The sequence below is a fragment of the Streptomyces sp. NPDC006739 genome, assembly GCF_042869815.1.
Taxonomy (GTDB): domain Bacteria; phylum Actinomycetota; class Actinomycetes; order Streptomycetales; family Streptomycetaceae; genus Streptomyces.
In genome coordinates this window covers 1-226,750 of record NZ_JBIAGM010000005.1, presented here as the reverse complement: position 1 = coordinate 226,750, position 226,750 = coordinate 1, and the positions used below count along the sequence as shown (strand labels likewise).

At 72.2% G+C, this 226,750-nt stretch carries 200 protein-coding genes, 4 tRNA genes and 2 pseudogenes; 99 read left to right on the top strand and 107 right to left on the bottom strand.

Annotated features, from left to right (window positions below):
- Positions 1-78 precede the first annotated feature (78 nt).
- Positions 79-534: pseudogene (locus ACFYMM_RS13435) on the bottom strand (HD domain-containing protein); the annotation flags it as partial.
- Between the two features lie 84 nt (positions 535-618).
- The gene (locus ACFYMM_RS13430) at positions 619-1,776 is read right to left on the bottom strand and encodes a PP2C family protein-serine/threonine phosphatase (RefSeq protein WP_388386008.1); all 1,158 of its coding nucleotides are present in this window, start codon (positions 1,774-1,776) and stop codon (positions 619-621) included.
- A gap of 162 nt (positions 1,777-1,938) precedes the next feature.
- Between ACFYMM_RS13430 and ACFYMM_RS13425 the strand changes: the two genes are divergently transcribed.
- Entirely contained in the window at positions 1,939-3,192 is a 1,254-nt protein-coding gene (locus ACFYMM_RS13425) for a GNAT family N-acetyltransferase (RefSeq protein ID WP_388386007.1), read from the top strand.
- A gap of 25 nt (positions 3,193-3,217) precedes the next feature.
- Here the strand turns inward: ACFYMM_RS13425 and ACFYMM_RS13420 are convergent, their stop codons facing one another.
- Positions 3,218-4,027 (bottom strand): Fpg/Nei family DNA glycosylase, encoded by an 810-nt coding sequence (locus ACFYMM_RS13420; protein WP_388386006.1) that lies wholly within the window; start codon positions 4,025-4,027, stop codon positions 3,218-3,220.
- A gap of 40 nt (positions 4,028-4,067) precedes the next feature.
- Positions 4,068-4,556: a ribose-5-phosphate isomerase gene (locus ACFYMM_RS13415; RefSeq protein ID WP_388386005.1), complete on the bottom strand. Its 489-nt coding sequence runs from the start codon at positions 4,554-4,556 to the stop codon at positions 4,068-4,070.
- Positions 4,557-4,771: 215 nt separating this feature from the next.
- On the opposite strand from ACFYMM_RS13415, the gene ACFYMM_RS13410 reads away from it, so the two are divergent.
- Positions 4,772-6,199 carry an amino acid permease gene (locus ACFYMM_RS13410; RefSeq protein ID WP_388386004.1) on the top strand — a complete coding sequence of 476 codons (1,428 nt, stop codon included), beginning with the start codon at positions 4,772-4,774 and terminating at the stop codon, positions 6,197-6,199.
- 37 nt (positions 6,200-6,236) lie between these two features.
- Here ACFYMM_RS13410 and ACFYMM_RS13405 read toward each other — a convergent pair whose 3' ends face one another.
- Positions 6,237-7,916: a serine/threonine-protein kinase gene (locus ACFYMM_RS13405; RefSeq protein WP_388386003.1), complete on the bottom strand. Its 1,680-nt coding sequence runs from the start codon at positions 7,914-7,916 to the stop codon at positions 6,237-6,239.
- A 182-nt stretch (positions 7,917-8,098) separates the two neighbouring features.
- On the opposite strand from ACFYMM_RS13405, the gene ACFYMM_RS13400 reads away from it, so the two are divergent.
- Positions 8,099-8,812, top strand: a complete 714-nt coding sequence (locus ACFYMM_RS13400; protein WP_388386002.1) for an LPXTG cell wall anchor domain-containing protein — start codon at positions 8,099-8,101, stop codon at positions 8,810-8,812.
- Positions 8,813-8,904: 92 nt separating this feature from the next.
- On the opposite strand, the gene ACFYMM_RS13395 is transcribed toward ACFYMM_RS13400, so the two are convergent.
- Positions 8,905-9,492: a biotin transporter BioY gene (locus ACFYMM_RS13395; RefSeq protein ID WP_388386001.1), complete on the bottom strand. Its 588-nt coding sequence runs from the start codon at positions 9,490-9,492 to the stop codon at positions 8,905-8,907.
- A 421-nt stretch (positions 9,493-9,913) separates the two neighbouring features.
- Between ACFYMM_RS13395 and ACFYMM_RS13390 the strand changes: the two genes are divergently transcribed.
- The 7 genes from ACFYMM_RS13390 to ACFYMM_RS13360 all read left to right on the top strand — a co-directional run bounded on the left by ACFYMM_RS13390 (position 9,914) and on the right by ACFYMM_RS13360 (position 17,752).
- Complete coding sequence (locus ACFYMM_RS13390; protein WP_388386000.1) at positions 9,914-11,113, top strand: ROK family protein; 1,200 nt, start codon at positions 9,914-9,916, stop codon at positions 11,111-11,113.
- Between the two features lie 213 nt (positions 11,114-11,326).
- Positions 11,327-12,394, top strand: coding sequence for an ABC transporter substrate-binding protein (locus ACFYMM_RS13385; RefSeq protein ID WP_388385998.1), 1,068 nt, complete (start codon positions 11,327-11,329; stop codon positions 12,392-12,394).
- Complete coding sequence (locus ACFYMM_RS13380) at positions 12,391-13,242, top strand: ABC transporter permease (protein ID WP_388385996.1); 852 nt, start codon at positions 12,391-12,393, stop codon at positions 13,240-13,242. Before ACFYMM_RS13385 ends, ACFYMM_RS13380 begins: the two co-directional genes overlap by 4 nt.
- On the top strand, positions 13,218-13,952 hold the full coding sequence (locus ACFYMM_RS13375; protein ID WP_388385994.1) for an ABC transporter ATP-binding protein: 735 nt from the start codon (positions 13,218-13,220) through the stop codon (positions 13,950-13,952). Before ACFYMM_RS13380 ends, ACFYMM_RS13375 begins: the two co-directional genes overlap by 25 nt.
- Positions 13,949-15,319 carry an LLM class flavin-dependent oxidoreductase gene (locus tag ACFYMM_RS13370; protein WP_388385993.1) on the top strand — a complete coding sequence of 457 codons (1,371 nt, stop codon included), beginning with the start codon at positions 13,949-13,951 and terminating at the stop codon, positions 15,317-15,319. Before ACFYMM_RS13375 ends, ACFYMM_RS13370 begins: the two co-directional genes overlap by 4 nt.
- A gap of 12 nt (positions 15,320-15,331) precedes the next feature.
- Positions 15,332-16,246 carry a TauD/TfdA dioxygenase family protein gene (locus ACFYMM_RS13365; RefSeq protein WP_388385991.1) on the top strand — a complete coding sequence of 305 codons (915 nt, stop codon included), beginning with the start codon at positions 15,332-15,334 and terminating at the stop codon, positions 16,244-16,246.
- A 120-nt stretch (positions 16,247-16,366) separates the two neighbouring features.
- Positions 16,367-17,752, top strand: a complete 1,386-nt coding sequence (locus ACFYMM_RS13360) for an amino acid permease (RefSeq protein WP_388385990.1) — start codon at positions 16,367-16,369, stop codon at positions 17,750-17,752.
- A gap of 76 nt (positions 17,753-17,828) precedes the next feature.
- On the opposite strand, the gene ACFYMM_RS13355 is transcribed toward ACFYMM_RS13360, so the two are convergent.
- Positions 17,829-18,491: a disulfide bond formation protein DsbA gene (locus tag ACFYMM_RS13355; RefSeq protein ID WP_388385989.1), complete on the bottom strand. Its 663-nt coding sequence runs from the start codon at positions 18,489-18,491 to the stop codon at positions 17,829-17,831.
- 137 nt (positions 18,492-18,628) lie between these two features.
- Between ACFYMM_RS13355 and pepN (ACFYMM_RS13350) the strand changes: the two genes are divergently transcribed.
- Both pepN (ACFYMM_RS13350) and ACFYMM_RS13345 read left to right on the top strand, forming a co-directional pair.
- Positions 18,629-21,208: an aminopeptidase N gene (pepN, locus tag ACFYMM_RS13350; RefSeq protein ID WP_388385988.1), complete on the top strand. Its 2,580-nt coding sequence runs from the start codon at positions 18,629-18,631 to the stop codon at positions 21,206-21,208.
- A gap of 194 nt (positions 21,209-21,402) precedes the next feature.
- On the top strand, positions 21,403-22,440 hold the full coding sequence (locus ACFYMM_RS13345; RefSeq protein WP_388385987.1) for a hypothetical protein: 1,038 nt from the start codon (positions 21,403-21,405) through the stop codon (positions 22,438-22,440).
- A gap of 83 nt (positions 22,441-22,523) precedes the next feature.
- Here the strand turns inward: ACFYMM_RS13345 and ACFYMM_RS13340 are convergent, their stop codons facing one another.
- The 5 genes from ACFYMM_RS13340 to ACFYMM_RS13320 form a co-directional block, all read right to left on the bottom strand.
- Positions 22,524-23,711, bottom strand: a complete 1,188-nt coding sequence (locus tag ACFYMM_RS13340; RefSeq protein ID WP_388386229.1) for a glycosyltransferase — start codon at positions 23,709-23,711, stop codon at positions 22,524-22,526.
- A 141-nt stretch (positions 23,712-23,852) separates the two neighbouring features.
- Positions 23,853-25,007: a serine hydrolase domain-containing protein gene (locus ACFYMM_RS13335; protein ID WP_388385986.1), complete on the bottom strand. Its 1,155-nt coding sequence runs from the start codon at positions 25,005-25,007 to the stop codon at positions 23,853-23,855.
- A gap of 143 nt (positions 25,008-25,150) precedes the next feature.
- Complete coding sequence (locus tag ACFYMM_RS13330; RefSeq protein ID WP_388385985.1) at positions 25,151-25,600, bottom strand: NUDIX hydrolase; 450 nt, start codon at positions 25,598-25,600, stop codon at positions 25,151-25,153.
- Positions 25,601-25,609: 9 nt separating this feature from the next.
- Complete coding sequence (locus tag ACFYMM_RS13325; RefSeq protein WP_388385984.1) at positions 25,610-26,509, bottom strand: hypothetical protein; 900 nt, start codon at positions 26,507-26,509, stop codon at positions 25,610-25,612.
- A gap of 1 nt (position 26,510) precedes the next feature.
- On the bottom strand, positions 26,511-27,038 hold the full coding sequence (locus tag ACFYMM_RS13320; RefSeq protein WP_388386228.1) for a sigma-70 family RNA polymerase sigma factor: 528 nt from the start codon (positions 27,036-27,038) through the stop codon (positions 26,511-26,513).
- Positions 27,039-27,349: 311 nt separating this feature from the next.
- On the opposite strand from ACFYMM_RS13320, the gene ACFYMM_RS13315 reads away from it, so the two are divergent.
- Entirely contained in the window at positions 27,350-28,375 is a 1,026-nt protein-coding gene (locus ACFYMM_RS13315; RefSeq protein WP_388385983.1) for an aspartate-semialdehyde dehydrogenase, read from the top strand.
- A gap of 81 nt (positions 28,376-28,456) precedes the next feature.
- Here the strand turns inward: ACFYMM_RS13315 and pepN (ACFYMM_RS13310) are convergent, their stop codons facing one another.
- Entirely contained in the window at positions 28,457-31,036 is a 2,580-nt protein-coding gene (gene pepN / locus ACFYMM_RS13310; RefSeq protein ID WP_388385982.1) for an aminopeptidase N, read from the bottom strand.
- Between the two features lie 298 nt (positions 31,037-31,334).
- Positions 31,335-32,297: an EamA family transporter gene (locus ACFYMM_RS13305; RefSeq protein ID WP_388385981.1), complete on the bottom strand. Its 963-nt coding sequence runs from the start codon at positions 32,295-32,297 to the stop codon at positions 31,335-31,337.
- Between the two features lie 76 nt (positions 32,298-32,373).
- Here ACFYMM_RS13305 and ACFYMM_RS13300 point away from each other — a divergent pair, with 76 nt between their 5' ends.
- A complete protein-coding gene (locus ACFYMM_RS13300; protein WP_388385980.1) occupies positions 32,374-32,883 on the top strand; it encodes a MarR family winged helix-turn-helix transcriptional regulator in 510 nt (169 codons plus the stop codon).
- A gap of 1 nt (position 32,884) precedes the next feature.
- Here the strand turns inward: ACFYMM_RS13300 and ACFYMM_RS13295 are convergent, their stop codons facing one another.
- On the bottom strand, positions 32,885-34,324 hold the full coding sequence (locus ACFYMM_RS13295) for an FAD-dependent monooxygenase (RefSeq protein ID WP_388385979.1): 1,440 nt from the start codon (positions 34,322-34,324) through the stop codon (positions 32,885-32,887).
- Positions 34,325-34,515: 191 nt separating this feature from the next.
- Between ACFYMM_RS13295 and ACFYMM_RS13290 the strand changes: the two genes are divergently transcribed.
- A complete protein-coding gene (locus ACFYMM_RS13290) occupies positions 34,516-35,097 on the top strand; it encodes a TetR family transcriptional regulator (protein WP_388385978.1) in 582 nt (193 codons plus the stop codon).
- Between the two features lie 108 nt (positions 35,098-35,205).
- On the opposite strand, the gene ACFYMM_RS13285 is transcribed toward ACFYMM_RS13290, so the two are convergent.
- The 4 genes from ACFYMM_RS13285 to ACFYMM_RS13270 all read right to left on the bottom strand — a co-directional run bounded on the left by ACFYMM_RS13285 (position 35,206) and on the right by ACFYMM_RS13270 (position 38,672).
- Entirely contained in the window at positions 35,206-35,490 is a 285-nt protein-coding gene (locus ACFYMM_RS13285) for a hypothetical protein (protein ID WP_388385977.1), read from the bottom strand.
- A gap of 58 nt (positions 35,491-35,548) precedes the next feature.
- On the bottom strand, positions 35,549-37,672 hold the full coding sequence (gene malQ, locus ACFYMM_RS13280) for a 4-alpha-glucanotransferase (protein WP_388385976.1): 2,124 nt from the start codon (positions 37,670-37,672) through the stop codon (positions 35,549-35,551).
- The gene (locus ACFYMM_RS13275; protein ID WP_388385975.1) at positions 37,673-37,918 is read right to left on the bottom strand and encodes a hypothetical protein; all 246 of its coding nucleotides are present in this window, start codon (positions 37,916-37,918) and stop codon (positions 37,673-37,675) included.
- Between the two features lie 217 nt (positions 37,919-38,135).
- Entirely contained in the window at positions 38,136-38,672 is a 537-nt protein-coding gene (locus ACFYMM_RS13270) for an HNH endonuclease (protein ID WP_388385973.1), read from the bottom strand.
- Positions 38,673-39,001: 329 nt separating this feature from the next.
- On the opposite strand from ACFYMM_RS13270, the gene ACFYMM_RS13265 reads away from it, so the two are divergent.
- From ACFYMM_RS13265 to ACFYMM_RS13200, 14 genes are all read left to right on the top strand, one after another.
- A complete protein-coding gene (locus ACFYMM_RS13265; RefSeq protein WP_388385972.1) occupies positions 39,002-40,111 on the top strand; it encodes a mechanosensitive ion channel family protein in 1,110 nt (369 codons plus the stop codon).
- A 215-nt stretch (positions 40,112-40,326) separates the two neighbouring features.
- Complete coding sequence (locus ACFYMM_RS13260; protein WP_388385970.1) at positions 40,327-41,538, top strand: ROK family transcriptional regulator; 1,212 nt, start codon at positions 40,327-40,329, stop codon at positions 41,536-41,538.
- 80 nt (positions 41,539-41,618) lie between these two features.
- Positions 41,619-42,950, top strand: coding sequence for an ABC transporter substrate-binding protein (locus tag ACFYMM_RS13255; protein ID WP_388386227.1), 1,332 nt, complete (start codon positions 41,619-41,621; stop codon positions 42,948-42,950).
- A 2-nt stretch (positions 42,951-42,952) separates the two neighbouring features.
- A complete protein-coding gene (locus ACFYMM_RS13250; RefSeq protein WP_388385969.1) occupies positions 42,953-43,894 on the top strand; it encodes a carbohydrate ABC transporter permease in 942 nt (313 codons plus the stop codon).
- A 13-nt stretch (positions 43,895-43,907) separates the two neighbouring features.
- Positions 43,908-44,816: a carbohydrate ABC transporter permease gene (locus ACFYMM_RS13245; protein ID WP_388386226.1), complete on the top strand. Its 909-nt coding sequence runs from the start codon at positions 43,908-43,910 to the stop codon at positions 44,814-44,816.
- 7 nt (positions 44,817-44,823) lie between these two features.
- The gene (locus ACFYMM_RS13240) at positions 44,824-46,089 is read left to right on the top strand and encodes a 6-phospho-beta-glucosidase (protein ID WP_388385968.1); all 1,266 of its coding nucleotides are present in this window, start codon (positions 44,824-44,826) and stop codon (positions 46,087-46,089) included.
- Positions 46,080-47,051 carry an N-acetylglucosamine kinase gene (locus ACFYMM_RS13235; RefSeq protein WP_388385967.1) on the top strand — a complete coding sequence of 324 codons (972 nt, stop codon included), beginning with the start codon at positions 46,080-46,082 and terminating at the stop codon, positions 47,049-47,051. Before ACFYMM_RS13240 ends, ACFYMM_RS13235 begins: the two co-directional genes overlap by 10 nt.
- Before the next feature lie 208 nt (positions 47,052-47,259).
- Positions 47,260-48,711, top strand: coding sequence for a hypothetical protein (locus ACFYMM_RS13230; RefSeq protein WP_388385966.1), 1,452 nt, complete (start codon positions 47,260-47,262; stop codon positions 48,709-48,711).
- Positions 48,712-48,725: 14 nt separating this feature from the next.
- Positions 48,726-49,766 carry a glutamate ABC transporter substrate-binding protein gene (locus ACFYMM_RS13225; RefSeq protein WP_388385965.1) on the top strand — a complete coding sequence of 347 codons (1,041 nt, stop codon included), beginning with the start codon at positions 48,726-48,728 and terminating at the stop codon, positions 49,764-49,766.
- A 46-nt stretch (positions 49,767-49,812) separates the two neighbouring features.
- Positions 49,813-51,141 carry a hypothetical protein gene (locus tag ACFYMM_RS13220; RefSeq protein ID WP_388385964.1) on the top strand — a complete coding sequence of 443 codons (1,329 nt, stop codon included), beginning with the start codon at positions 49,813-49,815 and terminating at the stop codon, positions 51,139-51,141.
- Positions 51,138-53,606, top strand: coding sequence for a tetratricopeptide repeat protein (locus ACFYMM_RS13215; protein WP_388385963.1), 2,469 nt, complete (start codon positions 51,138-51,140; stop codon positions 53,604-53,606). Before ACFYMM_RS13220 ends, ACFYMM_RS13215 begins: the two co-directional genes overlap by 4 nt.
- Before the next feature lie 3 nt (positions 53,607-53,609).
- Positions 53,610-55,355 (top strand): protein phosphatase 2C domain-containing protein, encoded by a 1,746-nt coding sequence (locus tag ACFYMM_RS13210; RefSeq protein ID WP_388385962.1) that lies wholly within the window; start codon positions 53,610-53,612, stop codon positions 55,353-55,355.
- 89 nt (positions 55,356-55,444) lie between these two features.
- Complete coding sequence (locus ACFYMM_RS13205) at positions 55,445-56,791, top strand: VWA domain-containing protein (protein WP_388385961.1); 1,347 nt, start codon at positions 55,445-55,447, stop codon at positions 56,789-56,791.
- A 62-nt stretch (positions 56,792-56,853) separates the two neighbouring features.
- Entirely contained in the window at positions 56,854-58,620 is a 1,767-nt protein-coding gene (locus tag ACFYMM_RS13200) for an FHA domain-containing protein (protein ID WP_388385959.1), read from the top strand.
- A gap of 24 nt (positions 58,621-58,644) precedes the next feature.
- On the opposite strand, the gene ACFYMM_RS13195 is transcribed toward ACFYMM_RS13200, so the two are convergent.
- The gene (locus tag ACFYMM_RS13195; RefSeq protein WP_388385958.1) at positions 58,645-59,637 is read right to left on the bottom strand and encodes a methyltransferase domain-containing protein; all 993 of its coding nucleotides are present in this window, start codon (positions 59,635-59,637) and stop codon (positions 58,645-58,647) included.
- A gap of 113 nt (positions 59,638-59,750) precedes the next feature.
- Between ACFYMM_RS13195 and ACFYMM_RS13190 the strand changes: the two genes are divergently transcribed.
- Complete coding sequence (locus tag ACFYMM_RS13190) at positions 59,751-60,164, top strand: globin (RefSeq protein WP_388385957.1); 414 nt, start codon at positions 59,751-59,753, stop codon at positions 60,162-60,164.
- Positions 60,165-60,189: 25 nt separating this feature from the next.
- Here the strand turns inward: ACFYMM_RS13190 and ACFYMM_RS13185 are convergent, their stop codons facing one another.
- Genes ACFYMM_RS13185 through ettA form a run of 3 tightly spaced genes read right to left on the bottom strand, consistent with a single transcriptional unit; the run spans position 60,190 to position 62,958 of the window.
- Positions 60,190-60,879: a hypothetical protein gene (locus ACFYMM_RS13185; protein ID WP_388385956.1), complete on the bottom strand. Its 690-nt coding sequence runs from the start codon at positions 60,877-60,879 to the stop codon at positions 60,190-60,192.
- Entirely contained in the window at positions 60,876-61,289 is a 414-nt protein-coding gene (locus ACFYMM_RS13180; protein ID WP_388385955.1) for an acyl-CoA thioesterase, read from the bottom strand. The genes ACFYMM_RS13185 and ACFYMM_RS13180 overlap by 4 nt, the downstream gene beginning before the upstream one ends.
- A gap of 4 nt (positions 61,290-61,293) precedes the next feature.
- Positions 61,294-62,958: an energy-dependent translational throttle protein EttA gene (gene ettA, locus ACFYMM_RS13175; RefSeq protein WP_388385954.1), complete on the bottom strand. Its 1,665-nt coding sequence runs from the start codon at positions 62,956-62,958 to the stop codon at positions 61,294-61,296.
- Between the two features lie 242 nt (positions 62,959-63,200).
- Here ettA and ACFYMM_RS13170 point away from each other — a divergent pair, with 242 nt between their 5' ends.
- Positions 63,201-63,695, top strand: a complete 495-nt coding sequence (locus ACFYMM_RS13170; RefSeq protein WP_388385953.1) for an HAD domain-containing protein — start codon at positions 63,201-63,203, stop codon at positions 63,693-63,695.
- Here the strand turns inward: ACFYMM_RS13170 and ACFYMM_RS13165 are convergent.
- A pseudogene (locus tag ACFYMM_RS13165) lies at positions 63,692-63,955 on the bottom strand (UTRA domain-containing protein); the annotation flags it as partial. The gene ACFYMM_RS13170 and the pseudogene ACFYMM_RS13165 sit on opposite strands and share 4 nt — an antisense overlap.
- A gap of 213 nt (positions 63,956-64,168) precedes the next feature.
- Between ACFYMM_RS13165 and ACFYMM_RS13160 the strand changes: the two are divergent.
- Positions 64,169-64,522, top strand: a complete 354-nt coding sequence (locus ACFYMM_RS13160) for a hypothetical protein (RefSeq protein ID WP_388385952.1) — start codon at positions 64,169-64,171, stop codon at positions 64,520-64,522.
- Positions 64,523-65,361: 839 nt separating this feature from the next.
- Here the strand turns inward: ACFYMM_RS13160 and ACFYMM_RS13155 are convergent.
- The 5 genes from ACFYMM_RS13155 to ACFYMM_RS13135 all read right to left on the bottom strand — a co-directional run bounded on the left by ACFYMM_RS13155 (position 65,362) and on the right by ACFYMM_RS13135 (position 72,213).
- Complete coding sequence (locus tag ACFYMM_RS13155) at positions 65,362-65,535, bottom strand: hypothetical protein (RefSeq protein ID WP_388385951.1); 174 nt, start codon at positions 65,533-65,535, stop codon at positions 65,362-65,364.
- A 355-nt stretch (positions 65,536-65,890) separates the two neighbouring features.
- Positions 65,891-67,225 carry a TQXA domain-containing protein gene (locus tag ACFYMM_RS13150; protein WP_388385949.1) on the bottom strand — a complete coding sequence of 445 codons (1,335 nt, stop codon included), beginning with the start codon at positions 67,223-67,225 and terminating at the stop codon, positions 65,891-65,893.
- Between the two features lie 337 nt (positions 67,226-67,562).
- Positions 67,563-68,033 carry a single-stranded DNA-binding protein gene (locus ACFYMM_RS13145; protein WP_388385948.1) on the bottom strand — a complete coding sequence of 157 codons (471 nt, stop codon included), beginning with the start codon at positions 68,031-68,033 and terminating at the stop codon, positions 67,563-67,565.
- A 269-nt stretch (positions 68,034-68,302) separates the two neighbouring features.
- Positions 68,303-70,552, bottom strand: a complete 2,250-nt coding sequence (locus ACFYMM_RS13140; RefSeq protein ID WP_388386225.1) for a GTPase — start codon at positions 70,550-70,552, stop codon at positions 68,303-68,305.
- 47 nt (positions 70,553-70,599) lie between these two features.
- Positions 70,600-72,213, bottom strand: a complete 1,614-nt coding sequence (locus ACFYMM_RS13135; protein ID WP_388385947.1) for a dynamin family protein — start codon at positions 72,211-72,213, stop codon at positions 70,600-70,602.
- A 271-nt stretch (positions 72,214-72,484) separates the two neighbouring features.
- Between ACFYMM_RS13135 and ACFYMM_RS13130 the strand changes: the two genes are divergently transcribed.
- A tRNA-Arg gene (locus ACFYMM_RS13130) sits at positions 72,485-72,560 on the top strand.
- 363 nt (positions 72,561-72,923) lie between these two features.
- Here ACFYMM_RS13130 and ACFYMM_RS13125 read toward each other — a convergent pair.
- Both ACFYMM_RS13125 and ACFYMM_RS13120 read right to left on the bottom strand, forming a co-directional pair.
- The gene (locus ACFYMM_RS13125; RefSeq protein WP_388385946.1) at positions 72,924-73,202 is read right to left on the bottom strand and encodes a hypothetical protein; all 279 of its coding nucleotides are present in this window, start codon (positions 73,200-73,202) and stop codon (positions 72,924-72,926) included.
- 73 nt (positions 73,203-73,275) lie between these two features.
- Complete coding sequence (locus tag ACFYMM_RS13120) at positions 73,276-74,010, bottom strand: hypothetical protein (protein WP_388385945.1); 735 nt, start codon at positions 74,008-74,010, stop codon at positions 73,276-73,278.
- Positions 74,011-74,491: 481 nt separating this feature from the next.
- Here ACFYMM_RS13120 and ACFYMM_RS13115 point away from each other — a divergent pair, with 481 nt between their 5' ends.
- The 3 genes from ACFYMM_RS13115 (at position 74,492) to ACFYMM_RS13105 (ending at position 76,039) form a co-directional block, all read left to right on the top strand.
- Positions 74,492-74,980, top strand: a complete 489-nt coding sequence (locus ACFYMM_RS13115; protein WP_388385944.1) for a hypothetical protein — start codon at positions 74,492-74,494, stop codon at positions 74,978-74,980.
- 215 nt (positions 74,981-75,195) lie between these two features.
- Positions 75,196-75,504, top strand: coding sequence for a hypothetical protein (locus ACFYMM_RS13110; protein WP_388385943.1), 309 nt, complete (start codon positions 75,196-75,198; stop codon positions 75,502-75,504).
- Positions 75,505-75,745: 241 nt separating this feature from the next.
- Positions 75,746-76,039 carry a hypothetical protein gene (locus ACFYMM_RS13105; RefSeq protein WP_388385942.1) on the top strand — a complete coding sequence of 98 codons (294 nt, stop codon included), beginning with the start codon at positions 75,746-75,748 and terminating at the stop codon, positions 76,037-76,039.
- Positions 76,040-76,174: 135 nt separating this feature from the next.
- On the opposite strand, the gene ACFYMM_RS13100 is transcribed toward ACFYMM_RS13105, so the two are convergent.
- The 9 genes from ACFYMM_RS13100 to ACFYMM_RS13060 form a co-directional block, all read right to left on the bottom strand.
- Entirely contained in the window at positions 76,175-76,525 is a 351-nt protein-coding gene (locus tag ACFYMM_RS13100) for a hypothetical protein (protein WP_388385941.1), read from the bottom strand.
- A 109-nt stretch (positions 76,526-76,634) separates the two neighbouring features.
- On the bottom strand, positions 76,635-76,913 hold the full coding sequence (locus tag ACFYMM_RS13095) for a hypothetical protein (protein WP_388385940.1): 279 nt from the start codon (positions 76,911-76,913) through the stop codon (positions 76,635-76,637).
- A 118-nt stretch (positions 76,914-77,031) separates the two neighbouring features.
- Positions 77,032-77,382: a hypothetical protein gene (locus ACFYMM_RS13090; protein WP_388385939.1), complete on the bottom strand. Its 351-nt coding sequence runs from the start codon at positions 77,380-77,382 to the stop codon at positions 77,032-77,034.
- Positions 77,383-77,418: 36 nt separating this feature from the next.
- Positions 77,419-77,682 (bottom strand): hypothetical protein, encoded by a 264-nt coding sequence (locus tag ACFYMM_RS13085; RefSeq protein WP_388385937.1) that lies wholly within the window; start codon positions 77,680-77,682, stop codon positions 77,419-77,421.
- A 273-nt stretch (positions 77,683-77,955) separates the two neighbouring features.
- Positions 77,956-79,368, bottom strand: a complete 1,413-nt coding sequence (locus tag ACFYMM_RS13080; protein ID WP_388385936.1) for a condensation domain-containing protein — start codon at positions 79,366-79,368, stop codon at positions 77,956-77,958.
- A gap of 312 nt (positions 79,369-79,680) precedes the next feature.
- Entirely contained in the window at positions 79,681-80,547 is an 867-nt protein-coding gene (locus ACFYMM_RS13075) for a tyrosinase family protein (RefSeq protein WP_388385935.1), read from the bottom strand.
- A complete protein-coding gene (locus tag ACFYMM_RS13070; RefSeq protein WP_388385934.1) occupies positions 80,531-81,028 on the bottom strand; it encodes a tyrosinase cofactor in 498 nt (165 codons plus the stop codon). The genes ACFYMM_RS13075 and ACFYMM_RS13070 overlap by 17 nt, the downstream gene beginning before the upstream one ends.
- A gap of 107 nt (positions 81,029-81,135) precedes the next feature.
- Positions 81,136-81,735 carry a vitamin K epoxide reductase family protein gene (locus tag ACFYMM_RS13065; RefSeq protein WP_388385933.1) on the bottom strand — a complete coding sequence of 200 codons (600 nt, stop codon included), beginning with the start codon at positions 81,733-81,735 and terminating at the stop codon, positions 81,136-81,138.
- 15 nt (positions 81,736-81,750) lie between these two features.
- A complete protein-coding gene (locus ACFYMM_RS13060; RefSeq protein WP_388385932.1) occupies positions 81,751-82,464 on the bottom strand; it encodes a hypothetical protein in 714 nt (237 codons plus the stop codon).
- A 326-nt stretch (positions 82,465-82,790) separates the two neighbouring features.
- Between ACFYMM_RS13060 and ACFYMM_RS13055 the strand changes: the two genes are divergently transcribed.
- Together ACFYMM_RS13055 and ACFYMM_RS13050 are read left to right on the top strand one after the other, a co-directional pair.
- Complete coding sequence (locus tag ACFYMM_RS13055) at positions 82,791-83,354, top strand: hypothetical protein (protein WP_388385931.1); 564 nt, start codon at positions 82,791-82,793, stop codon at positions 83,352-83,354.
- 253 nt (positions 83,355-83,607) lie between these two features.
- Complete coding sequence (locus ACFYMM_RS13050) at positions 83,608-84,825, top strand: glycosyl hydrolase (protein WP_388385930.1); 1,218 nt, start codon at positions 83,608-83,610, stop codon at positions 84,823-84,825.
- Here ACFYMM_RS13050 and ACFYMM_RS13045 read toward each other — a convergent pair.
- The 8 genes from ACFYMM_RS13045 to ACFYMM_RS13010 are packed head-to-tail and all read right to left on the bottom strand — an operon-like array spanning position 84,822 to position 94,224.
- Positions 84,822-85,943 carry a GNAT family N-acetyltransferase gene (locus tag ACFYMM_RS13045; protein WP_388385929.1) on the bottom strand — a complete coding sequence of 374 codons (1,122 nt, stop codon included), beginning with the start codon at positions 85,941-85,943 and terminating at the stop codon, positions 84,822-84,824. The two genes, ACFYMM_RS13050 and ACFYMM_RS13045, sit on opposite strands and share 4 nt — an antisense overlap.
- Positions 85,940-86,611, bottom strand: a complete 672-nt coding sequence (locus ACFYMM_RS13040; protein ID WP_388385928.1) for a lipopolysaccharide biosynthesis protein — start codon at positions 86,609-86,611, stop codon at positions 85,940-85,942. Before ACFYMM_RS13040 ends, ACFYMM_RS13045 begins: the two co-directional genes overlap by 4 nt.
- 7 nt (positions 86,612-86,618) lie before the next feature.
- Positions 86,619-87,752 carry a glycosyltransferase gene (locus ACFYMM_RS13035; protein ID WP_388385927.1) on the bottom strand — a complete coding sequence of 378 codons (1,134 nt, stop codon included), beginning with the start codon at positions 87,750-87,752 and terminating at the stop codon, positions 86,619-86,621.
- A complete protein-coding gene (locus tag ACFYMM_RS13030; RefSeq protein WP_388385926.1) occupies positions 87,749-88,567 on the bottom strand; it encodes a polysaccharide deacetylase family protein in 819 nt (272 codons plus the stop codon). Before ACFYMM_RS13030 ends, ACFYMM_RS13035 begins: the two co-directional genes overlap by 4 nt.
- The gene (locus ACFYMM_RS13025) at positions 88,557-90,284 is read right to left on the bottom strand and encodes a lipid II flippase MurJ (RefSeq protein WP_388385925.1); all 1,728 of its coding nucleotides are present in this window, start codon (positions 90,282-90,284) and stop codon (positions 88,557-88,559) included. The genes ACFYMM_RS13030 and ACFYMM_RS13025 overlap by 11 nt, the downstream gene beginning before the upstream one ends.
- Positions 90,281-91,627: an O-antigen ligase family protein gene (locus ACFYMM_RS13020; RefSeq protein ID WP_388385924.1), complete on the bottom strand. Its 1,347-nt coding sequence runs from the start codon at positions 91,625-91,627 to the stop codon at positions 90,281-90,283. Before ACFYMM_RS13020 ends, ACFYMM_RS13025 begins: the two co-directional genes overlap by 4 nt.
- A 6-nt stretch (positions 91,628-91,633) precedes the next feature.
- Positions 91,634-93,100, bottom strand: a complete 1,467-nt coding sequence (locus ACFYMM_RS13015) for an exopolysaccharide biosynthesis polyprenyl glycosylphosphotransferase (RefSeq protein ID WP_388385923.1) — start codon at positions 93,098-93,100, stop codon at positions 91,634-91,636.
- A complete protein-coding gene (locus ACFYMM_RS13010) occupies positions 93,097-94,224 on the bottom strand; it encodes a glycosyltransferase (protein ID WP_388385922.1) in 1,128 nt (375 codons plus the stop codon). Before ACFYMM_RS13010 ends, ACFYMM_RS13015 begins: the two co-directional genes overlap by 4 nt.
- A gap of 248 nt (positions 94,225-94,472) precedes the next feature.
- Between ACFYMM_RS13010 and ACFYMM_RS13005 the strand changes: the two genes are divergently transcribed.
- Positions 94,473-94,766, top strand: a complete 294-nt coding sequence (locus tag ACFYMM_RS13005; protein WP_388385921.1) for a hypothetical protein — start codon at positions 94,473-94,475, stop codon at positions 94,764-94,766.
- A gap of 327 nt (positions 94,767-95,093) precedes the next feature.
- Here ACFYMM_RS13005 and ACFYMM_RS13000 read toward each other — a convergent pair whose 3' ends face one another.
- The 12 genes from ACFYMM_RS13000 to iolC form a co-directional block, all read right to left on the bottom strand.
- Positions 95,094-95,414, bottom strand: coding sequence for a hypothetical protein (locus ACFYMM_RS13000; protein WP_388385920.1), 321 nt, complete (start codon positions 95,412-95,414; stop codon positions 95,094-95,096).
- A 74-nt stretch (positions 95,415-95,488) separates the two neighbouring features.
- Entirely contained in the window at positions 95,489-95,806 is a 318-nt protein-coding gene (locus ACFYMM_RS12995) for a hypothetical protein (protein WP_388385919.1), read from the bottom strand.
- A gap of 65 nt (positions 95,807-95,871) precedes the next feature.
- The gene (locus tag ACFYMM_RS12990; protein WP_388385918.1) at positions 95,872-96,192 is read right to left on the bottom strand and encodes a hypothetical protein; all 321 of its coding nucleotides are present in this window, start codon (positions 96,190-96,192) and stop codon (positions 95,872-95,874) included.
- Between the two features lie 284 nt (positions 96,193-96,476).
- Positions 96,477-96,773 (bottom strand): hypothetical protein, encoded by a 297-nt coding sequence (locus ACFYMM_RS12985; protein ID WP_388385917.1) that lies wholly within the window; start codon positions 96,771-96,773, stop codon positions 96,477-96,479.
- Between the two features lie 301 nt (positions 96,774-97,074).
- Entirely contained in the window at positions 97,075-97,947 is an 873-nt protein-coding gene (locus ACFYMM_RS12980; RefSeq protein ID WP_388385916.1) for an ABC transporter permease, read from the bottom strand.
- Entirely contained in the window at positions 97,944-100,595 is a 2,652-nt protein-coding gene (locus ACFYMM_RS12975) for a CocE/NonD family hydrolase (protein WP_388385915.1), read from the bottom strand. The genes ACFYMM_RS12980 and ACFYMM_RS12975 overlap by 4 nt, the downstream gene beginning before the upstream one ends.
- A 154-nt stretch (positions 100,596-100,749) precedes the next feature.
- The gene (locus ACFYMM_RS12970; protein ID WP_388385914.1) at positions 100,750-102,147 is read right to left on the bottom strand and encodes an APC family permease; all 1,398 of its coding nucleotides are present in this window, start codon (positions 102,145-102,147) and stop codon (positions 100,750-100,752) included.
- Positions 102,148-102,391: 244 nt separating this feature from the next.
- Entirely contained in the window at positions 102,392-103,894 is a 1,503-nt protein-coding gene (gene mmsA / locus ACFYMM_RS12965) for a CoA-acylating methylmalonate-semialdehyde dehydrogenase (RefSeq protein WP_388385913.1), read from the bottom strand.
- 14 nt (positions 103,895-103,908) lie between these two features.
- Entirely contained in the window at positions 103,909-105,792 is a 1,884-nt protein-coding gene (gene iolD / locus ACFYMM_RS12960; protein WP_388385912.1) for a 3D-(3,5/4)-trihydroxycyclohexane-1,2-dione acylhydrolase (decyclizing), read from the bottom strand.
- The gene (iolB, locus tag ACFYMM_RS12955) at positions 105,789-106,613 is read right to left on the bottom strand and encodes a 5-deoxy-glucuronate isomerase (RefSeq protein WP_388385911.1); all 825 of its coding nucleotides are present in this window, start codon (positions 106,611-106,613) and stop codon (positions 105,789-105,791) included. The genes iolD and iolB overlap by 4 nt, the downstream gene beginning before the upstream one ends.
- A gap of 7 nt (positions 106,614-106,620) precedes the next feature.
- The gene (locus ACFYMM_RS12950; RefSeq protein ID WP_388386223.1) at positions 106,621-107,505 is read right to left on the bottom strand and encodes a deoxyribose-phosphate aldolase; all 885 of its coding nucleotides are present in this window, start codon (positions 107,503-107,505) and stop codon (positions 106,621-106,623) included.
- 68 nt (positions 107,506-107,573) lie between these two features.
- Positions 107,574-108,524 carry a 5-dehydro-2-deoxygluconokinase gene (iolC, locus tag ACFYMM_RS12945; protein ID WP_388385910.1) on the bottom strand — a complete coding sequence of 317 codons (951 nt, stop codon included), beginning with the start codon at positions 108,522-108,524 and terminating at the stop codon, positions 107,574-107,576.
- 171 nt (positions 108,525-108,695) lie between these two features.
- Between iolC and ACFYMM_RS12940 the strand changes: the two genes are divergently transcribed.
- Both ACFYMM_RS12940 and ACFYMM_RS12935 read left to right on the top strand, forming a co-directional pair.
- A complete protein-coding gene (locus ACFYMM_RS12940) occupies positions 108,696-109,613 on the top strand; it encodes a sugar phosphate isomerase/epimerase family protein (protein ID WP_388385909.1) in 918 nt (305 codons plus the stop codon).
- Between the two features lie 225 nt (positions 109,614-109,838).
- A complete protein-coding gene (locus tag ACFYMM_RS12935; protein WP_388385908.1) occupies positions 109,839-110,042 on the top strand; it encodes a helix-turn-helix transcriptional regulator in 204 nt (67 codons plus the stop codon).
- A 35-nt stretch (positions 110,043-110,077) separates the two neighbouring features.
- Here the strand turns inward: ACFYMM_RS12935 and ACFYMM_RS12930 are convergent, their stop codons facing one another.
- Complete coding sequence (locus ACFYMM_RS12930) at positions 110,078-111,121, bottom strand: zinc-dependent alcohol dehydrogenase family protein (RefSeq protein WP_388385907.1); 1,044 nt, start codon at positions 111,119-111,121, stop codon at positions 110,078-110,080.
- A 229-nt stretch (positions 111,122-111,350) separates the two neighbouring features.
- On the opposite strand from ACFYMM_RS12930, the gene ACFYMM_RS12925 reads away from it, so the two are divergent.
- The 3 genes from ACFYMM_RS12925 to ACFYMM_RS12915 all read left to right on the top strand — a co-directional run bounded on the left by ACFYMM_RS12925 (position 111,351) and on the right by ACFYMM_RS12915 (position 115,010).
- Positions 111,351-112,301, top strand: a complete 951-nt coding sequence (locus ACFYMM_RS12925; RefSeq protein WP_388385906.1) for a PrsW family glutamic-type intramembrane protease — start codon at positions 111,351-111,353, stop codon at positions 112,299-112,301.
- Positions 112,302-112,374: 73 nt separating this feature from the next.
- The gene (locus tag ACFYMM_RS12920) at positions 112,375-112,614 is read left to right on the top strand and encodes a heavy-metal-associated domain-containing protein (protein ID WP_388385905.1); all 240 of its coding nucleotides are present in this window, start codon (positions 112,375-112,377) and stop codon (positions 112,612-112,614) included.
- A gap of 104 nt (positions 112,615-112,718) precedes the next feature.
- On the top strand, positions 112,719-115,010 hold the full coding sequence (locus ACFYMM_RS12915; RefSeq protein ID WP_388385903.1) for a heavy metal translocating P-type ATPase: 2,292 nt from the start codon (positions 112,719-112,721) through the stop codon (positions 115,008-115,010).
- A 594-nt stretch (positions 115,011-115,604) separates the two neighbouring features.
- Here ACFYMM_RS12915 and ACFYMM_RS12910 read toward each other — a convergent pair.
- The 5 genes from ACFYMM_RS12910 to ACFYMM_RS12890 form a co-directional block, all read right to left on the bottom strand.
- Entirely contained in the window at positions 115,605-116,894 is a 1,290-nt protein-coding gene (locus ACFYMM_RS12910) for a citrate synthase (RefSeq protein ID WP_388385902.1), read from the bottom strand.
- Positions 116,895-117,119: 225 nt separating this feature from the next.
- Positions 117,120-119,372 (bottom strand): ATP-dependent RecD-like DNA helicase, encoded by a 2,253-nt coding sequence (locus ACFYMM_RS12905; RefSeq protein WP_388385901.1) that lies wholly within the window; start codon positions 119,370-119,372, stop codon positions 117,120-117,122.
- A gap of 41 nt (positions 119,373-119,413) precedes the next feature.
- Positions 119,414-119,608: a DUF397 domain-containing protein gene (locus tag ACFYMM_RS12900; protein ID WP_388385900.1), complete on the bottom strand. Its 195-nt coding sequence runs from the start codon at positions 119,606-119,608 to the stop codon at positions 119,414-119,416.
- The gene (locus tag ACFYMM_RS12895; protein ID WP_388385899.1) at positions 119,605-119,787 is read right to left on the bottom strand and encodes a DUF397 domain-containing protein; all 183 of its coding nucleotides are present in this window, start codon (positions 119,785-119,787) and stop codon (positions 119,605-119,607) included. Before ACFYMM_RS12895 ends, ACFYMM_RS12900 begins: the two co-directional genes overlap by 4 nt.
- Positions 119,788-119,794: 7 nt before the next feature.
- Positions 119,795-120,631 (bottom strand): helix-turn-helix domain-containing protein, encoded by an 837-nt coding sequence (locus tag ACFYMM_RS12890; protein WP_388385898.1) that lies wholly within the window; start codon positions 120,629-120,631, stop codon positions 119,795-119,797.
- 174 nt (positions 120,632-120,805) lie between these two features.
- On the opposite strand from ACFYMM_RS12890, the gene ACFYMM_RS12885 reads away from it, so the two are divergent.
- Positions 120,806-121,225, top strand: coding sequence for an ATP-binding protein (locus ACFYMM_RS12885; RefSeq protein WP_388385897.1), 420 nt, complete (start codon positions 120,806-120,808; stop codon positions 121,223-121,225).
- Between the two features lie 34 nt (positions 121,226-121,259).
- On the opposite strand, the gene ACFYMM_RS12880 is transcribed toward ACFYMM_RS12885, so the two are convergent.
- Genes ACFYMM_RS12880 through ACFYMM_RS12870 form a run of 3 tightly spaced genes read right to left on the bottom strand, consistent with a single transcriptional unit; the run spans position 121,260 to position 123,378 of the window.
- A complete protein-coding gene (locus tag ACFYMM_RS12880) occupies positions 121,260-121,553 on the bottom strand; it encodes a DUF1330 domain-containing protein (RefSeq protein WP_388385895.1) in 294 nt (97 codons plus the stop codon).
- Positions 121,554-121,585: 32 nt separating this feature from the next.
- A complete protein-coding gene (locus tag ACFYMM_RS12875; RefSeq protein WP_388385894.1) occupies positions 121,586-123,019 on the bottom strand; it encodes an MFS transporter in 1,434 nt (477 codons plus the stop codon).
- Complete coding sequence (locus ACFYMM_RS12870) at positions 123,016-123,378, bottom strand: MarR family winged helix-turn-helix transcriptional regulator (RefSeq protein ID WP_388386222.1); 363 nt, start codon at positions 123,376-123,378, stop codon at positions 123,016-123,018. The genes ACFYMM_RS12875 and ACFYMM_RS12870 overlap by 4 nt, the downstream gene beginning before the upstream one ends.
- 300 nt (positions 123,379-123,678) lie before the next feature.
- On the opposite strand from ACFYMM_RS12870, the gene ACFYMM_RS12865 reads away from it, so the two are divergent.
- The 5 genes from ACFYMM_RS12865 to rbsD are packed head-to-tail and all read left to right on the top strand — an operon-like array spanning position 123,679 to position 129,502.
- Positions 123,679-124,695 (top strand): LacI family DNA-binding transcriptional regulator, encoded by a 1,017-nt coding sequence (locus tag ACFYMM_RS12865; RefSeq protein ID WP_388385893.1) that lies wholly within the window; start codon positions 123,679-123,681, stop codon positions 124,693-124,695.
- Positions 124,692-126,221 carry a sugar ABC transporter ATP-binding protein gene (locus ACFYMM_RS12860; RefSeq protein WP_388385892.1) on the top strand — a complete coding sequence of 510 codons (1,530 nt, stop codon included), beginning with the start codon at positions 124,692-124,694 and terminating at the stop codon, positions 126,219-126,221. Before ACFYMM_RS12865 ends, ACFYMM_RS12860 begins: the two co-directional genes overlap by 4 nt.
- Positions 126,211-128,163, top strand: a complete 1,953-nt coding sequence (locus tag ACFYMM_RS12855; RefSeq protein WP_388385891.1) for a substrate-binding domain-containing protein — start codon at positions 126,211-126,213, stop codon at positions 128,161-128,163. Before ACFYMM_RS12860 ends, ACFYMM_RS12855 begins: the two co-directional genes overlap by 11 nt.
- Before the next feature lie 14 nt (positions 128,164-128,177).
- Positions 128,178-129,116 (top strand): ribokinase, encoded by a 939-nt coding sequence (locus ACFYMM_RS12850; RefSeq protein ID WP_388385890.1) that lies wholly within the window; start codon positions 128,178-128,180, stop codon positions 129,114-129,116.
- A complete protein-coding gene (rbsD, locus tag ACFYMM_RS12845; RefSeq protein ID WP_388385889.1) occupies positions 129,113-129,502 on the top strand; it encodes a D-ribose pyranase in 390 nt (129 codons plus the stop codon). Before ACFYMM_RS12850 ends, rbsD begins: the two co-directional genes overlap by 4 nt.
- Here rbsD and ACFYMM_RS12840 read toward each other — a convergent pair.
- Genes ACFYMM_RS12840 through ACFYMM_RS12830 form a run of 3 tightly spaced genes read right to left on the bottom strand, consistent with a single transcriptional unit; the run spans position 129,499 to position 132,625 of the window.
- On the bottom strand, positions 129,499-130,296 hold the full coding sequence (locus ACFYMM_RS12840; protein ID WP_388386221.1) for a sugar phosphate isomerase/epimerase family protein: 798 nt from the start codon (positions 130,294-130,296) through the stop codon (positions 129,499-129,501). The two genes, rbsD and ACFYMM_RS12840, sit on opposite strands and share 4 nt — an antisense overlap.
- Before the next feature lie 29 nt (positions 130,297-130,325).
- Positions 130,326-131,477, bottom strand: coding sequence for a dihydrodipicolinate synthase family protein (locus tag ACFYMM_RS12835; RefSeq protein ID WP_388385887.1), 1,152 nt, complete (start codon positions 131,475-131,477; stop codon positions 130,326-130,328).
- A complete protein-coding gene (locus ACFYMM_RS12830) occupies positions 131,474-132,625 on the bottom strand; it encodes a Gfo/Idh/MocA family protein (RefSeq protein WP_388385886.1) in 1,152 nt (383 codons plus the stop codon). Before ACFYMM_RS12830 ends, ACFYMM_RS12835 begins: the two co-directional genes overlap by 4 nt.
- Positions 132,626-132,920: 295 nt before the next feature.
- On the opposite strand from ACFYMM_RS12830, the gene ACFYMM_RS12825 reads away from it, so the two are divergent.
- From ACFYMM_RS12825 to ACFYMM_RS12815, 3 genes are all read left to right on the top strand, one after another.
- Positions 132,921-133,967 (top strand): LacI family DNA-binding transcriptional regulator, encoded by a 1,047-nt coding sequence (locus ACFYMM_RS12825; RefSeq protein ID WP_388385885.1) that lies wholly within the window; start codon positions 132,921-132,923, stop codon positions 133,965-133,967.
- A 768-nt stretch (positions 133,968-134,735) separates the two neighbouring features.
- On the top strand, positions 134,736-135,329 hold the full coding sequence (locus ACFYMM_RS12820; RefSeq protein ID WP_388385884.1) for a dihydrofolate reductase family protein: 594 nt from the start codon (positions 134,736-134,738) through the stop codon (positions 135,327-135,329).
- A 69-nt stretch (positions 135,330-135,398) separates the two neighbouring features.
- Positions 135,399-136,199: a sugar phosphate isomerase/epimerase family protein gene (locus ACFYMM_RS12815; RefSeq protein WP_388385883.1), complete on the top strand. Its 801-nt coding sequence runs from the start codon at positions 135,399-135,401 to the stop codon at positions 136,197-136,199.
- A gap of 93 nt (positions 136,200-136,292) precedes the next feature.
- Here ACFYMM_RS12815 and ACFYMM_RS12810 read toward each other — a convergent pair whose 3' ends face one another.
- Positions 136,293-137,753: an MFS transporter gene (locus ACFYMM_RS12810; protein ID WP_388385882.1), complete on the bottom strand. Its 1,461-nt coding sequence runs from the start codon at positions 137,751-137,753 to the stop codon at positions 136,293-136,295.
- Between the two features lie 177 nt (positions 137,754-137,930).
- Here ACFYMM_RS12810 and ACFYMM_RS12805 point away from each other — a divergent pair, with 177 nt between their 5' ends.
- The 3 genes from ACFYMM_RS12805 (at position 137,931) to ACFYMM_RS12795 (ending at position 142,370) form a co-directional block, all read left to right on the top strand.
- Complete coding sequence (locus ACFYMM_RS12805) at positions 137,931-139,124, top strand: cytochrome P450 (protein WP_388385881.1); 1,194 nt, start codon at positions 137,931-137,933, stop codon at positions 139,122-139,124.
- A gap of 181 nt (positions 139,125-139,305) precedes the next feature.
- A complete protein-coding gene (locus tag ACFYMM_RS12800; protein ID WP_388385880.1) occupies positions 139,306-140,583 on the top strand; it encodes a glycosyltransferase in 1,278 nt (425 codons plus the stop codon).
- Positions 140,584-141,131: 548 nt separating this feature from the next.
- Entirely contained in the window at positions 141,132-142,370 is a 1,239-nt protein-coding gene (locus tag ACFYMM_RS12795; protein WP_388385879.1) for an MFS transporter, read from the top strand.
- Between the two features lie 25 nt (positions 142,371-142,395).
- On the opposite strand, the gene aroA is transcribed toward ACFYMM_RS12795, so the two are convergent.
- Entirely contained in the window at positions 142,396-143,640 is a 1,245-nt protein-coding gene (aroA, locus tag ACFYMM_RS12790; RefSeq protein WP_388385878.1) for a 3-phosphoshikimate 1-carboxyvinyltransferase, read from the bottom strand.
- Positions 143,641-143,810: 170 nt separating this feature from the next.
- On the opposite strand from aroA, the gene ACFYMM_RS12785 reads away from it, so the two are divergent.
- Entirely contained in the window at positions 143,811-145,697 is a 1,887-nt protein-coding gene (locus ACFYMM_RS12785; RefSeq protein WP_388385876.1) for a glycoside hydrolase family 3 protein, read from the top strand.
- 113 nt (positions 145,698-145,810) lie between these two features.
- The gene (locus ACFYMM_RS12780) at positions 145,811-146,425 is read left to right on the top strand and encodes a hypothetical protein (protein WP_388385874.1); all 615 of its coding nucleotides are present in this window, start codon (positions 145,811-145,813) and stop codon (positions 146,423-146,425) included.
- A gap of 226 nt (positions 146,426-146,651) precedes the next feature.
- On the opposite strand, the gene ACFYMM_RS12775 is transcribed toward ACFYMM_RS12780, so the two are convergent.
- The 4 genes from ACFYMM_RS12775 to ACFYMM_RS12760 all read right to left on the bottom strand — a co-directional run bounded on the left by ACFYMM_RS12775 (position 146,652) and on the right by ACFYMM_RS12760 (position 153,027).
- On the bottom strand, positions 146,652-147,041 hold the full coding sequence (locus ACFYMM_RS12775; RefSeq protein WP_388385873.1) for a hypothetical protein: 390 nt from the start codon (positions 147,039-147,041) through the stop codon (positions 146,652-146,654).
- Positions 147,042-147,139: 98 nt separating this feature from the next.
- Positions 147,140-150,883, bottom strand: coding sequence for an ABC transporter ATP-binding protein (locus ACFYMM_RS12770; RefSeq protein ID WP_388385872.1), 3,744 nt, complete (start codon positions 150,881-150,883; stop codon positions 147,140-147,142).
- 108 nt (positions 150,884-150,991) lie between these two features.
- Positions 150,992-152,008: an esterase-like activity of phytase family protein gene (locus ACFYMM_RS12765; protein ID WP_388385871.1), complete on the bottom strand. Its 1,017-nt coding sequence runs from the start codon at positions 152,006-152,008 to the stop codon at positions 150,992-150,994.
- A gap of 95 nt (positions 152,009-152,103) precedes the next feature.
- Complete coding sequence (locus tag ACFYMM_RS12760) at positions 152,104-153,027, bottom strand: serine hydrolase (RefSeq protein WP_388385870.1); 924 nt, start codon at positions 153,025-153,027, stop codon at positions 152,104-152,106.
- A gap of 158 nt (positions 153,028-153,185) precedes the next feature.
- On the opposite strand from ACFYMM_RS12760, the gene ACFYMM_RS12755 reads away from it, so the two are divergent.
- Both ACFYMM_RS12755 and ACFYMM_RS12750 read left to right on the top strand, forming a co-directional pair.
- Positions 153,186-155,387: a glycosyltransferase family 39 protein gene (locus tag ACFYMM_RS12755; RefSeq protein ID WP_388385869.1), complete on the top strand. Its 2,202-nt coding sequence runs from the start codon at positions 153,186-153,188 to the stop codon at positions 155,385-155,387.
- Between the two features lie 180 nt (positions 155,388-155,567).
- Entirely contained in the window at positions 155,568-155,921 is a 354-nt protein-coding gene (locus ACFYMM_RS12750) for a peptidase inhibitor family I36 protein (protein WP_388385868.1), read from the top strand.
- Positions 155,922-156,331: 410 nt separating this feature from the next.
- On the opposite strand, the gene ACFYMM_RS12745 is transcribed toward ACFYMM_RS12750, so the two are convergent.
- Entirely contained in the window at positions 156,332-156,739 is a 408-nt protein-coding gene (locus ACFYMM_RS12745; protein WP_388385866.1) for a class I SAM-dependent methyltransferase, read from the bottom strand.
- A gap of 151 nt (positions 156,740-156,890) precedes the next feature.
- On the opposite strand from ACFYMM_RS12745, the gene ACFYMM_RS12740 reads away from it, so the two are divergent.
- Positions 156,891-157,418: a hypothetical protein gene (locus tag ACFYMM_RS12740; protein ID WP_388385865.1), complete on the top strand. Its 528-nt coding sequence runs from the start codon at positions 156,891-156,893 to the stop codon at positions 157,416-157,418.
- A gap of 35 nt (positions 157,419-157,453) precedes the next feature.
- Here the strand turns inward: ACFYMM_RS12740 and ACFYMM_RS12735 are convergent, their stop codons facing one another.
- Positions 157,454-158,419 carry a helix-turn-helix transcriptional regulator gene (locus tag ACFYMM_RS12735; RefSeq protein ID WP_388385864.1) on the bottom strand — a complete coding sequence of 322 codons (966 nt, stop codon included), beginning with the start codon at positions 158,417-158,419 and terminating at the stop codon, positions 157,454-157,456.
- A 92-nt stretch (positions 158,420-158,511) separates the two neighbouring features.
- On the opposite strand from ACFYMM_RS12735, the gene ACFYMM_RS12730 reads away from it, so the two are divergent.
- Together ACFYMM_RS12730 and ACFYMM_RS12725 are read left to right on the top strand one after the other, a co-directional pair.
- Positions 158,512-158,877: a VOC family protein gene (locus ACFYMM_RS12730; protein WP_388385863.1), complete on the top strand. Its 366-nt coding sequence runs from the start codon at positions 158,512-158,514 to the stop codon at positions 158,875-158,877.
- Positions 158,878-159,029: 152 nt separating this feature from the next.
- A complete protein-coding gene (locus tag ACFYMM_RS12725) occupies positions 159,030-160,166 on the top strand; it encodes a hypothetical protein (protein WP_388385862.1) in 1,137 nt (378 codons plus the stop codon).
- Here the strand turns inward: ACFYMM_RS12725 and ACFYMM_RS12720 are convergent.
- Both ACFYMM_RS12720 and speB read right to left on the bottom strand, forming a co-directional pair.
- Positions 160,151-161,848, bottom strand: a complete 1,698-nt coding sequence (locus ACFYMM_RS12720) for a thiamine pyrophosphate-binding protein (RefSeq protein ID WP_388385861.1) — start codon at positions 161,846-161,848, stop codon at positions 160,151-160,153. The two genes, ACFYMM_RS12725 and ACFYMM_RS12720, sit on opposite strands and share 16 nt — an antisense overlap.
- Positions 161,845-162,813 carry an agmatinase gene (speB, locus tag ACFYMM_RS12715; RefSeq protein WP_388385860.1) on the bottom strand — a complete coding sequence of 323 codons (969 nt, stop codon included), beginning with the start codon at positions 162,811-162,813 and terminating at the stop codon, positions 161,845-161,847. Before speB ends, ACFYMM_RS12720 begins: the two co-directional genes overlap by 4 nt.
- A gap of 142 nt (positions 162,814-162,955) precedes the next feature.
- Between speB and ACFYMM_RS12710 the strand changes: the two genes are divergently transcribed.
- On the top strand, positions 162,956-164,461 hold the full coding sequence (locus tag ACFYMM_RS12710) for a PucR family transcriptional regulator (RefSeq protein WP_388385859.1): 1,506 nt from the start codon (positions 162,956-162,958) through the stop codon (positions 164,459-164,461).
- Between the two features lie 62 nt (positions 164,462-164,523).
- The gene (locus ACFYMM_RS12705; RefSeq protein ID WP_388385858.1) at positions 164,524-165,312 is read left to right on the top strand and encodes a phosphatase; all 789 of its coding nucleotides are present in this window, start codon (positions 164,524-164,526) and stop codon (positions 165,310-165,312) included.
- Between the two features lie 46 nt (positions 165,313-165,358).
- On the opposite strand, the gene ACFYMM_RS12700 is transcribed toward ACFYMM_RS12705, so the two are convergent.
- The 4 genes from ACFYMM_RS12700 to ACFYMM_RS12685 form a co-directional block, all read right to left on the bottom strand.
- On the bottom strand, positions 165,359-166,225 hold the full coding sequence (locus ACFYMM_RS12700; RefSeq protein ID WP_388385857.1) for an acyl-CoA thioesterase: 867 nt from the start codon (positions 166,223-166,225) through the stop codon (positions 165,359-165,361).
- Between the two features lie 35 nt (positions 166,226-166,260).
- The gene (locus ACFYMM_RS12695; RefSeq protein WP_388385856.1) at positions 166,261-167,418 is read right to left on the bottom strand and encodes an acyl-CoA dehydrogenase family protein; all 1,158 of its coding nucleotides are present in this window, start codon (positions 167,416-167,418) and stop codon (positions 166,261-166,263) included.
- A 121-nt stretch (positions 167,419-167,539) separates the two neighbouring features.
- Positions 167,540-168,319, bottom strand: a complete 780-nt coding sequence (locus tag ACFYMM_RS12690; RefSeq protein ID WP_388385855.1) for an SDR family NAD(P)-dependent oxidoreductase — start codon at positions 168,317-168,319, stop codon at positions 167,540-167,542.
- Between the two features lie 43 nt (positions 168,320-168,362).
- On the bottom strand, positions 168,363-168,959 hold the full coding sequence (locus tag ACFYMM_RS12685) for a TetR/AcrR family transcriptional regulator (protein ID WP_388385854.1): 597 nt from the start codon (positions 168,957-168,959) through the stop codon (positions 168,363-168,365).
- Between the two features lie 96 nt (positions 168,960-169,055).
- Between ACFYMM_RS12685 and ACFYMM_RS12680 the strand changes: the two genes are divergently transcribed.
- From ACFYMM_RS12680 to ACFYMM_RS12665, 4 genes are read left to right on the top strand one after another with little or no spacing between them, the layout of a single operon-like run.
- A complete protein-coding gene (locus ACFYMM_RS12680) occupies positions 169,056-170,672 on the top strand; it encodes a carboxyl transferase domain-containing protein (protein WP_388385853.1) in 1,617 nt (538 codons plus the stop codon).
- Between the two features lie 17 nt (positions 170,673-170,689).
- The gene (locus tag ACFYMM_RS12675; RefSeq protein WP_388386220.1) at positions 170,690-172,606 is read left to right on the top strand and encodes an acetyl/propionyl/methylcrotonyl-CoA carboxylase subunit alpha; all 1,917 of its coding nucleotides are present in this window, start codon (positions 170,690-170,692) and stop codon (positions 172,604-172,606) included.
- Positions 172,603-173,544: a hydroxymethylglutaryl-CoA lyase gene (locus ACFYMM_RS12670; protein WP_388385852.1), complete on the top strand. Its 942-nt coding sequence runs from the start codon at positions 172,603-172,605 to the stop codon at positions 173,542-173,544. The genes ACFYMM_RS12675 and ACFYMM_RS12670 overlap by 4 nt, the downstream gene beginning before the upstream one ends.
- Before the next feature lie 5 nt (positions 173,545-173,549).
- Entirely contained in the window at positions 173,550-174,710 is a 1,161-nt protein-coding gene (locus ACFYMM_RS12665; RefSeq protein WP_388385851.1) for an acyl-CoA dehydrogenase family protein, read from the top strand.
- A gap of 73 nt (positions 174,711-174,783) precedes the next feature.
- Here ACFYMM_RS12665 and ACFYMM_RS12660 read toward each other — a convergent pair whose 3' ends face one another.
- Positions 174,784-176,397, bottom strand: a complete 1,614-nt coding sequence (locus ACFYMM_RS12660) for a beta-N-acetylhexosaminidase (RefSeq protein WP_388385850.1) — start codon at positions 176,395-176,397, stop codon at positions 174,784-174,786.
- A gap of 170 nt (positions 176,398-176,567) precedes the next feature.
- Positions 176,568-178,133 (bottom strand): purple acid phosphatase family protein, encoded by a 1,566-nt coding sequence (locus ACFYMM_RS12655; RefSeq protein WP_388385849.1) that lies wholly within the window; start codon positions 178,131-178,133, stop codon positions 176,568-176,570.
- Between the two features lie 165 nt (positions 178,134-178,298).
- Between ACFYMM_RS12655 and ACFYMM_RS12650 the strand changes: the two genes are divergently transcribed.
- Positions 178,299-178,556, top strand: a complete 258-nt coding sequence (locus ACFYMM_RS12650) for a hypothetical protein (RefSeq protein WP_388385848.1) — start codon at positions 178,299-178,301, stop codon at positions 178,554-178,556.
- Positions 178,557-178,580: 24 nt separating this feature from the next.
- Positions 178,581-180,398 carry a glutamine--fructose-6-phosphate transaminase (isomerizing) gene (gene glmS / locus ACFYMM_RS12645; protein WP_388385847.1) on the top strand — a complete coding sequence of 606 codons (1,818 nt, stop codon included), beginning with the start codon at positions 178,581-178,583 and terminating at the stop codon, positions 180,396-180,398.
- Positions 180,399-180,468: 70 nt separating this feature from the next.
- Here the strand turns inward: glmS and ACFYMM_RS12640 are convergent, their stop codons facing one another.
- On the bottom strand, positions 180,469-181,029 hold the full coding sequence (locus ACFYMM_RS12640) for a hypothetical protein (RefSeq protein ID WP_388385846.1): 561 nt from the start codon (positions 181,027-181,029) through the stop codon (positions 180,469-180,471).
- A 173-nt stretch (positions 181,030-181,202) separates the two neighbouring features.
- Complete coding sequence (locus tag ACFYMM_RS12635) at positions 181,203-181,730, bottom strand: universal stress protein (protein ID WP_388385845.1); 528 nt, start codon at positions 181,728-181,730, stop codon at positions 181,203-181,205.
- A 650-nt stretch (positions 181,731-182,380) separates the two neighbouring features.
- On the opposite strand from ACFYMM_RS12635, the gene ACFYMM_RS12630 reads away from it, so the two are divergent.
- The 4 genes from ACFYMM_RS12630 to ACFYMM_RS12615 all read left to right on the top strand — a co-directional run bounded on the left by ACFYMM_RS12630 (position 182,381) and on the right by ACFYMM_RS12615 (position 185,039).
- Complete coding sequence (locus ACFYMM_RS12630; RefSeq protein ID WP_388385844.1) at positions 182,381-182,590, top strand: hypothetical protein; 210 nt, start codon at positions 182,381-182,383, stop codon at positions 182,588-182,590.
- A gap of 377 nt (positions 182,591-182,967) precedes the next feature.
- Positions 182,968-184,161 (top strand): helix-turn-helix domain-containing protein, encoded by a 1,194-nt coding sequence (locus tag ACFYMM_RS12625; RefSeq protein ID WP_388385843.1) that lies wholly within the window; start codon positions 182,968-182,970, stop codon positions 184,159-184,161.
- A 115-nt stretch (positions 184,162-184,276) separates the two neighbouring features.
- Positions 184,277-184,879, top strand: coding sequence for an oligoribonuclease (gene orn / locus ACFYMM_RS12620; protein ID WP_388385842.1), 603 nt, complete (start codon positions 184,277-184,279; stop codon positions 184,877-184,879).
- An 84-nt stretch (positions 184,880-184,963) separates the two neighbouring features.
- Positions 184,964-185,039: transfer RNA gene (locus tag ACFYMM_RS12615), tRNA-His, on the top strand.
- A gap of 216 nt (positions 185,040-185,255) precedes the next feature.
- Here the strand turns inward: ACFYMM_RS12615 and ACFYMM_RS12610 are convergent.
- The 4 genes from ACFYMM_RS12610 to ACFYMM_RS12595 all read right to left on the bottom strand — a co-directional run bounded on the left by ACFYMM_RS12610 (position 185,256) and on the right by ACFYMM_RS12595 (position 189,058).
- A complete protein-coding gene (locus tag ACFYMM_RS12610; protein WP_388385841.1) occupies positions 185,256-186,131 on the bottom strand; it encodes a PhzF family phenazine biosynthesis protein in 876 nt (291 codons plus the stop codon).
- A 181-nt stretch (positions 186,132-186,312) separates the two neighbouring features.
- The gene (locus ACFYMM_RS12605) at positions 186,313-187,938 is read right to left on the bottom strand and encodes a transglycosylase domain-containing protein (RefSeq protein ID WP_388385840.1); all 1,626 of its coding nucleotides are present in this window, start codon (positions 187,936-187,938) and stop codon (positions 186,313-186,315) included.
- Entirely contained in the window at positions 187,935-188,555 is a 621-nt protein-coding gene (locus ACFYMM_RS12600) for a hypothetical protein (protein WP_388385839.1), read from the bottom strand. The genes ACFYMM_RS12605 and ACFYMM_RS12600 overlap by 4 nt, the downstream gene beginning before the upstream one ends.
- 41 nt (positions 188,556-188,596) lie before the next feature.
- Positions 188,597-189,058: a sigma-70 family RNA polymerase sigma factor gene (locus ACFYMM_RS12595; protein WP_388385838.1), complete on the bottom strand. Its 462-nt coding sequence runs from the start codon at positions 189,056-189,058 to the stop codon at positions 188,597-188,599.
- Between the two features lie 89 nt (positions 189,059-189,147).
- Here ACFYMM_RS12595 and ACFYMM_RS12590 point away from each other — a divergent pair, with 89 nt between their 5' ends.
- Positions 189,148-189,669, top strand: a complete 522-nt coding sequence (locus tag ACFYMM_RS12590) for a SigE family RNA polymerase sigma factor (protein WP_388385837.1) — start codon at positions 189,148-189,150, stop codon at positions 189,667-189,669.
- The gene (locus ACFYMM_RS12585) at positions 189,659-190,315 is read left to right on the top strand and encodes a L,D-transpeptidase (RefSeq protein ID WP_388385836.1); all 657 of its coding nucleotides are present in this window, start codon (positions 189,659-189,661) and stop codon (positions 190,313-190,315) included. The genes ACFYMM_RS12590 and ACFYMM_RS12585 overlap by 11 nt, the downstream gene beginning before the upstream one ends.
- A gap of 140 nt (positions 190,316-190,455) precedes the next feature.
- Here the strand turns inward: ACFYMM_RS12585 and ACFYMM_RS12580 are convergent, their stop codons facing one another.
- The gene (locus ACFYMM_RS12580) at positions 190,456-191,511 is read right to left on the bottom strand and encodes a LacI family DNA-binding transcriptional regulator (protein WP_388385835.1); all 1,056 of its coding nucleotides are present in this window, start codon (positions 191,509-191,511) and stop codon (positions 190,456-190,458) included.
- A 328-nt stretch (positions 191,512-191,839) separates the two neighbouring features.
- Here ACFYMM_RS12580 and ACFYMM_RS12575 point away from each other — a divergent pair, with 328 nt between their 5' ends.
- The 4 genes from ACFYMM_RS12575 (at position 191,840) to ACFYMM_RS12560 (ending at position 196,656) form a co-directional block, all read left to right on the top strand.
- Positions 191,840-193,165 (top strand): ABC transporter substrate-binding protein, encoded by a 1,326-nt coding sequence (locus ACFYMM_RS12575; protein ID WP_388385834.1) that lies wholly within the window; start codon positions 191,840-191,842, stop codon positions 193,163-193,165.
- A gap of 5 nt (positions 193,166-193,170) precedes the next feature.
- Positions 193,171-194,181, top strand: coding sequence for a carbohydrate ABC transporter permease (locus tag ACFYMM_RS12570; protein WP_388386219.1), 1,011 nt, complete (start codon positions 193,171-193,173; stop codon positions 194,179-194,181).
- An 11-nt stretch (positions 194,182-194,192) separates the two neighbouring features.
- Positions 194,193-195,098 (top strand): carbohydrate ABC transporter permease, encoded by a 906-nt coding sequence (locus ACFYMM_RS12565; RefSeq protein WP_388385833.1) that lies wholly within the window; start codon positions 194,193-194,195, stop codon positions 195,096-195,098.
- 127 nt (positions 195,099-195,225) lie between these two features.
- The gene (locus ACFYMM_RS12560; RefSeq protein ID WP_388385832.1) at positions 195,226-196,656 is read left to right on the top strand and encodes a GH1 family beta-glucosidase; all 1,431 of its coding nucleotides are present in this window, start codon (positions 195,226-195,228) and stop codon (positions 196,654-196,656) included.
- Between the two features lie 61 nt (positions 196,657-196,717).
- Here the strand turns inward: ACFYMM_RS12560 and ACFYMM_RS12555 are convergent, their stop codons facing one another.
- The 3 genes from ACFYMM_RS12555 to ACFYMM_RS12545 form a co-directional block, all read right to left on the bottom strand.
- Positions 196,718-198,187, bottom strand: a complete 1,470-nt coding sequence (locus ACFYMM_RS12555) for a cellulose binding domain-containing protein (RefSeq protein ID WP_388385831.1) — start codon at positions 198,185-198,187, stop codon at positions 196,718-196,720.
- 109 nt (positions 198,188-198,296) lie between these two features.
- Positions 198,297-199,700 (bottom strand): sensor histidine kinase, encoded by a 1,404-nt coding sequence (locus tag ACFYMM_RS12550; RefSeq protein WP_388385830.1) that lies wholly within the window; start codon positions 199,698-199,700, stop codon positions 198,297-198,299.
- Positions 199,697-200,407: a response regulator transcription factor gene (locus ACFYMM_RS12545; protein WP_388385829.1), complete on the bottom strand. Its 711-nt coding sequence runs from the start codon at positions 200,405-200,407 to the stop codon at positions 199,697-199,699. Before ACFYMM_RS12545 ends, ACFYMM_RS12550 begins: the two co-directional genes overlap by 4 nt.
- Before the next feature lie 109 nt (positions 200,408-200,516).
- Here ACFYMM_RS12545 and ACFYMM_RS12540 point away from each other — a divergent pair, with 109 nt between their 5' ends.
- Entirely contained in the window at positions 200,517-201,023 is a 507-nt protein-coding gene (locus tag ACFYMM_RS12540) for a hypothetical protein (RefSeq protein ID WP_388385828.1), read from the top strand.
- Between the two features lie 63 nt (positions 201,024-201,086).
- On the opposite strand, the gene ACFYMM_RS12535 is transcribed toward ACFYMM_RS12540, so the two are convergent.
- Both ACFYMM_RS12535 and ACFYMM_RS12530 read right to left on the bottom strand, forming a co-directional pair.
- A complete protein-coding gene (locus ACFYMM_RS12535) occupies positions 201,087-201,956 on the bottom strand; it encodes a spermidine synthase (protein ID WP_388385827.1) in 870 nt (289 codons plus the stop codon).
- 66 nt (positions 201,957-202,022) lie between these two features.
- Positions 202,023-202,424 carry a hypothetical protein gene (locus ACFYMM_RS12530; protein WP_388386218.1) on the bottom strand — a complete coding sequence of 134 codons (402 nt, stop codon included), beginning with the start codon at positions 202,422-202,424 and terminating at the stop codon, positions 202,023-202,025.
- Between the two features lie 263 nt (positions 202,425-202,687).
- On the opposite strand from ACFYMM_RS12530, the gene ACFYMM_RS12525 reads away from it, so the two are divergent.
- Entirely contained in the window at positions 202,688-204,112 is a 1,425-nt protein-coding gene (locus ACFYMM_RS12525; protein WP_388385826.1) for a hypothetical protein, read from the top strand.
- 20 nt (positions 204,113-204,132) lie between these two features.
- On the opposite strand, the gene ACFYMM_RS12520 is transcribed toward ACFYMM_RS12525, so the two are convergent.
- Positions 204,133-204,729 (bottom strand): histidine phosphatase family protein, encoded by a 597-nt coding sequence (locus ACFYMM_RS12520; protein ID WP_388385825.1) that lies wholly within the window; start codon positions 204,727-204,729, stop codon positions 204,133-204,135.
- Between the two features lie 236 nt (positions 204,730-204,965).
- Here ACFYMM_RS12520 and ACFYMM_RS12515 point away from each other — a divergent pair, with 236 nt between their 5' ends.
- From ACFYMM_RS12515 to ACFYMM_RS12485, 7 genes are all read left to right on the top strand, one after another.
- Entirely contained in the window at positions 204,966-205,925 is a 960-nt protein-coding gene (locus ACFYMM_RS12515; protein WP_388385824.1) for a phosphatase PAP2 family protein, read from the top strand.
- Positions 205,906-207,024 (top strand): hypothetical protein, encoded by a 1,119-nt coding sequence (locus ACFYMM_RS12510; RefSeq protein WP_388386217.1) that lies wholly within the window; start codon positions 205,906-205,908, stop codon positions 207,022-207,024. The genes ACFYMM_RS12515 and ACFYMM_RS12510 overlap by 20 nt, the downstream gene beginning before the upstream one ends.
- The gene (locus ACFYMM_RS12505) at positions 207,015-208,604 is read left to right on the top strand and encodes a hypothetical protein (RefSeq protein ID WP_388385823.1); all 1,590 of its coding nucleotides are present in this window, start codon (positions 207,015-207,017) and stop codon (positions 208,602-208,604) included. Before ACFYMM_RS12510 ends, ACFYMM_RS12505 begins: the two co-directional genes overlap by 10 nt.
- A complete protein-coding gene (locus tag ACFYMM_RS12500) occupies positions 208,601-209,938 on the top strand; it encodes an AAA domain-containing protein (RefSeq protein WP_388385822.1) in 1,338 nt (445 codons plus the stop codon). Before ACFYMM_RS12505 ends, ACFYMM_RS12500 begins: the two co-directional genes overlap by 4 nt.
- 494 nt (positions 209,939-210,432) lie before the next feature.
- A complete protein-coding gene (locus ACFYMM_RS12495; protein ID WP_388385821.1) occupies positions 210,433-210,804 on the top strand; it encodes a hypothetical protein in 372 nt (123 codons plus the stop codon).
- 83 nt (positions 210,805-210,887) lie between these two features.
- Positions 210,888-211,499, top strand: a complete 612-nt coding sequence (locus tag ACFYMM_RS12490) for a bifunctional DNA primase/polymerase (protein ID WP_388385820.1) — start codon at positions 210,888-210,890, stop codon at positions 211,497-211,499.
- Positions 211,490-211,563, top strand: a tRNA-Lys gene (locus ACFYMM_RS12485). The genes ACFYMM_RS12490 and ACFYMM_RS12485 overlap by 10 nt, the downstream gene beginning before the upstream one ends.
- A gap of 99 nt (positions 211,564-211,662) precedes the next feature.
- Here the strand turns inward: ACFYMM_RS12485 and ACFYMM_RS12480 are convergent.
- Complete coding sequence (locus tag ACFYMM_RS12480) at positions 211,663-212,922, bottom strand: M6 family metalloprotease domain-containing protein (RefSeq protein ID WP_388385819.1); 1,260 nt, start codon at positions 212,920-212,922, stop codon at positions 211,663-211,665.
- A 315-nt stretch (positions 212,923-213,237) separates the two neighbouring features.
- Between ACFYMM_RS12480 and ACFYMM_RS12475 the strand changes: the two genes are divergently transcribed.
- Positions 213,238-215,055, top strand: a complete 1,818-nt coding sequence (locus tag ACFYMM_RS12475; RefSeq protein ID WP_388385818.1) for a putative bifunctional diguanylate cyclase/phosphodiesterase — start codon at positions 213,238-213,240, stop codon at positions 215,053-215,055.
- On the opposite strand, the gene ACFYMM_RS12470 is transcribed toward ACFYMM_RS12475, so the two are convergent.
- The 3 genes from ACFYMM_RS12470 to ACFYMM_RS12460 form a co-directional block, all read right to left on the bottom strand.
- Positions 215,034-216,122 (bottom strand): LLM class flavin-dependent oxidoreductase, encoded by a 1,089-nt coding sequence (locus ACFYMM_RS12470; RefSeq protein WP_388385817.1) that lies wholly within the window; start codon positions 216,120-216,122, stop codon positions 215,034-215,036. The two genes, ACFYMM_RS12475 and ACFYMM_RS12470, sit on opposite strands and share 22 nt — an antisense overlap.
- Before the next feature lie 149 nt (positions 216,123-216,271).
- Entirely contained in the window at positions 216,272-217,006 is a 735-nt protein-coding gene (locus tag ACFYMM_RS12465; protein WP_388385816.1) for a decarboxylase, read from the bottom strand.
- A complete protein-coding gene (locus ACFYMM_RS12460; RefSeq protein ID WP_388385815.1) occupies positions 217,003-217,788 on the bottom strand; it encodes a decarboxylase in 786 nt (261 codons plus the stop codon). Before ACFYMM_RS12460 ends, ACFYMM_RS12465 begins: the two co-directional genes overlap by 4 nt.
- Positions 217,789-217,915: 127 nt before the next feature.
- Between ACFYMM_RS12460 and ACFYMM_RS12455 the strand changes: the two genes are divergently transcribed.
- A complete protein-coding gene (locus ACFYMM_RS12455) occupies positions 217,916-218,869 on the top strand; it encodes a D-2-hydroxyacid dehydrogenase (protein ID WP_388385814.1) in 954 nt (317 codons plus the stop codon).
- A 21-nt stretch (positions 218,870-218,890) separates the two neighbouring features.
- Positions 218,891-220,279: an amidase gene (locus ACFYMM_RS12450; protein WP_388385813.1), complete on the top strand. Its 1,389-nt coding sequence runs from the start codon at positions 218,891-218,893 to the stop codon at positions 220,277-220,279.
- On the opposite strand, the gene ACFYMM_RS12445 is transcribed toward ACFYMM_RS12450, so the two are convergent.
- Positions 220,260-220,754, bottom strand: coding sequence for a DUF3830 family protein (locus ACFYMM_RS12445; protein WP_388385812.1), 495 nt, complete (start codon positions 220,752-220,754; stop codon positions 220,260-220,262). The two genes, ACFYMM_RS12450 and ACFYMM_RS12445, sit on opposite strands and share 20 nt — an antisense overlap.
- Positions 220,755-220,801: 47 nt before the next feature.
- On the opposite strand from ACFYMM_RS12445, the gene ehuB reads away from it, so the two are divergent.
- From ehuB to ACFYMM_RS12415, 6 genes are all read left to right on the top strand, one after another.
- The gene (gene ehuB, locus ACFYMM_RS12440; protein WP_388385811.1) at positions 220,802-221,716 is read left to right on the top strand and encodes an ectoine/hydroxyectoine ABC transporter substrate-binding protein EhuB; all 915 of its coding nucleotides are present in this window, start codon (positions 220,802-220,804) and stop codon (positions 221,714-221,716) included.
- Positions 221,713-222,360 (top strand): ectoine/hydroxyectoine ABC transporter permease subunit EhuC, encoded by a 648-nt coding sequence (gene ehuC / locus ACFYMM_RS12435; RefSeq protein WP_388385810.1) that lies wholly within the window; start codon positions 221,713-221,715, stop codon positions 222,358-222,360. The genes ehuB and ehuC overlap by 4 nt, the downstream gene beginning before the upstream one ends.
- Positions 222,357-223,007 carry an ectoine/hydroxyectoine ABC transporter permease subunit EhuD gene (ehuD, locus tag ACFYMM_RS12430; protein WP_388385809.1) on the top strand — a complete coding sequence of 217 codons (651 nt, stop codon included), beginning with the start codon at positions 222,357-222,359 and terminating at the stop codon, positions 223,005-223,007. The genes ehuC and ehuD overlap by 4 nt, the downstream gene beginning before the upstream one ends.
- A complete protein-coding gene (gene ehuA, locus ACFYMM_RS12425) occupies positions 222,997-223,779 on the top strand; it encodes an ectoine/hydroxyectoine ABC transporter ATP-binding protein EhuA (protein ID WP_388385808.1) in 783 nt (260 codons plus the stop codon). The genes ehuD and ehuA overlap by 11 nt, the downstream gene beginning before the upstream one ends.
- A gap of 220 nt (positions 223,780-223,999) precedes the next feature.
- Entirely contained in the window at positions 224,000-224,758 is a 759-nt protein-coding gene (locus ACFYMM_RS12420; protein WP_388385807.1) for an IclR family transcriptional regulator, read from the top strand.
- Between the two features lie 90 nt (positions 224,759-224,848).
- A tRNA-Lys gene (locus ACFYMM_RS12415) sits at positions 224,849-224,922 on the top strand.
- Here ACFYMM_RS12415 and ACFYMM_RS12410 read toward each other — a convergent pair.
- A complete protein-coding gene (locus ACFYMM_RS12410) occupies positions 224,888-226,618 on the bottom strand; it encodes an AMP-binding protein (RefSeq protein WP_388385806.1) in 1,731 nt (576 codons plus the stop codon). The two genes, ACFYMM_RS12415 and ACFYMM_RS12410, sit on opposite strands and share 35 nt — an antisense overlap.
- Positions 226,619-226,750: the final 132 nt, after the last annotated feature.

The window sequence follows — 226,750 nt, the reverse complement described above, 5'->3', positions numbered from 1 at the left end:
CCCCGGGACGACCGTCGCGGATCCCGGGACGACCGTCGCGGATCCCGGGACGACCGTCGCGGACCCCGGACCGGCCGTCCCGTCCAGACCGAGAAGTGTCCGCATCCGCGCGTACTTCTCGGTCAGCCGTTCCCGGGTGGGCGCGTCCAGTACGGCGAGGCGGTCCGGGTCGGCGTTGTGCGCCAGGTCGGCCTCCTTGACCAGCAGCGCGCCCGGCGTCCTCAGGATCCGCCGCGCGTACGCCGCCGGCTCCTCCCCCGCCCGCTTGGTCAGGGCGAGCACGATGGCCTTCGTACGGGGGCTCAGCGCGGCCCCCGCCAGCCACCGCTCGGACAGGGCGTCGTCCTCGACCGCGTCGTGCAGCCACCCGGCCGCGATCTGCTCCGCGTCCCCGCCTCGGGCGCGCACGCCGTCGGCGACGGCGGCGAGATGCTCGGCGTAGGGCCGGCCGGCCTTGTCCGTCTGGTTCGCGTGCGCGGCGCGCGCGAGGGCCTCGACCTGGGGCAGGGTGAGGGGGATCGGTGTCTCGGTCACCCCGCCAGTGTCCCCCGCGGCCGTGTCGGAGCCGTGCCGGAGTCTTCCCGGAGCCGCGTCGGAGCCGTGTGGGCGGACCGCCGGTCAGGCCTGCCGGCAGATCAGCAGCAGCGCCCGGTCGTCGTTGACGTCCTTGGCCACCGCCTCGATGAGGTGCCAGGCGGCGCCGTGGAAGCCGCCGGCCACATAGCGGTCGGCCTCGCCGGTGAGACGGTCCATGCCCTCGACGATGTCCCGGTCGGAGGTCTCCACCAGTCCGTCCGTGAACAGCATCAGCACGTCCCCCGGGCGCAGCGAGCCCTTCACCGGGTCGAACTGGGCGCCGTCGTACACACCGAGGAGCGGCCCCTCGGCCGCCTTCTCCTCCCAGCGTCCGCTGCCGGCACTGAGCTGCAGCCCCGGCGGATGACCGGCGGAGTACAGCTCGTAGTCGCCGGAGTCGAGGTCCAGCACCAGATGGATGGAGGTGGCGAAGCCCTCGTCCCAGTCCTGGCGCAGGAGGTAGCCGTTCGCGGCCGGCAGGAAGGCGTGCGGGGGCAGCGAGCCCAGCAGGCCGCCGAACGCGCCCGACAGCAGCAGGGCGCGCGACCCGGCGTCCATGCCCTTGCCTGACACGTCCGTCAGGACCGCCTCCAGGGTGCGGCCGCCGTTGGTACGGGCCGCGACCACGAAGTCACCGGAGAAGGACTGGCCGCCGGCCGGGCGCAGCGCCATCTCGCGGTGCCAGCCCTGCGGCAGCTTCGGCAGCTTGCTCTGCACCCGGATGCGTTCGCGCAGGTCGAAGAGCATGGTGCCGCCGCGCCGCCAGGGCACCCCGACGCGGCTGCGGAACTGGGCGGTCAACAGCCCGAAGAAGCCGCAGGCCGCGACCACCAGGACCACACCCGGGGTGACCCGGGAGGGCCCCTCGGTGTACGGGCCGAGCCGCACCGACTCCACGATCAGCGCGGTCGCCCCGGCGGCGTACAGGCCGAGCAGGCTGGCCGGACGCAGCAGCAGGCCGCCGGCGACGATGGGCAGCACCAGTGTGGCCGGGGAGCACCACACCGAGTTGGCGAGGGTCATCGCCATCAGGACGGGGATGGTCAGCAGCAGTCCGGCCAGGGCGATCCAGTCGGAGCCGTCCCCCCGGAAGTAGTCCACGGCGCTTCTGCGCATGCCGACGCGGACCCGGTGCCACTGCATCTTCCACCGGGCCGTGAACGTCTCGGCCTTCGAGCGCCGCTCTCGTCCTGCTGCCATTAGTTCGGGACCCTATCCATCGGACCAGCTGCTTGGCACGGGAGGTCCCACTTGTCCCCCGTCCGAGGTTCAACTTCACAGAGAACCGCACAGAACGCCATCCCGCTGCCGGGCGCGGGAAATTCGCTCGCCCGTCCGGCATCGCCCTGGTACGCATGGCTCATGGGCACTGACCTCGCATGGGACGGCGCGACCGGGCTGCGGACGCTCCGGCGCGACGAGCTGGACACCTTCTACGACCACCTGATCCGCGCCTTCGGCGGGGTCCCGGAGTCCGCCGAGGAGCGGGAGTTGTGGTCGGCGCTCGTCGATGTCGACCACTCGCTGGCCGCTTGGGAGGGGGAGCAGCTGGTCGGCACCGCCGGAACGTTTCCGTTCCGGCTGACCGTGCCCGGCGGCGCCCCGGTGCGCGCGGCGGGCGTGACGATGGTGAGCGTGGCCGCCACGCACCGGCGGCGCGGGATCCTGACGTCCATGATGCGGCGGCAGTTGGCCGACGTACGGTCCTGGGGGTGGCCGCTGGCCGTGCTGACCGCCTCGGAACCGGCCATTTACGGACGGTTCGGGTACGGTGCCGCGACCTACCACGTCAACGCCCGGATCGACACGAGCCGGGTACGGCTGTCGGTGCCGCCCGGCACCGACGACGTACGGCTGCGGTACGCGGCTCCGGGCGACGTCCTCGACGCGTGCGAGGCGCTGTACGCGCGTCAGGTGCCGTCGCGTCCGGGGATGGTGGAGCGGCTGCCCGGCTGGGGCCGGCTGGCGCTGGTCGATCCGGAGGCGGAGCGGGACGGGGCGTCGCCGCTGCAGTGCGTGGTGGCGGAGCGGGACGGGGAGATCGTCGGGTACGTCCGGTTCCGCGTCAAACCGGACTGGGAGCCGGCCGGGCCGAAGGGGACGGTCGTCGTCACCGACCTGGACGCGGAGGACGCGGCGGCGCACGCGGCGGTGTGGCGGTTCCTGTTCGGCATCGACCTGACGTCGACGATCGACGTACGGCGCCGGCCGCTGGACGAGCCGTGGCAGTACCTGGTGTCGGACATCCGGCGCTGCGCGCTGCTGGTACGGGACTCGCTGTACGTGCGGCTGGTGGACGTCGGGGCTGCGCTGGAGGCGCGGACGTACCAGGCGCCGGTGGACGTCGTCCTCGAGGTCGAGGACACCTTCTGCCCGTGGAACGCGGGCCGTTGGCGGCTGACCGGCGATCTCAAGGGGGCGACCTGCGCCCGGACCGAGGACCCGCCGGACCTGGCGCTCGGGGTACGGGAGTTGGGGGCCGCCTACCTCGGCGGGGTGCCCCTGCTGTCGCTGGCGGCGGCCGGCCGGGTGCGTGAACTGCGGCCGGGCGCGTCGGCGGAGGCGTCACTGGCGTTCGGGTCACCGGTGACGCCGTGGCTGCCGCACGGTTTCTAGTGCTGCGTCAGGCACTGGGCCCGGGTCAGTCGCGCTGGCAGGTCGGGCACCAGAAGAGGTTGCGGGCCGCGACGCCGGCGGTGCGGATCCCGGTGCCGCAGACGTGGCACGGCCGGTCGGCCCGGCGGTAGACGTAGACCTCGCCGCCGTGGTCGTCCACGCGCGGCGGGCGGCCCATCGCCTCCGGGGTGTGCTCGGGGCGGACGGTGTCGATGCGGTTGTCGCGGACGCCCTCGCGCATGAGGTGGACGAGGTCGCCCCAGATCGCGTCCCACTGGGCGGGGGTGATGTCCCGGCCCGCGCGGTAGGGGTCGAGGCGGTGCCGGAAGAGGACCTCGGCGCGGTAGACGTTGCCCACTCCGGCGACGATCTTCTGGTCCATCAGCAGCGCGGCGATGGTCGTACGGCTGCGGGAGATCCGCCGGTACGCCGTCCGCGGGTCGGCGTCCGCGCGGAGCGGGTCGGGGCCGAGGCGGGCGTGTACCGCGTCTTTCTCGGCGTCCGTGATGAGCGCGCAGGTGGTGGGGCCGCGCAGGTCGACGTACGAGGTGTCGTCGGCCAGGCGCAGCCGGACCGTGTCGGCCGGCGGGGGCGCGGGGGCGTCGCCGAAGCCGACCTTGCCGAAGAGGCCGAGGTGGATGTGGACCCAGTCGGTGTCCCGGAAGCCGAGGAAGAGGTGCTTGCCGTGGGCTTCGGTGCGGGTGAGTTCCGCCCGGTCGAGCAGGGCGGCGGCGTCGGAGAACTTGCCCTGGGGGCTGCTCACCCGCGGTGCCGTGCCCAGGAAGCGGTCGGCGTAGTCCGACGCCAGCCGGTGGATGGTGTGCCCCTCTGGCACGTGCTCGTTCCTTCCAGCCCCCGAGGGGTCTCAGGGGTCCTCAGTCGTGCTGCGGGTGGTGCGCGGGGACCGGGGGCAGTTCGCCCGTCGTCTCGTACTGCGCCAGCATGTCGATGCGGCGGGCGTGGCGCTCGTCACCGGAGAACGGGGTGTTCAGGAAGGTCTCGACGAACGTGGTCGCCTCCTCCTCGCTGTGCATGCGCGCGCCCACGGCCACCACGTTGGCGTTGTTGTGCTGCCGGCCGAGGGAGGCCGTCTCCGTGCTCCAGGCCAGCGCCGCGCGGACGCCCTTGACCTTGTTCGCGGCGATCTGCTCACCGTTGCCGGAGCCGCCGATCACGACGCCGAGCGCGTCGGGGTCCGCGGCCGTGCGCTCGGCCGCGCGCAGGCAGAAGGGCGGGTAGTCGTCCTGGGCGTCGTAGATGTGGGGGCCGCAGTCGACGGGCTCGTGGCCCGCCTCCTTCAGCCATTCGACGAGGTGGTTCTTGAGTTCGAAGCCCGCATGGTCGGAGCCGAGATAGACGCGCATGGGATGAGTGTGACACGGGTGTTTCGGGGCAGCAGCCCCGGGTGTCGGCCAGGGACAGCGGCAGAAAAACGTGAGGGAAACCATAGAACCTCAAGGAAAGCTCAAGTAACGATCCGGATTCGGAGGTTCCCGAATCCGTTCACCTCCGTTTCACTGGACCGACTCGTACACCGCTCGTACGGGCAGCTCCTACCTGGCGCAAAGGAAATCCGTCCATGACCCCTGGTTCGGGCCTCCAAGCAGGACTCAAGAACCGCCATCTGTCGATGATCGCGATCGGTGGCGTCATCGGAGCCGGCCTCTTCGTCGGTTCCAGTTCCGGTATCGCGACCGCGGGACCGGGCATCCTCCTCTCCTACGCCCTCGTCGGCACGCTCGTCGTGCTGGTGATGCGCATGCTCGGCGAGATGTCGGCGGCCAATCCGACCTCCGGCTCCTTCTCCGCGCACGCCGATCGCGCCCTCGGCCGCTGGGCCGGGTTCTCCATCGGCTGGCTCTACTGGTTCTTCTGGGTCGTCGTGCTCGCCGTCGAGGCGACCGCGGGTGCGAAGATCCTTGAGGGCTGGATCCCCGCCGTCCCGCAGTGGGGCTGGGCGCTCATCGTGATGACCGTCCTCACCGCCACCAACCTGGTCTCCGTCGGCTCCTACGGCGAGTTCGAGTTCTGGTTCGCCGGGATCAAGGTCGTGGCGATCGGCGCGTTCATCGTCATCGGCGCACTGGCCGTGTTCGGCGTGCTGCCGGGCGCGCACAGCGACAAGGCCGGACTGAGCAACCTCACCGCCCACGGCGGCTTCCTGCCCAACGGCCCCGGCGCCATCCTCACCGGCGTCCTGCTCGTCGTCTTCTCCTTCATGGGCAGTGAGATCGCCACCCTGGCGGCCGGCGAGTCGGAGGACCCGCAGCGGGCGGTCACCAAGTCCACGAACAGCATCATCTGGCGTATCGGCGTCTTCTACCTGGGCTCGATCCTGGTCGTGGTCTCGCTGCTGCCGTGGAACGACCCCTCCATCAAGAAGGAGGGCTCCTACGTCGCCGCGCTGGACTCCCTCGGCATCGCGCACGCCGGTCAGATCATGAACTTCATCGTGCTGACCTCGGTGCTGTCCTGCCTCAACTCCGGCCTGTACACGGCCTCGCGCATGGCCTTCTCGCTGGGGCAGCGCGGTGACGCGCCCACGGCGTTCGCCCGCACCACCTCCCGGGGCGTGCCGATGGCGGCGATCATCGCCTCCGTGCTCTTCGGCTTCCTCGCCGTCTTCTTCAACTACAAGTACCCGGACTCGGTCTTCCTCTTCCTGGTCAACTCCTCCGGTGCGGTGGCCCTGTTCGTGTGGCTGGCCATCTGCTTCTCGCAGCTGCGGATGCGGCGGATCATCCAGCGGGAGGCGCCGGAGAAGCTCGTCGTGAAGATGTGGCTGTACCCGTACCTGACCTGGGCGACGGCCGCGCTGATCGTCTTCGTGCTCGGTTACATGCTGACCGACACGAAGGGCGAGAGCAGCGGACGTACGACCGTGCTGCTGTCCCTGCTCGTCGCGGCGGTCGTGATCGTGATCGCCGTGGTCAAGGAGAAGCTGACGGCGGGCCGCACGGACGGGGCGGCCGCGGTGGAGGCGGCCGACAAGGTCCCCACGGCCTGAGCCGTCCTCTTCCTCCCCGCCCCGCTCGCAGTCCCACTCACAGCACGGTGAAGGTCTCCTTCACCGTGCTGTACGTCTTCAGGGCCTGTGTTTCGATCTCCGGCCGGTACCAGGTGTTGATCTGGTACGACTTCCCGTTCGCGTCGAAGCCGAGCAGACGGGCGTGCCAGGGCACCCCGCCCAGGGTGAAGGTGTACTCCCACAGCACGGCGGGGTGGCCGTGGAAGGTCGTCGGGCCGAGGCGGATCTTGACGTAGTCCTCGCCCTGGTGGGCGTTCTGTTCCGAGGTGCGCCAGGTGTCCATGAGGTCGCCGCGGGCGAGGGAGGACTTGGCGGCGAGTTCCTGCCGGCCGTCGGGCGAGGTGTAGTGCACCTCGGCACCGGTCTTCTCGTCCCGCCGCCATCCCCGGGGTGTCACCCAGGCGAACCCGCCCGCCTCCCGGCGCGCGCCCGGCGGCAGGCCCGGGGGCCGGGCCGTGCCTTCGACGGTGGGCGAGGGGGCCGTGGAAGCAGGGGCCGTGGAAGGACCGGTGGATCCGGCGGTCCCGGCGTCGTTCCGGGTCCGGGGCCCGCCCGCCGACGTGCCGAGGAGCACCGCGACGACGGCGGCCACGGCGACGACTCCGAGGGCGGCGAGCAGTGCGGTACGGCGCCGGGGCCGGGCCGCGGTACCGGCGGCGTCGGGGGAGGCCGGACGGGTCCCGGCCTGGGTCTCGGCCTCGGCCTGGGTCCGGGACCGGGCGAGGGAGACGGCGGGCCCGACGGGGGGCGGTGCCGCGGCGGTCGCGGCACCGGTGCCGGCGGGATCCGGCGTCACGCGCGGACGCGGCGCCTTCCCCCTCTCCCTCTCCCTCCCCCTCCCCCTCTCCCTCTCCCTCTCCCTCTCCTTCTCCGCCTCTGCCGCGCCGCGCCGGGGCGCCTCCGCCATGTCCCGCAGGGCCTGTTCGATCCCCGGGAGGGGTGGCCTCGCCGCGGGGTCCTTCTGCAGCAGCGCGGCCAGCACCGGGCGCAAGGGGCCGGCCGCCGAGGGGAGTTCGGGCTCCTCGTAGAGGACGGCGTGCAAGGTCGCCAGAGTGGTGTCGCGGGAGAACGGGGAGTGGCCGGCGAGAGCCGCGCAGAGCGTCGCGCCGAGGGACCAGACATCGGAGGGCGGCCCCTGGGGGCGGCCGGAGACGCGCTCGGGGGCCATGTAGTCGGGGGAGCCGACCAGCATGCCCACCATGGTGAGCGCCTTGGCGTCCTGGATCGCCGCGATGCCGAAGTCGGTCAGCACCACCCGGCTGCCGCCGTGTTCCACCAGGACGTTGCCCGGTTTGATGTCCCGGTGCAGCACTCCCCCGGCGTGCACCTGGCGCAGCGCCGCCACCAGCCCGAGTCCGAGGTGTGCCGTGCGGTGCGGGTCGAGCGGGCCGTCCTCGGCCGTGATCTGCTCCAGTGAGCGGCCGACGACCAACTCCATGACGATCCACAGGCGTTCGCCCTCGTCGACGACGTCGTAGACCCGGACCACGTGGGGGTGGTCGATCCGGGCGGTGGCCCGTGCCTCGCGCAGGGCGCGCTCCCGGCGGGTACGGGAGTCCTCCGCGTCCAGGCCGTCGACGCGCATCTCCTTCACGGCCACCAGCCGGTCGAGTATCTCGTCGACGGCCCGCCACACGCGGCCCATTCCCCCCTGCCCGATGCTTTCGACCAGCCGGTACCGCCCGGCCACCAGCATCCCGGGAATCCCTCCCCTGCCCGAATTCCCCGCCAATTCGCGCACCCCCTTCAACGCCCACCCCAGCGGAAACACAATGGTCACACTTCATGCCGTACCAGCATAGTGCGGAGAAATCTTGTGGTACCTCTTCAAGTACTGCGAATTCAGGCGCAGTCCAGGGGGTTGCAAGGGGGACGAACATGAGTTCTCGTCGTTTGACGGCCATCGCGGGATCACTGGTCACGGCATCTTTCTCCGCCGTGATGATCCTCGCCTGCACGGCCGTCGCCGATGACCAGGGACCGGGAAGCGCCAAGGGGGGAAAGGCGGTTGACGAGGCTCCGGCGGGGGTGAGGCCGAGCACCACGCTGCCGTCACGGATCTCGGTCGACAACAGCTCACGAAAAACGGCGATCAACGCCACCGTGAAGAACGGCGGAAGCAAGGAAAGCGGGGATATCCGACTCCTGGTCGTCGGTTTCGGCGGGCTGAGGGTCACCCATGTCCAGGGCTGCTCACCGCTCGACCGGAAAGAACTGCCGGCCGGGGCGAACAGCGGCTTCGCCTGCCCGGTCGGCGCACTCGCGCCCGGCGGGTCCAGGTCCTACTCCGTCGACGCCACCTACGACCTCGGCCGGCGGGGGAAGATCTGTCTGCCCGTACAGAGCGCCGACGGGAGGCAGACCTACTGGCAGCAGGGCCCGGTGCCCTTCGGTACGACCAACCCGTCACCGAACGCCCCGGCCACCCCGCTGCTGCTCGGCACCGACAACAAGCCCGCCGCGCCGGGCGGCGACCAGCTGCCCCGGACCGGCGTGGACGGTGACGTACTGCCACTGGGCGCGGCCGGCGCCGCGCTGATCGCCGCCGGAACGGCCGGCCTGTGGTGGACCCGGCGGCGCCAGGAGACCTGAGGGGCCCCGCACGACGCCGGAACGCGGAAGAGGTCCGCCAGAGCGTGGCCGGCTCCGGCCTGGCGAACCTCTTCCGCGCGAGGAATACGGCGTCAGCGCTTGTCGACGAGCTTCCAGGCGGCGGGCAGCACGCCCATCGCCAGGGCGGCCTTCAGGGCGTCGCCGACCAGGAACGGGGTGAGGCCGAGCGCGATCGCCTGCGACGCGGACAGACCGGCGGCCAGGGCCAGGTAGGGGACGCCGACGGCGTAGACGACCGCCTCGCCCAGGATCATCGTGCCGGCCATGCGCCACACGCCGCGGTCGGCGCCCCGGCGGGCCAGTGCGCCCACCACGGCGGAGGCGAGCAGCATGCCGAGGACATAGCCGAAGGAGACGGCGCCGGCGCCGGAACCGGCGTCCGCGAACCACGGCACGCCGGCGACGCCCGCGAGCGCGTACAGCGCCAGGGAGAGGAAGCCGCGGCGGGCGCCCAGGGTGGTGCCGACGAGCAGGGCGGCGAAGGTCTGGCCGGTCACCGGCACGGGCGAACCGGGCACCGGGACGGCGAGCTGGGCGGCGAGTCCGGTGAGCACGGCGCCGCCGAGGACGAGCGCGGCGTCGCGCACGCGGGACGCGGGCAGCAGGTCGGCGAGGACGACACCGGGACGGGTGGTCGCGGTGGCGGTGGCGGTGCTCATGGGGACTCCGCGGGTGTGGGCGGGCTGGGACACCGCGACGCTATACCGGCGGGCCTGAGCCGATCACCGTCAGCGCCCGACAAAGGGAGGAACCGGGCCTTGGTGGGCTCCTGACAAAAAGTGCCGGTTACACCGAACACGAGGTGACGCCGGTCACGGAGGCAGGGACGTTTCGCTCACCTCGCGGCTTCGAGCGGGACTGTCGGGTCCCGCCAAATGAATCCGAGCGGTCTGGTCGGATTCACCTTCTTGGGCCTACCCTTCCAGGCATGGTTGCCCAGGCCCGGTACTTCACGTCGCGTCGCTACGTCGACCTGCGACGCCAGGGCACGGCCACCTGTCGCCGGCCGGTCTGAGGCGGGTTCCCCGGCGCGCCTCGGCCTCCGAGACGTGTCGGCCCCGTTCCCGAGGACGGTCTTCCATGCCCCGTACCGCGGCACCCCTTCTCGCCTCCCCCGTTCCCCGCGCCGCCGACAGCGACCGGCGCCGCACCAGTGCCAGCGTGGTGCTGCGGTCCGTGCTGGAGCACGGGCCGGTGGCGCGCAGCACCATCGCCCGGCTGACCGGTCTGTCCCCGGCGTCGGTGACGGACCACTGTGCCCGGCTGGCCCGTCTGGGCCTGATCCGGGAGTCCGACGGGCCCCGCCGGTCGAACGGGGTGGGACGCCCGCATGTGCCGGTCGACCTGGACGACTCCCGGTTCGTGGTGGGCGCCGTGCACGTGGCCGTGCCGTACACCACGGTCGCGCTGCTCGATCTGCGCGGCCGGGTCGTCGCCCGGCGCGAGACGAAGCACCTGCGGACCGATCCGGGGTGGGTGCTGGCGCGGGCCGCCGAGGAGTTGGACGCGCTGCTCGGCCGGGCCCCGGGCGCCCGGCCGCTCGGGGTCGGCGTGGCGGCCGGGGGCTGGGTGGACCGGGACTCCGGGACCGTCGTCGAACACGCGCTGCTGGGCTGGCGGGACGTGCCGGTGCGGGAGGTGCTCGGCGCGCGCACCGGGCTGCCCGTCCATGTCGACGGCCACGCGCGGGCCTTGGCCAACGGCGAGCGGCTGTTCGGGCGGGCCCGGGGCAGCGGGAGCATGCTGCACCTGTTCGTCGGCAACGTCGTCGACGCGGCCTTCGCCACCCGCGACGAGGTGCACCACGGCCCCCGCTCCCAGGCGGGCGCGATCGCCCACCTGCCGGTGCCGGGCGGCACCGAGCCCTGCGACTGCGGGCGCACCGGCTGCCTGCAGGCCGAGCTGAGCGAGCGGACGCTGTGCCGGCGGGCCCGGCGGGCCGGGATCGTCGACGGGACGAATCCGATGCACGTGGTGGGCGCGGCGGCGGCCGGGGACGCGACGGCGCGGCGGCTGCTGGTGGAGCGGGCGACGATGACCGGGCGGGCGGCGCGGCTGCTGCTGGACGTGCTCAACCCGGAGACCGTCGTGGTGACCGAGGTCGGGATCATCCATCGCGAGGACTGCCTGGCGGCACTGCGGGAAGCCGTCGGACCGGACCGCGCGGCACATGTCTTCCCGACCGGTTTTCCGGATTCCGTGCTGGCGGTGGCGGGCGGTTCGGTGGTGCTGGACGTGTTGTACCGGGATCCGCTGGCGCTGTCGGCCGACGTTCTTTAATTCAGAAACTCGGAATGTTGACAGGGGCCTCTCATGGCCGGGAACATCCTGGTCATGACCTGTCGCACCCTTTGTTGCTGACGTGTTGACGCGCCGTGAAGCGCGTATCTCAGCTGTGTGAAATTCCCTTCAGGGCCGTCCGCCGCCCGGAATTCCGCAGCCATTCCCCCTTGCTTTCGCATGTTTTCGCACGACAACTCAGGGAGCACTCCCATGTCTTCTCCGCCCGTTTCCGGGTTCGACCGCCGCCTCTTTCTCACCTCCCTGCTCGGCGCCACCGCCGCGGCGGCCGGCCTGAGCGGTTGCGCGGGCGCCGGCGCGGCCGCCGACACCAAGGGCGCCGCCACCGCCCCGCTCGCCGACAAGGTCCCCTCCGGGACCAGCCTGAAGATCGCGTCGTATCTGAACACCCAGCAGCTCCAGTTCAGGCTGGCGAAGCTGCCCGCGCTGCCGTTCACGGTGTCCAGCTGGGTGAACATCGGAGCCGGCCCGGACGTCATCAACGCCTTCCGCGCGAAGTCCCTGGACCTCGGCAACAACGCGGGCATCCCGCCGATACAGGCGCACTACCAGGGCTTCGACGCGAAGATCGTGGCGATCGACATCACCCGCAAGCCGAACTACCTGTTCGCCACCAAGCCCGGCAGCGACATCCGGACGGTCGGGGACTTCAAGGGCAAGAAGCTCGCCTTCTCCCAGGGACAGGCCCAGGGGGTCGTACTCCTGCGGGCACTGAAGAAGGCCGGGCTCAAGTACGACGACGTGACGCTCGTCCCGCTGACCAGCAACCAGTTCTTCACCGCTCTGCAGTCCGGGCAGGTGGACGTGGCCCCGCTCGCCAACAGCCAGGCACCGGCGTACCTGAAGCAGTACGGGCCCAAGGGCGCGCACGCCGTCACCACGGACGTGGTCGACCTGCTCAACCTTCTCTGGGCGCCGCAGTCGGTGCTGAACGACCCCGCGAAGGCCGCCGCGATCGCCGCCTACATCCCGCAGTGGGCGCGGGGGCAGGTGTGGGCGTACGAGAACCCGGACGTGTGGAACGAGGAGTTCTACGTCAAGACCCAGAACCTGACCCCCGCCCAGGCCCGGTCGATCACCGCGCTCGCCAACAAGCCGCTCTTCCCGCCCAGTTGGGACGAGGCGGTCAAGTGGGAGCAGGAGACCGCCGATCTGCTCGCGGAGGGCGGCTTCGTGAAGAAGTTCGACGTGTCCTCCCTCTTCGACCACCGCTTCGAGGGCATCGCCGCCAAGGCCGTCGCCGCGGAGTACCGGAAATGACGGCCGCCGTGACCACCACCGTGCGCACGACCCCCGTGGCCGGCGAGGACGAGGCCCACCGGGTCCGCGGGCGCCGCCGTCTCACCCCCGGCCGGCGGCTGCCCGCCGCCCGGCTGGCCGGCCCCGCGCTGCTGCTCGTCCTGTGGGCCACCGCCTCCGCCGCCGGACAGCTCGACCCGGGGGCCGTCCCGGCGCCCTGGACGGTGCTGCGGACGGCCGGCCACCTGTGGAGCGCGGGCACCCTGCCCACCGACATCCTGACCTCCGTCGAGCGGGCCGCGTACGGCTTCGCCATCGGCCTGACCGCGGGCGTCGTCCTCGCGCTGGCATCCGGGCTCAGCCGGGTCGGCGAGGCACTGATCGACGGGACGGTGCAGCTCAACCGGGCGATCCCGACGCTCGGCCTGATCCCGCTGTTCATCCTCTGGCTGGGCATCGGCGAGTCCTTCAAGATCGCGATCATCGCCATCGTCGTCTACGTCCCGATCTACCTGAACACCCATGCCGCGCTGTCCGGCATCGACAGCCGCTTCGTCGAACTCGCCGAGGTGCAGGGGCTCACCCGCTTCCAGTTCGTCCGCCAGATCGTCATCCCCGGCGCCCTGCCCGGATTCTTCGTGGGACTCCGGCTCGGGGTGACCGGCTCCTGGCTGGGTCTGGTCGTCCTGGAGCAGATCAACGCCACCAGCGGACTCGGCTACATGATGTTCCAGGCCCAGAACTACGGCCAGTCCGACGTCATCCTCGTGGGCCTGCTCGTCTACGGCGTCTTCGGCCTGGTCTCCGACAGCGCGGTCCGTCTCGTCGAACGGAGGGTGCTGTCATGGCGCCGCACACTGAGCAGCTGACCCGGCCGGCCGTCCGGCTGCGGGGTCTGACCCGGTCCTTCGAGGGCCGTACGGTCCTCGACGGCATCGACCTCGACCTGCCGGCCGGACAGTTCACGGCGCTGCTCGGGCACAGCGGCTCGGGCAAGTCGACCCTGCTGCGGGCGGTCGCGGGCCTCGACCACGGCGTGTCCGGCGGCGGGCGGCTGACCGCGCCGGAGCGGGTGTCGGTGGTGTTCCAGGACTCACGGCTGCTGCCGTGGCGCCGGGTGCTGGACAACGTGACTCTCGGCCTGGACGGCAAGGACGCCGCCGAACGCGGCCGGGCCGCCCTCGCCGAGGTGGGTCTCGCGGGCCGGGAGAGGGCCTGGCCGAACGAGCTGTCCGGTGGCGAGGCCCAGCGTGCCGCGCTCGCCCGCTCACTCGTCCGCGAGCCCGAACTGCTGCTGGCCGACGAACCGTTCGGCGCCCTGGACGCCCTCACCCGGATCAGGATGCACGCCCTGCTGCGGGAGCTGTGGAAGGCGCACCGGCCCTCCGTACTGCTCGTCACCCACGACGTGGACGAGGCGATCGTGCTCGCCGACCGCGTCCTCGTCCTCGACCACGGCCGGATCGGCCTCGACCTGACCATCGACCACCCCCACCCGCGCTCCTACCGCGAGCCGGTGCTGGGCGAGTACCGCGAGCGGCTCCTCGCCGCCCTCGGTGTCACGGAGGATCACGCATGACCCGCCGGCTCCACCTCAACGCCTTCCTGATGAGCACCGGCCACCACGAGGCCTCCTGGCGGCTCCCGGAGAGCGACCCGCACGCCCACGTCGAGCTGAGCCACTACGTGCGGCTCGCCCGGACCGCCGAACGCGGCACCTTCGACTCCCTCTTCCTCGCCGACAGCCCCCAGCTGTGGGGCAGCCTCGGCCAGCGGCCGGCCGGCGCCCTGGAGCCGCTCACGCTGCTGACCGCGCTGGCCACGGCCACCGAGCACATCGGCCTGATCGCCACCGCCTCCACCTCCTACAACTCCCCCTACAACCTGGCCCGCAGGTTCGCCTCGCTGGACATCATCAGCGGCGGCCGGGCGGGCTGGAACATCGTCACCACCGCCGGTGCCGAGGCCGCCCGCAACTTCGGCCTGGACGCCGAACCCGCCCACGCCGAGCGGTACGCCCGCGCCGCCGAGTTCCTCGACGTGGCGCTCAAGCTCTGGGACAGCTGGGAGGACGACGCCATCGTCGCCGACAAGGCGGCCGGCGTCTGGGGCGACGACACCCGGATCCACCCGCCCCGGCACACCGGCACGTACTTCAGCGTCCAGGGCGCCCTCAACGTGCCCCGCTCCCCGCAGGGTTACCCCCTGCTGGTGCAGGCCGGCTCCTCGGACGACGGCAAGGCCTTCGCCGCCCGCTACGCGGAGGCGGTGTTCACCGCGCAGCAGACCCTCGGGGACGCGCAGGCCTTCTACGCCGACCTCAAGTCCCTCACCAGGGCGGCGGGCCGCGACCCCGACCACATCAAGGTGCTGCCCGGCATCGTCCCGGTGCTCGGCTCCACCGAGGCCGAGGCCCGCGCGGGCGAACGGCTCCTGGAGGACCACATCGTGTACGAGCACGGCGTGGCCCAGCTGGAGAAGCTGCTGCACCTGGAGTCCGGCGCCCTGGAGCTGGACGCCGGGCTCCCGGCGGACCTGCCGTCCGAGGACGCCATCGAGGGCGCCAAGAGCCGCTACACGCTGGTCGTGGAGCTGGCCCGGCGCGAACGGCTGACCGTACGGCAGCTGATCGGACGGCTCGGCGGCGGGCGCGGGCACCTGACCTTCGCCGGTACGCCCGAGCAGGTCGCCGACCAGATCGAGACGTGGTTCACGCAGGGCGCCGCCGACGGTTTCAACATCATGCCGCCCGTGCTGCCCTCCGGTCTGGAGGCCTTCGTCGACCACGTCGTGCCGATCCTGCGGGCCAGAGGGCTGCTGCGCACCGAGTACGGCCCCCGGCAGACCCTGCGCGAGCGCTACGGCCTCCCCCGTCCCGCCAACCAGTACCTCGCCCCCGAAACCCCGACCGCCCCGGCCGCCCCCGCCGCCCCCGTGTTCGCCTGAAAGGAACCCCTCATGTCCCTCGACATCCGCAAGGTCACCGCCACCATCGGCGCCCAGGTCCTGGGCGCCGACCTCTCCCGCCCGCTCGCCCCGGAGGAGGTCGCGGCGATCCGCGAAGCCCTCGACGTCCACAAGGCGCTGGTCTTCGACGACGTCGACCTGGACGACGAGGGCCAGCAGGCCTTCGCCCGCCACTTCGGCGACCTGACCACCGCCCACCCCACGGTCGGTGCGGTCGACGGCGCCCCCAACGTGCTGCCCGTGGACAGCGAGCGGGGCCGCGCCAACCACTGGCACACCGACGTCACCTTCGTCCTCAACCCCCCGCAGGCCAGCACCCTGCGCAGCATCACCGTCCCGCCGTACGGCGGCGAGACCCTGATCGCCAGCTCGGCCGCCGCCTACCGCGACCTGCCCGAGCCGCTGCGCCGGCTGGCCGACACCCTGTGGGCCGAGCACACCAACGACTACGACTACGCCGTACCGGACGAGGAGATCGACGCGGAGCGGGCCGCGCAGCGCGCCCGGTTCACGTCCATCAAGTACCGCACCGTCCACCCGGTGGTCCGCGTGCACCCGCTGACCGGTGAGCGGGGCCTGTTCATCGGCGGCTTCGCGCAGCGGATCGTGGGCCTGTCGGCGGGCGAGTCCCGCAAGATCCTCGACCTGCTCCAGGCGTACGTCACCCGCCCGGAGAACGTGCTGCGCTGGCGCTGGTCGCCCAACCAGCTCGTCCTGTTCGACAACCGCATCACCCAGCACTACGCCATCGACAACTACGACGGGCAGCCGCGCCGTCTGCACCGGGTGACCGTCGCCGGTGACGTCCCGGTCGGCGTCGACGGCAAGGAGAGCTACTCGATCGAGGGCGACGCCTCGCACTACACGCCGGTGGCCACGCCCGACCCCGCGCCGGTGGCCGCGTAACCGTCCGGCTACGGCGCGCGAGCCGCGCGTCCGGATACTGGGCAGCTCCTCCCCGGGACGGGAGGGGCTGTCCAGACTGTGGGCGTTTTGCCCATCCCACGTACCGGACGAGCCGCGCCCATGCCCCACAGCACTGTCGAGACGCCCCCGCAGCAGCGGGACGGCGCCTCCCTCTCCCACGGCCTCAAGCAGCGCCACCTGTCGATGATCGCCCTCGGCGGGGTGATCGGCGCGGGCCTGTTCGTCGGCTCCGGCGCCGGTATCGCCGCGGCCGGCCCTTCCATCGTCGTCGCCTACGCCCTCTCCGGCCTCCTCGTGATGCTGGTGATGCGGATGCTCGGCGAGATGTCGGCCGCTCACCCGTCCTCGGGTTCCTTCTCCGCGCACGCCGAACGGGCCATCGGCCCCTGGGCGGGCTTCGCGGCGGGCTGGTCGTTCTGGGTGCTGCTGTGCACGGCGGTGGGCCTGGAGGGCATCGGCGCCGCGAAGATCGTCACCGGCTGGCTGCCGGGCACGCCCGAGTGGGCGTGGGTGGCGCTGTTCATGGTGGTCTTCCTCGGCACCAACCTGGCGGCGGTGAAGAACTTCGGCGAGTTCGAGTTCTGGTTCGCGGCCCTGAAGGTCGGCGCGATCTCCCTGTTCCTCGTCCTCGGCGTCCTCGCGATCGCCGGGGTCCTGCCGGGTACGGCCTCCCCCGGCACCGCGAACCTCACCGAGTTCCTCCCGCACGGCGGCAACGGCCTGATCATCGGCCTGCTCGCCTCCGTCTTCGCCTACGGCGGCCTGGAGACGGTCACCATCGCGGCGGCCGAGTCCGAGGACCCGGTCCGGGGCGTGGCGAGCGCCGTGCGTACGGCGATGTTCCGCATCGCGCTCTTCTACGTCGGCTCGATGGCGGTCATCGTCACCCTGGTCCCGTGGGACTCGAAGGACGTCGTCGAGAAGGGCCCGTACGTCGCCGCCCTCGACCACCTCGGCATCCCCGGCGCCGGCCGCCTCATGAACGTCGTCGTCCTGGTGGCGCTGCTGTCCGCGATGAACGCGAACATCTACGGCTCCTCGCGGATCGCCCACTCCCTGGTCGAGCGCGGCCAGGGCCCGCGGTTCCTGGCGAAGGTCTCCGGCGGGGTTCCCCGTCTCGCCGTCCTGACCTCCTGCGTCTTCGGCTTCCTGTGCGTGCTGTTGAGCTACTGGCGCCCCGACGACGTCTTCCCCTGGCTGCTGAACATGATCGGCGCGGTCATCCTGGTCGTCTGGATCTTCATCGCCGTCTCCCAGCTGCTGCTGCGCCGCCGCGTCGAGCGCGAGGCCCCGCAGAGGCTGGTCGTGCGGATGTGGGCGTTCCCGTTCCTCACCTGGGTGGCCCTGGCCGGCATGGCGACGATCTTCGTCCTGATGGCCCGGCAGCCGGACACCCGGGTGCAGCTGTACTCGACGGGCGGCATGACGCTGTTCCTGGCGGCGGTGGGGTACGGCAGGCAACGGCTGCGCGCGCGGAAGGGCTGATCAGGAGGCGGCCTCCGGCTCCCCGGGCGGGGGAAACGGAGGCGGGCCCGGCGCCGGGCCGGGCCCGTCGGCCGTTCTACAGGTTGCTGAAGTCCGGGCCCTTGGTACGGGTCCGCTTGATCTCGTAGAAGCCCGGTACGGAGGCGACCGCCAGGGTGCCGTCCCACAGGCGGGCCGCCTCCTCGCCCTTGGGGGCGGGGGTGACGACCGGGCCGAAGAAGGCGATCTGCTCGCCGTCGGGGCCCGGGACCGCGATGACCGGGGTGCCGACCTCCTGGCCGACCTTCTCGATGCCCTCCTTGTGGGAGGCGCGCAGCTCGGCGTCGAACTCGAAGTCGTCCTGGTCGGCGTAGTCGATCAGGTCGGCGGGCAGGCCGACGTCCGCGAGCGCCCCGGCGATGGCCTCGACGGTCGGGCCCTCGCCGTTGTTGTGGATGCGGGTGCCGAGCGCGGTGTAGAGGGGGCCGAGGATGTCGGCGCCGTGCTTCTGCCAGGCGGCGGTGACCACCTTCACCGGCTTCCACGCCTTGGTCGCGAGCATCTCGCGGTACTCCTCGGGCAGCTGGTCGAGCTTGTCCTCGTTGAGCACGGCCAGGCTCATGATGTGCCAGCGGATGTCGATGTCCCGGACCTTCTCCACTTCCAGCACCCACCGGGAGGTCATCCAGGCCCAGGGGCACAGCGGGTCGAACCAGAAGTCGACGGGGGTCCTGCCGGAGGCGGTGGTGGTCTCGGACATGGTTCTCCTAGGGAAGCGGTCTTTCCCAGCGGCAACATCCCGCCCCCGCCTCTCATTCCCTGCTGCCCGGTGTCAGGGGCACATGGCAGGATCGGTCCTGATCAGCCGTAACCGACGCCCCTGAGGGAGTGCCGCCCGTGCCCGGTGAGAATCTGTCCCGCGACGAGGCCCGGGAGCGGGCCGCCCTGCTGTCCGTCGACGGGTACGAGGTGTCCCTGGACCTGCGGTCCGCGGTCGGTGAGGGCAACGGCGAGCCGCGCACCTTCCGCTCGGTGACCACGGTCCGCTTCCGGTGCGCCGAGCCCGGCGCCTCCTCCTTCGCGGACCTGATCGCCCCGGCGGTGACCTCCGTGTCCCTCAACGGCAAGGACCTCGACCCCGGCGCGGTCTTCGACGGCGCCCGGATCTCGCTGGAGGACCTGGCCGCCGAGAACGAACTGGTGGTCGACGCCCGGTGCGCCTACTCCCGCACCGGCGAGGGCCTGCACCGCTTCGTCGACCCGGAGGACGGCGAGGTCTACCTGTACACCCAGTACGAGCCGGCCGACTCCCGGCGGGTCTTCGCCAACTTCGAGCAGCCGGATCTGAAGGCCCCCTTCCGCTTCGAGGTGCGGGCACCGGAGGGCTGGACGGTGTGGAGCAACGGGGCCGGTGAACTCACGGACGGCGTCTGGAGGTTCGCGGAGACGAAGCCGATCTCGACGTACATCACCTGTGTCGTCGCGGGCCCCTACCACCATGTGACGGACTCCTACTCCCGCGTGCTGCCCGACGGCACGACGCTGGAGATCCCGCTGGGCGCCCTGTGCCGCAAAGGACTGGCCCCCCACTTCGACTCCGACGACGTCTTCCTCGTCACCAAGCAGGGCCTGGACTTCTTCCACGACCACTTCGACTACCCGTACCCGTTCGGGAAGTACGACCAGGCGTTCGTGCCCGAGTACAACCTGGGGGCGATGGAGAACCCGGGGCTGGTGACCTTCCGCGAGGAGTACATCTTCCGCGGGAAGGTGACGCAGGCGTCCTACGAGAGCCGGGCCAACGTCGTCCTGCACGAGATGGCGCACATGTGGTTCGGCGACCTGGTCACCATGGAGTGGTGGGACGACCTGTGGCTCAAGGAGTCGTTCGCGGACTTCATGGGCTCCTTCGCGAACGTCGGCGCGACCCGCTTCTCCAACGCCTGGATCACCTTCGCCAACCGCCGCAAGGCCTGGGCGTACCGCGCGGACCAGCTGCCGTCCACGCACCCGGTCACGGCGGACATCCGTGACCTCCAGGACGCCAAGCTGAACTTCGACGGCATCACCTACGCCAAGGGCGCCTCCGTGCTGAAGCAGCTGGTGGCGTACGTCGGCCAGGACGCGTTCCTGGAGGCGGCCCGCCGCTACTTCAAGCGCAACGCGTACGGCAACACGCGCCTCGGCGACCTGCTGTCGGTGCTGGCGGAGACCAGCGGCCGGGACCTGGCGGCCTGGGCCCGCTCCTGGCTCCAGACGGCCGGCGTCAACTCGCTGACCCCGCAGGTGCTGCTCGACGCCGAGGGCAGGGTCGAGGAACTGGCGGTGCTGCAGGAGGCGCCGGAGTCGCACCCCGAGCTGCGCCCGCACCGGGTGGCGGTGGGCCTGTACCGCCGTACGCCGGAGGGCGCGGTGGAGCGGTACGCGCGGGTGGAGACGGACGTGGAGGGTGCCCGGACGGTGGTGCCGGAGCTGGCGGGGTCCGCCGCCCCCGATCTCGTCCTGGTCAACGACGACGACCTGACGTACTGCAAGATCCGCTTCGACGAGACCTCGCTGGCGACGCTGCGGGATCACCTGGGCTCGGTGACCGACCCGCTGGCCCGGGCGCTGGCCTGGTCGGCGCTGTGGAACCTGACCCGGGACGCGCTGCTGCCGGCCCGCGAGTTCGTGGACGTCGTGCTGCGCTTCGCGGGCCGCGAGTCGGAGATCGGCGTACTCCAGATGCTGCACGCGTGGGCGAACTCGGCGCTGACGCACTACGTGGCGCCCGAGTGGCGGGCGACCGGCGAGCGGCTCCTCGCGGAGGGCGCCCTGAGCGAGCTGCGGCAGGCCGCGCCGGGCAGCGAGCACCAGCTGGCCTGGGCGCGCTTCTTCGCCTCGGTGGCCTCGGCCGAGGACGACCTGGCGCTGCTGCGGGGCCTGCTGGACGGCACGGCCGGGATCGACGGCCTGGAGGTGGACCAGGAGCTGCGCTGGGCGTTCCTGGAGCCGCTGGCGGCGCACGGGGCCGCCGACGAGTCGGTCCTGGCGGCCGAACTGGCCCGGGACGACACCGCCTCCGGCAAGCGCCACCAGGTCCGCTGTCTGGCCGCCCGGCCCTCGGCGGCGGTGAAGGCGCAGGCGTGGGCGCAGGTGGTCGAGTCCGACGCGCTGTCCAACGCCCTGGTGGAGGCCACGATCGGGGGCTTCGCGCAACCGGGCCAGCGGGAACTGACGGCGCCGTACGCGGAGTTGTACTTCGCGGCGATCGAGCGGGTGTGGCGGGAGCGGTCGATCCAGATCGGGATGGACGTCGTCCAGGGCCTGTTCCCCTCCTTGCAGGACCGGCCCGGGACGCTGGAGGCGGCGGACGCGTGGCTCGCGGCGCACCAGGACGCGGCACCGGCGCTGCGGCGGCTGGTGCTGGAGGCGCGGGACGACCTGGCGCGGGCGTTGCGGGGGCAGGCGTGCGATGCCGGAGTGGCTTTGGCCTGAGGTCGGGGGGCGGGTGACCGTTACGGAATTCAGGCAATAGCAGCCGTAACCCCTGGCCGCACCCGAACGGACCAGGGGTTTTCCGTCCCTACTCGGCATCCGAACACTCGTCCTTTAGTGCCACCTTGTCCGTATTTGTCGACGAGCGTGTAACAGCGGTTAGGAGGCGGAGGGATGGTGGGAATCGCTGGGTCATGACGCACAACACCCCGCTCTCCCCCCGCCCCCTCCGCCACCTCGCCGAAGTCCACCGCCGTGTCCTGACGACGGCCCAGCTCCGCTCGCACGGCGTCTCGACCGCCGAACTGAACGACCAGTGCCGTCCCGGCGGCCCCTGGCAGCAGACCCTGCCCGGCGTGTTCCTGCTCCACCCCGGCCCCCCGACCGGCGAGGAGCTCCTGCACGCGGCGCTGCTGTACGCGGCACGGGAGTCGGCGCCGGGCGTACCGGCGCAGCCGACGGTCGACGACCCGCACCGCCCGGTCTACGCGGAGGCGATGATCACGGGCCTGGCGGCCCTGACCCTCCACGGCTTCTCGTCCGCACCGCCCCTGCTCTCCCTGGAGCGCATCGACGTCCTGGTCCCCCGCCTGCGCCGGCTGCGTTCGACGGGCTACGTCCACGTCGTCCGCACCCCCTCCCTCCCCGCGCCCCGCCCGGTGGCGGGCCTGCCGGTGGCACCGGTGCCGAGGGCCCTGGCCGACGCGGTGACCGAACTGACGGACGCCGGGGCGGTACGGCGGCTGCTGACCGAGGCGGTGCGCGGCCTGCACTGCGAACCGGCCGCGGTGGTCCGTGAGTTGACCGCGGCCAAGCTGCTGTCCCGCCCGCACGTGGTGGACGCGGTGGACTCCCTGCTGGCCGAGGGCCGCGCGATCGCGGAGGACCGCCTGTACCGGATGGTGAGCGAGTACGGCCTGCCCGACCCGGTCTGGAACGTCGACCTGCGTCTGCCCGGCGGCCCCCAGCTCGGCGGCGTGGACGCGTACTGGCCGGACCACGCGGTGGCCGTCGAACTGGACACCCGCGCCCCCCGCCAGGACGAGGACGCGATGTGGTCGGAGTACGCCCGCAAGCGGGAACACCTGGAGCGGCTGGGCATCACGGTCGTCCACATCACCCCGAAGAAGCTCAGGGAGTCCCTCGAACAACAGGCCGCGGTGGTCCGCACGGCCTTGATGGCCTCGACGGACCGCGACCCCGCCGCGTACGTCGTGGTCCTGCCCCGCTAGTGGGGAAGCGGACAGGCCGCAGGAGGGGAGAGGAGGGGCCGCCGGGATTCCCGGCGGCCCCTCCTCGTGCTCGTGCACCGGGCCTAGGCGAGGCTCGCGTGACCTGCCGTGTGCCGGGCGTGCACCCCGTCGAGCAGGGCGGCGTACGCCGCGATCATGCGCGTACGGCTGAAGCGCTCCCGGCTGCGCAGCAGGGCCGGGGTGAGGTCCGCCCGGTTCGCGACCGCCGTCGACCAGGCGGCGGCGATCGCGTCGGGGCAGAACGGCGTGACCGCCCCGTGCCCCGACACCAGCGCCGCGCTGTCACCGACGTCCGTGGTCACCGGGACGGCGCCGCACATCATGCCCTCGATCAGACAGAGCGGTGCCGCCTCCCCGGAGGCGGAGGTCAGGGAGACCACGTCGGCGGCGGCGTAGACCGTCTCCATGTCGTGCCGTACGCCGAGCAGGTGCACCCGGCCGTCCGGCGGCGACCCGGCGCCGAACGCCTCCGCCAGGTCCGCCCGCAGCGCCCCGTTCTCCGCCGTCATCCCCGCCCCGCACATCAGCACGTGGCCGTCGCTCCGGCCGGCCAGCCAGGACCGGGCCGCGCGCAGGAACAGCGGGACGTTCTTCATCTCGGCGTAGCGGGCCGCGAAGACGACCACCGGCGCGGCGGCGGGGATGCCCCGCTCGGCGCGGAAGGCCAGCCGGGCCGCCGGGTCCGGGCGGAAGCGCAGCAGGTCCACCCCGTTGGGTATGACGTGCAGCAGCTCGCCCGGTACGCCGGCCGCCCGGTACGCCTGGCGGGTCGACTCCGCGCAGCACACGCACGCCACCACCGTGCCGTCGGCGATGGCCGCCTTCAGCTCGTCCAGGGCGGCTCCCTGGTTCTCCGGGTCGGAGCGGTGCAGGCAGACCACGACCGGGCGGCGTGGCAGGCCCGCCTGGTTCAGCAGGCCGAGCGGCTGTTCCTTCAGGGAGAGGATCACGTCCGCCGCCGCCATCGCCCTGGCGGTTTCGGCCAGCTCCGGGCCGCTGAAAACAGCCGGCCTGGCGGCCGGGACCGAGGCGCCCGAGGCCCTGCCCAGCGACCTCACGCCCACGCCGCCGCCGGTGAGCGCGCGGTAGCAGGCGTCGTCCTCCATGCGCTGCCGGGTGGCCTCGCGATGGACCTCGTCATGGATGCTGAGCACCTGGTGGGACTGGCCGCCCTCGGCCAGTCCCCGTACGACGTCGCTGTGCACGATCCGGGCTCCTCCGGTGAAGAAGCCCTCGTAGACCGACAGCACCCGCAGTCCGCGCCCTGAGCGCACACGACCACCCGCCTTGCATATGAATCGAGCCATCCCCGTGAACAGCGGGTTAGCCGATATGAGGCGGTACGGACATTGCGTACGCGTTAACGGGGAACGACGGGCGTGAAACGTCGGCTAACAGAATTCCTTTTCGATCACCGCGCCCATGTCGCCCGCCCAGTCGCCGTTGGAATTCAGGGCGAGGGAATGGCTGCCGTCGTCCGTCGTCACCGCCGAGGAGGCGGAGCCGTGGATGCCCCCGTCATGGCCCCAGACATGAACGCCGCAGGTCAGGGTGGTTTCCATGAGGCCGAGGCCGTAGCCGGCGTTCGGGCCCGTGTCGCTCTTCACCGTGGTCTTCATTTCCTTCAGCTGCTCGGGCGGAAGGAGCCTTCCGCGCAGCAGCGCGCTGTAGAAGCGGTCCAGATCAGCGGAATTCGAGATCATTTCACCGGCCGAGGAGGCGATGGACGGGTTGAGGTCCGTGACGTCGTAGGTCGGCCCGGTCGTCGCCTGGAGGGCGAGCTTGGAATAGGCGCGGCTGCTCGGGTGCGGGACCGTGACCCGGGTGCCGGGCAGGGAGGTGGCCCCCAGGTGCAGCGGCCCGATGATGCGCCGCTCGATCTCGGTGGCGTACGAGTGACCGGTGACGGCCCTGATCACCATGCCGGCCAGGACGAAGTTGGTGTTGGAGTAGTTCCAGGACGTGCCCGGCGCGAAGTCCGGCTTGTGCTTCATCGCGATCGCCACCAGGTCGTGCGGGGTGAGCGTGTCGTAGCGGTGCGCGAAGAAGCCGTCCTTGGTGAAGTACGCGCGGCCGAAGCCGGCGTCCGCGGTGTAGCTGAAGATGCCGCTGGTGTGGTTGAGGAGTTGGCGGACGGTGATGTGCCGGCCGTCGTTGCCATGGCCCTGGACGACTCCGGGCAGCCATGTGTCGACCTTGTCGTCCAGGGAGAGCCGGCCCTCCGCCTCCAGTTGGAGCAGGACGGTGGAGACGAAGGACTTGGTGATGCTGCCGACGCGGTAGCGGTCGGCCGGCGAGCGCGGGGCTCGGGTGCGGATGTCCCCCACGCCCGCGGTCGTGGACCAGGTGCCGTACGCGTCCCGCACGGTGGCGGTCACCCCGGGCACGCCGGCCCTGACGGCCGCCTCGACGGCCTGGCGGGTGCCCGGGTGGCCGGTGCCGCCCCCGGTGGGAGCGGCGGCCAGGGCCGGTGCCGCGAGGGTCACGCACAGCGCCATGGCCGCCATGGCTGCCGTCGCTCCCGCCCGTGTCGTACGTACGGACATGTCTTCCCCCAACTCTGCTGGTCAGCTCGGTCGCGGGGAGGGACTACCCGGAGGCGGGCGAAGGTTGACCGCCGCTAGGCCGGTTGAGTGACTTTCAGCCCTTCCTCAGCACCGGCTCCGTGTCTGGATCGCCGCCGGCCCGTTCACGGCATCCTTCCGGCCGCCGGTCGTTCGCGCCACAGCCGCAGGGCCACGTCGACCAGGCGCACCCGGTTCAGGGCGGACACCGCGTCCAGGTCCTGCCATGCGGCGAAGTCGGTGGAGCCGCCGACCTCGTGGCGCAGTTCGCCGCCGGTGACCCGGCCCTCGTAGACGAGCCGTACACCGTGCTGCTCGACCGGAGCGCGCAGGCCCCGGCGGGCCAGGACATGGCGGGCGGAGTCCACGCCGAGCAGGCCGGTCACCTCGATGCGGTAGCCGGTCTCCTCGGCCAGCTCCCGCCGCACGGTGTCGTAGGGATCCTCGCCGTGCTCCATGCCGCCGCCGGGCAGGACCCACTCGGGCACACCGCCGGGGCCCGGCGAGCGGGCCAGCAGGACCTGTCCGTCACGAACGCACACCGCGTAGGCCGCGACCCTCAACTTCCTTCTCATGTCCAGAAGTTAACGGCTCGGCCCACCGGACGGGCAGGGCGTGCGGCGGGCGTCGGGCAGCGCGTCGACGATCCAGGCCCGCTGGGCGGCCACCTGGGCGTCTCCCACGGCCCAGGTGCCCGCGAGGCCGGTGTCCCGCCCGACGCTGACGAGCGCGTGCTGTCCCGGGCGCGGGCGCGGTCCCGCGTCGGCGCCGAGGAGGAAGGCGACCCGCGAGGGGCCGTGCGCGGGCCGGTAGGAGCGGGTGACGGTGAGCACCACCCGGGTGCGGGACGTGCCGCTCTGCGGCTCCACCCGGGCCACGGTGCCCTCGACGACCAGCGTGGAGCAGGCCAGGTACAGCGCCGGATCCGGCGGCGGGCCCGCCTGCTCCGCCCCCTGGCCGGCGGCCCGCGCGTCGCCCTTGGCGGAGGCCTCCCCGCTCATCGACGAATCCCCGGCGGAGTGCGTCACGAGCCACCCGAGCCCGGCGACGACGCAGAGGGCGGCGGTGACGGCGAGCGAGCCGACGGCGGCCCGCAGCACCCGACGGCGCCCCGGACGACGGCGGGCGGGGTGCCCGGCGTGGGCGAAGCGGGGCGGGACGGCGGACGGCTCGCCCCGGCCCCCGACCGGACCCCCGCCGCTCAGCGTCTCCCCGGCCGGACCCCCACCGCTCAGCGTCTCCCCGGTCAGCGCCTCCGCGATCCATGTCATCTGCTCCCGCAGCACCGCCACATCGGCCGCCGCCTGCCGGTGTTCGCGCAGGAAAGCGGCCTCCTCGCTCGGCGGCGGGCCGCCCGTGATCGCGGACATCAGGGCCTCGGCCATGCCGTCGTGGTTCGTGTGGCCGTCGCCGTTGCCGTTGCCGTTGCCGTTGCCGTCGTAGTGGCCGTCGCCGTCGGACGACCGCTCGTGTGGGGCGGACACGTCACACCACCTCGTCCTCGTGCAGGCGGTCCCGCAGGGCGCGGACCGCCGTGTGCAGCCTGCTCTTGACCGTGCCCTCGGGAACGCCCAGTTCCTCGGCGATCGAGCGCACCGGCAGATCGGCGAAGAAGCGCAGCACGACGACCTGCCGCTGGGCGTCGGGCAGGTCGTCCAGGCCCCGGGCGACCGTCAGGGAGAGCAGACTGGTGTCCTCCCCGGAGGGGTGCGCGGGCTCGCGCAGGGACGCCAGCCGTTCCCCCAGCCGCTCCTGACGCCGCTTGGCCCGGTGCCAGTCCATGGCCAGGTTGGAGGCGACCACCGCCGCCCACGCCGACACGTCCCGCGGTGCCTCGCGCCCGCTCGCGGTCCGTTCCAGCAACCGCAGACGGACCTGCTGCACCCCGTCCGGCAGGTCCGCCTGCGGTACTCCGCCGAGCGCGAGCACCGCCCGCACCCGGCGTTCCTGGGCCGCGTCCAGGGGATCACCGTGATCGTCCTCCTGGGCACGGCGGGCCTTTGCGCGCAGCACAAGCCACCCCCTCACCGCGTTTCTCCTACGACGCCGCCGCGCCCGGAAACGTTCGGCCGGATGCCCACGAGTTCCGCCGAGGCGTACGTCACACGTTCGCGCGACGCAGCACAGCTTGCGGTGCCGGGCCCGAGCTGGATGATTTTCTGCAGCTCAGCGGCGGTCCGAGCGGCATTTTCGGAACCGCGGAGCCGGTCGGGGTGTCCCACGGTCCGGGCATGCCGTCCAAAGAATTGGACAGGCTGACCGGGGTCGGACGCATGATGGAAACGCCACAGACGCACAGAAACGCAAAACGCGAGGGAGTCACCGTGAGGGTCGGAATCGTCGGAGCCACCGGTCAGGTCGGCACGGTCATGCGCAGCATCCTCGCGGAGCGCGACTTCCCGGTGACCGAGCTGCGCCTGTTCGCCTCGGCCCGCTCGGCCGGCACGGAGCTGGACGGCGTGACCGTCGAGGACGCGGCGACCGCCGACTACACCGGCCTCGACATCGTGCTGTTCTCCGCCGGCGGCGCCACCTCGAAGGCACTGGCGGAGAAGGTCGCCGCGCAGGGCGCCGTCGTGATCGACAACTCCTCGGCCTGGCGCCGGGACCCCGAGGTCCCGCTGGTGGTCTCCGAGGTGAACCCGCACGCGATCACCGACCGCCCCAAGGGCATCATCGCCAACCCGAACTGCACCACGATGGCCGCGATGCCGGTCCTGAAGGTGCTGCACGCCGAGGCGGGCCTCGAGGCGCTGGTCGTCGCCACCTACCAGGCGGTGTCCGGCTCCGGCCTGGCGGGCGTGGCCGAGCTGCACGGCCAGGCGCAGAAGGTGGTCGCCGACGCCGACAAGCTGACCCATGACGGCGGGGCGGTCGACTTCCCCGAGCCGCAGGTCTACAAGCGCCCGATCGCCTTCAACGTGCTCCCGCTGGCCGGCTCGATCGTCGACGACGGTCTGAACGAGACCGACGAGGAGCAGAAGCTGCGCCACGAGTCCCGCAAGATCCTCGAGATCCCCGGGCTGAAGGTGTCCGGCACCTGCGTGCGCGTCCCGGTCTTCTCCGGCCACTCGCTCCAGGTCAACGCCCGTTTCGCCCGCCCGATCAGCCCGGAGCGCGCGACCGAGCTGCTGGCCGGCGCCCCGGGCGTCGCCCTGTCCGAGATCCCGACGCCGCTCCAGGCGGCCGGCCAGGACCCGTCGTACGTCGGCCGCATCCGCCGTGACGAGACGGTGGACAACGGCCTGGCGCTGTTCGTCTCCAACGACAACCTACGCAAGGGCGCCGCGCTGAACGCGGTGCAGATCGCGGAGCTGGTGGCGGCCGAGCTGTCCGCCAAGGCGCGGTAGAGCGCGACGCGGGAGGTACGGCAGAGGGCGCCCGGCATGATGCCGGGCGCCCTCACCGTCGTACGACCGTCGTGGGACCGGCTACGCGGTGGCCGCCGCCGCGTCCGCGGCCTGCGCCCTCAGCGCGCGCTCGACGCCCGAGCGGGACTCCGAGACCAGGCGGTGCAGCGCGGCGCTCGGCGCGGCCGTGGCCAGCCAGGTGTCCGTCCTGGTCAGCGTCTCCTGCTGGACCTGGATCGACGGGTACAGACCGATCGCGATCTGCTGGGCGATCTCGTGCGAACGGGACTCCCAGATGTCCTTGAGGACCTCGAAGTACGTGTCCGCGTAGGGCGCCAGCAGTTCCCGCTGGTCGGTCTGGACGAAGCCGCCGATGACGGCCTCCTGGACGGCGTTCGGCAGCTTGTCGGAGTCGATGACCGACGCCCACGCCTCCGCCTTGGCCTCCGCCGTCGGCCGGGCCGCCCGCGCGGTCGCCGCGTGCCGCTCGCCGGCGGCCGTCCTGTCCCGCTCGTACTCGCCGGCGATCTCCGCCTCGTCGAACCGGCCGACCGCCGCGAGGCGCTCCACGAACGTCCAGCGCAGGTCGGTGTCGACGGCCAGGCCCTCGATGGTCTGGGTGCCGTCCAGCAGCCCTTCCAGCAGGTCCAGCTGCTCCGGGGTGCGCGCGGTCGCCGCGAACGCCCGCGCCCAGGCCAGCTGGTGGTCGCTGCCCGGCTCGGCCGCCCGCAGGTGGGCCAGCGTGGCGTCGGTCCAGCGGGTGAGCAGGGCCTCGCGGGCGGTCGGGTCGGCGTACAGGTCGACGGCCAGCTTCACCTGGCGGTGCAGCGACTGGACGAGACCGATGTCGGACTCCTTGCCGATGCCCGACAGCACCAGGGACAGGTAGTCGCGGGTGGCCAGCTCGCCGTCCCGGGTCATGTCCCAGGCGGATGCCCAGCACAGGGCGCGGGGCAGGGACTCCTGGAAGTCGCCGAGGTGCTCGGTGACGACCTTCAGGGACTCCTCGTCCAGGCGGACCTTGGCGTACGACAGGTCGTCGTCGTTGAGCAGCACCACCGCCGGGCGGCGCCTGCCCGTCAGCTGCGGTACGGCCGTCAGTTCGCCGTCGACGTCCAGTTCCACGCGCTCACCGCGCACCAGCTTGCCGCTCGCCTCGTCGAGGTCGTACAGGCCGATCGCGATGCGGTGCGGGCGAAGCGTCGGCTCTCCCTTGGCGCCCTCGGGCAGGGCGGGGGCCTCCTGGCGGACGGCGAAGGAGGTGATGACGCCGTCGGCGCCGGTCTCGATCTGCGGGCGGAGGATGTTGATGCCCGCGGTCCGCAGCCATTTCTCCGACCAGTTCTTCAGGTCGCGGCCGGAGGTCTCCTCCAGGGCGCCGAGGAGGTCGGACAGGCGGGTGTTGCCGAAGGCGTGCCGCTTGAAGTAGGCCTGCACACCGCTGAAGAACTCGTCCATGCCGACGTAGGCGACGAGCTGCTTCAGTACGCTCGCGCCCTTGGCGTAGGTGATGCCGTCGAAGTTGACCAGCACATCGTCGAGGTCCCGGATCTCGGCCATGATCGGGTGGGTGGACGGCAGCTGGTCCTGGCGGTAGGCCCAGGTCTTCATGGAGTTGGCGAAGGTGGTCCAGGAGTGCGGCCACCGGGAGTCCGGGGCGTACGCCTGGCAGGCGATCGACGTGTAGGTGGCGAACGACTCGTTCAGCCACAGGTCGTTCCACCACTCCATGGTGACCAGGTCGCCGAACCACATGTGGGCCAGCTCGTGCAGGATGGTCTCGGCGCGCAGCTCGTACGCCGCGTCCGTCACCTTGGACCGGAAGACGTACTGGTCCCGGATGGTGACGGCGCCCGCGTTCTCCATCGCGCCGGCGTTGAACTCCGGCACGAACAGCTGGTCGTACTTCTCGAACGGGTACGCGTAGTCGAACTTCTCCTGGAACCACTCGAAGCCCTGCCGGGTGACCTCGAAGATCGCGTCCGAGTCGAGGAACTCGGCGAGCGAGGGCCGGCAGTAGATGCCCAGCGGCACGCTCTGCCCGTCCTTCTCGTACACGCTGTGCACGGAGTGGTACGGGCCGACGATGAGCGCGGTGATGTACGTCGAGATGCGCGGGGTCGGCTCGAAGACCCAGACGTCGTCCTTGGGTTCGGGCGTCGGGGAGTTCGAGACGACGGTCCAGCCGGTGGGCGCCTTCACCGTGAACTGGAAGGTGGCCTTCAGGTCGGGCTGCTCGAACGACGCGAACACGCGGCGCGCGTCCGGAACCTCGAACTGGGTGTAGAGGTAGGCCTGTTCGTCGACCGGATCGACGAACCGGTGGAGCCCCTCACCGGTGTTCGTGTACGCGCAGTCGGCGACCACGCGGAGGATGTTGCGGCCCTCCAGCAGGCCGGGAAGGGCGATCCGGGAGTCCTTGAACACCTCGGCCGCGTCCAGCGGATCGCCGTTCAGGACGACCTCGTGGACGGTCGGTGCGACCAGGTCGATGAAGGACGAACCACCACCGGCGGCGACGTCGAAGCGCACCGTGGTCACGGACCTGTAGGTACCGCCCTCCTGCGCGCCGGAGAGGTCGAGATCGATCTCGTACGAGTCAACGGTGAGCAGCTCCGCCCGCTGCTGCGCCTCTTCGCGAGTCAGGTTTGTGCCAGGCACGCGGTCATCTCCTCGTTATGTGTGGGTTGCGCCATCCTTCCATGGGACCCGGAGGGAACGCGATGTCCGGATCCCGCCGGTCAGCGGGCCGGCGGCACAGCACGCCGACCCCCTGACGGCCCGCTCCGCACAAGCGCTGTCCCCCAGGGCCCTGAAGGACCTGCGCACCTGCGACGACGCGGGACGGCCGATGGTTCCCGCGGCGGACGGGGAGGGAGGTGCGCCCCCGTGCCCGAGCGCCGCCGCCGCCCGTGCCGCCCGCGCCGCGCCGCGCCCGGCGAGCCGGCCGCCGTCTCCCCTACGCACCGCCGTGCCCCTGGGCGACCGGGGCCGGGGCGGGTGCCGGCCCGGCCGGCCGGTGCGAGGTGCGGCGGGCGTGGCCGGACCCGCCGTCGTGGGGTCCCCGGGCGCGCCCCGCCCGTTGTCCCGCCAGCGTCGCCCCGAACGCCACCGCCATGCCCGCCACCTGTACCGGCGTCAGCGTCTGCCCGAGGGCCGCCCAGCCCACGACCGCGGCGGTCAGCGGGGAGAGCGGGGAGAGGAGGCCCACCTGGGTGGCGGTGAGGCGGCCGATGCCGCGGAACCAGAGCCAGTAGGCGACGGCCGTGTTCGCCAGCGCGAGGTAGAGGTATCCGCCGACGGCCCGGCCGTCGAGCGCGGGCGGGGCGCCCTCGACCAGGAAGGCGACCGGCGCGATGAGCAGGCCGCCCGCGGTGAGCTGCCAGCCGGTCAGCGCCAGCGGGCCGACTCCGTCCGGGCGGCCCCACCGCTTGGTGAGTACGGTGCCGGCGGCCATGGAGGCGGTGGCGGCGAGGGCCGCGAGCACGCCCACGGCGTCGAGTGCCCCGGCGCCCTGGAGGACGACGAGGCTGACCCCGCAGGCGGCCAGCGCCGCGGTGAGCAGGGTGCGCGCGGTCGGGCGCAGGCCCAGCAGCGGCGCGGAGAGACCGACGACGAACAGCGGTCCCACGGAGCCGACGACGGCGGCCAGGCCTCCGGGCAGCCGGTAGGCCGACAGGAACAGCAGCGGGAAGAAGGCGCCGATGTTCAGCGCGCCGAGGACGGCCGACTTCGCCCACCAGGTGCCGCGCGGCGGTGTGCGGGTGACGGCGAGCAGCAGCAGGCCGGCCGGCAGGGCCCGCGCCAGGCTGGTGAACAGGGGGCGGTCGGCCGGGAGGAACTCGGAGGTGACGGTGTAGGTGGTGCCCCAGGAGACGGGGGCCAGGGCGGTGAGGGCGACGAGCGCCGGGCGGGATGCCATGGAAATAGCTTAGCGCCAAGCTACTTAGCAACAAGCAAGTTTTGCCGGAGGACTCCGGGCGGCGGATACTCCCCGCATGAGCGCACAGCACCGGGACGACGTCGACGCGATCATCGACCAGTGGGCGGCCGTGCGGCCCGACCTCGACACCGCCGCGATGGAGGTCTTCGGCCGGATCTTCCGGCTCTCCCGCGCGATGGGCGACCGCATGGAGCAGGCGTACGAGCCCTACGGCATCTCGCGCGGCGAGTTCGACGTGCTGGCCACCCTGCGCCGGGCCGGCGACCCCTGCACGCTCTCGCCCCGCCGGCTCTCGCAGACGCTCATGCTCACCACGGGCGGTATGACCGGGCGCCTGGACAAACTGGAGCGGGCCGGGCTGCTGCGCCGCTCCCCCGACCCGCACGACCGGCGCGGACTCCAGGTCACCCTGACCGAGGAGGGACTGCGGCTGATCGACGAGGCGGTCGGCGCGGGTCTGGCCGAACAGACGGCCGCCCTGTCCGCCCTCGACGACGAACAGGCCGGCCAACTGGCCGGCCTGCTGCGGGAACTGCTCGCGGGGGCCGCGGGCAACCGCCCCTGACTCAGCCCACGTGAGCGGCGAGCGCCGCCGCCACGCCCTGCGGGCCGGCCGCGTCGCAGGCCCAGGCGACGTATCCGTCGGGGCGCACCAGCACGGTCGTACGGCGGTCACTCGCCCAGCGCTCCACGGCCAGCCGGTCCGAGCGTCCGGGCCCCTCGTACGCCTCCGGCGCGATGAGGACGAACCGGCCGCCGCGCAGGGCCTCGTAGAGGCGGCCGCCGCCGGCCAGGGCGACGTCCGGGACGCGCGCGCCGGTGAGACGGTGGGCGCCCCTGGGGGCGGGGTAGCGGTAGCCGACGCCGGTGACCTGGCCGGCGACCTTGCGGCGGGCGGGGCCGACCGTGTCGAGGAAGGCGGTGAGCGCGGCGCGGGCCGCCAGCGTCCAGGGGCGCTTGGCCATCGCGAGGCGGACGATGCCGCCGCTGCTGCGCAGGACCGCCCTGCCGACCGGGTGACGCTCGGCCTGGTAGCTGTCGAGGAGGGCGGGACCGGCATGCCCGGCGGCGACGGCGGCCAGCTTCCAGCTCAGGTTGGCCGCGTCCTGCAGACCGGTGTTCATGCCCTGGCCGCCGGCCGGGGTGTGCACGTGCGCGGCGTCACCGGCCAGGAAGACCCGGCCGACGCGGTAGGCGGGGGCCTGGCGTTCGCCACTGTGGAAGCGGGACATCCAGCGGGCGTCGTGCATCCCGAAGTCCCGGCCGAGGGCGAGGCGGGTGATCTCCTTGACCTCCGCCAGGTCGACGGGCTCGCCGTCGGGGACGTCACGGCTGCGGTGCCAGCCGATCACCCGGTAGTAGCCGTCGCCGAAGGGCGCGAGGAAGGCGAAGGCGTCGCCGACGGCGTTGACGGTGAGCAGGGTGTCGGGCTTCTCGGCGAGCCGGACGTCGGCGAGGACCACGGACCGGATCACCGACCGGCCCGGGAACGGCAGCCCGACCGCGCCCCGCACGGCGCTGCGCATGCCGTCGGCGCCGACGACGTACGCGGCCCTCAGGGTCCGCGTCACGCCCTCGGCACCCCGGACCTCGACGGTGACCCCGTCCGCGTCCTGGGACAGACCGGTCACCTCGGTCTCGTACCGGAAGTCGACCCCCGCCTCCTTCGCGCGCCGCTCCAGGACCTTCTCCACCTCGTACTGGGGAAGGACGAGGAGGTGGTTGAAGCGGGAGGGCAGAGCACCGAGGTCCATGCCGAGCCGGCCGAAGAGGCTGAGCCGGTCGAGGCGCTGTCCGAGGGCCTCCAGTTCGTCGGCGAGGTCGCGGGCGTCGAGCTGCTCCAGGGTGCGGGCGTGCAGGACGAAGGCCCGGGAGAGGTTGCTGATCTTGTGGGGACGCTTCTCCAGGAGAGTGACCGGGACACCGGCCTCGGCGAGGTCACCGGCGAGGAGCAGGCCGGTGGGTCCGGAGCCGACGACGATCACGGGGAGCGTGGTGCCGTTCATGAAGGCCTCCCGAGTGGCCACACCTGTCGGAGATTGCCAACGCCTGTTGGTCAACATCCGTTGGTCAACATCCGTTGGTCAACATCCGTTGGTCAACATCCGTTGGTCAACGCTTGTTGGCAACGCTACGCCCGTACGGGCAGTCGAGTCAACACTTGTTGGCCCACGAATGTGGGCCTACGCTCGTTCGCATGACTGGCACCACCGGCAACAGCGCTCCCCGCCGCTCCGAAGCCACCCGCACCGCGATCCTCGCCGCCGCCCGCGAGCGCTTCGCCGCGGACGGCTACGAGCGGGCCACCATCCGCGCCATCGCCAAGGACGCGCGCATCGACCCCTCGATGGTCATGCGGTACTACGGCAGCAAGGAGGGCCTGTTCGCGGCGGCCGTCACGCTCGACCTGCGGCTTCCGCAGGTGGGCGGCCTGCCGCGCGAGGAGGTCGGGCAGGCCCTGGTGAGCCACTTCCTCGACCTGTGGGAGGAGAACGAGGAGCTGACGGCCATGCTCCGGGTCGGTGTCACCAACCAGTCGGGGGCCGAGCGCATGCAGGAGGTCTTCCGGGACCAGCTGCTGCCCGTGGCCCGCCAGGCCTGCCCCGACCCCGAGCAGGCACCCGCCCGGGCCGCCCTGTGCGCAGCGCAGCTGCTCGGCCTGGCCCTCACCCGCTATGTGCTGCGCCTCGGCCCGACGGTGGCGCTGCGGCGCCAGGAGATCGTGGCGTGGCTGGGCCCGACGGTGCAGCGGTACCTGACGGCGCCCCACCCGGCCTGACACTCACGGGCTGCCGGACAGGCTCACCGGCTCGGCCACGCAAACGCCGAGGGCGCCGGCGATACCGGCGCCCTCGGCGAAGTACGGAAAGGGTGAAGGATCCCGCTGTCAGGCCTTCGCCCGCGCCTTCGCGTCCGGCTTCACCTTGATGTTGGAGCTGACCCGGTGCTTCTCGTCGGACTTGTCCAGCACCATCACGAGACCGGCGATCACCGCGAAGATGACCAGCGGGGCCAGGACATAGAGACCCAGCGTCTCGATGACGCTCAGGCCCTTGCCGGGGTCGTCGCCGTCGTCGCGCGTGAGCGCGAGCGCGGGAGACGACATGAGCAGCATCATCAGCGTCGTACCGGCAGCCAGGGCGCCGGCGCGCAGGGCGTTCTTCTTGTCCACGCTGCAAAACTAGCGAACGCCCCTCGGCAGCGCGCGGCCGGGGTGGCCGTAAGAGGGCTCACCCGCCGTCCGGGCCGGACGGGCTCGGGTCGGACAGGCCTTCGCGCAGCACCTCCAGCAGGGCCCGCACCCTCGGTGCGGCGGTCAGGTCCTCCAGGGTCACCGGGCGGCCCTCGGCGTCGGCGATCGGCAGACGCCAGTTCGGGTACTGGTCCCAGGTGCCGGGAAGGTTCTGCGGGCGCCGGTCGCCGACGCCGTCCGGGAGCCAGACGCCGATCATCCGGGCCGGGGTGCGCAGCAGGAAGCGGTGCAGCCCCTGGATCTCCACCTCCTCGTCGGAGCCGCTCCCGGCGCCGGACCGGAGCAGCCCGAGGCGGGTGAGCAGGGCCAGCCACTCCGCCGTGTCGGCCGCCGCCTCCGCGCGTTCCTCGGCCGGCGGGCGGGCCAGCAGGCCCAGGCTGTCGCGGAGTTCGACGTGTTCGCCGGTCAGCCGGGCGGCGGTGGGCGGCAGGTCGTGGGTGGTGGCGGTGGCCAGACAGTCGGCTCGCCACCGGTCCGGCGGCAGCGGGCGGCCGTCGCCCTCCCAGTCGCGTTCGAACCACAGCACCGAGGTGCCGAGCACGCCGTGCCGCTGAAGGGTCTCGCGCACCCCGGGCTCCACGGTCCCCAGGTCCTCGCCGATCACCACGGCCCCGGCGCGTGAGGCCTCCAGCGCCAGCAGCGCGAGCATCGCCTCGGCGTCGTAGCGGACGTAGGTGCCCTCGGTCGGCGGCTGTCCCTGGGGCACCCACCAGAGCCGGAACAGGCCCATGACGTGGTCGATGCGCAGGGCGCCGGCGTAGCGGAAGAGGGCGCGCAGGAGCCGGCGGTAGGGGGCGTGGCCGGAGGCGGCCAGCCGGTCCGGACGCCAGGGCGGCAGCCCCCAGTCCTGGCCGCGCGCGTTGAAGGCGTCCGGCGGTGCGCCCACCGACATGCCGGCGGCGAAGTGGTCCTGCTGGGCCCAGGCGTCGGCGCCGCCCGGGTGCACGCCGACGGCGAGGTCGTGCACGATCCCGACGGACATCCCGGCCGCACGGGCGGCCTGCTGGGCGGCGGTGAGCTGGGTGTCGGTGAGCCAGGCGAGCCTGGCGTGGAAGTCGACGCGCTCGGCCAGCTCGGCGCGGGCCCGGGCGGTCGCCGCCGAGCGGGGGTTACGCAGCCCCTCGGGCCAGCGTTCCCAGTCGCTGCCGTGCACCTCGGCGAGCGCGCACCAGGTGGCGTGGTCGGTGAGGACGTCACCCTCCTCGGCGAGGAAGTCGGCGTAGGCGGCCTGCCGTCCCGGCCCCAGCGGAACCTCCAGGACCAGGCGCAACGCCTCCCGCTTCAGCTCCCACACGGCGTCCCGGTCGATGAGGGCGCCCTTGTCGAGCACGGTGGCCCGCAGCCGGTCGGCCCGCTCCACCAGGCCGCGCACCCGGTCACCGTCCTCGACGTGCGCGAACTCGGGGATGTCCGCCACACGCAGGTGCACGGGGTCCGGGAACCGGCGCGAGGAGGGCCGGTACGGCGAGGGATCCGTCGGGCTGCCCGGCACGGCCGCGTGCAACGGGTTGACCTGCACGAACCCCGCCCCGGCGACCCGCCCGGCCCAGCCGGCCAGCTCGGCGAGGTCACCGAGGTCGCCCATGCCCCAGGACCGTGTGGAGAGCAGGGAGTAGAGCTGTACGAGAAGGCCGTACGACCGCCCCTCCGGCGTCGGCAGCCGCTCCGGGGCGGCGACGAGATGGGCCCGCCCGACACGCCCGTCGGGGGCGGTGGCGGTGAGCAGGTGGACGCCGGCCGGCAGGGCCGCCGACAGTTCGCCCTCCCACGTCTCGCCCTCGCGCACCTCGCCCTGCTCGGTCTCGACGCGCAGCCGGGTACCGGCGGGCAGCCCGGCCAGACCGGCCGGCGTACGACCGCTCCCGTCGTCCCAGTGCACGACGGTCGGCGGCAGCAGCCGCTCGCGCAGCTCCCGCTCGCGGTCGGCGAGGGCGGCGCGGACGGCACTGGGGGTGCTCGCGTCGACGCCGAGGGCGGCCAGCGCGGCGACCACGGCCCCGACGGAGGCGGCGACCGTGACGTCCGGGGACGGGCTGTAGGAGGTCGCGACACCATGCAGCCCGGCGAGCCGCGCCAGCTCCTCGGCGAGGGGTTCGGTCATCTACAGCCCCGGTCCGTAGAAGTCCGGGACCGGGTCGGACTCGCTGGTCAGCGGGGCGGCGTCGGAGAGCGGCGGCTCGCTGGTGAGGGGTTCGGCGTCGGGCAGCGGCGGCTCGCTGGTCAGCGGCGCCTCGGCACAGGCGCCCTCCGCGCTGAAGACGCACACATGCGGTTCCAGAAGGGCGGCGGACGAGTCCGCCACGGGTTTGGACTGGGCCGGCAGCGAGAGATGAGCCGATACGGTCACGGGGGCCTCCTTGTCGTCGGTGACGTCGACCCGACGGTTCTGACGGGTCAGGGCAGGCCTACCCAGCGGGCGTGAGCCCAGACGTGGCAATCCCCGATCGCGGCTCCGCCGTGAACCGTCCGGGCACGCCGACGCGCGGCGCACGTCGCCTCGACCGGCGCGCCCCGAGGGACCCCGTGGCTGACCGAGCCCACGGGGTTGCACGAAGGCCCGGATCTCAGGCGGAGATGCCGTCGATCCGGGCCATGGCGTCGTCCGCGCCGAACGGCTGCAGGTAGGGCAGCCAGCGCGGGTCCCTATGGCCGGTCCCGATGATGCGCCAGGCCAGACCGGTGGGCGGGGCGGGTTTGTGGCGCAGCCGCCAGCCGATCTCGACGAGGTGGCGGTCGGCCTTGACGTGGTTGCAGCGGCGGCAGGACGCCACCACGTTGTCCCAGGCGTGCTGGCCCCCACGGCTGCGTGGGATGACGTGGTCGACGCTGGTTGCGACGCCACCGCAGTACATGCACCGGCCCCCGTCGCGGGCGAACAGCGCTCGCCGGGTCAGAGGAACGGGCCCCCGGTAGGGAACCCGTACGAATCGCTTGAGCCGGACCACGCTGGGTGCGGGGACTGTGACGGTCGCGCTGTGCATATAGGCGCCGGATTCCTCCAGGGAGACTGCCTTGTTCTCCAGGACGAGGACGAGAGCGCGGCGGAGCGGTACGACGCCGAGCGGCTCGTACGACGCGTTGAGGACCAGGACATGCGGCACGGGTGCCTCCTTGGGCGTCGGCGGCGCGTGGCTCGCGCCGGGACGATCTGCAGTCAGTTTCCCCTCATGCCTGGTGGAAGCGCCACCATGTCCCGGTAACGGGCTGGGAGTGTTTTCGACCACACCCTGATTCATCCCCCGGATCATGGCCTGTTCAAGCCCAGGTGGGCCGGGTCCGTGATGCGTACATCGCACATGGCACACACAATGCCCCGTTAGTGTGTTGGTCCTGCCCGTCCGGTGACCTTCTCGTGACCTTGACGACCTCGAGCGACCGTGAGACCCGACGACCGCTACACCGGGCGGTGCCGCACCTGGAGGTACCTGCCGTGTCCTTGACCGCCGTCCTACTGGCCGCCGGCGCGTCGCCCTCGCCGTCCTCCTCGCCGTCCCCCCCGGGGGCGACGACGCCGGCCGTGTCGACGCTCCAGGACGCCCAGCAGAGCGCGACGAACGCCGCCGGCTGGGTGGAGCAGAACTGGTCGACCTGGCTCGCGATCGGGCTGAAGGTCGTGCTGATCCTGGTCATCGCCGGAGTGCTCAGAGCGGTGGTGCGGCGTGCCATCACCAAGCTGATAGACCGCATGAACCGGACGGTCCAGGCGGTGGACGGCACCGCGCTCGGCGGGCTGCTGGTCAACGCCGAGCGGCGTCGGCAGCGCTCGCAGGCGATCGGCTCGGTGATGCGGTCGGTGGCCAGTTTCGTGATCCTCGGCACGGCCGCCCTGATGGTCCTGGGCAGCTTCCAGATCAATCTGGCCCCGCTGCTGGCGTCCGCCGGTGTGGCCGGTGTGGCGATCGGTTTCGGTGCCCGCAACCTGGTCACGGACTTCCTCTCCGGTGTGTTCATGATCCTGGAGGACCAGTACGGCGTCGGCGACACGATCGACGCGGGGGTGGCCTCCGGCGAGGTGATCGAGGTCGGCCTGCGGGTGACCAAGCTGCGCGGTGGCGACGGCGAGATCTGGTACGTCCGCAACGGCGAGGTCAAGCGCATCGGCAACCTCTCGCAGGGCTGGGCCACGGCCGGCGTCGACGTCACCGTGAAGTCCTCCGAGGACCTGGACCGGCTCAGGTCCACGCTGGACGAGGTCGCCGAGCAGATGAGCAAGGAGGAGCCCTGGAACGAGTTGCTCTGGGGGCCCATCGAGGTGCTCGGCCTGGACAGCGTCCTGATCGACTCGATGGTGGTGCGGCTGTCCGCCAAGACCATGCCCGGCAAGTCGGTCACCGTCGAACGCGAACTGCGCTGGCGCGTCAAACGCGCCTTCGACGCGGCCCACATCCGGATCGTCGGCGGCGCGACGGCGGCGCTGGAGCAGGACGAGATCGCCGATCGTACGGCCGCGGTGGCGCCCCCTTCGGTCTTCTCCGACGGTGACTCCCCGCAGGCGCAGGCGACCAGCCCGATCGTCCAGCAGCGGCAGGCCTCCAAGTAGCCCGCCGCGGGCCGCCGGCCGGCGGCAGCGGACACCCACCGCCCCCGAGGTAACGACTCTGTTGCCTCGGGGGCGGTGTCTATTGACGCCCCCTTCGTCCTGGGCTTACGTTCCTCCCACCCAATAGGAAACTTTCCTAACAGTGATCTCCGGGGTGGACGTCAGACACGGGCCACTGGGAAACTGGGCAGCTGGAAAGGCAGGTGTCGACCCACATGGCAGGAACCGCCGGTACGCCGGGCACCCCACGCGTCCTGCGCGCCATGAACGACCGCACCGCCCTGGACCTCCTCCTGGAGCACGGGCCGCTGTCCCGCACGCGCATCGGCAAGCTCACCGGCCTGTCCAAGCCGACCGCCTCCCAGCTGCTGGCCCGGCTGGAGGCGGCGGGCCTGGTCCTGGCCACCGGCACCAGCGAGGGCCGGCCGGGCCCGAGCGCCCAGCTGTACTCGGTCAACCCGGGTGCCGCGTACGCCGCCGGACTCGACGTCACCCCGGGCCGCATCCGGGCCGCCGTCGCCGACATCACGGGCCGCACCGTGGGCGAGTACGAACTGCCCACCCCGGGACGCCGTCCGGCCCAGCCCGTCGTACAGCAGGTCACCGACGCCCTCGACGGCGCGGTGAAGGCCGCCGGGCTGGCCCGCGGCGACCTCCACCGGCTGGTCATCGGCACACCCGGTGCCTTCGACCCGAACACCGGGCGCCTGCGCTACGCCTCCCATCTGCCCGGCTGGCACTCCCCCGCGCTGCTCGACGACCTCGCCGCCGCGCTGCCGATGCCGGTCGAGTACGAGAACGACGTCAACCTCGTCGCCATCGCCGAACAACGGCTGGGCGCGGCCCGCGGCCACGGCGACTTCGTGCTGCTGTGGAACCAGGAGGGCCTCGGCGCCGCCCTGGTCCTCGGCGGCCGGCTGCACCGGGGCTGGACCGGCGGCGCCGGCGAGGTCGGTTTCCTGCCGGTGCCGGGCACGCCCCTGGTGCGCCAGGTGACCAAGGCCAACAGCGGCGGTTACCAGGAACTGGCCGGTTCGCAGGCGGTGCCCCGGCTGGCCCGGGAGCTGGGCATCGAGGACCTGCCGCCGGGACCGTACGCGGAGGCCGCCGCCGCCCTCGTGTCCCGTGCCGCCGACCACGCCGGCGGCCCCCACCGGGAGCTGCTGCGGACCTACGCGACCCGGCTCGCCACCGGTCTCGCCTCGCTCGTCTCCGTCCTCGACCCCGAACTCGTCGTCCTCAGCGGCTCCTCGCTGACCGCCGGCGGCGAGGTGCTGCGCGCCCTCGTCCAGGCCGAGCTGGAGGAACTGGCCGCGGCCCGGCCGCGTCTGGTCGTCGGCGACGTCCGTGAACACCCCGTCCTGCGCGGAGCGCTGGAGAGCGCGCTCGCCACGACCCGCGACGAGGTCTTCGACACCTCGCGCTGAGCCCCACGCCCCACGCCCCGCCCCTCTTCACTCCCCTCTCACCCACCCCGTCCCTGGGAGACCTCGTCATGCCCACAGCCATGCCCAAAGGCGCCCGGAAAGCGGCGTTCGTCCTGACAACGTCCGCCGTCCTCCTCGCCACCGCCTGTACCGGCCAGTCGAACTCCAGCGCGAGCGACGACGCGTCCAAGGACACCACCATCAACTTCTGGCACGCCTGGAGCGCGCCGAACGAGCTGAGCGCGGTCAACGCCCTGATCGCGGGCTTCGAGAAGGCCCACCCCAACATCCACGTCCACGCCGTCGGCACCATGACCGACGACAAGATCAACCAGGCACTGCGGGCCGGCGGCGACAACGCCCCCGACGTCATCTCCTCCTTCACCACCAACAACGTCGGCAAGTTCTGTTCGTCGGGCGCGCTGGTCGACCTGAACCCCTTCTTCAAGAAGGCGGGCATCGACCCGGCCGCCACCTTCCCGAAGCCGATGAACGAGTACACCCAGTTCGACGGGAACCGCTGTACGGCGCCGCTGCTCGGCGACGCCTACGGCCTCTACTACAACAAGACGGCGTTCACGAAGGCCGGCATCACCGGCCCGCCGAAGACCTGGTCGGAATTCGAGACCGACGCCAAGAAACTGACGATCGCCCAGGGCGACGGCTACAAGCAGCTCGGATTCATGCCGGACTACCACGGCTGGGAGACCACGACCGAGCACTACCTCGGCCAGTTCTCGCCGACGTACTTCGACTCCAGCGGAAAGTCGAACGTCGCCAAGGACCCGGCCTTCGCCGCCGCTTTCACGCTGCAGAGGAGACTCGTCGACGAACTCGGCGGATTCCAGAAGCTGGAGAAGTTCCGGGCCACGCTCGGCGACGAGTGGGGCACCAAGCACCCCTTCCACACCGGCCAGGTCGCCATGCAGCTCGACGGCGAGTGGCGGCTGGGCATGGCCCTGGCGGCCAAGCCGGCGTTCGACATCGGCGTCGCCCCGCTGCCCGTCCCCGACGACCAGGCCGCCCAGTACGGCAAGGGCTACATCACCGGCACCATCGCCGGCATCGCCGCGACCAGCAAGAAGCAGAACGCGGCCTGGGAGTTCGTGAAGTACATCACCACCAACACGGACGCGGTCGTGGACTTCTCCAACGCCATCCACAACGTGCCCTCGACGCTCGCGGCCCTCAAGTCGCCGAAGCTGAAGTACGACCCGCGTTTCAAGACCTTCCTGGACATCGCGGCGAACCCGGACTCGACCACGTCTCCGGCGTCCATCAACGGCGGTACGTATCTGACGACGATCCAGAACTTCGGATACGACTACGAGAGCGGCCGGGCCAAGGACCTGAAGGCGGGCCTGAAGACCACGGCCGCGCAGATCGACGCGGACATCGCGCAGGCCAAGTAGTCATGAGTACGGTCACATCGGCGTCGAAGCGTCGCAGGGCGGCGTTCCGGAATGCCGCCTTCATGTCGCCCTGGCTGATCGGATTCGCGGTCTTCTTCGCGTACCCGATGATCTCGACGGTCTATTTCTCGTTCATGCACTACGACGGCTTCAGACCGCCGACGTGGAGCGGCGCGAAGAACTGGACGTACGTCTTCGAGAACTACCCCTACTTCTGGCCCGCCCTGCGCAACACCCTGTGGCTGGTGCTGGTGACGGTCACCCTGCGGGTCCTCTTCGGACTCGGGATCGGGCTGCTCATCACCAAGATCAAGACGGCTACGGGCGTCTTCCGCACCCTGTTCTACCTGCCCTACCTGGCCCCGCCGGTGGCCGCGACCATGGCGTTCGCCTTCCTCCTCAACCCCGGTACCGGCCCGGTCAACTCCCTGCTGGAGAAGGCCGGCATCCCGGCCCCGGGCTGGTTCAACGACCCCGACTGGTCCAAGCCGGCCCTGACCCTGCTGTTCCTGTGGGGCATCGGCGACCTGATGGTGATCTTCATGGCCGCGCTGCTCGACGTGCCCAGGGAACAGTACGAGGCGGCCGAGCTGGACGGCGCGTCGGCCTGGCAGCGGTTCCGGTTCGTGACGCTGCCGAACATCTCGCCGATCATCATGTTCGCCGTCGTCACCGGTGTCATCCAGGCGATGCAGTGCTACACCCAGCCACTGGTGGCCGGCAAGGTCGCCTCGGGCGTGATCCAGGGCGCGGGCACCATGTTCGAGCCCGGCTACCCGGAGAAGTCCACGCTCACCCTTCCCCAGCTCATCTACAACCTCGGCTTCCAGCGCTTCGACTACGGCTCGGCATGCGTCGTGGCGCTGGTCCTGTTCGCCCTGTCCATGGCGTTCACCGCGCTCCTGATGCGGCGCCGGGGCGGTCTCATCCAGGCAGGTGACTGACATGGCCCAGGACATGGCGCAGGACACGGCACGACGACCGGACCGGCCGGTACGGCCGACCGTCCCCCCGGTCACCCCCGCCGAGCGCACCGCCCGCCGCAGGGCCCTGCTGGAGTGGATCGGCGTCCACTCCCTGGGCGTCGCCGCCGCCCTCTTCTTCACCCTCCCGTTCGTGTTCGTCCTGCTCACCTCGCTCATGAGCGACAGCCAGGCCCTGAGCCGGGACCTGATCCCGCACACCTGGGAGTGGAGCAACTACCGGAAGGTCTTCGACACCCCGGGCTTCCTCACCTGGTGGAGGAACACCCTGGTCTACGCCGGCGCGGGCACCGCCCTGACCGTCGTCTCGTCGGTCCCGGTGGCCTACGCGCTCGCCAAGTTCCGGTTCCGGGGCCGCAACCTCTCCCTGATGCTGGTGATCTCGATGATGATGCTGCCCCCGCAGGTGGTCGTCATCCCGATGTACCTCTTCTGGGCGAAACAGCTGGACCTGTCGGGCACGCTGTGGCCGCTGATCATCCCGATGGCGTTCGGCGACGCGTTCTCCATCTTCCTGCTGCGCCAGTTCCTGATGACCATCCCGAACGAGTACCTGGACGCGGCCCGGGTGGACGGCTGCGGTGATCTGCGCACCCTGCTGCGGGTCGTGCTCCCGATGGCCAGGCCGGGTCTCGCCGCCGTCGCGCTCTTCCAGTTCTTCAACGCCTGGAACGACTACTTCGGTCCCCAGATCTACACCTCCGAGAACCCGGCCGCCTGGACCCTCTCCTACGGCCTGGAGTCGTTCAAGGGCGCGCACCACACCGACTGGAACCTCACCATGGCCGCGACCGTACTGGTCATGGCCCCCGTGATCCTCGTGTTCTTCTTCGCCCAGAAGGCGTTCGTCGAGGGCGTCACGCTCACCGGAGTGAAGGGTTAACCCGGACATGAAACTCACCGTGGTCGGCGGAGGCTCGACCTACACCCCCGAACTCGTCGACGGCTTCGCCCGCCTCAGGGACACCCTGCCGGTCGAGGAACTCGTCCTCGTCGACCCGGCCGCCGACCGCCTCGACCTGGTGGGCGGACTGGCCCGCCGGATCTTCGCCAAGCAGGGCCACCCGGGCCGGATCGTCACCACGTCCGACCTGGACGCGGGCGTCGAGGGCGCCGACGCCGTCCTCCTGCAGCTGCGCGTCGGCGGCCAGGCGGCCCGCGAGCGGGACGAGACCTGGCCGCTGGAGTGCGGCTGCGTCGGCCAGGAGACCACCGGCGCGGGCGGCCTGGCCAAGGCGCTGCGCACGGTCCCGGTGGTCCTCGACATCGCCGAACGCGTCAGGCGTGCCAACCCGCGCGCCTGGATCATCGACTTCACCAACCCGGTCGGGATCGTCACCCGTGCCCTGCTCCAGGCCGGGCACCGGGCGGTCGGTCTGTGCAACGTGGCGATCGGCTTCCAGCGGAAGTTCGCGGCCCTGCTCGGCACCGACCCGCGCGAGATCCACCTCGACCACGTCGGCCTCAACCACCTCACCTGGGAGACCGGGGTGCGCCTCGGCGGCCCCGAGGGCGAGAACGTGCTGCCCAAGCTGCTGGCCGAGCACGGCGACGCCGTCGCCGACGACCTGCGTCTGCCCCGCCCGCTGCTGGACCGCCTGGGCGTCGTCCCGTCCTACTACCTGCGCTACTTCTACGCCCACGACGCGGTCGTACGGGAGCTGCGCACCAAGCCGTCCCGGGCCGCCGAAGTCGCCGAAATGGAGAGGCAGCTGCTCGCGATGTACGGCGACCCGGCCCTGGACGAGAAGCCGGAACTGCTGGCCAGGCGCGGCGGCGCCTACTACTCGGAGGCGGCCGTGGACCTCGCGGCGGCCCTGCTGGGCGGCGCGGGCAGCCCCTACCAGGTGGTGAACACGTACAACAGGGGCACCCTGCCCTTCCTCCCGGACGACGCGGTGATCGAGGTGCAGGCGGCGGTCGGGCCCAGCGGCACGGCGCCGCTGGCCGTGCCGGCCGTGGACCCGCTGTACGCGGGCCTGGTGGCCCAGGTGACCGCCTATGAGGAGCTGGCGCTCGAAGCGGCCCTCAGGGGCGGCCGGGACCGGGTGTTCCGGGCACTGCTGGCGCATCCCCTGGTCGGCCAGTACGAGTACGCCGAAGCCCTCACCGACCGTCTGATCGCGCACAACCGGGAGCACCTCGCGTGGGCCTGACCGCAAGTGTCCTCGCCATCGACGCGGGCAACAGCAAGACCGACGTCGCCGTGCTCGCGGCCTCCGGGGACGTCCTGGCCACGGCGCGCGGCGGTGGCTTCCGGCCGCCGGCGGTGGGTGTGCGGGTGGCGGTGGACGCCCTCGCGGAGACGGTCGCGCGGGCGTACGCCGACGCCGGTGTGACCTCCGTCGCGCAGGTCTCGGCGTGTCTGGCCAACGCCGATCTGCCGGTGGAGGAGAAGCAGTTGGCGGCCGCGCTGCGCACGCGCGCGTGGGGCGCGTCGGTGGAGGTGCGCAACGACACCTTCGCGATCCTGCGGGCGGGCGTGGCCGAGCCGAGGGGCGTGGCGGTGGTGTGCGGCGCCGGCATCAACTGCGTGGGCATGCGCCCCGACGGCCGCAGCGCCCGCTTCCCGGCGTTGGGCCGCATCTCCGGTGACTGGGGCGGTGGCTGGGGGCTGGCGGAGGAGGCGCTGTGGCTGGCGGCGCGCGCGGAGGACGGGCGCGGGGAGCCGACCGCGCTGGCCCGGACGCTGCCCGCGCACTTCGGGCTGCCGTCCATGTACGCGCTGATCGAGGCGCTGCACCTGGAGCACGTCGCGCCCGAGCGGCGGCACGAGTTGACGCCGGTGCTGTTCGCGACGGCCGCCGACGGGGACGCCCCGGCACGCGCGGTCGTGGACCGGCTCGCCGAGGAGGTGGTGGCGATGGCCACGGTCGCCCTGACCCGCCTGGACCTGCTCGACGAGGAGACACCGGTGCTGCTGGGCGGCGGCGTCCTCACCGCCGGCCACCCCCAACTCGACGACGGCGTACGCGAACTGCTGTCCGCCCGGGCGCCGAAGGCGGTACCCCGGGTGGTGACGGCGAGCCCGGTGCTGGGAGCCGCGCTGCTGGGCCTGGACCGGGTGGGCGCGGGCGCGGGGGCACAGGACCGCGCGCGGGCGTACTTCGAGTCCTAGGCGCCCCCGGGCGCCGGGGGTTCCGGGGGCGGCGGACCCCGGGGAACCGATCAGCTTCCCCTCACGTATTCATGGGCAGGGGGCCGGAACAGCGCCCCCGCCCACGGCAGTCGTACTGCGATCCGATCAAGATCCAGCGAAGGCCGGTGCGGATGTCGGTCCGGGCGGCGATACTTGGCGGCGAACGGATGACCATGGGGGAGGTCAAGTGACACACCCGCCGAAGAGCAGCGCGCCACCACCAGGGCCGACGGCGGTTCCCGGCCTGCCCGTCACACCGTTCGTCCCGCCCCGGCCGGCCCAGCCCGCCCGGCCCTCGACCCCGGCGGCCGGGCCCCCGGCTCCCCGTCGTACGGCGTTCGCGGAGGGCGTCGACCGGCTGCGTGCCGCCGCCACCACCGAGCCGGGCCGGCTGCGCATCATCGGCGCCGTACTGGCCCTGCTGGTCGTCGCGTTCGGCGCCGTCACCGCCTGGCAGGCCACCGAGCGGGCGGCCGCCGCCGACGACGTGCTGCACCGCAGCCAGCCGCTCAGCTCCGGCGCCGCCGACATCTACCGCTCGCTCGCCGACGCCAACACGGCGGCCTCCAGCGGCTTCCTGGCGGGCGGCCAGGAGACGGCGGCCACCCGAGACCGGTACGAGAAGGACATCGGTACGGCCGCCTCGGGCCTGGTCACGGCCGCCGCCAACGCCGAGCCGGGCTCGCCCTCCGAGGCGACGATCGCCAAGCTGAACAGGCTGCTGCCGGAGTACAAGGGCCTGATCGAACGGGCCCGTACCTACAACCGGCAGGGCTTCCCGGTGGGCGGCGCCTATCTGCGGTACGCGAACGAGAAGATGCAGAACGAGATGCTCCCGGCGGCGGAGGACCTCTACACGAAGGAGAACCAGCGGCTCGACGCCGACTACGCGGACGCCACGCCCTACCCGTGGACGGCGATCGTGCTCGGTGTCCTCGCGCTGGCCGCGCTCGGCTGGGCCCAGCACCGCAACTTCCGGCGCACCAACCGGGTCCTCAACCACGGCCTGGTGGCCGCCTCGGGCGCCACCGCGGCGGTCCTGCTGTGGCTGGTCGTCGGACACGCGGTCGCGCGCTCCGGGCTCGACGGCTCCTACGCGCACGGTGTCCGCTCGCTGCACGTCCTGCACGACGCCCGCATCGCCTCCCTCAAGGCCCGGGGCAACGAGAACCTCAGCCTGGTGGCGCGCGGCGCCGAGACCGTCAAGGTCGGCGACCGGACGTACGACGCCTACTACTACGACTTCGACAGGGACATGAGCGCCCTCGGCAAGGGCCTGGCCGACGCCGGGAAGCTCGCCGACGACCGGGCGGGCGCCGCACCGGTCAAGGCGGCCGAGGCGAACATGGCGGTGTGGAAACAGCGCCACACCTCGGCGCGTACCGAGGACGAGGACGGCAACTACCAGGAGGCGCTGGACAAGGTGATCGGCGCCAAGGACGCGACCGGCGAGTGCTTCGACGGGGTCGACGCCAGCCTCGCCCGGGCCATCGACCACGAGCAGGCCGAGTTCCAGCAGGCCGCCGGTGACGGCCGGGACGCGATGACCGGGCTGCCCGTCGGTGCCGCCGTCCTCGCCGTCCTCGCCGCGGCGGCCGCGCTGGCCGGCATCGGACGCAGGCTTTCGGAGTACCGGTGAAAGGGGGCGTGACGATGCACGCACGACGTGTGCGGGCCTCCCTGCGCGGCTGGGGCGGGGTCGGGGCGATGGCGGTCGTCTGCGCCCTGGCGCTGGCGTTCGTCCTGTTGCTGCCGCTGACCCAGTCACCCGGCACGGACGACGCCGACGACACCCCGGGCGGGCAGCGGGTGGCCGCCGGCGCCCAGATCCGGGCCGACGGCTGCGAGGACTCCGAGGCGCAGGAGCAGACGCTGTCGCCGTCGGGCGCCGACGGTCCCACGATCGACGCCATCAAGGCCCGTACGGGCGCCAAGCGCAAGCTGATCGTCGGCGTCGACCAGAACAGCTACCACTGGGGCTACCGCAACCCCAACACCCAGGGCGCGGAGCTGGAGGGCTTCGACATCGACCTGGTCCACCGGATCGCCCAGGACATCCTCGGCGACCCCGGCGCGGTCCAGTTCAAGGCCATCCCGACGAGCCAGCGCATCTCCGCGATCCAGGACGGCCGGGTCGACATGGTGGTGCGCACCATGACCATCACCTGCCAGCGCCTGGCCGATGTCGCGTTCTCCGCGCCGTACTTCAAGACCGGCCAGCAGGTGCTCGCCCCCAAGTCGTCCTCCGTCACGGGCTACAACAGCTCGCTGGCGAACAAAAAGGTCTGCACGGCAGCCGGTTCCACCGCCTACACCAAGCTGGACGCCGACCGGAGGAACCACACGCTGCCCGCCTCCACCGACATATCCACCACCGTCCCCAACCAGCTCGACTGCCTGGTGCGGCTCCAACTCGGCGAGGTGGACGCGGTGGTGACCGACGGCGCGCTCGCCGCCAGCCAGGCCGCCCAGGACCCGACGGTCGAGCTGAAGGGCGCCGCGTTCACCACCGAGTACTACGGCGTGGCGATGAAGAAGGACGCCGACGATCTGGTACGCCGGGTCAATCGCATCCTGGTCGACTACCGGGCCGGCGGCTGGCAGGCGTCGTACGACACATGGCTGTCGGCGACACTGGGGAAGGACTCCACACCGTCGAAACCGCCCGCCCCGGAGTATCTGCGCAAGAGCTGACCCGACTTCCCCGACCAGGCAACCCCACAGCAGCGAGAGGTGATCGATGGGCGTCACGGACCCCGCCGGGCCGGTGATGGACCGGGACGAGGTGGACCGTGCGCTGGCGCGGCTCGGCGCGGAGCACGAGGCGATCGAGACCTCGCTGTTCGCCCTGCAGGACCACGCGGGCCGCAGGCTCCTGGAGGGCGCGGAACTGTCCGGCGTCACCCAGGAGCGCTGGCAGGACGCGGAGGCCTCGATCACCCTGCTGTGGGCGTACTTCGACGCCTACACGGCCGCGCTGCGCTCCGCCCGGGAGATCCGCGCCCGCCGCCGCTGGTCCAGCCGCGAGGACCTGGTGGAGCTGACCGAACTGCTGCGCGGCGAGTCCGTCACGGTCGCGGACAGCACCACCGCGACCGCCAACGCGCCCACCCTGTCCGGCCCGGGCAGGCTGAGCCGGAGCTTCTCGCTGACCACCCTGGTCGACCGGATGAACGAGCTGTACGCGTCCTCGCTGGACATGGTCGTCGCCGCCGACGCCGTCTGGTCGGCACTGCCCGCCCGGATCGATTTACTGGCCGCGGAACTCCAGCGCACCCGCAAGCTCGCGCACTCCGTCGGCGTGCGCCCCGGCGAGCACCCGGCCGGCGACGACCTGGAGCGCATCACCCGCACACTGACCAAGCTGCGCGAGGACGTGGTGCGCGACCCGCTCGCCTTCTGGGTGCCGGCCGAGGGCAGTTCGGCGCCCGGCGGCGGCCGCCCGGACACCACGGTGTACGACCGTGAGGCGCGCGCCCTGGAGGACGTACGGCGGGAGATCGACGCCGTGCTGACGGTGCGCCAGGACGCCGAGCAGCGGCTGATCAGGCTGCGGGACGTGCTCTCCCGCGCGGACCGCACCCTGGCCGAGGCCCGCACCGCGCGCGGCGAGGTGCTGGCGAAGATCGCCGCGACGGAGGTGCCGGTGGTCAGCGGCCCGCCGACCGCGCTGCAGGAGCAGCTGGCGGCGGCGGCCGAGTACCGCAGACAGGCCCAGTGGCACCGCCTCTCGCCGCTGCTGGAGTCCCTGGAGCAGAAGGCGGAGGACGAACTGCTGCGCGCCCGTGAGTCGTTGACCGCGGTCACCGCGCCGCTGGCGGTCCGCGCCGAGCTGCGCGGCCGGCTCGACGCGTACCGGGCGAAGGTCGCCCGGTACGGCCTCGCCGAGGACCCGTTCCTCATCGAGCGGTACGACGCGGCACGCCGGATGCTGTGGAGCGCGCCCTGCGACCTGCGCGTGGCCGAGCAGGCCGTGCTGCGCTACCAGCAGGCGGCCGCCGAGCAGTTCGGCGCGCCGCACACGGCGCACCAGGGCGGCCCCGAGGACCGTGAGGGGGAACAGGCATGAGCGGGCCACAGCGGACATGTCAGCGTCCGGGCTGCGAGGGAACCTACGAGGACGTGGGCGGCGGCGAGCTGTACTGCGACACCTGCGGTCTCGCCCCGGTCGTCAGCGCGAGCGGGATGGTCGGCTCGCCGCCCACCGGGATCACCAGCGGCGGCAAGGGCTCCTCGGCGGGCTCCAGCAGCCGCAGCGCGCGTACGTCGTCCCAGTCGTCGAAGTCCCGGCGCTCGGTGTCCGGGCGGCTCTCGCGGTCCCTGTCGGGCAACTCCACCGGCCGCTCGGTGTCCGTGCGCAGCTCCGGCTCGGCCTCCGGCACCTCCGGACGCAGCCGGCTCGGCGCCGGCCTGGTCACGGTCCCGCAGGTGCCGCGCCCCGACCCGCGCGTGATGGTCCTGGACAACCCCGAGGTGCCCGAGCGCAAGCGGTTCTGCTCGCGCTCGGACTGCGGGGCGCCGGTGGGACGGGCGCGCGGCGAGCGGCCGGGGCGCACGGAGGGTTTCTGCACCAAGTGCGGCAACCCGTACTCGTTCGTGCCGAAGCTGAAGGCCGGCGACATCGTGCACGGCCAGTACGAGGTGGCGGGCTGTCTGGCGCACGGCGGCCTGGGCTGGATCTACCTCGCGGTGGACCGGGCCGTCTCGGACCGCTGGGTGGTGCTCAAGGGCCTGCTGGACACCGGGGACCAGGACGCGATGGCCGCCGCGATCTCCGAGCGGCGTTTCCTCGCGGAGATCGAGCACGCCAACATCGTGCGGATCTACAACTTCGTGGAGCACCTCGACCAGCGCACCGGCTCCCTCGACGGCTACATCGTCATGGAGTACGTCGGCGGCAAGTCCCTGAAGGAGATCGCCAACGCCCGCCGCACCCCCGAGGGCCGCCGCGACCCGCTGCCGGTGGAGCAGGCCTGCGCGTACGGCATCGAGGCCCTGGAGGCGCTCGGTCATCTGCACAGCCGCAACCTGCTGTACTGCGACTTCAAGGTCGACAACGCGATCCAGACCGAGGACCAGCTCAAGCTGATCGACATGGGCGCCGTGCGCCGCATGGACGACGACGAGTCGGCGATCTACGGCACGGTCGGCTACCAGTCGCCGGAGGTGGCCGAGGTCGGCCCGTCGGTGGCGAGCGACCTGTACACGGTGGGCCGGACGCTCGCCGTCCTCACCTTCGACTTCCAGGGCTACACGAACGTCTTCGTGGACTCCCTGCCCGACCCGGACACCATCGAGGTCTTCCGCCAGTACGAGTCCTTCTACCGGCTGCTGGTCCGCGCCACCGACCCGGACCCGGCACGCCGGTTCGCCTCCGCGCAGGAGATGGCCGAGCAGCTGACCGGCGTGCTGCGGGAGGTCGTGTCGCTGCAGAGCGGGCGGGCCCGGCCGGCGCTGTCGACCCTGTTCGGGCCCGAGCTGAAGGTCACGGACACGGAGCTGTTCCCGAGGCCGGCCGGGGAGGTGTCCCGGCTGGGGGCGCGGGCGGTGCGCGGCGGACGGCCCGCCCCGCCCGCCGCCGTCGCCGCGGGCCTGGTCAGACCGGTCGACAGCCCGGCCGCCGCGCTCGCCCTGCCGGTCCCGCACGTCGACCCGGGCGACCCCAACGCGGGCTTCCTGGCGGGTCTGATGGCCTCCGCGCCGGCCGAACTGCTCGGCGCGCTGGCCGCCGCGCCCACGCAGACGGTCGAGACCCGGCTGCGCCAGATCCGCGCCCGGCTGGAGAGCGGAGACCACCAGGCCGCGCTGATGTCCCTGACCAAGCTGGAGGACGAACGGCCCGACGACTGGCGGGTGGTGTGGTATCGGGGCGTGACCTCGCTGGTCACCGGCGACTTCGAGGGCGCCGCGCTGGCCTTCGACGCGATCTACGACGCCTTTCCCGGCGAGACGGCGCCCAAGCTGGCGCTCGGCCTGTGCGCGGAGGTGCTGGGCCAGCTGGACAACGCCGCCGAGTACTACCGCCTGGTGTGGGCCACCGACCCGAGCTTCGTCAGCGCCGCGTTCGGTCTGGCCCGGGTGCGGCTGGCGGCCGGTGACCGGACGGGGGCCGTACGCACCCTGGAGTCGGTGCCGGAGGCCTCCATCCACTACACGGCGGCCCGGGTGGCCGCCGTACGGGCGCGGCTGCGGCAGCGCACGGCGAGCGCCGGTGACGTACCGTTCCTGGACGACCTGACCGCCGCCGCGGGTCAGGTCGAGGCGCTGGACGCGTACGGCCTGGACCCGGCGCGGCGCGAGCAGTTGTCCGCCGAGGTGCTCGGCTGCGCGCTGGACTGGATACTCTCGTCAGGCCAGGGTGCCCAGCCCGCCGCCGGCGGCCGGGTGCTGCTGGGCAGCGGTCTGGACGAGCGGGGCCTCCGCTTCGGCCTGGAACGCTCCTACCGCACGCTGGCCCGGCTGGCGACCGGCGGCGAGGAGAGGATCGACCTGGTGGAACGGGCCAACCGTTACCGCCCCCGGACGTGGGTGTAGTTGATGTCGCAGATGCCCCAGCAGGCCGCACTGTCGAAGTGCCCGAGCTGCGCGGAGCCGCTTGAGTCGGGTGACCTCTTCTGCGGCGCGTGCGGGTACGACCTTTCGGTGGTGCCCGCTCCGCCGCAGGACCGTCCGACCCTCACCATGAACGGGTCGGGCCCGCCCGGGGAGGGCGTCGACTGGCCCGCTCCCGAGCCGGCCGGTTCCGGCGCACCGCCCGCGGCGCACCTGCCGACGGACCTGCCCGGCACCGACTCGGGCGGCTCACCCCTGCCCGGCACACCGCTGCCGGAGCAGTCCCCACCCGGCCCCGGCGCCCCGGCGTACCCGGCCGTTTCCGGGTCCCCGCAGCAGCCCCCGTCCGGCACCGACGCCCAGGCGTACCCGGGCGCTCCCGGATCCCCGCAACAGCCCCCGTTCGGCACCGACGCCCAGGCGTACCCGGCCGCTCCCGGATCCCCGCAACAGCCCCCGTCCGGCACCGGCGCCCCGGCGTACCCGGCCGCTCCCGGATCCCCGCAACAGCCCCCGTTCGGCACCGGCGCCCCGGCGTACCCGGGCGCTCCCGGATCCCCGCAACAGCCCGCGTTCGCTGCCCCGGGCGCCGCCCACCCGGGGCAGCCCCCCTTCGGGGCCGACGGCCCGCAGCCCGCGCAGCCACCGGCCTCGGCACCCAACCCGCCGTCGTTCCCGGGCGCTTCCGCGTCCTCCTCCCGCCCCGAGGAGTCCCCCGCCGGGGTCCGGTTCGATCGCGCGAGCGAGCCCGACGACTACCCGCTGCAGGCGCCGGACCCGCGGATGGCCGCCGAGCCCGGCGCCGGGGACGAGTCCGGGCAGGTGTGCGTGGCCTGCCGGGCCGGGCGGGTCGACAGCGACGGCTACTGCGAGAACTGCGGGCACGCCCAGCCCCGCGAACGCGACCACATGGAGCGGGAGTCGGGCCCGGTCGCCGCCGTCAGCGACCGGGGCCTGCGCCACCACCGCAACGAGGACGCCTTCACCGTCGCCCACACAGCGCTGCCCGACGGCTCACCGGTGGCCCTGGCCGTCGTCTGTGACGGCGTCTCCTCCGCGACCCGCCCCGACGACGCCTCCCTGGCCGCCTCCCAGGCCGCCGGCGAGACCCTGCTCGCCGCCCTGCCGCGAGGCACGCATCCGCAGCAGGCGATGCACGACGCGATCGTCGCCGCCTCGCACGCCGTCAACGCCCTCGCGCAGGAGCCCGCTCCGGCCCGCGAGCACACCCCGCACCAGAACGCCCCGGCCTGCACCATCGTCGGCGCGGTGGTCACCTCCGGCCTGCTGACGGTGGGCTGGGTCGGCGACAGCCGCGTCTACTGGGTACCGGCGGACCGCGCCACGCCCCCGGCCCGGCTGACCGAGGACGACTCCTGGGCCGCGCAGATGGTCGCCGCGGGTCTGATGAGCGAGGCGGAGGCGTACGCCGACGAGCGGGCCCACGCCATCACCGGCTGGCTCGGCGCCGACGCCTACGAACTGGAGCCGCACACCGCCTCCTTCAAGCCCGACCGGCCTGGGGTGGTGGTCGTGTGCACGGACGGGCTGTGGAACTACGCGGAGACGGCCGAGGAGATGTCCGAGGTCGTACCGTGGGACGCCGCCGTCCGCCCGCTGCACAGCGCCCGGGTCCTGGTCGGCCACGCCCTGGACGGCGGGGGCCACGACAACGTAACAGTGGCCGTCCTGCCGTTCCCGGCCCCGCCGCAGGGGGCAGTATCGGCCTGAGACCACGGACCGGAGGGGACCGGTCTGTTCGGTCTTTTCACAGCCATCGCCCTGCGTCAGCAGGGCGTTCAAGGGGGATTTGAGTACGTATGGCCAACTTCTCGAAGTCGAACGTGCCCCAGTTCTCGGTGGACGTGTACCAGAACGAGTACCTGCCGGAGGGCGGCCGCGAGGTCAACGCCATCGTCACCGTGACGGCTACGGGCGGCGGCACCATCGGCAAGGCGCTGACCGCGCCGAACCTCTACCCGCCCGGCCGGAGCCCGTCCGCGGCCGTGGCGGTCATGGTCGACTGCTCGGGCTCGATGGACTACCCGCCGACCAAGATGCGCAACGCCCGCGACGCCACCGCCGCGGCGATCGACACCCTGCGCGACGGCGTCCACTTCGCGGTGATCGGCGGCACGCACATCGCCAAGGAGGTCTACCCCGGCGGTGGGCGCGTCGCGGTCGCCGACCCCACCACCCGCGAGCAGGCCAAGCAGGCGCTGCGCCGGCTCGACGCGGGCGGCGGTACGGCCATCGGGACCTGGCTGCGGCTGGCGGACCGCCTGCTGTCCTCGGCGGACGTCACGATCCGGCACGGCATCCTGCTCACCGACGGCCGCAACGAGCACGAGTCGCCGGAGGACCTCAGGGCCGCGCTGGACTCCTGTGCCGGACGGTTCACCTGTGACGCCCGGGGCGTGGGCACCGACTGGGAAGTGAAAGAAGTCACAGGGATCGCCTCGGCGCTGCTCGGCACCGCCGACATCGTCGCCGACCCGGCCGCCCTGGCCGCCGACTTCACGCGGATGATGGAGGCGGCGATGGGCAAGGAGGTCGCCGACGTCGCCCTCAGACTGTGGACGCCGGTCGGCACGACCATCAAGTTCGTCAAGCAAGTCGCCCCCACGGTCGAGGACTTGACCGGCCGGCGCACCGAGGCGGGCCCGCGCGCCGGGGACTACCCCACCGGCTCCTGGGGGGACGAGTCCCGGGACTACCACGTCTGCGTGGAGGTACCCGCGGCCGGTCTCGGCCAGGAGATGCTCGCCGCCCGGGTCTCACTGGTGGTCCCGCAGCCCGACGGGACCGCCCAGAGCCTGGGCGCGCAGGGGCTGGTACGGGCGGTGTGGACGGACGACATGACCGCCTCCACCTCGATCAATCCGCAGGTCGCGCACTACACGGGCCAGGCCGAACTCGCCCAGGCCATCCAACAGGGGCTCGATCTCCGCAAAGCGGGCGATATGGATGCGGCAACCTCCAAACTGGGGCGCGCGGTTCAGCTGGCGAGTGTCTCCGGGAACGCCGATACTGCGAAACTGCTTGCGAAGGTGGTGGACGTGGTCGACGCCGCGACAGGTACTGTGCGACTGAAGGCCAAGGTTGCCGAGGCAGACGAGATGACTCTCGAGACCCGGTCCACAAAGACTGTTCGTGTAAAGAAGTGACGTACGTCGACGTGACGTACGACGACCGACTAGGACCCTGAAAGAGAGGGGGAAGCGCCGACATGCCGACCTGCCCGAACGGACACCAGTCGGGTTCCGACGACTGGTGCGAGGTCTGTGGTCACCGCATGGCCGGTGCCGTGCCTCCGCCCCCTCCGCCCCCGCCCGGCGGCGGCTACGGCTTCCCGCCCCCGCAGGGCACCCAGCCCGGCGGCGGCCGCCCGCACCTGTCCGCCGTACCGGACCAGGAGCCGGAGCTGTGCCCGCAGTGCCGCACGCCCCGCGAGGGCGGTGCGCCGTTCTGCGAGGAGTGCCGGTGGAACTTCCTGACGAACACCGCCACCTCGTACACCCCGGCCGCCCCGCGCCAGCCCGCGCCCGGCCCGGCCGCTCCGCGCTTCCAGCCGCCCGGCCAGTCCTACGGCGGCGGTGACTCCTACGAGTACCAGGGCTCGCGCCCCTCGCAGATGAACCGTCCCGCCGAGCCGATCCCGTCGTTCGGCAGCGAGCCCTCGGGGCCGACGCCGTTCGGGCCGGGGCAGTCCGCTCCGCAGGGCCGGCCCGGTCAGGGCTTCGACGGCGGCCAGTCCGGTCCGTCGGGCCCTCCGCAGGGCCCTCCGTCCGGCTTCGGCGGCCCCGGGCCGTCGGGCCGGCCCGGCTTCGGCGGCGCCCAGGGGCCGTCCGGCGGTCCGGGCGGTCCCGGCAACCCCGGTGGTCCCTCCGGCTTCGGCGGCGGGCAAGGGCCTTCCGGCCAGCCCGGCCAGTCCGGTCAGTCCGGTCAGTCCGGTCAGTCCGGTCAGTCCGGTCAGTCCGGCTTCGGGGGCGCCGGACAGGGCCAGTCCGGTGGTCCCGGTGGTCCCGGTGGTCCGTCCGGTTTCGGTGGCGGTCAGGACCAGTCCGGTTTCGGTGGCGGTCAGGACCAGTCCGGTTTCGGTGGCGGTCAGGACCAGTCCGGTTTCGGTGGCGGTCAGGGCCAGTCCGGTCGGCCCGGACAGCCCGGCTTCGGCGGCGGACCGGGCCCCGGCGGTCCCTCGGGCTTCGGTGGCGGTCAGGACCAGTCCGGTTTCGGCGGTCGGAGTGGTCCGGGCGCTCCCGGTGGCCCGGGTCCGTCCGGCTTCGGTGGCGACCCCTCGCGTACGGTTCCGCCGCCGCCCGGTGGTCCCGGCGGTACGGCCGGCGGCGCCCCGCAGGCCTTCCAGCAGTCGGGTCCGCCCGCGCCGCCCGCCTTCCCGCGGGAGACCGGCCGGCCCCCGGCCGGCGGCCCCTCCTTCGGCGGCGGTGACGACGACTGGGTGATCTCCCCGCCGTCCTCCGCCGGCCCGTCCGGCCAGCCCGGCCGACCCGGCGGCGGTTACGGCTACCCGCCGCCCGGCGCCACCCAGGCCCCGCCCGGACCGGCGTTCCCGCAGGCACCCCAGGGGCCGGCGACCTGGACGGCGACGATCGGACCGGACCGCGACTACTTCATGGCGATGATGCAGCGCTCGGGCCCCGAGGCCGCCGGCCTCAACCTGCCCGCGTACTCCCCCGAGCAGCAGCGCACGCTCACCGGCAACCAGGTCACCATCGGCCGTCGCAGGCACTCCACCGGCGAGTCCCCCGACATCGACCTGTCGGTGCCGCCGGAGGACCCGGGCGTCTCGCACCAGCACGCGGTGCTGGTGCAGCAGCCGGACGGCGGCTGGGCGGTCGTCGACCAGAACTCCACCAACGGCACCACGGTCAACGGCTCGGACGAACCGATCCAGCCGTTCGTGCCGGTGCCGCTGCAGGACGGCGACCGGGTGCACGTGGGCGCCTGGACGACGATCACCGTCCGCCGCGGCTGAGGGGTTCGAGGGGTTCTGAGACCCTTACGGGAGGGGCCAGGTGTACGGCCCCTCCGGTGCGTCCAGCCACGCCCACGCACGCTCCCCGCTGACCGTGATGCCGTACCGCTCTCGCCCGGGCCTGCCCTCGCGCCGCCACAGCGCGTAGGCGTCCCACGGATCGACGCCGCCCCGGGCCAGGGCCAGCAGGAAGCGGAACAGCTCCTCCTCGCGGGCCCGGCCCGGCAGCCCGCGGAGGGACACCGGATCCGGTTCGGGCCGGCTGCCGCCCCGCAGGGGTACGAAGTAGGCGGCGGTGGGCAGGAAGTGTCCCTCCGCGTGCCCGGCGTCCCGGACGGTGAGCGCGATCAGACCGGTGGCCAGCGGGGTCAGGATCCGGGCGCCGGGACGGCACTGCGCGAGCCAGGCGCGCGGCACCGTGGGCAGCTCGCAGGTCGCGATGATCCGGTCGAAGGGGGCGCGTTCGGGGACCCCGCGCGCCCCGTCGCCGGTGACCACCACCGGGCGGTACCCGGCGGCGGCCAGGTGCTGCCGGGCCGACTCGGTGATCTCCGGTTCCAGGTCGATGGTGGTGACGAGGTCGTCGTCGCCGAGGCGATGGGCGAGCAGAGCCGCGTTGTAGCCCGTGCCGGCCCCGATCTCCAGGACCCGGTCGCCCTGCGCCACCCGCAGCGCGACGAGCATCCGTGCCATCAGCGAGGGCTGGCTGCTGGAGGACACCAGCTCGCCGTCGCGCAGCCGGGTGGCGAGCGGGGCGTCGGCGTAGGCACCCAGCACCCAGCGCTCCCGGACCTCCGGATCCGGGCTCTGCCCCCACCGGCGCTCGTACCCGCCCCGGCCGGCCACGTAGTAGAACGGCACGAACAGATGGCGCGGCACCTGCGCGAAAGCCTCCCGCCAGGCCGGGTCCTCGTCCCAGACCCCGTCGGCGTCGATCTCCCGCACCAGCGCGGCCCGCGCGGCGGCGGCGAGCCCCTCGACACCGTCATGTTTCCCGTCGACAGCGTGCGCGCTCATGGCTCCACTGTGCGGCGGGAACCGGCCGGAGGCGAGCAGGCGCCGAGTGGAGGCGAGCCCGCGTCGGGTGAGTGGACCTAGGCCTCGAGTCCTGGGTCACGGCGTCTGAGACCATGGGGAGCGTGAAAGAGATTCGGCGCGGCACGCTTCAGGAGCAGACCTTCTACGAGCAGGTCGGCGGGGAGGAGACCTTCCGCCGGCTGGTCCACCGTTTCTACGCGGGCGTCGCGGAGGACCCGCTGCTCCGGCCGATGTACCCGGAGGAGGACCTGGGGCCGGCCGAGGAGCGGCTGACGCTCTTCCTCATCCAGTACTGGGGCGGCCCGACGACCTACAGCGACAACCGCGGTCACCCCCGGCTGCGCATGCGGCACGTGCCCTTCACCGTGGACCGGGCCGCGCACGACGCCTGGCTGCGGCACATGCGGGTGGCCGTCGACGAGCTGGGCCTGTCCGAGGAGCACCGGGAACAGCTGTGGAACTACCTGACGTACGCGGCCGCCTCGATGATCAACACGCCTGACTGAGCTCTCCCGTTACCGGTGTGACCGTTCAGCCCGGGGTTCTGCCGACGCTGACGTCCAGCGCCCCGAGGCCGCCCCTTCGTACCGCGATCGAGCCGTAGGGCGTACGCAGCCGCAGCCACGCCCCCGACGCGAACAGCCCGGTGTCCTCGGCGGCCGTGCCGGGCCGCAGGAAGCCCAGTGACTGCGCGGCGTGCACGGCCCGCACCGGAAGCCGGGTCTCCCCGACCGTCCGGGTCCAGATGTCCCGCCCGATCCGGTCGAGTTCCGCGCGGGTGCGCCGCTCGGGCTCCAGCTCGCCGGTACGGCTCCGGAATTCGGCGACCGCCGCGGCGACCGTGGTGCGCAGCGCGTCCGGTGCCGGCAGCCCCGGCTCGGGCCGCCAGCCGCCGCGCGGCGGCAGGACGCCCGCCCACGGCGGGCCGGTCACCGGAGCCGGTACGGCGGCCGTGGCCGCGGTCTCGTCCACGGCCTCCAGGAACTCACCGGCGGAGACGGTCACGTCCAGGGTGACGTCGAGTCCGTCCTCGTACGGCTTGGCCAGCCGCACCGCGCGGACGGCCAGCACCTCGAAGGACGGCGGCCGTCCGAACACGGCGAGCGCGGTTCCGGCCGCCTGCAGGCGCACCGCGGCCGAACGGTCGTAGTGGAGCAGCCGGGACAGGAAGGCCGCGAGGTCCGCCGCCTCCCCGTCGTCGGCGAGGTGGAGCACCGTCATGCGGCGACGGCCTCCTCCTGGGCGTCGTCCTGGTACTTCTCCAGGAAGTCCCGCTCCTCGTCGACGATGCGGCGCGGCCGCTGCGTCTCGAAGTCGAACGGCACCACCACCGTGGAGGCCCGGACGTAGAGGTGGTCGGCGTCCTTGACCTCGGAGGTGATCGTGAAGGACGCCGCCCTGATCTGGGTGACCCACAGCTCGATGTCCACCGGCTCGCGCCGGTGGACGAGCTGCCGCTTGTAGTCGATCTCGTGGCGCGCCACCACGGACCCCTGCCGGAACCGGCGGTCCGGAGGGGACAGGAAGTCGATACGTGCCTCCTCCAGGTAGCGGAGGAAGACCGCGTTGTTGACGTGGCCGTACGCGTCCATGTCCGCCCAGCGCAGCGGGCAGCGGTAGAGGTGGCGCAAGAGATCAGCCCCGGGTCAGCTTCTTGTACGTGGCTCGGTGCGGACGCGCGGCGTCCGCACCGAGCCGCTCGATCTTGTTCTTCTCGTACGACTCGAAGTTGCCCTCGAACCAGAACCACCTGGAGTCACCCTCGTAGGCGAGGATGTGCGTGGCGACGCGGTCGAGGAACCACCGGTCGTGGGAGACGACGACGGCGCAGCCGGGGAACTCCAGCAGCGCGTTCTCCAGGCTGCTGAGGGTCTCCACGTCGAGGTCGTTGGTCGGCTCGTCGAGGAGCAGCAGGTTGCCGCCCTGCTTGAGGGTCAGCGCGAGGTTGAGGCGGTTGCGCTCACCGCCGGAGAGCACACCGGCCGGCTTCTGCTGGTCCGGGCCCTTGAACCCGAAGGCGGAGACGTAGGCGCGGCTCGGCATCTCGACCTGGCCCACGTTGATGTAGTCCAGCTCGTCGCTGACGACGGCCCACAGCGTCTTCTTCGGGTCGATGTTCTCGCGGCTCTGGTCGACGTAGGAGATCTTGACGGTCTCGCCGACCTTGATGTCACCGGAGTCGGGCGTCTCCAGCCCCTGGATCATCTTGAAGAGCGTGGTCTTGCCGGCGCCGTTGGGGCCGATGACACCGACGATGCCGTTGCGCGGCAGGGTGAAGCTGAGGTTGTCGATGAGCACCTTCTCGCCGAAGGCCTTGTTGAGCTTGTCGACCTCGACGACGACGCTGCCCAGCCGCGGGCCCGGCGGGATCTGGATCTCCTCGAAGTCCAGCTTCCGCATCTTCTCGGCCTCGGCGGCCATCTCCTCGTACCGGGCGAGGCGGGCCTTGGACTTGGCCTGGCGCCCCTTGGCGTTGGAGCGGACCCACTCCAGTTCTTCCTTGAGCCGCTTCTGCCGCTTGGCGTCCTTCGCGCCCTCGACCTTGAGGCGGGTGGCCTTGGTCTCCAGGTACGTGGAGTAGTTGCCCTCGTACGGGTAGGCACGCCCGCGGTCGAGTTCGAGGATCCACTCGGCGACGTTGTCGAGGAAGTACCGGTCGTGGGTGATGGCCACCACGGTCCCCGCGTACTTGGCCAGGTGCTGCTCCAGCCAGTTCACCGACTCGGCGTCGAGGTGGTTGGTGGGCTCGTCGAGGAGCAGCAGGTCGGGCGCCTCGAGCAGCAGCTTGCACAGCGCGACGCGGCGCTTCTCACCACCGGAGAGGGTGGTGACGGGCCAGTCGCCGGGCGGGCAGCCAAGGGCGTCCATGGCCTGCTCCAACTGGGCGTCGAGGTCCCAGGCGTTGGCGTGGTCGAGGTCCTCCTGGAGCTTGCCCATCTCGTCGAGCAGCGCGTCGGAGTAGTCGGTCGCCATCAGCTCGGCGATCTCGTTGAACCGGTCGAGCTTGCCCTTGATCCCGGCGACGCCCTCCTGGACGTTCTCCAGGACCGTCTTCTCCTCGTTGAGCGTGGGCTCCTGCATGAGGATGCCGACGCTGTACCCGGGCGAGATGAAGGCGTCACCGTTCGACGGCTGCTCCAGCCCCGCCATGATCTTGAGCACGGTCGACTTACCGGCACCGTTCGGACCGACGACGCCGATCTTGGCACCCGGCAGGAAGTTCAGGGTGACGTCGTCGAGAATCACCTTGTCGCCGTGCGCCTTGCGCGCCTTGCGCATGGTGTAAATGAACTCAGCCAAGAGAAACCGTCCGGCAGCTTGAAATCTGGCAGTGGGCAGATACACCCCATCTTGCCTGACGGCCAGCCCTGGGTGGTAACCCGTTTGGTCTGGGCGCTGTGACCTGGGGTTTCGTGGCTCACGGCGATGGCTCGTCTGTCGCTGCCGGTCGCCGTTGAGTGGCCTCGTGCACCCTCGCACGGCCCAGGGACGGCCCGGGAAGCAGAGTCCCCGCCGCCACCGCGCCGGGCTATCGTGCCGCTGTGACCAGCGCAGCGGAGCGCCCCATCCTCTTCCTCGACGTCGACGGGCCGCTCATCCCGTTCGGGGCGTCGTACGGCTCCTCGACGTCTGTCGATCAGGGCAACCCGCTGCTCGGTCGACCAGATCCCGGCATCGGATCGCGTCTCCTCGCCCTGGGCTGCCATCTCGTGTGGGCCACGACATGGATGGAGGACGCGAACGAGGCCGTCGCTCCACGCCTCGGACTACCGAAGCTGCCCGTGGTGGAGTGGCCGGACACCGGCGCCGACGACGGGCCGCGCGGCCTGCACTGGAAGACCCGCCCCTTGGTCGAGTGGGCCGACGGTCGACCGTTCATCTGGGTCGACGACGAAATCAGCGCCATGGACCGCGTCTGGGTCGCGGCTCAACACCGCGGGCCGTCGCTGCTCCATCGCGTCGACCCGGCCAAAGGGCTCGTGGACGCCGACTTTTCCGCGCTCGCCGGTTGGCTCGCCGCTGAGGGCATCGGCTAACGGTTGATCGGGATCTCGTAAACGATCTCGCCGTGGGCGGCGGGCACCACGATGTCCGCCGTCTCGACGGGCCGTCCCCGGTCGCTGTAGTACGTCCGCCGGATGTGCGTGACGAGCGCGGCCTTCCGGATGCCGAGTAACGACGCCTCCTCGGCGGTCGCCTGCCTCGGCTCGGGCTGCTCCGCTGCGTGGCTGACGGCGACGCCGATCGCGGCCATGCGGTTCACGACGCCCGCCCCGGCGTGCGGGCCGCCCTCGGGCTTGAGAGGACGTGGGAGCTGCTCGGGCCATTTTCGCGAGGTGACCGTTCCCCGTCACCCAGGCCCATACTGCTGGAGGGGCCGGTTGCCGCTTCGGCCAGGAGCGCCCTCCGCACTCATGTCCCGGCGTGGGCTTCGGCATGACACCTGTCATATGCAACACCGGATGCGGAGCACTGGGGCTCGCGGGCCGACGTCCGTACGGTACTTCCCATGACGAAGAGCAACGGCGAGAACCCACAGAAGACCGACATCAAGGTGAGCTTGATGGGCGGTCATCGCCTGGCAGGAGCCACCCTCCACGAGAGGACCGTCACCGCTTCCCTCATCGGTGGTGCCGACGTCGATCTGACGGACATCGACATCCCGGACGGCACCGAACTGCGCATCACCAAGTTGAGCCTGATCGGCGGCGTCAGCCTCAAGGTCCGCCGCGACGTCCGGGTGGAGGTCCACGGACTGCGCCTGGGCGGAGTGAAGGACGATGGCCCGAGCGAGCCGGGTGGCCCGACGGTCCGGATCGACGCCTGGGGCCTGGTCGGCGGCGTCAGTGTCAGCCGCGCCTAGTTGAAGTTCAAAGTCGCCCGACACCCGAGGCGCGCCGGTGGCGGCCGAGGCCGTGAACGGCGCTGAATGGGACGGAAACTGAGACGGCCGCCCATGGTCCTAGAGCTGACCTCGAGGGCAAGCTACAGAAACCACGCCTCAGGTGGCCACCGCGTATCAGGTGGCCGCAGCCTTGAGCTTGGGAAGCTCGGGTTCCCTCTGCGACCTGGCATGGTTCTGGCACGAGGGGGATCACTCGCACGTGGATGACGTGCGAGACGGCGCTGTTGGTGTGTGGCGGGTCGGCCGGTCTGGGCGGCCAACGGGCTACCTGCTGGCTGTCGGCCCAGCGTGCGGGGCGCTGTCCGCCTGGCTGGGCGTGCTCTCCCATCCGGACGCGCCTTCCGCGGGCTCCGCGGGGATCGCCACCGCCGTCGCGCCGGGGTTCGCCCTGTTCGCCTGGTGGGCTCCTTCGCGTGCGCCTGGAAGCCAGGACGGACCTGATCGTCATGGTGAATCCCTGGGGCACTCAACGTCTGCCGTGGTCGCGCGTCAGCAGGGTGAGCCTCGGCACTTGGGGTGCGCAGTTCCACACCACGGACGGGTTCACGTATACGGCGTACGCCCTGAGTGATCTAGTGCTGCGACCGGAAAGGTTCACCGGCTCGCGACGCCCGGCACGGCACTCCCCCAGCCTTCGGCCGGGGGTACCCCCACGCCGCGTTGTCGCATCACCCGAGTACGTCCAGTACGCGGGCGACGCTCCGCCTTGCGAGGCTCCCCCACTGCCTGAACGGCGTGGGAGGTGCCCCCAGCACCGGACACCGCGAGCTTCTCGGCGAACCTTTCCGGTCACAGCACTAGCAGGTGGCACTCGGCAGGACGAGCGGTTCGCCGATCTGCGGCGGATCGTCGACGCGCAACTCCGCAGTGGACAACCGCTTCAGGAGTTCGATCCCCTTGGGCCTGGTCGCGGCTCGTCTCATGAACTGCTGCCGTACGTGACTGCTGCGTGCCGCCGGAGCGTCGGTCATGCAGCGCACCGTAACGGAGCGACCGCCTCGTCCCGAAGCACGCCCGCGCCGCCGCTGGGCCGCACCTGTACTTCAGGCCCGCGGAATCACGTGCGGGCGTGGGGCGGGGCCCGCTGTGGCGAAGGCCGGTACCGGTCTTTTCGACCCAGATCCCCGGCAGGTCGTGCGCGTCCACGACGGCCTGGCCCAGGCGCGCCTGGGACAGCACGCGCACGCTCGGTTCCCGGGACCGGCTGCCAGCCGGGTCGACCGGTGCGGCACCTCCGCCGTGGTTGCTCCCGCAGGCTGTCACGCCGACGGCGATCAGAGCCGCCGACAGTAAACGTCTTCGCACAACGGCCTCGCCCATGTTCGGTCAGTCGTTCGTGGGTGTTTCCGGCTTGCGCAGGAGGATCAGGACCGCGCCGCCGATCACCACCAGGCCGATGGCCACGCCCGTGATCAGGGGGGTCACGCTGGTGCCGCCGGTGGCGGCCAGGTCGGTGGGGCCCAGGGTGCCGGTGGTGCCGCCCACCGAGGCGGGGACGGGCTCGCTGAGGGTCTGGGTGGTCTTGCCGGTGACGGTGCCCTGGGTCCTGCAGTCGAGGACGCCGGTGAAGCGCTGGGCGAAGCCGCCCGGTCCGGTGATCGTGAAGTCGTAGGCCTGGTCTTCCTGGAGCGGGATCGTCACCGTGCGGGAGGCACCCGCGGGGATCGTGTGCTCGGCGCCCATCAGCTGGAAGGTGAACGGCCGGTCGCCGGCGTTGGCCGCGGTGATGTCCAGGCCGCCCCTGGCGCAGTCCTTGTGGGCCGACAGGGCCGGTATGGCCCCCTTGGCCGCCCAGGTGGCACCGGCGGTCGCGGAGACCGTGGACTCGCTGGAGCCGGCCAGGATCTGGGTCTGGCTGCGGCTCTCGGAGGTGAAGGCGCGGCCCACCGGCACCGTGGTCGACGCCTGCACCGTCAGCTGCGCCACACCGTCCGCCGCGTCCTCGGGGACGCGGAAGAACAGCCGGCTGCCGTCCTGCGCCGAGGTGATCGGCTTTCCGGTCCGGTCGACGATCCGTACGCCGCTGATGGCCGCGTCGCCCGGCGGTGCCACGGTGACGCTGTGCGCGTCGGTGTGCACGGTCACCGGTCCCAGCAGTGTGCCGGGACGGCCGGAGACCGCGGGCGGGTCGAGGGTCAGCGAGGCCTGCGGCTCGGCCAGGCCACGGGCGCTCTTCTGCAGGTAGTCGGCGAGCTTCTCGGCCTGCGGGTCGACGGCGTCGACGTGTGCCCCGTCCGAGTAGCGCCAGATGGCCACCTGGGTGCCCGCCGCCGCGTCCTGCTCGGTCAGGCCCTGGGCCCCGGCCCGCCGGGCGAGCGCCGCGAGGTCGTTGACCTGCGGGTAGGAGTTCTGCAGGATCCAGCGGATCCGGCCGGCGTCCTTGTTGGTGCCCAGCGAGGTGCCGCTCCAGGGTGTCTCCTGGTACCGGGCGTCGCGCTGCGTGGGGTTGCGGAGGTCCACGCAGTACGTCTGCAGGGTGCCGCCGCCGTCCACGGACATCTCGAACAGGCCCGCGGCCACCCGCTCGTCGCCGCCGGTCTGGTGGATCACGGCCTCGCCGTAGGTCTTCAGGGCGCCTATGGTCGCCGTCGCCCCGCCCTGGGTCTGCGGGGCCGTGTCCGCGACGGCCGTACCCGCGCCGGTCAGCGCACCAACGGCCACCAGGCCGGACGCCAGCGCCGCGGCGGCGACGCGGACCGCTCTGCGGCCGAGCGCGGAGCGCGGGGAGCACGCGCGCGGGGAGCACGCGGACGTGGCCGGTGGACCCGTTGGCCCGGACGGTCCAGAGAACGCAGCAAACACCCAATTCCCCTTCGAGCAGGACCCATTGGACGTGGGGGGACGGTCCCACCAGCAGAATCAGCAGTCCCGAGGACCGCGTCCCGGCATCCTATGGATCAAGCAGGAGCCCGTTTCCCGGTCAGATCGTCGGATGACCGATCCGATCCGGAATCGTTATCGCCGGGACGGCCGGCCTGTGGTCGTCGTCACCCTGACGTCATGTCACCGCGACGGGCTCCGGGCGGGTTTGGGCCGCGGTGTCCGGCGAGTCCCCGGCCGGTGTCTCCCAGTTGGGCTCCGGGGGTGCCGCCGCGGGCGGGGCCTCCGGTTTCGCCGGGCGCCGGAACAGCGCGGTGCCGCGCGAGAGATCGTGTCCGATCGCCACCGCGTCGATGTCGGCCGACGCCCAGGCCTGCTGCCCCTCGCGTGTCTCGGTGCGCACCTTCAGCCTGCCCTGGACGACCACGGGGTGGCCCACCTCCAGCGAGGCCGCGGCGTTGGTGGCGAGCTGACGGTTGGCCCACACGGTGAAGAAGTTGGTGTGGCCGTCCGTCCAGGCGTTCTTCTCCCGGTCCCAGTAGCGCGAGGTCACCGCCAGCCGGAACCGCGCCGACGGGCCCGACACCGGCTCCCGGTACACCGGTGGCGTCGCCACGTTGCCGACCACGCAGATCATCGTCTCGTTCATCGCGAACCCTCCCTCTCCCGGCCCCTGTGGCCGGGCGGACACGGACACGCGTACGGGCCCGTCCCGTACGGCTGCGTCCGCGGCGCCCGTCGCACGTCCGTCGTACGTCGTCCTTCGTCCGACTTCGACGTGCCTCGCGTTCGCCGCGGGACCAGACTGCCTCCGTCGGGAAAGGCCCGCCGAGCACTGTGGACCACCGCCCACCTGTGCAGAAGTCCGTCACCTGAACGAGTGATCCGCGTCCCCCCGGAAGCCCGCCTTCCGGCAGTTCAGCGCACCCCGGCCCCCGTCCGTGCCACCCGCCCGTACTGTTCGCGCACCTCCCGGTACCGCAGCAGTTCCGACGCCACCGGATCGAGCACCCGGGCCCGGCCGCAGCCCGCGGCCGCCTCCCGCAATCGCCGTTCCGCTTCCATGCCGTAGCGCCGTGCGGGCCCCCGCGCCGCCATCCGGCAGCCCCACTCCACCAGCGGCCCGCCGACGATCCCGCACACCATCAGCAGCACCGGGACCCCCAGATTGGGCGCCATGAAACCGGCGATCTGGCCCGCCAGCCACACACCGCCCACGATCTGCAGCAGCGTCATGGCCGCCTGGACCAGTACGGCGACCGGCCACCATCCCGGCCGGGGCGGCCGTCCCGGCGGCAGCGCGGCCCGCGCCCCCAGGTCGTCCAGTGCCTCGGAGAGCCCCTGGGAACCGCGTACGGCCGCCTCGCGCACCGCCTGCGCCCACGCCGTGGGCAGACCGGCCGCCGCCCGCTCGGAGACCGTACGGACCGCCTGCTCGACCTGCTGGCGGGCGGTGGCTTCCTCGTCGGCCTGCGAGCGCACCGGGATCCGGCCGGTGGTGGGTTCGCCGCGGCCGTGGTACCAGCGCCACAGCCGCAGCCAGGGGGTGCCGCAGGCACGGTTGGCGGTGCGCAGCCAGGCCCGTTCGGCGGCCTCGCCGGCGGCGGTGGCGCCCACAGCGTCCGCGAGCCGGGCGGCGAACTCCTCCCGCGCCTCCTCGCTGAGGCCGACGCGCCGGCCGGTGGCGTAGACGGGACGCAACCGGGCGGCGGCGGCGTCCAGGTCGGCCCCGACCCGGCGGGCGGCGGCGCCGCGCTCCGCCACGAAGTCGCCGAGGGACTCGCGCAGTTCGGCGACGCCCTCGCCGGTGAGCGCGGACAGGGCGAGCACGGTGGCGCCCGGTTCGCCGAACTCACCGAGCGCGACGCCGTCCTCGTCCAGCAGTCGGCGCAGATCGTCCAGGACCTGGTCGGCGGCCTCGCCGGGCAGCCGGTCGATCTGGTTGAGGACGACGAACATGACCTCCGCGTGACCGGCCATCGGCCGCAGGTACCGTTCGTGGAGGACGGCGTCGGCGTACTTCTCCGGGTCGACCACCCAGATGACCGCGTCGACCAGCTTCAGGATCCGGTCGACCTGTTCGCGGTGCTGTACGGCCGCCGAGTCGTGGTCGGGCAGGTCGACCAGGACCAGCCCGCGCAGCTGTGCCTCGGCCTCGGGCCCCTGCACGGGACGTCGCCGCAGCCGGCCGGGGATGCCGAGCCGGTCGATCAGGGCCGCCGCGCCGTCGCTCCAACTGCACGCGATCGGGGCCGCGGTGGTCGGGCGCCGTACGCCGGTCTCCGAGATGGCCACTCCGGCGAGCGCGTTGAACAGCTGCGACTTTCCGCTTCCGGTGGCGCCCGCGATGGCGACGACGGTGTGCTGCCCGGAGAGCTTGCGCCGGGCGGCCGCCTCGTCCAGGACGCGGCCCACCTCGGTGAGGGTGCCGCTGTCCAGCCGGGTCCGGGACAGGCCGATGAGTTCGCGCAGGGCGTCCAGGCGGGAGCGCAGGGGGCCGTCGTAGGCCAGCCGGTCGGGGGTGCGGCTACCGGGGCCGAGGTTCAGTTTGTCGAGGACGGAGACCAGCCCGGAGGCCGCGCCGCCGTCGGTCACGCGCCGTGCGATGAGACCGTCGTCCCAGGCCTCGCCGGGATCGGCGTCCACCGCCGGGCCGCCGTCCACGGGCGTCTCGCCGTCCTTGGGACGGGACCGCGGGCCGCTGCCCGCGTCGGCGCCCGGAGCCGTCACGCGCGCGTGCCGCTCCCGCTCCCTGTCCCGGTCCCTGTCCCGGTCCTGGCCGTCCGTACGCTCCTCCGACACGCGCGCGTGCCGCTCCCGCTCCAACTCCGGCTCACGGCCCCGGTCCCGGGCGTCCGCGCGCTCCTCCGGCGTGCCGTCGTCCGGTACGCGCGCGTGCCGCACGCCGTCCGGCCTCGCCTCGCGGTGCTGCGGTTCGGTGCCGGGGCCGGCCTCGGCGGCGCGGTCCTGCGCCGGGCCCCGGGCGAGCAGGCCCTCGCCGGAGTTGCCGTCCGCCGGCCGGGGAAGGCCGCCGGCCTCCGCCTCGTGCCGTCCCCTCCCGCCGTCCGTGGACCCCGGCTCCGCCGCCCTGGAGCCGCCGCCCTGCTCGCTGAGCCCCCCGTGATCCGAGTGGTCGGGACGCTGGTTCCGGTGATCCATGTGATCCATGCGATCGGTGTGGTCCGTGTGGTCGTGGTCGGCGACGGCGGTCACGGTCACCTCTCCTTCTGCAGTACGGACAGGGCGGCGATGAGTTCGGCCTGGGGGTCGGCGTGGACGTCCAGGGCGTCGAGCGGGGCGAGGCGCCGTTCCCGCTCGGTGTGCATGACGCGGTCGACGTGCTCGGTCAGCAGACGCCCGGCCCGGTCCCGCAGCCGCAGCGCTCCGTGGGCGCCGATCCGCTCGGCGAGTCCCTCGCCGGCGGTGCGCGCCCGGCGCCCGCCCAGCAACACGGTGGCGACCAGCGCGGCGACGACCTCGGAGTCGAGGACGGGACTGCGCTCCAGTTCCCGCACCTCGTCCTCGGCGTACTCCTCCAGCTCGCGCCGCCAGCGCCGTACCGCGAGCCCGATGCGGTGCTCGGCGCTCTCCAGGGAGGGGTCGCGGCCGGCCAGCCCGGGGGCGTCCGCGGCGGGCTCGCGCCGCCAGGCCTCGTCCACACGCTCGTCGGCCGCCGTGACGGAGCACAGCAGCAGCGCGGCGAGGCTCTCCACGAGCGCGTCCAGCAGTTCGCCCGCGGTGCAGTCGAGCGGGAAGGCCCGCCACCGCTTCAGGGCGTCCCCGGCGAGCACCGCGCCGTTCTGCAGCCTGGTGCACACGCGTGCGCACTCGCTGTCGTAGGCGCCGTCGATGGCGGAGGTGAGCCGGAGGGCGGCCGAGTACTGCGCGGCGGCCGCCGCGGCCAGCTCGGGGAGCCGTGACGTGAGTGAGTCGAGCAGGCCGTACGCGGTGCGGGCCATGACGTGCTGGCGGGCCGAGGCGTCCTGGGCGTGATGGACGAGCCAGGTCCGCAGGGCCGCCACGGCGCTGGCGGGCAGCAGGCCGCCGCCCCAGGCCGACTCGGGCAGCTCGGGCACGGTGAAGCGGGGCACCTCGCCCAGCCCGGCCTTGGTGAGCAGGGCGCCGTACTGCCGGGAGACCTCCGAGACGACCTGGTGGGGCACGCGGTCGAGGACGGTCACCAGGGTGGCGTCGTACTCCTTGGCGGTGCGCAGCAGGTGCCAGGGGACGGCGTCGGCGTAGCGGGCGGCCGTGGTGACCATGATCCAGACGTCGGCGGCGCAGATCAGTTCCGCGGCCAGGACACGGTTGTCGGCGACCAGCGAGTCGATGTCGGGGGCGTCGAGCAGGGCGAGCCCGGGCGGGAGGGAGTCGGCGGTCTCGATACGCAGCACGCGTTCGGGGTCCTTGGCGGGGAGCAGGAGATCGTCACCCGGGTCCTGGTGCTGGTCGGGGACCCACATCCGGGTGAGGTCGGGCAGCACGCGCAGGTCGCTGAACCAGTGATGGTCCTCCGGATGACAGACCAGGACCGGTGTGCGGGTGGTCGGTCGCAGCACGCCCGCCTCGCTGACCCGGCGCCCCACCAGGGAGTTCACCAGGGTCGACTTGCCGGCCCCGGTGGACCCGCTGACGACGGCCAGCAGGGGCGCGTCCGGCTCTCGCAGCCGGGGCACCAGATAGTCGTCGAGCTGGGCGAGGAGTTCGTCACGGTTGGCACGCGCCCGTGGGGCCCCGGCCAGGGGCAGCGGAAAGCGTGCGGCAGCGACACGGTCGCGCAGAGCGGAGAGCGTGTCGAGCAGCTGAGGCCGTACGTCCAAGGTCACCACATGCGAAGAATGCCCAATTTTGGGGGATTTCTGAAGCATATGGACATCTCAGCGTGCCGATGAGACACATCAGACGTAAGGGATGACTGGGACGCGGGCACAGTCCAGGCATAACGAGTGCACAACACCCGGTGCGTCGGACGGCAAAAGCGATGCACGATTCGTACCTGCCTGCGATTATCAGGACCGCTTCACCGAACCTCCACATCGAGCCACGGAGGGGAAGCAACCAGGCCAAGGAACCGGGAGCTTTATCCTTGTCCCGCACCGGGCCCCCGTAGCTCAGTGGATAGAGCAGGCGCCTTCTAAGCGCTTGGCCGCAGGTTCGAGTCCTGCCGGGGGCGCCACTGAACCTCTGGTCCGGCGGGTCGGCGCGTCATCATGAGCAGGGCTCATGGCGCGCACGTGACAGAACCCGCGGGTGCCGCACCAGGGGCACTCCACGGGTTCGAACGGCCGGTCGGCCGGGGCTTGTGGGCATGGAAGACGACTTCCCGCGCCACGGCGTCGACGGGGTCACCGCGGAACGCGGTCGGATCCCGCCATGAAGGTACATGTCGCCATGAAGGCGTACGTCGTCATGAACGGCACACGTCGCCCGCCGCGTCAGCGAGGGCGGGAGGCCCCCGTGACGCGGTGCGGTGCCGTACTTCGACGTCAGGCGCCGTCAGGCGATGTCAGGCGCTGTCGGGCACTGCCTGGGCCGGCGGTCAGAACGCCCGGCTGTTGCAGCCCATGTCCGCGCCGAGGTGGTTCTGCTGGGCACCCGGGTTGCCCTCGCCGTTGAGCGCGTTGCCCAGCAGACCGTTGACGGCGCCGACGCTGCCGAGCACGTCGATGTTCATGTCGTGCGAGCGGCACTCGATGCCCTGGGTGACATCGAAGTCGTCGTGGCCCCGGTCACCGTGGGCCAGCGCGGTGCCGGCGCCGAAGGAGCCGACACTGCCGAGGACGGCGCCCAGGAGGGCGAGCTGGTGGAGCTTGCGCATTTCTTCTCCGTTGGTCGAGCGGATGCGATCCGTGGCGGATCGGATGAGGGTGGCGGACGAGGACGGGGGCTCGTCAGCCGAGTCGGGGCAGCCCCAGCTGGCCCACGGGGGGCGCCGCGACCTGGCCGAGGCCGAGGCCTGGCACCTGCGGCGGGCCGACCGGCCCGGCCAGCGGGCTCACGAGCGGGTTCACCTGGGGGTTCACCTGCGGGTTCACCTGGGGGGTGACACGCGGCGCGGGCTGCGGGTTGAAGGCCTGGGGCACGGCGACCTGCGGGGCGACCTGGGGCATGACCTGCGGCGCGGACTGCGGGGCGACCTGCGGCATGACCTGCGCCGGCGGCGGGGGCGCGACCGGCTGGGCGTACGGCGAGTTGGAGGCCTGCGCGTAGCCCCCCGACGAGGCCTGGGCCGAGGCGTAGCCGCCCTGCTGCGGGGCCGGCGCCGGCGGGGGCGGCGGGGGAGCCTGCATCATCGGCGGCGCGTACGGCTGCGGAGCGGTGACCTGCGCGGTGCCCGCGGCGTTGGTCGTGGCCGAGGCCTGCGGAGCCGGTGGGGGCGCCGCGTACACCGGGTACTGGGGAGGCGCGTACTGCGGAGCGGGCGCCGGGGCCGCGTACTGGGGAACCGAGTACTGCGGAGCGGTGTACTGCGGAGCGGTGTACTGCGGAGCCGGGTACTCGGGAGCGGGCACCGGAGCGGCACCCGGGTACCCGACGGGAGACTCGGCGTGGCTGACGCCGACGCCGATGGCGGACAGACCGCCGGCCGCTGCTACGACGAGCGCGGCCTTGTGGAGCTTGCGCATGGAACCCTCGGCCCTTCAATACCTGTACAGGGAAAATCCGTTGTATTCGGTGCACCGTTGCATTCAGTGCGGTCTTGCGTGCGCTCAGTCTGATATTCGTACTGCGCTCTTACAGAGAAACCTGGACGACCAGGCGGACTTCACGCCGGAGCCGGCAGCGAATCCCCCTCGCCCCTCTCTGAAAAACGCATGGCCGCTGCCCTCTCCCAGCAGGCAACGACATTTCCCCGGGCCCGGTCACGGGATCAGGAATTCCGTCACCCATTTGCCGTCATCCGGCAGTGGGGCAACATCCGCCCATGCCCTGCGGCGTCGAGTGCGACGTTGAGGCAAATGGGTGACCACTCCCCGGCGTCCGTGTCCGGGCCCCCGTTTCCCTCGTTCCTCACTGGGCCAGCCGCACTGGCTCATTCCCCCATTCCCATACGTTCGTTACGTCCATGACGTTCCATGCACAGGTCAACGAAGGGCCGAGGGTTCCATGCGCAAGCTCCACCAGGTCGCGCTCGTCGTCGCAGCAGCCGGCGGTCTGTCCGCCATGGGTGTCGGCCCCAGCTTCGCCGACGCTCCCGTTGCGTACAGCGGCGCCGTTCCGCCGACCGCCCCGCAGCCGGACGCGCAGGCCGGCGCGTGGACCGACTCCCAGGCCACGGCCCGCACTTACGGCGCTCCGCAGCAGGCGGCCCCGCAGCAGCCCGCCGAGGTGTCGCCGCAGGTCAATCCCCAACTGAGCCCGCAGATCAGCCCGCAGGTCACCCCGGCGGCTCCGCAGGCGGCCCCGTCCCAGGGTGCGTCGCCGGCCCAGAACATCCTCTTCCGTCCATACCAGGAGTGCAGCCCGCAGAACCTGCTCAACGCGAACCTCCCGGTCGCCCTGCTCGGCGCCTCCGAGACCCGGGGCGTCGACTGCACCCAGGCCAACAACCAGTCCAACAGCCAGGCGAGCGCTGTCACCAACGCCATTCGCTAAGGCGGCCGTACAAACGGATATCCATACCGGCGCGGGCTCTTCGGGATAGTTCCCGAAGAGCCCGCGCTTCTTTGTGGCGAACCGTCAGGACTTCTGCAACAGATCATGAATCCGGCGCGTCGCTGTCCGCTTTGGGGTATTTAGTACTAATCTCCCGTAACTGTAAGAAGTCGATCTGCCACAGATCGCGACCACTTCACTCCACCGGAGATGACATGCACAAGCTTCGCAAGGCTGCCGTCCTGGTCGCCGCCCTCGGCGCCGTTGGACTCGTGAGCGCCGGCACGGCCCACGCCGGCGACGAGGGTGGCTGGGGCAAGGGCGGCGGCAAGGACGGCAAGGGCGACCGCGTGAGCGTCCTGCAGAGCTCCAACTGCCGCTCGCACGACCTGAACCTGGACGTCCTCGGCGAGGTCGGACTCCTCAACGGCCTGCTCGGCAACGCGCTCAACGGCGAGGGCAACCCGGGTGCGCAGGACACCCACATCGGCTCGGAGATGGGCTGCAACAACAGCGCCTTCTAGGGCTGATTGAGGGTCGCAGAGGCGACCCGGAGTGGAAATGGTCCCGGCACCGAGTACCAGACTCGGCGCCGGGACCCTCTTTTGTTTTGGACCCGGCGATTCCCGGACACCGGCCAAGGCGACGAGAATTTGCAGAATCCGGCGCGTCGCGGATTGTCCTGGGATATTACCTATTAGCCTCCATAACTGTACGAAGCGATCTGCCACAGATCGCGACCACTTCACTCCATCGGAGATGAACATGCACAAGCTCCGCAAGGCTGCCCTCCTGGTCGCCGCCCTCGGCACCGTTGGACTCGTGAGCGCCGGCACCGCTCACGCCGGCGGCGAGGGCGGCTGGGGCAAGGGCGGCGGCAGCTTCTCGATCGGCCAGAGCAGCACCTGCCGGTCGCACGACGGCAACGTCGACGTCCTCGGCGAGGTCGGCATCGCCAACGGACTGGGCGGCAACCTGCTGAACGGCGAGGGCAACGCCGGTGCGCAGGAAAGCTCCCTGGGCTCGACCATGGGCTGCAACAACAGCGTCGGCAAGTAATTCGGACCCTTTCTCCGGTGCCCCGGCCGCAGGCCGGGGCACCGGCGCGTCCACTTCATTTAAATCAAGGTAATCCCATAAAAGCGAAATGCCGGACCGGCAGCATTCCCGGTCCGGCATTCGCTCGATCGCGGCTCAAAACTCGATGTGAGGCTTCTTGAAGCCCTTGGGCAGCTTCAAGGTGTTGGAGCAGTCCACCACCGGACCGACCTGCAGGGAACCACCGTCGCGCCCCAGGCCGTCCGGGAACACCACGCGCGGGCGGCCCTCCGTCGAGCAGTCCTGCGTCTGCTTGACGACGGTCTTCCCGCTCTTGTCCTTCTGGATGGTCTCGCTCTTGTGGACGCAGGTGATCTCGCCCTGGGCGGAGGTCTTGCAGTCGGCCGGGGGCTGGTCGGCGTACGCGTACGCGTGCGCCGCGCCGGCGATCACGGCGATGCTGCCGAGGAGCCCCGAGACGGTGGCGATCTTCTGTCGACTGAACATGTGCTGCGTTCCTCTGTGATCGGGACATGGCCGCAGCCCGGCCGCGCACCCCACTGGGGCTGCTACGCGTCCGGGCTGCCGTCGCCGTTGAAAGTGTGCTCAGCGCCTTTTACTTGGAGTCTTCCTGACCGCCGTACTGGCCGTAGCCCTGCTCGGGCGCCTGCTCCTTCGGGGCCTCGGGCGCGGCGACCGGGGCCTCCGGCGTGTAGCGCGGCTGGTTGTAGTAACCGCCCCACGTGGCCACGGCGTTGGCCTGCGAGTTGGCCACCGCGGTCAGCTGCGGAGGAGCGTCGTCCTCCTGGCCGCCGGCGAAGCTGACGCCGACACCGAGGGCGGACAGACCCGCGACCACTGCGGCTACGACCGCAGCGCGCTGAAACTTGCGCATGTTAGACCCTTTCTTACCCGGGCGTGACGCCCTGGCTTGACTACTTAATGTGAGCATATACACACGTTACGTAGCAATTTGGGATCTAAGCGCTTTCCGTCGTGTCGGGCTCCGGTAATCAGCCCAGCAGGGCGGGCAGGTCCAGACCCTTTTCCGGCGCCTGCTGCGAGCCGAACGGCGTGGTGTTGGAACAGGTGATTTGGGGTCCGAACCGGGTGGTCCCATTTCCTACGGCGGCGGGCAGCGACACGGGCTTCGTCGGCAGGCAGGTCTGCTCCTGGCGGAGGATGAACCCGTCGCCGTCGGGCGTCTCACCCTTTACCTGCTGAATGCAGGTGACGTTGCCCTCGATGTCGCGCGAGCAGATGCCCGGTCCCGGCGTGGCGGACGCCTGGGTGACGCCGGCACAGGCCACGGCGAGGCCACCAAGGAACCCCGAGACGGCCACGATCTTCTTCCTGCTGAACATGTGCTGCGTTCCTTTGTACTTGGGCCCCTTCCGGGGTCAGCCGGTGAAGGCGTTGTTGAACTGACCGCAGGTGGTGTCGAGGGTCTGGGAGAGGCCGAGCACGCCGACCGGCAGGTCGTTCTCGGCGACCGTCTGCGGGCTGCACTCCTGGTAGGGGCGGTAGTGCTCGGCCACCTTCGGCACGGTGTCGTTGCTGTGGCCGTGGCCGTGGGCGTAGGCGGTACCGGCGCCGGCACCGATGGCGGACAGTCCGCCGGCCGCCACTGCCGCCGCGATCATGGCCTGTTGAAGCTTGCGCATGGAACCCTCGGTCCTTCATTGCCTGTATGGCGAGGCTGATTGATGTCGAGGCTGATTGCCTACCGTGACTGAATGAACACTAGCAGTAGCGATCCGGGGTATTCCACACCGCGCCGTCGAACACACCGTGGCGCAGGCTCACTTGGCGCGGGCAAGGAAATGCCGGGCGATTTCCAGCGGTGTGTTTTTCATCCAACTCGTCCGCGTCATGGACTCGTTCGTGGACGTGCCAGCAATACCCCAGCGAAAAGGCCGAGTTGCGCCGCGCGTGTGTTACGAGAATGTCGGCTCGGCGGCCCGGACACGCTGACGCGCGGCCACCGCGAGGACCAGGTTCCGCAGTCCCTCGACGTACCGCTGCATGTTCTTGTACGCGATGTCGGTGTCCGGGTAGCGGGCGGCGAACCACAGGCCCTCGTGCAACCGGTTGACCCAGGCGCACACCTGGTCGCCGTACGACACCCGGATCAGCCCGTACGCCTTGCGCTCGGTCCACTGGGCCGAGCCGGGGACGACACGGGCGTCGACGTACGAGACGATCGAGTACAGGTCCGGCGAGGTCGGGCGGAAGTCCGCCCCGAGCAGGCGCAGTACCCGGGCCAGTGGCATGCGGGACAGCGAGCGGTTGGCGCGCAGTTCGGCGCGGACCGCGGCGAGCGCGCTGTCGAAGTCCCGTGTCACCGGCACCTCGATCGGCGCGCCGCCGACGTACCAGCCCACCGAGTCCGACCACTCGGACTTCATCCGGGTGTGGAACGGCACGACCGTGCGGTAGACCGGCTGGCCGCCGATCTCGTGGACGATCAGGCTGGTCGCGGCCAGGACGCCCACCAGACCGCCGCCGTAGGGGCGGCAGTACGCCTCGAAGGCGGCGGCGGCTTCCGCGTCCACGAGGGGTTCGCGCAGCAGCTTCTGGGCGGGCAGCGTGCCGCCGGGCCGCAGGCCGAGGTCGACGGGGAAGTTCGGCAGCCTCCCGTCGCAGCGGCCGATGAACTCCCGCCAGCGGGCGACGATCGCGTGCGTGTCGTCGATCCCGTCCGCGTTCGCCCGCTCCAGTTCACAGAAGTCCACGTAGCTGCCGACCGGCGTGCCGGCCAGGGCACGGCCCGCGAGCCGCGCCGCGTACAACTCGTGGATCTCGTCCGGGAGTCGCTGCAGCGAGTAGGAGTCGACGTTGGTGTGGTCGAAGGCCAGGTACACGCTGGTGGAGTCGTCGCGGACGACCGCCGCGTAGATGAGGTTCGGCCAGCCGAGCGCGTCCGCCGCCACGTCGAATCGGTCCTGCAGGTGTCGTACCAGCGCGCCCGAGTCGGTGAAGTCGCCGACCACTTCGCGGCGCAGCGACACGTCGTGGCCGTCGAGCGTGAACCGGCGCATCTCGTCGCCGGCCCAGCGGAAGCCGCTGCGCAGCGTCTCGTGCCGCAGCGTCCAGTCGCGCAGGGCCCCTTCCAGCGCGTCGAGGTCGGCTCGGCCGGGCAGGTCGAACGCCGTGCCGAGCCAGGTCGGCACGAACAGCCCGTCCTCGCGGACCGTCCGCGCCGTTCTGATGTGCGACTCCTGGTTGTACGCCGGCGGCCGCGGATCCGGCGGCGTCGCTGCCGCCGCCGCGACGGTCGCCGGACTGAACGTCCACTCGACGAGCCGTCCGGGCCGGACCTCGCAGCGCTGGATGTCAGAAATTCGCACAGGGCGCCTCCGATAGCAGGTGGGCACAGACCCGATCAGGGGATTGGCGTGCGCGCGAGCGGTGGCCGCCGTGTCGCCGCCTTTTCAGCGGAAGGTGTGGTTCCCCGAACGCAGAAGCGATCAGCGGATGTTGACGGCCGCTCCGGCCGCCGTGACCAGCCGGAGGCGGTCGCGTTGATGCAGGGGGCGACGGCTGTACGGCGGTGCGGACGGTACGGCGGTGCGGACGCCGCGGGGGTGAGGGGAACGTGATGTCCCGCGTCCGCCTCACCCCGGCCGGCTCCACGCTCACCGGCTGCACGTTCACCGGCTTCACTCGTACAGGTAGATCCCGCTCAGGTCGTCCACCTCGTCCGGTGTCACGTCCCACGGGGGCAGCTTCTCGTGCCGGGCCACGATCCGGCCGTGCTGGGCGTCGTGCGCGCCGGGCGGACGGTCCGGGAGGTAGCGGTGGTCGGGATGGCGCTGCTGCCAGCGGGTCCACTGCAGGTCCACGAAGGCGTGGTGCAGCCAGAAGACGGGGTCGTTGACGGCGGCGCCGCCGAGCATCACCCCGCCGACCCAGCGGTGCACCCGGTTGTGGTTGCGCCAGGAGACGTTGCCCCGGCCGGGCCCCCACCCTTCCAGCTTGTTGCGGAAGCCCCTGGTGACCGTCGAGTCCCAGGGCGCGGTGTCGTAGACCGGGTCCGACAGCGCCCACTCCAGGTCGCCGCCGGTGGGCAGCGTGATCGGGGCGCGGGCGCGGCCGAGGTCACGGGTGAGGTACTTCCCGTCGGTCACGCCCTCGGTGATGGGCCAGCGGCCCGCCCGGTAGGCGAACGGGCCGGTCATCACCTGCCGGTCCGAGCGCCGTCCGTTGCCGCCGAGCAGGTCGTCGGTCCAGGGCGGGGAGGTGGTACCGCGGTCGCGGGTCCAGTCCCAGTACGGCACCGTCACCGAATCGTCCACCCGGCGCAGCGCGCGCTCCAGTTCCAGCAGGAACTTGCGGTGCCAGGGCAGGAAGGAGGGCGCCATGTGGGCGGCGCGCAGCCCGGACTCGCCGTCGGGGTGGTAGTACGCCAGGTGCATGCGTACGAACTCGTCGTACTCGCCGCGTCGTTTGACCTCCAGCAGGGCGCCCACGAACCGTTGCCGCTCGGCTCGGGTCAGCCTGCTGACGTTCTTACGCGTGTACGCCATGCTCGCCGCCCAGGTGCATCGGGCCCCCGCCCATCGGGCCCGGTGCCAGGTCGCGCAGTTCCTCGTCGGGGCCCAGTTCGTCGACCGCCCCCCGGGCCGCGGCGAGCGGGGTCGGGTACGAGCGGTAGTGGTCGACCATGCTCAGCCAGCTGCCGTCGGCGCGGCGCATCAGGTGCAGCGGGCGGCCGTCGACCGTGACCTGCCATCCGCCGCCCAGGGCCCGCTGTGCCCGGGGCACCTCGATGCCGCGGATGTGGCGGCCGCGGTAGGTCTCGTCGAAGTCGGTGGGTTGCCGGCCGTCGTCCGGGGCGGCCGGGGGCCGGTCGCAGGCCACGACCGCCGGGGCGAGTGCCGCAGCGACGGCCGAGCCGAGCAGCCCCCGCGTCACGTCCCGCCGCGTTCTGCCCGGGGGCCGGTCGGCCCCCTCGGCCGGGGTCCCGCGCTGTCCGCCCGTCGGCGCTCCGCCGGCGTCTACGACCATGGTTCACTCCTCGTCCGGTGCGGTTTCCGAGAGCGGTAACCGCCGGACGGGCCTCCCGGTCACCGCGGTGCGGCCGGACCGGTGACCGGAATCCGCCGGTCAGCCGGTCAGCCGGTCCAGAAGGTCCACCAGCGGGTCAGGACCAGCATGCCGACGATGCCGATGTGCAGCGCCGGCGGCAGCCAGGTGAACTCGGCGAGGAACATCCGCAGCGCGGTCGTCGCCGGCAGGAACCGGTGGTGTACGGCGAACGCGGTCACGTACCAGAACAGCAGGATCGTGGCGACCCAGGCCAGACAGCACCACAGGCACAGCGCGTTGATCCGGTACAGCGACTGGAACTGCAGCCACGACACGAACCCGACCCCGAACAGACAGCCCGCCTCGAAGGCCAGCCAGTACCAGCGCGGGAGGAAGGCGCCGGCCAGCAGGCTCATGCCGACGCAGATCACCACGCCGTAGGCCACCAGGCCCAGCATCGGGTTGGGGAAACCGAAGACGGAGGCCTGCGCGCTCTTCATGACGCTGCCGCAGGACACCACCGGGTTGAGGCTGCACCCGGGGGTGAACCCCGGGTTCCGGAGCAGCTTGAACTCGTCGAGGGTGATGACCCAGGAGGCCAGCAGCCCGGCGGCGCCCATGAGCACCAGGAACAGCGCGAAACCGCGGCCGCCGCCCGCCGCCCGGACGGCCGGCGCCGCCGGCATCAGCGGGCCGCCACGTCACGTCGCGGGCAGCGTCGGCGTGGGGACGGGCAGGCTCGGCGTGGGGACGGGCAGGCTCGGCGTGGGGACGGGGAGGCTCGGGAGCGTCGGGAGCGTCGGCAGTCCGGGCAGGCTGGGGGCGGGCAGGCCGCCGGAGAGCAGCACGGCGGCGAGGTAGCCGACGAGGGCCGTCACGACCGCGGTGACCGCCGGGACGACCTGTGTGGCGGCGCCGGAGGTGACGGCCTTCAACAGGGCGTCCAGTGCCTTGTTGAGCGCGGTGAGCGCGTCGCTCGTGAGGTCGGCCCGCGCCTTGGCGCCGCCCAGGGTCTTCGGGGCCGGCTTCTTCGGGGCCGGCGTCTTCGTGCCCGGGGCCGCGGCGGTGAGCGTCGAGGAGGCCGTCGACGAGGCCGGCGCCACCGCGGTGACCTTGGCGATGGCGTCCTTGGCGGCCTGGACGAGCGAGGTGGCCTGGGCGGCGGGGAGTTGGCCGTTGTCGGCCTTGAGCACCGCGTTGAGCAGGTCGGTGACCGGGGTGAGGACGATTCCCAGGTTGGCGAGCACCTTGATCTGCACGAGGAGCGCGTCCGCGCCGGGGACGGGCGCGCGGGACGCCGCGGGGACACGCTCCCGGGCGGAGTCGGCCGCGACGGCGGCCGGGCCGGTGACGCCGGCCAGGAGGGCGGTGCAGAGCGCGGTGGACGCGATGCGCCGGACGGACAGACCACGCATGAGGGTTCCTCTCGATGGGGCGTCGGATTCGATGATGCGTCGGATCCGGTATTCAGATCCTTTGTTCTGATTCGTTGTGTTGTATTCAGATCTTTTGCACACCGTGAAATCAACCCGCGCCGTCTGCAACCGATTCAGGGCCATCCCGGGGATATCGGGGGCCATCCGAGGGGCAGGCGGGCGATCGGGTGAATTCCATGGCATTCGCCGTATCCCGGTTTCCTCGCGCCTACACATCTCGTTCACAGTCTGCGGGTCGTGGCGAGTGCGCGTGTGCGGCATCACGGTCCCTGCGACGACTGCCCCTTGAGAGAAAGACAACGAGAGTGCGACAGACCCTGAGCAAGGGATTGATCGTGGCCGCCGCCGCGACGAGCGCCCTGTCCCTGTACGGCACGTGGGCGTCCGCGGACTCCCGGGTCCACGGGACCGCGGCGGACTCCCCCGCCGCGCTGGCGGGCAACACGCTCCAGCTGGACGACACCGACGAGCCGGCGACGTCGAAGCCCGCGCTCGCGGACGACACGTCCGCGACCGGCGCCGCCGCGAAGGACACCTCGTCGAGCGACGCGGGCGCGAACGGCAGCGCCTCGGCCCTGGTCACCACCCCGTCGACCGAGCCGAGCGAGGAGCCTTCCTGCGGGTGCTACGGCGACGACGAGACGCCGACCCCCACGCCCACGCCGACTCCCACGCCGACTCCCACCCCGAGCAAGCCGAGCACCTGGACCACTCCGGCGCCGAAGCACGTCGTGCCGAAGGCGCCGCCCGCGCCCCAGATGGCCGAGACCGGCTCCGAGAGCGTCATCGCGGCCACCGCCGCCAGCGGCGCCCTGCTGGCCGCCGGAACGGTGCTGTACCGGCGAGGCCGGGCCACGTCCCGCCGGTAGTCCGCCGGGTGCCGGGTGCCGGACGCCTCGCGCCCGGCACCCTCCGCCCTCCGTCCGGCTGGCCGGCCACGCGAGGGCCGGCCGTGCGGGGCCGGCCTTGCGGGGCCGGCCTTGCGGGCCCGGCCTTGCGGAGGATCCGCCTGGCGGAGGATCGGCCGGGCGCCCAGTGTCGAGCCGTCCGACTCGATTGGTGCATCAGGCGTATACATGGCTGTGCCTCAGCTGGTGGGGCCGCCGCACCGAAGGAGTGGGAATGACGTCCGAGCGTCGCCGGTCCACCCTGAGGCGAATGGCGTTCATCGCCGCCGGAGTCCTCGCAGCGGCGGCCGTCGTGCGGGGCCCGGCCTTCCGGACCGACACCGCGGACAAGCCCGGTGCCCGGCACTGCGCGGCGGTCGAGCGGTCCGGGCCGGCCGGTCCGGGTCCCGCCGTCTGCCCCGCCGACGGCGCCCCCGCCCCCTCGGGACCGGCCGCCTCCCCGCCCGCGTTCGGCGCGTACCTGGACAACGGGTCCGGCGGGGTGATGGACACGAAGGGGTTCAGCCGCTGGCTCGGCGGCTCCGACGTGCGGGTGGGCCGCTCCTACCTGCCGGGTGACCTGTGGAGCAACATCGAGGGCGCGCCGGGTTTCCTCGACAGCTGGGTCAGATGGCGGCGGGACAGGGACGACCGGCTGTTCGTGCTCAACGTCCCGATGATGGAACGCAACGAGGCGCACCTGTCCGACGCGGAGGTCAAGGGTCTGCTGCAGCGGGCCGCCGCGGGCGCGTTCGACGAGCACTTCCGGACGCTGGCCAGGCACCTCGTCGACCTGGGGGCGCCGGACACCGTCCTGGTGCTCGGCTGGGAGATGAACGGCATCACCTACACCCACCGCTGCGGCCCCGACCCGCAGGACTGGAAGACGTACTGGCGGCGCGTCGTCACCGCCATGCGCTCGGTGCCCGGGCAGAAGTTCCGGTTCGACTTCGCCCCGAACCGGGGGGTGGACGCGGTTCCGTGGCCGCAGTGCTATCCCGGTGACGACGTCGTCGACATCATCGGCATGGACTCCTACGACCAGCCGGCCGGTCTCACCTTCGACGAGGAGGTGTCCGAGCCCTACGGCCTGCAGTACCAGGTCGACTTCGCGAAGGAGCACGGCAAGCCGTTCTCGTATCCCGAGTGGGGCCTGTTCCGCAACGGCGACGACGTGCCGTACATGCTGCGCATGCTCGCGTGGATGGACCAGCACAAGCCGCTGTACCAGACCATCACCGACTACTGCCCGCACGGTGTGTGGCAGTGCGCGAAGAACCCCCGGGCCTCCGCCCTCTACCGGGCGGCGCTGTCCGGACAGCACGCGCCCGATCCACAGCCGGAACCGCAGCCGGTGCCGGTGCCGTCGCCCACCACTCCGCCCGCGCCCGTGCCGCCCCCCGGGTCCCCGCAGCCCTCCTGCGCCTGCACGCCGACGGCATCCCCGGGCTAGGCCGGGCCCGGAGCCCCGGGGGCGGTGCCCGTCCGGCGCAGGATCCTCTTGCACCGCTCCCGCGCGGCGGCCTCGCAGACGGCGGCCGCCAGCAGGGGCGCGGTGCGCCGACGGGCCAGCAGGAGACGCTGGTTGACGACGGTCTCGGGCAGCCAGCGGTACTTGTACGGTTCGCTGCCGCGCAGAAAGCTCAGTACCGAGGGCTCGTCGGAGACGAGGTCGTCGACGGCCGCGTCGAGCATCATCGTCAGCACGTCCACCTTGTGCTCGCGCAGCCGTGGGTGGACGCCGTAGAGGTACTTCCCGGCCCACGGCCCCGACCTGAAGGTCAGATCGACGGTGACGACCTCGTCGTCCAGCAGGAACTCCTTCACCACGGCCTCGCCGGACCGGGCCAGCGGAACCACCGACCGGACCAGGTGGTCGAGGAAGCGCGGCCGCAGGTGCTCCGGTGTCACCTTCCTTCCCTGCCACTGCAGTCGGTGCAGTTCCAGCATCCGCCGCAGCGCGGGCTCCGTCTCATGGTGCTCCACGGTGCGCCACCGCACGCCGAGCTTCCTCAGCTTCCTCAGTTTGTTGCGCACCCGCTGGCCCCGGGGCTTGGGCAGCCGCCCGACCAACTCGGCCATGGGCAGGACGGGCACCTCCAGGCAGGTGGAGTCGCTCAGGCTGCGGCGCGGACCGCGCCAGGACCGGTAGACCCGCTCCATCGAGCTGCCGGGCCGTACCTCGCGGAAGTCGATCAGGGCGGTGCGGGCCAGCCCGGCCAGGGCCTCCGCCAGCGCCGGGGCGCCCTCGTCGGCCGCCGTGTCGTCGAGGAGTACGTCGCAGAAGTCGGAGATGGCGCCGCCGACCGGCACCAGCGCCGGCCAGGGGCGACGCACCCGCATCAGCGGCGCGACGGCCACCAGTCGGCCGTCCGCGCGTACCAGGACGAGCCGGAGCGCGCCCGGCTTCCCGTACGACAGCCACCAGGAGTGCAGCCAGGAGTGGGTCTGGAACGGCGTCGCCGAGCGGCAGGCCCGGTACAGCCGCGCCCACTCCCCCGCCAGGTCCGCGAACGCCTGCTCGTCGGTGCACACCTCGACCGACAGGGCGCGGCCGGATCCGGTCGTCACAGCGCCGCCTCCTGCGGTTCGTCGGCCGCGATGGCCGGGCCGGGCAGCTGCGGCCGCGCGCTCTCGCCGTCCCGCGTCGCCCGCCGGGGCCGGGACAGCAGGGCGAGGCCGCCCAGCAGACCTCCCGCGCTCGCGCCCACGAGCGAGGTCAGCGCCGGGGACGCGGACGACGGTTCGAGGGGCCTGAGGGCGCGGGACAGGCGCACCAGCGCGACACCCGTGTCGTTCCTGGACCGGTCGGCCTGCGCGGTCAGCGCGCCGGAGACGGCGTCGGCGATGGCGGCGGCCCGGCCGGGGCGCCCGGAGGTCGCCGTGATCGCGATCATCGGCGCGTCGGGCGAGGTCGCGACCTGCACGCTCTCGCGCAGCTTCGTCAGCGGCACGCCCGCGCTCTTCTGGGCGTCCCCCAGCACGGCGAGCTGCGTCACGACACGGCCGTACGCCTGCGCGTAGCCGAGCGCCGTGGCGGAGTCGGCCCTGGTCCGGTCGGCCGGTACGGCGAGGACGTAGCTCGTGGCCGTGTACTGCGCCGGCTTCAGCACGCCGTACGCGCCTCCGGCCGCGGCGCCGAGCAGCGCGCCGGCCGGGACGAGCCAGCGCAGCAGCAGCGCCGCCCGGGCGCGCATCCGGTGCGCCGGTGGTGCGGGCGGGCTGGGCTTGTCGGTCATCGGGGCCTCACTTCCCTCGGGTTGGGCCGGACAGGAGGGCCGTGTACACGTCCATCACCTGTCGGGCGGTTCGCTCGATGCCGTAGTGCCGTACCGCGTCCGGGACGGCACGTTCGCCGGGCCCCGCCGCGCGCAGCCGCAGCAGTTCCCGGGCGTAGGCGTCGGTGCCGCCGGTGACCCGGCGGGCGCCCGGCGCGGACTCGGGCGGCAGGTCGTCGACGGCGGGGCAGGTGGTGTACAGCACGGGCAGCCCGGAGGCGAGCGCCTCCAGCACCGCCAGGCCGAAGGCCTCCTCGGCCGACGGGGCGGCCAGCACGTCCATCGCGGACAGCAGGGAGGCCAGGTCGGGCGCCTGGTCCCGGGAGTCCGTCAGATACGGCCGTTCGCCGGTCAGCACCACCCGGTCGGCGACCCCCAGGTCCCGGGCGGTGCGCCACAGCGCCTGCTGCTGGCCACCGCCGCCGACCAGCAGCAGCCGTACGTCGGCGGGGAGCCGGTCCAGGGCGCGGACCAGCAGGTCGAAGCGCTTGCCCGGGGCGAGACGGCCGAGGCCTCCGACGACGTACGCGTCCTCGGGGATCCCGTAGTGGATCCGGGCCTCCTTGCGCCGTACCTCGTCGTAGCGGAACAGGTCGGCGTCCACGCCGTTCGGGATCGTCCGGACGCGCGATCCGGGCACGCCCCATCGGCGCAGCCGGTCGGCCACCGTCGGCGAGACCGCGACGGTGGTACGGCCGAGGCGCTCGCCGGCCAGGTACAGGGCGCGGACGCCCGGGGTCAGCCGGCGGCCCTCGATGAGGCTGTCGCCCAGGGAGTGCTCGGTGGCCACCACCGCCCGTACCCCGGCCAGCCGTGCCGCGATCCGGCCGTAGAGACAGGCCCGGTACAGGTGGGTGTGCACCAGGTCGTAACGGCCGGTCCGGATCAGCCGGGTGAGCCGGGGCAGGGCGCCGAGGTCGCGGTTGCCGCCCATGCCGAGGTGGGTGACGTGGACGCCGTCGGCACGCAGCCCCTCGGCGACCGGACCGGGGTCGGTCAGCGTCACCACGTCACAGCGGACGGGCAACCGCCGCAGCAGCAGCCGCAGTTGCTGCTCGGCACCGCCGACCCCGAGACCGGTGATGATGTGCAGCGGTTTCACACGGCCTCCAGGGCGCGCCCCCGGACGCGGGCGAGGCGTCTCTTCAGCTCCAGGCGCACGGCGGTGTCGGCCTGTCCGAGGTGGAGCCGGGGCAGCGCGTGGTCGCCGGCCAGGGCCGGGTCGGGGGCGATGGCGCAGGCGTAGCGGTAGCCGGCCTCGCGCACGGCGGCCCGCACCCGCGCGTCGAGCGTGCCGTACGGGTAGCAGAAGCCCTGCACGTCGGCGTCGATCAGCTCGGCCAGCGCGGTACGGCTGCCGTGCACCTCGGCGCGCAGCTCCTGGTCGGTGACCCGGGTGAGGTCGAGGTGGGTGAGGCCGTGCGAGGCGATCTCGATGCCCGCGGCAGCGGCCCGGCGGATGCCGTCGGCGTCGAGGAGACGTTTGCGCGGGCCGAGCGGGTCCCAGTCGTTGGCGCCGTCGAGCCGGCCGGGCAGCACGAACAGGGTGGCCCCGCACCGGCGGCGGCCGAGCACGGGCAGCGCCTCGGTGACGAAGTCGGCGTAGCCGTCGTCGAAGGTGAGCCCGACCAGCCCGCGCGCCTGTCCGCGTGCGCGGGCCGCGAGCAGCTCCCGCACGGCCACCCCGCGCAGACCCCGGCGTCGCAGCCAGGCGAGCTGACGGTCCAGCCGGTCCGGGGAGACGGTGATGTTGTACGGGTCCTCCTGGTGGTCGCAGACCGAGTGGTACATGGCGATCCAGGCGGCGGGGCCGCGCCTTCGGTGTCGTACGACCGGTGCGTGGCCGGGCCGGTGGCCCGGTTCGCCGGCCGGTCCGGTCGCGGGCGGGGGCGGGGGCACGGGGGAGTCAACGGCCATGGTCCGGCTTTCGTGTGACGGGGCATCGGAGGGGGAGCGCGGCGAAGGCCAGGAGGGACCGGGCGCCGGCCACGTCGAGGGCCCACAGCAGCGGGACGAAGACGGCCGTCACGGCCGCGCAGCCCACGGCCACGGCGGCCCAGGGCGCGGTGAACGGCGCCGCGCAGAGCGCCCCGGCCGCCACGGCGCACAGGGCCGCGCCCACCGCCTTGCCGAGTTCGGCGACGACCCGGTGGACGCGCACGGGTACGCTGCGCGCGCCCAGCCCGTGCAGCAGGAGCAGCGCGGTGAGGGTGATGCCGGCGGCGTTGGCCGCGGCGATGCCGCGCGCGCCCCAGAAGCCGACCGTCCAGGCGCCGGCGCCGGTGGTGACCGCCAGGCCCGCGGCCATCGCGGCCAGCGGGTACCAGCTGGCGCGCCCCGTCGAGAAGTACGACCGCACGAGCGCGCCCACCAGCGTGTGGCCGAGCAGCCCGAGCGCGTACACCCGCATCGCGGAGGCGGTCGCGGCGGTGTCCGAGGCGGTGAACGCGCCGTGCTGGAAGAGGAGTTGGATGATCCGTGGGGCGATGGCCACGACCATGGCGGCGCCCAGCAGCACGAGGGCGCCGACCAGGACGAGGTCCCGCTCGATCCGGTCCCGGGCGCGCAGCAGGTCGCCCTCGGCGACGGCCCTCGCCAGCACGGGGAAGGTGACCACGCACACCATCAGCGCCAGCGACATGGGCAGCTGGGCGACCTTCTGGGCGTAGTTGAGGTGTGAGATGGCGCCTGCGGGCAGGGCGGAGGCGAAGTGGCGCTCGACGAGGACCTGCGACTGGCGGCACAGCACGAACAGCAGCACCGCCGTGACCAGGGCGAGGGTCAGCGGCCGCCGGTCGTCGCCGCCGGCGGCCGGCACGGCCCGGGGTCGGGGTCCGGCGGAGATCCGGCGCCACAGGAACGGCGCCTGGACGGTGATCATGAGGCACCCGCCGAGCGCGACGCCCAGCGCGGCGGCGCGTACGCCCCAGCGCTCGCCGAGGCCGTACACCGTGCCGATGACCGCGATGTTGAGGGCGACGGAGATCGCCGCGGGGGCGAGGAAGGAACCGTGGGCCCGCAGGGCCGCGCTGCAGTACCCGGCCAGTCCGAAGGTCAGCACGCAGGTCGCCGTCAGCCGGGTGCAGTCCACAGCGAGGGACGCGTCGGGCAGGCCGGGGGCGAGCAGGGCGACCAACGGCGGCGCCCCGGCGATCAGCACCACGGCCGTGACGGCGAGGCCCAGGCACAGTCGTGGCAGGGACGCGGCGACCAGCGCCCGTACCGGGTCGGGTGCGCCGGACGCGCGCGCCCGGCGGGCCAGCGCCACGCTGAACGCGGGGACGAGAACGTAGGCCATGCCGCCGTCGATCAGCAGGGTGGCCGCCGTCTCGGAGATGGTCCAGGCCACCAGGAAGGCGTCGGTCTCCGCGCCGGCCCCGAAGAAGTGGGCGAGGGCCTGGTCCCTGCCGAGCCCGAGGACCGCTCCGGCCGCGGAGAGAGCGGCGGAGAGCAGGGTCGCCCTCGCCAGGAACCGGCCCGAGACGCCCCCCGGGGGAACCTCCCGCGCCGTGCGTACGGCGGTGGTCCGCGCGCTCTCGGCGTCGGCTGCCTCCTGGTGCGCGGTTGTCTGCTGGTGCTTGGTCGTCTCCTGGGCCGCCGCCGTCCCGGGTGCCGCCGTGGGCGTGGGCCTCACCGCTCGGCCCCTGACGAGGTGCCGGCCGTGGCGGCCAGGGCCCACCAGGCGGCGAGCCCCAGGACCACGGCGGTCAGGACGGTGGTGGGGCCGCCGATGTCGGCGTACAGGTAGTCCACGAGCAGCCACAGCAGCATCCCGCAGGCCGCGAGGGCGCAGTCCTGGGCGGGCCCCGCCCAGGACGGGGGTCGTGGTCGCGCTGATCGCCGTAGCCGTCGCAGGGCGCAGACCAGCAGGGCCAGCCAGCTGCCCGCCATGGTGACCAGGCCCAGCAGGCCCTGCTCGCTGAGGACCAGCAGGTACATGTTGTGCGGGGACAGCAGCGGCTGGCGGCGGAAGGCCTGGCCCGCGCCCTGGGTGTCGCTGCCCGACGACAGGGCGAGCGGGGCGTGCCCGTCCCGGTGGCCGGGAAAGGCCTTCAGTCCCACGCCCGTCACCGGGTGGCCGCGCCACATGTCGGTGGCCGCCGCCCACAGGCTGTAGCGGTCGACGACCGACTGGTCCGGCGCGTCGGCGACCCGGCTGATGCTGGCCAGCCGCTCCTGCAGCGCCGAGGCACCCACGCCGAACCCGCCCACCAATACCACCGAGGCGGCGGCCGCCACCGCGACCACCTTCGCCGCCCGCCGCACACCGGCCATCAGCAGCTGCGCCCCGCAGGCCACGGCCGTGGCGATCCAGGCGCCCCGGCTGAAGGAGACCGCGAGGGGGACGAGCAGCGCCAGCGCGCAGCCCGTCGCCACCGCCCGCACCCGCCGGCCGCGCGTTCCGAGGGCGAGCCCGGCCGCCGCGACCAGTCCGAGGGCGACGACGGTCGCCATCCCCATGACGTCGGACGCGCCGAACGTGCCCACCGCCCGGATGTCGGCCCCCTGGTACGAGGCCCCCGTCCCGGTGAGGTACTGGCGCACCCCGACCGTGCCCTGCCACAGCGCGAGGCCGACCAGCGACCACAGCACCGGCCGGGCGTCGCGCCGGTCCCGTACCAGCAGCACCACCGCGACGGGCACGAGCACGAACACCTGGAGATAGCGGGCCAGTCCGCCGAGCGCGTCGCCGGGTGTCGCCGCCCCGCTCGCGGCGACCGCGATGCCGACCACCGGCAGCCCGAGGACGACCGCGGCCGTCCGGGTGAGCGGGCGCCGCGCCTGCCGCGCGGTGTGGACGGCCGCCCACAGCACGACGAGTCCGGAGGCCGCGTCGGCGGGGGTGGCGCCGCCGTCCGGTGCGGCGGGCAGGCCCAGCAGGGCGACGACCGCCAGGACCGGCAGGACGGGGGCGGCCCGGCGCAGGGCCTGCGGCGGCGGCACGAGCAGTGGTGATGTCGCCGAGGGGGTGCTCACCGGCGCTCAGCTCCCTGTCGGCCGCACGAACAGGGCCGCCGTGCGCACCAGGATGCGGATGTCCTGCCACAGCGACCAGTTGTCGATGTAGGCGTTGTCGAAGCGGCAGCGGTCCTCGATCGAGGTGTCCCCGCGCAGCCCGTGGACCTGGGCGAGTCCGGTGATCCCGGCCCGCATCCGGTGGCGCGCCGGATAGCCCGGGTAGGTCTGGCTGAACTTGGCGACGAAGTACGGCCGTTCGGGCCTGGGGCCGACCAGGCTCATGTCGCCGCGGAAGACGTTCCACAGCTGGAGCAGCTCGTCCAGCGAGGTGCGGCGCAGGAACTGGCAGAAGCGGCTCATGTCCTGCTCGTCCGCCACGCTCCAGCGGGTCGCGGCCTCGTGCGCGCTGGCGGGCCGGTGGGTGCGCAGCTTGAGCATCGTGAACGGCCTCCCGTCCTTGCCGATCCGTTCCTGCCGGAACACCACGCCGGGCCCGTCGACAACCCTGAGCACGGCCGCGCAGACCAGCAGCACCGGGCCGGCGAGCAGCAGCAGGGAGCCGGACAGGGCCACGTCGAGCATCCGCTTGCCCACGCTGTCGTGCCGCCACCCGGCGCCCGGACACAGCAGCCTGCGGGGGAAGCCCGCGAGGTGCCCCGCCCGCGCCCGGCGCCCGCGCGGGTCGTAGGGCGGCGGGTCCGCGTCGAGTTCCCACAGCGCGCACCCCCAGGTGGCGAACTCCCGCAGCAGGGCGGCCCGGTGCGCACCGGAGGCGGACCCGACGACGAACACCGTCTCCACCCCGTTCTGGATGAGCGCGCGCCTCGCCTCCTCACCCGTGGTGAGCACCGGCAGCGCGGGGCCGCCGCCGACATCCGGGACGGCGTCCGGGGCGTCGGCCACGACGCCCACCGGCCGTACTCCGCAGCCCGGGTAGCGCTGCAACGCCGCCGCGACCCGCATGGCCGCCGGGACCGGGCCCACCACCAGAGCGGGGCGGGGCCGGTGCCGCAGTGCCCTGCGCCGCTGCGCGTGCACCGCCTCGCGGCCCGCGCAGGCCACCAGGCAGTGCACGGTGCAGGCGGTGACGAGCACGCTCATCGGCAGCGGCCGGGGCGTGCAGAGCGCCGCGACCACCGCCCAGCCGACGGCGATCCGCCCGCAGACGGCGGGCAGTTCGTCGAGCACGCCGGGGACGGCCGAGGTGTCGTACAGCAGGGCCTGCCGGTTCAGGCCGAGCACGCACAGGGCCAGCAGGACGATGAGCAGCGGGTACCGGTGGGCGCCGGGCACGGCCAGCGCGCCCAGCAGGGTGCCGGCGCCGTCGGCGATCAGCAGGGGTGTCCAGGGGGTCCGCGGCGGACGGCGGGATTCCCGTCCGAAGGGCAGCCCGCGCCCGGCGGCGGTGCCGGGCGGGTCGAGTACGGTGACGGCGCGCCCCGCCGCCCGAGGCTGCCCCGCGGGAGAGGGAACGGTGCTTTCCGCAGTCATGTGGTGATGGACTCCCTGCTCTGGTTGGGGACGACGACCGGCGTGGTGACGATGCCGAGCAGTTCGCGGTACAGGCCGATCACCTCGTCCGTGACGTTCCGCACGTCGTGGGCGCCGAGCACATGGGCGCGGCCCTGCGCTCCCAGCGCCGCGCGCAGCGGGGCACGGCGCAGCAGTTCGGCCAGCGCCCGGGCCAGCGCGTCGGGGTCCTCCGGCGGTACCAGGCAGAACGGCGGATGGCCGGGCGGCAGGCTCTCGCGCGCCCCGCCCACGTCGGTCACCAGGACCGGCCGGCCGCAGGCCATGGCCTCCAGGGGGACGAGCGCCATGCCCTCCCAGCGGGACGGCAGGACCACGACGTCGGCGGCCCGGTACCAGGGGGCGGCGTCGGGGGCGGGGCCGGCGAACTCCACCGAGGCGGGCGCGGCCGAGCGCAGCCGGTCCGCGTCCGGTCCGTCGCCGACCAGCACCAGCCGGGCGGCGGGAAGTTGGCGCTCGACGGCGGGCCAGGCCCGCAGGAGCACGTCCTGGCCCTTCTGGCGGCACAGCCGTCCCACGCACACGACCAGGGGGCCGGCACCGGGCCGGGCGCTCGGCCCGTCCGGCCGGAACCGGTGCGTGTCGACGCCGTTGGGGGCCACGTGCCACCGGGCGGTGATGCCCCGCTGCTCCCCGGTACGGCGTTCCGCCTCGCTCACGCACAGGACGCGCGCCGCCCAGCGCGCCCCGAACCGCTCCCAGCGCACGGCCGCTTCGGCCATGGCCCCGTCCACGGCCTCGAACGACCAGGCGTGCGGCTGGAAGACGGTCGGGATACGGCCGCGCACCGCGAGCCGTGCCGCGAGCCCCGCCTTCGCGCTGTGCGCGTGCACCACGTCGGGCCGTACCTCGCGCACCAGCCGCGCGAGCCGTCCCACCTCGGCCGGGAGCCGGTGCCCCGGTGCGCGGGTCGCCTCCCAGGGGAGCACTCCGCAGCCCGCCGCGCGCAGCGCGTCCGTCAGGGTGGCGCCTCGCGGGCAGGCCACGGTGACGCGCAGTCCCGCGGCGCGCTGTGCCGCGGCCAGGTCCGTCACGAGCCTGGCGACACCGCCCTCGACCGGCTGAGTGATGTGCAGGATGCGCATGACCGAGGCTTCCCTTCCGAAGAAAGATTCCGAACTGAAATGCGTCGGATTCGGAAGGCAACACTAGCCTCTTATCCGTACTTATCTACGAACCCGTCAACTGTGTCGGAATGGCGCGGTACGCCGACGGGGGGACCGTATATCTTTTCGTATGAGTTCCTGGAAGTTGGCATCGGCGGAGTTTCCCGTGACGCCCTTCTCTCGTTAGCCCGGATGAACCGAGATCCCAGGCACTCGAAAGGAACACAATGAAGAGTCTGAAGGCTGCCGCGGTCATTGTCGGCGCCCTTGCCATCGCCGGTACCGCCGGGCCCGCTCTCGCGGCGGACGTGCCGGCGCAGGGCCTTCTCGACGACGGCCGGTCGGTCGCCCACACTCTCCCCAACGCAGCCGAGATCCCGGCGGGCTACCTGGCCAACGATGTCAAGCACACCACGGACGGCGTCAAGCGGTCGGGGGTCGTGAAGACCCCCGTGTTCGGCGGCACCCTGCCGAATCCCCTCAACGGAAAGGCGCCCGCCTCGCTGCCCCTCGGCAAGTAGGGGCCACTCGGCACAAGACGCACACCGGCAGGGCGGTTCGGGTCGGCTCCGTAGTTCTCGGAGCCGACCTTCGACGTTTACCGGACGCCATTTTTTACCGAACGGGACGCTTTACCGAACGGGACGCTTTACCGAACGAGACGCTTTACCGAACGGCATGCTTTACCAGACGGCATGCTTTACCGGACGGGACGCTTTACCGAACGGGACGCTTTACCGAACGAGATTTTTCACCGAGGGGCATTGTTCACCGAGCGGTGTTCGCCGGAAAAGAAAAGCCGGTGGCGGCCCGCCGAGTTTCGACGGACCGCCAGGGTGAGGCACTGCTCAGAACAGCAGGCCGCCCGTGTAGGTGCCGAGCTGCGACTGGTCGACGCCACCGGTGTTGCAGGCGGCGTAGTGCGAGTTCGGCGCGACGATGCCGCCGAGGACGGCACCGTTGGACCACGGCGCGATGCAACGGCCGTCGACGAGGGCGCCGTTGGAGACGACGAGCCCCTGCTGAGGCGAGTTCACGACGATCGGGGACTCCGAGAAGCCGTTGCCACCGGTGACGGTGGTGTTGTTGTCGTCGGCCGCAGCGGTGCCGCCGGCCGCGAGGACGAGGCCCGCGGCCAGGACGGTGAGGGCCGTAACCTTGTTACGCATGTAATGCGCCTTTCGGGAGGGGGGCGGGTTGGTGCGTCTCCCCTGCTCCGAAGTGATTCGGAGCGCGAGGAGGGTCAGAAGAGCAGGCCGCCCGCGTACGGGCCGGTCTGCGACTGGTCGACGCCACCGGTGTTGCACGCGGCGTAGTGCGAGTTCGGCGCGGCGACGCCGCCGAGAACGGAACCGTTGGACCACGGCGCGACGCAGCGGAGGTCGACCAGCGTGCCGTTGGAGACGACGGCGCCCTGCTGGGGAGCGTTCACGACGACGGGGGACGACGAAAAGCCGTTGCCACCGGTGACCGTCGTGCAGTTGTCGGCCGAGGCAGCGCCACTGGCCGCCAGAACGATGCCCGCGGCGAGGGCGGAGACGGCCGTAACCTTGTTACGCATGAGATGGCCTTTCCGAACTGCTTTGTGAGGGGGTTCGCCTGCTCCGAATGACTCGGAACAGGGGGTCAGAAGAGCAGGCCGCCCGCGTACGGAGCGCGCTGCGACTGGTCGACCGCTGCCGTGTTGCAGGCGGCGTAGTGCGAGTTCGGCGCGACGACGCCGCCGAGAACGGAACCGTTGGACCACGGCGCGATGCAGCGACCATCGACGAGCGTGCCGTTGACGACGACAACGCCCTGCTGAGGGGCGTTGACGACGACCGCGGACGACGAGAAGCCGTCACCGCCAGTGACGTTGGTTGTGTTCGAGTGGGCGGAGGCAACGCCGGCACTGCCGCAGACAGCGCCAAGGGCGAGTGCGGTGAGGACCGCGAACTTCCTGGGCAACTCGGTTCCTTTCTGAATTCACGGTAGGCACGCTTACATAGCAAGAAACCGAAATATGCGGCGAAAGGTCACGGTGACACTGTTCCCACGGGACAGATTCCATCGGATGGCGGAACGACGTCACGCGGACATGCGTCCGGCCCACTGGCAAGGAGGGGACCAGTGGGCCGGAGTGGGTGTGCAGCTGATGGTCCGGATGCGCCTCGAGGTCTGCTGCCCCGGAGGCGCCGGACGCGGGTCGAACCGAGAACCGGATCAGAGTGTCAGAATTCCGGTTTCCCGGGTCATCCCTGGTTGAGCAGGTTACCGAGACCGGCGCTGGTCGGTGCGTTCAGCGGGTGGAGCTGAAAGGAACCGGTTCCGACGGGGTTCTTCACCGGAAGTGCGGGCTTCTTGCCGCCACTGGCACCCATACCGTCCAGATATACGCCGGAGACCTTCGCCGGCTTGTACGAGCCGGAGATCTTCGTCGACTGCTTCTGGTCGAAGGCGCTGCCCTTGGCGAGGTTGCCGTTGCGGGCCAGGCGCGTCACGGTGTCGGCCGCGGGCACGAGGGCCGGGGCGACGTCGGTCTGGGACATGAGGCCGAGCGGACCGGTGGTGCCGGCAGGCGTCTGGGCGGCCGACGCCGCGACGGCGGATCCACCCACAAGACCCGCGCCGATGGCCAACGCCGCAGTTGTGAAAACTGCCTTCTTCATGATTCACCTCACGTGAAAGGTAGCTCTGATCCGACAGATGGAGAACATAGCAGTCCGCAACCTGCCCAAAGTGACGCGCTACTCCATACGCATGAATGCCGCGGGAGTGAAACAATGCATTACTCGGGATAGTTCAGAGGTATTCACATTTGTTCGGCGAATCAATTGATCGTATGGTCCGCTACGACACCACGTCCTTGCGCGCGAACCCCCGGAAGGCCAGGGCGAAAAGCACGACTGCGTACGTTATGGAAATCGCAGCGCCCTGGATCATGCCGGACCACTCGGGTTTCGGCTGCACGGCGTCGGCCCAGGCGAACTGCCAGTGCGCGGGCAGGAAGTCGCGCCAGTGGCCGAGCGCGGTGACCGCGTCCAGGACGTTGCCGACGATGGTCAGGCCGACGGCGCCGCCGACCGCGCCGAGGGGGGCGTCCGTCCTCGTCGACAGCCAGAACGCCAGTCCGGCGGTGACCATCTGGGAGACGAAGATGTACGCCACCACCACCACGAGCCGCTGGGCCGCCGTGCCCGAGTCCAGCGCGCCGCCGGTGGGGATCTCCAGCGGCCCCCAGCCGTAGGCGGCGGTGCCGACCGCGAGGGCGACCAGCGGCAGCAGCAGCATCGCCGCCAGGCTCAGCCCGAGCGCCACCACGAGCTTGGACCACAGCAGACGGGCGCGCGGCACGGGCGCCGCGAGCAGATAGCGCAGGGAGGACCAGCCGGCCTCCGAGGCGACCGTGTCCCCGCAGAACAGGGCCACCGGGATCACCAGCAGGAAGCCGGCCGACACGAACAGGTTCACCGCGGCGAAGTTGGCGCCGGACGCGGTGGCCGTGTCCATCAGGGTGACCCGGCCGTCGCGGGAGGCCGGGTCACCGCCCACCGCGAAGGCGATGACCAGAACGAACGGCAGGACGGCCAGGATCGCGCCCATGACCAGCGTGCGGCGCCGCTTGAGCTGGCGGGCCAGCTCGACCCGCAGCGGCAGCGTGCGGCCCGCGCGGTAGCCGGAGGCGACCTCGACGGGCTCGACGGGCTCGGCGAGCGTGCTCACGCGGAACCTCCGATCAGGGTCAGGAAGGCGTCTTCGAGGCGGCGGTGGGGGCCGACGGACTGCACCGGGACGTCCAGCCGGACGAGTTCGGTGACCAGGCGCGGCGCGCTGCCGTCGGCTTCGAGGCGGACCAGGAGGCCGCCCTCGGTGGGGACGGCCGAGGCGACCCCGGACAGGGCGAGCACCTTCTCGACCACCGGCTCCTCCACGGGTGCGGCGGTGCCGACGAGCAGGGTGTCGCCGGAACCCACGATCTCGCCGACCGGTCCGGCCTGGACCAGCCGGCCGCGGTCCATCACCACCAGGTGGGTGCAGGACTGCTCGACCTCGGCGAGGAGATGGCTGGAGACTATGACCGTACGGCCGCCGGCCGCGTAACGGATCATCACCTCGCGCATCTCGCGGATCTGCGGCGGGTCGAGGCCGTTGGTGGGCTCGTCGAGGATGAGCAGGTCCGGCATGCCCAGCATGGCCTGGGCGATGGCCAGCCGCTGGCGCATGCCCTGGGAGTAGGTGCGCACCGCGCGGGCGAGGGCGTCGCCGAGGCCGGCGATCTCCAGGGCCTCGTCCAGGTGCGCGTCCTCGTCCGGGCGTCCGGTGGCCCGCCAGTACAGTTCCAGGTTCTCCCGGCCGGACAGGTGCGGCAGGAAGCCCGCGCCCTCCACGAACGCGCCGACCCTGGACAGCACCGGGGCCCCCGGCCGGATGGCGTGGCCGAAGACGCGGATCTCGCCGCCGTCCGGCTTGATCAGGCCCATCAGCATGCGCAGGGTCGTCGTCTTGCCCGCGCCGTTGGGTCCGAGCAGGCCGAGGACCTGGCCCTTCTCCACCCGGAAGGACAGCTCTTGCACCGCGTACCGGTCCGCGGACCTGGCGTACCGCTTGCTCAGGTCCGTTATCTGCAGCGGGACGTCGGCCAGTTCGGCGGCCGGCGCTGGGGCCGTCGTACGACGGCGGCCGCTGACCAGGAGGCCCAGTGCGAGCACCGCGCCGGCCAGCGGCAGCCACCACACCCAGGCGGGCAGCGCGGCGGCGGCGGTGGTCACGGCGGGGGCGGTGGGCACGCTCAGGGCGCCCTTGAGGGAGACGGTGTACGTCGCCGGGGCCGTCGGTGAGGCGTAGCCGAGGTCGGTGGAGGCGAGGACCAGCCGGAGCCGGTGGCCGCTCTGCACCTCGTGGTCGACGGCCGGGAGCGCGACCGTCACGTCCTTGCCGGACCTGGCGCCCGACACCCGCACGGGCGCGACGAGTTGGGAGGGCAGCACCTGCCGGGTGCCGTCCGGGCCGACGTCGTACACCTTCCCGAAGAGGACGGCGTCGTCGCTCGTGGAGGTCACATGGACGGTCGCCGTCGGGGAGCCGGTGATCCTGAGGCCGTGGGTCAGCGGGGCCGAGTCGAAGCGCGCGTACTGGCCGGGGAAGTCGAGGGAGAGGCCGACGCCGAGCGCGGACAGCTGGGCGAGGCCGGCGGAGCCGCCGAGGCCGGGTACGGCGGAGACACCGGGCGGGGAGGCACCCGCCGGGTTCTGGACGTGCTGCTCGCCGCCGGTCAGGGCGATCGAGCGCCGGTCGTCCTCCAGCCCGGGGTAGGTGTCCGCGCTCGCGCCGCGCAGCAGGGCGGCACCGTCGGTGGAGTCGATGCCCCCGGTGCGGGTGACCCGGAAGGCGGGGCCGGTGTCCCGGGACCTGTCGCCCTTGAGGTAGCGGTCGAACCAGGCCGTCACCCGGGACTCGACGCGGCCGGTCTCCATGTCGCCGCCGTCGTGGCCGCCCGCGATCCAGTCGACGTCGACGGGGGCGCCGCCCGCCCGGATCGCCTTGGCCGCGGCGTCGGACTGGGCCAGCGTGAACAGGGAGTCGGTCTGGCCCTGGGTCAGCAGCGTGGGCACCTTGATCCGGTCGGCTACGGCGGCCGGCGAGCGCTCCTCCAGCAGCGTGCGCGCGGCGGCGTCCGGGGCGCCGGCCTCGGCGACCCGGTCGTACATCCGGCACAGCTCGGGCTCGAACCTGGCGCAGCCGCCGCCGGTGTTGAAGAAGATCCCGGCCCACAGCTTCTTGAACACGCCGTTCGGGAACAGGGCGTCGGCCAGGTTCCAGTACGTGATCGACGGGGCGATGGCGTCCACCCGGTGGTCGTACCCGGCGGCGAGCAGGGAGATCGCCCCGCCGTACGAACCGCCCGCCACGCCCACGCGCGGGTCGCCCGGCTTGTCGAGACGGACCTGCGGCTGCTCGGCCAGCCAGTCGATCAGCCGGGAGACGTCGGCGACCTCGTGTTTCGGGTCGTTGAGGCCGATCTTGCCGGTCGAGCCGCCGAAGCCGCGCGCGGACCAGGTCAGCACCGCGTACCCGGCGCGCGCGAAGTCCTCGGCCTGCCGTCGCATGTCGTCCTTGTTGCCGCCGAAGCCGTGCGCCAGCAGGACTGCGGGGCGGCGCCCGGCGGACGCCGTGGTGAAGTACGAGGTGTCGACGCGCGCCCCGTCGGCCATCGTCATGACGCGGTCGGTCCGGCGCACCGGTACCGGATCGTCGGAGGCGACGGCCGTCCACGTGCCGGCGCCGGCGAGCACCACGACGGCGGCCGCGGCGGACATCAGCCGCCGCGGCCCCCGAAGCAGCCCGCGCAAGCCGGGCAGTCGAAGATCCATGCCTCAACGGTACGGGCCGCCACCGACATCCGATGCGCCCCCGGGTCTGAACTCCCGCCCTCCGTGGGGAGGACGGGTCCGCTCGGGTGTACTGCCGGTGCGGTACGAGCGGGCGCGGACGCCGTCGGCGGCGTACGCGCCGGTTCGCGCGAGGTCAGGCGCGGGCGTCCTCGGGGAGCGACACCAGCCACCGGGTCTCGCGGCGCGGGCGGAGGTAGAGGACCCAGTAGAGGGTGGCCACGGCGGTGATGCCGCCGGTCCACAGCAGGTAACTCGTCTCCTGCTGGCTGAGGATGTACGCCAGGACGACGATCAGCAGGAGGGGCATCGCGGGCCACAGCGGCATCCGCCAGGCCGGGGTGTGCCGGTGCGAGCCGCGCCGGGCCAGCAGGGCGGCGACCGCGACCAGCAGGTACATGCCGGTCACCGAGACGCCCGTGACGCCGTACAGGGTGTCCAGGTTCACGAAGCAGAGCAGCGCGCCCGGGACGCCGACCGCGAGCGTGGCCACCCAGGGCGAGCCGAAGCGGCCGAGCTTGGAGAAGACGCCGTTGACCGGTTCCGGCCAGGCCTTGTCGCGGGCGGAGGCGAACAGGACGCGGGAGTTCTGGATGACCATGACGATGCCCGCGTTGATGATCGCGAGGGCCACGCAGAGGCTGACGAAGGTGCCGACGGCGGAGTTCGACCACGCCGTGACCATGGAGCTGATGTCGCCGCCGGTCAGTTCGGACAGGTTCGAGGCGCCCATGGTGATGGCGACGACCGGGACCAGGATGACGACGGTGGAGATGGCGAGGGTGGCCAGTACCGTGCGGGCCACGTTGCGGCGCGGGTGCTCCAGTTCCTCGGAGAGGTAGACGGCGGTCGAGAAGCCCTGGGTGACGAAGAGGGCGATGGCGAGCCCGGAGACGACCAGCATGGCCGTCACGGTGTCCTGGTGGCCGTGCGCGCCCGCCACCCGCATGGACACCAGGCTGCCGATGCCGCGGTGGCTGTGGGTGAAGCCCAGCAGGGCGACGACCCCGGCGGCGATGACCTCGAGGACCAGGAAGATGCCGGTGATCCAGGCGTTGGCGCGCAGGTCCAGCAGGCCGGCCAGGGTGGCCAGCAGCATCACGCCCGCGCCGGTCATGGCGGGGTCCAGACGGACGATCGGGGCGAGGTACTCGGCCGTGCCCATGGCGATCACCGGCGGCACGATCATGACGACCAGGAGGGAGAGGACGAAGACGAGCCAGCCCGCGAGGCGGCCGGCCAGCGTCGAGACCATGGCGTACTCGCCGCCCGCGCTGGGGATCAGGGTGCCCAGCTCCGAATAGCAGAACGCGACGGCGACACAGAGGACGGAGCCGATGGCGATCGTCAGGGCGGTGGCGGTGCCGAGGGAGCCGAACAGGTCCGGGACGACCACGAAGAGCGTGGAGGCCGGTGTCACGCAGGACAGGGTGAGCAGGGTGCCGCCGACGACGCCGATGGAGCGCTTGAGCGTCTGGGGGCTGCCCTGGGGATCCCCGGGCGGGGCGTCGACAGGGCGGAGCGTGTCGGTCATACGGCGGTTCCGATCGACTCGTGCGGATGCCTCCGGCGGCGGTGGTGTTGCCGCATGGAACCCCGACGAAAACCGCCGCGTCAATAGATGTCCACCTACGGAATCCGCAGCGATCGGCCGCCAGAAATGTCGATCACGTCACAACGGTGCGGTCCGTACGGACTCTTGTCCCGCTACGGGAACCGCAGGGCGCGTCCGCAAAAAAAGGGGCCGTCCGCATGGCGGACGGCCCCTCGTGGCCGCGTCAGTGGTTGCGCGGGAAGCCCAGGTCGACACCGGTCGGTGCGTCGGCCGGGTCGGGCCAGCGGGTGGTGACGACCTTGCCGCGGGTGTAGAAGTGCGTGCCGTCGTTGCCGTAGATGTGGTGGTCGCCGAAGAGCGAGTCCTTCCAGCCGCCGAAGGAGTGGTAGCCCACCGGGACCGGGATCGGCACGTTCACGCCGACCATGCCGGCCTCGACCTCCAGCTGGAAGCGGCGGGCCGCGCCGCCGTCCCGGGTGAAGATCGCGGTGCCGTTGCCGAACGGCGAGGCGTTGATGAGGGCCAGACCCTCCTCGTAGGTGTCGGCGCGCAGGACGCACAGCACCGGGCCGAAGATCTCGTCCTGGTACGCCTTCGCCGTGGTCGGCACCTTGTCGAGCAGCGAGATGCCGATCCAGTGGCCGTCCTCGAAGCCCTCGACGGTGTGACCGGTGCCGTCCAGGACGACCTCGGCGCCCTCGGCGGCGGCACCCTCCACGTAGGAGGCCACCTTGTCGCGGTGGACCTTGGTGATCAGCGGGCCCATCTCGGAGGCCGGGTCGTTGCCGGGACCGATCTTGATCTTCTCGGCGCGCTCGCGGATCTTCTCCACCAGCTCGTCGCCGATCGCGCCCACCGCGACGACCGCGGAGATGGCCATGCAGCGCTCGCCCGCCGAGCCGTAGGCCGCCGAGACGGCCGCGTCGGCCGCCGCGTCCAGGTCGGCGTCCGGCAGGACCAGCATGTGGTTCTTGGCACCGCCGAGGGCCTGCACGCGCTTGCCCTTGGCGGAGGCGGTGGTGTGGATGTAGCGGGCGATCGGCGTCGAGCCGACGAAGGAGACCGCCTTGACGTCCGGGTGCTCCAGCAGGCGGTCGACGGCCACCTTGTCACCGTGCACGACGTTGAAGACGCCGTCCGGCAGGCCGGCCTCGGCCAGCAGCTCGGCGATCTTGACGGAGGCCGAGGGGTCCTTCTCGGACGGCTTGAGCACGAACGTGTTGCCGCAGGCGATGGCGATCGGGAACATCCACATCGGGACCATCGCCGGGAAGTTGAACGGCGTGATGCCCGCGACGACACCCAGCGGCTGCCGGATCGAGGACACGTCCACCCGGCTCGCGACCTGCGTCGACAGCTCGCCCTTCAGCTGCACGTTGATGCCGCACGCCAGGTCGACGATCTCCAGGCCGCGCGCCACCTCACCGAGCGCGTCGGAGTGCACCTTGCCGTGCTCGGCGGTGATCAGCTCCGCGATCGCGTCCCGGTTGGCGTCCAGCAGCGCCCGGAACTTGAAGAGGACGGACGTGCGCTGGGCCAGTGAGGACTGGCCCCAGGTGGCGTAGGCGTCCTTGGCGGCGGCGACCGCCGCGTCCACCTCGTCCACCGAGGCGAACGCGACCTTGGTGGTGACCGCACCGGTCGCCGGGTCGGTGACCGGCCCGTACGTGCCCGACGCGCCCTCGACGGTCTTGCCGCCGATCCAGTGGTTGACGATCTTCGTCATGACCGAGTACTCCTTCACAGATGGCGGCGTCGGGTAGAGACGTGCCGTTCGTACAGCTCACGTGCCTTGACCGCGGACGATCGGGTCGCGGTCTCGGCCACAGGAACATCCCACCAGGCCTGCGCGGGAGGCGCGCCCGACACAGTGTCGGCCGTTTCGGTCTCCACGTAGACACATGTGGGAGTGTCGGCGGCCCGCGCCTCGGCGAGCGCCGCGCGCAGCTCCCGCACGGTCTTCGCGCGCAGCACGCGCATGCCGAGGCTGGCCGCGTTGGCGGCGAGGTCGACGGGCAGCGGGGCTCCGGTGAAGGTGCCGTCGTCCGAGGTGAAACGGTACGCGGTGCCGAACCGCTCGCCGCCCACCGACTCGGACAGACCGCCGATCGAGGCGTACCCGTGGTTCTGCACCAGGAGGATCTTGATCGCGATCCCCTCCTGCACCGCCGTCACGATCTCCGTGGGCATCATCAGGTACGTCCCATCGCCGACCAGCGCCCACACCGGCCGGTCGGGGGCGGCCAGCTTCACCCCGATGGCGGCCGGGATCTCGTAGCCCATGCACGAGTAGCCGTACTCCAGGTGGTACTGGTCGAAGGAGCGCGCCCGCCACAGCTTGTGCAGGTCACCGGGGAGGGAACCGGCCGCGTTGATGATGATGTCGCTCTCGTCGGCCAGCGCGTCGAGCGCGCCCAGCACCTGCGGCTGCGTGGGCCGTATGTCCGGCTCGTCGGCCTCGTAGCAGGCGTCGACGCGCTGCTCCCAGCGCTCCTTGTCCTCGCTGTACTCGGCGACGTACCCCTCGGCGACGCGGTGGCCGTGCGTGCCGAGTGCCGCGGTCAGCTCGCCCAGGCCGCTGCGGGCGTCCGCGACCAGCGGCAGGCCGGCCAGCTTGTGGCCGTCGAAGGGGGCGATGTTGAGGTTGAGGAAGCGGACCCCGGGGTTCTCGAAGAGGGTGCCGGAGGCGGTGGTGAAGTCGGTGTAGCGGGTGCCGACGCCGATCACCAGGTCGGCGGTGCGGGCGAGTTCGTCGGCGGTGGCGGTGCCGGTGTGGCCGATGCCGCCCACGTCCTGCGGGTGGTCGAAGCGCAGCGAGCCCTTGCCGGCCTGGGTGGAGGCGACCGGGATGCCGGTGGCCCCGGCGAACTCGGCGAGGGCCGCCTCGGCGCGGCTGTGGTGCACTCCGCCGCCCGCGACGACGAGCGGGCGCCGGGCGGCGCGGATCGCCCGCACGGCCCCGGCGAGTTCGACCGGGTCCGCGCCCGGGCGCCGTACGGTCCACACCCGCTCGGCGAAGAACTCCTCGGGCCAGTCGTACGCCTCGGCCTGCACGTCCTGGGGCAGCGCGAGGGTGACCGCGCCGGTCTCGACCGGGTCGGTGAGCACCCGCATCGCCTGGAGCGCGGACGGGATCAGCGCTTCCGGCCGGGTGATCCGGTCGAAGTACTTCGACACCGGGCGCAGGGTGTCGTTGACCGACACGTCGCCCGCGTAGGGGACCTCGAGCTGCTGCAGGACCGGGTCGGCGGGTCGGGTGGCGAAGACGTCGCCGGGCAGCAGCAGGACCGGGAGGTGGTTGATGGTGGCCAGGGCGGCGCCGGTGACCAGGTTGGTCGCGCCGGGGCCGATGGAGGTGGTCACCGCGTGGGTGGACAGGCGGTTCGACTGGCGGGCGTAGCCGACCGCCGCGTGCACCATGGACTGTTCGTTGCGGCCCTGGTGGTACGGCATGTCGTCGGCGTACTCGATCAGCGCCTGGCCGAGTCCGGCGACGTTTCCGTGGCCGAAGATGCCCCAGGTCGCGCCGATCAGCCGCCGCCGTGTCCCGTCCCGCTCCGTGTACTGGGCGGCCAGGAAGCGGACGAGCGCCTGGGCGACGGTGAGCCTGGTCGTCGAAGTCATCGGTAACCCCCTGTGCTGTCGACCTGGTCCGGGTGGAAGCAGATCCGCCACTCGCGCGTCTCGCCGGGTCCGGCCATCACGTTCAGGTAGTACATGGCGTGTCCGGGCTGGGCGACGGACGGGCCGTGCCATCCGTCGGGGACCAGGACGACGTCGCCGGAACGGACCTCCGCGAGGACGTCGGAGCCGCCCTCGCGGGAGGGGAACACCCGCTGGTAGCCGAAGCCGTGCGGGTCCTCGATCTCGAAGTAGTAGATCTCCTCCAGCTCGGCTTCCTCGCCCGGCCGGTACTCGTCGTGCTTGTGCGCGGGGTAGGAGGACCAGTGACCGCCGGGAGTGATCACCTCGACGGCGATGAGCCTGTCGCAGTCGAAGGAGTCGGCGCTGGCGAAGTTGCGCACCTGGCGGGCGCACATGCCGCTGCCGCGGTCTTCGACGGGGACCTCCGGCGCGGGGCCGTAGCGGGCGGGGAGTCGTCGCTCGCACTTCGCTCCTGCCAGGGCGAAGCGGCCTCCCGCACCGGAGGCGATCTGGACCTGGGTGTCCCGGGGTACGTACGCGAAGTCGGAGACCGACGCGAACACGCTTTCCCGGCCCAGGAGTTGGAACTCTTTTCCTTCTGTTCGGACGGTACATCCGCCTTGCAGCGGAAGCACGATCCATTCACTGTCCCCGGTGGTGAACAGATGCGTACCGCCCGGCGCCAACTCGACGACGCGCAGGCTGCTGTGTGTCCAGCCGGCCCGCTTCGGGTCGATGTCGAGGGCGTACTGGGCGTTCGCGGTGGCACCCTTGGGCAGGTGCAGGTCGGTGCTGGTCATGCGGCCCTCACAGCAGTCCTACGGCGGTGTCCACGGCGGCGGCCACATCGCCGTCCGCCGGGTACAGCAGCGAGCGGCCGACCACCAGGCCGCGCACGGTGGGCAGTCGGAGCGCGCCGCGCCACTTCTCGTAGGCGGCGGCCTGCTCCTCGACGGAGCCGCCGACCTCTCCGCCGAGCAGGACGGCGGGCAGCGTGGAGGTCTCCATGACCCGGGCCATGTCGTCGGGGTGCTCGGTGACCGGCACCTTCAGCCAGGTGTAGGCCGAACTGCCGCCCAGGCCCGAGGCGATGGCGATGGACTTGGTGACGGCCTCGGCGCTCAGGTCGTTGCGCACCCGTCCCTCGGGGGTGCGGCGGCTGATGAACGGTTCGACGAAGACCGGGAGCCGGCGCGCGGCCATGTCGTCGATGACGCGGGCGGTGGACTCCATGGTGGTCAGCGAGCCGGGGTCGTCGTAGTCGATGCGCAGCAGCAGCTTGCCCGCGTCGAAGCCGAGGCGGTGTATGTCCTCGGGGCGGTGGCCGGTGAAGCGGTCGTCGAGTTCGAAGGAGGCGCCCTGCAGACCGCCGCGGTTCATCGAGCCCATGACCACCTTGTGGTCGAGGGCGCCGAGCAGCAGCAGGTCGTCGAGGATGTCGGCGGTGGCGAGGACGCCGTCCACGCCGGGCCGGGACAGCGCCAGGCAGAGACGTTCCAGCAGATCGGCGCGGTTGGCCATGGCGAGCGGGTCGCCGCCGACGCCGAGGGCGCCACGGGCCGGGTGGTCGGCGGCGACGATCATCAGCCGGCCGTCCTCGTTCAGCAGCGGCCGGCGGGCGCGGCGGGCGGCCGCCTCTGCGATGGCCTCGGGGTGGTGGGTGCGGGTGTGGACCAGCGCGGACACGTCCACGCGGGGCTCGCGGACGCCACCCGCGCCCGCCGTGCCCTCGGTGTGCGCGCCCGCGACGCGGCCGGCCCTCACAGGACCGCTCCGGCCTCGAGCGCGGCGGCCACCTCGGCGGGGGTGGGCATGGCGGAGGAGCACTCCAGGCGGGAGGCGACGATGGCGCCGGCCGCGTTGGCGTGCCGCATGATCGTCTCCAGGTCCCAGCCGGCCAGCAGGCCGTGGCACAGGGAGCCGCCGAAGGCGTCCCCGGCGCCGAGGCCGTTGAGCACGGTCACCGGGAGGGGCGGCACCTCCGCGGTGTCCCCGTTCCTGTTGACCGCGAGGACGCCCTTGGGGCCCTGTTTGACGACGGCGATCTCGACGCCGGCGGCCAGCAGCGCGCGGGCGGCGGCGTGCGGCTCGCGCACTCCGGTGGCGACCTCCACCTCGTCGAGGTTGCCGACGGCGACGGTGGTGTGGCGCAGGGCCTCGGCGTAGAAGGGGCGGGCGGTGTCCGGGTCCGTCCAGAACATCGGCCGCCAGTCCAGGTCGAAGACCGTGGTGCCGGACTTGGCGCGGTGGGCGAGGGCCGCGAGGGTCGCCGTACGGCTGGGCTCCTCGCTCAGGCCGGTGCCGGTGACCCAGAACACGCCGGCCTCGCGAACGGCGTCCAGGTCCAGCTCATGGGCGTCGATCTCCAGGTCGGGCGCCTTGGGCTGCCGGTAGAAGTAGAGCGGGAAGTCGTCCGGCGGGAAGACCTCGCAGAACGTGACCGGGGTGGGCAGTGCGGGGACCGGGGTGACCCAGCGATCGTCGACGCCGAAGCCGCGCAGGGCCTCGTGGAGGTAGGCGCCGAAGGCGTCGTCCCCGGTGCGGGTGATGACGGCGGTGCTCCGGCCCAGGCGGGCCGCGGCGACCGCGACGTTGGTCGCCGATCCGCCGAGGAACTTGCCGAACGAGGTCACCTGGGCGAGGGAGACCCCGGTCTGGAGCGGATAGAGGTCCACTCCGATCCGCCCCATGGTGATCAGGTCGTACGCCATCGGCTTCCCTTCTGCATCGGACCGGCCCGCCTCCGAAGGCGTGCCCCGGCCGGCGGCTCGCACGGCCCACCCCCGGTTTGTAGCCCCGCACCATGAGCCCTGTCAATGTTTTGTCCAGACATTCGGACCAGGGCTTGACACCTCTTCCCGGCGCCCCGCACGCTGACGGCCATGACGTCGTTGTCACCTCAAGCCTCACTGTCCCGCATCCGCATCGGATCGGCTCCCGACTCCTGGGGCGTCTGGTTCCCGGACGATCCCCGGCAGGTGCCCTGGCAGCGCTTCCTCGACGAGGTCGCCGGCTCCGGCTACGAGTGGATCGAGCTGGGCCCGTACGGCTACCTCCCCACCGATCCCGCCGTGCTCGCCGACGAGACGGCCCGGCGCGGCCTGAAGGTGTCGGCAGGCACGGTCTTCACGGGGCTGCACCACGGGGCAGCCGTGTGGGACGAGACCTGGGCGCACGTCTCCGACATCGCCGCCCTCACCCAGGCGATGGGCGCCCGGCACCTGGTCGTCATCCCGTCCTTCTGGCGGGACGACAAGACCGGCCAGGTGCTGGAACCCTCCGAGCTGACCCCCGAGCAGTGGCGGAACCTCACCTCGCTGACCGAGCGGCTGGGCCACGAGGTGCGGGAGCGCTACGGCCTGACGATCGTCGTCCACCCGCACGCCGACACCCACATCGACAGCGAGGAGAACGTCACCCGCTTCCTCGACGGCACCGACTCCGGCCTGGTGTCGCTGTGCCTGGACACCGGGCACTACGCGTACTGCGGCGGGGACAGCGTCAAGCTGATCGAGACCTACGGCGAGCGGATCGGCTACCTGCACCTCAAGCAGGTGGACCCGGAGATCCTGGCCGACGTGCGCGCGAAGGGCACGCCGTTCGGCCCGGCGGTCGCCCAGGGCGTGATGTGCGAGCCGCCGGCCGGGGTGCCCGCGCTCGGACCGGTGCTGGAGGCGGCCGGAAAGCTGGACGCGGACCTGTTCGCCATCGTCGAGCAGGACATGTACCCCTGCGAGCCGGGCAAGCCGCTGCCGATCGCGCGGCGCACCAGGGCCTTCCTGAGGTCCTGCGGCGCCTGACGGGGAAAGCCGGAGCGTTTGCGGCAGCCGTGTCACAAACGCCCGTGTCCCGTCACACGTGTCCCGGGCGGGCCACTCCCCGGTCACATCGCGCCGACAGCCGCTTACCCTTGGTCACTCTGTGTCGTTCACCGGTCACAGGCTTCGTGATCGCCAGCGCAGCGCCCGGCTCCCCCGACGGCCGCCCCCGGCCGCCCCCGTGGCGCGCGCAGGGAGGTGCGGCTCATGACCGACCGACTGCTCTGGTCCTACAAAGAGATCGCGGCGCACATCAAGGTGCAGCCGGACACCGTGCGTTCGTACCGCAAGCACGGCCTGCTGCCGCCGCCCGACCACGTCGAGGGCGGCAAGCCCTACTGGTACCCCGACACCGTCCGCGCCTGGGTGGCCTCCCGGCCGGGCAACCGCGGCCGGATCAGGGAGGACTGAGCGGCCGCCCCCGCACCGGCCCGGCCTCCCCCGCCTCACCCCCAGGGATCGACGACCGTCACTCCCGCTCCGGGCGCGGTGCCCATGGCCGCCAGTGCCGCCGGTACCGCGTCCAGGGAGATCGTCGAGGTCACCAGGAGGTCGGGGCGCAGGACGCCGGAGCGGACCAGGTCGAGCATGCCGGGGTAGGCGTGCGCGGCCATGCCGTGGCTGCCGAGGAGTTCCAGTTCCAGCGCTATGGCACGGGCCAGCGGTACGGGGGTGGTGCCGTCCGGGGAGGGCAGCAGGCCGACCTGGACGTGACGGCCGCGCCGGCGCAGCGAGCCGACCGAGGCCGCGCAGGTGACGGGAGAACCCAGGGCGTCCAGGGAGAGGTGGGCGCCGCCGGAGGTCAGGTCGCGGACGGCGGCCGCCGTGTCCGGGGTGCGGCGCGGGTCCACGCACCGCGCCGCGCCGAACCTCCGCGCCAGCTCCAGCGCCTCGGGCGACACGTCGACGGCGACCACCCGCGCCCCGCAGGCCGCCGCGATCATCACCGCCGACAGTCCGACACCGCCGCAGCCGTGCACCGCGACCCACTCCCCCGCCGCCACCCGGCCGCGCTGCACCACCGCGCGGAACGCCGTGGCGAAGCGGCAGCCGAGGGAGGCGGCGGTGGCGAAGGACATCTCCTCCTCCACCGCGACCAGGTTCACGTCGGCGTGGTCGAGCGCCACGTACTCGGCGAAGGACCCCCAGTGGTGGAAACCGGGCTGGGTCTGCCGCTCGCACACCTGCTGGTCGCCCGCCGCGCAGGACGGACAGCCGCCGCAGGCGCAGACGAAGGGCACGGTCACCCGGTCGCCGGGCCGCCAGCCGCGCACCTGGGCGCCGGCCGACTCCACGACACCGGCGAGTTCGTGACCGGGCACGTGCGGCAGCGTGATGTCCGGGTCGTGGCCCATCCAGCCGTGCCAGTCACTGCGGCACAGCCCGGTGGCCGCCACCCGGACCACCACGCCGTGCTCCGCCGGTTCCGGATCCGGTACCTGGCGTACCCCGGCCGGCTTGCCGAACTCCTCGAACACCACCGCTCTCATGCGCTTCGCCTCACCCTTCCGCAGTCGCCTCCGGCCCAACTGTGCAGGCAGAGGGCCCCCGCGCGCGACCATGCGTCCCCACCGGACTGCGCGAGCCGATGCATCGGCCTAAAGTGCCGTTAATCGTGATGAAGCCCAGCGAATCGCCGTACTCCCTGGGTCCCGCTTCGCCGCGCCCGCCCGTGAACCGTCCCGAGTTTCCTTTGCAGCCGCCCGAGGGAATCCGCCCGTGACCCACTCTCCGCCGCCCGGCAGACCGCACGCCCGCATCCCCGGCCCGAAGCAGCCTCCGCCGCCGTACCCGCACATCCGGGCCGGTCTGTGGAAGCGGTGCCTGGGAGGCGGGTTCGCCCTGTGGGCGCTGGCCGCGGCGGTGACGTACGCGACCCGGGACACCACGCCGCTGCCCACCCTCGTCCTGCTCGGCGCCTTCCTGACGCCCGTCGCCTTCGTCCTGTGGGCCTACGAGCGGCACGGCCGCGGCCTCGGCGTCAGCGCGGTCCTCGGCTGCTTCCTGGCCGGCGGCGCGCTCGGTCTGCTGGGCGCCTCGGTGACCCGCTATCCCCTGGTGAGCCCGTCCCCGTGGCTGTTCCTCGGCACCGGGCTGGCCGAGGAGGCGGTCAAGCTCGGCGCGCTGGTGTTCGTCCTGCGCCGGCAGCCCGGGATCCGCGGGACGCGCGCCGGGCTCGTCCTCGGCGGGGCCGTCGGTCTCGGCTTCGGGGCGCTGGAAACCTGCGGATACGCCCTGCACGCGGCCGTCTCCACCGACGGCATCGACCTGCGGACGCTGATCGAGACGGAGATCCTGCGCGGTGTGCTCGCCCCGGTGGGGCCCGGCCTGTGGACGGCGATCGCCGGGGGCGTGCTGCTCTCCTTCCGCCGCCCGAGCGGGCGCTTCCGGCCGGCCGGCCCGCTGATCGGCACGTATCTCGGCGTCTGCCTCCTGCACGCCCTGTGGGACTCCACGCACGGCCTCGCGATCTGGCTGGTGGCCCGGCTGGCCGGGAACGGACTGGACCCGCGGCTGTTCGCGCAGGGGTACATCCCCCGGCCCGCCCAGGTGCAGGAGCACCTCTTCACCCTGTTCTCGGTCGGCCAGCTGATGCTCGTGGGCATCGTCGGCGTCGTCTGGGTGCTCTCCCTGACGCGCCCGGACGCCGCTTGGAGAAATACCCCCTAGGGGTATAGTGTGGAGAACCTGGGGACCCACCTCGGACCCCATCGGCCCCACACGTCCCGACGAGGAGAACGACATGACCGCCCAGACCGACACACCGGGCTCCGTCACCACCGTCTACCAGGTGAGCGGGATGAGCTGCGGACACTGCGAGGGTTCCGTCTCCGCAGAGATCTCCGAGATCCCCGGGGTCGGCTCGGTGAAGGCCGTCGCCTCGACCGGTGAGGTCACCGTCGTCTCCGCCGCCCCGCTCGACGAGGAGGCCGTCCGCGCCGCCGTCGACGAGGCCGGCTTCGAGCTGACCGGCCAGGCCTGAACCCGAAGCCCCCGCACGTCCATCTGAACGCATTCCCCGACCGGGCCGTACCGACCAGCTGATACTGGATCCGTGCGGTCCGGTCCGTCGTCTGGAGTCCGGACATGACCAGCACCACGACCGGCACCGCCGGGACAGCGATAGGCACCACCTCGGACCCGGCCGCGCGGCCGGCCTCCCAGGTGGAGCTGCTGATCGGCGGAATGACCTGCGCCTCCTGCGCCGCCCGCGTCGAGAAGAAGCTCAACCGCATGGACGGCGTCACCGCCACGGTGAACTACGCCACCGAGAAGGCGAAGGTGACGTACGGCGACGGGGTCGGGGTCGCCGACCTGATCGCCACCGTGGTCAGGACGGGCTACACGGCCGAGGAGCCCCCGCCGCCGCGGCCCCGGCCGTCCGCGGACGAGACCTCGGCGGGAACCGGGCCGGAAGCCGGTCAGGATCCCGGACTCGCCGCCCTGCGGCAGCGGTTCACCGTCTCCGCCGCCCTCGCCCTGCCGGTGGTCCTGCTCTCCATGATTCCCGCACTCCAGTTCGAAAACTGGCAGTGGCTCTCGCTCACCCTCGCCTCGCCGGCCGTCGTCTGGGGCGGGTGGCCCTTCCACCGGGCCGCCTGGACCAACGCCCGGCACGGCGCGGCGACCATGGACACCCTGGTCTCGGTCGGCACCCTGGCCGCGTTCGGCTGGTCGCTGTGGGCGTTGTTCTTCGGCGACGCGGGCGCGCCGGGCCTGCACGACGAGTTCCGGTTCACCGTCTCCCGCATGGACGGCGCCTCCACGATCTACCTGGAGGTGGCGGCCGGGGTCGTCGCCCTGATCCTGCTCGGCCGCTTCCTGGAGGCCCGCTCCAAGCGGCGCGCGGGCGCGGCCCTGAAGGCGCTGATGGAGCTGGGCGCCAAGGACGTCGCCGTGCTGCGCCAGGGCCGCGAGGTGCGGGTCCCGGTGGCCTCGCTGACCGTCGGCGACCGGTTCGTCGTACGGCCCGGTGAGAAGATCGCCACCGACGGCACGGTGGTCGAGGGCGTCTCCGCGGTCGACGCGGCCCTGCTGACCGGCGAGTCGGTGCCGGTGGACGTGGGCCCGGGCTCGGCGGTGACGGGTGCGACGGTCAACGCCGGGGGCCGGCTGGTCGTCGAGGCCACCCGGGTCGGCGCGGACACCCGGCTGGCCCGGATCGCCCGCCTGGTGGAGGAGGCGCAGAACGGCAAGGCCGAGGTGCAGCGGCTGGCCGACCGGATCTCCGCCGTGTTCGTGCCGGTGGTCGTCCTGCTCGCGCTCGGCACCTTCGGCGTCTGGCTGGGGGTCTCCGGGGACACCGCCGCCGCCTTCACGGCCGCCGTCGCCGTGCTGATCATCGCCTGCCCGTGCGCGCTGGGCCTGGCCACGCCGACCGCGCTGATGGTCGGCACCGGGCGCGGCGCGCAGCTCGGCATCCTGATCAAGGGCCCCGAGGTGCTGGAGTCCACCCGCCGCGTCGACACGGTCGTGCTGGACAAGACCGGCACCGTCACCACCGGCCGCATGACCCTCCAGGAGGTGTACGTCACCGAGGGCGCCGACGAGGGCGAGGTGCTGCGGCTCGCGGGCGCCCTGGAGCACGCCTCCGAGCACCCGGTCGCCCGGGCGGTCGCGGCGGGCGCGGAGCAGCGGGCCGGACAGCTGCCGCCGGTCGAGCACTTCGAGAACGTTCCCGGCCGTGGCGTACGGGGGCGGGTGTCCGGCCGGGAGGTGGCCGTGGGACGCCTGTACGAGACGGTTCCGCCGGAGCTGGCCCGTGCGCTGGAGAAGGCCGAGGAGGAGGGCCGTACGGCCGTCGTGGCCGGCTGGGACGGGGTGGCGCGCGGTGTCCTCGCGGTCGCCGACGCGGTCAGGGAGACCAGCGCCGAGGCGGTGCGCGAGCTGCGCGCGCTGGGGCTCACGCCGGTGCTGCTGACCGGGGACAACCGGACGGTCGCCGAGTCGGTCGCGCGGAGCGTCGGCATCGACGAGGTGATCGCCGAGGTGCTGCCCGAGGACAAGGTGGACGTCGTACGGCGCCTTCAGGGCGAGGGACGGGTCGTGGCGATGGTGGGCGACGGTGTCAACGACGCGGCCGCGCTGGCCGCCGCCGATCTGGGCCTGGCCATGGGCACCGGCACGGACGCGGCGATGGAGGCGGGCGATCTGACGCTGGTGCGCGGGGACCTGCGGGTGGCGGCGGACGCGATCCGGCTGTCGCGGCGGACGCTCGGCACCATCAAGGGGAACCTGGTGTGGGCCTTCGGGTACAACGTGGCCGCGCTGCCGCTGGCCGCCGCCGGACTGCTCAACCCGATGATCGCGGGGGCGGCGATGGCCTTCTCCTCGGTGTTCGTGGTGACCAACAGCCTTAGGCTGCGCCGCTTTCGCTGAGGGCCGCCGAATGGCGGGTTACCTGCGGTTACGGGGTTACCGGCGGTTCGGTCATATCGAAGTAAGAGTCCCTCTAGAGTCAGGCCCGCGCCTCACATAAGCTCTTCACAAGGCTCGCGCATCATCCTTACGCTTGAACACCGATCATATGATCGGGGCTCTTGCGCATCTAACGGACATATGCAAGAGACGCAGATCACAGTGATGCGAACGTAACCATCGAAGGGGTTCGAAGGTCTAAGTTGACGATGTCAGGAAGCGTCTTGGGGGGCGCCGACTGGCATCTGGGGATGTCTTGGGGGACTTCCTCAGAGATGCGTTGCCGGGGCACGTACTTCGGGGAGCTTTGAGCGGCCCTCCCGAGCGGTACGGGTCCCGGCAGATCGCACCGCATCACTGGAGCACGTCGGGTTCTGCCCGTTGTGCTCAAGACAGCGATTTCAGGCGCTGTCCTCTCCGAGCGCCCGGCCGGATCCCGTGGGGGGAATCCGCACCGGGACATGGGAAGGCGCCCTGGTCGTCGGCCCGTGGGGGGACTGACGGCTCAGGGCGCCTTCTGTTTGTCTCAGCGCCTCAGCGCGCTCTCCGCCCGGTTCAGCGCTCCTCGACCGGCACGAAGTCGCGCTCCACCACGCCCGTGTAGATCTGGCGCGGACGGCCGATGCGGGACCCCGGCTCCTTGATCATCTCGTGCCACTGGGCGATCCAGCCCGGGAGGCGGCCGAGGGCGAACAGGACCGTGAACATCTCGGTCGGGAAGCCCATGGCCCGGTAGATCAGACCGGTGTAGAAGTCCACGTTCGGGTAGAGGCTGCGCGAGACGAAGTAGTCGTCGGAGAGCGCGTGCTCCTCCAGCTTGAGCGCGATGTCCAGCAGCTCGTCGGACTTGCCGAGCGCGGAGAGGACGTCGTGCGCCGCCGCCTTGATGATCTTGGCGCGCGGGTCGAAGTTCTTGTAGACCCGGTGGCCGAAGCCCATCAGACGGACGCCGTCCTCCTTGTTCTTCACCTTGCGGATGAAGGAGTCGACATCGCCGCCCGTCTCCTGGATGCCTTCCAGCATCTCCAGGACGGACTGGTTGGCGCCGCCGTGCAGCGGGCCCCACAGGGCGGAGATGCCGGCCGAGATCGACGCGAACATGTTCGCCTGCGACGAGCCGACCAGCCGGACCGTGGACGTCGAACAGTTCTGCTCGTGGTCCGCGTGCAGGATCAGCAGCTTGTCGAGCGCGGAGACCACGACCGGGTCCAGCTCGTAGTCGTCCGCCGGGACCGAGAACGTCATGCGCAGGAAGTTCTCGACGTAGCCGAGGTCGTTGCGCGGGTAGACGAACGGGTGACCGATCGACTTCTTGTACGCGTACGCGGCGATCGTCGGAAGCTTGGCGAGCAGGCGGATGGTGGAGAGATTGCGCTGCTTCTCGTCGAACGGGTTGTGGCTGTCCTGGTAGAACGTGGACAGCGCCGAGACCACCGAGGACAGCATGGCCATCGGGTGGGCGTCGCGCGGGAAGCCCTTGTAGAAGTTCTTGACGTCCTCGTGCAGCAGGGTGTGCCGCGTGATCTCGTTCTTGAACGTGGAGAGCTCGTCGACGGTCGGCAGCTCACCGTTGATCAGCAGGTAGGCCACCTCCAGGAAGGTGGAGCGCTCGGCCAGCTGCTCGATCGGGTAGCCGCGGTAGCGGAGGATGCCCGCCTCACCGTCGAGGTAGGTGATGGCGGATTTGTAGGCGGCGGTGTTGCCGTAGCCGCTGTCCAGGGTCACCAGCCCGGTATGGGCGCGGAGCTTCCCGATGTCGAAGCCCTTGTCGCCGACGGTGCTGTCGACCACCGGGTAGGTGTACTCGCCGTCGCCGTACCGCAGTACTACAGAGTTGTCGCTCACGTCATCCCTCACCGACGTTGTGCCTCTTCTTCGAGGTTGCCCTGACTGTCTCTACCATCCCCCATTTGGCGCAGGTGAGTGCACTCGGGGTCGACCATTGGGCCCATTGGCGGCACTCAGTGCCGCCAACCTGCTCATCCTGCCCCCTCGGCCCCGGCATCTGGAAGTGCTCTGTGACCTTTACGACTCGTTTGATCGATCATTTTTCGTGATGCCTCGCCGACGTCAGCTCCGGTCGAGCCTGAAATCCAGTGCCGTACAGCGCCGTCCCGCCGACACCGTGCGCACCGCCTGGCCGATCGCCTTGCGTGAACCGACGAGGACGACCAGCTGTTTGGCCCGGGTGACCGCCGTGTAGAGCAGGTTCCGCTGGAGCATCATCCAGGCGCCGGTGGTGACCGGGATCACCACGGCCGGATACTCGCTGCCCTGCGAACGGTGGATGGTCACCGCGTACGCGTGCGCCAGCTCGTCCAGTTCGTCGAATTCGTACGGCACCTCCTCGTCCTCGTCCGTCAGCACCGTCAGGCGCTGGTCGACCGGGTCGAGCGAGGTGACCACTCCCACGGTGCCATTGAAGACACCGTTCTGTCCCTTCTCGTAATTGTTGCGGATCTGGGTGACCTTGTCGCCGACCCGGAAGACCCGGCCGCCGAAGCGCTTCTCCGCCAGGTCGGGCCGGCCGGGCGTGATGGCCTGCTGCAGCAGACCGTTGAGGGTGCCGGCGCCGGCCGGGCCGCGGTGCATGGGCGCGAGGACCTGGACGTCCCGGCGCGGGTCGAGCCCGAACTTGGCCGGAATACGGCGGGCGGCGACGTCCACGGTGAGCCGGCCGGCCTCCTCCGTGTCGTCCTCGACGAAGAGGAAGAAGTCCTTCATGCCGTCGGTGAGCGGATGCTGCCCGGAGTTGATCCGGTGCGCGTTGGTGACCACACCGGACTGCTGCGCCTGACGGAACACCTGGGTGAGCCGCACGGCCGGGATCGGGCCGCCGGCGGCGAGCAGGTCCCGCAGCACCTCGCCCGCGCCGACGCTGGGCAGCTGGTCGACGTCCCCCACGAACAGCAGGTGGGCCCCCGGCGGCACCGCCTTGACCAGCTTGTTGGCGAGCAGCAGGTCCAGCATGGAGGCCTCGTCGACCACCACCAGGTCGGCTTCGAGGGGGCGGTCCTTGTCGTAGGCCGCCTCACCGCCGGGCTTCAGCTCCAGCAGGCGGTGCACCGTCGAGGCCTCGGCGCCGGTCAGCTCCGCCAGCCGCTTGGCGGCCCGGCCGGTCGGGGCGGCCAGCATGACCGTGGCGTTCTTCGCCCGGGCCAGCTCCACGATCGAGCGGACCGTGAACGACTTGCCGCAGCCCGGCCCGCCGGTGAGGACGGCGACCTTCTCGGTCAGCGCCAGCTTGACGGCGGCCTCCTGCTCGGGGGCCAGCCGCGCCCCCGTACGCCCCTTGAGCCAGTCCAGCGCCTTCCCCCACTCCACGTCCCGGAAGCCCGGCATCCGGTCCTCCTCGGTCCGCAGCAGCCGCAGCAGCTGCCCGGAGAGGGCGAGTTCGGCCCGGTGGAACGGCACCAGGTACACGGCGGTGACCAGCTCGCCACCGTCCGGTCCCGGCACCTTCTCGCGTACGACCCCGGGCTCCTCGCCGTCCTCGGAGGGCGCCGCGAGTTCGGCGAGGCACTCGATGACCAGGCCCGTGTCGACCTGCAGCAGCTTCACCGCGTCGGCGATCAGCCGCTCCTCGGGCAGGAAGCAGTTGCCCTGGTCGGCGGACTGCGACAGCGCGTACTGCAGGCCGGCCTTCACCCGGTCGGGGCTGTCGTGCGGGATGCCGACGCTCTGGGCGATCTTGTCGGCGGTCAGGAAGCCGATGCCCCACACGTCCGAGGCCAGCCGGTACGGCTGGTTCTTGACGACGCCGATCGACGCGTCGCCGTACTTCTTGTAGATCCGCACCGCGATCGAGGTCGACACCTCGACGGTCTGGAGGAAGAGCATGACCTCTTTGATCGCCTTCTGTTCCTCCCAGGCGTCGGCGATCTTCTTCGTCCGCTTCGGCCCCAGCCCCGGCACCTCGATGAGCCGCTTCGGCTCCTCCTCGATGATCCGGAGCGTGTCCAGCCCGAAGTGCTGGGTGATCCGGTCGGCGAAGACCGGCCCGATCCCCTTGACCAGCCCGGACCCCAGGTACCGGCGGATGCCCTGCACGGTGGCGGGCAGCACGGTCGTGTAGTTCTCCACGGTGAACTGCTTGCCGTACTGGGGATGCGAGCCCCAGCGCCCCTCCAGGCGCAGGGACTCCCCCACCTGGGCCCCGAGCAGCGCCCCCACGACCGTGAGCAGGTCGCCCGCCCCTCTGCCGGTGTCGACCCGGGCGACCGTGTAGCCGTTCTCCTCGTTGGCGTACGTGATGCGTTCGAGCACGCCTTCGAGCGTGGCGAGCTGCCGTTCGCCGTTGGGGTTCCCCGCCTGATTGGACATGATCCGACGGTACCGGCCGGGTGTGACAGAGGGTGGCGGGATCAGCGGCGGGGGGTGTCCTTCAGGGCTTGGATGAAGGTGCTGAAGGTGGCGGTGGGGAAGGTGAGGGTTCCGTGGGCCGGGGCCTTTGTGTCGCGGACGGCGGTGTGGGTCGATGAGTCGGCGATCTCCACGCAGGAGTTGCCGTCCCCGGCGCCGGAGTAGGACGACTTCCGCCAGTTCTCGGGAGCCGTCACTCGGCAGGATCCTTCAGAGCGGCGATGAAGGCGGTGAACGCTTCGGCGGGGAAGGTGAGGGTGGCTTGCGCCGGGGCCTTGGAGTCGCGGACGGCTGTGTGAGTGGCTGAGTGGGCTATCTCCACGCACTCGTTGCCGTCGCCTTCGCCCGAGTAGGACGACTTCCGCCAGTTGTCCATGGGTGCCTCACAGCTCTTTCGTCAGCCGGCGGATGAAGCCACGGGACTCATCCGGTTCCAGTGATACAGCCTCCACCATACGGAAGCGCGTTCGATAAGTATGGAGCTGAGCCTCGGCATCGATAAAAAGTGAGCCATGAGGAGCATCCCGCACCACTGTGTCCAGCTTGGGCAAGGGACCGCCCACGTACGTCATCGCGCTTGAGGCTGTAGCAAAGCCGTCCAGGTCGAAGGGGATGACACGCAAGGTGATGTGATCCGCTTCGGAGAGTTCGAGGAGCCGGGCGAGTTGGGCCTTCAAAGTGGCACGGTCGCCGACCCTGATCCGAAGCGCCGCCTCATGGATCACCGCTTTGTACGGGACAACGATCTGCTGGCGCTCCTTCCGGTGCCGGATACGCAACTCCAACTCCTCACTGGTGAGTTCGGGGATCCTTGACGCGAAGACGGCACGGGCGTAGTCCTCCGTCTGCAGCAGACCCGGCACGTACAGGATGGCCACGTGGTGTTGGAACCGAGCGTGATGTTCCAACTCGGCCAGGTCCAGGAACGACGTGGGCAACAGCCCCCGGTACTCCTCCCACCACCCCCGGGTCCGGTCGGCGGCCATGGCGACCAGGACTTCGACGAACTCCGCGTCCGTACAGGCGTAGTGGGACGCGATGCGACGCACCCGCTCCCCGCTCACGCCCACGAGCCCGGATTCGATCTGGCTCACCTGGACGCGATTCACCCCGAGCAGTGCGGCTGCCTCGATGGCGGTGAGCCCCGCCGCCTGGCGGAGCCTGCGCAGTTCGGTCGCCAGGCGCATCTGACGTGCAGTTGGTTCGCGCCTCTGGGACATCGACAGCTCCTCGTTCGGGGGGAATTACACGATCGACTTGCTTGCCGTTACATGTTACGCCTACCTTCAGTCACGCAACGCACACGCAGCGGAAGCGCACCGCATCGTCCTGCCATGACGCCCGCGGCACTGCCACCGCCCGTGTAATCCCCTCCCCCCGAACGGAGTTGCCGCATGCCCGAATCCGCCGAGAAGGCCGACCCCTGGGAGTACACCCTGTACATCCCCAACGACCTCCGCGCCGTCACCGTGAGCCGCCGCACCCTCCGCCTCATCCTCACGATGCACGGGCTGATCGGGCTCGTCGACACAGCGGAGCTGCTCGCGACGGAGCTGGTCTCCAACGCCGTACGGCACACGAAAGGTCCCGCCGCGCTGCGGGTGCGCTGGTCGGCCGGGGTGCTGTGGGTCGGGGCCTGGGACGCGGACCCGGAACCGCCCGAGCCGCCGGGTTCGTTCGACCAGCTCGGCGAGGTGGAGGACGGGCGCGGCCTGGCGCTGGTGCGGGCCTGCGCCGACCTGTGGGGCTGGCAGCCGTCGGCCAGGTTCGGCAACCGGGGCAAGTACGTGTGGTGCGAACTCGCGGCGGGGTAGCGGTGACTTCGGTGAAGATCCGACTGGACCTCGGTCAGTCAATGCCCTCGACGATGCGGAAGTCGCGCTCGACGCCGTCGGAGAGGGCGGCCAGCGCCTCCTGGTAGGCCGCGCTCTCGTGCGCCGCGACGGCCTGCTCGAAGCTGTCGAACTCGATCAGGACGGTGCGCTCGGCGATTCCGGCGTCATGCGCCACGACCCGACCGCCACGGACGAAGGTCCGACCGCCCCCGGCCTCGACGGCCAGGCGGGCCAGCTTGTTGTAAGCAGCCAGCTTCTCGGGGTCCGAAATGGTGCGGTAGACGCTGACCCAGTAGCCCTTGGGCATGGAACCTCCAGTGGGGGATGAGCGCAGGTGACTTACGGGTTGGTCCCGGACGAGTGTCGGCGGGCGAGAGCGAGGCTTGTCAGCGTCGTGATCGCCATCGCGCCGATGCCGACCACCGCCGCGGTGGTGTAGGCGCTGTCGTCGGGGAAGAGGTGGCCGGGGCCGGTGCCCGCGGCGAGGATCAGGCCGCCGATGGCGCTGCCCAGGGAGTATCCGACGCTGCGGACGACGTAGTTGAAGCTCATGGCGCTCGACGTCTCGCTCTTGGGGGTGACGGCCAGGATGACGCCGGGCATCGCGGCCGAGAAGCCGCCGACGCCGAAGCCGAGCACGCCCATCGCCGCGAACAGTTCGGCCAGGTCCGACCGGGCCGCCGCGAACAGGGCGAACCCGCCGCCGACCACGACGGCGCTGCCGGCCAGGAGCAGGGGGCCGGCGATCCGCGTCCGGACCCGCGGCGTGAGCTTGCCGGCGACGAACCCGAGCACCGAGAACGGGATGAGGACCAGCCCGGCGACGAAGGTCGTCAGCCCGAAGCCGTAGCCGGCGCCGTGCGGCGTCTGCGCGTACCGGGTGATGAGCGTGAGCAGGAGGTACATGCCGATCCCGCCGACGAACATGGCGAGGTTCGCCCCGGCGACCGCCGGGTGCCGCACCGCCCGCACATCGACCAGGGGCGTCGTGCTGCGCAGCTCGACGACGGCCCAGACGCAGAGCAGCACCACCGCGACGACGGCGAGGCCCGCCGCCACGGCGAGGTGCCGGCTCCACAGATTCCGCTCGCCGGCGAGGAACAGCACCAGGAGCAGCCCGGCGGCCAGGACGACCGCGCCTGCCAGGTCCACGTGGGCCACGCGGCCTTCGGGGGCTTCGGGCATGGAGCGCCACGCGGTCAGGAGGGCGGCGACGGTGACGACCAGGCCGAGGCCGTAGGCGGCCCGTACCCCGCCGAGGTCGGCGAGCAGTGCGGCCAGTGGGTAGCCGACGCCGGCCCCGATGATCGAGACCACCGAGATCAGGGCGATCACGGCCGCGCCGCGCTCCTCGGGGAGGTGGTCCCGGGCCACGCCCATCATCAACGCCGTCAGCCCGAGCCCGACGCCCTGGGCCGCCCTGCCGGCCAGCAGCCACGCGAACGGCAGCGGCAGCACGGTGAGCGCGCTGCCGGCGACGACTACCGCCAGCGTGGCGAGGATCGTGGCCCGTCGGTGCGGTCCGGCTCCGAGCCTGCCCAGGACCGGCGTGGCGACGGCGCCGCTGAGCAGCGCGCCGGTCAGCGTCCACTGCGCGCTGCCGAGCGAGACGTGGAACGAGGTCGCCACGCTGGTGATGAGCGGCGTCCCGAGGCTGGCGACCGCCGCCACGACCAGAGCGATGAACATCAGGGCGGGGACCAGCAGCCGCGCCTCGGAACGCGCCACCGGGAACGCCTTCACCGCGCCCCCGCCGACCGGCTGCCCGGTCACTGCTTCGGCCCTTCGCGGTCCTGGTTTTCGAGGTCTGCCAGATGCTTCAGCGCCGGAAGGGCCGCCACCAGTGCCTCGACCTCGTCGCCGGTGAGCTCGCCGATCAACCGCTCGAACGCGTGGACGCCCGCCTGGCGCCGCGTCCGGACGTAGGAGGCGCCGGCCTCGGTCAGGCACACCAGCGTGACCCGCTTGTCGGACGCGTCACCCCGCCGCTCGACCAGGCCGGACTCCTCCATCACCCGGACCAGGGCGGTCATCGCGGGCTGGGTGACGCCCTCGACCGCGGCCAGATCGGTGATGCGCCGCGGGCCGGTCCGGTCCAGGGTGGCCAGGGTGGCGGCGGACGTCAGGCTCATGTCCCGGGGCAGGCGTCTGGCGGCCCTGGTGGCCAGGCCGTAGAGGGCTGCCCCGATGGCGGCGGACGCGCCAGGAGCGGTGTCTTGACGACTCATGGTCGAAGCATAGCATTTTTATATTCATAGCTTATGGAAATGGGTTGCTTCGCGGATGCCCGCCGCGCTCACCTGAGCGCGCTTCATCACGATCCGGTTTCGGCCAGTCGTTGAGGGCTTGCTCAAGTGCCGTGTAATCGATTCCAATCCCTGTGCACACGGTCGTGTAATCGATTCCACGCATGTCGAGGAGGTGGGCCGGCGATGGCGAGCATCAAGGACGTCGCTGCCGAAGCGGGCGTCTCCGTCGCCACGGTGTCCCGGGTACTGAACGAGCACCCCTCGGTCAGCGCCGACGCCCGGGCGCGCGTGCTGGCCGCCGTCGGGACGCTGGGCTACCGCCCGAACGCCGTCGCCCGCTCCCTGCGCACCGACCAGACCCACACCCTCGGCCTGGTCATCAGCGACGTGATGAACCCCTACTTCACCGAGCTGGCGCGCTCCGTGGAGGAGGCGGCCCGCGCGCTCGGCTACAGCGTGATCATCGGCAACGCCGACGAACGGCCGGAGCTGCAGGACCACCACGTGCGGACGCTGCTCGACCGGCGGATCGACGGGCTGCTGGTCTCCCCCACCGACGGCGGCTCCCCCCTGATGCTGGAGGCGGCGCGCGGCGGGACGCCGATGGTGTTCGTCGACCGGTGGATCCCGGGCCTCGACGTGCCGGTGGTGCGGGCCGACGGACGGGCCGCCGTCCGTGACCTCGTGGCGCATCTGCACGGGCTCGGGCACCGGCGGCTCGCCATCATCGCGGGGCCCGCCGCCACCACGACCGGCCGGGAACGGGTCGAGGTCTTCCGGGAGGCGCTCGCCGAGTACGGTCTCGGGCTCCCCGACGCCTACACGGGCCAGGGCGACTTCCAGGCCGAGAGCGGGCGCCGCGTCACCGAGGGCTTCCTCGATCTGCCCGAGCCGCCCGAGGTGGTGTTCGCGGCCGACAACCTGATGGCGCTCGGCGCGCTGGACGCCGTGCGCGCGCGTGGGCTGCGCGTCCCCGAGGACATCGCGCTCGCCGCCTTCGACGACATCCCGTGGTTCGTGCACACCGATCCGCCGGTCACCGCGATCGCCCAGCCGACGGGCGAGCTGGGGCGCGCCGCCGTGCGCGCGCTCGTCGACCGCATCGAGGGGCGGACCCCCGAGTCCGTCACCCTGCCCGCCCGTCTCGTCGTACGCCGCTCGTGCGGCGAGTCCCCCGCAACGAACAGGAGCCAGTCGTGAGCAACGCGGACGAGTTGCTGCGCATCGAGGGCATACGGAAGACCTTCCCCGGCGTGGTCGCGCTCGACGGCGTCGACTTCGATCTGCGCCGGGGCGAGGTGCACGTGCTGCTCGGCGAGAACGGCGCGGGCAAGAGCACGCTCATCAAGATGCTGTCCGGCGCCTACACCCCCGACGCCGGGCGGATCCTGGTCGGCGGCGAGGAGGTGCGCATCCATGGTGCGCAGGACTCGCAGCGCCTCCAGATCGCCACCATCTACCAGGAGTTCAACCTCGTCCCCGATCTCACGGTCGCCGAGAACATCTTCCTGGGGCGGCAGCCGCGCCGGCTGGGGATGATCGACCGCAAGCGGATGGAGGCCGACGCCGAGGTGCTCCTCGCGCGCGTGGGCGTGAACGTGTCGCCCCGCGCGCGGGTGCGTGAACTCGGTATCGCGCGGCTCCAGATGGTCGAGATCGCCAAGGCGCTCAGCCTGGACGCCCGGGTGCTGATCATGGACGAGCCGACCGCCGTGCTCACCTCCGAGGAAGTGGACAAGCTCTTCTCGATCGTGCGCCGGCTGCGCGCGGACGGCGTCGGGATCGTCTTCATCACCCACCACCTGGAGGAGATCGCCGCCCTGGGCGACCGGGTCACGGTCATCCGGGACGGCAGGTCCGTCGGACAGGTCCCCGCCTCCACCCCCGAGGACGAACTCGTCCGGCTCATGGTGGGCCGCTCGATCGAACAGCAGTACCCGCGTGAGCGGCCCGAGAAGGGTGCCGCGCTGCTCAGCGTCGAGGGGCTGACCCGCGACGGCGTCTTCCACGACGTGAGCTTCGAGGTGCACGCCGGTGAGGTCGTCGGCATCGCCGGGCTGGTCGGCGCCGGCCGTACCGAGGTGGTCCGGGCCGTGTTCGGCGCGGACCCCTATGACAGGGGCGCGGTGAAGGTCGCCGGCACCGCGCTGCGCCGCCATGACGTGGGCGCCGCCATGGCCGCCGGGATCGGGCTGGTGCCCGAGGACCGCAAGGGCCAGGGGCTGGTGCTGGACCAGTCGGTCGAGGAGAACCTCGGGCTGGTCACCATGCGGTCCGCGACCCGGGGCGGGCTGGTCGACCTCAGGGCGCAGCACACGGCGGCCGAGCGGATCGCCGGGCAGCTCGGGGTGCGGATGGCGGGCCTCGGCCAGCAGGTGCGCACCCTGTCGGGCGGCAACCAGCAGAAGGTCGTCATCGGCAAGTGGCTGCTGGCCGACACCCGGGTGCTGATCCTGGACGAGCCCACGCGCGGTATCGACGTCGGCGCCAAGGTCGAGATCTACCAGCTCGTCAACGAGCTGACGGCCGCCGGGGCCGCCGTCCTGATGATCTCCAGCGACCTGCCCGAGGTCCTCGGGATGAGCGACCGCGTGCTGGTGATGGCACAGGGCCGGATCGCCGGCGAACTCGCGGCCGGCGAGGCCACCCAGGACGCCGTCATGTCCCTCGCCGTCAGCGACCCCACGAACGAGAAGACCGGAACGGAGGCCAGCCGTGGCCACTGACACGCTCAAGAGCACGACGGGCGCGAGTGACGCCCCGGGCGGTCTGCGCCGCCTCCTGCTCGACAACGGGGCGCTCACCGCGCTCATCGTCCTCGTCGTCGCGCTCTCCGCGCTGTCCGGGGACTTCCTGACCACCGACAACCTGCTCAACATCGGCGTCCAGGCCGCCGTGACCGCCATCCTCGCCTTCGGCGTCACCTTCGTGATCGTCTCGGCGGGCATCGACCTGTCGGTCGGCTCGGTGGCCGCGCTGTCCGCGACCGTGCTCGCGTGGAGCGCCACACAGCACGGCGTGCCGGTGGCGGTGGCCGTGGTCCTGGCCGTCGCCACGGGTGTCGCGGCGGGCCTGGTCAACGGCTTCCTGATCGCTTACGGCAAGCTGCCGCCGTTCATCGCGACGCTCGCCATGCTGTCGGTGGGCCGGGGCCTGGCCCTCGTCATCTCGCAGGGCTCCCCGATCGCCTTCCCCGGCTCGGTCTCCCACCTCGGTGACACGCTGGGCGGCTGGCTGCCGGTGCCCGTGCTGGTCATGGTCGTCATGGGGCTCCTCGCGGCCTTCGTGCTCGGGCGGACGTACATCGGCCGCTCCATGTACGCCATCGGCGGCAACGAGGAGGCCGCACGGCTGTCGGGCCTGCGGGTGAAGCGGCAGAAGCTCGCCATCTACGCGCTGTCCGGTGTGTTCGCGGCCGCCGCGGGCATCGTGCTCGCCTCCCGTCTGTCCTCCGCGCAGCCGCAGGCCGCCGACGGCTACGAGCTGGACGCGATCGCCGCGGTCGTCATCGGCGGTGCCTCGCTCGCCGGCGGCACCGGCAAGGCGTCCGGCACGCTGATCGGCGCGCTGATCCTCGCCGTGCTGCGCAACGGCCTGAACCTGCTGTCCGTCTCCGCGTTCTGGCAGCAGGTCGTGATCGGTGTCGTCATCGCGCTGGCGGTGCTGCTGGACACGCTGCGGCGCAAGGCGGGGGCGACCCCGGTGGCCGCGGGCACCGGCGGCGGCAACCGGGGGAGGCAGGCGGGGACGTACGCCCTCGCGGCGGTGGTCACCGTGGCGGTCGTGGGCGCCACCTCCTTCCTGCACGGCGGCTCGTCGTCCGCCTCCGGGCCCAGGATGGGTCTGTCGCTGTCCACCCTCAACAACCCCTTCTTCGTGCAGATCCGGGCCGGTGCCCAGGCCGAGGCGAAGAGGCTGGGCGTGGACCTGACCGTCACGGACGCCCAGAACGACGCCTCCCAGCAGGCCAACCAGCTGCAGAACTTCACCAGTTCGAACCTCGGCGCGATCATCGTCAACCCGGTGGACTCGGACGCGGCGGGCAACTCGGTCAAGGCGGCCGACAACGCCAAGATCCCCGTCATCGCGGTCGACCGGGGCGTCAACAAGGCCGCGGTGGACGCCCTGGTGGCCTCCGACAACATCGCGGGCGGTGAGCTGGCCGCGCGGACGATCGGCGAGAAGCTGGGCGGGAAGGGGAAGATCGTGATCCTTCAGGGACAGGCGGGCACCTCCGCCGCCCGGGAGCGGGCGGAAGGTTTCGCCAAGGGTCTGAAGGCCTACCCCGGCATCCAGGTGCTGGCCCAGCAGCCCGCCGACTTCGACCGCACCAAGGGCCTCGACGTGATGTCGAACCTGCTCCAGGCGCACCCCGACGTCCAGGGGGTCATCGCCGCCAACGACGAGATGGCCCTCGGCGCGATCAAGGCGCTGGGCGCCAAGGCCGGCCGGTCGGTCCAGGTCGTCGGCTTCGACGGCACCCCGGACGGTCTGACGGCGGTGAAGAACGGCACGCTGTACGCGTCCGTGGCGCAGCAGCCCTCGCAGCTGGGCCGGATCGCGGTGGACAACGCGCTGCGGGCCGTCCAGGGCAAGAAGATCGCGGCGACGCTGAAGGTGCCGGTGAAGGTCGTCACCCAGCGGAACGTCAACGGTTTCAGCGGCTGACGGGAGTCGGATTCATGTACGGCTACGACCTCCTGGTCGTGGGGTCGGCCAACGCCGACCTGGTGATCGACGTCGAGCGCCGCCCCGGCGCCGGCGAGACGGTGCTCGGCGGCGACCTGGCCGTCCACCCGGGCGGCAAGGGCGCCAACCAGGCGGTCGCCGCCGCCCGGCTCGGGGCGGGTACGGCGCTGCTGGCCCGGGTCGGCGACGACGGCCACGGCCGCCTGCTGCTGGACTCGCTGCGGGCCTCCGGGGTGGACACCGTGGGTGTGCTGGTGGGCGGGGCGCCGACGGGCGTCGCGCTCATCACCGTCGACCCCTCCGGGGACAACAGCATCGTGGTGTCCCCGGGCGCGAACGGCCGTCTCACCCCGGCCGACATCCGTGCGGCGAGCTGCCTCTTCCACGCCTCCCGGGTGGTGTCGGCCCAGCTGGAGATCCCGCTGGAGACGGTGGTGGAGGTGGTACGGAACCTGGCGGAGGGCAGCCGGTTCGTGCTGAACCCGTCACCGCCACGGCCCCTGCCCTCGGAGGTGCTGGCGGCCTGCGACCCGCTGATCGTCAACGAGCACGAGGCGAGGGTGCTCCTCGGCGAGGCGTGCGTCAGCGAGGAACCGGCCGACTGGGCACGGCTGCTGCTGGCCAAGGGCCCGCGCTCGGTGGTGGTGACGCTGGGCGCCCAGGGAGCGCTGGTCTGCGACGACTCGGGGGTGACCCGGATCCCCTCCGTGCGGGTGGACGCGGTGGACACCACCGGCGCCGGTGACGCGTTCACCGCGGCGCTGGCCCGGCAGCTGGGCGCGGGTTCCCCGTTGCCGCGGGCCGCCGCGTACGCGGCCCGGGTCGGGGCGGCGGCGGTGACCCGGCGGGGCGCGCAGGAGTCGTACCCGACGCAGGCGGAGGTCGAGGCCCTGAACGGTGCCGACCCGGCTCCGGAAGGCGGGCCGGCGTGAAGAAGGCGGGCATCCTCAACCGTCATCTGTCCGGAGCGCTCGCCGAGCTGGGGCACGGGGACGGGGTGCTGGTGTGCGACGCCGGCATGCCCATCCCGGCCGGGCCGAGAGTCGTCGACCTCGCCTTCCGCGCCGGTGTGCCCTCGTTCGCGGAGGTGCTGGACGGGCTGCTGGCCGAACTGGTGGTGGAGGGGGCGACGGCGGCCACGGAGGTACGCGAGGCCAATCCGGCGGCCGCCGCGCTGCTGGCCGGCCGCTTCCCCGGGTGGGAACTGGTGTCGCACGACCGCCTCAAGGAGCTGTCGGCGGCCGCGCGACTGGTCGTACGAACGGGAGAGGCGCGGCCGTACGCGAACGTCCTGCTGCGCTGCGGGGTGTTCTTCTAGAGAACGTGTTCCGCGAAGCGCGCCGCCGTCTCCGCCAGCACCTCCCGGCCGTCCCGGGCCCACAGCCCGTCGTTGAACAGTTCGACCTCGATGGGGCCGGTGTAGCCGGCGGCCTCCACGTACCCCTTCCACTCCCGCATGTCGATCGCGCCGTCGCCGATCTGGCCGCGGCCGTTGAGGACGCCCTCGGGCAACGGGGTGGTCCAGTCGGCGAGCTGGAAGGTGTGGATACGGCCGCCGGCGCCCGCCCGGGCGATCTGCCGGGGCGCGGTGTCGTCCCACCAGATGTGGTACGTGTCCACGGTCACCCCGACCTGGTGGGCCGGGAAGCGTTCGGCGAGGTCCAGGGCCTGGGCCAGGGTGGAGACCACACAGCGGTCGGCGGCGTACATGGGGTGGAGGGGCTCGATGGCTAGGCGGACGCCGTGCGCCTCGGCGTACGGGCCGAGTTCCGCCAGCGCGTCCGCGATGCGCTCGCGGGCGCCGCGCAGGTCCCGGGAACCGGCCGGCAGACCGCCGGAGACCAGTACGAGGGTGTCCGTGCCGAGGGTGGCCGCCTCGTCCACCGCCCGCCGGTTGTCGTCCAGGGCGCGGGCGCGCTCCTGTGGGTCGATCGCCGTGAGGAAGCCGCCCCGGCACAGCGTCGTCACCGTCAGGCCCGCGTCCCGCACCAGCTTGGCGGTCGCCTCCAGCCCGTGGAGCCGGACCGGCTCGCGCCACAGGCCGACGTTCGTGACGCCCGACTCCGCGCAGGCGTCGGCCAGTTCCGGCAACGACAGCTGCTTGACCGTCATCTGGTTGATGGAGAAACGCTCGGCGGACGTCACTGGTTCACCCCGTACAGGGACAGCAGGGTCTTCATCCGCTCCTCGGCCAGCTTCGGGTCCGGGAACAGACCCAGTCCGTCGGCGAGTTCGTAGGCGCGGGCGAAGTGCGGGAGGGAGCGGGCCGACTGCAGCCCGCCGACCATGGTGAAGTGGGACTGGTGGCCGGCCAGCCAGGCCAGGAAGACCACGCCCGTCTTGTAGAAGCGGGTGGGGGCCTGGAAGAGGTGGCGGGACAGTTCGACGGTGGGGTCGAGCAGGCCGCGGAAGCCGGTCACGTCGCCCGTGTCGAGGAGGCGTACCGCCTGCGCCGCCAGCGGGCCCAGCGGGTCGAAGATGCCCAGCAGGGCGTGGCTGAAGCCCTGGTCGTCGCCCGCGATCAGCTCGGGGTAGTTGAAGTCGTCGCCGGTGTAGCAGCGGACCCCGTCGGGCAGGCGGCGGCGCAGGTCGATCTCGCGCTGGGCGTCGAGCAGGGACACCTTGATGCCGTCGACCTTGTCGGGGTGGGCGGCGATGACCTCCAGGAAGGTGTCGGTGGCCGCGTCGAGGTCCGCCGACCCCCAGTAGCCCTCCAGCGCCGGGTCGAACATCGGGCCGAGCCAGTGCAGGACGACCGGCTCGGCGGCCTGGCGCAGCAGATGGCCGTACACGTCGAGGTAGTCGTCCGGTCCGGCGGCGGTCGCGGCGAGGGCGCGGGACGCCATCAGGATGGCCTGGGCGCCGGACTCCTCGACGACGGCGAGCTGTTCCTCGTAGGCGGCGCGGATGTCGGCGAGCGTGCCGCCGGTGATCTGGTCGGTGCCGACCCCGCAGGCGATACGGCCGCCGACGGCCTTCGCCTCGGCCGCGCTGCGCCGGATCAGTTCGGCCGCGCCGGCCCAGTCGAGGCCCATCCCGCGCTGCGCGGTGTCCATCGCCTCGGCGACCCCCAGTCCGTGCGACCACAGATGGCGGCGGAAGGCGAGGGTGGCGTCCCAGTCGACGGCGGCGGGCGCGTCGGGCGACACGTCGGCGTACGGGTCGGCGACGACGTGCGCCGCCGAGAAGACCGTACGGGAGGTGAAGGGCGTACCGGGGGCCGGCGCGAGCGGTTCGGTGCGCGGCTCGTAGAGGCGCGAGCCGCCCTGGGGGTCCGGGAGTCGGATGGTCACAGCGAGATCTCCGGCACCTCGATACGGCGGCCCTCGGCCGAGGACCTCAGGCCCAGCTCGGCGAGCTGGACGCCTCGGGCGCCGGCCAGCAGGTCCCAGTGGTAGGGGGCGTCCGCGTAGACGTGCCGGAGGAACAGCTCCCACTGGGCCTTGAAACCGTTGTCGAAGTCCCCGTTGTCGGGAACCTCCTGCCACTGGTCGCGGAAGTCCTCGGTGGCGGGGATGTCCGGGTTCCAGACCGGCTTGGGGGTGGCCGAGCGGTGCTGGACGCGGCACTTGCGCAGGCCCGCGACCGCCGAGCCCTCGGTGCCGTCCACCTGGAACTCCACCAGCTCGTCGCGGTTGACGCGGACCGCCCAGGAGGAGTTGATCTGGGCGATGGCGCCGCCGTCGAGTTCGAAGACGCCGTACGCGGCGTCGTCGGCGGTCGCGTCGTAGGGCTTGCCGTTCTCGTCCCAGCGCTGCGGGACGTGGGTGGTGGCGAGGGCCTGGACGGAGCGCACCCGGCCGAACAGCTCGTGCAGGACGTACTCCCAGTGCGGGAACATGTCGACGACGATGCCGCCGCCGTCCTCGGCGCGGTAGTTCCAGGAGGGGCGCTGGGCGGCCTGCCAGTCGCCCTCGAAGACCCAGTAGCCGAACTCGCCCCGGATGGACAGGATGCGGCCGAAGAAGCCGCCGTCGATGAGGCGCTTCAGCTTGAGCAGGCCCGGCAGGAAGATCTTGTCCTGTACGACGCCGTGCTTGACGCCCTTGGCGTGGGCGAGGCGGGCCAGCTCCAGGGCGCCGTCGAGGCCGGTGGCGGTGGGCTTCTCGGTGTAGACGTGCTTGCCGGCGGCGATCGCCTGCTTGATGGCCTCCTCGCGGGCCGAGGTGACCTGCGCGTCGAAGTAGATGTCGACGCTCGGGTCGGCGAGGACGGCGTCCACGTCGGTCGAGAAGTGCTCCAGTCCGTGCCGCTCGGCGATCTCCCGCAGCGCGTGCTCACGGCGGCCGAGAAGGATCGGCTCCGGCCACAGCACGGTGCCGTCGCCGAGGTCCAGGCCACCCTGTTCGCGCAGGGCGAGGAGCGAGCGGACGAGGTGTTGGCGGTACCCCATGCGCCCGGTCACACCGTTCATGGCGATCCGCACCGTCTTGCGTGTCACGGCTTCCCCTCACCTTTAACAAGCGACCTGTTGGCAGGCATCTCTTAGCAAGCGCTTTCTATACAGACAAAAGCTAACCTCTCCCCAGTGGTCTGTACAAGACCGTGATGGGGTTGAGTTGTTCGAGGGGGCGAACAACTCGGGGGATTGGGCTTATGGTCTGCAAGGACGTGCCGCCGGGGGTGCCGTTGGGGGTGCCGCCGGGGACCGGCCGGGAACCGGACTGTCCCGGCAGCGGTCTGGTACGACGGCGTACTACTGCGTACGACACGATGCGCGACCGGAGGACGACGAGATGACGGTGACCCTGGCGGACGTGGCGGCCCGCGCCCAGGTCTCCCCCGCGACGGTGTCGCGCGTGCTGAACGGCAACTACCCGGTGGCCGCGTCCACCCGGGAGCGGGTGCTCCGGGCGGTGGACGAGCTGGACTACGTCCTCAACGGCCCCGCGAGCGCGCTGGCCGCGGCCACCTCCGACCTGGTGGGCATCCTCGTCAACGACATCGCGGACCCCTTCTTCGGCATCATGGCGAGCGCGATCCAGGGCGAGATCGGGGGGCCGGGCGGCCGGGCGGGCGGCGAACGGCTGGCCGTCGTCTGCAACACCGGGGGCTCACCGGAGCGCGAACTGACGTACCTGACACTGCTGCAACGGCAGCGGGCGGCGGCGGTGGTGCTGACCGGCGGGGCGGTGGAGGACGCGCCGCACGCGGCGGCGGTCGCGTCGAAGCTGCGCAAGCTCGGGGAGGCGGGGACCCGGGTGGTGCTGTGCGGACGCCCGCCGGCGCCGGACACCGAGGCGATCGCGCTGAACTTCGACAACCGGGGCGGCGGGCGCGAACTGACGGAGCACCTGATCGGGCTGGGCCACCGGAGGCTCGGCTACATCGCCGGCCCGGAGGAGCGCACGACGACCCGGCACCGGCTGGAGGGACACCGGGCGGCGCTGGCCGCGGCGGGCATCGAGGAGGACCCGCGCTGGACGGTGCACGGCCGCTACGACCGCCGGTCGGGGTACGAGGCCACGCTGGAGCTGCTGCGCCGTGACCCCTCGCTGACGGCGGTGGTGGCCGCCAACGACTCCGTCGCGCTGGGGGCGTGCGCCGCGCTGCGGGAGTCCGGCCTGCGCATCCCCGACGACGTCTCGGTGGCCGGTTTCGACGACCTGCCGTTCAGCATCGACGCGGTGCCCTCCCTCACGACGGTACGACTGCCCCTGGCGGAGGCGGGCGCCCGCGCGGGCCGCATCGCCATGGGCCGCGAGGAACCCCCGCCCGGCGGAATCGCGACGGTACGGGGCGAACTGATGGTCCGCGGCTCGTCCGGAACCCCCCGGGGCTGAGCCCCGGGCCCCCCGGCTGCACGGGATGCTCTCGGCAGACGGCGGGGGCCCCTCCGAAGTGCGGCCGGGCACCGTCGCCGCAGGCGAAGAGCCTCGCCGACCACGCGAGGTGCCCTCCGAGGCGCGGGCGGGCACCGTCGCCGCAGGCGAAGAGCCTCGCCGACCACGCGAGGTGCCCTCCGAAGTGCGGCCGGGCACCGTCGCCGCAGGCGAAGAGCCTCGCCAGCCACGCGAGGTGCCCTCCGAAGTGCGGCCGGGCACCGTCGCCGCAGGCGAAGAGCCTCGCCAGCCACGCGAGGTGCCCTCCGAGGCGCGGGCGGGCACCGTCGCCGCAGCCGAAGAGCCTCGCCGACCACGCGAGGTGCCCTCCGAGGCGCGGGCGGGCACCGTCGCCGCAGCCGAAGAGCCTCGCCGACCACGCGAGGTGCCCTCGGGAAAGGGCCGGGGCGCCCTCACCAGGGGCGATGAGCTTCGCGGGCCGCACGGGATGCCCCCGGGGCAGGGACGAGTGCCCTACTCGTACGAACGACGCTCGCGGGCCGCGTGGGAACCGGGGTAGGGGCGGTGCGGTTCGCGGCTGCGGGGCGAGGGCCTCGGGCCACGGAAGTGGAGGGCTCCGCTCGGCTCGCGACGGGTGCTCCTGGGCAAGCGGAAAAAAAATTTCCTGGGCCGGGGCGATTAGTTTTGGGGAGCGGGGCCGTCTTCCTCTTTGTAAGCGACCCGGCAGAGACCGCCGTAGGCAACCGGCCCGACCAGCAGGAGCACCCCATGCGTCTCATCGTCACCGAATTCATCAGCCTCGACGGCGTCGTCCAGGCGCCCGGCGGGCCCGAGGAGGACACCGACGGAGGGTTCGCGCACGGCGGCTGGTCGCACCCGTTCTTCGACCCGGAGCTGCTCGGCGGGACCTTCGCCGCCGGGCTGGAGAAGGCCGAGGCGCTGCTCTACGGGCGCCGCACCTGGCAGAGCATGGCCGCAGCCTGGCCCGACCAGGCCGGGGACCCCTTCGCCGACCGGATGAACTCCCTGCGCAAGTACGTCGTCTCCGACACCCTCTCCGACTCCGACCTGACCTGGGAGAACACCGTCCGCATCCCCGGCGCCGAGGCCCTCGGCCGGATTCGTGAGATGCGCGCCGCCGACGGTGGCGACCTCGCCATGATGGGGAGCCCCACCCTGGTACGCACCCTGCTGCGCGAGGGCCTGGTCGACGAACTGCAGCTGGTCGTCATGCCACTGATCCTCGGCGGCGGCAAGTCGATCTTCCCGGACGACGGCGTCAAGCGGACGTTCGAGCTGGTCTCCTCCGCCACCGGCAAGACCGGCGTACAGGTGAACACCTTCCGCCCGGTCGCCGACTGACCGACGCCAGGAGCGGGTGTGGCGTGTGATGCCAGGTGAGCCGGGCGTGATGCCGGGTAGTGTCCCGGCATGAAGCTGGCCTTCTCCACCCTCGGTGTCCCCGGCCTGCCCGTACCGGAGGTACTGGCGCTCGCCACCGCCCACGGCTACCACGGCGTCGAGCTGCGCGCCCATCCGGAGGAGCCGGTGCATCCCGGTCTCGGCCCCGCCGAACGGGCGGACGTGGCCGCCGCGTTCAAGACGGCCGGGATCGAGGTGCTGGGCGTCGCCGGGTACGCGAAGGTCGCGGCTCCGGGCGACGACGGCCCCGTACTGGACGAGATCCGCGCCCTCCTCCAGCTGGCCCACGACCTGGGCGCACCCTTCGTCCGGGTCTTCCCCGGCGCCGACCCCGGTCTGCCGCAGGCCGAGGGCGACACCGTCGCCGCCCGGCGGCTGGGCACCGCGGCCGAGGACGCCTCCGCCCTGGGGGTCCGCGTGCTCCTGGAGACCCACGACTCGCACCGCACCGGCGCCGAGGCGATCCGCGTCCTCGGCCCGGTCGGGCACCGTCAGGTCGGCGCGCTGTGGGACGTGATGCACACCTGGCTGGGCGGGGAGCAGCCCTCGGAGACCTACGCGGCCCTCGCCCCGCACCTCGGGTACGTCCAGGTCAAGGACATCGCCTCGCCGCAGGACACCACCCCGCTGCCGCTCGGGACGGGCGTGCTGCCGCTGACCGAGTGCGTGGACGTGCTCTGCCGGCACGGCTGGGACGGCTGGCTGTGCTGGGAGTACGAGAAGCGCTGGTACGAGACGGCCACGCCGCTTCCGGAACTGCTGAGCGCGGGCCGCGACCATCTCGTACGACTGCTGAGCGACGCGGCATAGCGGCCGGGACCGGGACCGGGGCCCCTGGACGCATCCTCGGTCGCGGATCGCGGATCGCGGATCGCGGATCACGGGTCGCAGTCGCAGGTCCCGTCAGGGTGTGTCCGGGGTCCTCCCCATCAACCGCACCAGGGCCACCACCAGGAGGTCGAAGGCGACCAGCACGGTCAGGCACACGCTGAAGGCGTGCGGCGCGGTCTGCGGCCCGGTGTGGTCACCGGTCATCCGGAAGAAGATGCCGCCGACCAGCGCCGTCCCCACGGTCGCGCCGATCTCCTGGGCGGTGCTGAGGACGCCCGAGGCGGCGGCGGCATGGTCGGCGGAGACGGGAGCCAGCACCATCGAGGACAGCGGCGCCATGGTCAGTCCCATGCCCACACCGGCCACCAGCAGCGGCCCCGCGAGCCACGTCACGTGTCCGCCGACGCCGATTCCCCGGACCAGGGCGGCCAGCGCGCCGTAGCCGGCGACCACGAGGAGCGCGCCGACCGCCGGAGCCTGCCTCCCCAGACGCGTGACCAGGCGGCCGGCCAGTGCCGTCGCCGCGAAGAAGCCGGCCCCCAGCGGCAGGTACAGCAGACCGGAGCCCAGGGGCGACATGCCGCGCCCCTGCTGCAGATAGAGCGAGAGCACCAGGAAGCAGGCGCCCATCGTGGCGTAGTAGAACATCATGGCGAGCAGGCCGACGGAGAACGCCCGCGAGCGGAACAACTCGGTGTTCACCAGCGGCGATCCGCCCCGGACCGTGCCGCGGTGCTGTTGCGCCGCGAAGCCGGCCAGCACCGGCACGGCGGCGATCAGACAGAGCACCGACCACAGCGGCCAGCCGAGTTCCCGCCCCTCGGTCAGCGGCAGGACGATCGCCACCAGTCCGAGCATGACCAAGAGCATGCCGGTCACGTCCAGTCCGGCCCGGCCGCCCCCGCGCGACTCGGGGACCAGCCTCGGCACCAGGGCCACGGCGACCAGCCCGACGGGCACGTTGACCAGGAAGATCGCCCGCCAGCCCAGACCGGCCGGGTTCATCGCGATCAGGGAGCCGCCGATCAGCTGTCCGAACACCGCGGCGAGGCCGATCGCCAGACCGTAGACGTTGAACGCCACCGCGCGGGCCCGGCCCTGGTACATCGCTCCCAGCAGGGCCAGCACCTGCGGAGTGACCAGGGAGGCGGCGACGCCCTGGAGCACACGCGCCGCCACGAGTTGCGCCGGGTCGCGCGCCAGTCCGGCACAGGCGGAGGCGGCGGTGAACAGGGCCAGACCGAGCACGAACAGCCGTCGCCGTCCGTAGAGGTCGCCCATCCGACCCGAAGTGATCATCAGGGTGGCCAGCGGGAGGCCGTATCCGGCCAGGACGAACTGGACGGCCACCGAACTCGCGTGCAGGCTCCGCTGGATGTCGGGCACCGCGACGTTCACGATGAAGAAGTCCAGCACGGTGATGAACGTGCCGAGCGACACGAGAACGAGCGGGGTCCAACGGGGCGCGGACTCCTCGGAAGTCGCGGCAGGCGCCCCGGCGAGTTCCGGCCCGGATAACTCCTCGATAGTCATGGGCGTGAATTATCACCGAGGAAGTCCGTGCCGTCCATTGCGGTGCGGCGGATCCGGCCATGTCAGCGCCGTGTCAGTCCCATTACTCAGGATGGTGCCCGAGCCAGATTCAACTTCCTGCCTAGTAAGCGCTGTCCCTGCGACGCGCGAGACGACGACAAGACGAGAAGGAGAATCATGACCCGGACCGACGTGGTAGCCCCGTCATGGCCGTTGCGCCGTAGCTGCCCGATGGCCCAGCCACCCGCTCTCGCCGCGTTCCGCGAGAACCCTCCCCGCAAGGTGTCGCTCCCCGGTGAGCAGACCGCCTGGCTCCTCACCCGCTACGCGGACGTGCGCCAGGCCCTCGCCGACCCCCGGCTGAGCGTCGACGACCAGCATCCCGAATGGCCGAACCGACTGCTTTTCCCGGTCCCGCCGAGAGCGGTTTCCTTCTGGCGCATGGATCCGCCGGAGCACGGAAAATACCGCAGGATGGTCGCACCGGAGTTCACCGCCCACCGGACACAGGCACTTCGTCCACTCATCCAGGCGATAGCCGACGAACTCCTCGACGAAATGGCCGCGTCGCCCCGGCCGGTCGACTTCCATTCGGCGTTCTCCCTGCCGCTTCCCTGCATTGTCATCGCCCGCATCTTCGGAGTGCCGGACGAGGACATGAGTGAATTCAAGGCCAACACGAGCGCGTTGCTCAACCAGAAGGAGCCGGAAAAGGCCGTACAGGCGTTTCAGGCCACCACCGCCTATCTCGACGAGTTGTCGCGGGCCAGGGAACGCGAGCCGCGCAACGACCTGTTGAGCCGGCTGACGGTGAAGTACGTCCGCACCGGAGAGCTGTCCCACGACGACCTGGTGGCCATGCTCCGGCTGATGCTCGTCGCCGGGCACGAGACGACCGCGAACCAGATCGCCCTCAGCGTCTTCACCCTGCTCGACCGGCCCGGCACGCTCGCCGAACTGCGCGCCGACCCGAGCCTGCTCACTCCGGTGATCGACGAGCTGCTGCGGTACTGGTCCGTCGCACAGGACAACGTTGTCAGGGTGGCCACCGAGGCCCTGACCGTCGGCGGCACCCGCATCCCGGCCGGTGACGCCGTCGTCATCTCCGTCCCGGGTGCCAACCACGACGAGACGGTCTTCCCCGGCGCGGCGGACATCGACATCCACCGGGACAGCAGCCGCCATCTGGCCTTCGGGCACGGCCCCCACTTCTGTCCCGGCGGCCCGCTGGCCCGGACCGAGCTGGAGATCGCCCTGACCACGGTCTTCAGGCGCTTCCCCGACCTGCGTCTGGCGGTCCCGCGCGACCAGGTCCCGGTCGCCACCGACACGCTCGTGTACGGCCTGAAGTGCCTGCCGGTGACGTGGTAGCCACTCCTGCCCTCCTGCCACCCCTGTCGCTCACACCGCGCACACCGCTCACACCGCGCACACCGCTCACACCGCTCACACCGCACACCGCGCACACCGCTCACACCGAAACGAGGTCCACGATGAAGCAGCCGACAACGCGCCGCCGCGCGCCCGAGTCCGACCGGGCGGGGGTGCCGGCGTGAAGGTCAGTGTGTCGACGGCCGGCAGCCGCGGCGACTTCGAACCGTACGTGGCGCTCGCCCAGGGCCTGATCGACGCCGGGCACCAGGTCACCTTCGCCGCTCCGCGCGACGCGCGCCGTCTGGTGGCCGGGACGGACGCCGAGTTCATCGAGATGGACCTGGAAGTGCGGGAGGTGCTGCGCTCCGAGGAGGGTCAGCGATGGCTGGCCGGCGGGAACGTGGAGGCGTATCTCGAGGGCATCACGAAGATGCTCTCGGAGGCCCGCCACACCATCGGCTCGTCCGTGCTGGCCTCGGCCGTGGACGCCGACGTCCTGGTGACCGGCGTCAACACCGAGGACTACGCGCTGGCGGTCTCCCAGGCCCGTGGCACGCCCGTCGTCCTCGGCCATCTGACGCCGTGGCTGCTGACGGACGAGTTCCCCCAGCCGCTCACCCCGCAGGTGGTGCCGGACGGTCTGTCCGCCGAGGAGTACCACCTGCGGTCCCATCACCTGGCCGAGGAGGTGTACTGGCAGGGCAAGCGGGACGACATCAACGGGTTCCGTGCATCTCTGGGCCTGCCGCCGGCCCCCGGCGCGGCCCTGACCTGGACCGTCGAACTCGGCCTGCCCACGCTGCAGGCGTTCAGCGAGGCCGTGGTCCCGCGTCCGCACGACTGGGGACCGTCGAACCGGATCACCGGTTTCTGGCGGCTCCCGTCCGAGGTGCGCCGTCGTGTGGGGGAGGCCGACCTGCCCGGTCCGCTGGCGGACTGGCTCGCCGACGGGCCCCCGCCGGTGTTCCTGGGCTTCGGCAGCATGCCGGTGCTGGATCCGCCGAAGCTCCTCGACCTGATCGTGCGGGCCGCCGAGCGGACCGGGTTGCGGCTGCTGGTCGGCGTCGGCTGGTCCGATCTGTCGGAGCTGACCGGCGAACTGCCCGGGACCGTTCGCCTGGTCGGCGCGGTGGACCACGACCGGCTGTTCCCGCGGTGCCGGGCCGTGGTGCACCACGGAGGTGCCGGCACCACCGCCGCGGGACTGACGGCCGGCCTGCCCACCTGGATCTACACCGTCTTCAGCGACCAGCCGTTCTGGGGCGAGCGCGTCGCGCGGCTCGGCGTCGGCGGCTACAGCGACTTCCTGGACTTCGACCTGGAGCACCTCACCGGCGTACTCGGCCGACTGGTCGGCGCGGACGTGCGACAGCGGGCGGAGGCCATCGGCGAGCGACTCCGTGCGGAGGACGGGGTGGGCACGGCGGTGAGGCTGATCGAAGAGATCCTCGGCTGAGGGCTGAGGGCTGAGGGCTGCGGGCTGCGGGCTGCGGGCTGCGGGCTGCGGGCTGCGGGCTAAAGGCTGAGGGCTGAGGGCAGCGGGCTGAGGCAGCGGGCCAGGGGCTGAGGGCAGCGGGCCGGGCCTGCGGGCTGCAGCGGACCGGGCCTGCGGGCTGCGGGGGCCGGGGCTGCGGGCAGCGGGGGCCGGGGCTGCGGGCAGCGGGGGCCGGGGCTGCGGGCAGCGGGGCTACGGGCTGCGGCAGGCCGGGCTTGCGGGCCGGGGGCTGCGGGCAGCAGGCCGGGTTGCGGCGGGCCGGGCATGCGGGCAGCGGCAGGCAGGGCATGCGGGCAGCGGCGGACCGGGCCAGCGGACAGCGGCCCGGGTTCTGCGGGCAGGCAGCGGACTGGGACTGCGGGCAGCGGTAGGCCGGGGCAGTGGGCGGGGCTGCGGGCTGTCGGGCGGGGCCGCCGGTTAATTGGCTGGCCCGGGTTCCCTCGGCCCCGTTAGCCTCCCCCGGTGATCCAGCCGCCCGTGCCGTGCGCTTGCCGCCCCGTCCCCCGTTCATGAGTCCGACCCGCTCCCTCCTCGACGTACGGCCGCTGCGCGCCTCGCCCGTCTTCCGGCGGCTGCTCATCGGGCGGACCGTGTCCACGCTCGGCGGGTTCATGACGCTGGTGACGGTCATGTACCAGGTCTGGGACATGACGCACAGCACGGTGTGGAGCGGCGCGGTCGGGCTGGCGCAGGCGTTGCCGCTGGTCGTGTTCGGTCTGTTCGCGGGGTCGTGGGTGGACCGGGCCGACCGGCGGCGCGTCTATCTGGCGGCCACCGTAGGCCAGGCGGTCTGCTCGCTGCTGCTGGCGGTGCAGGGCTTCACCGGGCACGTCCCGGTCCCCGGGATCCTCGCGCTGGTCGCCGTGCAGTCCTCCTTCGGGGCGCTCGGGACGCCGGCCGCCGGGGTCTTCGTACCGCGTCTGCTGCCCAGGGAGCAGGTGCCGGCGGGGCTGGCGCTGAATCACCTGACCGGCCAGGCGATGATGCTGCTCGGGCCGGCGTTGGCCGGTGTGCTGCTGGGCCGGCTGGGCATCGGCACGTGCTATCTGCTGGACGCCCTCAGCTTCGGGTGCTCCTTCTACGGCGCCTTCGGGCTGCCCGCGCTGCCGCCGGAGGGGGAGCTGTCGCGGGCCGGTGTGCACGGGGTGCTGGACGGGCTGCGGTTCCTGGCCGGGCACCGGGTGGTGCGGGGGGCGCTGGTCACCGACCTCGCCGCGACCGTGCTGTCCTTCCCGGTGAGCCTGTTCCCGCTGGTCAACGCGGAGCGGTTCGGGGACGACCCGGGAACGCTGGGCCTGTTCCTGTCGGCGATGGCGGTGGGCGGCATCGCGGCGACGGCCCTGTCCGGCTCGCTCACCCGGCTGGGCCGGCCAGGCCCGGTGATGCTCTGCAGTTCCGGGACATGGGGTGCCGCGCTCGTCCTGTTCGGTCTGTCGACGAACCCCTGGACCGGGCTGGCCCTCCTGACGCTGGCCGGGGCGGCCGACTCCGTCTCGGTGGTCTCGCGGGCCACGATCGTGCAGACCCACACCCCGGACGCGCTGCTCGGCCGGGTCACGGCGGCCGAGGGGATCGTCGGCCGGGCGGGCCCGAGCCTCGGCAACGTACGCGGCGGTGTCCTGGCCGGCTGGACCTCCGGCACCACCGCCCTCGTCACCGGCGGCCTGCTGTGCTGCCTGGCGGTGGCGGGCGTGGCCGCCGCGACACCGGAGCTACGGGCCACGGCCGACGCGCCGCCCGGCGACTGACCGGCACCCGCCGTCCCGGCGTGCCTCAGACGGCCCCCGGCCCCGGCCCCAGCTCCGCGAACGCCTCGTGGAAGCCCGGGAACGTCTTGCGTACGCAGCCGGGGTCGTCGTACGACAGACCCCGGACCCGGTGGCCCGTCACCGCGAAGGACATCACCACCCGGTGGTCGCCGTAGGACTTGACCCGGACGTCCGGCAGGGGCTGCGCGGGCCGGATCTCGATCCAGTCGGGTCCCGTCGACACCGGCACACCCAGCCGCCGGAGGTTCTCCGCGCAGGCCTCCAGGCGGTCGCACTCCTTCACCCGGGTGTTGGCCACGTCCTCGATACGGACCGGACCGGACGCGAAGGGGGCGATCGCGGCCAGGGTCGGCATCGTGTCGGAGATGTCCCGCATGTTGACGGTCAGGCCGCGCAGTTCGCCGGTGCCGCGTACCGTCGTGCGGTCCTCGGCGACGTCCACGTCCGCGCCCATCCGGCGCAGTACGTCGACGAACCCGAGGTCGCCCTGGAGGGCGCGCGAGCCGAGGCCGGGCACGGTCACCTCGCGGCCCGGGGTGAGTGCCGCCGCGGCGAAGAAGTAGCTGGCGGTGGAGGCGTCGGGTTCCACCGCGTAGGTGGTGGCCCGGTAGCCGCCGGAGGGGACGGTGAAGACGTCGTCGCGCCGGTCCACCTCCACTCCGAAGGCCCGCATCATGGCGAGCGTGATCTCCACGTACGGCGCGGAGACCAGGTCGGTGACCCGGATGCCCAGGCCCTTGCGGGTCAGCGGGCCGAGCAGGAGCAGCGCGGTCAGGTACTGCGAGGACTGGCCCGCGTCCAGGACCACCTCCCCGCCCTCGACTCCCGCCGCCTCGATCCTCAGCGGATGGTGGCCCTCCGCCTCCTCGTGCCGCAGGTCCACTCCGAGGTCGCGCAGCGCCCGGGTGAGGGGGCCGAGGGGGCGCCTGCGCATCTGGGGCGAGGCGTCGAAGCGGTAGCTGCCGTGGCCGGCCGCCGCCAGGGTGGGCAGGAAGCGGGAGGTCGTCGCGCCGTCGCGGCAGTACACGTCGGCCTCGGTGACCGCCGGGCCCTGGGGGCGGCCGTCGACCTGCCACACGTCCGGGGTGCGGCCCACCCGGTACCCGAGCCGGACGAGCCCCTCGGCGAAGCCCTCGGTGTCGTCGGAGCGGAGGGGGCGGACGAGGGTGGTGACACCGTCGGCGGCGGCCGCGAGGAAGAGGGCGCGAGCGGTGATGGACTTGGAACCGGGGATCTCGACTTCGGGCATGGTCGCCATGATGACCCGCTGCCGGTCCCGTACGACGGCCTGTCCATGAACTGGACCCGCCCCGTCGGCCCCCTGCCCGCCGTCCTCGGCGTGCCCCCCTCCGACTGCGCCGATGGCGGGCCCTCCCGGTTTACTGTGCATTTCCTTGACGCCTCTGTTAAGGAGCGCACGTGCACGACACCAGCACGGGAAGCAAGGGAAGCACGGGAAGCACGGGAAATACGGGGAACACGGGCAACACCGCACGGCCGTCCAGACGGGCGGTCCTCGCCGCGACGGCGGGCCTCACCGCCGCGCTGGCCGCCCCCCACCCCGCACAGGCGGCCACCGCCGCCGCCCCCTCCGCCCGCGAGGACAGCGGGCTGCGGGCTCTCGTCTCCGGCATGACGCTGGAGGAGAAGGTCGGCCAGCTGTTCGTGATGCGGGTCTACGGCCACTCGGCCACCGCCCCCGACCAGGCCGACGTGGACGCCAACCTCAAGGAGATCGGGGTCCGTACGGCCGCCGAACTGATCGAGCGGTACCGGGTCGGCGGGATCATCTACTTCACCTGGACGCACAACACCCGCGACCCGCGACAGATCGCCGACCTCTCCAACGGCATCCAGCAGGCCTCCCTGCGGCAGCCGCGCGGCCTGCCGGTGCTCATCACCACCGACCAGGAGCACGGCATCGTGTGCAGGGTGGGCAAACCGGCCACCCTGTTCCCGGGCGCGATGGCCATGGGAGCGGGCGGCTCCCGCGCCGACGTCCGCACCCTCGGCCGGATCTCCGGGGCCGAACTGCGCGCGATGGGCATCAACCAGGACTACGCCCCCGACGCCGACGTGAACGTGAACCCGGCCAACCCGATCATCGGCGTACGGTCCTTCGGGGCGGACCCGGACGCGGTCGCCGCCCTGGTGGCCGCCGAGGTGCGGGGCTACCGGTCCTCCCGGGTCGCGGCCACCGCCAAGCACTTCCCGGGACACGGTGACACCACCGTCGACAGCCACACCGGCTTCCCGGTCATCACGCACAGCCGGGACCTGTGGGAGGAGCTGGACGCGGTGCCCTTCCGGGCGGCGATCGCCGCGGGCGTCGACGCGATCATGACCGCGCACATCCAGTTCCCGGCCCTGGACGACTCCGGCGACCCGGCCACCCTCTCCCACCCGATCCTCACCGGCATCCTGCGCGGCGAGCTGGGCTACGACGGGGTCGTGGTCACCGACTCCCTCGGCATGGAGGGCGTCCGCACGAAGTACGGCGACGACCGGGTGCCGGTGCTGGCCCTGAAGGCCGGCGTGGACCAGCTGCTGAACCCGCCCTCCCTGGATGTCGCCTGGAACGCCGTACTGACCGCGGTGCGCGAGGGCGAACTGACCGAGGCACGCCTCGACGAATCGATCCTGCGGATCCTGCGCCTGAAGACCCGGCTGGGCCTGCTCGACCGGGCGTACGTCACCCGGTCCGGGGCGGCCCGCACGGTGGGCACGCGCTCGCACCTGGCCACGGCCGACCGCATCGCCGAGCGCACGACGACCCTGCTGGTCAACGAGGGCGGCCTGCTCCCCCTCAGTACGCGCGAGCACCGGAGGATCCTGGTCGTGGGCGCCGACCCGGCCTCCCCCACCGGAACCACCGGACCCCCCACCACCGTCCTGGCCACCGCCCTCGCCGAACTGGGCTTCACCACCACCGTCCTGGCCACCGGGACCACGCCGTCCGACACGGCCGTCACCCAGGCGGTCGCGGCGGCCCGGGACGCCGACGCGGTGGTGGCGGGGACGTACGACGTGACGGCGGGCAGCGCGCAGCAGACGCTCCTGGAGCGGCTGGTCGCGACCGGGAAGCCGGTGGTGGCCGTGGCGATGAGAAACCCCTACGACGTGGCCCAACTCCCCATGGTGTCGGCCCACTTGGCGACGTACTCGTGGACCGACGTCGAACTGCGGGCCGCCGCCCGGGTAGTCGCCGGACGGGTGGCGCCGCGCGGGAAGCTGCCGGTGCCGGTGCAGCGGGCGGACGATCCGACGCAGGTGCTGTACCCCATCGGACATGGGCTGACGTACTAGACGTACGTCACACACCGGTCGTATTACCCCCAAAGGACGGAAAGGGTCCCGTATGGCTGGCGTGTGCCCACTTCGCGGGGCCACGCTGGGCGGGGGTGTCTGGGGGGATGGCGATGCGCGCGAGTGGTTGCGTGGGGCTGGTCTGCGGGCTGCTGGCCACCGCAGCACTGCTGACGGGGTGTCAGTCACCGACCGGTGCCCCGGTGGGCAGCGCCCGCCCGGCCCCGAAGGGGGCCTCCGGCTACGGCGCCCAGTTCCTCGGCGTCGACGAGTGCAGTTCGTTCGGCACCACCAGCTTCACCGAGGTGCCCTGCACCAGCGAACGCGCCGCCGCCCGCGTCGTCGCCCGCTACGACGGCACCACCACCGACGGCCCCCTGTGCCCGCCGACCACCGACTTCGTCCTGCGCATCGGCGAACAACGCCCGGCCGGCGGCCAGGACGGCGACGGGGTCGTCCCGCAGGGCTACGCCTGCATGCGCAACCTGGAACCCCCGCACCCCGGCGACCCGGGCGGCGGAGGCGGCCCGCGCACGATCGTCGGCGACTGCGTCTACGGCTCCGGCGGCGGCCAGGTCCGTGAAACGCCCTGCGACGGCTCGGCCCGGCACAAGCCGCAGTACAAGGTCGTCAAGGCGGTCACCGACCGCTCCGCCTGCCCGTCCGTGACGACGCTGTACGTCCAACTGGGCGGCCGGGAACCGGTGGGCTGCGCCCGCCCCGTCTGACCTAGTGCTGTGGCCGGAAAGGTTTACCGAGAAGCTCGCGGCGTCCGGTGCTGGGGGCACCTCCCACGCCGTTCAGGCAGTGGGGGAACATCGCAAGGCGGAGCGTCGCCCGCGTACTGGACGTACTCGGGTGATGCGACAACGCGGCGTGGGGGTACCCCCGGCCGAAGGCTGGGGGAGTGCCGTGCCGGGCGTCGCGAGCCGGTGAACCTTTCCGGTCGCAGCACTAGCAGAGGATCCAGCCGGAGCTGACCGTCGCCGATCCCACGGCCCCTCTGACCCATACGCACCGGTGCCCCGCATGGACCGTCACCGGACCGGCGCGGTAGGTGTAGTCGCCCTGGTCGACGACCGGGCGGTTGCCGCGGGCCTGGACGCTGACCGACATCTGGCGTCTGCTCCCCGGGGTGTCGGCGGCGGTGATCGCGCAGACGTAACCGCCCGCCTTGTAGACGTGGACCGTACCCGTCGCGAAGGGCAGGGTCCTGACCTGGCGGCCCGCGCAACTGTCGGACGCCGCCTGGGCCGTGCCCGGTGCCACCAGCGCCAACGCCCCGGACGCGGCCAGCACGGCCGCGCCCAGCACCAGTCGCCCGCGTATCGCACCTGTGTCCACTGTCGTCCCCTCCCGTACCGCAGACATACCGTCGACCATGGAAGCCGTGACGTACTGATGTACGGACGCAGGACGTATGTCGGATGGTTGCACGACCGTCAGTAGGACGCGGTGACCGGCTCCTCCGGCTCGGACTGGCCGATGAAGGTCCGCCACAGCTCGGCGTACCGGCCGCCCAGGGCGAGCAGCTCCTCGTGGGTGCCGTCCTCCACCACCCGGCCGTGGTCCATCACCACCACCCGGTCGGCGCGGGCGGCCGTGGTCAGCCGGTGGGCGACCACCAGCGTCGTACGGCGGCCCGCCAGCCGGTCCGTGGCCTGGTTGACCTGTGCCTCGGTCGCCAGGTCCAGGGCCGCCGTGGCCTCGTCGAGGAGCAGCACGTCGGGGTCGACGAGTTCGGCGCGGGCGAGCGCGATCAGCTGGCGCTGGCCGGCCGAGAGGTTGCGGCCCCGCTCGGCGACCTCGTGGAGGTAGCCGCCGTCCAGGGTGGCGATCATCTCGTGCGCGCCCACCGTGCGCGCCGCCGCCTCCACCTGCGCGTCCGTGGCGTCGGGGCGGCCGTAGGCGATGGCGTCCCGGACGGTGCCGGGGAACAGGTACGCCTCCTGCGGGACGACTCCCAGGCGGTGGCGGTAGGAGGTGAGGTCGAGGGCGCGCAGGTCCGTGCCGTCGACGGTCACCCGGCCGGCCGTCGGGTCGTAGAACCGTGCCACCAGCTTCACCAGCGTCGACTTGCCCGCGCCGGTCTCGCCGACGAAGGCGACCGTCTGCCCGGCGGGGACCGACAGCCGGATGCCGGACAGGGCCTCCTCGTCGTCGCCGTAGGCGAAGTGGACGTCCTCGAAGGCGATCTCGCCCCTGAGCGACGACACCTCCAGCGGTTCCTCGGACGCCCCGGTGGACGTCGGTTCCCGCAGCAGCTCCTGGATGCGGCCCAGCGACACCGTCGCCTGCTGGTAGCCGTCGAAGACCTGGGAGAGCTGCTGCACCGGGGCGAAGAACAGGTCGATGTACAGCAGGTACGCCACCAGGGCGCCGGTGGTGAGGGTGGCCGCCTCGACGCGGTGCGCGCCCGCCACCAGGACGGCCGCCGCCGCGACCGAGGACAGCAGCTGGACGAAGGGGAAGTAGACCGATATCAGCCACTGGCCCCGGATGCGGGCGCGGCGGTAGTCGTCACTGCGGGCGGCGAACCGGCGGCCGCCGTCCCGCTCGCGGCGGAAGGCCTGCACGATCCGCAGTCCGGCGACGGACTCCTGGAGGTCGGCGTTGACCACGGAGACCCGCTCGCGGGCCAGTTCGTACGCCTTCACGCTGGCCCGGCGGAAGAAGTAGGTGGCGACGATCAGCGGCGGGAGGGTGGCGAAGACGACGAGGGCGAGCTGGACGTCGAGGGCCAGCAGGACGGCCATGATGCCGAAGAAGGTGACGACCGAGACGAACGCGGTGACCAGGCCGGTCTGCAGGAAGCTGGAGAGGGCGTCGACGTCCGTCGTCATCCGCGTCATGATCCGGCCGGTCAGTTCGCGCTCGTAGTAGTCGAGGCCGAGGCGCTGCAGCTGCGCGAAGATCTTCAGGCGCAGGGAGTAGAGGACGCGTTCGCCGGTGCGGCCGGTCATCCTGGTCTCGCCGGTCTGCGCCGCCCACTGGAGGAGTACGGCGAGCAGGGCGAGCAGGGACGCCGTCCAGACGGCGCCGAGGGCCATCCGTGTGACGCCCTGGTCGATGCCGTGCCGGATCAGGATCGGCAGCAGCAGGCCCATGCCCGCGTCGACGGCGACCAGCAGCAGGCTGATCAGCAGCGGGCGGCCGAAGCCGCGCAGCAGGCGGCGCAGGCCGTAGGAGTCCTCGGGGCGGACCGCCCGGGCCTCGTCGATGCCGGGGGTGTCGGTGGCCGGGGGCAGCGCCGCGACCTGGGCGAGGAGTTCGGGGGTGGCCGGGGTGCCGGCCAGGGCGGTGTCCTTGGGTTCGCGGTCGCCGGTCCACAGGTGCGGGGTCAGGCCGCGCTCGGCGTCGAACTCGGCGTCCAGTTCGTCGCGGACGGTGGTGTCCTCGGCGGGCACGGCGGGCTGGGCGTGGCCCGGGGAGACGCCGCCCAGCTCGTCGGGGTCGGTGAGCAGCCGGCGGTAGAGGGCGGAGCGTTCCTGGAGTTCGTCGTGCGTGCCGATGTCGGCCAGGCGTCCGCCGTCGAGGACGGCGATGCGGTCGGCGAGGTTCAGGGTGGAGCGGCGGTGGGCGATGAGGAGGGTCGTACGGCCCTCCATCACCCGCCTGAGCGCCTCGTGGATCTCGTGCTCGACCCGGGCGTCCACGGCGGAGGTCGCGTCGTCGAGGACCAGCAGGCGGGGGTCGGTGAGGATCGCCCGGGCGAGGGCGACGCGCTGGCGCTGGCCGCCGGAGAGGGTGAGGCCCTGCTCGCCGACCTTGGTGTCGTAGCCGTCGGGCAGCTCTCTGATGAAACGGTCCGCTTGGGCGGCGCGGGCGGCGGCCTCGATCTCCTCCCGGGTGGCCTCGGGGCGGCCGTAGGCGATGTTGTTGCGGACGCTGTCGGAGAAGAGGAAGGAGTCCTCGGGGACCAGGCCGATGGCGGCCCTGAGCGAGTCGAGGGTCAGCTCGCGGACGTCGTGGCCGCCGATCAGGACGGCGCCGCGGGTGACGTCGTAGAAGCGCGGCAGGAGCAGGGAGACGGTGGACTTGCCGGAGCCGGAGGAGCCGACCACGGCGAGGGTCTCGCCCGCGCGGATCTCGAAGCTCAGCCCCTGCAGCACCGGGCTGGTGCTGTCCGGGGCGCGGTCGTAGCCGAAGGACACCTCGTCGAACTCGACCGTCGCGGGCGCGTCGGCGGGGAGGGTCTTCGTCCCGTCCCGCATCGTCGGCTCGGTGTCGATCAGCTCCAGGACGCGCTCGGTGCCGGCCCGGGCCTGCTGGCCGACGGTGAGGACCATGGCGAGCATCCGCACCGGGCCGACGAGCTGGGCGAGGTAGGTGGAGAAGGCGACGAAGGTGCCGAGGGTGATGTGACCGCGTACGGCCAGCCAGCCGCCGAGCGCCAGCATGGCGACCTGGCCGAGGGCGGGCACGGCCTGCAGGGCCGGGGTGTACTTGCTGTTCAGCCGGATGGTCCGCAGCCGCCCCGCGAACAGCCGCCGGCCGACCTCCCGCAGCTTGCCGGTCTCCTGCTCCTCCTGCCCGAAGCCCTTCACCACGCGGACGCCGCTGACCGCGCCGTCGACCACGCCCGCGACGGCGGCGGCCTGGGCCTGCGCGTACCAGGTGGCGGGGTGCAGCCTGGTCCGGCTGCGCCTGGCGATGTAGCCGAGGGCCGGGGCGACGGCGAGCGCCACCAGGGTCAGCGGCAGCGACAGCCAGGCCATGATGACCAGGGACATCACGAAGAGCAGGACGTTCCCGATGGTCATCGGGAGCATGAAGAGCAGGCCCTGGATCAGCTGCAGGTCGCTGGTGGCGCGGCCGACCACCTGGCCGGTGGACAGCTCGTCCTGGCGGCGGCCGTCGAGCCGGGTGATCGTGCCGTACATCTCGGTGCGCAGGTCGTGCTGGACGTCGAGGGCGAGCCGACCGCCGTAGTAGCGGCGGACGTAGGTGAAGACGTAGACGAGGGCGGCGGCGCCGAGCAGGGCGCCCGCCCAGGGGGCCATGGGACGCTTGTGGGCGCCGATCACGTCGTCGATGATCACCTTGGTGATCAGCGGGACGACGGCCATCACGGCCATGCCGCCCAGAGAGGAGCCGAGAGCGAGGAGCACGTCCTTGGGATGGCGCCAGGCGTAGCCCGCGAGTCTGCGTGCCCAGCCCTGTCGGTCCCCCTGGAGCGCTTCCACGCCGATGCCTTCCGTTCGACCACTACCGTCTTCCGGAAGGCACCAACGCCGAAAGAACCGGATTTCATCCCTCCGCAACAATTCGGAGAGCGGGTCCGCAGGGCGGGATCAGAGGCGTACCCGCAGCCGGTAGAAGCGTGTCGTCTGTGCCGGGTTCTCGTTGTCGTCGCTGACCAGGAGCACCTTCAGGCGCCCGTGCTCGCGGCCGGTGACCGTCATGCCCTCGATGTTGTCGAGGAGCGGGTTGGGCTGCGGCTGCCTGGCCGTGGCGCCGAGGCTGGGGCAGTCGGCGACGTCGGTCAGCAGGGCTTTCCTGACGAGATGGACGCCGGGCTGTCCGGTGAGCCTGTCGATGCCGCTGGTGTCGGTGGCGTGCCCCAGGTCGGCGGCGTAGAGGCGGACCGTGTTGCCGACTCCGGGGGTGAAGCCGCGCTCCAGGACCAGGAGGCGGCCGTCGGGGGTGGCCTGGACCTCGGGGACGGCGAGGCCGGCGTCGGTGCGGTAGGCGTACTGGGCGGCGGGTTCGAAGCGGCCGTGGTGGCGTCGCCAGGTCTGGAAGCGGACGATGCCCGTGCTGTCCCCGGCGATGGCGTCCTCCATCGACGCCAGCAGGGTGTGCCCGCCGGGCAGCAGCGTCAGGCCCTCGAAGGTCTGGTTGGCGGTCGCGCGGCCGGCCGGGGCGACCAGCAGCGGGGACGGCACCGGGAGCCGGTCGAGGATCCGGCCGTCGCGGGAGTAGCGGCGGATCGACGGCTCGGTCTCGGAGGTGACCAGCCGGGTCCCGTCGCGGTCGACGACCAGTCCCTCGGAGTCGAGCGCGGCGCCCTTCTCGTCGGCGAGGGTGACGACCGAGCGGGGCTGGAGACTCCTCGCGTCCAGCCCGAAGAGGGCGGAGCGGTCGGAGAGGGCGGCGAGGGAGCCGTCGGTGTCGACGGCGAGGGCGGAGAGGTTGCCGACGACGGTGCCGTCGTACGTCGTCTTGTCCAGCGTGTCGGAGAAGCCCTGGAGCGAGACGGACGGCGAACAGGCGTGACCTTCGACGGCGTGGGCGGGCCCGGCGGCGGCCAGACAGGTGGCCGCCGCCAGGCCGGCGGTGAGGGACGCGAGTACGGTTCTCGGACGCATGGGCGTCACCGTAGGGCGGCCGGTCGACGTACGGGAGACCGTACGGGAGACCGGTGCGTGAACCGCCGTCCGCCCTGCGGAGCGTCCGGGAGGCGTCAGCCCTGCGGCGGCACCGCCACGAACGCCTCGCGCGGGGTGCTGGTCGGGGTGTAGAGCGCGGTGCCCGCGGTGGTCGGCACCAGGTCCTTGTGGATGGCCCTCGCCACGTTCTGGATGGTGGTGACGCCGTAGTCCATGGTGCTGTCGTCCTGCGTCAGCACCGTGATCATGTAGTCGTGGCCGGCGCCGTTGAAGGTGCCGAGGCTGTGCACCCGCCAGCCGTGCGTGGCCCGGGAGAGCCAGCCGTTCTTGACGTGCACGGTGACGGACGAGGGTGCCCCGGCCGGCGTGCCCCAGCGCTGCGAGGGGATGACCTGGTTCATCAGCTTCAGGATGTAGGCGCGCGAGTTGTCGCTCAGCACGCTGTTCTTGGCGGTGACGAGCTGGAGCAGCTTCTGCTCGTCGGTCACGTTGATCTGGGTCAGTCCCCAGTAGCCGCCGGTGCCGGGCACCGTCTTCGTCATCCCGGCGGCGGCCAGGAAGCCCTTGATCTTCGTCAGGCCCAGTTGGTTCCACAGCTTGGTGGTAGCCGTGTTGTCCGACTGGGTGATCATCGCCTTGGTGAGGGTCTGCTCGGTGCTGGTCAGGTACCGGTTGTGCTTCTTCGCGTCCCACAGCAGGGTCGCGAGCACGGTGACCTTCACGGTGCTGGCGGAGTCGTAGGAGCTGGTGGCCCGCAGACTGCACGTGGTCCTGGTGGAGCGGTCGTACACACCGACCGCGACGGTGCCCGCGCGGTTCGCGAGCGCCGCGGTGATGTCCTTCTGCAACTTGGCGGCCAGGCCCGCCTTCGCGGACGTACAGCTGACCGCGGGCGAGGCCGCGGCGGCCGGAGCGGCGGCGGCGAGGCCCGGTATGAGGACGGCGGCGCCGACGGCGGCCGCCAGCACCCGGATGCGTCTCGATGTCCCGTGATTCATGCACCAGTTGACTCACGAGTTCGAGCGAACGGTTGCGCGATCAACAGTGATCGTTAGGGAAACGTTGCACCGGCCGCCGTCGAGCCCTGGGGGTATTCACAGCGGACGGCCAGTCACGGCACAGCGCTCACCCACCCCCGCTCGACACGATGACGGGCGTGACATCTGCCACCGATCCCCTCCCCCACCCGCCCGTGACCGCCGAGACCCCGCCGCCGGTCCCGCCCCTGACGCCCGCTCGGCGAACACCGCGCTGGTCGCTGCCCGCGTTGCTCGCGATCCTGGTCCTGGCGGCGGTCCTCTACTCCTGGAACCTCTCCTCTTCCAGCCTCAACAGCTTCTACAGCGCGGCCGTTTACAGCGGCACGAAGAGCTGGAAGGCGTGGTTCTTCGGCTCGCTCGACGCGGGCAACTTCCTCACCGTCGACAAACCGCCCTTCGCGCTCATGGTCATGAGCCTGTCCTGCCGGGTCTTCGGCTACGGCACCTGGCAGATGATGGCGCCCGAGATCGCCGCCGCGCTGGGCACCATCTGGATCCTGCACGCGTCCGTGAAGCGGGTGTTCGGGCACGCGGCGGCCGCGATCGCCGCCCTCGTCCTCGCGCTGACCCCGATCACCGTCGCCATCGACCGGGACAACAACCCGGACACCGTGCTCGTGCTGCTGATGGTGGCGGGCGCGGCGCTCGCCCTGCGCGCCACCCGCGACGGAAGGCTGCTGCCGCTCATCGGCTCCGCGGTGTGCTTCGGGCTCGCCTTCAACACGAAGATGCTCCAGGGCTACATCGCCCTGCCGGCCGTCTTCGCCGTCTACCTCTACGCCTCCGGGCTCAACTGGCGGAAGAAGGCCGTCAACCTGGCCCTGGCGGCCGTGGCGCTGGCGGTCTCCAGCTTCTGGTGGGCGACCGCCGTGTCCCTCGTCCCGGCCGGCGACCGCCCGTACATCGGCGGCTCCACGGACGGCTCCGCCTGGAACCTGATCATGGGCTACAACGGCCTGGGCCGGGTCTTCGGCGGCGAGGGCAACGGCGGAGGCGGCGGCGGTGGCGGCGGTACCTTCGCCGGGACCGCGGGCATCGGACGGATGTTCAACGACGTCCTCGGCGGCCAGATCTCCTGGCTGATCCCCTTCGCGGGCATCGCCCTCGTGGCCGGGCTGGTCCGGTGCGGGCGCGCCCCGCGCACCGACCTCCCGCGCGCGGCCCTGGTGCTGTGGGGCGGCTGGCTCATCCTGCACTACCTGACCTTCGCCATGGCCGAGGGCACGATGCACCCGTACTACACGACCGCGCTCGCCCCGGGCATCGCGGCCCTGACCGGCGCCGGCGGCGTCACCCTGTGGCGCGCCTTCCGCGGCGGCGACGCCCGCTGGTCCTGGGTGCTGCCGGCCGCTCTGGCCGTCACCGGGATCTGGGCGGTCGTACTGCTGCGCCGGGCCTCCGGCTGGAACACCTGGCTGTGGCCGGCGATCGCCGTGCTCATGGTGCTGGGTGTCCTGGGCCTGTCGGTCTTCCGGTCCGGCGGATCGGGTACGAGGGCCAGGCTGCTCGGCGTGTCCCTCGTCGCCGCGACGGTGGCGGCCCTCGCGGGTCCCACGGCGTACGCGGCCTCGCCGGCCTTCGGTTCCTCCGGCGGCGGCATGATGGGCGGCACCAACCCGACGGCGGGCCCCTCCACCGGACGCGGCCTGGGCGGCCCCGGCGGCGGCCGGGGCGGCTTCGGCGGCCGGGGCGGCTTCGGTGGCGAGATGCCGGGCGGCACACGGCAGGACGGCCGGGCGAACGGGGGGTTCCCGGGCGGCGGTGAGCTTCCGCGGGGCGGGATGCCGAGTGGCGCGCCCGGTGGGACGAGCGGCGGGACGACCGGCGGCCCGAGCGGCCGACAGGGCGCCGCTGGCCGCGAGTTGCCGACGGGCGGCGGCATGGGAGGTGGCATGGGAGGTGCCGACAGCCGGCTGATCGCATACCTGGAGAAGCACCAGGACGGCGCCACCTGGCTGCTCGCGGTGTCCAACTCGCAGAGCGCCGGCCAGCTGATCATCAGCAGCGGCAGGCCCGTCATCTCGATGTGGGGTTTCACCGGCACCGACAAGGCGATGACCCTGGCCAAGCTCAAGGAACTGGTGAAGAAGAGCGAGCTGCACTACATCCAGCTCGGTGGCGGCGGCATGGGCGGCGGCCCCGGCGGCGGCGACAACAGCCTGAGCCAGGAGATCAGCACCTGGGTGAAGGCGCACGGTACGGCGGTGAAGGCGAGCGCGTACGACGGGTCGGGCACCACCACGCGGAGCGAGTCGGGCGCCGCCACGCGGAGCGACACGTCGACGATCTACCGGCTGGACCCGTCGGACGTGACGTGACGTGACCTGACCTGATCTGACCGGCACGGGCCCGGCCCGCTTGTCGCACCGGTCGTACTACTTACCTCACACAGGTGAAGCCGATCTTGGACTCGGGCGTGTCCCGATGCCAGGACAGGAGCATGGCGGCACCCCGGCAGTCCCGCCGGGGTGTCCCAACTCCCTTTCCTGGAGAGTCCCTTGAAGCTTCGTTACTGGCCCCTGGCCGCCACCCTCGCGCTGACCGCGCTGCTCCTGCCGGCCCAGTCCGCCTCCGCCCGGCCCGCCGCCCCCTCGTGCCCCGACGGCTCGGTCTGCTTCTGGACCGGGGAGGGCTTCGGCGGCCAGTACTGGGAGTGGACGGCCCGCAGCGGCTACCGCGACCTGCCGCCCAACCTCCACGACAACATCGGCTCCTTCGTCGCGAGCACCCGCGCCTGCTTCATCAACTGGGACCCGGTCGAGAAGCGCGACGTCTTCAACGGCGACTGGCGCTCGCAGTACTACGGCGACTTCGGCGGCCGCATGGACGGGGTGGGCCCGGGCGCCTGCTGAGGTTTTGCGCTTGTTCCGGGGGTCCCTCGGCACGTTCTCTGTCTCTCGGCTCATGTGATCTTGACGCAGACCCCGCTGGCGGCATCGCGCACCCCATGGGTAGCGTGGGTTGGCTTGAGTTATCCCCAACCTGTACGGGAGTCCAAAGGCGGCTGCCGTCGTCCCGGGATTCACGGTCACCGCGAAGGCGGCGCCGTTCGACGTCAGCGACCGCGAGAGCTACGACGACCCGTACGCGACCGACGCCGCCGCGCTCCTGGCAGCCGCTATCGCCCGGGAGGTGTCGGCGTGACCACGGCCCTGTACGAGATCGAGACGAGCGAGGCGGACGACGGCGTCACCGGCATCAGCTGAAACCAGCCGCCCGGCCGCGTCCCCGGCCTCCCGGGGCAGTACACCCGGCCCCGTCCCTACGCTGCCGCGGCGCAGGGGCGGAAGCGGGCCAGGTAGGCGAGGGGGGAACCACGGTGTGCGGCCAGGTGGAGGCCGGAGTCGCCGGCGAGGCGGTGCAAGGTGCCGAAGGGGATCCAGTGGCGGTCGAAGAACTCGCCGACCACCAGTCGGCCGCCGGGGGTGAGCACCCGGACCGCCTCGGCCAGCACCCGCTCCGGCTCCGGTACCTCGCCCAGTGCGGTCACGAGGTACATGGCGTCGAACGTGCGGTCAGGGTAGGGAAGTTCACGGGCGTCGCCTCGGGTGGGCGTGATGTTGGCGACGCCGTGCCGTTCCGCGCGGCGCATCACGTGGTCGAGCATCTCCGGCTGGCCGAGGCGCTGAAGGTGCGACTCGACGGTCTGCGCCGGGCGAAGATCCGGCAAACGGTTGGAACACCGAGTCTTCCCCAGTCGGCACTGCTGTCCGAGAGATGAAGGCGAGCTTTCGCCACCGTGGGTGCTCCGTTGCCGTCATCCGTGGGCTCCAGGCCCGGGATACGCTGCTCCTGTCGCCCCCTGGCCGGAGGTCATCTGAGTGTTATCCGCACGGGTACTGACCGCTGCTCCGCTGACCCTGGTGCTTCTCTCCCTGTCCGGCTGCTCCTCACACTGGGGCTGCACCGACACGAGGGCAGAGCGCGGTAAGGCCGGTGTCAGGGTGCAGGTCGTCGACACGTCGGGGCGGCCCATCGGCGTCACCGCAGAGGTCGTCGACTGGCGCCTTGAGCCACACCCGCAGGAGCCCTCCAAGGGCGACCGAGTTCACTTCCATTACCGCTTCGACGGCGCCGACGAGAGCAACGGCCCCGCAGTGGACGCCTGCGCGGTGAACAAGGAACGCGTGGCGTTGATCTGCCAGACGGTCGACTCCTCTGAGGCGTTCGGGCCGCACAGGGACCACACCGGCGATGGCTGGCTCGCCGCCGACCACCCTGAACAGGTGGCCGGAGTGCTTGTGATTCCCAATGACCAGTCCTACGGCGGGCGAACATGCGAGCAGGACCGCAAGGACGGAGGCGGGGTGCACCCTCCGAAACCAGCCGCCGTGGGGGATCATCTGTAAGCCGTTGGGGCGGGTCGGCACTCAGGTGTCGCGGGTCAGGACGTCGGTGACGGCGCATAGTGGTGGGCGAGATCGGTGGCGAGGTCGCGGAGGCGAGCCCTGGCTTCGGTGGGGCCGTGCACAGTGATGGCGCTCCCGAACGGCAGTAGTGCTCGCACGTCCTCCAGATGCAGGAAGCGGATTGTCACCTTGCGGCCGGTGGCGGATTCTTCATGGTCGTCCCGGACGAGTCGTAGGCCGAAGATCCGTTGCGCCCGCTCGATCTGGGTCTGGTCGATGGTGGCGCTGACCTCTATCGCGTGGTTGTGTTCCCACTGATCGATGAGCGCCGCGGCGACGGTGGCCAGGGTCTGGCTCTCGCGGATCCGTCGTGGCTGGTCGACTTCCTTCCACGTCGTGATCCGTTCGAGTCGGTACATCCGTGGCACTCGGGCACGGTCGGCGACGAGGTACCAGATGCCGGCCTTGGCGAACAGCCCGTAGGGATCCACGACCAGATCGTGTGGGCATGACTCGCGTGGGCTGTCGTACTCGATCCGTAGCCGGCGACCTCGCCGCACCGCGCCGATCAGCGAAGCCGGAGTCGTGCCGACAGCTCGTGCCTGACGCCAGGGGCGGCTGTCCACGTGCACTACGTCGGTGAGCGGCAGGAGTTCATGGACTCGACGCTGCTGCGTGGCGGCGATCTTGGAGAGCGCCCGCCGGCTTTCGGCCGACGCGTCGAGCTCCGCACGTTGCTTCTCATCCAGCCCGGTGAGCGACAGATGATCACGCTCGCCCGGTGTGAGTCGCGTGAGGTCGAGTCCGGATCCGGGCAGCATGGTCACGCCTCCGAGGCGGCCCCGGTGTGCGGTCACCGGCAGACCGGCCTCGCGGAGCCAGTTCAGGTCCCGGGTGACGGTCCGAAGGGACACCCCGAGCGCTGAGGCGAGTTCCTGTGTGGTCACGGCATCCCTCGATGTCAGGAGCAGCATCAGGGTGAAGAAGCGGTCTGGGGTCACCCACCGATTTTTTCAGGAATTGCGACACGATGTGTCGCATATCCCGGTCAGGCTGGTGGATCCGTACCTACCACCGGTGAGAGGGAACAACCGTGACCACATCCGTCGTGACCATCGTCTACGTGAACGACGCTCCCGCCGCAGCTCGCTTCTACGGCGATCTCCTCGGCATGAGTCCCTCGTTCGAGACTCCGGGATACATCACCTTCGACCTCGGGCCAGGCGCTGACCTCGGTCTGTGGTCCGGCCAGTTCGAGGATCTCTCACCGGACGTCCCGCGCACCGGTGAGGTGTGCCTGGCCATCGACGGTGGACCCGACGAGGTCAGCGCGACCTTTGCGCAGTGGCGGTCCAAGGGGGTCACGATCCTGCGCGAGCCTCATGACGCGGGGTTCGGGCTGACCTTCCTCGCAGCCGATCCTGACGGGAACCGTATCCGCGTCGCACCGCGGGACTGAAAGGCCGCAACGCGGCAAGACCGGCCGTCGAGTCCGCACTCGTCATCGTCCGCCCCGGAGCAGGCGCGCCCCGGCCCCCCGGAACCGTCCGCCCGGCATCAGATGTCCTTCCCCAGGGGGCCGCAGGCCTGCGGCCGGAGCAGGGGCGGGCGATGGCGAGACCGCGATCGTTGTGGCTGGACTACTGGCCGCTGGCTGTACTTCCCGTCGCCGCCGGGGCGATGGATCTGTTCCTGTGGTGGCGCGGTGAGCCGTGGAGCTGGTCGGACTGGGCGTCCAGTTTCGGCCTGGGGGCGGTCACCACGATGGTCGTCGGCATGCTGCTCGCCCGGCGGCAGGGAAACATCCAGGAGGCGCTGGCCGATCTGGAGCTGACGGAGAAAGTCGCCATGCTCACCTTCTCGGTCTCGCACCTGCGGGAGTCATGCGTTCCGGCGCGTACCTACAGGACGTTGTACGACTGCAGGGCCGGCCTGTCACTGGTGCCTCTCGCCCGGCAGCCCATGCAGCACGAGTATCTGCGGACGCTCACCCAGGTACTGGAGACGACCGTGGACACGCTCGGCTCCTCCCTTCGTTCCCACGCGCGCTGGACGCCCGAGGACTGGTCCAGGCTCGTCGAGGTCGTCGAGGGACTGCGGGAGACCGCCCGGTTCAACGCGAGGAGGTCGATGATCATGGCCGACCACTGGTCCGGCGGGATGGACGCGAGGACGCGGGACCTGTTGCGGATCGCGACCGGACCGGTCCCCTTCGACGTCTTCCGCGCCCATTTCACCGCGGGGGCAGACCGTATCCGCACCGCGCTGGACTGGGAGGCGCTGTCGGAACTGGCGGGTCGGGACAACGGCACCGTCCGGCTGGCCATGGTCTCCACCGACCTGGCGCCCTACACGCTCGCCACGCTGGAGGGCTACCACGCCCCCTGGTACCGGGACGGGTCCGGATCCGGATCCGGCGAGGTCGGATACGACCATCAGGACGCGGTGCCCCTCCGGCACACGGAACTGGCCACCGACGTCTCGGTGCTCCAGGACGACCGGCGGTCACGGATAGGGGTACTGCGGGACCACTACGCGGCCCGGTTCGACGGGCAGGACAGGTCGCTGATCCTCGCCACCTACGCCCTGGGCCCGGACCGCTTCCTGGTACTCGACGGGAACCACCGGCTGACGGCCCTCACCCAGCTCGTGGCTCAGGGCTGCCCGGCCAGACTCGTCGAGTTCCGCCTGACGGCGCCGGTGGACTCCGCGATCCTCCCGGACCTGATCCACTACGAGGCCGGCTGAGCCAGATGCGTAGCCGCGAACATCCGCAGCACCGCCGGGAGGACGACGACCGAAGGTCCCGGTGTCGCCAGTGCCCTCGCCAGGTCCTGCTCCAGCGTCCGCGGGGTCGTGCGGGTTCCCGGGACGCCGAACGACTCGGCCAGGGCCACGAAGTCCGGGCGGGTCAGCTCCGTCGCCGTCGGCTCGCCGAAGGCGTCCGTCATGTACTCGCGCAGGATGCCGTAGCCGCCGTCGTCGACGATCAGCCAGGTGACGTCGAGGCCGTACTGGCGGGCCGTGGCCAGTTCGGCGATGGAGTACAGCGCGCCGCCGTCGCCGGAGACCGCCAGTACCGGGCGGGTCGGATCGGCGGCCGCCGCGCCGAGGGCGGCCGGGAAGGCGTAGCCGAGGCCGCCGGCGCCCTGGGCGGAGTGCATGTGGTTCGCGCCTCGGGGGTCGAAGGCCGACCAGGCCCAGTAGGCCAGGATCGTCATGTCCCAGAAGGAGGGGGCGGCGGCCGGCAGGGCGCGCCGGATCGCCGCCAACACGTCCTGCTCCAGGGTGAGTTCCTGGGCGGCGATGCGCTCCGAGACCCGGTCGAGCAGAGCCCGGACCCGCTCCGGCGCGGTCGGGTCGGTGCGCTCCTCCACCGTCTCCAGCAGGGCCTGCAGGCCCAGCCGGGCGTCGGCGTGGATGCCCAGCGCCGGGTGGTTGGACTCCAGCTTGCCGAGGTCCGCCTCGATCTGGACGACCCGGCCCCGGGGCCTGAACGTGTGGTAGTTGGAGGAGAGTTCGCCGAGTCCGGAGCCGACGACCAGGAGGACGTCGGCGTCCTCCAGGAAGTCGGTCGTGTGCCGGTCCTCCAGCCAGGACTGGAGGGACAGCCGGTGCTTCCAGGGGAACGCGCCCTTGCCGCCGAAGGTGGTCACCACCGGAGCGTCGAGCTTCTCGGCCAGCCGCCGCAGCTTGCCGGACGCGTCGGCCCGTACGACCCCGCCGCCCGCGATGATCGCCGGCCGGGCCGCCCGGGACAGCAGGTCGGCCGCCACGGCGGTCAGTTCGGGGCGCGGGGGCAGTTCGTCGGGGGTCGCGTCCGGTGCCGTGACCACCGGGAGCGCGGTCTCGGCCATCAGCACGTCCTGCGGGATCTCCACCCATACCGGGCCGTGCGGGGCCGTCAGCGCCGACTTCCAGGCGGCGGCCAGGGCGGAGGGGATCTGGGACTGGCCGCGGACCGTGTGGACGGACTTCACCACGCCCCGGAACGAGGCCGCCTGGTCGGGGAGTTCGTGCAGATAGCCGTGTCGGCCGCCGCCCAGTCCGGCGGTGGGGACCTGGCTGCTGATCGCCAGGACGGGGGCCGACGCCGAGGCGGCCTCCTGCAGGGCCGCGAGGGACGTCAGCGCGCCCGGGCCCGTCGAGAGCAGCAGGGGGGCGGCCTCGCCGGTGATCCGCCCGTAGGCGTCGGCCGCGAACCCGGCGTTGTTCTCCACCCGCAGACCGATGTAGCGGAGGTCGGAGCGACGCAGGGCGTCGAACACGCCCAGCGCGTGCTGGCCGGGCAGGCCGAAGACGGTCGTCGCGCCCAGCCCGGCCAGGGTCTCCACGACCAGGTCCCCGCCGGTGCGCCCCCGGGGAGGATGCAGAGCGGCGGAGATCTGCGCGGGCGTCGGGCGGAGTACCAGGTCGTGGTCGTGGGTCACTGCTCGCGGGCCTCGGCAATCTGTCGGGACATGATCGTGGTCAGTTCGTACGCCGTGTGCGAGGCGGCCACCGAGGTGATCTCCGCGTGGTCGTACGCGGGGGCGACCTCGACGACGTCCGCCGACACCAGGTTGCACGATGCCAGACCGCGCAGGATCTCCAGCAGCTCACGCGAGGTCATGCCGCCCGCCTCGGGGGTGCCGGTGCCGGGCGCGTGGGCCGGGTCGAGGCAGTCGATGTCGATGGAGATGTACAGCGGACGGTCGCCGATGCGCTGGCGGAGCTGGTCGGCGACCTCGTCGGCGCCCCGGCGGTAGATGTCCGCCGACGTCACGATGCCGAAGCCCATCTTCTCGTCGTCGGTCAGGTCCTGCTTGCCGTAGAGCGGGCCCCGGGTGCCGACGTGGGAGAGGGCGGAGGTGTCGAGGATGCCCTCCTCGACCGCGCGGCGGAACGGCGTGCCGTGCGTGTACTCGGCGCCGAAGTAGGTGTCCCAGGTGTCCAGGTGCGCGTCGAAGTGGAGCAGGGCGACCGGGCCGTGCTTCTTCGCCACCGAGCGCAGCAGCGGCAGCGCGATCGTGTGGTCGCCGCCCAGCGTCATCAGCCGCGCGCCCGTGCCCAGCAGGTCGTCCGCCGCCGCCTCGATGGTGTCGACGGCCTCGTTGATGTTGAACGGGTTCACGGCGATGTCACCGCCGTCGGCGACCTGCGCGAGCGCGAAGGGGGACGCGTCCTGCGCCGGGTTGTAGGGGCGCAGCAGCCGGGACGCCTCGCGGATGGCGTTGCCGCCGAAGCGGGCGCCCGGCCGGTACGAGACACCGGAGTCGAACGGCACGCCCACCACGGCGACGTCCGCGCGGCCGACCTCGTCGAGGCGGGGCAGCCGGGCGAAGGTAGCCGGGCCCGCGTAGCGCGGGACGCGGGAGGAGTCGACGGGGCCGCGGGGCGTCTCGTGGGTGCTCATGGTGACAGGCCTACTTTCCTGCGTTGCGTCGGGTGACCGCCTTGGTGACCGCCTTCATGAATCGACCCTAGGTGGCCGAAAAGCATCTTTGAAGTGTACGTTTCCTCCATCGTCGCCGCGTTGGATGGAGGAAACGTCCAGCATGCCGGACCCCGCCGTTCCCCCCACACCGCCCGTACCCCTCGGTGCGCTGCTGGACCGGGACGACCTGGGCCTGCGGCGGATCGCCGGGCCGGACGATCCCGCGACGGCAATCCACTGGGCGCACACGTCGGAGCTGCCGGACCCCTCCCCCTACCTCCTGGGCGGCGAGCTGCTGCTGACGGCCGGCGTGCACATTCCCGAGGGGGCGGACCGGGGGCCGTACTTCGAGGAGTACGTCTCGCGGATCGTGGCGGCGGGCGGCGCGGCTCTCGGCTTCGGTCTCGCGCCGGTGCACGAGACCGTGCCGCGCGCCCTGGTCGCCGCCTGCGACGCCCACGGCCTCCCGCTGCTGGAGGTCCCGCCGCGGACCACCTTCTCCGGTGTGGCCCGCGCGGTCTGGCAGCTGATGGCGCGGGCCCGCACCGCCGAACTCCGCCGCGTCACCGAGGCCCAGCAGAGCCTTGCGGCCGCCGCCGCCCGCCCCGACCCGGTCCCCTCGGTCCTCGGCCGGCTCGCCCGGCGCCTCGGCGGCTGGGCCGCGCTGTACGGCCCCGACGGCACGGACCTCGCGCGGGCGGGCCGTGACCCGGGGCGCGAGGTGCGCTCCGCCCTGGCGGACCTGGCGGCGGTGGTACGGCCGGCACGGCGGCCCCCACCGGGACCGTCCCCTGAACCGAGCGCCTCGGCCCCCTCCCCCGCCTCGGCCGCCGACACCCTCGGTGACACCCATCTCACCGCCTACGCGCTCGGCGGCGGGCAGGGCTTCGTGCTCGGTGTCGCCGCCGGCCGGCGGGAGCCCGGCGACCACACCATCGCCTCGGTGGCCGCCGTACTGCTGTCCCTGCTCACCGGCGAGCAGCAGGGCGGCGGCGGTGCGGCACGGTCCTCCGCGCTGGTGCGGGTGCTGCTGGGGGCGCCGGCGCCGGAGGTCGCGCCGCTGCTGGGGGCCGGCCGGTGGGTCGTCGTGCACGCGCGGCCGGAGGGGCGGCCGCCGGACGGCGTCGGCGCCTCGGCGCTCGGGGCCGCCCTGGGCTCGGCGCTGGTCGACCTCGCCGACGACGTCGTACGGGTCCTCGTGCCCGCCGAGCGCGCCCCGGCGCCGCAGCCCGGCTGGACCCTCGGTGCCAGCGCCGCCGTCGCCCCGCCCGAGTGGCCCGCCGCCGACACCCAGGCGGCCCGCGCACTGGCCCGCGCCCGTGCCACCCGCACCGCGCTGGTCCGGCACGGCGAACGCGCCGGCTTCGACGCCCTGGTCTCCCGCGAGGACGCCGAGGCGCACGCCCGCACGCTGCTCGCGCCGCTCGCCGCGCATCCCGCGCTCGTCGAGACGCTGCGCACCTGGCTCTCCCTGCACGGCAGTTGGGACCGGACGGCGGTGGCGCTGGCCGTGCACCGCAACACGGTGCGGCAGCGGATCGCCCGCTGCACCGCGCTGTTGGCCGCCGACCTGGACGATCCCGACGTACGGATGGAGCTGTGGTTCGCTCTCCGGCATCGTGAGTGACCCACGTCCCAGCGCGCGACAGGCAGGGAAATCGCCCAGCCCGCTGCCCCACAATGGGGGGCATGCCGATACCCGGGACACCCAGCCGCGCCCAGCTCGTCGACCACCTGGTCAGGACCCGTATCGCGGGCGACGTCGCCACCCCCCGCGAGAACAACCTCTCCCACTACCGCAAGCTGGCCAACGGCGACCGCAACTTCTGGCTCGGGCTGGAACTCGGCGACCGCTGGCAGGACGAGCAGGACGTGCTCGCGGTGATGGCGGAGCGGGTCGGCGTCAACGACGACCCCGAGTACCGCTACGGGCAGGACACCATCGACCCCGAGCTGACCGTCGGCGCCCTGGACCGGCTGGCCGGGCGGCTGCGCAAGGCGGCCGAGGGACGGCAGCGGGTGCTGTTCGCCACCGGCCACCCGGGCGGTCTGCTCGACGTGCACCGGGCCACGGCAGCCGCGCTGCGCGGGGCCGGCTGCGAGATCGTGGTCATCCCGGACGGGCTGCAGACGGACGAGGGGTACGTCTGGCAGCTCGCGGACGTGGCGGTCCTCGAACACGGCGCCACCCTGTGGCACACCCACTCGGGTGCGCCGATGAGGGCCGTCCTCACGGCGTTCGAGCGCGCGGGCCGTCCGCTGCCCGACCTGGTCGTCGCCGACCACGGCTGGGCCGGGTACGCCGCACAGCACGGCGTCGACTCCGTCGGGTACGCCGACTGCAACGACCCGGCGCTGTTCCTCGCCGAGTCCGAGGGCACGCTGCAGGTGGCCGTGCCGCTCGACGACCATGTGCCCAGCCCGCGCCACTACGACCCGATGACCGCGTACCTGCTGGCCGAGGCGGGCCTGGCGTAGGCCACGCGGCCGCACCGCCTCTCCCCGCTCACCCGCGCCCCCCGGCTCACCGGGGGACGCGGACCACGCCCTCCTGGATGACCGAGATGGCGAGGTGTCCGTCCTGGGTGTAGATGCGGGCCTGCCCGAGGCCCCGGCCGCCGTACGCGGACGGCGACTCCTGGTCGTACAGCAGCCATTCGTCCGCCCGGAACGGCCGGTGGAACCACATCGCGTGGTCCAGCGACGCCCCGACGACGTCACCGACGGCCCAGCCGCCCCGGCCGTGCGCGAGCAGCACCGAGTCGAGGAGGGTCATGTCGGAGACGTAGGTGGCGAGGACGACGTGCAGGAGGGGGTCGTCGTCGAGCTTGCCGTTGGTGCGGAACCACACCTGGGAGTGCGGCTCGCGCGGCTCGCCGAACCTGCCGTACGGCGGTTCGTCGACGTACCGCAGGTCGACCGCCTCGCGGGCCTCGAGGAACCGCTCCACCACGTCGGCGTCGAGGTGGCCGTACCCGCGCAGGCGCTCCTGCGAGGTGGGCAGGGTCTCCGGGTCCGGGGCGGGGGGCATGGGGGCCTCGTGCTCCAGCCCCTCCTCGTGCGTCTGGAAGGACGCGGAGAGGTGGAAGATCGGCTGCCCGTGCTGGACGGCGACCACCCGGCGGGTGGTGAAGGAGCGCCCGTCGCGGATCCGGTCGACGGTGTAGACGATGGGCGCGCCCGGGTCGCCCGGCCGCAGGAAGTAGGCGTGCAGGGAGTGGGCGAGCCGGTCCCCGGGGACCGTGCGCCCGGCGGCGACCAGGGCCTGGGCCGCCACCTGTCCGCCGAAGACGCGCGGGACGACGGCGGACCGCGACCGGCCGCGGAAGATGTCCCGCTCGATCTGCTCCAGGTCGAGCAGATCGAGCAGGGACCGCAGTGCCTGACTCATGTGGTCAGTTGTATCCGGCAATCTTTTCGCGGGCCTTACAGACCCATGTCCTTCGCGATGATCGTCTTCATGATCTCGCTGGTGCCGCCGTAGATGCGGTTGACCCGGTTGTCCGCGTACAGGCGGGCGATGGGGTACTCGTTCATGAAGCCGTAGCCGCCGTGCAGCTGGAGGCAGCGGTCGATGACGCGGTGGGCGACCTCGGTGCAGAAGAGCTTGGCGGAGGCGGCCTCGGCGGGGGTCAGCTCACCGGCGTCGAGGGCCTCGGTGGCGCGGTCGGCGACGGCCTCGGCGGCGTCCACCTCGGCCTGGCAGGCGGCCAGCTCGAACTTGGTGTTCTGGAAGGCGGCGACGGGCTTGCCGAAGACGACCCGGTCCTGGACGTACTGCTTGGCGAACCGGACGGCGGCCTTGGCCTGCGCGTAGGCGCCGTAGGCGATGCCCCAGCGCTCGGAGGCCAGGTTGTGGCCGAGGTAGTAGAAGCCCTTGTTCTCCTCGCCGAGGAGGTCCTCGACCGGCACCTTCACGTCGACGAACGCCAGCTCGGCCGTGTCGGAGGTCTTCAGGCCGAGCTTGTCCAGCTTGCGGCCGACGGAGTAGCCCTCGGCCTTGGTGTCCACGACGAAGAGGGAGATGCCGTGACGGCGGTCCTCGGCGGTGGGCGCGGAGGTACGGGCGCAGACGATCATGCGGTCGGCGTGCACACCGCCGGTGATGAAGGTCTTGGCGCCGTTGAGGACGTAGTGGGTGCCGTCCTCGGAGAGCTTGGCGGTGGTCTTCATGCCCGCGAGGTCGGAGCCGGTGCCCGGCTCGGTCATCGCGATCGCCCACATCTCCTCGCCGGAGACGAACTTGGGCAGGTAGCGCTTCTTCTGCTCGTCGGTGGCGAGCAGCTTGATGTACGGCAGACCGAGCAGGACGTGGACGCCGGAACCGCCGAAGGAGACGCCGGCGCGGGCGGTCTCCTCGTAGAGGACGGCCTCGAACTTGTACGAGTCGATGCCGGCGCCGCCGTACTCCTCGTCGACGCGGATACCGAAGACGCCCAGCTCGGCGAGCTTGTAGTAGAAGTCGCGCGGCGCCTGGCCCGCGGCGAACCACTCGTCGTACACCGGTACGACCTCGGCCTCGATGAAGGCGCGGAGGGTCTCCCGGAACGCCTCGTGATCCTCGTTGAACACCGTACGGCGCACTCCGCCACCTCCACGTACCTCGGTATGTCTAAGCGCTTGCTCATACAACGGTACCGGCGAGTAGGAGCGGGGGTCCAGGGCGGGCGGCGTAATGCTCGTCACGCGCGGGCCCGGTCCGGTCTCAGTGGACGGAGAAGCCGCCGTCGACGAAGACCGACTGGCCGGTGACATAGGCGGAGGCCCCGCCGGCCAGGAAGACGGCGGCGCCGCAGAAGTCCTCGGCGATGCCGTTGCGCCCGGTCATCGTGCGCGCGGCCAGGGCGGCCACCGCCTCCGGGTCCGAGGACAGCCGCGCGTTGAGCGGACTCATGACGAACCCCGGCACCAGAGTGTTGCAGGTGACCCCGTACGGCGACCAGGCCTCGGCCTGCGAGCGCGCCAGCGACTCCAGCGCCCCCTTGGAGACCCCGTAGGCACCGCTGTCCACGAACGCCCGGTGCGCCTGCTGGGAGCTGATGTGGATGATCCGCCCGAACCCCCGCTCGGCCATGCCGGGCCCGAACCGGCGGCCCAGCAGATAGGGCGCCTCCAGGTTCACCGCCATGGTGGCGTCCCACACGTCCTCGTCCAGCTCGCCCATCGGGGGCCGCAGGTTGATCCCGGCGCTGTTGACGAGGATGTCGGGCTCGCCGAACACCTCGGCCATCGACTCCGCCGCCGCGCGCACCGCGTCCCGCGTCCCCAGGTCGGCGCTCACGAAGCCCGCCCGGCAGCCGTCCGCGGTCAGCTCCTCGACGGTGGCCACCAGTTCCGCCCGCCGGCGGGCCACGACCACCACACTCGCCCCGGCCCGCGCGAGGGCCCCGGCGATGGCCTTGCCGATGCCGGAACTGCCACCGGTCACCACGGCGACCCGGCCGTCCAGCGAGAACAGTTCGGAGAGGTAGCTGCGCGAGATCATTCCCGCACCCTAGTCATCCGGCGCCCCACCCGGCCGGGCGCCCTCAGCTCCCCGCCGCCCCGAACGCCCCCCGGGCCATCCGGTGCAGCAGCGCCGCCGTGGCCCCCCGGCCGGGGAGCGAGCCGGGGCGGCCCAGGTGGGGGGTGGAGTTCAGGAGGCCGAAGACCGAGTGGACCGCCGAGCGGGCCGCGGGTTCCGCCAGCGCCGGGTAGACCTCGCGGACCACCTCCACCCACAGCTCGACGTACTGCCGCTGGAGCTGGCGCACCAGCTTGCGGTCGCTGTCGCGCAGGCGGTCCAGCTCGCGGTCGTGCAAGGTGATGAGGGGGCGGTCGTCCAGGGCGAAGTCGATGTGGCCCTCGATGAGGGAGTCCAGCACCGCCGAGGGGCCGGCCGTGCCGTCGGCCTCGGCCAGCCGGCGCTTGGCGCCCGTCAGCAGCCGCCCGCTGATTCCCACCAGCAGTTCGGCGAGCATCGCGTCCTTGCCCGGGAAGTGCCGGTACAGACCGGGGCCGCTGATGCCGACCGCGGCCCCTATCTCGTCCACGCCGACGCCGTGGAATCCGCGTTCGGCGAAGAGCCGGGCGGCCTCCTTGAGAATCTGCTCACGGCGGGTGGGGGCATCGGTTCTGGTGACCATGCGGGTAATTCTAGACAGGGAGGTTAGCGGTCGTTAACCTGGAGGAAATGGTTAACGCTCATTAACAGTCGACCACTGGGTGAGGGGACCGCAGGAATGCACGAGGCACCGGAGCTGACGAGCGCGGCAGACCCCGCGTCGGACGCCTGGCGGGCCAACGAACAGGCCCACCGCGCGCTCGTCGAGGAGCTGCGCGGCAAGCTCGCCGCGGCGGCTCTCGGCGGCGGCGAGAGGGCGCGCGCCCGCCATACCGCGCGCGGCAAGCTGCTGCCCCGCGACCGGGTGGACACCCTTCTCGATCCCGGCTCGCCGTTCCTGGAGCTGGCCCCGCTCGCCGCCGACGGGATGTACGAGGGACAGGCGCCGGCCGCCGGTGTCATCGCCGGGATCGGGCGGGTCGGCGGGCGCGAGTGCGTGATCGTCGCCAACGACGCCACGGTCAAGGGCGGCACGTACTACCCGATGACCGTGAAGAAGCATCTGCGCGCCCAGGAAGTCGCCCTGGAGAACCGCCTGCCCTGCCTCTACCTGGTGGACTCCGGCGGTGCCTTCCTGCCCATGCAGGACGAGGTCTTCCCCGACCGCGAGCACTTCGGGCGGATCTTCTACAACCAGGCGCGGATGTCCGGCGCCGGGATTCCGCAGATCGCCGCGGTGCTCGGATCGTGCACCGCGGGGGGCGCGTACGTCCCCGCCATGAGCGACGAGGCCGTGATCGTCCGGAACCAGGGGACGATCTTCCTCGGCGGGCCCCCGCTGGTGAAGGCGGCCACCGGCGAGGTCGTCACCGCCGAGGAGCTGGGCGGCGGCGAGGTGCACTCCCGGATCTCCGGCGTCACCGACCACCTCGCCGAGGACGACGCCCACGCCCTGCGCATCGTCCGGGACATCGTCGCCACCCTCCCCGCGCGCGGGCCGCTGCCCTGGGCGGTCACCGAGGCGACCGAGCCCAAGGTCGACCCCTACGGCCTCTACGGCGCCGTCCCGGTCGACTCCCGTACCCCCTACGACGTACGGGAGATCATCGCGCGCGTCGTCGACGGTTCCCGGTTCGCCGAGTTCAAGGCCGAGTTCGGGCAGACCCTGGTGACCGGTTTCGCGCGGATCCACGGCCACCCGGTCGGCGTCGTCGCCAACAACGGCATCCTGTTCTCCGAGTCCGCCCAGAAGGGCGCGCACTTCATCGAGCTGTGCGACCAGCGCGGGATCCCGCTCCTCTTCCTGCAGAACATCTCCGGCTTCATGGTCGGCAAGGACTACGAGGCGGGCGGTATCGCCAAGCACGGCGCCAAGATGGTCACCGCCGTGGCCTGCACCCGCGTGCCCAAGCTGACCGTCGTGGTCGGCGGGTCGTACGGGGCGGGCAACTACTCCATGTGCGGCCGGGCCTACTCCCCCCGCTTCCTGTGGATGTGGCCCAACGCCAAGATCTCGGTGATGGGCGGCGAGCAGGCCGCCTCGGTCCTCGCGACCGTCAAGCGGGACCAGCTGGAGGCCCGCGGGGAGTCCTGGCCCGCCGAGGACGAGGAAGCCTTCAAGGCGCCCGTCCGCGACCAGTACGAGCGCCAGGGCAACGCCTACTACGCCACCGCCCGCCTGTGGGACGACGGCGTCATCGACCCGCTGGAGACCCGCCAGGTGCTCGGCCTGGCCCTGACCGCCTGTGCCAACGCGCCCCTGGGTGAGCCCCAGTTCGGCGTCTTCCGGATGTGAGGGGGGACATGACGACCATGTTCGACACCGTGCTGGTGGCCAACCGGGGCGAGATCGCGGTACGCGTCATCCGTACGCTGCGCGCGATGGGCGTGCGTTCCGTCGCCGTCTTCTCCGACGCCGACGCCGACGCCCGGCACGTCAGGGAGGCCGACACGGCGGTACGGCTCGGTCCGGCGCCCGCCGCCGAGAGCTATCTGTCGGTGGAGCGGCTGCTGGCGGCCGCCGCGCGGACCGGCGCCGGGGCCGTCCATCCCGGATACGGGTTCCTGGCCGAGAACGCCGGCTTCGCGCGCGCCTGCGAGGAGGCCGGGCTGGTCTTCATCGGGCCGCCCGCCGACGCCATCTCCCTGATGGGCGACAAGATCCGGGCCAAGGAGACGGTGCGGGCGGCCGGGGTGCCGGTCGTCCCCGGCGGCCGTGACCCCGAACTCGCCGAAGCGGCCCGCGAACTGGGCGCCCCGGTGCTGCTCAAGCCCAGCGCGGGCGGCGGTGGCAAGGGCATGCGGCTGGTGCGGGACCTGTCGCTGCTGGAGGAGGAGATCGCCGCCGCCCGCCGCGAGGCCCGCGCCTCCTTCGGCGACGACACGCTGCTGGTGGAGCGGTGGGTCGACCGGCCCCGGCACATCGAGATCCAGGTCCTGGCCGACGGCCACGGCAACGTGGTGCACCTCGGTGAGCGCGAGTGCTCCCTGCAGCGCCGGCACCAGAAGATCGTCGAGGAGGCGCCGAGCGTCCTCCTGGACGAGAAGACGCGGGCCGCGATGGGCGAGGCCGCCGTGCAGGCGGCCCGCTCGTGCGGGTACCGGGGCGCGGGCACGGTGGAGTTCATCGTGCCGGGCACCGACCCGTCGTCGTACTACTTCATGGAGATGAACACCCGCCTCCAGGTGGAGCACCCGGTCACCGAACTCGTCACCGGCCTCGACCTGGTGGAGTGGCAGCTGCGGGTGGCGGCGGGTGAGCGGCTGCCGTTCGGACAGGACGACATCACGCTCACCGGGCACGCCGTCGAGGCACGCGTCTGCGCCGAGGACCCGGCCCGCGGGTTCCTCCCCTCCGGCGGCACCGTGCTGCGGCTCCGGGAACCCGAGGGCGACGGCGTCCGCACCGACTCGGGGCTCAGCGAGGGCACGGAGGTCGGCTCGCTGTACGACCCGATGCTGTCCAAGGTGATCGCGTACGGCCCCGACCGAGCGACCGCGATCAGGAAACTGCGGGCCGCGCTCGCCGGGACGGTCACGCTGGGCGTGCAGACCAACGCGGGGTTCCTGCGCGCCCTGCTCGCCCACCCGGACGTCGTCGCCGGCGAGCTGGACACCGGGCTGGTCGAGCGGGTGGTGGACGACCTGGTCACCACCGAGGTGCCGGAGGAGGTGCTGGAGGCCGCCGCGGCCGTACGGCTGGAGGCGCTCAGGCCCGCCGGCCAGGGCTGGACGGACCCGTTCTCGGTGCCGAGCGGGTGGCGGCTGGGGGGCACCCCGAAGCCCGTCGGCTTCCACCTGCGGGTGCAGGAGCCGGTGGAGTACGTCCCGCGCGGCACGCACACGGTCACGGACGACCGGGTGGCGGTGACCCTGGACGGGGTCCGGCACACCTTCCACCGCGCCGCCGACTGGATCGGCCGGGACGGCGACGCCTGGCACGTCCGCGACCACGACCCGGTGGCGGCGTCCCTGACCGGTGCCGCGCACGCCGGCGCCGACTCGCTGACCGCCCCCATGCCCGGCACGGTCACGGTGGTGAAGGTGGCCGTCGGCGACGAGGTGAGCGCCGGCCAGAGCCTGCTGGTCGTGGAGGCGATGAAGATGGAGCACGTCATCTCCGCCCCGCACGCCGGCACGGTCGCCGAGCTGGACGTCACCCCCGGCACGACGGTCGCCATGGACCAGGTGCTGGCCGTCGTCGCACCCCACGAGGAGGCGGCACCGTGACCGCCGACGGACTGCCCATGACCGTACCGGCCCAGGATCTGCCCGCCCGGGTGCGGATCCACGAGGTCGGCGCGCGCGACGGGCTGCAGAACGAGAAGACGACCGTGCCGACCGAGGTCAAGGCGGAGTTCGTCGGCCGGCTGGCCGAGGCCGGACTGACCACGATCGAGGCGACCAGTTTCGTGCACCCGAAGTGGGTTCCCCAACTGGCCGACGCCGAGCAGCTGTTCCCGATGGTGAGCCATCTGCCCGTGGCGCTGCCGGTGCTCGTGCCCAACGAGCGCGGCCTGGACCGGGCGCTCGCCCTGGGCGCCCGCCGGGTCGCCGTCTTCGCCAGCGCCACCGAGTCGTTCGCGAAGGCCAACCTGAACCGCACGGTGGACGAGGCGCTGGCGATGTTCGAGCCGGTCATCCGGCGGGCGAAGGCGGACCGGGTGCATGTCCGCGGCTATCTGTCCATGTGCTTCGGCGACCCGTGGGAGGGGCCGGTACCGGTCCACCAGGTCGTACGCGTCTGCACGGCACTGCGGGACCTGGGCTGCGACGAGCTGAGCCTCGGCGACACCATCGGGGTCGCCACCCCCGGCCATGTCCTGACCCTGCTGTCCGCGCTCAACGAGGCGGGCGTGCCGACGAACGTGATCGGCGTCCACTTCCACGACACCTACGGCCAGGCGCTCGCCAACACCCTGGCCGCGCTCCAGCACGGCGTCACCACCGTGGACGCCTCCGCGGGCGGCCTCGGCGGCTGCCCGTACGCCAGGTCCGCCACCGGCAACCTCGCCACCGAAGACCTCGTCTGGATGCTGCACGGCCTCGGCATCGAGACCGGGGTCGATCTGGGCCGTCTGACCGCCACCAGCGTGTGGATGGCCGAGCGACTGGGCCGACCCAGCCCGTCCCGTACCGTCCGTGCCCTCTCCCACAAGGACCAGTGATCACCATGGACCACCGTCTCAGCCCCGAGCTGGAGGAACTCCGCCGTACGGTCGAGGCGTTCGCGCACGACGTGGTGGCGCCCAAGATCGGCGACTTCTACGAGCGGCACGAGTTCCCGTACGAGATCGTGCGCGAGATGGGCCGCATGGGCCTGTTCGGGCTGCCGTTCCCGGAGGAGTACGGCGGTATGGGCGGCGACTACCTGGCGCTGGGCATCGCGCTGGAGGAGCTGGCCCGGGTGGACTCGTCGGTGGCCATCACGCTGGAGGCGGGTGTCTCCCTGGGCGCGATGCCGCTCCACCTGTTCGGCACCGAGGAGCAGAAGCGGCAGTGGCTGCCGCGCCTGTGCTCCGGCGAGATCCTGGGCGCGTTCGGGCTCACGGAGCCGGACGGCGGCAGCGACGCCGGCGCCACCCGGACCACGGCCCGCCTGGACCCGGACACCGGTGAATGGGTCGTCAACGGCACGAAGTGCTTCATCACCAACTCGGGTACGGACATCACCGGGCTGGTGACGGTCACCGCGGTCACCGGCCGCAAGCCGGACGGCAAGCCGCTGATCTCCGCGATCGTCGTCCCGTCCGGCACGCCCGGTTTCACGGTCGCGGCGCCGTACTCGAAGGTGGGCTGGAACGCCTCCGACACCCGCGAGCTGTCCTTCCAGGACGTCCGTGTGCCCGCCGCCAACCTGCTCGGCGAGGAGGGCCGGGGCTACGCGCAGTTCCTCCGCATCCTCGACGAGGGCCGGATCGCCATCGCCGCCCTGGCGACCGGTCTCGCCCAGGGCTGTGTGGACGAGTCGGTGAAGTACGCCAAGGAGCGGCACGCCTTCGGCCGGCCGATCGGCGCCAACCAGGCCGTCCAGTTCAAGATCGCCGACATGGAGATGAAGGCCCACACGGCCCGGCTGGCGTGGCGGGACGCCGCGTCGCGGCTGGTGGCCGGTGAACCGTTCAAGAAGGAGGCGGCGCTGGCCAAGCTCTACTCCTCCACGGTCGCCGTCGACAACGCCCGCGACGCCACCCAGGTGCACGGCGGGTACGGCTTCATGAACGAGTACCCGGTGGCCCGGATGTGGCGCGACTCCAAGATCCTGGAGATCGGCGAGGGCACGAGCGAGGTCCAGCGGATGCTGATCGCCCGGGAGCTGGGACTGACGGGCTGAGCCCGCGCGCGGCCCTGCCGCGCGCGGGCGCGCTCCGGACGGTCGGCACCCTGCCGGCCCCCCTCGCCCGCTGCTACCGGGTGGGCCAGGGGACCTGCGGCGACCGGTAGTACCCGATCCCGAGCGCGTCCCAGCGCGGCCCCTGTGCCGCGAGCCGCGTCCTGTAGGCGTCCCAGTCGTGCGTGGCCGCCGGTGACCAGCCCAGTTCGGCGGCGCCGGGCAGCCTGGGGAAGGCCATGTAGTCGAGGTCGGCGCCGGTCGCGAGGGTCTCGGTCCACAGGGGTGCCTCCACCCCTCTGATCGCCGAAGCCGGCGCTCCGGGGAGGTAGCCGCCGGGATCCCAGTCGTACGACCGCCGCACCTCCACCAGGCCGGCCCAGTTCTGGCCCAGCCTGGTGTCCTTGGTGTACTTCATGTCGAGGTAGACCCGGTCGGCCGGGGACAGTACGAGCCCCGTCCCGTTCCGGGCGGCGGCTGCGACCTGCTCCTTCTCCGCCGCGCTGGTGCCGTCCAGCCCCCAGTACTGCGCCAGCGCGCCCTTCGCCGGGTGCGCGCCGGTCAGCTGGTGCCAGCCGATCACCGTCTTGCCGTACCGGGCGACGACCGGCTGGACGCGGTCCATGAAGGTGACGTAGTCGGCGTGGCTGGTGGAGTGCGCCTCGTCGCCGCCGATGTGGAGATAGCGGCCGGGGGTGATCGCGGCCAGCTCGCGGATCACGTCGTCCACGAAGTCGTAGGTGACCTGCCGGGGTACGCACAGCGAGCTGAAGCCGACCTTGGTGCCGGTGTAGAGGGGGGGCGCTGTGCCGTCGCAGTTCAGCGGGGCGTAGGAGGCGAGGGCCGCGTTGGTGTGGCCGGGCATGTCGATCTCGGGGACGACCTCCAGGTAGCGGGAGGCGGCGTAGCGGACGATCCGCCGGTAGTCGGCCTTGGTGTAGAAGCCGCCCGGGCCGCCGCCGACCTCGGTCGAGCCGCCGTATGTCGTCAGGCGCGGCCAGGAGTCGACGGCGATGCGCCAGCCCTGGTCGTCGCTGAGGTGCAGATGCAGTTCGTCGACCTTGTAGAGGGCCAGCTGGTCGATGTAGCGCTCGACCTGGGCGACGGTGAAGAAGTGGCGGGCGACGTCCAGCATCGCGCCCCGGTAGGGGTAGCGCGGGGTGTCCGTGATCGTGCCGCCCGCGATCAGCCAGGGCCCGGGCTGTACGGAGTGTTTCTCGACGGCGGCCGGGAGGAGCTGGCGCAGGGTCTGGACGCCGTGGAAGAGGCCGGCGGGCTCGGCGGCGGTGAGGGTGACGCCCGTGGCGCCGCTGTCGAGGCGGTACCCCTCGGCGCCGAACGGGCCCTTGGCCAGGCGCAGTCGGACACCGCCGCCGTGGGTGGTGAGGGGCAGCCGGTAGCCGGTGGACGGGCGCAGGATGCCGGCGAGGTACTCGCCCACCCGGCGCACCTCGCGCGAGGCGTCCACCCCGATGGCCGTGTCGCGGGTGACGCGGTACGGGGAGCCGCCCGGGACGACGGAGGCGGGCGCCGGGATGACCTGGCCGAGGGGGGCCGGCGCGGCGGTGGCGTCCGGTGCCGGTGCAGGTGCCGGTGCCGCGCCGACGGTGAAGGTGCCCGCCGCCGCGACGAGCAGCAGGGATCCGAGGAACAGTGCCGTACGGGGAGTCGTGCTGCGGTGCGGTCTCACATGCGCTCCCTTCCACGGGTACCAGAGTGGTAGAGACCACTGTGCCGCAGATCCGGTGGAACGACCCCGGTGCGACATGGCGAAGCGGGCGGTCCTCCACAGGATCGTGGGAACCGCCCGCCCGCCTAGAAGGGTCATGAAGATCTTGGTGAAGGGCTGTCCGGCCGGGCCTACTTGGCCCTGCGGGCCACCGTGAAGTGGTCGATCCGGTCACCGGTCTCGGCGATGCCCTGGACCTTCAGCGTGGCGTAGTGCCCCTTCGGCGCGGGCTGTACGTCCACCCGAAGGAAGGAGTAGTCGAGGTAGCGGACCCGGGACCAGGCGACGGTCTCGTTCTGCTTGCCGTCCTTGAGGTTGACGAACGAGGCGACGGAGTCGACCTCGTGCTCGTGGCCCTCGTAGGAGTCCGGGGCGGTGAACGCGTACAGGCTGCGGCCGGCCGCGCCCGCCGTGACGTAGACCACGCCCTCGGTCTCCGGGTACGCCGTGCCGCCGATCGGCAGCTTCTTGGTGACCTGGTCGCCCTTGATGACGTCGGTGCGCTCGTACTGGTGGTTGTGGCCGTTGATGACGAGGTCGACCGTGTACTTCTCGAACAGCGGCACCCACTCCTGGCGCACGCCCCCCTCCGAGGCGTGCGCGGTGGAGGTGCAGTACGCGCAGTGGTGGAAGAAGACGACGACGAAGTCGATGTCCTTCGCCGCCCGGAACTTCTTCAGCTGTCCCTCGAACCACGTGGTCTGGGTGCCGCCGGAGATGCCGAGGTTGGCCGGGATCTCGAAGGAGACGTCGTTGGGGTCCAGCGAGATGATCGCCGTGTTGCCGTGGACGAAGGAGTAGACGCCGGGCAGGTTCTTCGGGTCCGGGCCGTTGTCCGGCAGGGTCCAGCGCGCCTCCTCGCCGCCGTAGCCGTTGGGCGAGTACCAGGCCTCCATGTCGTGGTTGCCGTAACTGACCATCCACGGCACCGACTTGGCGACCGACTCGGTCTGGGCGAGGAACTGGTCCCAGGTGCGCGAGTCGAACCCGGTGTCGGCGGTCTTGCCGGCGCCGGTCGGGTCGGCGTAGGCGATGTCGCCGGCGTGCAGGTGGAAGGCGGGGTTCTGGCCGAGTATCAGGGCGTCGTTGGCCAGACCGTGGTAGCTGACACCCTGGTCGCCGAAGGCGGTGAAGGTGAACGGCTTCTTGTGGGCGGGGGCGGTGGTGAAGGTGCCCAGGGTGCCCAGCAGGTGCGGCTCGGCCGGGTCGAAGCCCTGGTGGCCGACGCCGTAGTAGTACGTCCGGCCCGGCCGCAGGTGGGTCAGCCTGGCGTGCAGGTAGTACTGCGTGTGGTCGCCGCTGACGCCGACGCCGGCCGGGGTGTGGAGGGTGCGGACCTCGGCCTCGATCTTGCGCGAGAGGTCCCAGGGGTGGGCGCCGATGCGGATGAAGGGCTTCCGTACGGCGACCGGGACCTGCCAGGAGACGGTCATCTCGGTGCGCGCGTCGGTGCCGTAGGCCAGGTGACGGCCGAAGGGGGCGACGAGCGAGCCGTCGACGGTCTCGGTGGCCGGAGCGGTGGCCTGCGTCGGCACGGCGGCCTGGGCGGTGGCGCCCGGCACGAACGCGCCACCCGTGACGGCGCCCAGCGTGACGGCGCCGCCCCTGATCATGGTGCGCCGCGAGAATCTGGCGCGCAGGTACTCATGCTGCTCGGCCATGCTCATGCGCTCGGCCAGCTTCTCGGGTACTCCCATACGAGGTATGTCCATGGCGTCTGAAACTCGCCGGTCCGGGCAACGGGACGCAAGACGCGGGATGGACAGCTTGCGAACAGAGCACCACAAGAGGTTCGGCACACAGTTGCCCGAAATCGGGCAGGATTCTTGCGAAACCGGCGCCGGTACCCCAGGATCTACCGGGTGCACGACGAACTTGTTGATCATCTGACGCGGTCCACGCCCCTGAGCCGGGGCGAGGCGCTGCGGGTGGTCCAGGATGTGCTCGCCTTTTTCGACGAGACGACCGAAGACTACGTCCGTCGCCGCCACCGCGAGCTGCAGGCCCAGGGCCTGATGAACGCGGCGATCTTCGAACGGATCTGGGCGGACCTGAAATACCGTGCGGTCGCCCCGCCCGAGCTGACGCTCAGGCAACTGCGGCGGATCGTCTACGGCTGAACGAGAGCTTGGGGATACCTATACATGTGCGGAATCGTCGGATACATCGGGAAGCGTGACGTCGCTCCCCTGCTGCTCGAAGGTCTGCAGCGGCTGGAGTACCGCGGCTACGACTCGGCGGGCATCGTCGTCACCTCCCCGAAGACCGCCGGCCTGAAGATGGTCAAGGCCAAGGGCCGGGTCCGTGACCTGGAGGCCAAGGTCCCGGCGCGGTTCAAGGGCACCACCGGCATCGCCCACACCCGCTGGGCCACCCACGGCGCCCCCTCCGACGTGAACGCGCACCCGCACATGTCGGCCGACCACAAGGTCGCCGTCGTGCACAACGGCATCATCGACAACGCCTCCGACCTGCGCCGCAAGCTGGAGGCGGACGGTGTGGAGTTCCTCTCCGAGACCGACACCGAGGTCCTCGTCCACCTGATCGCCCGCTCGTCGGCCGAGAAGCTGGAGGACAAGGTCCGCGAGACCCTGCGGGTGGTCGAGGGCACGTACGGCATCGCGGTGATGCACGCCGACTTCTCCGACCGCATCGTGGTGGCCCGAAACGGCTCCCCGGTGGTCCTCGGCATCGGCGAGAAGGAGATGTTCGTCGCATCGGACGTGGCCGCGCTGGTCGCCCACACGCGCCAGATAGTGACGCTGGACGACGGCGAGATGGCGACCCTCAAGGCCGACGACTTCCGCACGTACACCACCGAGGGCACCCGGACGACGGCCGAGCCGACCACCGTGGAGTGGGAGGCCGAGTCGTACGACATGGGCGGCCACGACACCTACATGCACAAGGAGATCTTCGAGCAGGCGGACGCCGTGGACCGCGTGCTGCGCGGCCGGATCGACGACCGCTTCTCCACCGTGCGCCTCGGCGGCCTCAACCTGGACGCCCGCGAGGCCCGGCAGATCCGCCGGGTGAAGATCCTCGGCTGCGGCACCTCGTACCACGCGGGCATGATCGGCGCCCAGATGATCGAGGAGCTGGCCCGCATCCCCGCCGACGCCGAGCCGGCCTCCGAGTTCCGCTACCGCAACGCGGTCGTGGACCCCGACACCCTCTACGTCGCCGTCTCCCAGTCCGGTGAGACGTACGACGTGCTCGCCGCCGTCCAGGAGCTGAAGCGCAAGGGCGCCCGTGTCCTCGGCGTGGTCAACGTGGTCGGCTCGGCGATCGCCCGGGAGGCGGACGGCGGCATCTACGTGCACGCCGGTCCCGAGGTCTGCGTGGTGTCCACCAAGTGCTTCACCAACACCACGGTCGCCTTCGCCCTGCTCGCCCTGCACCTGGGCCGCACCCGTGACCTCTCGGTCCGCGACGGCAAGCGGATCATCGAGGGCCTGCGCAGGCTGCCCGCGCAGATCTCCGAGATCCTGAAGCAGGAGGAGGACGTCAGGAAGCTGGCCGAGCGGTACGCCGAGGCCCGCTCGATGCTCTTCATCGGCCGCGTCCGCGGTTACCCGGTCGCCCGCGAGGCCTCCCTGAAGCTCAAGGAGGTCTCCTACATCCACGCCGAGGCCTACCCGGCCTCCGAGCTGAAGCACGGCCCGCTGGCCCTGATCGAGCCCGCCCTGCCGACCGTCGCGATCGTCCCGGACGACGATCTGCTGGAGAAGAACCGCGCCGCCCTGGAGGAGATCAAGGCCCGCAGCGGCAGGATCCTCGCGGTGGCCCACCAGGAGCAGGAGAAGGCCGACGAGACGATCGTCGTACCGAAGAACGAGGACGAGCTGGACCCGATCCTGATGGGCATCCCGCTGCAGCTGCTGGCGTACCACACGGCGAAGGCGCTGGGCCGGGACATCGACAAGCCGCGGAACCTGGCGAAGTCGGTGACGGTCGAGTAGCCGTCCCGCGCAGAACGGTCCCCCGCGTGTGCCACCTGCACGCGGGGGACCCTTCCGTGCTGCTCTCGAATCAGCCGGCGGCCGTCACTCCCCGGCCCGCAGCACGCCGGGGCAGCGCCGTCGGCCAGTGCGCCAGGGCCGCCGTCGCCGCGTACCAGACAACCGCACCGGAGGCGACGGCGACCCAGCCTCCGGCCTTGGCCAGGGCGGAGCTGTCCGCGAACTGCGCGACGGCGAGCAGCAGCATCGCCAGGAACAGCAGTCCGTGACCCGCCTGACCGAGCGTGTCCCCGCCCGCGAGGGTGAGGGTGAGCGCCACGAGGGCGAACAGGAGCAGGAAGAGTCCGGCCCCGTCGGCCGACATCGGGCCGCCGACCGCCCAGGTGAACCAGAGCGCGCCGAGGGCCACGAAACCGGTGCCGGAGGCGCTGTCGCGGTCCCGGAAGGCCACGAGACCGACGAGGAAGAGGGCGGCGCCGCCCACGTAATGAGCCAGGGACACGGCGTCGGAGGCCCCCACGCCGTGGATCACGCCGGTGGTGCCGAGCCCGAACGCCAACAGGGTTGCCCCCAGGGCGAGTCGGCCCGCCACGGTAGTGCTTCCGCTTCCCGCGGAGACGTCGTTGTCCACTGCGGGCTCCCTTCGTGCAAGTGCCGTTGCGCAGTGACCGGTATATGCCCTTCACAAGGGCACAAACACCTCTACGCGCGAGTAGTTTCGGTCTGCACAAAGGGAGTTGACGATGGGAAAGATGACGCGAAAAGAGCCGCACGAAAGGACGCGGAGAGCGCCGGGGAACGTGGCTACGGGATGACGATCACGGGCCGCTGCGCCCGCTTGGCGAGCCGCCCCGCGACGGAGCCGAAGATCCGCCCGACGATCCCCTGGGTGGACCCGACGACGATCGCGTCCGCCTCGTACTCCCGGCCCACCTCTTCGAGTTCGTGGCAGATGTCACCGCCGCGCTCGACCAGGATCCAGGGCACCTCGGCGAGATAGTCCGCGCAGGCCAGCTCCAGGCCGAGGACCTCGGTGCGGTGGTCCGGCACGTCGACGAAGACGGGGGGCTCGCACCCGGCCCACACGGTGGTGGGCAGCCGGTTGGCCACGTGGACGATGATCAGACCCGCCCGGGAGCGGTGGGCCACGCCGATCGCGTAGGCGAGCGCGCGCTCGCTGGACGTGGAGCCGTCGAAGCCGACGACCACCCCGTGCTGGAAGGCGGGATCGCAGGATGGGCGTGACTCTTCCGCCGCCAGGGGCTCGGCCGCCGTGGGGTCGGCGACGGGCCGCTTGCGGTCCGCGGGTTCGAAGAATTCGTGACCGGCCATGGCTGTCTCGGCGTTGTGATCCTTTATGGGTGGGACGTCCGTGGTGCGGCGGAGCTGTGTCCGGGAAACATCTTCCCAACCCCATACCCCCAAGGGTACGGCGCCACGCCTCCTTGGCCCAGGGGGCCTTGGGGGCCCCGAGGGGTTCCCCGGAGCATGCACGAGAGGCGCCCGCAACGCAATGGTTGCTGCCCCGTACAGGCGGTTTGCGCGTGATTCGGACAGCCGGGGCGGCGGACGCAGTGACCGACCGATCGAGCACGCGTTGAGACCGGTGAGCCACCGCGGCAGCGAGTACGACCAGGGAGTACGAGATGTCCGGACCCCGGCACACCACCGGCCCCCGGGCCACCACCGGCCCACGACCCCCATACGCCCCAGGACCCCCACACAAGCCAGGACTCACGAACGACCCATGGCCCACCGATGGCACGGGTGGCGTAAGTGGCACAGCTGGCACAAGAGGCACAGCGGCCCCAACCGGCCCACGGCTCGCCGGCGCCCCCCAGCCCGCCGCCGCCACACGGCGCGCCACCCGCCCGCGCCCCGCCGTCGGCCTCGGAGCCGTCACCCGCCCCCGGCGCGCCACTCACTCCCGGTCAGCGGCACGCCGGCGCCCCGGCACCGAGCCGCGCCCCGCCCAGGACACCGTGAGCGACCTGGTCCGCTGGGCGGTCTTCAGCTGCGTCCTGGTACCCGTGGTGCTCCTCTGGTACGGCACCTCGCTCGCCGGCGCCACCGGGACCGCGCTCGGGCTGGCCGCCGTCACCGCCGTGTGCCGGATCCTGCTGCGTCAATCGGAGCGCTGTGCGGCCCAAAGAGGCGGACGTCACACCCGGAGGCGTACACCGGTCGACTGACCGGTTTCCGCGCACGCAACCGCTTCTTTTCAGCCAACTTCCGGATACCGCGCAAGGTGGCCCCCACCCACCCCCCAACCCCCGTTCCACCTGCAGGGAAAGGGTCCTGAGGGACCTGCGCACCCTACGCGGTTTGGCCACTGCGACGAGGCGCACTTCCCTGTACGGCCCACGAGTGCAACGCTTCGTGATCGAATGCTTCACGCCAAGTTGTCATGTCGACAATGTGCCGCGTGTCGAACTGGTCACCGCGACACCGCGGGACCCAGTAGATTCGATCTTGATGTCTTACGGCGGGGGACTCGTGCAGGACCGAGGGGAAACGTGCAGGAGCGACACAACCGAGGAGCCGCGACCACCGAGGGGGGCTTAGCAGGATGAGCCACGACTCCACTGCCGCGCCGGAGGCCGCGGCCCGGAAACTGTCCGGGCGACGCCGCAAGGAGATCGTCGCGGTGCTGCTGTTCAGCGGCGGCCCCATCTTCGAGAGTTCCATACCACTGTCGGTGTTCGGGATCGACCGCCAGGACGCCGGGGTGCCGCGCTACCGACTGCTGGTGTGCGGCGGTGAGGAAGGCCCGCTGCGGACCACGGGAGGCCTGGAACTCACCGCACCGCATGGCCTGGAGGCGATCTCCCGCGCCGGTACGGTCGTCGTACCGGCCTGGCGTTCGATCACCTCCCCGCCACCGGAGGAGGCGCTCGACGCGCTGCGCCGCGCGCACGAGGAGGGGGCCCGCATCGTGGGCCTGTGCACCGGCGCGTTCGTGCTGGCCGCGGCGGGCCTGCTGGACGGCCGCCCGGCCACCACCCACTGGATGTACGCACCGACGCTGGCCAAGCGCTACCCGTCGGTGCACGTCGACCCGAGAGAGCTGTTCGTCGACGACGGTGACGTGCTCACCTCGGCGGGTACGGCCGCCGGGATCGACCTGTGTCTGCACATCGTGCGGACGGACCACGGCAACGAGGCGGCCGGCGCGCTCGCCCGCCGCCTGGTGGTCCCGCCGCGCCGCAGTGGCGGTCAGGAGCGCTACCTCGATCGGTCTTTACCGGAGGAGATCGGCGCCGACCCGCTCGCCGAGGTCGTCGCCTGGGCGCTGGAGCACCTCCACGAGCAGTTCGACGTGGAGACGCTGGCGGCACGCGCCTATATGAGCCGCCGTACGTTCGACCGCCGGTTCCGCTCGCTGACCGGCAGCGCTCCGCTGCAGTGGCTGATCACCCAGCGGGTGCTGCAGGCGCAGCGGCTGCTGGAGACGTCGGACTACTCGGTGGACGAGGTCGCGGGCCGCTGCGGCTTCCGCTCGCCGGTGGCGCTGCGCGGCCACTTCCGTCGCCAGCTGGGCTCCTCCCCCGCCGCCTACCGGGCCGCCTACCGCGCCCGCCGGCCGCAGGGCGACAAGCCCGGTGACCTGGAGGCGGAGGTCTCGGCGCCCAGCGGTGTGCCCGGCCCGGTCGGTCCGCCACCGGCGCTGCTCCACCCGGAGGCCGGAGTACCGATGCAGTCCCGCCGCCCGGCGGCCCTCGGGCTGTCGGCCAGCGTGCCGGGACCGCGCAGCGCGATGTGACGGCGAGAAGGGGCCCGGGGTTCGCACCCCGGGCCCCTTCTCTTTCACACCGCTCCCCGCAAAGGTCACCGCACGACCGGCTCAGCCCGCCGCAGCGCCCCGTAAGGTTAGACACATGAACGACCGCATGGTGTGGATCGACTGCGAGATGACCGGCCTCTCGCTGTCCGACGACGCGCTCATCGAGGTGGCCGCCCTCGTCACCGACTCCGAGCTGAACGTGCTCGGCGAGGGGGTGGACATCGTCATCCGCCCGCCGGAGCAGGCCCTGGAGACGATGCCCGAGGTGGTGCGCCGGATGCACACCGTGTCCGGGCTGCTCGACGAGCTGGCCGCCGGCACCACGCTGGCCGACGCCGAGGAGCAGGTCCTCTCCTACGTCCGGGAGCACGTGAAGGAGCCCGGCAAGGCCCCGCTGTGCGGCAACTCGGTCGGCACCGACCGCGGCTTCCTGCTGCGCGACATGCCGACCCTGGAGGACTACCTCCACTACCGCATCGTCGACGTGTCGTCGATCAAGGAGCTGGCCCGCCGCTGGTACCCCCGGGCGTACTTCAACAGCCCGGAGAAGAACGGCAACCACCGCGCCCTCGCCGACATCCGCGAGTCCATCGCCGAACTGCGCTACTACCGCGAGGCCATCTTCGTCCCGCAGCCCGGACCGGACTCCGACACCGCCAAGGGGATCGCCGCCAAGCACGTCCTGCCCGCCCCGTAGAAAGGCGTGCGCGAGCACCCCTTCGGACCCTGTACACTTTTTCTCGGCCGGTCGGGGAAACCACAAAGTCAACCGCCGGTCGTGGTGGGTGTAGCTCAGCTGGTAGAGCACCTGGTTGTGGTCCAGGATGTCGCGGGTTCGAGTCCCGTCACTCACCCCATGAGACAGGCCCGTGACCTGCGGAAACGCAGATCACGGGCCTTCTTCCGTTTGGCCGCGGCCGAACAGTGGCCCGGTACCTCCCGCAGGGCAGCCGGGTGGCCGTGCGCCGCCTGCCGAAAATCTGAACGAGCGTCAGCGTCGGCTGCCGTGCGGGTGGGGGCCCGGCGACCCGGTCACGCCGGAACCGCCGCCGTGGGCCCTCATGTCCGGCGCTTCAGCCGATGCGAGTTCCCGCGCCGCTGACACGGATGCGCGGGTCACCTGCGCGCAGCGTCACCGTGAGCTCGCCGGGGCGGCCCAGATCCTCGCCCTGGTGCAGGGTGAGGACGGCGTCCTCGGGGACCAGGCCGAACTCACGGACGTACGCACCGAACGCGGCGGCCGCGGCGCCGGTCGCCGGGTCCTCGACGACACCGCCGACCGGGAAGGGGTTGCGGACGTGGAAGACGGTGGCCGACTCCCGCCACACCAGCTGGACCGTGGTCAGGTCCAAGCGGTGCATCAGGGCTTCGAGGCGCGCGAAGTCGTACGCGAGATCTGCGAGGCGAGCGCGCGTCGCCGCCCCGAGAACGAGATGGCGGGCGCCGGCGAAGGCGATGTGGGGCGGGAAGGCCGGGTCGAGATCGGCGGCCGGCCAGCCGAGGGCGGCGAGCGCCTCGCCGAGGTCGGCATCGGCGATCTCCTCGATGTGCGGCTCGACGCTGGTGAGTGTGGCCCGGAGCGTCCCGCCCTCCTCGGCCACCTTCACCGGCACGGTGCCCGCGCGCGTCGCGAACACCAGTTCCCCGGGGCCTGCCCGCTCGGCGAGCGCGACGGCGGTCGCGACGGTGGCGTGCCCGCAGAACGGCACCTCGGCCTTGGGGCTGAAGTAACGGATGCCGTACGCCCGCCCCTGCTGACCGCCGAGGCCTTCCGGGGGCGGGGTCAGGAACGCGGACTCCGAGTACCCGAGGTCGGCGGCGATGGCCAGCATGTCGCTGTCGTCCAGGGCGGTGGCGTCCAGGACGACGCCGGCGGGGTTTCCGCCGTCGGGGGAGCTTGAGAAGGCGGTGTATCGCAGTACCTCGGGCCGTGGCGCATTCGTCGTCATGCCCGTGCCAACGCGCGGCGGACCTGCGGCCATTCCCGGACGCGGGGGGATCCGCAGGTCACCGTAGGCCGCCAGGAAGGCAGGACCGCCCTGTCCGGCGTGCCGCGCACGAGGGCACGTACCCCGCGCTTCGCGCCCCCGCCGGCCTGAGGCTTTTCGCTCACGCGGCGCGCAGTCCCCCTCAGCCGCCCGCCGCCTCCTCCCGCACCCGTTGCGCCACCCCCGCCGCGAACCCCGTCGCCGCCCACGCGTCGGACAGATGGGCCGGAGTCGCGGCTTTTTTCCCCTTCGCCGGGTATTCCGCGAACAGGGCCACGGTGACGGAGAGTCGGCGGTCCGACTCGGTGTGCCAGAGGGTGCGGGTGGTGGTGGCACCGGAGCCCGCGGTGCCGGTGTAGCTGGTCACGTCCGTGGCGGCCGGGCGGGCGGTGGCCCCGGGCAGGAGGTCGCGGGTCTCGGGACGGGCCGAGTAGAGGGTGCGACCGCCCCGGGTGATCCGCGCGACCGTGTACGGCTTCGCGTACGTCCCCCGTGCCGACGCCGTCGCGTACGCCGAGGCCAGCCGCAGCGGGCTCGGGGTCGCCGTCCTCACCAGGGAGGCGGCCGCGACGGCGCCGGGCTCGGTGGCCCGTAGCCGGGTCAGGGCACTGCCCGCCTCCACCGCCCCGGCGACGGCGTCGTTGAAGGGCTGCCTGGCGTAGTCCGCACCGCCGTACAGGACACGGACCGCGCCGTCGCCGGGGACCATCGCGACGACGGCCGTGTGCAGGCGTGTCCCCCTGGCCGCCGGCGGGGCATGGCCCACCTGCTGGGCGGTGTCGTCCTGCGCCTCGATGTCGAACGTCGTACGGACCGTGTATCCGCCCCGCGCCAGCTGGTCCTGGGTGATGCCCAGCCGGTCGGCCGCCTCGGCCGCCGCGGTGTCGATGAGGTACTGGCGCTGCCCGTCCGTGTCGCCCGGCGGATAGAAACGGAACGCCGGGAAGACCGCGGACGCCCGCTCCCCGGCCGTGATCGTGCCCGCGCCGCGCATGCCGTCCAGGACCCACGCCCACCGCTTCTGCAGCGTCGCCGTCACCTTCGCGTCCGCGCCGACCCGTTCGTAGTACGACGGCAGGTTGATGATCGCCGCCAGGGCGGCGCCCTGGGAGAGGTCGAGGTCCTTCGCGTCGACGCCGAAGTAGTTGCGGGCCGCCGACTCGATGCCGGCCGCGCCCCGGCCGAAGTAGACGGTGTTCAGGTAGCCCTGGAGGATCGTGTCCTTGTCGCAGGTGCGGTCCAGCTTGACCGCGATCAGGGCCTCGCGCGCCTTGCGGGACAGCGACTGCCGGGGGGTGAGCAGCGCGTTCTTCACGTACTGCTGCGTGATGGTCGAACCGCCCTGCCGTTCCGCGCCGCTGAGCGTGGACCACGCGGCCCGCAGGATCGCGCTCGGCGAGACCCCCGAGTCCGTGCGGAAGGAACGGTTCTCCGCCGCGATCACCGCGTCCTGCACCTCGCGCGGCACCTGGGACAGGGGCACGTCCTGCCGGTCCACCGGGCCGCGCCGGCCCAGGTACTGCCCGCTGGTGTCGAGGAACACGGTGCTCTGCATGACCGTCTCCGGGTGCGGGGCGGGGACGACCGTCAGCCGGTAGGCGACGACGACCGCGGTGCACAGGGCCAGCAGGAGGGTCAGTGCGGTGATGAGCGCGCGCCGTATCCAGCGGGCGCGGCGGCGCCGGGTGCGGACACGGAGCGGGATCCGGCGCCGATGGCGTACGGGCTTCTCGTCGACCGCGCCGGGTGCTTCCGTCGTGCTGCTCACCGGCCCACCCCGCCCTGTGCCAGGACCGCGCCCCGTGCGTCGTGGATCGTCACCCGCGCGTCCAGCAACCGCTGCCTGTTCCCGGGGAAGTCGCCGGTCGCGTACCACGCGCTCCAGCCGGGGCTGCCCGCGAGCGCCAGCAGCGTGCCGGAGGCGGTGCCGAACGGAGTGCGCAAGGTCACGCGGGCCGCGGGCGTCGCCCCCCGGTAGGTGCCGGTCATCAGATAACGGTCGCCGCTCCCCAGCAGCTCCATGGTCACCACCGCCTTGTGGCCGGCCGGCCCCGCGGGCGCCAGGACCAGCCCCGGTACCGCCGAGGAGTGCTCCCCGTCCTTCGTCAGCCACAGCTCCACGTCCGGCAGGGGGCTCACATGCTCGCCCGCCGCGACGACCCGCACGGTCGCGGCCGCCGCCCCGGCGGACGGTGTCGGCGCTCCCGGGGCCGTGGTCACGCGCGGTACGACGACGTAGGCGATGGCCCCGAGCAGCACGGCGACCGTCGCCAGCCACCGGACCCGCCGTCGTCCTGTGCGCGCCCGCCCCTCGCGCTCGATCTCGGCCAGCGGCACCGGCGGCGGCACCAGATCCCCCGCCTCCGCCGCGAACGCCTCGCTCAACTCGGTTCCTTCGATGGGGACTCGGCGCAGCCCGACGCGGTTCATGGGCGGGCCTCAGGGAGAGACCCGGCGCTCAGGGCGGCCAGGCCCCGCCGCGCGTACGACGTCACCGCGCCCTGCGAGCAGCCCAGCACCTCCGCGATCTCCGACTCGGTCAGTCCGTCGCCGTGGCGCAGCACGAGCACGACCCGCTGCCGGACGGGCAGGTCCGCCAGCGCCCGACCGAGCGCGGTGAGCGGGCGCCGCCGTCGGGTCGGACGGCGGCGGCCGTGCAGCCGTACCAGTGTCCGCCGCACATGGAAGTCGGCGTCGTCCCGCGGCACCCTCCGTCTGCGCGCGTACGTCTCCGCCAGCGCCGCCCTCGCCAGGTCGGCCGCCTCGTCCGGGTCGCCGGTGAGAAGGCGGGCGGTGCGCAGGAGGCGGGGCCAGGCCTCGGTGGCGTAGGCCGTGAAGTCCTCCCGGGGGGAGGGAGAGTGGGAGGCCTGGGCTCTGGTGCTGGTCATCGTGATCCCCCTGCTGTGTGTTTCGATGTGCGGCGTACGGGACCTGTACGCACGGCAGGGACCACCGGGTTGCAAGGGACGCCAGGGAAATGACGGAGGATGAGTTCGACGCGTTCTACGCCGCCGCGTTCCCCCGGCTGACCGGCCAGCTCTACGCCTTCACCGGGGACCACGGGGAGGCGCAGGACGTCGTGCAGGAGGCGTTCGTACGGGCGTGGGACCGACGGCGGGACTTCCTCGCCGACGGGGCTCCCGAGGCGTGGATCAGGACCGTGGCGATGCGGCTCGCGGTGAGCCGGTGGCGGCGGGCGCGACGGTGGCTGGAGCTGGTGCGCCGGACGCCGCCGCCCGAGAGCACTCCCGGCCCGGAGTCGCGGCACGCGCACCTCGCCGATCTGGTCGCCGCGTTGCGGCGGTTGCCGGAGGCGCAGCGCATGGCGGTGGTACTGCACCATCTGTGCGACCTGAGTGTCGAGCAGGTAGCCTCCGAGACCGGTGCGCCCGTGGGTACGGTCAAGGCCCGGCTGTCCCGTGGCCGGGCCGCGCTGGCGCGGGAACTGGGCGCCGAAGACGGGGAGTTCGGGGAGAGGGAGGACGACCGTGTCCGATGATCTCGGCACCGTCCTGCGTGAACTCGCCGAGTCCGCCGAGCGCTCGCCGTCCGTCTCCGGGGCCGGCATCCGCGGCCTGGTCCAGCGGCGCAGGCGTCGGCGCCGTACGCTCACGGTCCTCGGCGGGACGGCCGGGGTGGCGGCCGTGGCCCTGGCGCTGGTGCTGAGCCTCGGCGGGTCGGGCGCCGGGCGACAGGACATGCCGGCCACGAGCCCGACGAGCACGCTCTCACGACAGCCGGCGCCCGACGTCGAGGTGGATCTGTCGTCGCGGCTCCTCATGGTCGGCGGCCGCAGCATGCCCCTCTCGTCCGGCCTCCCGCACACGCCGACCCCGACCGGGCGGATGACCGTCGTCTCCAGGGCCCCCGCCACCGTGGTGTCGGGAGCGATGGTCGGCAGGCCGCACGACCATCGCTACAAGGTGCCCTGGGTGATCCGGCTCCGCGCGGACGACGGCACGACCACGGCCGTCTTCGGCATGATCACCGATGGGACGGCGCCCGGCGTCGCCGACCTCACGTCCGGCTGGATCGGCCTGCGGACGGCCGACGCCAAGTGGCTGTACGACCGGTCGCCGACCGGACTGGTGGTCGACATCGAGGGCCGCGCACCGGCGGTTCCCTGGGCGACACCCTCCGCGTGACAAGGACGACGGAGGACCAGCCGGCGCGTGAGCCGGGGTGCCTGTTCGCTCGCGTGGACCCGCTGGTCACCGCGGCCGGCGACGTCGACCCGACAGGGTAGGGGCCGGCCAGGTCGCGGACGGCTCCGGACGCCTGACGCCTACGACGACGCCCGCGTCACCAGTTCCGTGCGCAGCACCACATGCCGGCGCTCCAGATCGCGGGACGCGGCCGGGCGGCGGTCGGCGATCTCCGTGAGGAGCAGGTCGAGCATGGCGCGGCCCATCTCCTCTATGGGCTGGCGGACGCTGGTGAGCGGCGGGTCCATGTGGCGGGCGATGGCCGAGTCGTCGTAGCCGACCAGGGCCACGTCGTCCGGGATGCGGCGGCCCGCCTCGCGCAGTACCTGGCGGGCGCCCGCCGCCATCACGTCCGAACCGGCGAACACCGCGTCCAGCGCGGGAGCGCGCTCCAGCAGCCGGGTCATCGCGCGCCGGCCGCCCTCCTCGGTGAAGTCACCGGGTTCCAGCAGGAGTTCGCCGGCCTTACGGCCCGTGTCGAGCAGGGCGTCGCGGTAGCCGTCGACGCGGCGCTGGGCGCCGTAGACATCGAGGCGGCCGGTGATGTGGGCGATCGTGCGCCGGCCCTGGGCCAGCAGGTGCTCGACGGCCGAGCGGGCGCCGCCGTAGTTGTCCGAGTCGACCGAGGTGAGCGTCTCCGCCGCCGAGCGCGGGCCGCTGATCACCGCCGGGATCTCCAGCTGGGACAGCATGTCGGGCAGCGGGTCGTCTGCGTGCACCGAGACCAGCAGGACGCCGTCCACCCGGTGGGCCGCCAGGTACTGGGCCAGGCGCTGCCGCTCCCGGTCGCTGCCCGCGAAGATCAGCAGCAGCTGCATCTCGGTGTCGGAGAGTTCGGCCCCGACCCCGCGCAGCATGTCCGAGAAGTACGGCTCAGCGAAGAACCGGGTCTCCGGCTCGGGGACGACGAGCGCGATGGCGTCGGTGCGGTTGGCCGCGAGGGCGCGCGCGGCGGTGTTGGGGACGTAGCCCAGCTCCGCTACCGCCGCCTCGACCGCCGCGCGGGTCGCGTCGCTGACCCGGGGTGAGCCGTTGATCACCCGCGAGACCGTGCCCCGGCCCACGCCGGCCCGGGCGGCGACCTCCTCAAGGGTGGGCCGGCCACCACTGCGGCCGCGCGTTCCGTGGCTTGCCATGGGCTCCGCCTCCCTCGACACCGTTCATCCCCGCCGACCTGGTCTCCAGACCTGGAATCTAACAGTCCCGCCCGCGCCGACGGCCGCCGCTCGGACTCTCCCGGAGATCAGCTAACAGGCCGATAACTTGAACACACCTTCCGCGCTCACTCCCTTGACACCCCCGCTCGAACCGACGACTCTTCAACACATCACTTGTGGGAGCGCTCCCACAGTACCTGGCACATACACAACCCGCACGTTCCCCGCCCGAGCCGCAGCGTGAACTAACGGGCCCAACAATGCAGTTGGCCGGGGGGTCGGCACGTCAGGGCAACAGGAGGACGCAATGCGAGCACGTACCGACGCCGCCCGCAAGGTGGTGGTCCTGGCGGCCGTCGCCACGCTGGGCGCCGGGCTGCTGGCCGGCTGTGCGAACGACAGTGGGGGCAAGCCCGACTCGTCGGGCGGTGGTGGCGGCAAGGGCACGACCACCATCACGCTCGGACTCTTCGGCACCCAGGGCTTCAAGGAGGCCGGGCTCTACTCCGAGTACGAGAAGCTCCACCCGAACATCAAGATCCAGGAAAACGTCGTCGAGCGGAACGAGAACTACTACCCGGCTCTCGTCAACCACCTCACCACCAACAGCGGCCTGCAGGACATCCAGGCCGTCGAGGTCGGCAACATCGCCGAGGTCACCCAGACCTTCGCGAGCAAGCTGGTCGACTTCTCCAAGGTGTCGGGCGTGAACAAGAGCGGCTGGCTGGACTGGAAGTGGCAGCAGGCCACCACCAAGGACAACCAGACCATCGGCCTCGGCACCGACATCGGCCCGATGGCGATCTGCTACCGCAAGGACCTCTTCCAGCAGGCCGGTCTGCCCACCGACCGCGACAAGGTCGGCCAGCTGTGGGCGGGCGACTGGAACAAGCTCATCAGCGCCGGCGAGACGTTCAAGAAGAAGGCACCCTCGGGCACCTACTTCATGGACTCGCCCGGCGGTCTGCTCAACGCGGTCATGAGCAGCGACCAGCAGAAGTTCTACGACGCCTCCGGCAAGGTCGTCTACAAGTCGAACCCGGCCATCAAGAGCGCCTTCGACCTGACCGCCAAGGCCGCGCAGGAGGGGCTGGTCCAGCCGCAGACGCAGTTCCAGCCGGCCTGGAACTCGACGATCGCCAACAGCAAGTTCGCCGCGGTCGCCTGCCCGCCGTGGATGCTCGGCTACCTCAAGGGCCAGTCCAAGCCCGACGCCGCCGGCAAGTGGGACGTGGCCGCCGCGCCCAAGGCCGGCAACTGGGGCGGCACCTTCCTGGCCGTGCCCAAGAGCGGCAAGAACGTCACCGAGGCCGAGAAGCTGGCCGTCTGGCTGACCGAGCCGGCCCAGCTGGCCAAGCTGTTCAGCGTGCAGGGCAGCTTCCCGAGCACCCCGGGCGCCTACAGCCTGCCGCTGGTGACGGACGCCAAGAACGCGATGACCGCCGACGCGCCCATCGGCAAGATCTTCGCCGACGCGGCCAAGTCCATCCCGACCCAGGTGATCGGCCCGAAGGACCAGATCATCCAGGGCGGCCTGACGGACAACGGCGTCATCCTGGTCACGAAGGGCAAGTCTCCGGCCGAGGCCTGGGCGACGGCCACGAAGACCATCGACAACAACCTGGAGAAGTGACCGGTATGTCCACCCGGCACGACACCGCCGCGCCCCCCGCGAAGGAGGGGGGCGCGGCCCCGGCCCGTCCGCCCGCCGCGTCCACGGAGGCGGAGCGGCGGCGCCGCGCCCGTCTCTCCCGCCGCTGGCAGCGGGACCTGAAGTGGAGCCCGTACGGGTTCATCTCGCCGTTCTTCCTCCTCTTCGTGGCCTTCGGCCTGTTCCCACTGGTCTACACCGCGTGGGCCTCGCTGCACACGGTGGAGCTGACCGCGCCCAACGACATGCAGTGGGCGGGCCTGCACAACTACACGCGGATCTTCGACGACGACTTCTTCTGGAACGCGGCGAAGAACACGCTGACCATCGGCATCATCTCGACGGTTCCGCAGCTGCTGATGGCGATGGGCCTCGCGCACATCCTCAACTACAAGCTGCGCGCCTCCACGTTCTACCGGGTCGTGATGCTCGCGCCGTACGCGACGTCGATCGCCGCGGCCTCCCTGGTCTTCGTCCTGCTGTTCGGCCGGGACTACGGAATGATCAACTGGGCGCTGCACTCCGTCGGCATCGGCAAGATCGACTGGCAGAACGACAAGTGGCCCTCCCAGATCGCCGTCTCGACGATCGTCATCTGGCGCTGGACCGGCTACAACGCGCTGATCTACCTGGCGGCCATGCAGGCCATCCCGCAGGACCTGTACGAGTCGGCGGCCTTGGACGGCGCCAGCCGCTGGCGGCAGTTCATCCATGTGACGCTGCCCCAGCTGCGCCCGACGATCCTGTTCACCTGCGTGGTCTCGACGATCGGGGCGAGCCAGGTGTTCGGCGAACCGCTGATCTTCGACGCGAACAAGGGGGCCTCGGGCGGTGCGGAGCACCAGTTCCAGACCCTCGGCCTGTACCTGTACGAGCAGGGCTGGGTGAACATGCACCTGGGCCGCGCATCGGCGATCGCCTGGACGATGTTCCTGATCCTCATCGTGATCGGGATCGTCAACTACGTCATCTCGCGCCGGCTGCGCGCCAGTAGTTAGGAGACCCGGCCGTGACGACGACCCTGACGAAACCCGCGGACGCACCGCCGAAGGAGTCCCGGCGCACCCGCCGCACCAAGGCGGCGCGAGCCGGCGGCACGCTGCACGCCGGCCCGATCGCGTACGCCATCCTGATCCTGTTCTCCATCGGCTCGCTGTTCCCGCTGGTGTGGACGGCGATCGCCGCCTCCCGCACCAACAACCGGCTGGCCGAGACGCCCCCGCCGTTCTGGTTCGGCGGGAACCTCTTCCACAACCTCGACCTGGCCTGGAACGAGGCCAACCTGGGCAAGGCCTTCGTCAACACGACGATCGTGGCCGGGATCTCCGCCCTGACGATCGTCTTCCTGTCGACGATCGCCGGGTTCGCCTTCGCCAAGCTGCGCTTCAAGGGCCGCAACATCCTGATGCTGATGGTGATCGGCACGATGATGGTGCCGCCGCAGCTCAGCGTCATCCCGCTGTACATGATGGTGGCCAAGCTGAACTGGACCGACCAGCTGCAGGCGGTCGTCTTCCCGTCCCTGGTCAGCGCGTTCGGCGTGTTCTTCATGCGCCAGTACCTGACCCAGGCGCTGCCGGACGAGCTGATCGAGGCGGCCCGGATGGACGGCGCGAGCAGCTGGCGCGTGGTGTGGCACGTGGTGTTCCCGGCGGCACGTCCGGCGATGGCCGTGCTGGGCATGCTGATGTTCGTGCAGACCTGGAACGACTTCCTGTGGCCGTTCCTGGTCCTGACGCAGAACGGCAACCCGACCGTGCAGGTCGCCCTGGCGGGCCTCGGCCGCGGCTACACCCCGGACCAGTCCCTGATCATGGGGGGCGCGCTGCTCGGTACGCTGCCACTGCTGCTGGTCTTCGCGATCTTCGGCAAGCAGATCGTGGGCGGCATCATGCAGGGCGCCGTCAAGGGCTGACGGCGGCCGGCGCGCCGCTTCGCCAGCCCTCGGGGCCGGGCCGCCGTCGCCCCGGCCCCGGCCAGTGACCGCCTCACTTCCCTCCATTCCCTCTCCGGTCTCCTCGACCCCTCATGGGAGCGCTTCCATGCCTGAACCCATTACGCCCGTGACCTTTCCCCCCGCCTTCGTCTGGGGCGCCGCGACCTCCGCGTACCAGATCGAGGGCGCGGTGCGGGAGGACGGCCGCACCCCCTCGATCTGGGACACCTTCAGCCATACGCCGGGCAAGACGGCAGGCGGCGAGACCGGTGACATCGCCGTCGACCACTACCACCGCTACCGCGACGACGTGGCGCTGATGGCGGACCTCGGCCTGAACTCGTACCGGTTCTCCATCTCCTGGTCCCGGGTCCAGCCGACCGGCCGGGGTCCCGCCGTGCAGGTGGGCCTGGACTTCTACCGCCGTCTGGTCGACGAGCTGCTCGCGCGCGGCATCAAGCCGGCCGTCACCCTCTACCACTGGGACCTGCCGCAGGAGCTGGAGGACGCGGGCGGCTGGCCGGAGCGGGACACCGCGTTCCGGTTCGCCGAGTACGCGCAGATCGTCGGCGAGGCCCTCGGCGACCGGGTGGAGCAGTGGATCACGCTCAACGAGCCGTGGTGCAGCGCCTTCCTCGGTTACGGCTCCGGGGTGCACGCCCCCGGCCGTACCGACCCGGCGGCCTCCCTGCGGGCGGCCCACCACCTGAATCTGGCGCACGGGCTGGGCGCCACGGCCCTGCGGTCGGTGATGCCGGCCCGCAACCAGGTGGCGATCAGCCTCAACTCCTCGGTGGTCAGGCCGCTTTCGAAGGACCCGGCGGACCTGGCGGCGGCCGGGCGGATCGACGACCTGGCCAACGGGGTCTTCCACGGTCCGATGCTGCACGGGGCGTACCCGGAGTCGCTGCTGACGGCCACGGCGCCGGTCACCGACTGGTCGTACGTGCTCGACGGCGACCTCCGCCTGATCAACCAGCCGCTGGACGCCCTCGGGCTGAACTACTACACGCCCGCCCTCGTCTCGGCGGCCGCCACCGAGGTCAGCGGCCCGCGCGCGGACGGGCACGGGGCCAGCGAGCACTCCCCCTGGCCGGGCGCCGACGACGTGCTGTTCCACCAGACGCCGGGCGAGCGCACGGAGATGGGCTGGACCATCGACCCGACCGGACTGCACGAGCTGATCATGCGCTACACCCGCGAGGCACCGGGCCTGCCGCTCTACATCACGGAGAACGGCGCGGCCTACGACGACAAGGTGGACGACGACGGCCGGGTGCACGACCCCGAGCGCATCGCCTACCTGCACGGTCATCTCTCCGCGGTCCGCCGGGCCATCGCGGACGGCGCCGACGTGCGCGGCTACTACCTGTGGTCCCTGATGGACAACTTCGAGTGGGCGTACGGCTACGGCAAGCGGTTCGGCGCGGTGTACGTGGACTACGCGACGCTGACCCGCACCCCGAAGTCCAGCGCCCACTGGTACGCCCAGGCCGCCCGCACCGGAACGCTGCCGCCGGTGCGGTACGCGGCGTAGTCGACGGCGGGGGCGCGGCACTCGGAGGGGAGTGCCGCGCCTCTTCCGTTCCGGGTGCCGGTCAGTTGAACGCCCCGAACGCCTTCGCGAAGGCGTTCGGGTCCTGGACGATCGAGCTGCAGGTGGCGTCGGCGGTGTTCTTGGCGCCGCCGGCGCACTGCCTGTCGCGGGCGGCCGACCACATGGACAGGCCGCCGAGGCCCTTGGACCGGGCGAAGTCCACCAGCTGGGTGGCGTCGTCGACCTTGAAGATCTCGGCGGAGACGTCGTTGACGCCGATCATCGGGGTGACGGCGACCGCCTTCCAGGCGGCGCTGTCGGACAGCCCGAGCACGCTCTTGACCTGGGCCTGGGTGGCGGTGGCGGCCTGGACGGCGTAGTCGCCCATGTCGCCGTTGTAGGAGGGGCCGTAGTCCATCGCCATGATGTTGACGGTGTCGGTCTTCACGCCGTTGGCCTTGGCGTCGGACAGGAGGTTCACGCCGTCCTGGGTGAGGCCCTCGGGCATCACGGGCAGGGTGAAGGAGACGTCAAGGCCCGGGTGCTGGGCCTGGAGCCTGGCGATGGCCTGGGCGCGGCGGGTGTTGGCGGCCGCGTCGGGCAGGGCGCCGCCCTCCACGTCGAAGTCGACCTTGGTGAGCTTGTAGGCGTCGATCGCCTTGCCGTACGCCGTGGCCAGCGCGTCCACCGAGGAACAGGTGGTGGCCAGTTCGGAGCCGGAGGCGCCGCCGAAGGAGACCCGGACGTCACCGCCCTTGGCGCGCAGTGCTCCGATCTGGGCGGCCACGGCGTCGTCGGTCAGGCCGGTCACCCCGCCCCACTTGGGGGTACAGCCGCCGCCGTCGGTGACGAAGGCCAGGTTGTAGTTCTTGACGCCGGTGGCGTCGGCGGCGGCGAGGAGGTCGAAGGCGGGGTAGAGGGAGGTGTCGACGTAGGGGGCGAAGCCGGCCGAGGCGGCGGTGCCGGTGCCCGTGCCGGTGCTCTGGGACGGGGTGGGGGTGGACGTCGGGGCCGGGGTCGTCGGGGTCGGCCTGGCGGTGGGCGTCGCGGTCGGGGCCGGCGTGGCCGGTACGGTCGGGCGCCCGCTCGGCTCCGGGGTCGCGGTGCCGTCGGCGGAACACTGCCCCCCGTCGATCCGGCAGCCGGCCGGGTCGCCGGTGCCGTCGACGACGAAGCCGACGGTGACCGACCTGCCGGGGGCGAGGCCCGCCGTGTCCCACTTGGCCGGCTTCACGGTGACGTGCTGCCCGCTGACGCTCGACTCGCCGTTCCACAGCGAGCCGAGCCTGGCACCGGCCGGCAGGTCGAACTCCAGCGTCCAGTCCTTCTCCGTCTGGGCGGTGTTGTTCGTGACGACGTACTGCGCGGTGTACCCGGTCGACCAGTCGCTGGTCTTCGTGTACGCGGCCCCCACCCCGGCCGCCTGGGCGATGCCGCTGAACACGACCGCGCCGCCACCGACCACGGCCGCCGCGACGAGACCGCCTATCACCTTGTTCCTGCCACTGATCCTGCGCCGGTGCGTGCTCATGCGCCTGCCTGCCTTCGCTGTTCAAGGGGTGGGGTGCGGCAGCACGCTAGCGAGCGGCAATCGGACAAACGGCCTGATGCGGACGGTCGTTGAGGATCTTAGGGTGCGCTTAAGGGAGGGATCGGGGGCGGTTAAAGGTAGAGACCAATGTGCCGCGGCGGCGTCGGCGCACGGATCCGCGATGGCCCCGTCTGACCGGTTCCCGGCCGTCCAGCTGGATCCAGACGCGGACCTCGGTCCCGCCGAGCACCGAGGAGCCGATCCGGACGTCCCCGCCGGTCGACTCGGCGAGCCGGCGCACGATGTCGAGCCCGAGACCGGTGGAGCCGTCGGCGCCCGAGCCCCGGCCGCGCGCCATCGCCGCCTCGGGGTCGGATATGCCGGGGCCCGCGTCGGAGACCAGCACGATCACGGCGTCCTCGCCGTTGTGGACGTCGACCGCGAAGGCGGTGCCCTCGGCGGTGTGCCGGAAGACGTTGCCGAGCAGCGCGTCGAGGGCCGCGGCCAGGTCCGCGCGGGCCACGGGTATCCGCACCGGCCGGTCGACGCCGGCCAGCCGCCACTTGCGGCCCTCGTCCTCGGCGAGCGCGGACCAGAACCCCATCCGCTCCCGGACCACCTCGGCCGCGTCGCATCCGGCGCCCGGACCCACGGCCGCCGTCTGCGGCTTGGCCTCGCGGGCCGTACGGATGATGGTGTCGACCTCGCGCTCCAGCTGGGCGACGGCGGCGCGGGTCTGTTCGGCGGCGGTCCCGTCGCCGAGGGAGGCCGCGTTGAGCCGCAGCACGGTCAGCGGGGTGCGCAGCCGGTGCGACAGGTCCGCCGCCAGCTCCCGCTCGTTCGCGAGGAGTTGGACGACCTGGTCGGCCATGGAGTTGAACGCGACTGCGGCCAGTCTCAGTTCGCTCGGGCCGTCCTCCGGCACCCGGGCGCCCAGCTTGCCCTCGCCCAGTTCGTGCGCGCCCTCGACCAGTCGCCGCGCGGGCCCGACCATCCGCACGCCGAGCCGGTCGGCGACCGCGACCGAGCCGACGATCAGCGCGATGCCGACGCCGGCCAGAACCGCCCAGGCCGTGCCGACGCCGTTGCTGACCTCGGACTCGGGGACGTAGACCTCGACGACCGCGATGGCGCCGGAGCTGAGCGCGACCGGCTGGAGCAGGGTGAAGCCGCCGGTGACCGCGGTGGTGGAGGCGCGGCCCAGCCGCCGTACGGTCTCGATGTCCTGGCCGGCCGCGCGCCGCCGGCCGAGGTCGACCGGGGCGTGGCCGTCGGCGGCGGGCAGGTGGACGGCCATCCCGGAGTCGGCGCCGGCGGAGGCCACCACGCGCTCCAGCTTGTCCCGGTCGGTGGTGATGGACAGGGCGGGGGCGACGGCGGCGGCCTCCCGTTCGGCGTTGGAGAAGGCGCGGTCGCGGGCCATCTCCCTGACGACCAGTCCGAGCGGCACGGCGAAGGCGACCACGACCATCGTGGTGACCGCCAGGCACACCTTGACCAGGGCCCATCTCATCGCACCGGCTCCGCTTCGCCCGGTCCCGGCGGCTCCAGCTTCACCCCGACACCGCGCAGGGTGTGCAGATAGCGCGGCCGGGCGGCGGTCTCCCCCAGTTTCCGGCGCAGCCACGACAGATGGACGTCGATGGTCTGGTCGTCGCCGTAGGACTGCTGCCAGACCTCGGCGAGGAGTTCCCGGCGCGGGACGACGACGCCGGGGCGGCCGGCCAGGAAGGCGAGCAGGTCGAACTCCCGGCGGGTCAGGTCGAGCCGGGCGCCGTCCAGTTCGGCCTGGCGGCGCAGCGGGTCGACGGTCAGGCCACCGACCCGCAGCACGCTGGAGGGCGGGGTGTCGGCGGCGGCGCGGGAGCGGCGCAGGACGGCGGCGATCCGGGCGGAGAGGTGCTCGACGGAGAACGGCTTGGTCAGGTAGTCGTCCGCCCCGGCGTTCAACAGCCGGACGATCTCCGTCTCGTCGTCCCGGGCGGTGGCGATGATGACGGGCACGTCGGTGATGCCGCGCAGCATCTTCAGGGCCTCGGAGCCGTCCAGGTCGGGCAGTCCGAGGTCCAGGATGACGACGTCGAAGCGGAGATGGGCGACCTCGCGCAACGCCTCCAGCGCCGTCCCCACGCTGCGCACGGTGTGCGAGGCGTCGGTCAGGTGCCGGATGAGCGCCGAGCGGACGAACTGGTCGTCCTCGACCACGAGCACACTTGCCATGCGCCGCACCGTACGCCATGTCGAACAACCCGGTGGGGGCCTGTGGATAACTCAGACGATGTGCAGACCGTGTGCGGCCGGTGGGACGGGTGAGGCAGGATGGCCCGCGATGCGCAGAGGACTGGTAGCCGTTCTGGCGTGGTCGCTCGCCACGGGCGCGGCGGTCACGCTGTCGTGGTGGGGCGTGCACACGGTGATGGCGGGCACGGCCTACGATCCGCCGCGCGCCCTGCCGGTCACGGCGTCCGGGGCGAGCGCGCAGGACTCCGCTCCGCCGGCCCCGCCGACGTCCCGGCCGCCCGCTCCCGCGACGTCGTCCGCGGACAAACCGTCCGCGACCGCGGCCCCGACGCCCTCGCACACCCCCGGCGCCGGCCCCGCGTCCTCCACGTCCGGTCAGGTCAGGGGCTACGACACCGACGGCGGGCGGGCGGTCTTCGACCTCGGCACGACGGGCGCGGCGCTCGTCTCGGCGACCCCGGGGACGGGCTGGTCGATGCAGGTGTGGAAGACGCAGACGTGGATCCGGGTGGAGTTCGCCAGGAGCACGGACCGGGTGTCGGTGTTCTGCGACTGGCACGACGGGCCGCCGCACGTGACGGTGGGCACGTACTGACGCCGGGCCGGCGGACGACGGGCGTCAGGACGGCCGGAGGCCAGAACGGCCGGACGCCAGGCGTCAGCGGAACACGGAGGGCGGCGGGGCCGGTGAGGCCACCGCCGCCGCGTCGTCCACCGGGGCGGCCCCGCCGGTGAAGTCGGTGAGCTGCCGGCCGTGCTCAACGCGGCCGGGGTGCGGGTCGGAGGCGGCCCGCCGGGTCAGTTCGGCGACCGGCAGCGGGGCGTCGGAGGCGACCAGCACCGCGTTGCCGAACCGCTTGCCGCGCAGCACGGCCGGGTCGGCGATCAGCGCGAACTCCCCGAAGCGGGCGGCGACGGTGGCTATCTGGCCGCGCAGATGGGCCAGTGGCGGGCCGTCGGCGAGGTTGGCGGCGTACACCCCGGCGGGTTTCAGGGCCCGGCGGACCTCGTCGAGGAACTCGGTGGAGGTGAGGTGCGCGGGGGTGCGGGCGCCGCTGAAGACGTCGGTGATGACCAGGTCGGCCCAGCCGTCCGGCACCTTGGCCAGCCCCGCGCGCGCGTCGAGGGAGCGCACCCTGATCCGGGCGGCCGGGTCCAGCGGCAGCCGGTGGCGGACCAGTTGGACCAGGGACGCGTCCCGCTCGACGACCTGCTGGGTGGAGCGGGGGCGGGTGGCGGCGACGTACCGGGCGAGGGTGAGGGCGCCGCCGCCGAGGTGCACGGCGTGCACCGGCCGGCCGGGCGGTGCGAGGAGGTCGATGACGTGGCCGAGCCGCCGCTGGTACTCGAAGGAGAGGTACGCGGGATCGTCGAGGTCGACGTGCGACTGGGGTGCCCCGTCGATGAGCAGGGTCCAGGCCCGGGTGCGGTCCGGGTCGGGGATGAGCTGCGCGAGCCCGCCGTCGACGGCCTCCACGACGGCTTCGGCGGCGGCCGGCCTGCGCCGGGTGTTCCTGGACTTGCCCATTGGGCCATTTTCGCAGGCGGCGACGGCAGGTGCCGTACCGGAAGGGACCGGTGGGCGGGCGCCGCCTCAGCTGCGGCTGTCCGCGGCCTCGATCATCCGGGCCGCCTCCCCGAGGGCCCGGCGCAGCACCGCCGGGTCCGTCGCGAGGTCGGCGTCGCCGGGCGGCACCAGCCAGTCCGAGCCCCCCGCCAGCGGCTCCGGGGCCAGACTCAGCCCCCGCCCGTGGGTCTCCGTACAGGTGCTGCCCGGCAGGTCCCAGGCGGCCGCCGTACCCGCCGGGACCACGAAGCCGAGGGTGTCGCACCCGTCGTCGTGCAGTACGGCGCCCACCGCGTCCCCGGCCCCGCGGCGCAGGATGTCGACCGCCTCCAGCCCCTGCCGGGCCGGAACCGTCACGAGGTCGCATGCCGGGTCGCACGCCGTCACCGACGACGGCGTACCAGGTTCGTTGCTCCGGCCGGTCTCCATGCCCATGAGCGCCTCCACCGCGCTGCCCTCTTGCAGTCCATGCTTGCAGTCCATGAGGGACAACGCCGTCCGGCGTCAACGGCTACGGCGCAAGTCAGCCGCAAAGGATGGCAGTTCATGGCAGATCACGTATGAGATATCCGGTTTGTAGCTAAACACTGCGTGGCGGGTCCGACACAGCAGGTACGTTCTTGCCCGCTGGAATCAGGGTGTCAACGCCCGGATCCGGCATGGTTCGACGGTTCGCACGAGAGGACCCGGCCATGGCGTCGTCAACCGTGACCTCGTCACAGCCCGATCGGCCCACGCGGCCGAACCTCGCCTTCCGGCAGCTTCGCGGCCGGCGCTCACCGGCCGAGTTCGCCGCCCTGGTGCGGCGGGCCGCCCGTGAGATCGGGGAGCGGGTGAGCTGTGACGCGCGCTACGTCGGCCGCGTCGAGGCGGGTGAGATCCGCTGCCCGAACTACGCGTACGAACGGGTGTTCCTGCATATGTTCCCCGGCCGCACGCTCGCCGACCTCGGCTTCGCGTCCCGCTCCTCCGTCCGCGGACGCGGGGCCCGGCCGGCCGGGGCGGCGCCCCCGGCGTACGCCACCGGTGAGACGCGGGGAGCCATCGAGCCGTATGACACCGAGGACCCGTACGACCCGCACGAGAACCACGAGGAGAGCGACGTGCTGCGTCGCGCATTCATGACCGGCGGAGGCGCCACGGTGGCCGCCGTCACGCTGAGCCCACTGGGGCTCACCATCGACGCCGCGGCGGCGCCGCGGCCGCTGCGGCGGGCCGGCTCGCCCGAGGCGGCGGCCCTGGAGGAGGCCGTCCGACGGATCCGGCTGCTCGACGACCGGCACGGCGCGGACGGACTGTACCGGCGCGCGGCGGCCCCACTGCGCGCCGCCTACGCGCTGCTGGACGCCGGCGCGACCCGGCAGACGACCGCCGACCGGCTGCACTCGGGCGCCGGTGAACTGGCCATCTCCGTGGGCTGGCTGGCCCATGACTCCGGCCGCTTCGACGACGCCCGCTCGCACTACGCGGAGGCCCTCGCCACCGCCCGCATGACCGGTGACCCGGGGCTGGAGGCGCACGCCTTCTGCAACACGGCGTTCCTGGCACGGGACGCGGGCCGTCCCCGCGAGGCGGTCCGCGCGGCCCAGGCCGCCCAGCGCGCCGCACGCCCCCTGGGCTCGCCCCGTCTGATGTCGCTGCTGGCGCTGCGCGAGGCCGGCGGCTGGGCCGGGCTCGCCGACCGCACCGGCTGCGAACAGGCCCTCGCGCGGGCCCAGGCCCTGTTCGCGCGAGGGCACTCGGACGCCGACCCCGAGTGGATGAGCTTCTACGGCGAGGCCGAGCTGGAGGGCCTCGAGGCGCAGTGCTGGTCGACGCTGGGCGACTGGACCCGCGCGGCCCGGCACGCGCGGCGGGCGGCCCAGCTCCAGGACCCGCACTTCACCCGCAACATCGCCCTGTACACGGCCGAACTGGCCGACGACCTCGCCCGTGGCGGCCACCCCGACGAGGCGGCCCTGGCCGGCCTGCACGTCCTGGACCTGCTGGACCAGGTCCAGTCCTCCCGCATCCAGACGATGCTGGCGGGAACGGCCCGGGTGCTGCTGCCGCACCGGCGGGCGTCGGGGGTGTCGGACTTCCTGGAGCGGCACGCCTCGCTGCCGCGCATGCTCTGAGGGCCGGCCCCGCCCGGCGGCTAACCGGCCAGGTGCCCGAGGTCGTTCCAGCTCTCTATCGCGGGCTCACCGTAGGCCCAGCCCAGCACCGAGAGGGACGTCGGGTTCAGACGTATCCGCGCCGCGAAGGACAACGGCAGCCCCAGCCAACGAGCCCCGATGGAGCGGAGGATGTGCCCGTGGGCGAAGACCAGCACGTCCCGCTCGGCGGACCGCGCCCATGCGACCACCTCGTCCGCGCGGGCGGTGACCTCGGCGAGCGACTCGCCGCCGGGGACGCCGTCCCGCCAGATCAGCCACCCCGGCCGCACGGCCTGGATCTCGGCGGGGGTCATCCCCTCGTAGGCGCCGTAGTCGAACTCCATCAGCGTGTCCCAGGCGGTCGCCCGCTCGCCGAACCCGGCCAGCTCGCACGTCTCACGCGCGCGTGCCAGCGGACTCGTCCGCACCTCCGCTCCCGCCAGCCCGTCCAGCGGAGGCCGGTGCAGCCGCTCCCCGAGCAGCTTGGCACCCCGCCGGCCCTCCTCCAGGAGCGGCACGTCGGTCCTGCCGGTGTGCTTTCCGGACAGCGACCACTGGGTCTGTCCGTGCCGGGCCAGCAGGATGCGCGGTGCCATGGGGAACCTTTCCGGGAGAGGAACGGGAGGGAGTCGGTAGAACGTCGGTGGAGCGTCGGTGGAGAAAACGAGGGGCGGGGCTCCCCCATCATCGCGCACCCTGGGCAAGGGCAACCCGCCGGGCGATCCCTGCGTCTTTGAGGGCTGGAGCACCCCGCCGGCGCGGGACACGTACGCCGTAAAGTGGCACGGTCGGCCCGCCGGGCGCCGCGCAGGAGAAGGGGGATGACGGTCGGATGCCGCAGACCGAGACACCGGGCACCGAGGTGTCCCCGCGAGCCCGGATCCGGCTGCGCTGGTGGACCGAGCTGCCGCTGATCATGCTGGTGTACGCCTGCTACTCGGCCGGCCGGCTGCTCGCCCGCGGCGACGTCTCCTCCGCCGTCGACCACGGCCTGGCGATCCTGCGCGCCGAGCAGTTCCTGCACATCAACGCCGAGCACCCGCTCAACCGCCTGTTCACCCGGGAGGCGTGGCTGGGGGTGCCGGCCGACTTCTGGTACGCGTCGCTGCACTACCTGGTCACCCCGGCGATCCTCATATGGCTGTTCCGCACCCGCCAGGAGATCTACCGGGCGGCCCGCACCTGGCTGATGACGTCCACGTTCATCGGCCTGATCGGCTTCACCCTGCTGCCCACCTGCCCGCCCCGGCTCCTCGCCGGGGGGCACGGCTTCGTGGACACGATGGCCCAGTACAGCTCGTACGGCTGGTGGGGCGCCGAGGCCAGCGCCCCGCGCGGCATGGGCGGTATGACGAACCAGTACGCGGCCATGCCGAGCCTGCACGTCGGCTGGGCCCTGTGGTGCGGCGTGATGCTGTGGCGGCACGGCGGCTCCCGCCCGGCGAAGGCGCTCGGCGTCGCCTACCCGCTGCTGACCGCGCTGGTGGTCATGGGCACCGCCAACCACTACCTGCTGGACGCGGTCGCGGGCGTCGCCGTGATGGGCGTCGGACTCCTGCTCGCGCCGTATGTGACGCGTGCCGCAGAGCTGGTGACGGCTCGCGCGACGGCGTCCGCACCGGTGGTCGCGGCCGGTTCGCGGGACGCTGGTTCCGCCGTTGTCAGTGGCGGATGCCAGACTTCCCCGGGTGAGCGAATTCCACGGCAGCGCGAGTCCCGACTCGCGTCCGCGGCCGAGCCGGACGTCTCTCCCACCGACGCGGGGGAAGGGGCTGCGGCAGCGGCTCGCTGAGCTGCGCGGCCCCGACGTACCGGCCAAGGCCCTGGACGCACGCGCCCTGGCGGCGCTCGCCGCCAACCCCGGGTGCCGCAGACGGGCCATCCTGGACAGCGCCGGCGTGGACAAGGCGGCGCTGGCGGGCGCGCTCGGGGCGCCGTCCGCGTTCGGCCAGTCGCAGTTCGCGCTGACCCGGGGCAACGCCTTCGAGGCCAAGGTGAAGGCGGACGGCGGCGCGGAACTGCTGCGTCTGGTGCACACCCGGCTGGACCCGGCCGCCGAGCCGCCCGCCGGGGCCGCGGTCCCCGACCTGTCCGCGATCGGCCCCGAGGGGCGTACGGCGCGTACGGCGCTGGCGCTGCGGGAGGCCGCCCGCGCGGGCGGCTGGACGCTGCTGGACCACCCGATGCTGGCGCTGGACGTCGCGGGCTCGCTCGCGTTCCTGGAGCCGGACGCGGTGGTGGTGCACCCGGACGGCAGTTGGACGGTCGTGGAGATCAAGTCCTTCCCGATGCTGGACGGTTCGGCCGACCCGGCGAAGGTGGGCGCGGCCGTGCGGCAGGCGGCGGTGTACGTGCTGGCCCTGGAGGAGGTCGCGGCCCGCCTCGGCGCGGACGGCGCGCCGCCCGCGCGGGTGCGGCACCGGGTGCTGCTGGTGTGCCCCAAGGACTTCTCCAACATGCCCACGGCCTCCGCCGTCGACGTCCGCAAGCAGCGCGCGGTCACCGCCCGCCAGCTGGCCCGGCTCACCCGGGTCGAGGACATCGCCGACACCCTGCCCGAGGGCACCTGCTTCGCCCCCGACCGGCCGGCCGAGGAGCTGACGGCGTCCGTCGAGGCGGTCCCGGCGACCTACGCGCCCGACTGTCTGTCCGCCTGCGAACTGGCCTTCCACTGCCGGGAACGCGCACGTGCGGAGGGCGCGGTGACCTCCCTCGGCCGCCCGCTCCGCGCCGAACTGGGCGCTCTGAGCACCGTCGAGGACGTCCTGTCGGCGGCCCGGGGCGAGACCGGCGACCCGGACGACCCCGCCGTGGCGGCCCTGCGCCGGGCGGCGGCCCTGCGCGCGGAGGCCCTCGCGGCCGGCGGCCGGGAGGTGGCCCCTTGTCGCTGATCACCACCCTCGCCCGGCTGGAGGCCGTCAGCACCGGCCGGGCCCAGCCGGCCGCGACCGTCCGGCACCGGCATCTGTCCGACCGGCCCCTGGTGTTCGTGCCGCTGACCACCGCCGGTGAGGCCGGCGCCCCGCTCGGCGCGCTCGTCGGCACCGACCGGGACGCCCCGCGCCTGCTGGTCGTCCCCCAGCCACGCGACCGTGACCTGCGGTTCGCGTTCCTCGCCGAACTCGCCGACGTGGTCCTGCCGTACATCGACGCCCACGCCGACGCCGTCGAGGCGGCCGAGCGCACCGAGACCGACCCGGAGACCGGCAAGCGGGTCAAGGTCGAGGTCGACCTGTGCGCGGACGCACCCCAGCTGATCGTGCCGAGCCGCGCGGGCCTGGAGTACGTACGGCTGCTCGGGCGCTCCATGCGGTTCCGGCGCACCGCCGAGCAGGACCCCGAGGCGCCCTACCCGGCGCCGCCCCGGGTGCCGTTGCTCGGGCGGTGGCTGACCCACTTCGGGGAGCGGGCCCGGGTGCCGGGCTCCTCCCTCCTGCTCGCCCTCACGGACGTGCTGTCCCGGCACTGGGCCACCGGCCAGTCCGGCGTCGAGGACCAGCACCTGGGGGCGCTGCTCGCCTGGATCGATCCGCCCGGGGGCAGCACGGGCGCCGAGGCGGCGCGCCGGGCGGAGCTGGCGCGGGACGAGGGCGGCCAGCTGCTGTGGCCGCCGGCCGGTCCCGCCACCGACCCGGCGTTCGACAACAAGCTGCTGGCCCCCGCCTTCGAACGCTACGACCGGGCCCGTACCGCGCTCGCCGCCGCCGAGGACGGGCTGGAGGCCGACGACCGCCTCGGCGCGCTCACCGCGGCCGAGCGGGAGATCCGCGCCCTGGTGGACAGCCGTACCCGGCCCACCTGGGACGCCGTGTGGCGCGGCCTCGACCTGCTCAAGACGCTGCCGGAGGGCGGGCACGTCGAGGAGCGGTGGACGCGGGACCGCTGGTCGTTCACCGGCCACCGCGACCGGGTGCTCGCCGGTGAACCCCCGCAGCCGCGCCGCGACGACGCGGTCACCGCCGCGAACAAGCTCGCCACGCGCGAGCGCGAACAGGCCCGGCTGGAGGCGCAGGAGGCGCTCGACGACCCGCTGGTGATGGCCGGACGGCGGCTCGCCGGGGAGGCGTTCGCGGGCGAGGTCACCGAAGTCGTCATGGCGTACACGGAGGCGAAGCGGCCGAGTCCGCGCCCGCTGGTGACGGTGCGCACGCAGGACCGGCCGCACCTCGGGCAGCGGGCGAAGGTGTACCGCTCGCTGGGCGGCAGGCCGCAGTCGGCGGAGTTCGCCGGGTACGACGGCGAAGGCGTCCTGGTGCTGCGGATCCTCGACAAGATGGGCCGGGGCAAGGAGCCCGAGGCCGGTTCCGTGCCCGAGAAGGGGGACCGGCTCTGCTTCACCCTGTTCGAACACGAGCAGCGGGGCGGGGCGAAACTGCCCGGTCCCGAGGAGACGCCGTGGACGCACGGCGGCCCGCCGGGCGAGGCGGTGCACGAGGCCGCCGATCCCCTCACCCGGGAGGACATCCTGTGACGACCGTCGACTTCGACCCGGGAGCCGCGGCCTCCCGCGCCACCGACGCGATCCTGCACGACACCCTGTACGGCACCGACCGGGGCGTGGTCGTCGACTCCCCGCCGGGCGCGGGCAAGTCCACCCTGGTGGTCCGCGCGGCGCTCGAACTCGCCGACGCCGGGCGCCCGCTCATGGTGATCGCGCAGACCAACGCCCAGGTCGACGACCTGGTCCTCAGGCTCGCCGAGAAGAACCCCGAGCTGCCGGTGGGCCGTCTGCACAGCAGCGACGCCGACCCGTACGACAAGGCGCTGGACGACCTGCCGAACGTCCGCAAGTCCGCGAAGGCGGCCGAGCTGACCGGCATCCCGGTCGTCCTGTCCACCGCCGCGAAGTGGGCGCACGTCAAGGTGGACGAGCCGTGGCGGCACGCGATCGTCGACGAGGCGTACCAGATGCGCTCGGACGCGCTGCTGGCCGTGGCGGGCCTGTTCGAGCGGGCGCTGTTCGTGGGCGATCCGGGCCAGCTGGACCCCTTCGCGATCGTGGGCAGCGAGCAGTGGGCGGGACTGTCGTACGACCCCTCGGCCTCGGCGGTCAGCACGCTCCTGGCCCACAACCCGGACCTGCCCCAGCACCGCCTCCCGGTCTCCTGGCGGCTGCCCGCCTCGGCGGCACCGCTGGTCTCCGACGCGTTCTACCCCTACACCCCCTTCCGCAGCGGCACCGGCCCCGGCGACCGCCGGCTGTCCTTCGCGGTCCCCTCGGACGGCTCGGGCCCGGACCGGGTGATCGACGAGGCGGCGGCCTCCGGCTGGGGCCTGCTGGAGCTGCCCGCCCGGCACACCCCGCGCACGGATCCGGAGGCGGTGCGGGCGGTGGCGGCGGTGGTACGACGGCTGCTGGACCGGGGCGGCGCGGCGATCTCGGAGCGCTCGCCGGAGCCGTCCCCGCTGACCGCCGACCGCATCGCCGTGGGCACGGCCCACCGGGACCAGGCCGCGGCGGTCCGCGCGGCGCTGGCCGACGTGGGCGTGGCGGACGTCACCGTCGACACGGCGAACCGTCTGCAGGGCCGGGAGTACGACGTCACGGTCGTCCTCCACCCGCTCTCCGGCCGCCCCGACGCCACCGCCTTCCACCTGGAGACGGGCCGCCTGTGCGTCCTGGCGTCCCGCCACCGCCAGGCCTGCATCATGATCTGCCGAGCCGGGGTGACCGACCTCCTGGACGACTACCCCTCGACGGAACCGGTCCAGCTGGGCACCCTCGTGAAGTTCCCGGACGGCTGGGAGGCCAACCACGCGGTACTGGCCCACCTGACCGAACACCGGGTGGCTTGGCGCCCCTGACCACCACCCCCGGCACCTGCCCGGCCCGCGATCGGCCACACCACCCCCACCCGCCGGACGGAGTCCGGCACGCCGCCCCAGGCGGCCGAACGACACAGCCCGGACGGCTGGGAGGCCAACCACGCAGTACTGACCCACCTGACCGAACACCAAGTCCCCTGGCACCCCTGACCACCACCCCGGCACCTGCCCGGCCCGCGATCGGCCACACCACCCCCACCCGCCGGACGGAGTCCGGCACGCCGCCCCAGGCGGCCGAACGACACAGCCCGGACGGCTGGGAGGCCAACCACGCAGTACTGACCCACCTGACCGAACACCGGGTGGCTTGGTGCCCCTGGCCCGCGGCGGGCTGTGGGAAGCCGTCGGGGGCGGGGGCGGTGTCGGGTGATCGGGCCGTAGCCCGAGACCCTGTTGCGTCGGCGCGAGAGAATGGACCGTGGCCGCCGGAAGGCGGTGCCCGTCGAACGAACCGTACGTGGAGAGGACGAGACATGGCGGAGCCCACGCCGCGTCGGAACGAACCGCGGCTACGCCCCGCGCCCCTGCTCTTCGAGCCCGTGGAAGCGGTCGCCGATCCCGAGCACTTCTTCGACCTGGAGTCGATCGAGGATCCGCGGGCGCTGCTGGCGCGGGCCACCGAGCTGACCCAGGCGTTCCGCGCGGCCACCGACCGGGCGGTGGAGTTCCAGGCCATCGCCGCGGCCCAGCTCGCCGACCCGCGCCGGTTCGACCGGCTGACCGCGGCGGACATCGCCGAGCGGGCCGAGTGGACCGAGGACTACGCGAAGAAGATGGTCGAGTTCGGCCGGGACCTGATGAAGGGGGCCGGCGCGGAGGGCCCGGGCTCCGCCGATCCGGTCTGATCACCGACTGGCATATGCCAGGCGGGCAAGATACTCCACCCCGTCCCTTCCTGTCCCGGATTCCCGCAACCCCCCGGAGCCGGATGCTCACGGGCGGTAGACCTGGGTCCATGACCACAGACGTCACCTCAGACGGCGCCGCCTGGCTCACCTCCGCCGGTACGTACCCGCGCAGCACCCTCGCCCTCTGGCAGGAGCGCCCGGACGCCCCGGTGGTCCTGCCCTGCGGCACCGTCTTCGACGTGGTGAACGCTCCGGCGATCTTCGGGCGCCGGATGCTGGATCGGCTGTGGGCGGAGGGCCCGGGCTCCGGTCCGGTGGCGGTGTACCGGGGCCGCATGCTCCTGTTCGCCGCCCCCGGCACGGCCCAGCGGCTGCCCTCCCTGCTGGCCTGGGAGGAGTGGGGCAGCCACGGCGACGGCCGCCGCACCGAGGCCGTACCCCCGCTGCTCTGCCACGGCCACGGCGACGCGGTGACCGTCCCGCCCATCGGCCCGGGCACGGGTGCGGACACGTCCGAGGCCCGGGACGGCGCTCGCTGGCTGGTCGCCCCGGACACCCGGCACCCCTGGCTGCCCGGCCCCGAGGTGGTGCTCTGGGCGGCCGTCCGGGCGGCCCGCGCGACCGTGCGGATATCGATTTTTCCTCCCGCCGATCAGGATGCTAAGGTCTACGACGTCAGCAGGCGCCGCTAGCTCAGTTGGTTAGAGCAGCTGACTCTTAATCAGCGGGTCCGGGGTTCGAGTCCCTGGCGGCGCACGCGCAGAACGAGGGCGGTCCAGGTTCGCAAGAACCCGGACCGCCCTCGTCGTCTCTGCCCCACGCCCTCGTCGTTCTCGGCCACGCGCCCGACGGCTTTCAGTCCATGTCCCCCGGTGTGATCTTCACCGTCCACGCCCCGGACGCCGTACGCCCCTCGACCTCCACCTTCACCCCCTCCCCGGGCACGGTGAAGCTCTCCCCGAGCGCGACCGGCGCATCGGCCAGGGGCGGATAGACCGAGTTCTCCCAGCACGCCTCGGTGTGCGGATGGGCGTCGACCACCTCGATCGGGCCACCGCCGGACTCCGCCCCGCCGCGCACCCGGTACACCAGCACCCCCTGCCGGCAGGCCGCCCGGTCGTTCCCGGCCGCCCCCCGCGCCTCGAAGGCCAGCGCGCTGTCCGGCCCGGTGCGCACCACCGCCAGTTTCACGCCGTCCCCCAGTCCGAACGCGGGCGCCCCCGCCGCGCCCTGCACCGCGACACCCGGGCCCGCCTCGAGCGGTTCCAGGGTCAGCCGGGTGGCACCGGTGCCCCGTACACACAGCACCTGGCGCGGATCCAGCCACCCCAGTTTCCACTTGTGCCAGGCGAACAGATCCGGCGCCAGCCCGAACTGGCTGCCCATCAGGTCCCAGTCGCCGACATAGGTGTCCCAGTCACCCTTGCCGTCGACCGGGCGGTGGTAGAGGTCCGGCAGGTCGAGGACATGGCCCGTCTCATGGGCGAGGACCAGCCGGTCCGGCGGGTGTTTCTCGAAGACGGTGACGACCCGCCGCACCTCCGCGCCGTCCACCCGCACCGGAGTGTCCAGATTGACCACCTTCGTGGCGTCGGAGTCCACGCCGGGCGCGTCCGGGTCGGCCACGAAGTAGACGATGTCGTAGCGGGAGAAGTCGACGGCGCCGTCGGCCACCGAGAACGCGTCGCGCAGGTAGGCGGCCCGGTTCTCGGCGCTCCAGTCGCGCCTTATGGCGTACGACGTCGACGGGTGCGGCATGCGCAGCCAGTGGTTCAGCGGGTAGGGGCGGATCGTCGAACGGCCGTAGGAGGCCTGCTCGTAGAAGCGGCTGGTGGCCGGGAAGTGGTCGGCCGTCAATTCGGCGGGTGTGGTGCGCGGGGTGGCGTCCGGAAACGACAGGAAGATCATCACAGCGGACAGCGGCCTGGTCGGGCGCGTGTAGGCGCGGTTCCAGGTGTCCACGCCCTCCGAGTGGTGCGTGTCCGTGCGGTGCAGGGCACAGGGGGCCGGGTCGTAGGGCTCGGCGGCGGACGGGCCGGTCAGGACCGTGGTCGCGGCCAGGGCGGACATCGTGGTGAGCACGGCGGCGGTGCTGCGCAGCTGGGGACGCGGCACGACGGGACCTCCGGATACGGTTCGCGGGATGCCGCACCCAGCTTGTGCGACTTTTGCGCACTGTGCCCTGTTTGTCTGCACCAGAAGGGTGAGGGGCTCCCGGCACACCCGAATGGCCGACACCCCGAAACACTCACGGAACGTCACAACTGGTCGGGGGCCTGAAGAAGCCGTCCAGGTGCGGGCAGAAACGATCTGTCAGAACGGCCGGTCCATCCGCGAGACTGGACAGTGGCTGGAAGGCCCCAGGGCCAGCCTCTATGATCGGCACACTTTCCGGCACGACAGCGATCGAGTGCACTGCGGGAGCGAGCGGTGAGCGGAACGTCCGAAGGGCCGACGCCCGCGGCAGACCTCGACCGGTCAGCCGTCACAGACAGTAACGACAACACCTACTACCGTGTCTTCGCGGCCGCACCGCACGCCATGGCCGTCGTCGGCCGCGAGGGGCTGGTGGTCAGCGCCAACCCCGCCTTCGGCGAGCTGCTCGGCACCGATCCGGCCGAGCTGGCCGGGCGGCCCGCCGCCGACCTGGTCGACCTGGCCTCGGACGCCCGCACCTGGCACGCCTACCGCGAGGTGCTGCGCGGCCGGCAGGCCAGGCTGCGCTGCACCCGCCGCCTGAAACACCCCGAGGGGCACTCGGTGTGGGCGCAGGTCACCGTCTCGCCGCTGGCGGACGGCGCGCCCGGCGTCCTGGTGTCGGTCGCCGACGTCAGCGCCCGGCGGGAACTCCAGGCCCGGCTGCGGCACTTGCAGATGCACGACCCGGTGACCCGGCTGCCCAACCGCACCCTGTTCTTCGAGCGCCTGACGGCGGCGCTGGAGGCGGAGTCGTACGAACAGAGCGGCACCGGCCGGATCGGCCTGTGCTACCTGGATCTCGACGGTTTCAAGGCGGTCAACGACACCCTCGGCCACCGCGTCGGAGACCGGCTGCTGGCAGCCGTCGCCGAGCGGCTGACCAGGGTCGCCGAGGAGGCCGGGTGCGCCCGTGCGGGCACGCCCCTGGTGGCCCGGCTCGGCGGCGACGAGTTCGCGCTGCTCGTGGAGGACTCCACCGGCACGGAACAGGTCGCCGACCTCGCCGAGTCCTGCCTGACGGCCCTTCAGGCCCCCTTCGACCTGGCCGGGCAGCGGCTGTCGCTGTCGGCGTCGATCGGGGTGGTCGAGCGGCACGCGGCCGGCACCACCGCCACCGGTCTGATGCAGGCCGCCGACACGACCCTGTACTGGGCCAAGGCCGACGGCAAGTCCCGCTGGACGCTCTTCGACCCCGAGCGCAACGCGCACCGGATGACCCGTCAGGCCCTGTCCTCCACGCTCCGCCCGGCCATCGACCGGGGTGAGTTCGCCCTGGAGTACCAGCCGTTGGTGGGGATGGAGGACGGCACGCTGAGCGGGGTGGAGGCGTTGATCCGCTGGAATCATCCTCAGTTCGGCAGACTGACGCCGAATCGGTTCATCGGATTGGCGGAGGAGGACGGTTCGATCGTCCCGCTGGGCCGCTGGGCGCTGGGCACCGCCTGCCGGCAGGCCCGCCGCTGGCAGCTGGACCACCCCGGCGAGCCGCCGATCTTCGTCAGCGTGAACGTGGCCGTCCGCCAGGTGTGGGACTCCGACCTGGTGGCGGACGTGGCGGAGACCCTCGCCGAGACCGGTCTCGCCCCGCACCTGCTGCAGCTGGAGCTGACCGAGTCGGCGGTGATGGGTTCGGCCGGCCGGCCGCTCCAGGTCCTCCAGGCGCTCAGCGACATGGGCGTGCGGATCGCCATCGACGACTTCGGCACCGGCTACTCGAACCTGGCGTACCTGAGCCGGCTGCCGGTGTCGGTGCTGAAGCTCGACGGCTCCTTCGTGCGCGGCTTCCAGTACGAGGAGACGACCGCCAAGGGCACGGCGGCCGTCCCGCCGAACCCGGCCGACGAGGTGATCGTCGAGGCGATGATCCAGCTCGCCCACCGGCTCGGGCTCACCGTCACCGCCGAGTGCGTGGAGACCTCGGCGCAGGCCACCCGGCTGCGCCGGATCGGCTGCGACACCGGGCAGGGCTGGCTGTACTCCCGTCCGGTGCCGCCGGATCGTATCTCCGAGCTGCTGGGGACGCAGTCCTACGCGGTGGGCAAGCCGTAGGCGTCGGCGATCAGTTCGTAGGAACGCAGGCGCAGCTCGCCACGGTGGGCGTGCGAGGTGAGCATCAGCTCGTCGGCGCCGGTGCGCCGGTGCAGCTCGTCCAGGCCGGAGCGGACCTCGTCCACCGTGCCGTGCACGATGTTGCCGGTCCAGGAGGCGGCGAACTCCTCCTCCATCGGGCTGAACTCGTACTTCTCCGCCTCGTCGGGGTAGGGGAAGAGGCCGGGCCGCCCGGTGCGCAGCCGGATCATGTTCAGCGCGGTGGCCCGTACCTGCCGGCGGGCCTCGGCCGCCTCGTCGGTGGCGAGCGCGGAGACGCCGATCAGGGCGTAGGGCTCGTCGAGGACCTCCGAGGGCCGGAAGGACTCCCGGTACAGGTCCAGGGCGGGGACGGTGTTGTGCGCCGAGAAGTGGTGGGCGAAGGCGAAGGGCAGCCCGAGCACCCCGGCCAGCCGGGCGCTGAAGCCGGAGGAGCCGAGCAGCCAGATGGGCGGGCGGTGCGGGGACTGGACGCCGCCGGGGCTGGTGCCCTGCACGGGTCCGGGTATCGCGTGGATCCGCCCGTAGCGGTGCCCCTGCGGGAAGTCGTCGTCCAGGAAGCGGGTCAGCTCGGCGAGTTGCTGCGGGAAGTCGTCGGCGCCCTCGTTGAGGGAGTCCGTGCGCCGCAGGGCCGCGGCCGTGGCCCCGTCCGTGCCGGGCGCCCGCCCGAGCCCCAGGTCGATCCGTCCCGGCGCCATCGCCTCCAGCGTGCCGAACTGCTCGGCGATCACCAGGGGCGCGTGGTTGGGCAGCATGACGCCGCCCGAGCCGAGCCGGATGCGGTCGGTGTGGGCGGCGAGGTGGGCGAGGATCACCGCGGGCGAGGAGGATGCGACACCCGGCATGGAGTGGTGCTCGGCCACCCAGTACCGGTGGAACCCGCGCGCCTCGGCCAGCCGGGACAGCTCCACGCTGGTGCGCAGGGCGTCGGTGGCGGTGCGGCCCGCGCCGACGGTCACCAGGTCCAGTACGGAGAGGGGGACGGGGGCGGTCCCGTGCGTGGTGCCCCGGATCTCGTCTGCCGACACGGTGCGTGCCTCCTGTTTCTTCGGCCGTTGCGATGTCCTCCGGCACCTAACAGGAGAGAGTCTCCGTTTATTCCGGAGGGGCGTCCGGGGGGCGGAACCCCCTGGACGCCCGACGTCCCCGCGGCCTCACCGGTCCCGGGAGCGCGGCCTCAGCGCACCTGCACGATCGGCTCGCGGGTGAACAGCGACCCGAGCGCCGGGGCGTTCACCCGCCGGTCGACGAGCCGCAGCGCCTCCCACACGGTCACCTGGTTGGCCGTGAGCACCGGCTTGGACAGCGCCTTCTCCAGCAGCGTCAGATGCGCGGCGGTGTGCAGCGCGGTGTCCGGCAGCAGCACGGCGTCCGCGTCGGCGGCGTCCGCGGCGCGCGCCAGCGTCAGCACGTCCTCCTCCGTCCACGTCCCCACCTCGGCGGCCGTCACGATCCCGGAGGACCGTGTTCCGGTCACTTCCAGACCGCCCGCCCGCAGGAACCGCGCGAACAGCGCGGCCACGTCCTCCGGGTAGGTCGCCCCCACCGCCACCCGCCGTACGCCGATCTCGCGCGCCGCGTGCACGAAGGCGAAGGAGGTGGAGGAGGCCGGCATCCCGGCGCGCTGGGCCAGTCCGCGCACCTGCTCGTGGGCGCCCTCCCAGCCGTGCACGAAGCTGCCGCTGGTGCACGCCCACACGACCGTCTCCGCGCCGGCCAGGCGCAGCGTCTCCACCCCCTCGGCGAGCCGCTCCGCCGAGCCCATCTCGCGCAGCGCATCCACCCGGTGGGCGTCCTCGCCGATGTCGGTGTGGACCAGATCCAGCCGGATGTCGCTGCCCAGGAGCTGCTCGATGCGCGGATAGTCGTCCTCGGCCGAGTGACCCGGGTAAAGGAATCCGAGTGCTGTCATGTCCACCCTTCCTGCTGTTCTTCCGGCAGTACGGGCCATGCGCGCGCCGCCTCGTCCAGCAGCGCCTGGTACGGCCCCACGGCTCGGGTACCCAGTCGGCGCAGCGCCGCCCACATCGTGACCTGGTTGGCCGAGAGGACCGGGATGCGCAGCTCGGCCTCAAGCTGGGGGATCACGTCGTAGGTCGGCAGGTTGGTGCAGGAGATGAACAGGACGTCCGCCGCGCCGCCGCGCGCCGCCCGCCGGGCCATGGCGGCCACGTCCCGGTACGGCACCTGCCAGATGTGCCGGGTCAGACCCATGAACGCGCACCCGGTGACCTCTACGCCGGCCTGGGCGACGTACTCCTCCAGCGCCCGGGTCACCGAGACGGTGTACGGCGTGACCAGGGCGACCCGGCGTGCGCCGAGCTCGGCGAGCGCCTCCAGGAGCGCGCCGGAGGTGGTCAGCGAGGGCAGTGCGCCGGCCCGGCTCATCGCGGCGCACATCGCCCGCTCGCCGGCGATCCCGCCGACGAAACTGCCGGAGGTGCAGGCGTAGGCGACGACCTCGGGGGCGACGGCGGTCAGCGCGCGCACGGCATCGCCGAGGGTCTCGTGCTCGCTGACCAGCCGGGCCAGGTCCAGGCTCACCTCGACCGGCACGAACGGGGTCCGGGTCAGGTGCAGCGAGACCTCGTCGGGCACCCAGCGCCACAGCTCGCGGTCGAGGGCGAAGTCGAAGGGGGCCACGACGCCGACACCGCGCTGGGGGCGGGGACCGCCGAGAAAGGAGACGTCCATGGCAGACACCGGCCTCACGCTCGGAGACGAGTGGGCAACGGATCGTGGGTACGCCCGTGTTGACGAAGGTAGATTCGGGTGCGAGCGTGGTCAATCCGCGCATGTCAGACGCCCGGAGCCGCCCCGTATGACGCCGACACAGCCCACCCTGCTGGTCCTGGACGCCGATCCGCCGCCCCGGCTCGGCCGCCTCACCGGACGCGCCCGCGTCGTACGCACCGACGCGGCGCACCTGGCCGAGCGGCTGCCCACGGCGGACGCCCTGCTGGTGTGGGACTTCGCCTCGCACGCGGTGCGCGAGGCCTGGCCGGGGGACGGGCCACGGCCGCGCTGGGTGCACACCGCGAGCGCGGGCGTGGACCATCTGATGTGCCCCGAACTCGCCGCCTCCGACACGGTGGTGACCAACGCGCGCGGGGTCTTCGACCAGCCCATCGCGGAGTACGTGGCCGCGCTGGTCCTGGCGGTCGCCAAGGACCTCCCCCGCACCCTGGACCTGCAGCGGGAGCGGACCTGGCGGCACCGGGAGGGCAGACGGGTGGCCGGCACGCACGCGTGCGTGGTCGGCTCCGGGCCGATCGGCCGGGCCATCGCCCGCACCCTGAAGGCCCTCGGTGTGACGACGGCGCTGGTCGGGCGGGTGCCGCGGACCGGGATCCACGGGCCCGACGACCTGGACCGGCTGATGGCCCGCGCGGACTGGGTGATCGCGGCGGCGCCGCTCACCGAGGAGACGGACGGCATGTTCGACGCCCGCCGGTTCGGCGTGATGCAGCCCTCGGCGTACTTCTTCAACGTCGGGCGCGGCCGGCTGGTCGTCGAGGACGCCCTGGTCCAGGCGTTGACCCGGCGGTGGATCGCGGGCGCCGCCCTGGACGTGTTCGACGCCGAACCGCTCGCCGGGGACAGCCCCCTGTGGGAGCTGCCCGGGCTGATCGTCTCCCCGCACATGAGCGGTGACACGGTCGGCTGGCGGGACGACCTCGGCGCCCAGTTCCTGGACCTGTACGAGCGCTGGGCGGCGGGCCGGCCCCTGGTGAACGTGGTCGACAAGAAACGCGGATACGTGCCCGGTCACTGACACGGACCCCTTGGAGGGTGCATGCAGCTCACCGACCTGACCGCCGTACAGCTCCTCGACGGCTACCGCAAGGGCGAGTTCAGTCCCGTGGAGGCCACCACCGAGGCCCTGGAGCGGGCGCGGCGGATCCAGCCGGAGGTGAACGCGTTCGTACGGCTGACCGAGCAGGACGCGCTGGCGATGGCCCGCCGGTCTCAGGAGCGATGGCGGCGCGGCGAGCCGGCCGGGCTGGTGGACGGGGTGCCGGTCACCGTGAAGGACATCCTGCTGCTGCGCGGCCACCCCACCCTGCGCGGCTCGAAGACGATCGCGGAGGAGGGGAGTTGGGAGGAGGACGCGCCGTCGGTGGCCCGGCTGCGCGAGCACGGCGCGGTGTTCCTGGGCAAGACGACGACCCCGGAGTACGGCTGGAAGGGCGTCACGGACTCCCCGCTGTCCGGGGTGACCCGCAATCCGCGCGACCCGTCCCGCACGGCGGGCGGCTCCAGCGGCGGCAGCGCGGCCGCGGTGGCGCTGGGCGCGGGCCCGCTGTCGCTGGGCACGGACGGCGGCGGGAGCGTGCGCATCCCGGCCGCGTTCTGCGGGATCTTCGGGCTGAAGCCGACGTACGGCAGGGTCGCCCTGTACCCGGCGAGCGCGTTCGGCACGCTGGCGCACGTGGGTCCGATGACCCGGGACGCGGCGGACGCGGCCCTGATGCTGGACGTCATCGGGGTGCCCGACGCCCGCGACTGGTCGGCGCTGCCACCGCCGCCGGGGTCCTTCACGGCGGCGCTGGCCGACGGGGTGCGCGGGCTGCGGGTGGCGTACTCGCCGTCGCTGGGCGGCCAGGTGGCGGTGGTCCCGGCGGTGGCCGCGGCGGTGCGGCGGGCGGTGGCGGCGCTGGCGGACCTCGGCGCGTACGTCGAGGAGGCCGACCCCGACTTCACCGACCCGGTGGACGCCTTCCACACCCTGTGGTTCAGCGGCGCGGCCCGTGTCGTCCAGAACCTCCCGCAGGAGAGGCGCGCGCTGCTCGATCCGGGCCTGCGCGAAATCTGCGCGCGGGGCGGCAGGTCGAGCGCGCTGGACTATCTGGCGGCGGTGGACGTGCGTATGGACCTCGGCCGGCGCATGGGCCGCTTCCACGAGAGGTACGACCTGCTGCTCACCCCGACCCTGCCGGTCACCGCCTTCGAGGCGGGCGCGGAGGTGCCGAAGGGCTCGGGTCTGAAGCGCTGGACGGGCTGGACGCCGTTCACCTATCCCTTCAACCTCACCCAGCAGCCGGCCGCGACGGTACCGGTCGGCGTGGACGCCGACGGGCTGCCGGCCGGCCTGCAGATCGTGGCCGCCCGGCACCGCGACGACCTGGTGCTGCGGGCCGCCCACGCGCTGTACGGGGCCGGGCTCACGCCCTTCGGAAGCTGAGCGTCTCCCCCGCCGCCCCGGTGCGCCACAGGTCGTTGCAGGCCTCGGCCATCCGGTCGAGGCCGTCGGTGACCTCACCCCAGACGATGCCCGGGACCCAGCCGACGTCGCCGTTGAGGAGCAGGTTGTTGCGTTCGTAGAAGAGGGCGAGGTCGACGACCGTGCTGCCGGGGCGGACCTCCCGGTCGTAGCCGTAGGCCTGGGTGCCCAACTCGGTTCCGGCGAAGGAGAAGTAGCACAGGTCACCCGGGATGGGGGTGACCGTCGGGTTCTCCAGCGGCGGCTCTGCCGTCGCGAACGGAGGGAACAGGGCGTAGATCTCGTTGCGGGCGTACTTGGCGTGGTAGACGTCGCCCGACAGGGGCAGGGCGTCCCATACGGCGGCGCAGGTCAGCGGGGCGCGGTCGGCCAGCAGCCGTGCCGTGCAGTGCACGTCCCGCGTGACCAGCGAGACGTCGACGAATCGTTCGGCCATGCAAACCATGGTGCATAAGTCGAGTGCGCTCGGGTAGCTGCGCCGCCATGGCTCCACCACTTCGGTACGACAACCACACCGGACACGAACTCAGACACAGCCGACGGTCCGTGCTCGCGGGCGCCCTGGCGATCGGCGCGCTGGGCGTCGCGGGCTGCTCGCGCGTGGCCACCGCCTCCGCCACCAGCGGCGGCGAACTGCTCGACCGGATCCGGGCGCAGGGGGTCGTACGGCTCGGCATCGCGGGTGAGATCCCCTTCGGTTACATCGACAGGAACGGCCATCTGACCGGTGAGGCGCCGGAGCTGGCCAAGGCGGTCTTCAAGCGGCTCGGCGTGGACCGGGTGCAGCCGGTGCCGACCGAGTTCGGCTCGCTGATCCCGGGTCTGAACTCGCAGCAGTTCGACGTCGTGGCGGCCGGGATGTACGTCACCCCGGAACGCTGCCAGCAGGTGATCTTCGCGGATCCCGACTACCAGATGCTGGACTCCTTCGTCGTGCCCAAGGGGAACCCGAAGGGGCTGCGCGACTTCAAGGACGCCCTGGCCAAGAAGGCCAGGTGCGCCACCGGAACCGGGTACGCCCAGATCCAGCACGCGGTGGAGGCCGGGTACAGGCAGGACGACCTGGTGATCGTCCCCGACCAGGTCGCCGGGCTCAGCGCCGTGGAGACCGGGCGGGTCGACTTCTTCGCCGGCACCGCCGTCACCGTCCGCCAGGTGGCGGCGGGCTCGGGCAAGGCGGAGGCAGTCAAGCCCTTCGTGCCGATCGTGGGCGGCAAACCGCACATCGAGGGCGGCGCGTTCGCGTTCCGGCCCACCGAGACGAGGCTGCGGGACGCCTTCAACGTCGAGCTGCACCGGCTCAAGAAGAGCGGTGAACTGGCGCGGATCCTGCGGCCGTTCGGCTTCACCCGGGCCGAGATGACCGACCTGACCGCGAAGGAGCTGTGCCGGGGATGACCACGGGCCTGTGGCAAATCGTGCTCGAGGGGACGTGGATCACCGTCCAACTGCTGGTGTACAGCGCGCTGCTGGCCGCGGTGGTCTCCTTCGTGGTCGGCGTCGCGCGCACCCATCGGTCGCGCGCCGTCCGCTTCCTCGCCGGCTTCTACACCGAGGTGTTCCGCGGCACCTCCGCGCTGGTGATGATCTTCTGGGTGTTCTTCGTGCTGCCGGTCGCCTTCGGCTGGCAGCTGGTGCCGATGTGGGCCGGCACGCTCGCGCTCGGCCTGACCTACGGCGCGTACGGCGCGGAGATCGTGCGCGGCGCGCTGCGGTCCGTCGACCCGGCGCAGCGGGAGGGCGGCATCGCGCTCAGCTTCTCGCCCTGGCAGCGGCTGAGGCTGATCCTGCTGCCGCAGGCCGTGCCGGAGATGATCCCCTCCTTCTCCAACCTGCTGATCGAACTGCTCAAGGGCACCGCGCTGGTTTCCATCACCGGCATGGGTGACCTGGCGTTCAGCGGCAACCTGGTGCGCCTCGCGCTGCAGGAGAGCGGGCGGATCTACACCTATCTGCTGCTGATCTACTTCGTGATCGCGTTCCTGCTCACCCGTGGCATGCGAACGCTGGAACGCCGGACGAAGGCGGGGGTGGCCCGATGAAGTGGGACTGGGGAGCCGTCGGTGACTTCATGCCGTACTTCTGGGACGGCCTGCTCATCACCCTCGAGGCACTGGCCCTCGGGTCGGTGATCTCGTTCGCCCTCGGGCTGGTGTGGGCCCTGCTGATGCGGTCGCCCACACGCTGGGTGCGCTGGCCGGTGGGTGTCGTCACGGAGTTCGTCCGGGACACCCCGCTGCTGGTGCAGCTGTTCTTCCTCTTCTACGTGCTGCCCGAGTGGGGACTGACCCTCTCCCCGCTGGCCACCGGTGTCCTCGGGATCGGGCTGCACTACTCGACGTACACGATGCAGGTCTACCGGGCCGGCATCGAGGCGGTGCCGACGGGCCAGTGGGAGGCCGCGACGGCGCTGAGCCTGCCCGTGCGCCGCACCTGGACGGCGGTGATCCTGCCGCAGGCGGTGCGCCGGGTGGTGCCGCCGCTCGGCAACTACGTCATCTCGATGCTCAAGGACACGCCGATGCTGATGCCGATCGGCGTGCTGGAGATGCTGGGCCGGGCGCGGCTCGTCTCCCAGCAGCACTTCCAGTTCACCGAGCCCCTGACGGTGATCGGCGTCGCCTTCATCGTCATCTCCTACCTGGCCTCCCTTCTCCTGCGCACCCTGGAGCGACGTCTTGTCCGTTGAGACCCGTAAACAGCCGGCCACCGCCGGCACGCAAGCGAGCGAGCTGATCCGTCTGGAGGGCGTCACCAAGCGGTTCGGGGACAACACCGTCCTCGACGGTCTCGACCTCTCCGTGGACACCGGCCGGCACGTCACCCTGATCGGCCCCTCCGGCTCCGGCAAGACCACGATCCTGCGGTTGCTGATGACCCTGCTCAAGCCGGACGAGGGCACCATCACGGTCGGCGGCGAGCGGCTCTTCCCGGCGTCCGAGAAGCAGGTCCGGGAGGTCCGGAAGACGATCGGGATGGTGTTCCAGCAGTTCAACCTGTTCCCGAACATGACCGTGCTGCGCAACGTCACGGAGGCTCCGGTGACCGTGCTCGGCCTGTCCAAGGACGAGGCGGAGGAGCGGGCCCGGGAACTGCTGGAGCTGGTGGGCCTGTCCGACAAGTGCGACGCCCGGCCCACCCAGCTGTCCGGCGGGCAGCAGCAGCGGGTGGCGATCGCGCGGGCGCTGGCCATGCGGCCCCGGGTGCTGCTGCTGGACGAGGTGACCTCGGCGCTCGACCCGGAGCTGGTCGCGGGCGTCCTCGACCTGCTCAGGGACATCGCCCGCAGCACGGACATCACCATGCTCTGCGTGACCCACGAGATGGGTTTCGCCCGCGACATCTCCGACCAGGTACTGATGTTCGACTCGGGCCGGGTCATCGAGGCGGGCCCGCCGGAGAAGATCTTCAGCGATCCGGAGCAGGAGCGGACCCGGGAATTTCTCAGCGCGATCCTGTGACCGTGATCCTCCGACTACGAGAAGTGAACGCACGATTACACCAGGTCCGATGGACGGCGCATGTCGCTGGCACATGCCAGCGGGCTGGTGCCGCAGCTGAGAGGCACCGGCAGCGCCACATTCTCGCCAACAACCGCTTCCCATCCGGCCTTTGCCGGTTATCGTGGAGGGGTTCCGGCAACCGGATCGCGGCCCAGAGAGCGAGCGCAGGGGGACCACCGTGGCGCTGATGCACGAGCCGACCGCCCCGTACCACTCCGCCCAGGACGCGCTGCGCGTCCTGGAGACCGTGGCACGGCACTCCACCGGCGTCACCGACACCGAGCTGACCCGCCACACCGGCCTGGAGCCCGAGCGGCTGGCCGCCCTGCTGCGCATGCTGCGCCGCGAGGGGTACGTCGAACAGGTCACCGACGGCGCGTACGTCACCGGGGCGGCGCTCAGCCGGCTCGGCTCGGCCCACCACCGCGAGCAGGCCCTGCGCGAGAAGATCCAGCTCACCCTGGACCGGCTGCGCGACTCGGTCGGCGCGGCCGTCTACATCAGCCGGTACGTGGACGGCGAGGTCAGGGTCACCCAGTACGCCGACGGGCCGGCCACCCCGGCGGTCAACGAGTGGGTGGACTTCCGCTGCTCCGCACACGCCACCGCCGTCGGCAAGAGCCTGCTGACCCAGCTCGACCACAACGGCCGCCGCGACCACCTCTCCCGGCACAAGATGGCCCGCCTCACCTCGCGCACCATCACCAGCGACAAGCTCCTGCTCTCCCGCCTGGAGTCCCAGCCGCCCACGGTGCCCGTGCTGGACCTCCAGGAGTACGCGATCGGCACGGTGTGCGCGGCGGTCCCGATCACGGCGGGCTCCTCGGTGGGCTGCCTGGCCCTCTCCCTCCCGGTCGAGCACGCCCACCGCCTGCGCCAGGCGGCGGACCGGCTGAACCGGGGCGCGGCACCGGTCCTGCTGTCGCTCGCGATCTAGTGCCGTGACCGGGGGTGGTCATCAGCACCCCCGCGGACCAGGTAGTATTTTCTTCGTCGCCGGCCGCCGAAGGCGGAGGGCGGGAGTCATGCGCCGCTAGCTCAGTTGGTTAGAGCAGCTGACTCTTAATCAGCGGGTCCGGGGTTCGAGTCCCTGGCGGCGCACAGATGAGGGGCCTCTCGCGGGAGCGAGGGGCCCTTCGACGTCCGCCCGGGTCAGTCTCCGGTAGGCCTCCTCCCCCGGCGGCCGCCACCACACCGGATCCGCGCACCGGAAGCCCTCCTTCCGCAGTCCCGCCCGGTGGATCTTGTTCGTCGCGGTGACCGGCATCCGCTCCACGACCCGGACGAACCGGGGCGCCATCTTCGTGCCGAGGTCGGGCTGACGGGCCAGGAACCCGGCGAAGGCGGCCGGATCGAAGGTCCCGGCGATCGTCGCCATCACCTGGTCGCCGGTCACCGGGTCCGGCACCGCGTACACGGCGACCGCGGCGGCACCCTCGTACCGGGCCAGGATGTTCTCGATCATCGCGGCGGCCAGGTTCTCGCTGTCGACCCGGATGCGGTCGTCGCCGCGGCCCGCGAAGTGGAGCCAGCCGTCGGCGTCCCGGTAGAAAAGGTCACCGGTCCAGTACCAGCCCTCCCGCCGCCGCTCCCGCTCCGCGTCCCGGTTGCGCCAGTAGCCCTCGAAGAGGCTGGGCCCCTGGTTCACCAGTTCCCCTATCGCCTCGTCCCCGTTCAGCAGCCGTCCGGCCGAGTCGAAGCGGGCCGGCGGGCACTCCTCGCCCGTGTCGGGGTCGAGGACGACGAGACCGGGCGCCGCCCGTCCCACCGCCCCGGCCGGCGTGCCCGGCGACCACTGGATCGCCGCCCCGCCCTCCGAGGAGCCGTAGCCCTCCACCAGCCGCACCCCGAAGCGCCGCTCGAAGGCCGCCGCGTCCACCGCCCCCGCCTCGGTGCCGAAGCCCAGCCGCAGCGGATGCTCCCGGTCGTCCGGGCGCGGCTCGGTGGCCAGGATGTACTGCACCGCCCGGCCGACGTAGGTGAAGTACGTCGCCCGGTACCGGCGCACGTCCGCCAGGAACCCGGACGCCGAGAACCGCCGCCGCAGCGCCACCCCGGCCCCCGCCGCCAGCGCCGGCGCCCAGTCGGCGATCACCGCGTTGCCGTGGAACATCGGCATGCACACGTAGTGGACGTCGTCCGGGCGCACCCCGAACCGCCCGGCGAGCGAGTGCCCGGCGGCGGCCAGCCGGCCCTGGGAACACAGGGCGGCCTTGGGGGCGCCGGTGGAACCGGAGGTGAAGTAGAGCAGGAACCGGTCGGCCGGGGTGGCCCCCGAGGGGTCGGGCACGGCGCCGGCGTAGGGGGCGAGGAGGTCCTCGTACTCCGGGGTGTCGGTGACCAGGAGGCGCACCCCGGGCAGGTCGAGGCCGGTCAGGAGCGGCAGATGGTCGGTCCGGGTGACCAGCAGCGAGCACTCGGTGTGCAGGATGTCGCGGGCCAGTTCGGGGCCCCGGCGGGTGGGGTTGATCCCGGCGACCGCTGCCCGGGCGAGGGCGGCCCCGGCCAGCCACAGCGGGAACTCCGGTGTGTTGTCGAGCAGGACGCCGACGTGCGGTTCGGCGCCGGGTGGCAGCAGGTCGGCCAGCAGCGCCGCCCGGACCGCCGCCCCGGCCGCGACCTCGTGGTGGGTCAGCACCCTCCCCCTGGCTCCCGGCTCCGCTCCTGCCGGGGGGACCCCCATCTCGCACCACAGCCCCGGCCGGTGGTCGCCCCACCGTGCCGCCACCAATTCGGCGACCGTGCGCCCCCCGGCCTCCTCGGATCCGCTGGATCCCCTGGATTCCCTGGATTCCATGGGGCGCACGGTAATTGACGTACCGTCAGATGTGGAGGTCTGCGACTGTGAGGATGATCGTGTTCCGCACGGGGCCGCGGCTTGACCCGGTCTGCGACTGACCAAGGTGTCCTGAGCGCCGATCTGTCGGCC

Bases quoted from the DNA above. Each gene is read 5' to 3' on its own strand.
- ACFYMM_RS13430 (WP_388386008.1), bottom strand. From the start codon at position 1,776: ATGGCAGCAGGACGAGAGCGGCGCTCGAAGGCCGAGACGTTCACGGCC.
- ACFYMM_RS13425 (WP_388386007.1), top strand. From the start codon at position 1,939: ATGGGCACTGACCTCGCATGGGACGGCGCGACCGGGCTGCGGACGCTC.
- ACFYMM_RS13415 (WP_388386005.1), bottom strand. From the start codon at position 4,556: ATGCGCGTCTATCTCGGCTCCGACCATGCGGGCTTCGAACTCAAGAAC.
- ACFYMM_RS13410 (WP_388386004.1), top strand. From the start codon at position 4,772: ATGACCCCTGGTTCGGGCCTCCAAGCAGGACTCAAGAACCGCCATCTG.
- ACFYMM_RS13405 (WP_388386003.1), bottom strand. From the start codon at position 7,916: ATGCTGGTGGCCGGGCGGTACCGGCTGGTCGAAAGCATCGGGCAGGGG.
- ACFYMM_RS13400 (WP_388386002.1), top strand. From the start codon at position 8,099: ATGAGTTCTCGTCGTTTGACGGCCATCGCGGGATCACTGGTCACGGCA.
- ACFYMM_RS13395 (WP_388386001.1), bottom strand. From the start codon at position 9,492: ATGAGCACCGCCACCGCCACCGCGACCACCCGTCCCGGTGTCGTCCTC.
- ACFYMM_RS13390 (WP_388386000.1), top strand. From the start codon at position 9,914: ATGCCCCGTACCGCGGCACCCCTTCTCGCCTCCCCCGTTCCCCGCGCC.
- ACFYMM_RS13385 (WP_388385998.1), top strand. From the start codon at position 11,327: ATGTCTTCTCCGCCCGTTTCCGGGTTCGACCGCCGCCTCTTTCTCACC.
- ACFYMM_RS13380 (WP_388385996.1), top strand. From the start codon at position 12,391: ATGACGGCCGCCGTGACCACCACCGTGCGCACGACCCCCGTGGCCGGC.
- ACFYMM_RS13375 (WP_388385994.1), top strand. From the start codon at position 13,218: ATGGCGCCGCACACTGAGCAGCTGACCCGGCCGGCCGTCCGGCTGCGG.
- ACFYMM_RS13370 (WP_388385993.1), top strand. From the start codon at position 13,949: ATGACCCGCCGGCTCCACCTCAACGCCTTCCTGATGAGCACCGGCCAC.
- ACFYMM_RS13365 (WP_388385991.1), top strand. From the start codon at position 15,332: ATGTCCCTCGACATCCGCAAGGTCACCGCCACCATCGGCGCCCAGGTC.
- ACFYMM_RS13360 (WP_388385990.1), top strand. From the start codon at position 16,367: ATGCCCCACAGCACTGTCGAGACGCCCCCGCAGCAGCGGGACGGCGCC.
- ACFYMM_RS13355 (WP_388385989.1), bottom strand. From the start codon at position 18,491: ATGTCCGAGACCACCACCGCCTCCGGCAGGACCCCCGTCGACTTCTGG.
- ACFYMM_RS13345 (WP_388385987.1), top strand. From the start codon at position 21,403: ATGACGCACAACACCCCGCTCTCCCCCCGCCCCCTCCGCCACCTCGCC.
- ACFYMM_RS13335 (WP_388385986.1), bottom strand. From the start codon at position 25,007: ATGTCCGTACGTACGACACGGGCGGGAGCGACGGCAGCCATGGCGGCC.
- ACFYMM_RS13330 (WP_388385985.1), bottom strand. From the start codon at position 25,600: ATGAGAAGGAAGTTGAGGGTCGCGGCCTACGCGGTGTGCGTTCGTGAC.
- ACFYMM_RS13305 (WP_388385981.1), bottom strand. From the start codon at position 32,297: ATGGCATCCCGCCCGGCGCTCGTCGCCCTCACCGCCCTGGCCCCCGTC.
- ACFYMM_RS13300 (WP_388385980.1), top strand. From the start codon at position 32,374: ATGAGCGCACAGCACCGGGACGACGTCGACGCGATCATCGACCAGTGG.
- ACFYMM_RS13295 (WP_388385979.1), bottom strand. From the start codon at position 34,324: ATGAACGGCACCACGCTCCCCGTGATCGTCGTCGGCTCCGGACCCACC.
- ACFYMM_RS13290 (WP_388385978.1), top strand. From the start codon at position 34,516: ATGACTGGCACCACCGGCAACAGCGCTCCCCGCCGCTCCGAAGCCACC.
- malQ (WP_388385976.1), bottom strand. From the start codon at position 37,672: ATGACCGAACCCCTCGCCGAGGAGCTGGCGCGGCTCGCCGGGCTGCAT.
- ACFYMM_RS13260 (WP_388385970.1), top strand. From the start codon at position 40,327: ATGGCAGGAACCGCCGGTACGCCGGGCACCCCACGCGTCCTGCGCGCC.
- ACFYMM_RS13255 (WP_388386227.1), top strand. From the start codon at position 41,619: ATGCCCAAAGGCGCCCGGAAAGCGGCGTTCGTCCTGACAACGTCCGCC.
- ACFYMM_RS13250 (WP_388385969.1), top strand. From the start codon at position 42,953: ATGAGTACGGTCACATCGGCGTCGAAGCGTCGCAGGGCGGCGTTCCGG.
- ACFYMM_RS13245 (WP_388386226.1), top strand. From the start codon at position 43,908: ATGGCGCAGGACACGGCACGACGACCGGACCGGCCGGTACGGCCGACC.
- ACFYMM_RS13240 (WP_388385968.1), top strand. From the start codon at position 44,824: ATGAAACTCACCGTGGTCGGCGGAGGCTCGACCTACACCCCCGAACTC.
- ACFYMM_RS13225 (WP_388385965.1), top strand. From the start codon at position 48,726: ATGCACGCACGACGTGTGCGGGCCTCCCTGCGCGGCTGGGGCGGGGTC.
- ACFYMM_RS13220 (WP_388385964.1), top strand. From the start codon at position 49,813: ATGGGCGTCACGGACCCCGCCGGGCCGGTGATGGACCGGGACGAGGTG.
- ACFYMM_RS13215 (WP_388385963.1), top strand. From the start codon at position 51,138: ATGAGCGGGCCACAGCGGACATGTCAGCGTCCGGGCTGCGAGGGAACC.
- ACFYMM_RS13210 (WP_388385962.1), top strand. From the start codon at position 53,610: ATGTCGCAGATGCCCCAGCAGGCCGCACTGTCGAAGTGCCCGAGCTGC.
- ACFYMM_RS13205 (WP_388385961.1), top strand. From the start codon at position 55,445: ATGGCCAACTTCTCGAAGTCGAACGTGCCCCAGTTCTCGGTGGACGTG.
- ACFYMM_RS13200 (WP_388385959.1), top strand. From the start codon at position 56,854: ATGCCGACCTGCCCGAACGGACACCAGTCGGGTTCCGACGACTGGTGC.
- ACFYMM_RS13195 (WP_388385958.1), bottom strand. From the start codon at position 59,637: ATGAGCGCGCACGCTGTCGACGGGAAACATGACGGTGTCGAGGGGCTC.
- ACFYMM_RS13190 (WP_388385957.1), top strand. From the start codon at position 59,751: ATGGGGAGCGTGAAAGAGATTCGGCGCGGCACGCTTCAGGAGCAGACC.
- ACFYMM_RS13185 (WP_388385956.1), bottom strand. From the start codon at position 60,879: ATGACGGTGCTCCACCTCGCCGACGACGGGGAGGCGGCGGACCTCGCG.
- ACFYMM_RS13160 (WP_388385952.1), top strand. From the start codon at position 64,169: ATGACGAAGAGCAACGGCGAGAACCCACAGAAGACCGACATCAAGGTG.
- ACFYMM_RS13155 (WP_388385951.1), bottom strand. From the start codon at position 65,535: ATGACCGACGCTCCGGCGGCACGCAGCAGTCACGTACGGCAGCAGTTC.
- ACFYMM_RS13145 (WP_388385948.1), bottom strand. From the start codon at position 68,033: ATGAACGAGACGATGATCTGCGTGGTCGGCAACGTGGCGACGCCACCG.
- ACFYMM_RS13140 (WP_388386225.1), bottom strand. From the start codon at position 70,552: ATGGATCACATGGATCACCGGAACCAGCGTCCCGACCACTCGGATCAC.
- ACFYMM_RS13125 (WP_388385946.1), bottom strand. From the start codon at position 73,202: ATGCGCAAGCTCCACCAGCTCGCCCTCCTGGGCGCCGTCCTCGGCAGT.
- ACFYMM_RS13120 (WP_388385945.1), bottom strand. From the start codon at position 74,010: ATGCGCAAGCTCCACAAGGCCGCGCTCGTCGTAGCAGCGGCCGGCGGT.
- ACFYMM_RS13115 (WP_388385944.1), top strand. From the start codon at position 74,492: ATGCGCAAGCTCCACCAGGTCGCGCTCGTCGTCGCAGCAGCCGGCGGT.
- ACFYMM_RS13110 (WP_388385943.1), top strand. From the start codon at position 75,196: ATGCACAAGCTTCGCAAGGCTGCCGTCCTGGTCGCCGCCCTCGGCGCC.
- ACFYMM_RS13105 (WP_388385942.1), top strand. From the start codon at position 75,746: ATGCACAAGCTCCGCAAGGCTGCCCTCCTGGTCGCCGCCCTCGGCACC.
- ACFYMM_RS13100 (WP_388385941.1), bottom strand. From the start codon at position 76,525: ATGTTCAGTCGACAGAAGATCGCCACCGTCTCGGGGCTCCTCGGCAGC.
- ACFYMM_RS13095 (WP_388385940.1), bottom strand. From the start codon at position 76,913: ATGCGCAAGTTTCAGCGCGCTGCGGTCGTAGCCGCAGTGGTCGCGGGT.
- ACFYMM_RS13090 (WP_388385939.1), bottom strand. From the start codon at position 77,382: ATGTTCAGCAGGAAGAAGATCGTGGCCGTCTCGGGGTTCCTTGGTGGC.
- ACFYMM_RS13085 (WP_388385937.1), bottom strand. From the start codon at position 77,682: ATGCGCAAGCTTCAACAGGCCATGATCGCGGCGGCAGTGGCGGCCGGC.
- ACFYMM_RS13075 (WP_388385935.1), bottom strand. From the start codon at position 80,547: ATGGCGTACACGCGTAAGAACGTCAGCAGGCTGACCCGAGCCGAGCGG.
- ACFYMM_RS13070 (WP_388385934.1), bottom strand. From the start codon at position 81,028: ATGGTCGTAGACGCCGGCGGAGCGCCGACGGGCGGACAGCGCGGGACC.
- ACFYMM_RS13065 (WP_388385933.1), bottom strand. From the start codon at position 81,735: ATGCCGGCGGCGCCGGCCGTCCGGGCGGCGGGCGGCGGCCGCGGTTTC.
- ACFYMM_RS13060 (WP_388385932.1), bottom strand. From the start codon at position 82,464: ATGCGTGGTCTGTCCGTCCGGCGCATCGCGTCCACCGCGCTCTGCACC.
- ACFYMM_RS13050 (WP_388385930.1), top strand. From the start codon at position 83,608: ATGACGTCCGAGCGTCGCCGGTCCACCCTGAGGCGAATGGCGTTCATC.
- ACFYMM_RS13040 (WP_388385928.1), bottom strand. From the start codon at position 86,611: ATGACCGACAAGCCCAGCCCGCCCGCACCACCGGCGCACCGGATGCGC.
- ACFYMM_RS13030 (WP_388385926.1), bottom strand. From the start codon at position 88,567: ATGGCCGTTGACTCCCCCGTGCCCCCGCCCCCGCCCGCGACCGGACCG.
- ACFYMM_RS13015 (WP_388385923.1), bottom strand. From the start codon at position 93,100: ATGACTGCGGAAAGCACCGTTCCCTCTCCCGCGGGGCAGCCTCGGGCG.
- ACFYMM_RS13010 (WP_388385922.1), bottom strand. From the start codon at position 94,224: ATGCGCATCCTGCACATCACTCAGCCGGTCGAGGGCGGTGTCGCCAGG.
- ACFYMM_RS13005 (WP_388385921.1), top strand. From the start codon at position 94,473: ATGAAGAGTCTGAAGGCTGCCGCGGTCATTGTCGGCGCCCTTGCCATC.
- ACFYMM_RS13000 (WP_388385920.1), bottom strand. From the start codon at position 95,414: ATGCGTAACAAGGTTACGGCCCTCACCGTCCTGGCCGCGGGCCTCGTC.
- ACFYMM_RS12995 (WP_388385919.1), bottom strand. From the start codon at position 95,806: ATGCGTAACAAGGTTACGGCCGTCTCCGCCCTCGCCGCGGGCATCGTT.
- ACFYMM_RS12985 (WP_388385917.1), bottom strand. From the start codon at position 96,773: ATGTCCCAGACCGACGTCGCCCCGGCCCTCGTGCCCGCGGCCGACACC.
- ACFYMM_RS12975 (WP_388385915.1), bottom strand. From the start codon at position 100,595: ATGGATCTTCGACTGCCCGGCTTGCGCGGGCTGCTTCGGGGGCCGCGG.
- ACFYMM_RS12970 (WP_388385914.1), bottom strand. From the start codon at position 102,147: ATGACCGACACGCTCCGCCCTGTCGACGCCCCGCCCGGGGATCCCCAG.
- mmsA (WP_388385913.1), bottom strand. From the start codon at position 103,894: ATGACGAAGATCGTCAACCACTGGATCGGCGGCAAGACCGTCGAGGGC.
- iolD (WP_388385912.1), bottom strand. From the start codon at position 105,792: ATGACTTCGACGACCAGGCTCACCGTCGCCCAGGCGCTCGTCCGCTTC.
- iolB (WP_388385911.1), bottom strand. From the start codon at position 106,613: ATGACCAGCACCGACCTGCACCTGCCCAAGGGTGCCACCGCGAACGCC.
- iolC (WP_388385910.1), bottom strand. From the start codon at position 108,524: ATGGCGTACGACCTGATCACCATGGGGCGGATCGGAGTGGACCTCTAT.
- ACFYMM_RS12940 (WP_388385909.1), top strand. From the start codon at position 108,696: ATGACGTCGTTGTCACCTCAAGCCTCACTGTCCCGCATCCGCATCGGA.
- ACFYMM_RS12935 (WP_388385908.1), top strand. From the start codon at position 109,839: ATGACCGACCGACTGCTCTGGTCCTACAAAGAGATCGCGGCGCACATC.
- ACFYMM_RS12930 (WP_388385907.1), bottom strand. From the start codon at position 111,121: ATGAGAGCGGTGGTGTTCGAGGAGTTCGGCAAGCCGGCCGGGGTACGC.
- ACFYMM_RS12920 (WP_388385905.1), top strand. From the start codon at position 112,375: ATGACCGCCCAGACCGACACACCGGGCTCCGTCACCACCGTCTACCAG.
- ACFYMM_RS12915 (WP_388385903.1), top strand. From the start codon at position 112,719: ATGACCAGCACCACGACCGGCACCGCCGGGACAGCGATAGGCACCACC.
- ACFYMM_RS12905 (WP_388385901.1), bottom strand. From the start codon at position 119,372: ATGTCCAATCAGGCGGGGAACCCCAACGGCGAACGGCAGCTCGCCACG.
- ACFYMM_RS12895 (WP_388385899.1), bottom strand. From the start codon at position 119,787: ATGGACAACTGGCGGAAGTCGTCCTACTCGGGCGAAGGCGACGGCAAC.
- ACFYMM_RS12890 (WP_388385898.1), bottom strand. From the start codon at position 120,631: ATGTCCCAGAGGCGCGAACCAACTGCACGTCAGATGCGCCTGGCGACC.
- ACFYMM_RS12885 (WP_388385897.1), top strand. From the start codon at position 120,806: ATGCCCGAATCCGCCGAGAAGGCCGACCCCTGGGAGTACACCCTGTAC.
- ACFYMM_RS12880 (WP_388385895.1), bottom strand. From the start codon at position 121,553: ATGCCCAAGGGCTACTGGGTCAGCGTCTACCGCACCATTTCGGACCCC.
- ACFYMM_RS12870 (WP_388386222.1), bottom strand. From the start codon at position 123,378: ATGAGCCTGACGTCCGCCGCCACCCTGGCCACCCTGGACCGGACCGGC.
- ACFYMM_RS12865 (WP_388385893.1), top strand. From the start codon at position 123,679: ATGGCGAGCATCAAGGACGTCGCTGCCGAAGCGGGCGTCTCCGTCGCC.
- ACFYMM_RS12850 (WP_388385890.1), top strand. From the start codon at position 128,178: ATGTACGGCTACGACCTCCTGGTCGTGGGGTCGGCCAACGCCGACCTG.
- ACFYMM_RS12840 (WP_388386221.1), bottom strand. From the start codon at position 130,296: ATGACGGTCAAGCAGCTGTCGTTGCCGGAACTGGCCGACGCCTGCGCG.
- ACFYMM_RS12825 (WP_388385885.1), top strand. From the start codon at position 132,921: ATGACGGTGACCCTGGCGGACGTGGCGGCCCGCGCCCAGGTCTCCCCC.
- ACFYMM_RS12820 (WP_388385884.1), top strand. From the start codon at position 134,736: ATGCGTCTCATCGTCACCGAATTCATCAGCCTCGACGGCGTCGTCCAG.
- ACFYMM_RS12815 (WP_388385883.1), top strand. From the start codon at position 135,399: ATGAAGCTGGCCTTCTCCACCCTCGGTGTCCCCGGCCTGCCCGTACCG.
- ACFYMM_RS12810 (WP_388385882.1), bottom strand. From the start codon at position 137,753: ATGACTATCGAGGAGTTATCCGGGCCGGAACTCGCCGGGGCGCCTGCC.
- ACFYMM_RS12805 (WP_388385881.1), top strand. From the start codon at position 137,931: ATGACCCGGACCGACGTGGTAGCCCCGTCATGGCCGTTGCGCCGTAGC.
- ACFYMM_RS12795 (WP_388385879.1), top strand. From the start codon at position 141,132: ATGAGTCCGACCCGCTCCCTCCTCGACGTACGGCCGCTGCGCGCCTCG.
- aroA (WP_388385878.1), bottom strand. From the start codon at position 143,640: ATGCCCGAAGTCGAGATCCCCGGTTCCAAGTCCATCACCGCTCGCGCC.
- ACFYMM_RS12780 (WP_388385874.1), top strand. From the start codon at position 145,811: ATGCGCGCGAGTGGTTGCGTGGGGCTGGTCTGCGGGCTGCTGGCCACC.
- ACFYMM_RS12765 (WP_388385871.1), bottom strand. From the start codon at position 152,008: ATGCGTCCGAGAACCGTACTCGCGTCCCTCACCGCCGGCCTGGCGGCG.
- ACFYMM_RS12760 (WP_388385870.1), bottom strand. From the start codon at position 153,027: ATGAATCACGGGACATCGAGACGCATCCGGGTGCTGGCGGCCGCCGTC.
- ACFYMM_RS12725 (WP_388385862.1), top strand. From the start codon at position 159,030: ATGGCGAGACCGCGATCGTTGTGGCTGGACTACTGGCCGCTGGCTGTA.
- speB (WP_388385860.1), bottom strand. From the start codon at position 162,813: ATGAGCACCCACGAGACGCCCCGCGGCCCCGTCGACTCCTCCCGCGTC.
- ACFYMM_RS12710 (WP_388385859.1), top strand. From the start codon at position 162,956: ATGCCGGACCCCGCCGTTCCCCCCACACCGCCCGTACCCCTCGGTGCG.
- ACFYMM_RS12705 (WP_388385858.1), top strand. From the start codon at position 164,524: ATGCCGATACCCGGGACACCCAGCCGCGCCCAGCTCGTCGACCACCTG.
- ACFYMM_RS12700 (WP_388385857.1), bottom strand. From the start codon at position 166,225: ATGAGTCAGGCACTGCGGTCCCTGCTCGATCTGCTCGACCTGGAGCAG.
- ACFYMM_RS12690 (WP_388385855.1), bottom strand. From the start codon at position 168,319: ATGATCTCGCGCAGCTACCTCTCCGAACTGTTCTCGCTGGACGGCCGG.
- ACFYMM_RS12685 (WP_388385854.1), bottom strand. From the start codon at position 168,959: ATGGTCACCAGAACCGATGCCCCCACCCGCCGTGAGCAGATTCTCAAG.
- ACFYMM_RS12680 (WP_388385853.1), top strand. From the start codon at position 169,056: ATGCACGAGGCACCGGAGCTGACGAGCGCGGCAGACCCCGCGTCGGAC.
- ACFYMM_RS12675 (WP_388386220.1), top strand. From the start codon at position 170,690: ATGTTCGACACCGTGCTGGTGGCCAACCGGGGCGAGATCGCGGTACGC.
- ACFYMM_RS12665 (WP_388385851.1), top strand. From the start codon at position 173,550: ATGGACCACCGTCTCAGCCCCGAGCTGGAGGAACTCCGCCGTACGGTC.
- ACFYMM_RS12655 (WP_388385849.1), bottom strand. From the start codon at position 178,133: ATGGGAGTACCCGAGAAGCTGGCCGAGCGCATGAGCATGGCCGAGCAG.
- glmS (WP_388385847.1), top strand. From the start codon at position 178,581: ATGTGCGGAATCGTCGGATACATCGGGAAGCGTGACGTCGCTCCCCTG.
- ACFYMM_RS12635 (WP_388385845.1), bottom strand. From the start codon at position 181,730: ATGGCCGGTCACGAATTCTTCGAACCCGCGGACCGCAAGCGGCCCGTC.
- ACFYMM_RS12625 (WP_388385843.1), top strand. From the start codon at position 182,968: ATGAGCCACGACTCCACTGCCGCGCCGGAGGCCGCGGCCCGGAAACTG.
- orn (WP_388385842.1), top strand. From the start codon at position 184,277: ATGAACGACCGCATGGTGTGGATCGACTGCGAGATGACCGGCCTCTCG.
- ACFYMM_RS12610 (WP_388385841.1), bottom strand. From the start codon at position 186,131: ATGACGACGAATGCGCCACGGCCCGAGGTACTGCGATACACCGCCTTC.
- ACFYMM_RS12595 (WP_388385838.1), bottom strand. From the start codon at position 189,058: ATGACCAGCACCAGAGCCCAGGCCTCCCACTCTCCCTCCCCCCGGGAG.
- ACFYMM_RS12590 (WP_388385837.1), top strand. From the start codon at position 189,148: ATGACGGAGGATGAGTTCGACGCGTTCTACGCCGCCGCGTTCCCCCGG.
- ACFYMM_RS12580 (WP_388385835.1), bottom strand. From the start codon at position 191,511: ATGGCAAGCCACGGAACGCGCGGCCGCAGTGGTGGCCGGCCCACCCTT.
- ACFYMM_RS12575 (WP_388385834.1), top strand. From the start codon at position 191,840: ATGCGAGCACGTACCGACGCCGCCCGCAAGGTGGTGGTCCTGGCGGCC.
- ACFYMM_RS12570 (WP_388386219.1), top strand. From the start codon at position 193,171: ATGTCCACCCGGCACGACACCGCCGCGCCCCCCGCGAAGGAGGGGGGC.
- ACFYMM_RS12560 (WP_388385832.1), top strand. From the start codon at position 195,226: ATGCCTGAACCCATTACGCCCGTGACCTTTCCCCCCGCCTTCGTCTGG.
- ACFYMM_RS12555 (WP_388385831.1), bottom strand. From the start codon at position 198,187: ATGAGCACGCACCGGCGCAGGATCAGTGGCAGGAACAAGGTGATAGGC.
- ACFYMM_RS12550 (WP_388385830.1), bottom strand. From the start codon at position 199,700: ATGAGATGGGCCCTGGTCAAGGTGTGCCTGGCGGTCACCACGATGGTC.
- ACFYMM_RS12545 (WP_388385829.1), bottom strand. From the start codon at position 200,407: ATGGCAAGTGTGCTCGTGGTCGAGGACGACCAGTTCGTCCGCTCGGCG.
- ACFYMM_RS12540 (WP_388385828.1), top strand. From the start codon at position 200,517: ATGCGCAGAGGACTGGTAGCCGTTCTGGCGTGGTCGCTCGCCACGGGC.
- ACFYMM_RS12535 (WP_388385827.1), bottom strand. From the start codon at position 201,956: ATGGGCAAGTCCAGGAACACCCGGCGCAGGCCGGCCGCCGCCGAAGCC.
- ACFYMM_RS12530 (WP_388386218.1), bottom strand. From the start codon at position 202,424: ATGGAGACCGGCCGGAGCAACGAACCTGGTACGCCGTCGTCGGTGACG.
- ACFYMM_RS12525 (WP_388385826.1), top strand. From the start codon at position 202,688: ATGGCGTCGTCAACCGTGACCTCGTCACAGCCCGATCGGCCCACGCGG.
- ACFYMM_RS12520 (WP_388385825.1), bottom strand. From the start codon at position 204,729: ATGGCACCGCGCATCCTGCTGGCCCGGCACGGACAGACCCAGTGGTCG.
- ACFYMM_RS12515 (WP_388385824.1), top strand. From the start codon at position 204,966: ATGCCGCAGACCGAGACACCGGGCACCGAGGTGTCCCCGCGAGCCCGG.
- ACFYMM_RS12495 (WP_388385821.1), top strand. From the start codon at position 210,433: ATGGCGGAGCCCACGCCGCGTCGGAACGAACCGCGGCTACGCCCCGCG.
- ACFYMM_RS12490 (WP_388385820.1), top strand. From the start codon at position 210,888: ATGCTCACGGGCGGTAGACCTGGGTCCATGACCACAGACGTCACCTCA.
- ACFYMM_RS12465 (WP_388385816.1), bottom strand. From the start codon at position 217,006: ATGACAGCACTCGGATTCCTTTACCCGGGTCACTCGGCCGAGGACGAC.
- ACFYMM_RS12460 (WP_388385815.1), bottom strand. From the start codon at position 217,788: ATGGACGTCTCCTTTCTCGGCGGTCCCCGCCCCCAGCGCGGTGTCGGC.
- ACFYMM_RS12455 (WP_388385814.1), top strand. From the start codon at position 217,916: ATGACGCCGACACAGCCCACCCTGCTGGTCCTGGACGCCGATCCGCCG.
- ACFYMM_RS12450 (WP_388385813.1), top strand. From the start codon at position 218,891: ATGCAGCTCACCGACCTGACCGCCGTACAGCTCCTCGACGGCTACCGC.
- ACFYMM_RS12445 (WP_388385812.1), bottom strand. From the start codon at position 220,754: ATGGCCGAACGATTCGTCGACGTCTCGCTGGTCACGCGGGACGTGCAC.
- ehuB (WP_388385811.1), top strand. From the start codon at position 220,802: ATGGCTCCACCACTTCGGTACGACAACCACACCGGACACGAACTCAGA.
- ehuC (WP_388385810.1), top strand. From the start codon at position 221,713: ATGACCACGGGCCTGTGGCAAATCGTGCTCGAGGGGACGTGGATCACC.
- ehuD (WP_388385809.1), top strand. From the start codon at position 222,357: ATGAAGTGGGACTGGGGAGCCGTCGGTGACTTCATGCCGTACTTCTGG.
- ACFYMM_RS12410 (WP_388385806.1), bottom strand. From the start codon at position 226,618: ATGGAATCCAGGGAATCCAGGGGATCCAGCGGATCCGAGGAGGCCGGG.